The sequence below is a fragment of the Sorangium sp. So ce363 genome (assembly GCF_051520435.1).
Taxonomy (GTDB): Bacteria; Myxococcota_A; Polyangia; order Polyangiales; family Polyangiaceae; genus Sorangium; species Sorangium cellulosum_B.
The window spans coordinates 9,351,043-9,581,728 of sequence record NZ_CP150333.1 but is presented as its reverse complement, the minus strand read 5'-3'; the positions used below and the strand labels follow the sequence as shown (position 1 = coordinate 9,581,728).

General features: G+C 70.6%; 171 protein-coding genes, 1 tRNA gene and 2 pseudogenes (2 of these 174 running past the window's edge). 92 read left to right on the top strand and 82 right to left on the bottom strand.

The features are described from left to right. From pth to WMF12_RS36025, 3 genes are all read right to left on the bottom strand, one after another. Positions 1–342: the 5' portion of an aminoacyl-tRNA hydrolase gene (gene pth / locus WMF12_RS36035; RefSeq protein WP_437852516.1), read on the bottom strand. It extends 330 nt beyond the left edge of the window; 342 of the gene's 672 nt are visible here — the first part of the coding sequence; its start codon is at positions 340–342; the stop codon falls past the left edge of the window. A 124-nt stretch (positions 343–466) separates the two neighbouring features. Beyond that, positions 467–1,156, bottom strand: a complete 690-nt coding sequence (locus tag WMF12_RS36030) for a 50S ribosomal protein L25/general stress protein Ctc (protein WP_437852514.1) — start codon at positions 1,154–1,156, stop codon at positions 467–469. A gap of 214 nt (positions 1,157–1,370) precedes the next feature. Next, a complete protein-coding gene (locus WMF12_RS36025) occupies positions 1,371–2,333 on the bottom strand; it encodes a ribose-phosphate pyrophosphokinase (RefSeq protein WP_437741235.1) in 963 nt (320 codons plus the stop codon). Positions 2,334–2,500: 167 nt separating this feature from the next. On the opposite strand from WMF12_RS36025, the gene ribF reads away from it, so the two are divergent. The 3 genes from ribF to WMF12_RS36010 are packed head-to-tail and all read left to right on the top strand — an operon-like array spanning position 2,501 to position 6,624. Continuing rightward, positions 2,501–3,502: a riboflavin biosynthesis protein RibF gene (ribF, locus tag WMF12_RS36020; protein ID WP_437741234.1), complete on the top strand. Its 1,002-nt coding sequence runs from the start codon at positions 2,501–2,503 to the stop codon at positions 3,500–3,502. 49 nt (positions 3,503–3,551) lie between these two features. Beyond that, positions 3,552–5,588: a tetratricopeptide repeat protein gene (locus WMF12_RS36015; RefSeq protein WP_437852512.1), complete on the top strand. Its 2,037-nt coding sequence runs from the start codon at positions 3,552–3,554 to the stop codon at positions 5,586–5,588. Between the two features lie 58 nt (positions 5,589–5,646). Next, entirely contained in the window at positions 5,647–6,624 is a 978-nt protein-coding gene (locus WMF12_RS36010) for a hypothetical protein (RefSeq protein ID WP_437852510.1), read from the top strand. A gap of 44 nt (positions 6,625–6,668) precedes the next feature. On the opposite strand, the gene WMF12_RS36005 is transcribed toward WMF12_RS36010, so the two are convergent. The 3 genes from WMF12_RS36005 to WMF12_RS35995 all read right to left on the bottom strand — a co-directional run bounded on the left by WMF12_RS36005 (position 6,669) and on the right by WMF12_RS35995 (position 9,893). Continuing rightward, positions 6,669–7,673: a hypothetical protein gene (locus WMF12_RS36005; protein ID WP_437852508.1), complete on the bottom strand. Its 1,005-nt coding sequence runs from the start codon at positions 7,671–7,673 to the stop codon at positions 6,669–6,671. A gap of 41 nt (positions 7,674–7,714) precedes the next feature. Then, positions 7,715–9,130 carry a protein-disulfide reductase DsbD family protein gene (locus WMF12_RS36000; protein ID WP_437852506.1) on the bottom strand — a complete coding sequence of 472 codons (1,416 nt, stop codon included), beginning with the start codon at positions 9,128–9,130 and terminating at the stop codon, positions 7,715–7,717. A gap of 64 nt (positions 9,131–9,194) precedes the next feature. After that, a complete protein-coding gene (locus WMF12_RS35995; RefSeq protein WP_437852505.1) occupies positions 9,195–9,893 on the bottom strand; it encodes a tetratricopeptide repeat protein in 699 nt (232 codons plus the stop codon). Between the two features lie 407 nt (positions 9,894–10,300). On the opposite strand from WMF12_RS35995, the gene WMF12_RS35990 reads away from it, so the two are divergent. The 5 genes from WMF12_RS35990 to WMF12_RS35970 all read left to right on the top strand — a co-directional run bounded on the left by WMF12_RS35990 (position 10,301) and on the right by WMF12_RS35970 (position 16,148). Beyond that, on the top strand, positions 10,301–10,819 hold the full coding sequence (locus WMF12_RS35990; protein ID WP_437852503.1) for a hypothetical protein: 519 nt from the start codon (positions 10,301–10,303) through the stop codon (positions 10,817–10,819). Continuing rightward, positions 10,816–11,151 carry a hypothetical protein gene (locus tag WMF12_RS35985; protein ID WP_437741227.1) on the top strand — a complete coding sequence of 112 codons (336 nt, stop codon included), beginning with the start codon at positions 10,816–10,818 and terminating at the stop codon, positions 11,149–11,151. The genes WMF12_RS35990 and WMF12_RS35985 overlap by 4 nt, the downstream gene beginning before the upstream one ends. Positions 11,152–11,407: 256 nt before the next feature. Further along, on the top strand, positions 11,408–12,517 hold the full coding sequence (locus WMF12_RS35980; protein ID WP_437852501.1) for a hypothetical protein: 1,110 nt from the start codon (positions 11,408–11,410) through the stop codon (positions 12,515–12,517). Positions 12,518–12,683: 166 nt separating this feature from the next. Next, positions 12,684–14,285, top strand: a complete 1,602-nt coding sequence (locus tag WMF12_RS35975; RefSeq protein WP_437741225.1) for a DUF2254 family protein — start codon at positions 12,684–12,686, stop codon at positions 14,283–14,285. 195 nt (positions 14,286–14,480) lie between these two features. Then, on the top strand, positions 14,481–16,148 hold the full coding sequence (locus tag WMF12_RS35970) for a serine/threonine protein kinase (RefSeq protein ID WP_437852500.1): 1,668 nt from the start codon (positions 14,481–14,483) through the stop codon (positions 16,146–16,148). 74 nt (positions 16,149–16,222) lie between these two features. On the opposite strand, the gene WMF12_RS35965 is transcribed toward WMF12_RS35970, so the two are convergent. Together WMF12_RS35965 and WMF12_RS35960 are read right to left on the bottom strand one after the other, a co-directional pair. After that, positions 16,223–17,755, bottom strand: a complete 1,533-nt coding sequence (locus WMF12_RS35965) for a helicase HerA domain-containing protein (protein ID WP_437741223.1) — start codon at positions 17,753–17,755, stop codon at positions 16,223–16,225. Positions 17,756–18,005: 250 nt separating this feature from the next. Next, positions 18,006–18,689: an FxLYD domain-containing protein gene (locus WMF12_RS35960; RefSeq protein ID WP_437852498.1), complete on the bottom strand. Its 684-nt coding sequence runs from the start codon at positions 18,687–18,689 to the stop codon at positions 18,006–18,008. A gap of 1,403 nt (positions 18,690–20,092) precedes the next feature. Here WMF12_RS35960 and WMF12_RS35955 point away from each other — a divergent pair. From WMF12_RS35955 to WMF12_RS35945, 3 genes are all read left to right on the top strand, one after another. After that, entirely contained in the window at positions 20,093–21,862 is a 1,770-nt protein-coding gene (locus WMF12_RS35955) for a DUF1592 domain-containing protein (protein WP_437852496.1), read from the top strand. Between the two features lie 19 nt (positions 21,863–21,881). Then, entirely contained in the window at positions 21,882–23,513 is a 1,632-nt protein-coding gene (locus WMF12_RS35950; RefSeq protein ID WP_437741220.1) for a DUF1552 domain-containing protein, read from the top strand. Positions 23,514–23,709: 196 nt separating this feature from the next. Continuing rightward, positions 23,710–24,483 (top strand): hypothetical protein, encoded by a 774-nt coding sequence (locus WMF12_RS35945; RefSeq protein ID WP_437852494.1) that lies wholly within the window; start codon positions 23,710–23,712, stop codon positions 24,481–24,483. Positions 24,484–24,569: 86 nt separating this feature from the next. Here WMF12_RS35945 and WMF12_RS35940 read toward each other — a convergent pair whose 3' ends face one another. Continuing rightward, the gene (locus WMF12_RS35940; RefSeq protein WP_437852492.1) at positions 24,570–25,136 is read right to left on the bottom strand and encodes a hypothetical protein; all 567 of its coding nucleotides are present in this window, start codon (positions 25,134–25,136) and stop codon (positions 24,570–24,572) included. A 596-nt stretch (positions 25,137–25,732) separates the two neighbouring features. Between WMF12_RS35940 and WMF12_RS35935 the strand changes: the two genes are divergently transcribed. From WMF12_RS35935 to WMF12_RS35925, 3 genes are all read left to right on the top strand, one after another. Beyond that, a complete protein-coding gene (locus tag WMF12_RS35935; RefSeq protein ID WP_437852490.1) occupies positions 25,733–27,793 on the top strand; it encodes a tetratricopeptide repeat protein in 2,061 nt (686 codons plus the stop codon). A gap of 759 nt (positions 27,794–28,552) precedes the next feature. Further along, positions 28,553–30,103, top strand: a complete 1,551-nt coding sequence (locus tag WMF12_RS35930; RefSeq protein ID WP_437852488.1) for a DUF1592 domain-containing protein — start codon at positions 28,553–28,555, stop codon at positions 30,101–30,103. A gap of 83 nt (positions 30,104–30,186) precedes the next feature. Continuing rightward, entirely contained in the window at positions 30,187–31,713 is a 1,527-nt protein-coding gene (locus WMF12_RS35925) for a DUF1552 domain-containing protein (protein ID WP_437852486.1), read from the top strand. 167 nt (positions 31,714–31,880) lie between these two features. Here the strand turns inward: WMF12_RS35925 and WMF12_RS35920 are convergent, their stop codons facing one another. Then, entirely contained in the window at positions 31,881–32,447 is a 567-nt protein-coding gene (locus WMF12_RS35920) for a hypothetical protein (RefSeq protein WP_437852484.1), read from the bottom strand. A gap of 500 nt (positions 32,448–32,947) precedes the next feature. Between WMF12_RS35920 and WMF12_RS35915 the strand changes: the two genes are divergently transcribed. Next, a complete protein-coding gene (locus tag WMF12_RS35915; RefSeq protein WP_437741213.1) occupies positions 32,948–33,820 on the top strand; it encodes a sulfurtransferase in 873 nt (290 codons plus the stop codon). A gap of 6 nt (positions 33,821–33,826) precedes the next feature. Here the strand turns inward: WMF12_RS35915 and WMF12_RS35910 are convergent, their stop codons facing one another. The 6 genes from WMF12_RS35910 to WMF12_RS35885 form a co-directional block, all read right to left on the bottom strand. Then, the gene (locus WMF12_RS35910) at positions 33,827–34,945 is read right to left on the bottom strand and encodes an arginase family protein (RefSeq protein ID WP_437741212.1); all 1,119 of its coding nucleotides are present in this window, start codon (positions 34,943–34,945) and stop codon (positions 33,827–33,829) included. A gap of 22 nt (positions 34,946–34,967) precedes the next feature. Then, a complete protein-coding gene (locus WMF12_RS35905) occupies positions 34,968–35,582 on the bottom strand; it encodes a histidine phosphatase family protein (protein ID WP_437852482.1) in 615 nt (204 codons plus the stop codon). A gap of 15 nt (positions 35,583–35,597) precedes the next feature. Next, entirely contained in the window at positions 35,598–36,365 is a 768-nt protein-coding gene (locus WMF12_RS35900) for an adenosylcobinamide-GDP ribazoletransferase (protein WP_437741210.1), read from the bottom strand. Then, positions 36,362–37,450 (bottom strand): nicotinate-nucleotide--dimethylbenzimidazole phosphoribosyltransferase, encoded by a 1,089-nt coding sequence (gene cobT, locus WMF12_RS35895; protein WP_437852481.1) that lies wholly within the window; start codon positions 37,448–37,450, stop codon positions 36,362–36,364. Before cobT ends, WMF12_RS35900 begins: the two co-directional genes overlap by 4 nt. 86 nt (positions 37,451–37,536) lie before the next feature. After that, positions 37,537–37,609: transfer RNA gene (locus tag WMF12_RS35890), tRNA-Ala, on the bottom strand. Between the two features lie 212 nt (positions 37,610–37,821). Further along, positions 37,822–38,991 carry an acyl-CoA dehydrogenase family protein gene (locus tag WMF12_RS35885; RefSeq protein ID WP_012239515.1) on the bottom strand — a complete coding sequence of 390 codons (1,170 nt, stop codon included), beginning with the start codon at positions 38,989–38,991 and terminating at the stop codon, positions 37,822–37,824. Between the two features lie 357 nt (positions 38,992–39,348). Here WMF12_RS35885 and WMF12_RS35880 point away from each other — a divergent pair, with 357 nt between their 5' ends. From WMF12_RS35880 to WMF12_RS35870, 3 genes are read left to right on the top strand one after another with little or no spacing between them, the layout of a single operon-like run. Beyond that, positions 39,349–40,401: a RimK family alpha-L-glutamate ligase gene (locus WMF12_RS35880; RefSeq protein WP_437294676.1), complete on the top strand. Its 1,053-nt coding sequence runs from the start codon at positions 39,349–39,351 to the stop codon at positions 40,399–40,401. Beyond that, positions 40,398–41,153, top strand: coding sequence for an enoyl-CoA hydratase/isomerase family protein (locus tag WMF12_RS35875; protein ID WP_437852480.1), 756 nt, complete (start codon positions 40,398–40,400; stop codon positions 41,151–41,153). Before WMF12_RS35880 ends, WMF12_RS35875 begins: the two co-directional genes overlap by 4 nt. A gap of 12 nt (positions 41,154–41,165) precedes the next feature. Next, a complete protein-coding gene (locus WMF12_RS35870) occupies positions 41,166–44,207 on the top strand; it encodes an ATP-binding protein (protein WP_437852479.1) in 3,042 nt (1,013 codons plus the stop codon). A 26-nt stretch (positions 44,208–44,233) separates the two neighbouring features. On the opposite strand, the gene WMF12_RS35865 is transcribed toward WMF12_RS35870, so the two are convergent. Further along, positions 44,234–44,995 (bottom strand): Uma2 family endonuclease, encoded by a 762-nt coding sequence (locus WMF12_RS35865; RefSeq protein ID WP_437741206.1) that lies wholly within the window; start codon positions 44,993–44,995, stop codon positions 44,234–44,236. Positions 44,996–45,100: 105 nt separating this feature from the next. Continuing rightward, on the bottom strand, positions 45,101–46,231 hold the full coding sequence (locus WMF12_RS35860; protein WP_437741205.1) for an AAA family ATPase: 1,131 nt from the start codon (positions 46,229–46,231) through the stop codon (positions 45,101–45,103). Positions 46,232–46,337: 106 nt separating this feature from the next. Here WMF12_RS35860 and WMF12_RS35855 point away from each other — a divergent pair, with 106 nt between their 5' ends. Continuing rightward, positions 46,338–47,021 (top strand): RNA ligase family protein, encoded by a 684-nt coding sequence (locus WMF12_RS35855; RefSeq protein WP_437741204.1) that lies wholly within the window; start codon positions 46,338–46,340, stop codon positions 47,019–47,021. Here the strand turns inward: WMF12_RS35855 and WMF12_RS35850 are convergent. Further along, positions 47,010–47,618, bottom strand: a complete 609-nt coding sequence (locus tag WMF12_RS35850) for a hypothetical protein (protein ID WP_437741203.1) — start codon at positions 47,616–47,618, stop codon at positions 47,010–47,012. The genes WMF12_RS35855 and WMF12_RS35850 overlap by 12 nt on opposite strands. A gap of 282 nt (positions 47,619–47,900) precedes the next feature. On the opposite strand from WMF12_RS35850, the gene WMF12_RS35845 reads away from it, so the two are divergent. From WMF12_RS35845 to WMF12_RS35820, 6 genes are all read left to right on the top strand, one after another. Then, complete coding sequence (locus tag WMF12_RS35845) at positions 47,901–50,399, top strand: beta-glucosidase (protein WP_437741202.1); 2,499 nt, start codon at positions 47,901–47,903, stop codon at positions 50,397–50,399. A gap of 359 nt (positions 50,400–50,758) precedes the next feature. Continuing rightward, complete coding sequence (locus WMF12_RS35840) at positions 50,759–52,483, top strand: protein kinase domain-containing protein (RefSeq protein WP_437852478.1); 1,725 nt, start codon at positions 50,759–50,761, stop codon at positions 52,481–52,483. Positions 52,484–52,490: 7 nt separating this feature from the next. After that, positions 52,491–53,543 (top strand): hypothetical protein, encoded by a 1,053-nt coding sequence (locus WMF12_RS35835; RefSeq protein ID WP_437852477.1) that lies wholly within the window; start codon positions 52,491–52,493, stop codon positions 53,541–53,543. Next, positions 53,540–54,505, top strand: a complete 966-nt coding sequence (locus tag WMF12_RS35830; protein ID WP_437852476.1) for a PEGA domain-containing protein — start codon at positions 53,540–53,542, stop codon at positions 54,503–54,505. Before WMF12_RS35835 ends, WMF12_RS35830 begins: the two co-directional genes overlap by 4 nt. Positions 54,506–54,633: 128 nt before the next feature. After that, on the top strand, positions 54,634–55,590 hold the full coding sequence (locus tag WMF12_RS35825) for an alpha/beta hydrolase (RefSeq protein WP_437852475.1): 957 nt from the start codon (positions 54,634–54,636) through the stop codon (positions 55,588–55,590). Then, positions 55,587–57,005 (top strand): pyridoxal phosphate-dependent decarboxylase family protein, encoded by a 1,419-nt coding sequence (locus WMF12_RS35820; protein ID WP_437852474.1) that lies wholly within the window; start codon positions 55,587–55,589, stop codon positions 57,003–57,005. Before WMF12_RS35825 ends, WMF12_RS35820 begins: the two co-directional genes overlap by 4 nt. A gap of 42 nt (positions 57,006–57,047) precedes the next feature. Here WMF12_RS35820 and WMF12_RS35815 read toward each other — a convergent pair whose 3' ends face one another. The 15 genes from WMF12_RS35815 to aroA all read right to left on the bottom strand — a co-directional run bounded on the left by WMF12_RS35815 (position 57,048) and on the right by aroA (position 74,763). Further along, positions 57,048–57,638 (bottom strand): PDZ domain-containing protein, encoded by a 591-nt coding sequence (locus tag WMF12_RS35815; protein ID WP_437852473.1) that lies wholly within the window; start codon positions 57,636–57,638, stop codon positions 57,048–57,050. A gap of 267 nt (positions 57,639–57,905) precedes the next feature. Then, positions 57,906–59,459 (bottom strand): FAD-binding oxidoreductase, encoded by a 1,554-nt coding sequence (locus tag WMF12_RS35810; protein ID WP_437852472.1) that lies wholly within the window; start codon positions 59,457–59,459, stop codon positions 57,906–57,908. Between the two features lie 369 nt (positions 59,460–59,828). Then, a complete protein-coding gene (locus tag WMF12_RS35805; RefSeq protein ID WP_437852471.1) occupies positions 59,829–61,388 on the bottom strand; it encodes a SulP family inorganic anion transporter in 1,560 nt (519 codons plus the stop codon). Between the two features lie 107 nt (positions 61,389–61,495). After that, positions 61,496–62,164 carry a carbonic anhydrase gene (locus WMF12_RS35800; protein ID WP_437852470.1) on the bottom strand — a complete coding sequence of 223 codons (669 nt, stop codon included), beginning with the start codon at positions 62,162–62,164 and terminating at the stop codon, positions 61,496–61,498. Positions 62,165–62,822: 658 nt separating this feature from the next. After that, positions 62,823–63,248, bottom strand: a complete 426-nt coding sequence (locus WMF12_RS35795; RefSeq protein ID WP_437852469.1) for an HIT family protein — start codon at positions 63,246–63,248, stop codon at positions 62,823–62,825. Positions 63,249–63,402: 154 nt separating this feature from the next. After that, positions 63,403–64,344 (bottom strand): hypothetical protein, encoded by a 942-nt coding sequence (locus WMF12_RS35790; RefSeq protein WP_437852468.1) that lies wholly within the window; start codon positions 64,342–64,344, stop codon positions 63,403–63,405. 140 nt (positions 64,345–64,484) lie between these two features. Further along, positions 64,485–65,435 (bottom strand): hypothetical protein, encoded by a 951-nt coding sequence (locus tag WMF12_RS35785; protein ID WP_437852467.1) that lies wholly within the window; start codon positions 65,433–65,435, stop codon positions 64,485–64,487. A gap of 124 nt (positions 65,436–65,559) precedes the next feature. Then, entirely contained in the window at positions 65,560–67,017 is a 1,458-nt protein-coding gene (locus WMF12_RS35780) for an AI-2E family transporter (protein WP_437852466.1), read from the bottom strand. Beyond that, positions 67,014–67,565 carry an HIT family protein gene (locus WMF12_RS35775; RefSeq protein WP_437741188.1) on the bottom strand — a complete coding sequence of 184 codons (552 nt, stop codon included), beginning with the start codon at positions 67,563–67,565 and terminating at the stop codon, positions 67,014–67,016. Before WMF12_RS35775 ends, WMF12_RS35780 begins: the two co-directional genes overlap by 4 nt. A gap of 130 nt (positions 67,566–67,695) precedes the next feature. Beyond that, positions 67,696–68,220 carry a hypothetical protein gene (locus tag WMF12_RS35770; RefSeq protein ID WP_437852465.1) on the bottom strand — a complete coding sequence of 175 codons (525 nt, stop codon included), beginning with the start codon at positions 68,218–68,220 and terminating at the stop codon, positions 67,696–67,698. Positions 68,221–68,409: 189 nt separating this feature from the next. Continuing rightward, positions 68,410–70,503, bottom strand: coding sequence for a 30S ribosomal protein S1 (locus WMF12_RS35765; protein WP_437852464.1), 2,094 nt, complete (start codon positions 70,501–70,503; stop codon positions 68,410–68,412). Next, positions 70,395–71,558, bottom strand: a complete 1,164-nt coding sequence (locus WMF12_RS35760) for a hypothetical protein (protein ID WP_437852463.1) — start codon at positions 71,556–71,558, stop codon at positions 70,395–70,397. Before WMF12_RS35760 ends, WMF12_RS35765 begins: the two co-directional genes overlap by 109 nt. 4 nt (positions 71,559–71,562) lie before the next feature. Continuing rightward, a complete protein-coding gene (locus WMF12_RS35755) occupies positions 71,563–72,528 on the bottom strand; it encodes a hypothetical protein (protein WP_437852462.1) in 966 nt (321 codons plus the stop codon). Beyond that, positions 72,512–73,324 (bottom strand): (d)CMP kinase, encoded by an 813-nt coding sequence (cmk, locus tag WMF12_RS35750; RefSeq protein WP_437852461.1) that lies wholly within the window; start codon positions 73,322–73,324, stop codon positions 72,512–72,514. Before cmk ends, WMF12_RS35755 begins: the two co-directional genes overlap by 17 nt. A 53-nt stretch (positions 73,325–73,377) precedes the next feature. Further along, positions 73,378–74,763 carry a 3-phosphoshikimate 1-carboxyvinyltransferase gene (gene aroA, locus WMF12_RS35745; RefSeq protein WP_437852460.1) on the bottom strand — a complete coding sequence of 462 codons (1,386 nt, stop codon included), beginning with the start codon at positions 74,761–74,763 and terminating at the stop codon, positions 73,378–73,380. Between the two features lie 123 nt (positions 74,764–74,886). On the opposite strand from aroA, the gene WMF12_RS35740 reads away from it, so the two are divergent. The 11 genes from WMF12_RS35740 (at position 74,887) to WMF12_RS35690 (ending at position 82,692) form a co-directional block, all read left to right on the top strand. Further along, positions 74,887–75,789 (top strand): nucleotidyltransferase domain-containing protein, encoded by a 903-nt coding sequence (locus tag WMF12_RS35740; protein WP_437852459.1) that lies wholly within the window; start codon positions 74,887–74,889, stop codon positions 75,787–75,789. 75 nt (positions 75,790–75,864) lie between these two features. Further along, positions 75,865–76,146 (top strand): cupin domain-containing protein, encoded by a 282-nt coding sequence (locus WMF12_RS35735; protein WP_012239482.1) that lies wholly within the window; start codon positions 75,865–75,867, stop codon positions 76,144–76,146. A gap of 128 nt (positions 76,147–76,274) precedes the next feature. Further along, a complete protein-coding gene (locus tag WMF12_RS35730) occupies positions 76,275–76,580 on the top strand; it encodes an ArsR/SmtB family transcription factor (RefSeq protein ID WP_437852458.1) in 306 nt (101 codons plus the stop codon). Between the two features lie 46 nt (positions 76,581–76,626). Next, the gene (locus WMF12_RS35725; RefSeq protein ID WP_437852457.1) at positions 76,627–77,100 is read left to right on the top strand and encodes an ArsI/CadI family heavy metal resistance metalloenzyme; all 474 of its coding nucleotides are present in this window, start codon (positions 76,627–76,629) and stop codon (positions 77,098–77,100) included. Further along, the gene (locus tag WMF12_RS35720; RefSeq protein WP_437852456.1) at positions 77,084–77,803 is read left to right on the top strand and encodes an aquaporin; all 720 of its coding nucleotides are present in this window, start codon (positions 77,084–77,086) and stop codon (positions 77,801–77,803) included. The genes WMF12_RS35725 and WMF12_RS35720 overlap by 17 nt, the downstream gene beginning before the upstream one ends. Then, a complete protein-coding gene (locus WMF12_RS35715; protein WP_437852455.1) occupies positions 77,800–78,228 on the top strand; it encodes an arsenate reductase ArsC in 429 nt (142 codons plus the stop codon). Before WMF12_RS35720 ends, WMF12_RS35715 begins: the two co-directional genes overlap by 4 nt. A gap of 94 nt (positions 78,229–78,322) precedes the next feature. Next, positions 78,323–78,529 (top strand): hypothetical protein, encoded by a 207-nt coding sequence (locus WMF12_RS35710; RefSeq protein WP_437852454.1) that lies wholly within the window; start codon positions 78,323–78,325, stop codon positions 78,527–78,529. Between the two features lie 731 nt (positions 78,530–79,260). Then, positions 79,261–80,325 (top strand): hypothetical protein, encoded by a 1,065-nt coding sequence (locus tag WMF12_RS35705; RefSeq protein WP_437852453.1) that lies wholly within the window; start codon positions 79,261–79,263, stop codon positions 80,323–80,325. Between the two features lie 53 nt (positions 80,326–80,378). Next, positions 80,379–81,755: a serine/threonine protein kinase gene (locus tag WMF12_RS35700; RefSeq protein WP_437852452.1), complete on the top strand. Its 1,377-nt coding sequence runs from the start codon at positions 80,379–80,381 to the stop codon at positions 81,753–81,755. Positions 81,756–81,769: 14 nt separating this feature from the next. After that, positions 81,770–82,195, top strand: a complete 426-nt coding sequence (locus WMF12_RS35695) for a hypothetical protein (protein ID WP_437525066.1) — start codon at positions 81,770–81,772, stop codon at positions 82,193–82,195. After that, positions 82,192–82,692: a hypothetical protein gene (locus WMF12_RS35690; protein WP_437852451.1), complete on the top strand. Its 501-nt coding sequence runs from the start codon at positions 82,192–82,194 to the stop codon at positions 82,690–82,692. Before WMF12_RS35695 ends, WMF12_RS35690 begins: the two co-directional genes overlap by 4 nt. Positions 82,693–82,712: 20 nt before the next feature. Here the strand turns inward: WMF12_RS35690 and WMF12_RS35685 are convergent, their stop codons facing one another. The 3 genes from WMF12_RS35685 to WMF12_RS35675 form a co-directional block, all read right to left on the bottom strand. Continuing rightward, a complete protein-coding gene (locus WMF12_RS35685; RefSeq protein ID WP_437852450.1) occupies positions 82,713–82,958 on the bottom strand; it encodes a hypothetical protein in 246 nt (81 codons plus the stop codon). A gap of 61 nt (positions 82,959–83,019) precedes the next feature. Beyond that, on the bottom strand, positions 83,020–83,592 hold the full coding sequence (locus tag WMF12_RS35680) for a hypothetical protein (protein ID WP_437852449.1): 573 nt from the start codon (positions 83,590–83,592) through the stop codon (positions 83,020–83,022). Then, entirely contained in the window at positions 83,567–84,661 is a 1,095-nt protein-coding gene (locus tag WMF12_RS35675; RefSeq protein WP_437852447.1) for a hypothetical protein, read from the bottom strand. Before WMF12_RS35675 ends, WMF12_RS35680 begins: the two co-directional genes overlap by 26 nt. A 977-nt stretch (positions 84,662–85,638) precedes the next feature. Here WMF12_RS35675 and WMF12_RS35670 point away from each other — a divergent pair. From WMF12_RS35670 to WMF12_RS35645, 6 genes are all read left to right on the top strand, one after another. Beyond that, entirely contained in the window at positions 85,639–86,331 is a 693-nt protein-coding gene (locus tag WMF12_RS35670) for a hypothetical protein (protein ID WP_437852446.1), read from the top strand. 101 nt (positions 86,332–86,432) lie between these two features. Beyond that, complete coding sequence (locus WMF12_RS35665) at positions 86,433–87,461, top strand: hypothetical protein (protein WP_437852445.1); 1,029 nt, start codon at positions 86,433–86,435, stop codon at positions 87,459–87,461. A 150-nt stretch (positions 87,462–87,611) separates the two neighbouring features. Further along, positions 87,612–88,211 (top strand): hypothetical protein, encoded by a 600-nt coding sequence (locus tag WMF12_RS35660; RefSeq protein WP_437852444.1) that lies wholly within the window; start codon positions 87,612–87,614, stop codon positions 88,209–88,211. 91 nt (positions 88,212–88,302) lie between these two features. Then, a complete protein-coding gene (locus WMF12_RS35655) occupies positions 88,303–91,050 on the top strand; it encodes an ATP-binding protein (RefSeq protein ID WP_437852443.1) in 2,748 nt (915 codons plus the stop codon). A 508-nt stretch (positions 91,051–91,558) separates the two neighbouring features. Beyond that, positions 91,559–92,824, top strand: coding sequence for a hypothetical protein (locus tag WMF12_RS35650; protein ID WP_437852442.1), 1,266 nt, complete (start codon positions 91,559–91,561; stop codon positions 92,822–92,824). A gap of 167 nt (positions 92,825–92,991) precedes the next feature. Next, entirely contained in the window at positions 92,992–94,791 is a 1,800-nt protein-coding gene (locus WMF12_RS35645) for a hypothetical protein (RefSeq protein ID WP_437852441.1), read from the top strand. Between the two features lie 22 nt (positions 94,792–94,813). Here WMF12_RS35645 and WMF12_RS35640 read toward each other — a convergent pair whose 3' ends face one another. Beyond that, entirely contained in the window at positions 94,814–96,409 is a 1,596-nt protein-coding gene (locus WMF12_RS35640; RefSeq protein ID WP_437852440.1) for an ATP-dependent DNA ligase, read from the bottom strand. A gap of 772 nt (positions 96,410–97,181) precedes the next feature. On the opposite strand from WMF12_RS35640, the gene WMF12_RS35635 reads away from it, so the two are divergent. Next, complete coding sequence (locus WMF12_RS35635) at positions 97,182–98,219, top strand: D-alanine--D-alanine ligase (protein ID WP_437852439.1); 1,038 nt, start codon at positions 97,182–97,184, stop codon at positions 98,217–98,219. A gap of 84 nt (positions 98,220–98,303) precedes the next feature. Here WMF12_RS35635 and WMF12_RS35630 read toward each other — a convergent pair whose 3' ends face one another. Next, positions 98,304–98,954, bottom strand: coding sequence for a hypothetical protein (locus WMF12_RS35630; protein WP_437852438.1), 651 nt, complete (start codon positions 98,952–98,954; stop codon positions 98,304–98,306). Between the two features lie 279 nt (positions 98,955–99,233). Between WMF12_RS35630 and WMF12_RS35625 the strand changes: the two genes are divergently transcribed. Further along, on the top strand, positions 99,234–99,857 hold the full coding sequence (locus tag WMF12_RS35625) for a hypothetical protein (protein ID WP_437852437.1): 624 nt from the start codon (positions 99,234–99,236) through the stop codon (positions 99,855–99,857). 217 nt (positions 99,858–100,074) lie between these two features. On the opposite strand, the gene WMF12_RS35620 is transcribed toward WMF12_RS35625, so the two are convergent. The 3 genes from WMF12_RS35620 to WMF12_RS35610 all read right to left on the bottom strand — a co-directional run bounded on the left by WMF12_RS35620 (position 100,075) and on the right by WMF12_RS35610 (position 102,195). After that, complete coding sequence (locus tag WMF12_RS35620) at positions 100,075–100,536, bottom strand: DoxX family protein (protein ID WP_437852436.1); 462 nt, start codon at positions 100,534–100,536, stop codon at positions 100,075–100,077. A gap of 32 nt (positions 100,537–100,568) precedes the next feature. After that, the gene (locus WMF12_RS35615; RefSeq protein ID WP_272104521.1) at positions 100,569–101,492 is read right to left on the bottom strand and encodes a sigma-70 family RNA polymerase sigma factor; all 924 of its coding nucleotides are present in this window, start codon (positions 101,490–101,492) and stop codon (positions 100,569–100,571) included. Positions 101,493–101,568: 76 nt separating this feature from the next. Beyond that, complete coding sequence (locus WMF12_RS35610) at positions 101,569–102,195, bottom strand: NAD(P)-dependent oxidoreductase (protein ID WP_437873927.1); 627 nt, start codon at positions 102,193–102,195, stop codon at positions 101,569–101,571. A gap of 270 nt (positions 102,196–102,465) precedes the next feature. On the opposite strand from WMF12_RS35610, the gene WMF12_RS35605 reads away from it, so the two are divergent. Beyond that, a complete protein-coding gene (locus WMF12_RS35605) occupies positions 102,466–103,944 on the top strand; it encodes a PLP-dependent aminotransferase family protein (protein WP_437873926.1) in 1,479 nt (492 codons plus the stop codon). Positions 103,945–104,058: 114 nt separating this feature from the next. Then, the gene (locus WMF12_RS35600) at positions 104,059–105,591 is read left to right on the top strand and encodes a hypothetical protein (RefSeq protein ID WP_437852435.1); all 1,533 of its coding nucleotides are present in this window, start codon (positions 104,059–104,061) and stop codon (positions 105,589–105,591) included. A gap of 338 nt (positions 105,592–105,929) precedes the next feature. Here WMF12_RS35600 and WMF12_RS35595 read toward each other — a convergent pair whose 3' ends face one another. From WMF12_RS35595 to WMF12_RS35580, 4 genes are all read right to left on the bottom strand, one after another. Beyond that, complete coding sequence (locus WMF12_RS35595; RefSeq protein ID WP_437852434.1) at positions 105,930–110,027, bottom strand: Kelch repeat-containing protein; 4,098 nt, start codon at positions 110,025–110,027, stop codon at positions 105,930–105,932. 54 nt (positions 110,028–110,081) lie between these two features. Beyond that, positions 110,082–110,567, bottom strand: a complete 486-nt coding sequence (locus tag WMF12_RS35590; RefSeq protein WP_437852433.1) for a hypothetical protein — start codon at positions 110,565–110,567, stop codon at positions 110,082–110,084. A 151-nt stretch (positions 110,568–110,718) separates the two neighbouring features. Next, entirely contained in the window at positions 110,719–113,049 is a 2,331-nt protein-coding gene (locus tag WMF12_RS35585; protein WP_437852432.1) for an alpha-amylase family glycosyl hydrolase, read from the bottom strand. A gap of 275 nt (positions 113,050–113,324) precedes the next feature. Beyond that, entirely contained in the window at positions 113,325–114,362 is a 1,038-nt protein-coding gene (locus WMF12_RS35580; protein ID WP_437852431.1) for a glycoside hydrolase family 16 protein, read from the bottom strand. A gap of 104 nt (positions 114,363–114,466) precedes the next feature. Between WMF12_RS35580 and WMF12_RS35575 the strand changes: the two genes are divergently transcribed. After that, a complete protein-coding gene (locus tag WMF12_RS35575; protein ID WP_437852430.1) occupies positions 114,467–115,255 on the top strand; it encodes a helix-turn-helix domain-containing protein in 789 nt (262 codons plus the stop codon). Positions 115,256–115,589: 334 nt separating this feature from the next. Continuing rightward, positions 115,590–120,740, top strand: coding sequence for an AAA family ATPase (locus WMF12_RS35570; protein ID WP_437852429.1), 5,151 nt, complete (start codon positions 115,590–115,592; stop codon positions 120,738–120,740). Between the two features lie 119 nt (positions 120,741–120,859). Here the strand turns inward: WMF12_RS35570 and WMF12_RS35565 are convergent, their stop codons facing one another. Beyond that, on the bottom strand, positions 120,860–121,954 hold the full coding sequence (locus tag WMF12_RS35565) for a sigma 54-interacting transcriptional regulator (RefSeq protein ID WP_437852428.1): 1,095 nt from the start codon (positions 121,952–121,954) through the stop codon (positions 120,860–120,862). 390 nt (positions 121,955–122,344) lie between these two features. Here WMF12_RS35565 and WMF12_RS35560 point away from each other — a divergent pair, with 390 nt between their 5' ends. Both WMF12_RS35560 and WMF12_RS35555 read left to right on the top strand, forming a co-directional pair. Further along, positions 122,345–122,674, top strand: a complete 330-nt coding sequence (locus tag WMF12_RS35560) for a DUF2934 domain-containing protein (protein WP_437852427.1) — start codon at positions 122,345–122,347, stop codon at positions 122,672–122,674. Between the two features lie 284 nt (positions 122,675–122,958). Next, positions 122,959–126,834 (top strand): protein kinase domain-containing protein, encoded by a 3,876-nt coding sequence (locus WMF12_RS35555; RefSeq protein ID WP_437852426.1) that lies wholly within the window; start codon positions 122,959–122,961, stop codon positions 126,832–126,834. A gap of 15 nt (positions 126,835–126,849) precedes the next feature. Here WMF12_RS35555 and WMF12_RS35550 read toward each other — a convergent pair whose 3' ends face one another. Both WMF12_RS35550 and WMF12_RS35545 read right to left on the bottom strand, forming a co-directional pair. Next, positions 126,850–127,647, bottom strand: coding sequence for a hypothetical protein (locus tag WMF12_RS35550; RefSeq protein WP_437852425.1), 798 nt, complete (start codon positions 127,645–127,647; stop codon positions 126,850–126,852). A 147-nt stretch (positions 127,648–127,794) separates the two neighbouring features. Continuing rightward, entirely contained in the window at positions 127,795–128,028 is a 234-nt protein-coding gene (locus WMF12_RS35545; RefSeq protein ID WP_437852424.1) for a hypothetical protein, read from the bottom strand. A 13-nt stretch (positions 128,029–128,041) separates the two neighbouring features. Here WMF12_RS35545 and WMF12_RS35540 point away from each other — a divergent pair, with 13 nt between their 5' ends. The 6 genes from WMF12_RS35540 to WMF12_RS35515 all read left to right on the top strand — a co-directional run bounded on the left by WMF12_RS35540 (position 128,042) and on the right by WMF12_RS35515 (position 133,563). Beyond that, a complete protein-coding gene (locus WMF12_RS35540) occupies positions 128,042–128,866 on the top strand; it encodes a pectate lyase family protein (protein ID WP_437852423.1) in 825 nt (274 codons plus the stop codon). 248 nt (positions 128,867–129,114) lie between these two features. Next, positions 129,115–129,552, top strand: a complete 438-nt coding sequence (locus WMF12_RS35535; protein ID WP_437852422.1) for a CBS domain-containing protein — start codon at positions 129,115–129,117, stop codon at positions 129,550–129,552. A gap of 90 nt (positions 129,553–129,642) precedes the next feature. Further along, positions 129,643–130,578: a hypothetical protein gene (locus WMF12_RS35530; RefSeq protein WP_437852421.1), complete on the top strand. Its 936-nt coding sequence runs from the start codon at positions 129,643–129,645 to the stop codon at positions 130,576–130,578. A gap of 86 nt (positions 130,579–130,664) precedes the next feature. Beyond that, positions 130,665–132,137, top strand: coding sequence for a hypothetical protein (locus tag WMF12_RS35525; protein ID WP_437852420.1), 1,473 nt, complete (start codon positions 130,665–130,667; stop codon positions 132,135–132,137). Between the two features lie 110 nt (positions 132,138–132,247). Beyond that, on the top strand, positions 132,248–132,934 hold the full coding sequence (locus WMF12_RS35520) for a DJ-1/PfpI family protein (protein WP_437852418.1): 687 nt from the start codon (positions 132,248–132,250) through the stop codon (positions 132,932–132,934). A 158-nt stretch (positions 132,935–133,092) separates the two neighbouring features. Then, positions 133,093–133,563 carry a cupin domain-containing protein gene (locus WMF12_RS35515; RefSeq protein ID WP_437852417.1) on the top strand — a complete coding sequence of 157 codons (471 nt, stop codon included), beginning with the start codon at positions 133,093–133,095 and terminating at the stop codon, positions 133,561–133,563. A gap of 163 nt (positions 133,564–133,726) precedes the next feature. Here the strand turns inward: WMF12_RS35515 and WMF12_RS35510 are convergent, their stop codons facing one another. Then, entirely contained in the window at positions 133,727–134,620 is an 894-nt protein-coding gene (locus tag WMF12_RS35510; protein WP_437852416.1) for a sigma-70 family RNA polymerase sigma factor, read from the bottom strand. Positions 134,621–134,756: 136 nt separating this feature from the next. On the opposite strand from WMF12_RS35510, the gene WMF12_RS35505 reads away from it, so the two are divergent. Beyond that, on the top strand, positions 134,757–135,236 hold the full coding sequence (locus tag WMF12_RS35505) for a carboxymuconolactone decarboxylase family protein (protein WP_437873925.1): 480 nt from the start codon (positions 134,757–134,759) through the stop codon (positions 135,234–135,236). A 36-nt stretch (positions 135,237–135,272) separates the two neighbouring features. Here WMF12_RS35505 and WMF12_RS35500 read toward each other — a convergent pair whose 3' ends face one another. Continuing rightward, positions 135,273–136,583, bottom strand: a complete 1,311-nt coding sequence (locus tag WMF12_RS35500; RefSeq protein WP_437852415.1) for an MBL fold metallo-hydrolase — start codon at positions 136,581–136,583, stop codon at positions 135,273–135,275. A gap of 166 nt (positions 136,584–136,749) precedes the next feature. On the opposite strand from WMF12_RS35500, the gene WMF12_RS35495 reads away from it, so the two are divergent. Then, a complete protein-coding gene (locus WMF12_RS35495) occupies positions 136,750–137,526 on the top strand; it encodes a LysR family transcriptional regulator (RefSeq protein ID WP_437852414.1) in 777 nt (258 codons plus the stop codon). A gap of 100 nt (positions 137,527–137,626) precedes the next feature. On the opposite strand, the gene WMF12_RS35490 is transcribed toward WMF12_RS35495, so the two are convergent. Next, positions 137,627–139,033 (bottom strand): CotH kinase family protein, encoded by a 1,407-nt coding sequence (locus tag WMF12_RS35490; protein ID WP_437852413.1) that lies wholly within the window; start codon positions 139,031–139,033, stop codon positions 137,627–137,629. 168 nt (positions 139,034–139,201) lie between these two features. Between WMF12_RS35490 and WMF12_RS35485 the strand changes: the two genes are divergently transcribed. From WMF12_RS35485 to WMF12_RS35470, 4 genes are all read left to right on the top strand, one after another. Beyond that, on the top strand, positions 139,202–139,456 hold the full coding sequence (locus WMF12_RS35485) for a hypothetical protein (protein WP_437852412.1): 255 nt from the start codon (positions 139,202–139,204) through the stop codon (positions 139,454–139,456). A 479-nt stretch (positions 139,457–139,935) separates the two neighbouring features. After that, a complete protein-coding gene (locus WMF12_RS35480) occupies positions 139,936–145,905 on the top strand; it encodes an AAA family ATPase (RefSeq protein ID WP_437852411.1) in 5,970 nt (1,989 codons plus the stop codon). Next, positions 145,902–148,046, top strand: a complete 2,145-nt coding sequence (locus WMF12_RS35475; RefSeq protein WP_437852410.1) for a response regulator — start codon at positions 145,902–145,904, stop codon at positions 148,044–148,046. Before WMF12_RS35480 ends, WMF12_RS35475 begins: the two co-directional genes overlap by 4 nt. 160 nt (positions 148,047–148,206) lie before the next feature. Then, positions 148,207–153,303 carry a protein kinase domain-containing protein gene (locus tag WMF12_RS35470; protein ID WP_437852409.1) on the top strand — a complete coding sequence of 1,699 codons (5,097 nt, stop codon included), beginning with the start codon at positions 148,207–148,209 and terminating at the stop codon, positions 153,301–153,303. An 18-nt stretch (positions 153,304–153,321) separates the two neighbouring features. Here WMF12_RS35470 and WMF12_RS35465 read toward each other — a convergent pair whose 3' ends face one another. Together WMF12_RS35465 and WMF12_RS35460 are read right to left on the bottom strand one after the other, a co-directional pair. Further along, positions 153,322–164,358: an amino acid adenylation domain-containing protein gene (locus tag WMF12_RS35465; RefSeq protein ID WP_437852408.1), complete on the bottom strand. Its 11,037-nt coding sequence runs from the start codon at positions 164,356–164,358 to the stop codon at positions 153,322–153,324. A gap of 651 nt (positions 164,359–165,009) precedes the next feature. Beyond that, the gene (locus WMF12_RS35460; protein WP_437852407.1) at positions 165,010–167,211 is read right to left on the bottom strand and encodes a peptidoglycan DD-metalloendopeptidase family protein; all 2,202 of its coding nucleotides are present in this window, start codon (positions 167,209–167,211) and stop codon (positions 165,010–165,012) included. Positions 167,212–168,098: 887 nt separating this feature from the next. Here WMF12_RS35460 and WMF12_RS35455 point away from each other — a divergent pair. Both WMF12_RS35455 and WMF12_RS35450 read left to right on the top strand, forming a co-directional pair. Then, a complete protein-coding gene (locus WMF12_RS35455; protein WP_437852406.1) occupies positions 168,099–170,327 on the top strand; it encodes an NADP-dependent isocitrate dehydrogenase in 2,229 nt (742 codons plus the stop codon). A 167-nt stretch (positions 170,328–170,494) separates the two neighbouring features. Continuing rightward, complete coding sequence (locus WMF12_RS35450) at positions 170,495–171,181, top strand: pentapeptide repeat-containing protein (RefSeq protein ID WP_437852405.1); 687 nt, start codon at positions 170,495–170,497, stop codon at positions 171,179–171,181. Positions 171,182–171,224: 43 nt separating this feature from the next. Here the strand turns inward: WMF12_RS35450 and WMF12_RS35445 are convergent, their stop codons facing one another. After that, on the bottom strand, positions 171,225–172,769 hold the full coding sequence (locus tag WMF12_RS35445) for a hypothetical protein (protein WP_437852403.1): 1,545 nt from the start codon (positions 172,767–172,769) through the stop codon (positions 171,225–171,227). A gap of 213 nt (positions 172,770–172,982) precedes the next feature. Between WMF12_RS35445 and WMF12_RS35440 the strand changes: the two genes are divergently transcribed. Next, positions 172,983–173,402, top strand: coding sequence for a GFA family protein (locus tag WMF12_RS35440; RefSeq protein WP_437852402.1), 420 nt, complete (start codon positions 172,983–172,985; stop codon positions 173,400–173,402). Between the two features lie 39 nt (positions 173,403–173,441). On the opposite strand, the gene WMF12_RS35435 is transcribed toward WMF12_RS35440, so the two are convergent. Next, entirely contained in the window at positions 173,442–174,767 is a 1,326-nt protein-coding gene (locus tag WMF12_RS35435; protein WP_437852401.1) for a hypothetical protein, read from the bottom strand. 260 nt (positions 174,768–175,027) lie between these two features. Here WMF12_RS35435 and corA point away from each other — a divergent pair, with 260 nt between their 5' ends. Then, positions 175,028–176,233, top strand: a complete 1,206-nt coding sequence (corA, locus tag WMF12_RS35430) for a magnesium/cobalt transporter CorA (protein WP_437852400.1) — start codon at positions 175,028–175,030, stop codon at positions 176,231–176,233. 20 nt (positions 176,234–176,253) lie between these two features. Here the strand turns inward: corA and WMF12_RS35425 are convergent, their stop codons facing one another. Further along, on the bottom strand, positions 176,254–177,363 hold the full coding sequence (locus tag WMF12_RS35425) for a hypothetical protein (RefSeq protein WP_437852399.1): 1,110 nt from the start codon (positions 177,361–177,363) through the stop codon (positions 176,254–176,256). 175 nt (positions 177,364–177,538) lie between these two features. Here WMF12_RS35425 and WMF12_RS35420 point away from each other — a divergent pair, with 175 nt between their 5' ends. Further along, complete coding sequence (locus WMF12_RS35420; RefSeq protein ID WP_437852398.1) at positions 177,539–178,612, top strand: PHP domain-containing protein; 1,074 nt, start codon at positions 177,539–177,541, stop codon at positions 178,610–178,612. A gap of 43 nt (positions 178,613–178,655) precedes the next feature. Here the strand turns inward: WMF12_RS35420 and WMF12_RS35415 are convergent, their stop codons facing one another. From WMF12_RS35415 to WMF12_RS35405, 3 genes are read right to left on the bottom strand one after another with little or no spacing between them, the layout of a single operon-like run. Continuing rightward, on the bottom strand, positions 178,656–179,876 hold the full coding sequence (locus tag WMF12_RS35415; protein ID WP_272095807.1) for a DUF790 family protein: 1,221 nt from the start codon (positions 179,874–179,876) through the stop codon (positions 178,656–178,658). Beyond that, positions 179,863–181,359: a DEAD/DEAH box helicase gene (locus WMF12_RS35410; RefSeq protein WP_437852397.1), complete on the bottom strand. Its 1,497-nt coding sequence runs from the start codon at positions 181,357–181,359 to the stop codon at positions 179,863–179,865. The genes WMF12_RS35415 and WMF12_RS35410 overlap by 14 nt, the downstream gene beginning before the upstream one ends. Positions 181,360–181,414: 55 nt before the next feature. Further along, on the bottom strand, positions 181,415–181,825 hold the full coding sequence (locus tag WMF12_RS35405; protein ID WP_012239418.1) for a 6-pyruvoyl trahydropterin synthase family protein: 411 nt from the start codon (positions 181,823–181,825) through the stop codon (positions 181,415–181,417). A 162-nt stretch (positions 181,826–181,987) separates the two neighbouring features. Here WMF12_RS35405 and WMF12_RS35400 point away from each other — a divergent pair, with 162 nt between their 5' ends. From WMF12_RS35400 to WMF12_RS35390, 3 genes are all read left to right on the top strand, one after another. Next, positions 181,988–182,584: a YqgE/AlgH family protein gene (locus WMF12_RS35400; RefSeq protein WP_437852396.1), complete on the top strand. Its 597-nt coding sequence runs from the start codon at positions 181,988–181,990 to the stop codon at positions 182,582–182,584. A gap of 25 nt (positions 182,585–182,609) precedes the next feature. Then, a complete protein-coding gene (locus WMF12_RS35395) occupies positions 182,610–183,077 on the top strand; it encodes a Dps family protein (protein ID WP_157907930.1) in 468 nt (155 codons plus the stop codon). A 149-nt stretch (positions 183,078–183,226) separates the two neighbouring features. Continuing rightward, positions 183,227–184,486, top strand: a complete 1,260-nt coding sequence (locus WMF12_RS35390) for a formylglycine-generating enzyme family protein (protein WP_437852395.1) — start codon at positions 183,227–183,229, stop codon at positions 184,484–184,486. 84 nt (positions 184,487–184,570) lie between these two features. Here the strand turns inward: WMF12_RS35390 and WMF12_RS35385 are convergent, their stop codons facing one another. Next, a complete protein-coding gene (locus tag WMF12_RS35385; protein ID WP_437852394.1) occupies positions 184,571–185,428 on the bottom strand; it encodes a CvfB family protein in 858 nt (285 codons plus the stop codon). A 224-nt stretch (positions 185,429–185,652) separates the two neighbouring features. Between WMF12_RS35385 and WMF12_RS35380 the strand changes: the two genes are divergently transcribed. From WMF12_RS35380 to WMF12_RS35365, 4 genes are all read left to right on the top strand, one after another. Further along, on the top strand, positions 185,653–186,441 hold the full coding sequence (locus WMF12_RS35380; RefSeq protein ID WP_437852393.1) for a penicillin-insensitive murein endopeptidase: 789 nt from the start codon (positions 185,653–185,655) through the stop codon (positions 186,439–186,441). 192 nt (positions 186,442–186,633) lie between these two features. Beyond that, entirely contained in the window at positions 186,634–188,370 is a 1,737-nt protein-coding gene (locus WMF12_RS35375) for a hypothetical protein (RefSeq protein WP_437852392.1), read from the top strand. Positions 188,371–188,916: 546 nt separating this feature from the next. Then, positions 188,917–189,909: a helix-turn-helix transcriptional regulator gene (locus WMF12_RS35370; protein WP_437852391.1), complete on the top strand. Its 993-nt coding sequence runs from the start codon at positions 188,917–188,919 to the stop codon at positions 189,907–189,909. A 204-nt stretch (positions 189,910–190,113) separates the two neighbouring features. Beyond that, positions 190,114–191,100 (top strand): NAD(P)-dependent alcohol dehydrogenase, encoded by a 987-nt coding sequence (locus tag WMF12_RS35365; RefSeq protein ID WP_437298591.1) that lies wholly within the window; start codon positions 190,114–190,116, stop codon positions 191,098–191,100. Positions 191,101–191,116: 16 nt separating this feature from the next. On the opposite strand, the gene WMF12_RS35360 is transcribed toward WMF12_RS35365, so the two are convergent. Continuing rightward, positions 191,117–191,434 (bottom strand): ArsR/SmtB family transcription factor, encoded by a 318-nt coding sequence (locus tag WMF12_RS35360; RefSeq protein WP_437873924.1) that lies wholly within the window; start codon positions 191,432–191,434, stop codon positions 191,117–191,119. Positions 191,435–192,074: 640 nt separating this feature from the next. Beyond that, entirely contained in the window at positions 192,075–192,851 is a 777-nt protein-coding gene (locus WMF12_RS35355) for a hypothetical protein (protein WP_437852390.1), read from the bottom strand. 1,148 nt (positions 192,852–193,999) lie between these two features. Between WMF12_RS35355 and WMF12_RS35350 the strand changes: the two genes are divergently transcribed. Beyond that, positions 194,000–194,344 (top strand): hypothetical protein, encoded by a 345-nt coding sequence (locus tag WMF12_RS35350; protein WP_437852389.1) that lies wholly within the window; start codon positions 194,000–194,002, stop codon positions 194,342–194,344. Between the two features lie 64 nt (positions 194,345–194,408). Here WMF12_RS35350 and WMF12_RS35345 read toward each other — a convergent pair whose 3' ends face one another. Next, positions 194,409–195,971: an RICIN domain-containing protein gene (locus WMF12_RS35345; RefSeq protein WP_437852388.1), complete on the bottom strand. Its 1,563-nt coding sequence runs from the start codon at positions 195,969–195,971 to the stop codon at positions 194,409–194,411. A gap of 16 nt (positions 195,972–195,987) precedes the next feature. Next, positions 195,988–196,272, bottom strand: coding sequence for a trypsin-like serine protease (locus tag WMF12_RS35340; protein WP_437873923.1), 285 nt, complete (start codon positions 196,270–196,272; stop codon positions 195,988–195,990). On the opposite strand from WMF12_RS35340, the gene WMF12_RS35335 reads away from it, so the two are divergent. Further along, positions 196,231–196,485 (top strand): hypothetical protein, encoded by a 255-nt coding sequence (locus WMF12_RS35335; RefSeq protein ID WP_437873977.1) that lies wholly within the window; start codon positions 196,231–196,233, stop codon positions 196,483–196,485. The genes WMF12_RS35340 and WMF12_RS35335 overlap by 42 nt on opposite strands. 349 nt (positions 196,486–196,834) lie before the next feature. On the opposite strand, the gene WMF12_RS35330 is transcribed toward WMF12_RS35335, so the two are convergent. Further along, positions 196,835–197,362 (bottom strand): reverse transcriptase domain-containing protein, encoded by a 528-nt coding sequence (locus WMF12_RS35330; protein WP_437873922.1) that lies wholly within the window; start codon positions 197,360–197,362, stop codon positions 196,835–196,837. Positions 197,363–197,810: 448 nt separating this feature from the next. Here WMF12_RS35330 and WMF12_RS35325 point away from each other — a divergent pair. The 3 genes and pseudogenes from WMF12_RS35325 to WMF12_RS35315 form a co-directional block, all read left to right on the top strand. Then, positions 197,811–198,083, top strand: a pseudogene (locus WMF12_RS35325) (reverse transcriptase domain-containing protein); the annotation flags it as partial. Continuing rightward, on the top strand, positions 198,083–198,637 hold the full coding sequence (locus WMF12_RS35320; RefSeq protein ID WP_437852387.1) for a group II intron maturase-specific domain-containing protein: 555 nt from the start codon (positions 198,083–198,085) through the stop codon (positions 198,635–198,637). The pseudogene WMF12_RS35325 and the gene WMF12_RS35320, both read left to right, overlap by 1 nt. Before the next feature lie 278 nt (positions 198,638–198,915). Continuing rightward, a complete protein-coding gene (locus WMF12_RS35315) occupies positions 198,916–199,905 on the top strand; it encodes a hypothetical protein (protein WP_437852386.1) in 990 nt (329 codons plus the stop codon). Between the two features lie 817 nt (positions 199,906–200,722). Here the strand turns inward: WMF12_RS35315 and WMF12_RS35310 are convergent. Beyond that, on the bottom strand, positions 200,723–200,872 hold the full coding sequence (locus tag WMF12_RS35310; RefSeq protein WP_437852385.1) for a hypothetical protein: 150 nt from the start codon (positions 200,870–200,872) through the stop codon (positions 200,723–200,725). Between WMF12_RS35310 and WMF12_RS35305 the strand changes: the two are divergent. Next, positions 200,871–202,142: pseudogene (locus tag WMF12_RS35305) on the top strand (formylglycine-generating enzyme family protein). The gene WMF12_RS35310 and the pseudogene WMF12_RS35305 overlap by 2 nt on opposite strands. Here the strand turns inward: WMF12_RS35305 and WMF12_RS35300 are convergent. Beyond that, positions 202,043–202,288 (bottom strand): hypothetical protein, encoded by a 246-nt coding sequence (locus WMF12_RS35300; protein WP_437873976.1) that lies wholly within the window; start codon positions 202,286–202,288, stop codon positions 202,043–202,045. The pseudogene WMF12_RS35305 and the gene WMF12_RS35300 sit on opposite strands and share 100 nt — an antisense overlap. A 24-nt stretch (positions 202,289–202,312) precedes the next feature. Here WMF12_RS35300 and WMF12_RS35295 point away from each other — a divergent pair, with 24 nt between their 5' ends. Continuing rightward, the gene (locus WMF12_RS35295; protein WP_437852384.1) at positions 202,313–202,603 is read left to right on the top strand and encodes a hypothetical protein; all 291 of its coding nucleotides are present in this window, start codon (positions 202,313–202,315) and stop codon (positions 202,601–202,603) included. An 83-nt stretch (positions 202,604–202,686) separates the two neighbouring features. Continuing rightward, complete coding sequence (locus WMF12_RS35290) at positions 202,687–203,982, top strand: trypsin-like serine protease (RefSeq protein WP_437852383.1); 1,296 nt, start codon at positions 202,687–202,689, stop codon at positions 203,980–203,982. Between the two features lie 125 nt (positions 203,983–204,107). On the opposite strand, the gene WMF12_RS35285 is transcribed toward WMF12_RS35290, so the two are convergent. Together WMF12_RS35285 and WMF12_RS35280 are read right to left on the bottom strand one after the other, a co-directional pair. After that, complete coding sequence (locus WMF12_RS35285) at positions 204,108–205,535, bottom strand: carotenoid oxygenase family protein (RefSeq protein WP_437852382.1); 1,428 nt, start codon at positions 205,533–205,535, stop codon at positions 204,108–204,110. A gap of 25 nt (positions 205,536–205,560) precedes the next feature. Next, complete coding sequence (locus WMF12_RS35280) at positions 205,561–206,601, bottom strand: MerR family transcriptional regulator (protein ID WP_437852381.1); 1,041 nt, start codon at positions 206,599–206,601, stop codon at positions 205,561–205,563. Positions 206,602–207,312: 711 nt separating this feature from the next. On the opposite strand from WMF12_RS35280, the gene WMF12_RS35275 reads away from it, so the two are divergent. Together WMF12_RS35275 and WMF12_RS35270 are read left to right on the top strand one after the other, a co-directional pair. Then, positions 207,313–207,759, top strand: a complete 447-nt coding sequence (locus WMF12_RS35275) for a DUF2147 domain-containing protein (RefSeq protein WP_437852380.1) — start codon at positions 207,313–207,315, stop codon at positions 207,757–207,759. A gap of 110 nt (positions 207,760–207,869) precedes the next feature. Continuing rightward, positions 207,870–208,100: a VF530 family DNA-binding protein gene (locus tag WMF12_RS35270; protein WP_437852379.1), complete on the top strand. Its 231-nt coding sequence runs from the start codon at positions 207,870–207,872 to the stop codon at positions 208,098–208,100. Between the two features lie 157 nt (positions 208,101–208,257). Here WMF12_RS35270 and WMF12_RS35265 read toward each other — a convergent pair whose 3' ends face one another. Continuing rightward, complete coding sequence (locus WMF12_RS35265) at positions 208,258–208,719, bottom strand: macro domain-containing protein (protein WP_437294573.1); 462 nt, start codon at positions 208,717–208,719, stop codon at positions 208,258–208,260. A gap of 132 nt (positions 208,720–208,851) precedes the next feature. Continuing rightward, positions 208,852–209,979, bottom strand: coding sequence for an STAS domain-containing protein (locus WMF12_RS35260; protein WP_437852378.1), 1,128 nt, complete (start codon positions 209,977–209,979; stop codon positions 208,852–208,854). 631 nt (positions 209,980–210,610) lie between these two features. On the opposite strand from WMF12_RS35260, the gene WMF12_RS35255 reads away from it, so the two are divergent. The 8 genes from WMF12_RS35255 (at position 210,611) to WMF12_RS35220 (ending at position 219,283) form a co-directional block, all read left to right on the top strand. Further along, positions 210,611–212,206: an IgGFc-binding protein gene (locus tag WMF12_RS35255; RefSeq protein WP_437852377.1), complete on the top strand. Its 1,596-nt coding sequence runs from the start codon at positions 210,611–210,613 to the stop codon at positions 212,204–212,206. 346 nt (positions 212,207–212,552) lie between these two features. Then, a complete protein-coding gene (locus tag WMF12_RS35250) occupies positions 212,553–213,530 on the top strand; it encodes a DUF4202 family protein (RefSeq protein WP_437852376.1) in 978 nt (325 codons plus the stop codon). After that, positions 213,527–214,597, top strand: coding sequence for a CgeB family protein (locus tag WMF12_RS35245; protein WP_437852375.1), 1,071 nt, complete (start codon positions 213,527–213,529; stop codon positions 214,595–214,597). The genes WMF12_RS35250 and WMF12_RS35245 overlap by 4 nt, the downstream gene beginning before the upstream one ends. 64 nt (positions 214,598–214,661) lie before the next feature. Beyond that, a complete protein-coding gene (locus WMF12_RS35240) occupies positions 214,662–215,390 on the top strand; it encodes a sugar phosphate nucleotidyltransferase (RefSeq protein WP_437741069.1) in 729 nt (242 codons plus the stop codon). A gap of 11 nt (positions 215,391–215,401) precedes the next feature. After that, entirely contained in the window at positions 215,402–216,205 is an 804-nt protein-coding gene (locus WMF12_RS35235; protein ID WP_044966491.1) for a TIGR04290 family methyltransferase, read from the top strand. Beyond that, complete coding sequence (locus tag WMF12_RS35230) at positions 216,202–217,086, top strand: beta-xylosidase (RefSeq protein ID WP_437741068.1); 885 nt, start codon at positions 216,202–216,204, stop codon at positions 217,084–217,086. Before WMF12_RS35235 ends, WMF12_RS35230 begins: the two co-directional genes overlap by 4 nt. A gap of 284 nt (positions 217,087–217,370) precedes the next feature. Beyond that, positions 217,371–218,237 (top strand): PIG-L deacetylase family protein, encoded by an 867-nt coding sequence (locus WMF12_RS35225; RefSeq protein ID WP_437764790.1) that lies wholly within the window; start codon positions 217,371–217,373, stop codon positions 218,235–218,237. Continuing rightward, positions 218,228–219,283, top strand: coding sequence for a glycosyltransferase family 4 protein (locus WMF12_RS35220; RefSeq protein ID WP_437852374.1), 1,056 nt, complete (start codon positions 218,228–218,230; stop codon positions 219,281–219,283). The genes WMF12_RS35225 and WMF12_RS35220 overlap by 10 nt, the downstream gene beginning before the upstream one ends. 78 nt (positions 219,284–219,361) lie before the next feature. On the opposite strand, the gene WMF12_RS35215 is transcribed toward WMF12_RS35220, so the two are convergent. The 10 genes from WMF12_RS35215 to WMF12_RS35170 form a co-directional block, all read right to left on the bottom strand. After that, a complete protein-coding gene (locus tag WMF12_RS35215; protein ID WP_437852373.1) occupies positions 219,362–219,832 on the bottom strand; it encodes a hypothetical protein in 471 nt (156 codons plus the stop codon). A 94-nt stretch (positions 219,833–219,926) separates the two neighbouring features. Beyond that, a complete protein-coding gene (locus WMF12_RS35210) occupies positions 219,927–220,310 on the bottom strand; it encodes a DUF4150 domain-containing protein (protein ID WP_437741064.1) in 384 nt (127 codons plus the stop codon). Between the two features lie 6 nt (positions 220,311–220,316). Continuing rightward, on the bottom strand, positions 220,317–220,907 hold the full coding sequence (locus WMF12_RS35205; RefSeq protein ID WP_437852372.1) for a DUF3540 domain-containing protein: 591 nt from the start codon (positions 220,905–220,907) through the stop codon (positions 220,317–220,319). Between the two features lie 67 nt (positions 220,908–220,974). Then, a complete protein-coding gene (locus tag WMF12_RS35200) occupies positions 220,975–222,066 on the bottom strand; it encodes a pentapeptide repeat-containing protein (protein WP_437852371.1) in 1,092 nt (363 codons plus the stop codon). A 173-nt stretch (positions 222,067–222,239) separates the two neighbouring features. Then, the gene (locus WMF12_RS35195; RefSeq protein ID WP_437852370.1) at positions 222,240–225,359 is read right to left on the bottom strand and encodes a DUF2169 family type VI secretion system accessory protein; all 3,120 of its coding nucleotides are present in this window, start codon (positions 225,357–225,359) and stop codon (positions 222,240–222,242) included. 82 nt (positions 225,360–225,441) lie between these two features. After that, positions 225,442–227,859 carry a type VI secretion system Vgr family protein gene (locus tag WMF12_RS35190; RefSeq protein ID WP_437852369.1) on the bottom strand — a complete coding sequence of 806 codons (2,418 nt, stop codon included), beginning with the start codon at positions 227,857–227,859 and terminating at the stop codon, positions 225,442–225,444. 249 nt (positions 227,860–228,108) lie between these two features. Next, complete coding sequence (locus tag WMF12_RS35185) at positions 228,109–228,942, bottom strand: hypothetical protein (protein WP_437852368.1); 834 nt, start codon at positions 228,940–228,942, stop codon at positions 228,109–228,111. 1 nt (position 228,943) lies between these two features. Beyond that, entirely contained in the window at positions 228,944–229,408 is a 465-nt protein-coding gene (locus WMF12_RS35180; RefSeq protein WP_437852367.1) for an ABA4-like family protein, read from the bottom strand. A gap of 79 nt (positions 229,409–229,487) precedes the next feature. After that, a complete protein-coding gene (locus WMF12_RS35175; protein ID WP_437852366.1) occupies positions 229,488–230,159 on the bottom strand; it encodes a TetR/AcrR family transcriptional regulator in 672 nt (223 codons plus the stop codon). 287 nt (positions 230,160–230,446) lie between these two features. Next, positions 230,447–230,686, bottom strand: partial view of a hypothetical protein gene (locus WMF12_RS35170; RefSeq protein WP_437852365.1) — the final stretch only. 726 nt of this gene lie beyond the right edge of the window; 240 of the gene's 966 nt are visible here — the last part of the coding sequence; the start codon falls outside the window, past its right edge — the gene reads right to left on this strand; it ends in the stop codon at positions 230,447–230,449.

Sequence of the window (230,686 nt, the reverse complement as noted above, 5' to 3'; positions counted from 1 at the left end):
CAGCCCGTTGTGCCCCGCGTGCCCGCCGCCGACCTTGAGGCGAACCGTGCCGAACGGCAGGTCGAGCTCGTCGTGGAGCACGATCAGCTCGGAGGGCGCGACCTTGAAGAAGGCCATCGCCGGCTGCACGCTGCGCCCCGACTCGTTCATGTAGGTCATCGGCTTGAGCAGGATCGCCTGCTGTCCGGCGATCTCTGCCCGCGCGTGGACGCCCGAGAACTTCTCGCGGAACGGATCCGCCCGGACCTCGTCGGCCAGCGCGTCGATGGCCATGAAGCCGACGTTGTGCCGGTGAGCAGCGTATTCCTTGCCGGGGTTCCCCAGGCCGACCACGAGCAGCATGACGAGCTGGTTCTGCTGAGTCCCTGGAATGGGGCAGGTGAGGCAGGTGAGGCAGGCGAGGAGCGGGGTAGGGCGGGCCGCGCGCGCCTCGCGGTGTGGAGGCGCGAGGCGGCCCGCTCCCGGATTACTTCTTGTCCTTCTTGTCGGCCGCGGGGGCCGCGCCCTTCGCGGGGGCGGCCGCGCCAGCGGCCGGCGCAGCGGCCGCGCCAGCGGCCGGCGCGCCAGCGGCGGGCTTCGCCTCTTCCTCGGCGCCTGCCTTCTCGGGCGCGTTGACGACGGCGATCGTCTGGTCGTCCGCGAGGAGCGTCTTCACGCCCTCCGGCAGCTTCAGCCCGCTGGCCTTGTACGAGTCGCCCAGGTCGAGCTCGGTCACGTCGATCTCGACGAACGACGGGATCTTCTCCGGCAGGCAGCGCACGGGGATCGTGCGGAAGATCTGCTGGAGCACGCCGCCGGTGACCACGCCCTTCGGCTTGCCCACGCAGCGGAAGGGGATCTGCACGTCGACGGGCTGGTCGAGCTTCACCTGGATGAAGTCGGCGTGGACGAGCTCCCGCGAGATGGGGTGGTAGTCGTAGTCGCGCACCATGACGGTGAGCGTCTGGCCGTTCTCGATGGCCAGCTCGACCACGGAGTTCTTGCCGTGATCGGAGCCGAGCACCTGAAGGAGCGCCTTCGGCGAGATGGCGACCGACTGCGGCGCGAGCTCGCGCCCGTAGGCGATGGCGGGAATCTGTCCGGCGCGGCGCAGGCGGCTCGACGCGCTCTTGCCGCTATCCTCGCGCCTCGTGGCGTTGAGCTTGATGATGTCCATGACGACGGCTCCAGAAGTGATCCGGGGGTCCGCGGTGCGCGGTTCCACCCCGGCGTAGGGTGCGGCGCTATAGCAGAACGGAGAAGAGGAAGTCGAGCCTTCGTCGCCGGAGGGCGCGTTTTGTGTCTTTTGTGAGTTCTTTGGTGTGTTCTGGCGAGGGGGCTCGGGCGACCTGCGTCGCCGGTGCGCCCCGCCGCCGAACGCGCGCGGCCGGTCAGACGAAGAGCGAGCTCACCGAGTCCGAGTGATGGATGCGGCGGATCGCCTCGGCGAGCAGCCGCGCCACCGAGACGACCTTGAATTTACCGGAGGCCCTCGCCTCGTCCGAGAGCGGGATCGAGTTCGTCACCACGACCTCGGTGAGAGGCGAATCCTTGATGCGCTCGACCGCCGGCCCGGACAGGACCGGGTGTGTGGCGCAGGCGGCGACGCTCTTGGCGCCCTGCTTCATGAGGGCGTTGGCCGCGTTCACCAGGGTGCCGGCGGTGTCGATGAGGTCGTCGAGGATGAGGCAGTGCTTGCCGGCCACCTCGCCGATGATGTTCATGACCTCGCTCTCGTTCGCCCGCTCGCGGCGCTTGTCGATGATCGCGAGCGTGCCCTGGAGGCGCTTCGAGTAGGCGCGGGCCCGCTCCACGCCGCCCGCGTCCGGGGAGACGATGACCACGTCCTTGCCGTAATGCTCGCGGAGGTGGTGCTCCAGCAGCGCCGGCATCGCGAACAGGTGGTCGAACGGGATGTTGAAGAACCCCTGGATCTGCCCGGCGTGCAGGTCGAGCGCGACGATCCGGTTCACCCCGGCGGCGACGATGAGGTCGGCGACGAGCTTCGAGGTGATCGGCGTCCGCGGCGCGACCTTCCGGTCCTGCCTGGCATAGCCGTAGTAGGGGATGACCGCCGTGATGGAGCCGGCCGAGGCGCGGCGGAGCGCGTCGACCATGATCAGGAGCTCCATCACGCTGTCGTTGACCGGCGAGCAGGTGGGCTGGACGACGTAGGTGTCGACGCCTCGGACGTTCTCCTGGATGACGCAGAACGTCTCGCCGTCCGAGAAGCGCGACACGCGCGACTTCCCCATCGGTTGCTCCAGGACCTGACATATTTCCTGGGTAAGCGGGAAATTGGCGTTGCCGGAGAAGATACTGACTCTCTTGAACACGGCGCGCCTCCAGCCCATTTCGGGGAGCGCGGCTCTATCAGTCGGCCATGGGCACGTCAAGCGACTCTGTACAGCGATCGCTTGGCTGTACGTGCGTATCGTGACGGGCGGCGCTGCTCTCACCTGCGATCTCGCCTGCGTCCACCCGCATTTCGTTCGGCGCTGCTTCGGGTTAGGTAGCGGCTGTGGAGTCTTTCGCCGCCGCCGCTTCCGGGCAGGGCGGGCGCGCCGCGGCCGGGCCGCGGGGCAGCCTGGTGATCATCGGCAATTTCGATGGCGTTCATCTGGGGCACCAGGCGCTGCTCGCCGACGCGGCGCTGGACGCGGAGCGGCGGGGGCTCGAGCCGGTCGCGCTCACGTTCGCCCCGCACCCCGCGAGCGTCCTCGGCCGGACTCCGCCGGCGACGCTGACGGCGCTGCCGCGCAAGATCGAGCTCATCCAGCGCGTGCAGCCGGCGATCCGGGTCGACGCGGTGACGTTCGACCGGGCGTTCGCGGCGCAGACGCCGGAGGAGTTCGTGCGGCGCGTGCTGCTCGATCGGCTCGCGGCGCGCGTCGTCCTGGTCGGCGCGAACTTCCGGTTCGGCCGCGGGCGCGCCGGCGACTTCACGACGCTCGGGCGCCTCGGCGAGGATCTCGGCTTCGAGACGCGATCGCACCCGCTCGTCGGCGACGCCGAGGGGGCGTGGTCGAGCACCCGCGTCCGAGCGGCCCTCGCGCGCGGGGATCTCGAGTCGGCCGAGCGGATGCTGTCGCGCCCGCACATGCTGTCCGGCGTCGTCGCGCAGGGGGCGAGGCGGGGCAGGACGATCGGGTTCCCCACCTGCAACATCGACGAGATCGAGGAGGCGCTCCCGCCGTTCGGCGTGTACGCGACGCTCGTCGATCGGGTGACCTCGTCGGGCCGCGCGATCGCGCTCGCGCGCGGCGTGGCCAACCTGGGCGTCCGCCCGACGGTCGAGGCGTCGAGGCAGGCGCGCCCGAACCTCGAGGTGCACCTCTTCGACGTCGACGAGGATCTCTATGGCGCGGCGCTGCGCGTGCACCTGATCGCCCGGCTGCGCGAGGAGCGGCGGTTCTCCGGGCTGCCGGAGCTCAAGGCGCAGATCGCGCGAGACGCCGAGGCGGCGCGCGCGCGGCTTGCGTCGATCAGCGCGGATCCGGCGGCGGAGGGAGCGTTTCGCTGAGCGCTCCGGCGAGGGTGAGCGAGCGTCGGATGTGGTAGCGTCGGCGGCGATGGAGCGCCGGGAGCTCGACGGGCTGACGCGGGAGGAGCTGATAGCGCGCGCCGAGGGGCTCGGGGTGCCCCGGCCGCGCCTGCTCACGAAGGTCGAGCTCATCGACGAGATCGTGGCGCGCACCGCGCAGAGCGAGCCGGAGCGGGCCCGCCTCCGCGGCTTCCTCGGGCGGGCGCGCGATCTGCTCTCGCGCGTGGTCGAGCGGGGCCTGCACATGCCGGAGACCGCGCGCGCGCTGCGCGGCGAGGCGCCGCCGGAGCAGCGGCCGCCGCCAACGCCGCCGCCGCCGCGGTCCACCACGACGCTCGCCGAGATCTATGCGTCCCAGGGGCACACGGACCGCGCCATCGCGATGCTCGACGAGATCCTCGCGCGAGCGCCGGAGGACGAGGACGCGCGGCGGCTCCGGGAGAGGCTGATCGAGAGCGCGGCACGCGGGCAGGGGGCAGGCGTGGAAGCGCGGGACGCGGACGCGGAGGATGCGGAGGATGCGGACGCGGAGGATGCGGACGCGGACGCGGAGGATGCGGAGAGCGCCGCCGCGGAGGCTTCCCCTGCTCCGTTCGCGCGAGACGATGGCGCGACCGAGCCACGCGGGGCCGCCATCGCGAGCGAGCACCAGGGGGAGCCCGGGCCCGTTGCCGGAGCGCCTGGCGGCCTTCCGGTGCAGCCCCCGCGAGATCCTTCGCCTGCAGGTGCCAGAGCGACGGCGTCGCCCGTCGCCGCAGGGGGGGTGCTGGGTCTTGCGGCGGCCTTGCGCGACGAGCGAGCGGAGCTCCCGGCGCGGTATGACGTCGACGAGATCGTCGGCATCGCGGTCGATCACGAGACGATCTACCTCTACTGGGAAGTGCGTCCCAGGACGCTCGCGCGAGCGCGGGCGCGTCGCCCGGAAGGGCAGCTCGCGATCCGCGTCGTCGCGGTGCTCCCGAGCTGGGAGCGGCCCGTGGTCGAGCAGCGGGATCTCGCCATCGACGCGCTCTTCGGGGACATGTTCGTGCGCGACATCCCGTCCGGCGCGAACCTCCGTATGTGCACGGGTTGGCTCGCCGGCGAGGTGTTCGAGCCTTTCGCGGTCGGCCTCGAGGTCGCTGTGCCACGCGCGTTGCCGGCTTCGCCGAGATCGTCCTCGGAGGAGCCACCGGCCTCTGCGCCAGCGCTGACGGGCGAGACCTCGGAGGAGCCTCCGGCCTCTGCGTCAGCGCTGGCGGGCGAGACCTCGGAGGAGCCTCCGGTCTCTGCGCCGGAACCGACGAGCGAGATCCCGCCGGGCAGCCCCACTGCGGCGATGAACGTCGCCGAGCGGCACCTCGAGGGCGGCGTCGGCGATGCGGCATCGGCGCTGATCGCCGCGGGGACGGCGTCACCGTCGATTCCCGGTGCCAGGGGAGAGCACGGCGAGCCTGTCGTCGTGGTCGGCGCGAGCGGAGGCTCGGCGACCACGGCTCTTCCGGCGTCGAGCGCGCCGGTCGCCAGCGGTGACGCAGATGTCGAGGCGGCTGCGGCGGCGGTCGTCACGAGCAGCGACGTGGCGCCTGCTGCGCCGGCCGCGATCGGCGACGTGGCCGCCGAGGCTGTCCGAGCGGCCGCGCCTCACGGCCTCGAGGCGGTCGCGGCTGGGCGCAGCGCGACGCTCGTCGCGGAGCCGACGCTCGCGTTGCCCGACCAGGCGCCGTGGCGCTTCTCCTCGAGAACGGCGCCGACGCCGGAGGCGATCGCGCAGGCGGTCGCGGCGACCCGCGGCGCGGCGAGCGAGGGACCAGCCCGCTTCCCGTCAGGAACGGCGCCGACGCCGGAGGCGATCGCGCAGGCGGTCGCGGCGACCCGCGGCGGTTCGAGCGAGCTGCTCCGACGAGGCGGCGGGAGCGCGGGACCTCACGCCAGCGAGGCGCTCCGGCGCACGAGCGCGGAGCGGGGCCTCTCCCCGGGCGGCGGGCCGCGCCTTGGCGCCGATCGGGTCCGATCCCTTGGCGGTGGAGCGGAGCTCTGGCGGAGCTTCGCCACCCGGGCGCGCCCGCCTTCCCGGGGCCGCTGAGCGACCTGGTTGACCCGTCGCACGCAACTCGCGACGCGCGGCGGTCGACCCACCTCGCGTGCACCCGAACCACCGATCCATCGCAAGCTCCGCTCTCTTCCTCCTCGGCGCGCTCGCCTGTGCCCTGTTCACGCGGCAGGCGCGCGCCGAGCTCCCCCTCGACGACGAGCCCACGGCGCTCGACCCGCGCGTGGACCGCCTCGACACCGCGCCCCACGAGCTCTGGGCTGCGTCCCCGGGCAGCGCGCAGCCGCTCTGGCTCGCGGTGGAGCTCGGGATCGCTCGGCTCGAAGGGGGCGAGCGCTCCCTCACCGGCATGCTGCTCGCGAGCATCCCCCTCGAGCGGCTATCCGCCCGCCCTGGCGCGCCGTCTCCACCGCCCGCCGTCGCCGAACCTGCTGCGCCTCGGCTGAAGCCTGCCCCGGCGGCCCCGAGCCCGCCACGCGCGGCGCCGGAGATCGAGCTCCCGGAGCCGCCTCCGCCCGCGCAGCCAGCCGAGGCCGAGCCGCCGCTCCCGCTGCCGGTCCGGGTCACGCCGGCGATGGCCCGCGCGATCGTCGAGGCGGCGCTGCGGCGATCCCGCCTCCTCGATCCCGAGGCGCGCATCGACGCGATCGCGTCGCGCGCGCGGACGTCGTCGCTCTTCCCGGAGCTCCGGCTCCGCGTCTCTCGGCTCGTCGATGAAGCGGAGAGCCTGGCCCCCACGGAGTACGATCCGGCGCGAAGGACGGCGTCCGGCGGCACGAGCCTGTGGCTCGAGGCGCGCGCGACGTGGCGGCTCGACCGGATCGTCTTCGCCGACGAGGAGATCGCGCTGGAGCGCCTCCGCCGCGAGCGCGCCGAGCTGCAAACGAAGCTCACGGCGCGCGTCCTCGAGCTGCTCTTCGCGTGGCAGCGCGCCGTCGCGCTCGCGGCCGATCCGGGCCAGAGCCCCGAGGAGCACCGCGCCGCGACGCTCGCGGCGCTCGAAGCGGAGGCGTCCCTCGACCTGCTCACCGGCGGCTGGATGACGCGGTGGCGCGCTGCGCGCGAGTGAGCCCGCGCGCCTCCGCCTGCGCAAGGCGCCCGCGCGCTGCAGGGCTACAGGATGGTCTGCGAGAGCGTCACCGCGCGCCTGCCGGTACCGGCGTCTCCGTCGGGATCGGTCACCGTCACCTCGACCTCCACGACCTTCCCGAGCAGCTCCTCGATCTTCCGCTCGCCATCCAGCCGGAACCGCAGCCCGGCGAGCTTGCAGAAGCCGCCTTCGTCGGGATCCAGGGTAAAGATGACCTCGAGCGGCTCGATCGCATAGCCGAGCTCGGGCACGATGCCGTTCACCACGGTGAGCGAGCCGGATCGGCGCAGGTTCTTGAGACGGATGGCGACGAAGATGTGGTAGCCGCCTTGAGGTCCAGCCTCCACCTGGACCTCGTCGAGGTCATCGAGCGGGAAGTAGTCGGCCTGCCCCTCCCCGACGATGACGACCGGCTCGCCCCCGGCGGCCGGCTTGCAGACGTCCGGCTCCGCGCCCGCGTTCCACGAGGTGCTGTAGGGCTCGATCTGCCGGGGATCCACGTCGGGGGCGCTGCAGCCGCCGGCCACGCAGGTCTGCGGCGCCGGGCAAGTGGCCGCCCCGGGCGCGACGACGCACTCCCGCTCGAGGCGCACCCGCAGCAGCAGCGTGCGGCCGCCGATCACCCGGGTCGACGCGGTGCGGGTGAGCAGCGGACCCTCGGCGTCCTCCGCTCCGAACGCCTCCAGGGAGATCTCCACGGCCGTGCCATCCTCGAGATCGCTGAAGAAGAACTCCCGCGGGAAGAACAGCTGCCCGTTCTTCTGCGTCAGCGCGTCCTCGTGGACCACGTCTCCGCCGGCCCGCAGGACGACGCGCAGCAGGTCGATGTCGGCGCCCGCGCGGAGCTCGCTCGTCACCCCGATCACCACGGTCCCGGTGGTGGGCCCCGCAGCGCCGCAGCCTGCGACGAGCAGGGCGCAGAGCGCGAGGGCGGCGAGCAGGAAGGTGCGGATGTTCGTGGCGGCCTGGCAGCGATGGGCGCGGCGCCCATCGCTCCCTCCTCGCGGCGTTCGGTCCTCCTGAGCCATGCCGACGGCGTGTGCGGCGCGCTGCTGCCAGGCGCAGCGCGCTACTGGATGCCTTCGAGCGCGGCCAGGAACACGTCCGGGCCGACGAAGTCGTTGAAGCGCTTCCGCTCGGCGCCGGTGGAGTCGTACAGCACCACCGTGGGCAGGCCGACGACCTTGTACTTGCCCTTTACCGCGTCGATCTGCGGATCCTCGTCGTCCGTGGCGTCGACCTTCACCGCGACGAAGTGCGCCGCCTTGGCCATGACACGGGGATCCGAGAAGGTCTCCTTCGCGAGCTGCTTGCAGGCGCCGCACCACTCCGCGGTGAAGTCCACGAGCAGCGGGCGCCCTTCCGCCTTCGCCTTGGAGACGGCCACCGGCTCCTCGTGCAGCCACGTGAGCTGCGGCGACACGGCCTCGCCGGCCACCGCGGACGGGACGGGCGAGGCGAGCTTTGGCAGATCCAGGCTCGCGACGAGCAGGAAGCTGCTGGCCACCGTGAGCGCGATCCCTGCCCCCTTGCGGGCCTTCACGCCGGCGCCTCCGTCGTCCCAGGAGAGGTGCACCGCGCCGAGCGCGAGGCCGACCGCGACGAGGCCCGCCATGACGGCCATGAACTGCGGCGTGGGCTGCGCGAGCGACGACAGCGCCGGGAAGGTCGTCTTCAGGAAATAGAGCGCGACGACCATCATCACGATCCCGAAGAACGACTTCACCCCCAGCATCCACTTGCCGCCCTTCGGCAGCGCGAACGCGAAGGCGCCGACGAGCCAGAACGGCAGGCCGAGCCCGAGGGAGAAGGTGGCGCCGACCAGCGCGCCGAGGCCGACATTCTGGGTCTTCCCGATCCAGAGAATGATGCCCGTGAGGACGGGCCCGGTGCACGGCGCAGCGACGAGGCCGCTCACCAGACCGAGCAGGAAGGCGCCGCCGTAGCCGATGCCCCCGACCTGCGAGAGCCGCTGCATCAGGGTGTCCGGCAGCGTCATCTCGAACGCGCCGAACATGGACAGCGAGAGCGCGATGAACACCGCCGCGATGCCGACGATGACCCACCTGTTCGAGAGCACGCCGCCGAACAGGCTGCCCGTGAGCGCCGCGGCCACGAGCATCGTCGTGAAGAGCACGACGATCCCGAGCACGAAGCTCGTCGAGAGCAGCATCGCCTCGCGCCGGGACTTCGCCTCCCGCGCCCCGAAGATGCTCACCGTGATGGCGATCATCGGGTACACGCAGGGGGTGAGGCACGTGAGCAGCCCGCCCCCGAGCGCGGCGAGCGCGGCGAAGAGCGGGCCAGCCTCCAGACCGCGGGTGAAGAGATCGCGCGGATCATCGGCCAGCGCGAGCGCCGGGGACGCGAGCGTGGCGAGCGCGGCCAGCGCCGGGAGCGCGCGTCCGAGCGCGCCGCGCGCGCCGCGTCGGACACCCGCCGGCGCGGCGCCGGCGCTTGCCTTGAAACGAGTCGAAGCGGTCATCACCAAGGTTCTATAGCAAAGCGATCGGGGTCGTGCGGCGGGCCGCCGTCCGTTCAGGCCGGCATCAGCGTTCCACGAGGGACGCGAGCGTCCGGCGCGCCGCCTCGATCTCCGCGCCGAGCGCGATCGCGACCGCGGCCCTCCCCGAGGTGCTCCGCTGGACGAAGGCTTCCAGGTATTTCTTGGCCTCGTCCCAGCGATGGTCGAAGTAGGCCATCTGCCCGAGCACGAACCGGCCGTAACCCTGGCCTGCCGGCACCTCCGAGAGCCGATCGATCAGCGCGCCGAGCCCCTCCACCGCCTTGCCGCTCTCGCACTGCACGACGGCGAGGTGTCCCTGGTAGAGCGGCTTGTCCCGCGTGCCCCAGCGCGCCGCGCGCGTGAGCGCGCCGATCGCCTCGTCGTACCGGCGCGCCAGGTGATACACGCTGCCCAGCGTCCACCAGTGGAACGCCCTCCGGCTCGCCGGCCCCGTGCGCGCCGCCAGCCGGAGGTGCCCGACGGCCCCATCGATGTCCCCGAGGGCCTGCTTCGCGCGCGCCGCGTCCTGGTGGGCGACGTCGCTCAGCACGCCGAGCGCCAGGATCTGCTCCGCCACCTCGGCTGCCCGCTCGAAGCGGCGTGTCTCGAAATACGCGAGGTAGAGCTGCCGCAGCAGCATGGCCTGCGTCGTCCTGTCGAGCGGCCCCCGGAGCGACAGGCCCCGCCGCGCCCAGATCGCGCGCGATCGCGGGGTCGCCGCGCCCAGCGCGCGCCGTAACATCTCCTCCGCTGTCAGCGCCGCCGCGGGCGCGCGCCGTCGCGGCGCCTTGCTCGGCCGTTTCTCTCGTGGAGCATTGGGGCCAGCGTCATTCCCGCTGCCCGCAACGGACTGCGCCGTCGCTTTCGTGCGTCGCCGCGTACCCCCGGGGCCCGTACGGACGGATCGAGCGCCGCCCACGCTGTCACCGTGCTCGCTCGCCTTGCGCACAGAAAGCAATTCTAACAGACCTGCACACGCGTTCCAGCAATACGCGACGTTTCCATCTTGACTCGGGGCACATGGCTGGCAGGTGGCCGGTCGTGGACGACGGCGGTGTGCCGGCTGGGGTTGGCCGTTCGCCAGTACGGGCTGTCGGCTTCGGCTGGACCTTGTTGCGCCCCACCGAGCGTGGCGCCATCGTCGCGGCCATGCGACGCCGTCCTGGCTCAACTTCCCTTCAAAGGAGGCGGTATTCCGTCTCCACGGTCTCCGGCAACCTGGGTCGGGTCCTCAACCTGGGTCGGGTCCTCAACCTGGGTCGGGTCCTCAACCTGGGTCGGGTCCTCAACCTGGGTCGGGTCCTCAACCTGGGTCGGGTCCTCAACCTGGGTCGGGTCCTCAACCTGGGTCGGGTCCTCAACCTGGGTCGGGTCCTCAGGCTCGCGCCATGCTTGGCCTTGCTCGCCGGCCTGCCGCTCCTGGCCGGGTGCGGGCACCCGGCCAGCCGCGACGAGTGCGAGGCCATCTTCCGGAGGAGCGCCGAGATCGAGCTCCGGGCGCAGAACGTCGTCGACCCGAAGATCGTCGAGGAGCGCACGGCGGCGGTGCGGGACGCCCGCGGCAAGGAGCTCATCGACAGGTGCGTCGGGCGCCGCATCACCGATGCTGCGATGGTGTGCGTCCGGCAGGCAACGACCCCGGAGCAGGTCGATAAGTGTCTGGAGTGACGCGCCCCGCGACCCGCGCCGACGTCCTGGCAACCCTGGCGATCGTCCTGCTGGTGCTCGGTATCCTTGTGGGGCGCGCCGCGCTCCGCCGCGCCGCTCCACGCCCGTCCGCCGAGGCGTGCGCCGCGCTCCTCGATCGGTACGTCGAGCTCGTCCTGCGCGCGGCCAACCCCGAGCCCGCTGCCTCCCAGGTGGCCGAGAGGACCGCGATGGCGCGCGCGACCGCCGGGGAGCGCGGCTTCGTCCGCTGCGAGGCCGACCTCACGCAGGCGGAGGTGGCGTGCGCCCTCCAGGCGGGAACTGCGGACGACCTGGAGCGCTGTCTGCCCTGACGCGACCAGCGCGCGGTTCGCGGAGGACCAGCCCCGACATGCTTCCCTACCGAGGAGACGGTGAAGGAGCGGCGGAGGACGGGCGGAGGACGGGCGGAGGACGGGCGGAGGACGGCAGAAGAGCGGCGGAGGAACGTGAAGGGACGCCGGCGCGCTGCGAATCGTTCCGGGCGCGCCGCGCTGTGATAGTCTCGGCCGTGGCGAGCGCTCCCCGCTGGCGCGATCTCCTCACCTCCCCACCCTCGGATTGCCTGTCGTGAAAGCCCCGTCGCCCTTGCTCGGCTTCAACAACAACGTCCGGCACAAGGGGCGGTTGTTCCACATACAGACCGAGGACTCGGGCATTCGCCATCCTCACATCATCACGCACCTCTTCGCCGACGGCGGGCGCATCCTCAAGACCACGAAGACCTCGTACGCGGAGCACGTCGGTCAGGCCTCGCTCGCGGAGACGGTCCGCGGCCTCATGAAGGAGCAGCACAAGGCGATGTTCATCGCCCTGCGCGACGGTCATTTCGACTACCTCTTCGACGACACCGCCGCCCTGCCCGTGTCCGCAGGCGCCGTGTCCGCAGGCGCCGCCCCCGCCCCGTCGCATCCGGAGGCGAGCAAGCCCGCGCGGGCGTCGTCGCCCGAGGTGACGGGCGCGCCGAAGCCGCCCCCGCCGTCCCGGCCCCTCACGCCGCCTGTCATGCCGCCCGTCGTGCCCGATGCGTCGCCGCGCCCGAAGCCGGCAGCCGCGCCGACGCCGGCGCCCAGGCCCGCCGCGCCGCCCGCAAGGCCAGCGGCCGCGCCCCTCGCCACGGCGCCGCGCGCCCCGGCGGCCGAGCCGGCGCCCGCTTCGGCCGGCGGGCGCCCCCGGCTCGAGCTCGATCCCGTCGCGCTCCAGGCGCTCGGCGGCGGGCGCGCGGCCAGCCCGCTCGCCGGCAGGGCCGTACGCCCGGCGTCGCCCGCCGAGATCAAGCCCGAACAACCGTCCATCGATCTCGATCTCGACGCGCTGGAGCGCGCCGCAGCCGAGGCACAGACGCCGTTCTTTCAGCAGATCCAGGACCTCCCGCCGCCGCCTGCGTCGGTGATCGGGCGGCGGGCGGAGTCCGCGGCCTCCGGCGCCGGGGTCTACAGCAATGTCCACCCCGAGCAGCCCGTCGCGCCGCCCGCGCCCCAGGTCGCGGTCGAGCATTTCTCGGGCGGCCCTGGCTCCGGCCGCTACGCGGCCTCGCGCCCGGCCAGCATCTTCGCGACGAACCGGCCGGCGGAGGGCGCCTCGATCTTCGGTGAGGACCTGATCAGCGAGAAATCGCTCGACGAGGTGATCCTCAGCTACCTCGCGGAAGATCTCGACAGCCCCCCGGAGAAGAAATAGCCGGGCTGCCGCCTGGCGTGGCGGACGCGTGGAGCAGGTGCGTGGGGGGCAGCGTGGAGCGGGAGGGCAGGCGGGTCGGCATGCAGGTCGACCGAGCGGCGGTCACCTGATGAGACCCGATCGGACCGCAGACGACGCCGAACGGCAGCGTCGCAGGGGCGCGACCATGGCCCGCATCTGGCTGCGGCCGATGTCGTATCTCCTGGGCGTCAGCGTCGCGACCCTCGCCGTCGTCCACCTGCTCGACGTCGCGCGACACGAGAACGCGCACCTCTCGCTCTGGGAGGTGTTCGCGCGCATGTCGCCGAGCGACGCCGAGCACATCATGGGCGGCATCGGCGAGGTCATCGCCGCCATCCTCGGCATCGTCATCACGGTCGCGTCCATCATCGTGCAGCTCGCCGCGAACCGTTACACGCCGCGGATCACCGAGATGTTCTTCCGCGACCGGACGAACATGCTCGTGATGGGCTTCTTCGTCGTCAGCGCGGTGTTCTCGCTGTGGGTCAACTTCTCGATCCGCGTCGGCGGGGGCGCCCCGACCGAGGACGTCTTCGTCCCCGTCTACGGCGTCCTCGTCACGATGGGGCTGCTCACCGCGAGCCTGCTCATGATGGCGCCCTACTTCGGGTACGTGTTCGACTTCGTCGAGCCCGACAACGTGGTCCGGCGGATCAAGACGAGCGGCGTCGAGCAGGCGCTGCGCCCCGCGGGCGGAGAGGGTGAGGCCGAGGTCGACGAGCGGCGGGTGACGGCGCTCTCGTCGCTGGAGCAGCTCGCCGACGTGGCGCTCAACGCGATCGACCAGAAGGACAAGGGGATCGCGTCGAAGACGATCGACTCGCTGTCGGAGCTCGTCGTCGCGTACCTGCCCCACAAGGCGACGCTCGATCCGCGCTGGTTCCAGATCCGCGATCGCCTCGCGAAGGACACCGACTTCGTGAGCATGAACGCCGAGGCGCTCGGCAAGCTGTCGACCGCGCGGACCTGGCTCGAGTACAAGGCGCTCCGCCAGTTCTTGATGGTCTATCGCGAGGCGCTCACGGCGATGCCCGACCTCATCACGCGCATCGCCATCGACACGCGCTACATCGGGCAGACCGCCATCGCCGCTGGAGACCGGGCGGCCGTCGCGGTCGTCGTGAAGTTCTTCAACACCTACATGCGCAGGTCGCTCAACGCGAAGGACATCGCCGCGGCTTACAACAACCTGAACCAGTACCGCTACCTCGCGGAGGAGCTGCTCAAGGCGGGGTGGGGGGATCAGGTCCTCGAGATCGCGCGTCATTTCAAGTACTACGCGCAGACGGCGCACGCGATGGGGCTCGCGTTCCTCACCGAGACCGTCGCGTTCGATCTCTGCGTGGTCAACGAGCGCGCGTACGACCTGCACGCACCTGCCCGGGACGAGCTGCTCCAGCTCTTCCTCGAGGTGGACAAGGAAGCGGAGCTCGATCAGCAGGAGCCGTCGCTCCGCGGCGTCCGCAAGGCGCAGGTCAAGCTCGCCACGTACTACCTGCAGAAGGGTGAGGAGGCGCTCGCGCGGAAGATCTACCGCGACATGCGCGACGAGCGGCCCGACAGGCTGCGCTCCATCCGCGCGGAGCTCCTGGCCGTGACGAGCAACGAGTTCTGGGAGATCAACGACCGGGGCGCCGTGTTCGAGTACATCGAGCCCGAGCGGCGCCAGCTCATCCACCGCTTCTTCGAGTGGTTCCCGGCGACGACCATGCGGGAGCCGATCCGCGAGGAGCACACGCAGGAGTGAGCGAGGCGTGAGCGGCGCCCTCTCGGTGAGGCGGGCCCCAGTCCATGCAGGCTGGATCTGCGCCGGGCATCGACGCGGTGATTCCTGCGGCGCGCGGGCAGCGGTAGGATCGGGCATGCCTTGCTTGCACCCTCTCCACCCCGAGCAGGAGGGCTAGCCTCGACGGAGTCGAGATCGAGCGCTGCACACCACGAGATGCCCGCCTCCCGCCCGCGTCGCAAGAACGCCGAGTCCGATCCGCCGCCGGAGCTGTTCGCCGGCAAGTACCGGCTCATCCGGATGCTGGGCAAGGGCGGGATGGGGGAGGTGTGGCTCGCCGAGGAGGGGCCTCCCGACCTCCGGCGCCACGTCGCGCTGAAGCGGCTGGTCCCGAGGCCAGGGCTCGGCGAGAGCGCGAGGGAGTCGTTCTTCGCCGAGGCCCTGGTGATCGCGCGGCTCGATCACCCGAACGTCGTCCGGCTGGTCGAGTTCGGGGAATTCGAGGGCTCCGTGTACCTCGCGCTCGACTACATCGACGGCCCTGCCCTCGATCGCGTGCTCAGGAAGGTGGGCGCGTTCTCGCCGCGCGCCGTGGCCTACATCGGCCGGGAGATGGCGAGGGCGCTCGAGGCGGTGCACAGCCTGTGCGAGGACGAAGGGCAGAGCTACGCGGTCGTCCACCGCGACGTCTCGCCGTCCAACATCCTGATCGGGCGGGACGGCCGCGTCTGCCTGACCGACTTCGGCGTCGCGCGGATACCGGGCCTCGCGGACGAGCAGTCCGAGAGCAGCGTGTTCAAGGGGAAGCTCCCGTACATGCCTCCGGAGCAGGCGCGCGGGGAGCCGTTCGACGGGCGCGCGGACGTGTTCTCCCTGGGGATCACGCTCCTGGAGGCGCTGCTCGGCAGCCGCGTGCGCAAGGCCGAGACGCAGAGACAGCTGATCATGGGCGTCGCGTCGCTGCCGATCCCTCGCACGCGCGAGCTCCTGCCCGACCTGAGCGCGCGGCTCTCGGCTGCGCTCGACGCGGCGACCGAGTTCTCCATCGAGAAGCGGACCGCCAGCGCGGGCAGGCTGGCCGGCGATCTGGAGCAAGTGCTCCGCGACATGGGCCACGGCGCCGAGGAAGAGGCCCGGAGCGAGCTGAAGGAGCACGTCGAGGCCTGCATCGCGAGGACGGGCTCGCTGAGCGGCGCCGGTCACCGCGCCTCACCGTCGCTCCCTCCGGAGAGCGCGCCGAGACAGAGCTCGCCGGGCCTCGGGCGAAAGGCGCCGGCGGTCGCGACCACGTCCGCTGACCGTAGGTCGGTCCGCCCGTCGTCGCCCGATGGACGGCACGGCGTTCCTGCGGCGGGCCGCAGCGACGCCCCGCTCCCTCTCGGCGCCGCGACGGGCTCGCTCTCGGTGCAGTACCTCGATTTCGACGGCCCGGACGATGTTCCGCAGCGCCCGCGCCTGCACGCGATGTCGACCACGCCGGAGGGGGAGCTCCAGCGAGGGCTGGCCGCGGTCCAGGCTGCGAACGGCGTCGCTTCCACGGCGAGCACGCCGCCCGTCGCGGGCAGGCCATCCGGGGCGAGCAGGCCGCCCGTCGCGGGCAGGCCATCCGGAGCGAGCACGCCGCCCGTCGCGGGCAGGCCATCCGGAGCGAGCACGCCGCCCGTCGCGGGCAGGCCGCCTGGAGAGAGCAGGCCGCCGGCAGTTAGCGAGCCGATCGCGGTGCCGGCGGTGCACGCCGGCGGGGAGGCGGCGCCTGGTGAGGAGCCCGCGTCTACCGGGCTCAGCGCCGAGCAGCTGCGGCGCAAACGGACGATCTTCTATGCAGGGCTGTTCGTGCTCGGGACGCTGGCGACGATCCGCCTGATCTTCGTTTCCTACTGCTAGCGCAGCTCGGGCGGCGCCTGCGCGCCGCGAGCGTCTGGGCGCCCCGCCAGGGCTCGGCTCGGAGCCGCCTCTCGTCAGCCGCTCTGGATCGCGCGGAGCACGGCCGCCTCGTTGAGCGCGTGACGGCCGCCCTGGAGCGAGGCGAAGCCCGCGCGGGCGAGCGCGGTGAGCGCGTGCGCGGCGCGCCGGATCTCGACCTGGCTGCGTGAGCCGCCGCGGGCGGCGAGCTCCTCCGCGGTCAGCGCCGCGCCGCGGGCGAGCAGCTTCGCGGCCAGCGCGACGTGCGCCACGGACCGGGGGGATCGGCGCCGCGCGTGGCTCCTCGCGGCGCTCACCATCTGCTTGACGCCGCGCACCTCGAGCATCGTGGTGGCCGGCATCGCGAGATCCCGGAGCGACGGAGAGGCCGGTTTCGCGATGATCTTCACGGCCGCGCCGCCCGATGCCGCGGCGGGCGCGAGCGCGGGCGCCCCAGCGACGCGGTCCATGGGCGCGCCGAGCGCGGGAGCCGCGGGGGCGCGCGGAGCGGCAGCCGCCGGCGCCTGCGCGACCTCGCCATGGCCAACGCGCGCCACGATCTCGCTCTGGATAACCACCTTGACGACGCCGGCCACCTGAAGCGCGGTGCGCAGCTGCCCGGCCTCGGCCTCGGCGGCTCTGCGCGCCTCGTCGGCCCGGGCGAGCTGCTGCTGGAGCCGGCGGATCTCGGCCCGCAGCGCGGCGCTCGGATCCGGGCCTTGCTGGCTCGCGCTCTCGGCCGCGAGCGCCTCGCGCAGCTCGTCGAGGAGCGTGCTCAGCGTGGCGTCCGCGACGCGCGGCACGCCGCCGGGCTCACCGGTCCAGCTCGGCGCCTCGCCGCCGTGGGCGGTGTGGCGGGCGCGCCAGCGCTCGAATCCCCCGGCGGCGGGCAGGAAGAACTCGCCGGCCGGGAGCGCGCGGAACTCCTCGAACGTGTGCCCGTCGACGAGCGCCCTCACCGCGTCGTAGTCGCGCTCGATCTCGAAGCCGCCGATGGCGGGGAAGTTGAGCTGGCTCATGAGCTCCTTCGAGACCGCCTGCGTGCGCTGGCTGGCGACGACGAGGAGGACGCCGCGCTTGCGGCCCTGCTTCGCGAACCGGTGCAAGATGTCCGAGGTGAGCGACGCGCCCGATTGAGGCGCGAAGATGTGCACCTCCTCGATCACGACGGCCGCCGGGGCGCGGCGCTCCGAGAGGAGGACCCAGAGCCGCTCGAGGAACGGGAGCGCGGCCTCTTGCTGGGAGCGGCTCGTCGGCTGATCCGACAGATCGACGATGAGGCCGAGCCCTTCGTCGAGCACCCTCGCGAGCGCGATCTCCGCCGCGCGCTCGCCGGAGGGCAGCGGCAGGTCCGCGTGGGCGCCCCCGAGGACGAGGACGCGGAACCGCTCGCGCAGCGTGTAGAGCTCCCCCTCGGGATCGATCGCGACGACAGGGATGCCGGCGGCGAGCAGCTCCTCGCAGAGGACCCCGACGCCGAAGCTCTTGCCCCGGCCGGAGGAGGCCCAGATGCCGACCCGCAGCCCGGTGCGCGCGTAGTCGGAGAGGTCGAGCTGGTAGCCGTCGCAGAGGGAGAGGATGGGGCTCACTGGGTCGCTTCGGGCCGGGGGTAGGATCGGCGCGCTCGTGGTGAACTGTAGGCGAGCGCGCGGACGCGCGGGAGGCGGGGGCAGCATCGCGGCGGAGTCAAAGGCCACAGGGCATGTCGCGCCTCTCTGCGATCGGGCGCGGCCCGCGCTACGGGCTCATCCGCGCCGTTCGGCTCGCTGCGGCGTACCTTCCTGCGCCTCATTCGCCTGCCCCTGGCCGAATCCGTACCACACGAACCTGCACCCCGCTTCACGGAGGAACCGAAACCGTCGGATAGGCGACGTGACCAACGCCGACATCGTCCACGGTAGTCGTCTCGAAGGTCCAGATCCCGCCGGGCGGAATGTCGGCGGCCGCGCTGCTCGTCGCCATGCCGAGCGGTCGTCCGACTCGATTCACCGGGAAGACCGTTATCTTGGGATCGCTCACTGCCACATCGAGTCGGTTCTCGAGCGTGCCCATGTAGGCGTTCCCGGCGCCTCTGCCGACGGTCTTCACCTCGCTGACGTTGACGGCATCGACGGGGACCACGTCCACGGTGAAGGCCGGAAACCTGTGTTTCAGATACCCGAGCTCCTCGATCACGAGGTCACCTGGGAGATCCGCTGAGCCCGTCATCGCGATCTCGCCCGGGCCGATGCAGGGGATCATCACGCCAGAGCCGTCGTCCAGCCGATAGAGCCGACCGCTGAGCAAGCTGCCGCCCCAGGTTGTCACGAGCTGTTCGGCCTTGTCGATGAAGTAAAACATCAGGCCGGCGTCGCAGGACGGGGTCTCCCCGTCATTTCTGACCGCGGCGTAGAGCTCCGGGCCCGTCGCCCCCTGCACCAGGGTGAAGGCGACCAGCTTGAGCCCAGCCCCTTCCTCGTCCATGTCGGTGCTGGACAAGCCTTCCGGCACGAAATGAAGGCCCTCGCCAGGGTCCCCGCCCATGCCGCCCCCGCCCGCCTCCGAGCCGCTCGAGCCAGCTCCCGCCTCGCCGCCGCCCCCGCCTCCGCTGCTCGCGGTTCCGCCCACTGGCAGGAGGACTCCACCGCTCCCCGACGAGCCGCCGCTGGCAGTATCCCCGCCGCTGCCGGGTCCGCTCCCGCCGTTGCCCGCCCCATCATCGGGGGGGCTCGCCGAGCATGCGAGAGGGAGGGCAAGAGCGACAGCCCCGATGACGACCAAGGACTTCGATTGCATCGTTGTGCAGAGGGCGCGGGGCAGGGAAGCTGGCTTCCGAGGGCTCACGCTAGCGTCACACCGCCTCACGGGCAAGCGCCAACCTGCTGAAGCCTGGAGAGCGAGTGTTCAAGTCCAAAAGCCCACGACTCCACGACGACGACACCGAGTCTTCATCCGCGGTAGCCCCCGCGTTCTCAGCGGCCGCCGGGCGAATCTCCTCGACGAGCGCCTCGACGCGCCCGGTCGACACCCGCACATCATCGACCCAACGCCTGGTCGAGCGGGGCCGCGCGCCCGCTCTCGCGAAGGCCGCGGAGGAAGGGGAGGCCGCGCCCTCCCATGAACCGCGTCGACGACGTCGCGAGCAAACCCGGCTTTCCGAGCCAGAAGTGACCGCCCCGACCGCAGATGACCCGATTGGCGTGATGGTCCTCACGTTGGGTGATGCGGCGCGTTGCCCACGAATGACACGAGGTTTGGAATGCCATGGTTGCACATTTGGGGACCTACTGGATTCGTGAGACCCGTGCGCCCGCGCAAGAAGCGCCGGCCTCTCGCGGCCGAGCGAGCTCTCGTCGAGCGCTCCTTAGCTGCTGTCGATCGGCCGCTCGAGCCCGGCGACAGATGCTCCGTTCCCATTGGCGCTATCCAGCATGGTTGTATCTCGCGGGCGCACTTTTTAGTTTGAGAACTCGCGCGGATGGAGCTCTATCTAGAGGAAGGTTGAATCGCCCGCGCGCCGCTGGCGCGCGCAGGGCTCGACGTCAACGCCGCGTTGCGGCGTGATCGACGGGCACAGCGAGGGACATCCCCCGAACGTCGACGGCGCCTCGTGCGGTGTCGTGGTCCACGCGTACTCTCCATTCCGCGGCGCTCGAGCTCGACGGGGCGGCCGAGGAGAGCGTTTTTATGGCTCCGATCGCGCCGCCGCGCCGCGTCGCAATGACGCGCTTGGCGGCCCCTGCAGCGGCCCGCGCGCGTCGCTGTTCCGCAGCGAACTCGGCGTCCGCGCGCCAATCGGGCAGTTTCTCGAGGTCGAAGAGGGCATCAGGGCGCCGCTCGTACGCCGGTGTTTCACTATCACGTCTCCAGAGGAAGCGGTCGGCCAGACGCGCGTGATCTCCCGGATGGCGACCCTCGGACTGATTCATAACTTTTGATCCGCTCCCATGATCACTTCGGTGCGGACCGGGAATAGTGAGGTCATGCGAACGTTACGGCAACTATCGTACATTGGTACGACAACATTTTTCACCTCATTGACCTTCCTCGCTGGGTGCACCGGCGAGATAGCGCCCGGCGATGGTGAGATCACCGGCGGCGGGGAGACCTCCGGCAGCGGCAGCGGCAGCGGCAGCGGCAGCACCGGTTCGGGGGGCACGGACGAGCCCGACAACGGTCCCCCCGAGAAGTGCATCCCCGGCATCCCGATCACGAGCCAGATCCCTCGGCTGCTGAACCGGCAGTACGACAATACGGTGCGGGATCTCCTTGGCGTCACCAGCGTCGACAGCAAGCTGCCGTCCGAGCAGCTCGTCGACGACTTCGACGGCCCGATGACCCCTGACGCGTGGCGTCTCTATCAAGAGGTTGCCGAGAAGATCGCCAAGGCGGTGATGGCTGGGTCGAACAAGTCCAAGTTCATCAGCTGCGATCCTGCGGCGGCCGGCTGCTTGGAGCAGACCATCAAGACCTTCGGCCGCAAGGCGTTCCGTCGCCCGCTGACCGATCTGGAGGTGGCGCGGTTCCAGAAGCTGGGCCAGATTACGCCGGCAGGGACGCCCGCCGAGGTCGCCGAGGCAACGCTGGTCGGCTTCCTCGTGTCGCCGTCGTTCCTCATGCTCCCCGAGCTGGCGACCGACGCGGATGCGTCGGGTCAGGGCATCAAGCTGTCCAGCTACGAGGTGGCGACGAAGCTTTCGTACTTGCTCTGGGGCTCCGCTCCGGACGAGGTGCTGAGCGCGGCGGCCGACAGCAACGAGCTCCAGACCAAGGAGCAGATTCTGGCCCAGGCGCAGCGCATGATCGCTGTGCGCGAGAAGACCGGGCCGCTCGTGACGGCATTCCATCGCAACTGGGCGCAGATGAACAATGGAAACGCCCACTGGTGGAAGATGGATCACGACACCGAGACGTATCCGTTGTACTCCGACGCCGCCAAGCCCAGCTGGCAGGCAGAGCTCGACGCCTTCTTCGAAGACATCGCGTTCGAGAACGGTTCGTTCGACGACCTCCTCCTCAGCAATGTCGCCTTCGTCAACAAGGACAACGCGGCGATCTATGGGCTCGATCCTGCGAGCTACGGCACCGAGCTGACCAAGGTGGAGCTGGACGCCAACCAGCGGCCGGGCTTCCTGACGCGCGTCGGGTTCTTGAGCTCCTACGCGGGCTACGACGCCACGAGCCCGATCCTGCGAGGCGCGTTCATCTCGGTGTACCTGCTCGGCGTCAATCCGGGGCCGCCCATCCCCGGCGCCACCATGCAGACCGTTCAGGGCGACTTCGCAACGCAACGCGCGAGGATCGAAAAGCTGACGGAGCCGGCATCCTGCAAAGGCTGCCACTCGGTCATCAATCCTCCGGGATTCGTGATGGAGAACTTCGACGGCATCGGAAAGTGGCAGACGACCGATCCTCTTGGTGGTGCGATCGACGCAAGCGTCACGACGAACACCATCGACTTCGGCGACGGTAACGTGAAGGAGATCTCCTCTCCGCTGGCGCTCATGCAGGAAATCGCTCAGCTTCAGAAGGCCAAGCAGCTTTACGCTGAGTCGTGGGTCTCCTATGCCTTCGGGCGGGATCCGAACGGGAAAGATAAGTGCGTCGTCGATCAGATCGACATGAATCTGTCTGAGGGGGGCTACAGCATCCTCAACCTGCTGGCCGATCTCACTCAAGCGGATTCCTTCCGCGTGCGCGTCCGCGAAACGCCGTGAAAGCTGAGGAAACTTGACCATGAGCAAGCAACTGAACCGCAGAATCTTCCTTCGTGGCCTGGGCGGAGCCGCCCTGGCCGCGCCGTTCCTCAGCTCCGTGTGGGAGCGCGACGCAAAGGCCCAGACCGCTTCGGGTGGGAAAGCGTTCATCGTGATGTTCACCCACTACGGGTGCGTCACGAACAAGTGGTTCCCCACGAAGACCCAGGGTGAGCTCACGGCTGCTGACCTCCAGTCGACGAGCCTCGCGGCCCTCGCTCCCTACGCGAAGAAGCTCCTCATGCCGCGCGGCATCCGCTCGATGAACGAGTGGACCTCCAACATGAAGCGCGGACAGGGGAACGACTCCCACACGCAGATCGTGGGGTCGTTCTTCACCTGCCAGCCGGTCACTCCGAACAGCAACGACCCGTTCAGCTTCAACCAGGCGACGAAGTTCAACGCGAAGCCTGTCGGTCCTTCGCTGGATCACGTCATGGCCCAGCAGCTCAGCCCGCAGGGCACGCCGTTGCTCATCGCCACGGCTGGCCAGAATGACAACTCTCAGTCGGCGATCTCCTACTCCGCCGCCGAGACCATCTTCAGGGGCCTCAACGCGTCGCAGGCCTTCAGCAGCCTCACGGGCCTCTTCCAGACGGGGCAGCCGATGAATCCGGACACCTACGCGGCGCTCCGCGGCAAGAGCATCCTCGACCTCGTGAAGGATGATCTGCAGACGCTCGAGCGGTTCGACATGAGCCAGGCCGACAAGCGCAAGCTCGCGGCCTGGAAGGAGCTCCTCAACCAGACGGGGACCGTGGTGGCTTCCGCGCAGTGCAGCGAGGAGCTCGGCGCGATGCTCGGCGCGACGTCCGCGAACGCCTCCAAGGCGTCGTCGGGCGGCCTGGGCGTCGACGTCCTCACGACCAAGGTCTCCGGCGATCTGGATGGAGCGGACATCAGCTCGGCCATCGCGGCGCTCGCGGCCGCCTGCAACGCCAACCCCGTCATTTTCCTGAAGTACCCGGGAAATTACAACTTCAAGGGGCTCGGCATCACGATGGAGTCGCACTCCCTCTCGCACCGCCTCGACAACGCCGGCATGACCGGCAGCTGCCTGCCCAACGCGCTCGAGTGGCTCGTCAAGGTGGACACCTATTACGCGCAGAAGTTCGCGAAGCTCGTCGGAATGCTCGACAGCATCCCCCAGGGCAATGGGCAGACGGTCCTCGACACCAGCGTCGCTATCTGGTTCAACGAGATGTCGGACGGCAACGCGCACAACCTCAACAACGCGCCGATCATCCAGGCCGGTAGCGGCGGCGGTTACTTCAAGACCGGTCAGATCATCAACGTTGACCCCGCGTCGACACCGACGAACGGCAACAGCGAGTCGCAGTGCGCCAACGGCAGCGGCCAGGTCAACGGTATCAACCAAGGCACCGGGACCGATTCGAAGGTCGGCAACGCGCCGATCAACAAGTACTTCTGCAACATCATGAACGCCATGGGCGTGAAGGCGGGCGCGGACGGCTTCCCCGCGAAGGGTGGCTCCGCGGAGGTGACCAAGTTCGGCTATTCCGACAAGACGGAAGAGTTCATCGGTGGGAAGGGCGCAGTCGCCGGCGCCTCGATCAAGAATCCGGGCGGGTTCACGGAGCTCAAGGCCTGAGCACTCTCGGCGCCAGGTCCTGAACACCCCGACGAGCTCGGGTCCAAAGACCCCTTCTTACCGAAGGGGTCTTTGCGCTTGTGCACGGTCGGCGACCGCGGGCATCGCGAAGTTGCCGCTCTTCGAGGTGCGCCTCACGGCGCGACTCCGTGCTGTCCAACGATGGCGGGCAGCGATAGGCTGGGCATCTCTTCTCATGTTCATGCTGGCGAAGCGTTTCCTCATCCCTGCTGCTGTGCTCGTCCCGCTGGCCTGCTCGAGCGAGGCGAGCGACGGCGCCGGGGTGGGCGGGGACACTGGTGACGAGGCGCTCATCGTCCCCGAAGACCTCACCATCCTGGCGCTCCCCGGCGGGAACGGCGTGCTCAACGTGATCGCGCTAACTCTCCGCAAAGGACCGACCAACACCGAGCTCTACGCCGCCTTGCGGAACGACGGGGATACCCCGGCCTGCAGCGCTGCCCTCTCCGTCGAGCTCTACAACAAGGCTCAGCAGTCCCTGGCATCCGGGATCAACGGGTTGCTGACTCAGCATTTCTATCGAGTCACGGATGGCTCGGACGCGATCGCTGCGTGCGTGGGTCCAGGTGACGTGACCATGACCTCGGTGACGGATCTGCCCTCGGACATCGTGATCGAAGATGTGGGATACGTCGTCTACCGGTGCCCTTACTTCGCTCTCGACGTCGTTCCCATCGATGGCCTCACCGCCAGCGAAGTGAAGGCCGTGACGGGTGGCGCCGGCACGGTGTACACGGGCACGCTCTTCAACGGGCTCGACGTGGCGGTGAGCGATCCCTCTGTCACGGTCTTCTCAGTCAATCGCGTCGGGCGCCCGCTCGGCGTCGCGATCGCCACCGGCGCAGTCCAGATCCCGCCGGGTGGCAGCTGGGCCTTCGAGACGAACACCGTGGACATGCCCGGAGCTGATCAAGCGGCATATCCGGCAGGCGCGATGGCAAAGCAGTAGACCATCCGACGGGTCGCTCGGCTGTCCCATGACACGATGCGCCCGTGGGGCGCCGCAACCCGTCGGCGGCTACTCGCCAAGCCCGGCTACTCCTGCGCGCCGTCCGCGATCCATTGCGTGAGCGCTTCGATGTAGTCGGGGGGTATGCACTTGGCATCCCCATCGTTGACGCATTCAAGGGGCATTCGCGGAGTTCCGCCGCACGGCCCCTTCAGGATCTTGATGAGCGCGCTCTCTTCCGGATTCTCGGTGTCGACGAGATCTCCGCAATTCTTGGTTACGTGGGAGCTCACCCTCATGTGGAGCTCGCCGTCGACCATCAAGTTCAGGGGGTTCATATCGTCGTTATGGCAACCCGCCCCGAAGCACGCGTTTTGTATAACGAACTGCAACGTCTCGAACGTCGGTTCTTGCCCGCTGCCGCTGCCGGTCGAGCCGCCGTCGCCACCGGTGCTCGCGCTGGTCGAGCCAGCCCCGCCCGAACCGCCGGACCCGACCGCGCTCGAGGCAGACACACTGGCGCTCGTGCTTCCGGCCTCCGTGCCGCCGGCGCCTCCAGCGCCGGTATCGTCAGGGTCGTCGGAGCAGCCTGGAAGCGGTGACAGGATGGCGACGAATGCTGCCGCGATGAAGCTTGAGAATCGAAATTTCATGGTTCACGACGAGGATGGTGAGAGAGAAGGTTTAGCTCTCGTTCCCGTGGATCGAAGCAAAAGGCTTCGAGCTTCGGATTGCAGAGGCGACGCGCGAGCCACGTCGCCCCCAGGCAAGAGCTGCGCGAGACGTGGAACGTCCTCTTGTGCGGGTAGAATGAGCAAACGCCACCCGAAAATCAAGCGGTTCGTGGAGGCCATCCTGGCGTACAGCCATGCTGTACGGGTCGATTGGCACTCGTGCTTTGTGCGCTCAAGCCGGTCTCACGTGCGCTGAGCGCCTCTCGAGACCTCCCGTCACCAGGCAGACGCGGGCGCGTCGCGTCGTTGCTCCTCGTCGCACCATGTCAGCAGGGCTCTTCGCCGCGCCAGGCGTCCCGCCCGAGCTCGGTTGCTTGACTTGGTCCGGCACGAACAACGTCGGGAGGGGCGAGGAGCCCCGAGCGCGATCCGAAAGTCAAGCTCCTCGAAGTGGCCCTCCCATCGTACAGCCATGCTGGACGGGCCGGTCGACATGAAAACCGGCTTGCGCTCAGCGCCAGGGCGCAGCCATCCTGCTCAGCGAGATCCCGCACTCTTTCGACAAGGAACTCCCCGTGACCGCCGCTTCGCTCTTCGAACTGGCAGTGCAGTTTCATCGGGCCGGGCAAGTCGATCGCGCAGAGCTCCTCTATCGCGGCGCGCTCGAGCAATCGCCCGGGCATGGCGACGCGCTGCTTCTTCTCAGCGTGATCACCGTCCAATCCGGTCGGCTCGCGGAGGCCGCCGCGCTTCTCGAGCGAGCCGTCCGCGTCGCCCCGAACAACGCCCTCTACCTGTCGCATCTCGGCGACGTGTATCGCTGTCTCGGCCGGAGACCCCAGGCGGTCGCCGTGTTGCTCATGGCCGTCGCGCGGAAGCCCGACTTCGCCGAAGCGGTGTTCAACCTTGCTCTCACGTTCGAGGAGCAAGGGGACCTGGACGCGGCGGCGGCGTGCTACGAGCGCGCTCGCGATCTCGAACCTGGGTTATTGCAGGCTGGCGAGCGCCTCACGAGCCTGAGGGACCAACGGGGTGCTGCCGCCGGGGTCGGTCCGGCGGCGACGCGCAGCCCCGAGTCGAGCTTGAGCGCATCCGATGCCCTGGCGGCCCTCGGCGAGACATTGCGCCTCGGCGGCCGGTCGGACGACGCGGCGGCCTGGTACCGCGTGGCGCTGAAGCTCAATCCGCGGATGGCCAACGCGTACACTGCGCTCGGCGCGATTCACGCGGACGCCGGCCGTTTCGACGAAGCGATCGACGATCTGCGTCGAGCGCTCGAGATCGACCGAAACTTCCATGTCGCTCGGGATTATCTCGCCGCCGCGCTCGGCGAGTCGGGGCTCCTCGACGAGTCCCAGGCGATGTACCGCGAAGCGGTCGCCCTGTGTCCCGACGACCCCGCTGCGCACAGCGCTCTTCTCTTCAACATGCCGTTCTGGCCGAACGTCACCGAGGGCGACATCCTGGCCGAGGCGCGCGCGTGGAATGCCCGGCATGCCCGCCCCCTCACCGCGCAGGCTCCCCCTCACAAGACCGATCGCTCGTCCGACCGGCGGCTCCGCATCGGTTACGTGTCACCCGACTTCCGAACGCACGTCCAGTCTCTCTTCACGATCCCGCTGTTCCAGAACCATGACCACCGGCAGTTCGAGATCTTCTGCTACTCGAGCACGGACAAGCCGGATAACCTGACGGATCGCATTCGCGGTCATGCCGACGTTTTTCGCGAGGTCGCGGCGCTGGACGACGCTGCCCTGTCCGAGGTCATTCGACGGGATCAGATCGATATCCTGGTCGATCTCACCATGCATATGACTGACCGCCGCGTCCTGGTCTTTGCCCGCCGGCCCGCTCCCCTTCAGGTGTGCTGGCTGGCGTACCCCGGGACGACCGGCCTCGAATCGATGGACTATCGTCTGTCCGATCCCTTCCTCGATCCCCCCGGCGCAAACACGGACGTCTACACGGAGGAGACCCTTCGGCTCCCCGACTCCTTCTGGTGCTACGACCCGCTCACCGACGTGCCCGACGTGAGCGCTCTCCCCGCTCTCGCGGAGGGGAGGGTCAACTTTGGCTGCCTGAACCACTTCCGGAAGGTGAATGAAGGGGTGCTTCATGTCTGGACGAGGGTGCTGGCCGCGGTGCCCAGGTCGCGGCTCACGCTCATGGCGCCTCAGGGAAGGGCGCGGGACCGGGTGCGCTCGATCTTCGAGGAAGGGGGCGTCCAGCTCGATCGGATCGAGTTCGTCGATCGGTGCGGGCGGCTCGACTATCTGCGAAGGTACCGCGAGATCGACATCTGTCTCGATACGTTCCCTTCCAACGGCCACACCACGAGCCTCGACGCGCTGTGGATGGGCGTCCCGGTGGTGACCCTCGCAGGTGAAACCGTGGTCGGCCGCGCCGGCGTCTGCCAGGCGATGAACCTGGGTCTGCCGGAGCTCATCGCGTCGACGCCGGAAGACTACGTTCGGGTCGCCAGCTCGCTCGCCGAGGACCTCGAGCACCTGGGCGAGCTTCGCCGAACGCTGCGCGATCGCATGAAGCAGTCGCCGCTCATGGACGGCCCGCGCTTCGCCCTCAATCTCGAGTCGATCTACCGCGACATCTGGCGCCGCTTCTGCGCTCGAGCCTGAGGCGAGGGCCGCTCGACGAACGCGGCTGGCCGGGCGAAATACAAATACGTTCGCGGGCCTGCGGGCATTGTAAGGGTGATGGAGACGCGGCAGACGCGGGCATTCGGGGGGCGTTCCGAGGGGCGGCCGGGCGTTTGTATCCATTAAGCAGAAGCTCGCAGCCTGGAAGGAGCTCCTCAACGCGACGGGAAGCGTGGTGGCTTCTTCGCAGTGCGACACGTCCCTCGCCATGGCGCTCGGCGCGACGCAAGAGAACGTCGACCTGGCGAGCACGACTTCGAGCGTCCGATCATCCAGGCTGGCGGCGCCGGCGGCTATTTCAAGACCGGCTGGGCCGTCAACGTCGAGGACGGCTCGCCCGATCTCACGACCGGGAACAGCGAGATCAAGGCAGCCCGAACAGCCGACCGATCGCTTCGCAGACAACCCGGGCCGCCACCTCATCCCCGAGGGCGACGGCGCGGCTCAAGGTGCCAGTAAGCTCGGCAACCCCAGCGGCCCGAGGCGACGGGTTGGCCAGCGCCAGCTCCCCGAGTCGGTCGGGCCCGCGTTGGAATCATGCGCAGGGGGATCAGCTCGACGCACGTCGGGGATAGTCACATTATGCGAACGCTGCGGCAACTAGCGTACATTGGTACGGCAACATTTTTGACGTCATCAACTTTTCTCGCTGGTTGCACTGGCGAGATAGCACCCGGTGAACCAGGGGTCTCCTCCGGTGGCGGGGAGACCTCTGGCACCGGTACGGGGGGCGGGCCGGTGGAGCCGGACCCCGGCGACCCGGATGTCTGCACTCCCGGCATCTGGGCGACGTCTCAGGTCCCGCGGCTCTTGAACCGGGAGTACGACGCGGTGGTGAGGGATCTGCTCGGTGTGACGAGCGTGCCGAACGCTCCCACGGGCAACCCGTCCTCTCTCCTCGTGTCCGACTTCGAGGGCAGCATGACGGACATCGCCTGGAACTCCTACCTCGTGGCTGCCGAGAGCATCGCCGCCGAGGTGATGGCTGGGGCGAACAAGTCCAAGTTCATCGCCTGCGATCCGGCGGCGGCCGGGTGCCTCGAGTCGACGATCCGCGATTTCGGCCGCAAGGCCTTCCGCCGCCCGGTGACGGACGAAGAGGTGCAGCGCTACATGCGGTTCAACGCGCTGGAGCCCAAGGGCACGCCCGCGGAGGTCGCCGAGGCCATCCTCTTCGCCATGCTCGCTTCGCCCTCGTTCATCACGGTCCCCGAGCTGACGGATGACACGGAGAACGGCGCCATCAAGCTCTCCAGCCACGAGGTGGCGACGAGGCTCGCGTTCCTGCTCTGGGGCTCCATTCCGGATGACGCCTTGAACACCGCCGCAGACGCGGGTCAGCTCACCACCAGGGAGCAGATCCTCGCGCAGGCGGAGCGGATGGTTCAGGACCGCACCAAGACGGCGCCGATCGTGGCCCTGTTCCATCGTGCTTATGCGGACGTTCGTGAGGGTTCGCACTGGGGACAGGTCGAGCACGACACGACCAAGTTCCCCGACTACTCCCCGGACATCGTCGCTCCGATGCTGGCTGAGATCGACGCCTTCTTCGAGGAGGTGGCGTTCGAGGGGGGGTCGTTCAAGGACATCTTCCTCAGCAACGTCGCTTACGTGAACAGGGACACCGCTCCGATCTATGGGCTCAACGCCGCCGACTATGGCGCGGAGCTGACGCGGGTGGAGCTCGACCCGAAGGAGCGGCCGGGGTTCTTGACCCGCGTTGGGTTCCTGAGCTCCTACTCGTCCTTCGGCGCCACGAGCCCGATCCTCCGGGGCGCGTACGTCGCCAACAGGCTGCTCGGGCTCACCCTGAAGCCGACGCCCGGCGCGGACCAGACGCCGCGGCCTCCGGGCCCGTTCTCCACGGAGCGTGAGGCCATCGAGGCGCTGACCTCCCCTGCGGGGTGCGTCGACTGCCACAGCAAGCTCGTCAACCCGCCGGGCTTCGTGCTCGAGAGGTTCGACTCCGTTGGCAAGGTGCAGACGAAGGATCCGCTCGGCGGCGACATCAACGCGACGGGCGACGTCTACTTCAGCGACACCAACACCAAGACGATCACGACTCCCCTCGAGATGATGACCGAGCTCGGTGCTGGTGCGATCGCCAAGCGTCACTATGCCGAGCAGTGGGTCTCCTGGGCCCGCCGGAGGGTGCCGAACACGAACGACGCCTGCACCGTCAACGAGCTCAGCGACAAGCTGTCCAACGACGGCTACACCATCATCAATTTGCTCACGGATCTTACCCAGGCCGATTCGTTCCGCCTGCGCACCATCTTCGGGAATTGAGAAGGAATACGACCATGATGAAGAACCTTAACCGAAGAGTATTCCTCCGAGGCCTGGGTGGAGCCGTCGTCGCTGCACCTTTCTTGGGCTCTGTTGCCGAGCGTGACGCCGAGGCGCAGTCGGCCGGCGGCGGCGCTCCGAAGCGGCTGATCGTGCTCTTCACGCACTATGGCTGCCTGACGAACCGGTGGTTCCCGAAGAAGTCCCATGGCGAATTGACCGCCGCCGATTACGAGGCGACGACGCTCAAGCACCTCGCTCCCTTTGCAAAGAAGCTCCTGATGCCCCGTGGCATCCGGGGGATGAACGAGTGGAGCTTCGGGCGGACCCACGGCCAGAACAACGACCCCCACGGTCAGGTCATGGGGTCGTATTTCACCTGCTACCCGGTGACGCCCGAGAGCGACAAGTTCAACGCGAAGTCGACCGGGCGGTCGCTCGATCACATCGCCGCGGAGCAGGTCAACCCCAACGGCGCCGCTCCCCTCGTGATGCAGATCGGCGGGGTGCGGCAGGACTCGTTCTCCAATTTCTCGTACGACAAGCCCAAGCAGATCTTCCCCGGCATCGGGTCTCCGACGACGATCTACAACAACCTCACGGGCCTCTTCGGTCAGGGTCCCGTGTCGCAGGATACGTACAAGGTGGCCCGCGGCAAGAGCGTGATCGACGTCGTGCGGGAGGACCTGGAGACCCTCGAGCGGGTCAGGATGAGCCAGGCGGACAAGCAGCGGCTCTCCGACTGGAAGGACCTCCTCCACCAGACCACGAACACGGTCAGGGCCCAGTGCAGCGCCGCCCAGGCAGAGGCGCTCGGGTTGACGGCCCAGTCCGTGCAGGCGGCCTCGCAAGGGGGTGGCCTCGGGATCGACCTGTCGAAATCGACGAACGTCATGATGGACCTCGCGGTGCTTTCGGCCATCTGCGACCAGAACCGCGTCATCTTCATGAAGTTCCCCGGGACCCTCACGTTCAAGTGGGACGGCATCAATCATTCGAAGGACTCCCATGGCATCTCCCACCGCGTTGGCGACGCCAACATGGGTGGTGATTGCGTTCCTGGTGTCATCGAGATGATTCAGCAGATCGACGACTGGTACGCGAAGAAGTTCGCTTACCTCGTCGGTCGGCTCGACAGCATCGACGAGGGCGAGGGGAAGCTCCTCGACAACACCGCGACCGTCTGGTTCCAGGAAGACTCCGACGGCAACAGCCACAACCTCAACAACCTGCCGATCCTCCAGGCAGGTAGCTGCGGCGGCTACTTCAAGACGGGTCAGGCGGTGAACGTCGAAGGTGGCAAGGCTGACCTGGCCGTCGGTAACAGCGAGGCTGCCTGCGGGCCGGGCCAGACGAAGCTCGAGTTCGGCGAGATCGATGGCACGGGGACGCCGCCGGATGTCGCCACGCAGCCGATCAACAAGTACTTCTGCAACCTGCTGAACGCCATCGGGGTGAAGGCCGGCGCGGACGGCTTCCCGGCGATCGGTGGCTCGGCAGAGGTGACCCACTTCGGCAAGCACGACGACACCAAGCTCTTCGCCAGCGAGAACAATCCAGTGTCCATCAAGGACGCTGGTGAGTTCAAGGCGCTTCGCGCGAACGGCTGATCGTCGCTCGTGCCGGGTCTGCCGGCTTGGGCGAAATGAAAACCAGGCCCCTCCCTCAGGAGGGGCCTTTTGCTTGGCGCTGGGTCGCAGAGGGTGCGATGACCTCGTGCCACCAGCACAACGACGCGGAGCTCCGGGGCGGAGCCCGCGTCGTTGTCATCGGCCGCTCACTGCTGCTGCTGCGCGCCGTTGGCGACCCACTGCTCGATCGCGTCGATGTATGTCTGGGGCAGGCACGTGTATTCCGGGCCGGGCTCACCGACGCATCCATTGGGCATGCGGGCGATATCCCAGCAGGGGCCTTTGAGGATCTTGACGAGGGCGCTCTGTTCTGGCTCGCCGGGGGTGACGAGCGGAATGTCTCCGCAAGCCTCGGAGATGTGCGTCGTCAGGGTCGCGTAGAGGGTGTCGTCGTCGAGCAGCCTCGGTTCCGCCTCGCCGTTGTGGCAGCTCGCATCGGAGCAGCCAGCATTCGCGACGACCGCTCTGACCGTTTCAAAGGTCGGGTCGACCGCTGAGCCGCCACCGCCGGCTGCAGCGGAGGTCGAGCTCGAGGCCGTGGCCCCTCCGGCGCCATCCCCGCCCGAGCCCTGCCCGCCGGACCCGGACGTACTCGAGGTAGTGCTCGTGCCGGCTTCCGAGCTGCCGGTGCTTCCATCGTCGGAGCAGCCTGAAAGCGCTGACAGGAGGGTGAGGACCACTGCGGCGGCGAAGTTTGAGAGTCGAAGTTTCATGGATCGTGATTAAAGTGGTTAGAGAGAAAAGTATAGCTCTCTCGCCGGTTGAAACAAAGGGAAAGGCTTCGATTCCGTCGGACGTTCGAGGCGAGGCGTGATCGATGAATGGATCTGGTGAAACCGCACTTTTGTGAGCACGTCGCCCGTGGCGCTGGCGGCTCTCGCTCGGTGAAGCGCTGAGCGAGGCCAGGGGTGTCCTCCGGGGTGGGCAGGTGCTGCGGGGCGGGTAGGGCGAGTAATGCGTTTGAAAATCAAGCGGTTTGTGGCGGCTATCGTCGCATACAGGCGTGCTGCACGCGCCGATTGACATTCATGCCTGATGCCCCCAGGCCCGATCTCAACTGTCAAAAATGCTTGCAAATACCGTCGCTTCGGGGCGCTCCGTCGAGCGCCGGAGTCGCGTGCGGCTGCCCAGCGCCACCGGGCACAGCCGAGCAGGTCGAGCATGGCGAGGATGCGATGTGGCCCGGCGCGAGCAGGGTGGGTACCCTTCGCCCATGAGCGATCCCTTCCTCGTGCCCGCCGGTCCGCTCGTCGATGTCGCCTGGCTCGCAGCGCACACGGGCGATCCCCGCGTCCGGGTCGTCGATTGCCGCTGGTATCTCGGCGGCCGCCGCGGCGCCGACGAGTACGCCCGCGGGCACATCCCGGGCGCCGTCCACCTCGACGTCGATGCCGATCTCTCCAGCCCGGCGCACGGCGGACCAGGCCGCCACCCGCTGCCCGACGCGGCGGCGTTCGCGCGCGTCCTCGCCCGCAGCGGGGTCATCCCCGGCTCGGTGGTCGTCGGCTACGACGACGCCGGGGGCGCCATCGCCGCCCGTCTCTGGTGGCTGCTGCGCTACTTCGGTCATCCAGGCGGGCGCGTGCTCGACGGGGGACTCCAGGCGTGGACCTCCGCGGGATACCCCCTCTCGACCGCGGCACCCACGATCGCGGAAGCGCCCGCCATGGATCTCGCACCCGGCGGCGCCCCGGTCGCCGACAGGGCGGCTGTCGACAGGCTGCGCCGCGATTCCGCGGCGGTGATCCTCGATGCCCGCGCCCGCGAGCGCTACGAGGGGCAGACCGAGCCCGTCGATGCCCGCCCGGGCCACATCCCCGGCGCCCGCTCCGCCCCCTTCGTCGAGAACCTCAGCGCCCCCGGGGGCGCCTTCCGCGAGCGCGCGGCGCTCGAGCGGCGCTACCGCGACCTCGGCGCGCTCGATGCAGCCACCGTGGTCTGCTACTGCGGCTCCGGCGTCACCGCCTGCCACGACCTGCTCGCCCTGACGACGCTCGGCCGCGAGGACGCGATCCTCTACGAGGGGTCCTGGAGCGATTGGGCCCGCGACGCCGCCCTGCCCGCGGCCACAGGCCCCGAGCCCTGAGCGGCGTCAGGCGAGCGCGCGGCCGACCGTGGCCTCGATCGTCTCGCGCAGGTAGCGCGCCGCCAGCGCGACCGTGCGCGCCGCGCTCTCCGGCGTCGGCTGGAGCGCCGGCGCGACCTCCATGACGTCGCCGCCGATCAGGCCGACCTCGCGCCCGAGCCGGCGGATGAGCGCCACGACGAACTCGGGCGACAGGCCGTCCGGCTCCGGCGTCCCCGTGGCATCGGCGTACGCGGCGTCCGTGCCGTCGATGTCGTTCGAGAAATACACGCCCTCGACGCCGGTGCTCTTCACGTGGGCCACGATGGCGTCGAGCGCCGCCGCCGGATCGGCGCGGCACTCGGCCGCCCAGAACTGCCGCACGCCGTAGCGGCTCTCCCAGTGCTCGCGCGGCTTCTGCGACGCGCGGACCCCCACCTGCGTCAGCCGGCCGCCCCGCCCGACCAGCTCGTTCGCGTGGTACGACCACGTGGCGAAGCAGTACGCGATCCCGAGCCGCTCCTCGAGGAGATCGGTGTGCGCGTCCGGCTGGACGATGCCCCACGGCCGCTTCCGCGCGCGGGCGAGCGCGCGCGCGACCGGCAAGGCCGTGGAGTGATCGCCGCCGAGCACGATGGGTGCGACGCCCGGGTTGATCGAGAAGACGAGATCGAGCGCGCGCTCCGCGATGGAGAGCGGCGAGACCGGCAGCCGCGACGCCACGGGCTCGGGCACGCCAGGGTAGAGCGCGCGGCGCGAAGCGGCCTTCTGCGCCTCCGAGAGCATGTCGTCGTGCAGGAGCTGCGGCACGACGAACACGTCGCCGATGTCGACGAGCCCGACCTCGCGCGCCCGCTCGGGGAAGTCCGGGAAGGCGTCGAGGAGCGCGGTCCGGATGGCCTGCGGGCCCATGTTGGAGCCGCGGAGGAACCCCGCGCCGACGTCGGAGGGCACGCCGAGCAAGACGGCGCGCGCGCCGGCGATGCGGTCGAACGACGCGCGGAACCGCGCGAGGACCTCCTCCTCGGTCGCGGCGCCGTAGAGCCGCCGCTGGACCTCGAGCTGCTGCGCGCGGCCGGTCGAGACGAGGTAGAGGCCTCCGGCCGCCGGGCGCAGCAGGAGCGCGAGCTCTTCTTGCGGGGTCATGCCCGACGAGGGTACGCGCCCCTCAGGGGTCCGCCAGCGAAAGGGCGGAGGGAGGGAGAGGGAAGCGCTCGGCCGTGAGGTGAGGGACCGGCGCGCTCATCGCCGCGGGCCAGCTGGCGCCGCACGCGACGACCCGGAGCGCGCGCAGCACCCCGGCGTGCGCGACCAGGAGGTGCGGGCGCGCGCGGGACGCGACGTCCGCGCCGTCCGCGCCGCCGATCTCGCGCCAGAACGACCGCACCCTGGACTCGACCTCGAGCGCCGACTCGCCCCCGGGCGGTCCGACGCGCTCCCAGCCGTCGAGCCACGCGGCGTACGCGGCCGGGTCGTCGCGCTCGATGTCCGAGAAGGCGCGCCCCTCCCACGCGCCGTAGGAGATCTCGAGGAGGCGATCGTCGATCGCGCGCGGAACCCCGAGGCGCGCCGCGAGCTCGGCGGCCGGGAGCGCGCAGCGGGAGAGCGGCGACGACCAGACCACGCCGGGGCGGACGCAGAGCTCGTGGAGCGCGCGCTCGATCGCGGCCGCTGCAGCCTCCGGGGGGAGCTCCGCGGCGGCGTCGAGGCGGCCGTAGCAGACGCCGGAGAGCGCGACGGGGGCGTGGCGGAAGGCGATGAGGCCGTGGGTGAGGGGATCCACGCGCGCGCCCGCGGCTCAGCCGCCCCGCACGAGCGCGAGGGCGAGCAGCGCGGCGCACTCGGCGATCTGCTGCGCAGCGCCCAGGAAGTCGCCCGTGAGCCCGCCGGCGCGGGCGTGGAAGCGGAGGCCGCAGAGCGCCGCGGCGGCGGCGGCCGCGACGAGCATGCCCGCCGCCTCGGCCGCCGTGAGGGCCCCGGCGGCGTGCGCCGCGGCGAGCGCGAGCGCCGGCCAGAGCGAGCCGAGCAGCGCCTGCGGGAGCGCCGCCTGCGCCACGGGGCGGCTGCGCGAGCCGCTCTGGGTCACGTAGGGCAGCGCGACCATCAGCCAGATCGGCGGGGTGCGCGAGAGGCACTGCGTCAGCACGAGGGCGACGGGCGCCGCGGCGTCGAGCCGCGCGAGCAGGGCGACGCGCAGCACGAGGACCACGATCAGCGCCGCCGCGCCGAACGCGCCGATGCGGCTGTCCTTGAGGATCTCGAAGATCCGAGCGCGATCGAGCGCGCCGCCGAGCGCGTCGGCCGTGTCCGCGAGGCCGTCCTCGTGGAACGCCCCGGTCAGCAGCAGCCCGAGGGCCACGGTGACGCTCGCCGCGACGAGCGCGCCGCTCCGATCGACGAGCAGCCACACCGCGGCCTGGACGGCGCCGAGCGCGGCGCCCACGAACGGGAACCAGGCAGAGGCCCAGCGCCAGTCCGCCTCGGCGTAGGGGAAGCCGCCGACCGGGACGCGCGTGAGGAAGGTCGCCGCTGCGCGGGCGCCGCGCAGCACCGGCGGCGTCGTCATGGAGTCCCGGGCCGCGCGCGATCCGGCACGCTCGCGCTCGCGAACGTCGCCATGCCGGCGTGGAGGGCGCAGGCCGCGTCGAGGAGAGGCAGCGCGGCCAGCGCCGCGCTCGCCTCGCCGAGCCGCATCCCGAGGTCCAGCAAGGGGCGCGCGTCGAGCGCCGCGAGGACGTGGGCGTGTCCGCGCTCGGCCGAGCGGTGGGCGAAGAGCATGCCCGATCGCGCCTCGGCGCACATCCGGACGAGCGCGAGCGCCGCCGTCGAGACGATGAAGCCGTCGACGAGCACCGCCATGCGCCGCTCGATCGCCCGCGCCATGGCGCCCACCAGCGCGGCGATCTCCTTCCCGCCGACCGCCTGCACGACGCGGTGCGGGTCGGTGCGCTGGACGCCCGAGGCCTCCTGCGCGCGTCGCGTCGCGTCGCGCACGACCTCGATCTTGCGCGACAGCGCGTCGCCGGAGACGCCGGTCCCCGCCCCGACGACGTCCTCCGGCGCGATCCCGAGGAGCAGCGCCGTGATGGCCGCCGCCGCGGTCGTGTTGCCGATGCCCATGTCGCCGAGCAGGACGACGCGCGTGTCGCCGCCGAGCGCGTCGATCTCCGCGGCGCCCGCGCGGAGCGCGCGCTCGTAGACAGCCTCCGAGAGCGCGTCCTCGACCCGCAGGTCGCCGATGGGATCGTCGGCGACCGGATCGCGCCGCAGCCGCGCGCCATCGCCGCCGTCGACGCGCTCGTACGGGTGGGCGACCCCGACGTCCACGACCCGCAGATCGACACCGAGGTTCCGGCAGAGGACGCTGGCGGCGGCGCCGCCGCGCACGAAGTTCGCGACCATCGCCGCCGTGACCTCTGGCGGGTACGCCGACACGCCGTGCCGGGCGACGGGGTGATCGGCGGCGAAGAGCACCGCCGCCGCAGGCCGGCTCGCGGGCGCCCCGCCCTGGATGCCGGCGAGCGCCACGGCGAGGTCCTCGAGCACTCCGAGGCTGCCGCGCGGCTTGGTCAGCGTGTCTTGCCGCGCTCGCGCCGCGCCCACCGCGCTCGCGTCGAGCTCCGGGAAGACCCAGTGAGGCGAGAGAGCCATGTCCGGGTTCTCTACTCCGACACGCCGGCGAGCGGGCACGGCGCTGCGGACTCCTTACAGAGACAGGAGTCCTTCGGTCCTATCGGTGGAGCTGAGGGGGATCGAACCCCTGACCTCATGACTGCCAGTCATGCGCTCTCCCAGCTGAGCTACAGCCCCGGTCGTTGGGAGCGGCATATCTACAGCCTCTCGCGCCGCTTGTCTCTACTTTTTTTCGACCGGCGCGCTTTTGTGTCCGAGGGCGTCGGTTCGCGGCTGTTTGTGCCTGTTTGTGCCCGTTTGCGTGCGTTTGCGCCCGTTGCCGGGTGGGTGCTCCCAGCGGCGAGCTCCGCGCGGCCTGGCGGCGATGCGGCCGCCGGGCCGCGGGGCGCTCAGAAGTTCATCAGCTTTGCCAGGTAGTACTTCATCGTCTCGGTCGTCCCGCCGCCGATGCGAAGGAGCCGCTGATCGCGCCAGGCGCGCGCGATCGGGAAGTCCTCGATGTAGCCCCAGCCTCCGTGGAACTGCAGGCAGGTGTCCACGACGTCGTTCGCCACGTCGCCGGCCAGGATCTTCGCCATCGAGATGAGCTTCACCGTGTCGAAGCTGATCGGCACCTTCCGCACGTACCGCTCGTCGTTGTAGTGGTCGACGCACTTGTAGGCGAACGCGCGCGCCGCCTCGCAGCGCGTATACAGGTCGACGAGCTTGTGCTGCCACGACTCGCGCTTGATGATCGGCTTGCCGAACGCCACCCGCTCGCGCCCGTACTCGACCGTGCCGTCGAGCGTCATGAACGAGCTCGCGATCGCGCTCACCGCAGCGACCAGCCGCTCGGTCTGGAAGTTCTGCATCAGGTACGCGAAGCCCTGATCGGGCTCGCCGAGCAGGTAGCGCCCCGGCACCCGCACGTCCTCCAGGAAGAGCTCCGCGGTGTCCGAGGACTTGTTGCCGATCTTCTTCAGCTTCTTCGCGACGTTGAAGCCGCGGAGCGCCGTCGGCACGAGGAAGAACGAGCAGCCGTGGGCGCCCTTGTCCGGCGACGTCTTGGCGAGCAGCGTCACGAAATCGGCGCGCGTCCCGTTCGTGATGAACGTCTTCTGCCCGTTCAGCACGTAATCATCGCCCTCCTTGCGCGCGATCGTCCGGATCCCGGCCACGTCGCTGCCGGCCGCCGGCTCGGAGACGCCGAGCGCGGCGATCTTGTCGCCCGCGAGCGCCGGCTTGAGGAACTCCTCGATCTGCTCCTTCGTGCCGATGTCGCTGATCACCGGGGTCGCCATGTCGCTCTGCACGAGCAGCCCCATCGAGACGCCCGCCATCGTGCAGCGCACGAGCTCCTCGGCCTTGGCCGCCGAGAACCAGTAGTCGAGCCCGGCGCCGCCGTGCTCCTCCGGGAAGTGCGCGCCCAGGATCCCGAGCTCGCCGGCGCGCTTGAACACCCAGCTGGGAAAGCACTCCGACGACTCCCACTCCTCCACATGAGGAGCGAGCTCCTTCTCTGCGAAGGCCCGCACCGTCTTCCTGAACTGCTGATGTTCTTCCGTGAACGGCTGCCACATCGCGAACCCCTCCTCGCCGGCACGACCGAGATGATTCGTACACGAAACATTTTTCAGCGCAAGCGCTGCACCTCGGCGCTTCTGCCGCGCCTGGTCCGCCGCACGGCCGCGCGGGGAACCCCACGGAGCGCGCGGCGTCCCACGGGGCGGGGGACGCGCGGAAATGCGCGGCGTCCCACGGGGACCGCGCGGAGCCCCATGGAAAACGAGGGCCGATGGCGCGGCGCGCGACCGTGCGGGGCGCGGCGCGAGCGGCGCGAGCGGAACGAGCGGAAGAAGAACCGCCGAAGAGCGAAAAATGAATCGGCACGCGCATCCATCCACGCAGTCTGCCGGCTCTGCTAGCCTCCGGGCCACATGCGACTCCTCGTCCTGTCCCGCAACGCGTCCCTCTATTCGACGAGCCGGATCGTGCTCGCGGGGCGCGCGCGTGGTCACGACGTCAGCGTCATCGATCCGCTCGATTTCCAGATCGTCGTGTCGCGTGGCCGCCCGTCGTTGCTCGTCGGTGGTTCGGCGGTGCCCCGCTTCGACATCGTGATCCCGCGCATCGGCGCCAGCATCACGAACTACGGCCTCGCCGTCGTCCGTCAGTTCGATCTCATGGGCGTCCCCGTCCTGAACGGCGCCGTCTCGATCGCGAGGAGCCGCGACAAGCTGCGCGCGCTCCAGCTGCTCACGCGCCGCAAGCTCAACGTGCCGATCACCGTGTGCGCCCGGAGCCCGGCCGGCGTCGAGGCGGCGCTCTCGCTCGTCGGCGGCTGCCCCGCGATCGTGAAGCTCCAGCAGGGGACCCAGGGCATCGGCACCATGCTCGCCGAGACGCCCCACGCCGTGCACGCGCTGCTCGAGACGTTCTGGGCCATGGGCCAGGACATCGTGCTCCAGGAGTACGTGCGCGAGTCGAAGGGGCGCGACATCCGGGTCATCGTCGTCGGCGGCCGCGTGGTCGCCTCGATGCGCCGCGTCGCCAAGCCGGGGGAGTTCCGCTCGAACCTCCACCGCGGCGGCAAGGGCGATCGCGTGAAGCTGCCGCGCGCCTACCGCAGCGTCGCGATCCGCGCCGCGAAGGCGATGGGCCTCGAGGTCGCCGGCGTCGACATGCTCGAGGCGCGCTCCGGGCCCAAGATCCTCGAGATCAACAGCTCGCCCGGCCTGGAGGGGATCGAGCGCGCGAGCGGCGTCGACGTCGCGGGCGCGATCATCAGCTACGCCGAGCGGTACGCGGCGGAGCAGCGCGGCCTCAGCCGCCGCACGCTCGAGGCGCGGATCGCCGAGGTGATCCACGACGAGCGCATGCCGGCGCCGCGGCGGCTCAGCCGCGCGGCGGCCGAGAACGGGGCGGGCGCGAGCCGCCGGAAGGCCGCGGCGCTCACCGGCGGGAGGGGCGCGCGGAGGGCCCTCTCGTGACCTTGCGGGTCGAGGCGGCCGGCGATGCGGTCGTCCTGACCATCGATCGTCCCGAGCGCAGGAACGCCATCGACAGCGACTTCGCGGGCCGCCTCGGCGAGGCGATCCGGCGCGCCAGCGCCGACCCGCGCGTGCGCGGCGTCGTGCTCACCGCGACGAGCAGCGACGTCTTCGTGGCGGGCGGCGACATCCGCGAGCTCCACGCGCTCGCTGCCGGCGGCGCGGACGGGGGCGAGGTCCTCCGGCTGTTCGAGGGCCTCGCGGCCTTCGAGGAGAGCGAGGTGCCGATCGTCGCCGCCGTGCAGGGCGACGCGCTGGGCGGCGGCTGCGAGCTCTTGCTGCTCTGCGATTTCGTCGTCGTCGAGGAGCACGCCGCGCTCTCGTTCCGGCACGTCAAGATGGGCCTGTCCCCGGCCTGGGGCGGGCTGACGCGGCTCTGCGAGCGGGTGGGGCCGCTCGCGGCGGCGCGGCTGCTCCTGACGGCGGAGAGGATCGACGCCGCCGAGGCGCTCCGCGTCGGCCTCGTGAGCGAGATCGTCCCCACCGGCGCGGCGCGGAGCCGGGCGATCGCGCAGGTCGGCCGCATCGCCGAGGGCCCGCGCGCGTCGGTCGCGGCCATGAAGCGGTCCCTGCACAAGGTGCGCGAGGCGCTGCGCGCCTCCGCCGCCGAGGTCGAGCGGCGGGCGTTCGCCGAGCAGTGGAACGGCCCGGAGCACCGGCGTGCGATGGATGCGTTCCTGAGCAAGAAGTGACGGTGGCGCGGCGTGGAGGGCGCGGAGCGGCAGGACCCTGAGGGCGCCGAGCCCCCGCTGGAGGGCGCGGAGCCCGCGCCGGGGAGCGCCGAGGCCGCGCCTGCGAGCGCCGAGGCCGCGCCTGCGAGCGCGCTGTTCCCGCCCGCGCCGCCGACGATCGAGCACTTCATCGGCCGCCGCCCGCACCTGCGGGCGCTCCAGCGCGCCGCCGAGGCCCTCGTGCTGGAGCGGCCCGTCGCCGTGCTCGTTCACGGCGCCGCGGGCATGGGAAAGAGCGCGCTCATCCACCACTTCTTGATGGGGCTCCGCCGCGACAAGGGGCCGGTCGTCCTGCGGGGGCGCTGCGCGCTCGGGGCGGCCGAGTCCTACAAGGCGTTCGGGGGCGTGATGGAGGCGCTGAGCCGCTTCCTCCGGCGGGTCTCGGACGACGAGGTGGAGCGCCTCCTGCCGCGCGACGTCCGCGCGCTCGCCCGGGTGTTCCCGGTGCTCTCGCGCGTGCAGGCCGTCGCGTCGGCGCCGCGCGCGAGCGAGTCGCCCGACGCGCAGGAGCTGCGGCAGCGCAGCTTCGCCGCGCTCCGCCAGCTGCTCTGGCGGATCGCCGAGCGCAGCCCGCTCGTCGTGGCGATCGAGGACCTGCAGTGGAGCGACATCGACAGCGTGGCGCTCCTGCTCGAGCTCACGCGGCCTCCCGACGCGCCCGCGATGATGTTCCTCGGCAGCTTCCGGGACGAGGACGTCGCCACGAGCGCGCCGCTCCGCGCGCTGCTCGACGGGATGGGCCTCGAGCGCCGGGACGCCGAGGCCGAGGCCGCCGGCGCGCGGGGGCGGATCGAGTCGGCGCGCCGGGACGGCGAGCTGCGCGAGATCGCGGTCGGCCCGCTCTCGCCGCTCGAGGCCGAGGAGCTCTCGCTCGCGCTCCTCTTCGCGCGCGACGACGTGACCCGCGCGCGGGCGGACGCGATCGCCCGCGCCTCGCGGGGCAACCCGCGGCTGCTCGGCGAGCTCGCCCGCGACGCGCAGGAGCTCTCGGGCGAGGACGGCGCCCGGGGCGACTCTGCGTGGGGCAGGGCGCTCGACGCGCGGCTCCGCCGCCTGCCGGAGCAGGCGCTCCGGCTGCTGGAGGTGATCGCTGTCGCCGGGGAGCCGATCGACGCGGCGGTCGTGGCGCGGGCGGCGAAGCTCCGCGACGACGAGCGCGCCCCGGCGATGACGCTGCTGCTCATGGAGGACCTGATCGCCGCGCGGCGCGCCGGCGAGGGCGAGCTCGTCGAGGCGTCGCACGACAGGGTGCGCGCGGCCGTGGTCGGCCGGCTCGGCCCTGTGCAGCTCGCGGCGCGGCACCGGCGGCTAGGGCGGGCGCTCGAGGCGCTGGGGACGGCGGACGCGGAGGCGCTCTCGCGGCACTGGCTGGGCGCGGGGGACGCGGCGCGGGCGGGGCGGCTCGCCGAGCGCGCGGCCGAGGAGGCGGCGGAGGCGCTCGCGTTCGAGCGCTCGGCGCGGCTCTACGAGCTCGCGCTCGGCCTGCGCTCGCGCGAGGCGGATGTCCCCGAGGCCGAGCGGCGCGCGCTCGGCGTGCGGTGCGCCGACGCCCTGGTCAACGCGGGCAAGAGCGCCGAGGCGGCGAGGATCTACGCGGCGGCGGCGGAGGGGGCGGGCGGCGCGCTCTCGCTCGAGCTCCGCCGGCGGGCCGCGGAGCAGTACCTGCGGAGCGGGCACATCGACGAGGGGATCGAGCTCGTCCGCGCCGTCCTCCGGGCGGTCGGCCTGTCGTTCCCGGAGACGCCGCGGCGCGCGCTGGTGGCGCTGCTCCTGCACCGGGCGGAGCTGCGCCTCAGGGGCCTCCGGTTCCGCGAGCGGTCCGAGGCGGAGGTGCGGCCGGAGGACCTCGCGCGCATCGACGCCTGCTGGACGGTGACGGTGGGGCTGTCCGGCGTCGACATGGTCCGCTCCGCCGAGTTCTCGGCGCGCGCCCTGCTGCTCGCGCTGCGGGCCGGCGAGCCGTACCGCGTCGGCCGCGCGCTCGCGTTCGAGGCCTCGTCCGCGTGCATGATGGGGGCGCCGGGCCGGGCGCGCGCGGAGGAGCTCGTCGCCGCGGTGCGGGCGCTCTCGGAGCGGCTCGACAGCCCGCACCTGCTCGGCCTGTCGATGATGGTGTCGGGCATGCTCGAGGCGTTCACGGCCGGGCGCTGGAAGGCGGCGTCCGCGTGGTACGAGATCGCCGACGAGCTCCTGCGCGACCGCTGCGCCGGCGTGTCCTGGGAGCTCGCGACGACGCAGCTGATGGCGTCGTGGGCGCGGTACTACCGCGGGCAGATCGACGCGCTCGCGCGGACGACGCCGGCGGTGCTCCGCGCCGCCGAGCAGCGGGGGGATCTCTACGCGGTGGCGATCTTCAGCGCGCAGGCGACGTGGGTGGCGCTCGCGTCGGACGACGTGGCGGGCGCGCGCGGGGCGATCGCGGGGGCGCTGTCGAGGTGGACGACGTCGGGGTTCCACCTCGAGCATTTCGTCGGGCTGCTCGGCGAGACCTACGTCGACCGGTACGCGGGCCGCGCCGGCGCCGCGATGAAGCGCCTCACGGACGCCTGGCCGAGGATCGAGGGCTCGATGCTGCTGATGATGCAGAACAGCCGGGTGATGGCCCACGTCGAGCGCGCGTGCACGGCGCTCGCCGTGGCCGAGGCGGCGCCCGAGCCGGAGCCGCTGATCCAGGCGGCGCTCCGGGACGCCGCGGCGCTCGCCCGGGAGAAGACGGCGTGGTCGGACCCGTTCGTGCCGCTGATCCGCGCGGGCGCAGCCGAGCTGCGCGGCGACAGGGAGGCGGCGATCGCGCAGCTGGAGGCGGCGGCGGCCGGGTTCGACGCGGCGGACATGCCGCTCTATGCGGCGGCGGCGCGGCGCCAGGCGGGCGAGCTGCTCGGCGGGGAGAAGGGGCTCCAGCGGCTCCTCGTGGCGGACGCGGTGATGGCGCGGGAGCGGATCAAGAGCCCGGCGCGGTGGGCGGCGATGCTGGCGCCGGGGTTCGGGCGGGGCGAGCGGGTCGGCTGGGGCTGACCCGTCCGGCGGCGGTCGGGGAGCCGCTAGCCCGAGTCGCCGCCCGGCAGCGGGCCGAACTGCTTCTCGTAGGCCGCGAGCCGGGCGGCGAGACGCTTCGCCTCATCGCCGGCGGCGCGAGCCTGCTCTTCGGCGGCGCGAGCCTGCTCTTCGGCGGCGCGAGCCTGCTCTTCGCCGGTCTGCAGCACGCGCCCATGGGCATCGATCCAGCGCAGCCAGTCGACGGCGAGGCCGCGGTACGTGCCGTGGCGCACCCCGAGGCGCAGGCCGAGGCACGCGCTCACGACGTCGCCGTTCGTCTCGGGCGGCATCGGCAGGTAGGACCGCGTGGCTCGATCGAGCACATAAGCCTCGAGCACGCCCGAGAACGGATCGAACAGGTAGTACTCCGGCACGTGCAGGAGCTTCGCGTAGATCCGCATCTTGTCGCCGCGATCGACGGCCTCGGTGCTCTCGGAGAGCAGCTCGATCACCACGTCGGGCGTCCTCCCGTCCTCCTGCCAGACGACCCAGGATTTGCGCTCGCGCCTGTTGGTGTCGAGCACCACGAACACGTCGGGGCCTCGGAAGTCGTTCTTCTTCGCCTGCAGCTCGCTGAAATAGATGGCCATGTTGCCGGCGACGTACACGTCGTCTCGGTCGCGCCAGAACAGCTTCAGCACCTCGATGAGCAGGGCCATCTGCGCGAGGTGGCGCTCGGATTCCATCGGCTCACCATCGTCGTACGGGAGCTCGTCCTCGCCGGGCGGGGGAATCGGGATGAAAGAATTCTCGCTCTGGAAGGGCATACGTCGCTCCAGGCGGAGCGTACCCCATGCCGCGTGCGGGCGCAGCCGGGCGGCTCGTGCCGCTCCATCCGGCGGCTCCGGCACGAGGGCAGGCGACGTCAGGCGTCAGCGCACAGCCAGCACCACCTCGTGGGCCTCGGTCTTCGCCGGGATCTCCCAGCGCTCGATCATCCGGCGGATGACCGCCTCCGGCACCGCCGCCTCTCGCGCCCGGTTCTGCGCGAACAGCGTCGATGCAGGCACCTCCACGTAGACGACGCGGATCCTCGCCCCGTAGTCGGCCGCCATCTGCAGCAGCGGGCCGCGCCGCTGCCGCGAGAGGTTCGTCGCGTTCCACACGAACCGCTCGCCGCGCCGCAGGTATTCCTTCGCTCGCTCGCGCGCGGCCTGGACCACCTGTCCCTGCGTCTCCGCCGGATCGATCTCCAGCTCGCTCCGCAGCGCGTCCAGGGAGACGACCGGCCAGTCGGCGAGGTGGTGGCGAACATAGGTATCCTTCCCGGCGCCCGGGAGCCCGCTCATCACCACGACCTCGGAGCGCGTGTCGTCGTAGACCTCGACGTCCGGGTGGCGCCCGCCGGCGGGATCGGAGCGGAAGTACACGAAGCGCGTGTGAGACGAGGCGAAGGACCGCGGCGCGGTGTAACACCCCTCCTCGCGACAGAACTCGCGGAAGAGCTCGATGTTGTCGACGACGCGCCCCATGTCCGCGCAGACGCGCCCTCGGATGTCGGCCTCGGCCACGAGCGCGAGCAGGTCGCAGCGGGCCTGGAGGCTGATCTCGGCGGCGACGCGCCGCGCGTCGTCGCGCTCGATGAGATAGAACGGGATCTGGTGATAGCGCACGAGCGCGCACACCTGCTCGCGCAGCGCGAACGGCGCGCCGAGCTCCCAGAGAAGGCGGCGCGCGAGGAGCTCCCCCGCGCGAGAGTGGCCCTTCGCCGTGATCCGCCCGTCGTCCTCGCGGGTGGTCGCCGGCTTCGCCACGTCGTGGAGGAGGCACGCGAGGTACACGACGCGCTGCTCCTCGGCCGGCAGCGCCTGCCACTCGGGCAGCCCGAGGAGCGTCTCCAGCACCATGCGGGTGTGGATCCAGACGTTGCCCTCGGCGTGGTGGATCGGGTCCTGCGGGCAAGCCTCGAGCGCGCGGACCCAGTCGAAGACCTGGAGCTCGTTCCAGGGGACACGCCCCGGATCGGGCGTGAGCAGGTCGAGGAGCGACGACGCGGAGGACATGACGGAGGACCCCTGGCGAGCGCGCGATCGGCTCCGCGTTCGGCGCCGCGCGCGTGAGGGCCGTAGCATGTCCGCTCCGGGACGCCGGTGCTACCCTGGCACCGCCATGTCCGCCAAATACCCTCGCTCGTTCCACCTGCCGTGGTCCCCCGGCGGAACGTCCGACGACAAGAGGATGGCAGACGTGTCGGGGTTGCTCGGCGTCGAGATCGTCATCACCGAGAAGTGCGACGGGAGCAACCTCACGTACACGCGGGCGAGCGTCTTCTCCCGCTCGCACTCGGGCCCTCCGTCCCACCCGAGCTTCGACCTCGCGAAGGCCACGCACGCGAGCATCGCGCACCTGCTCTCGGAGGGCATGTCGCTCTTCTGCGAGTATTGCTATGCGATCCACTCCATCGAGTACGAGGCGCTCCCGGGGTATTCGCTGGTCTTCGGCGTGCGGGACGACGCGCGGGGCCTCTTCTGGGAGTGGGACATGGTCGTGGCCCAGGCGAACGATCTCGGGCTCCCCACGGTGCCTGTCCTGTTCCGGGGCACCGTCGAGGGCGAGCGCGAGCTCGAGGCGCTGACGACCGCGCTCGCGCGCGAGCCCTCCGCGTTCGGCGGCCCGCGCGAGGGCGTGGTGGTGCGGGCCGCCGGCGAGTTCCCGGACGCGGCGTTCCAGCGGCGGCTCGCCAAGTGGGTGCGGCGCGGGCACGTGCAGACGGACGAGCACTGGATGCACCAGGAGATCCGGCCCCAGCGCCTCGCCCCGGGGCCGGCGCCGGCCTTCGCGTCACCGCCGTGAGGCCAGCGCCGCGAGCCGATCGCAGAGGCCCTCGCGGATCGGGCCGTAGGCCCTGCGGTACTCCTCCCAGTCGAGGCGCTCGTCCGCGACGATCTCGCGCCAGTACGGGTTCGCGGCGCCGTAATCGTGGAGGACGCCGGACTCGGCGATCTGCACGGCGAAGAGCGGCACCCGGAGGGCGTGGAAGAGCTTCTTCTTCGAGGCCTCCGGCTCGTCGTCGAAGCGGGCGCCGGCCTTCTTGAAGTCGGACGCGGAGCGGCTCGCGGCCGACGCGGCGAGCTTCTTCCTGTCGAGCTTGAACGGGAAGGGCGGCCTTCCTTCCTTGAGTCGGTGCTCGGGCGGCAGGAACAGGCACTCGAGCGCGAAGACGCTGTGCTCGGCGATGGCGTCGCGAAAGGTGTCGAGGCCGTGGACGACGACGTTGACGCCCGGCGCAAAGGCGAGGTCCTGCCGCGCGTCGCGCCGCGCGAGGACGGCGACGAAATCCTCGTCCGACGTCGCGGACGCGGTGCCGTACACGCGCGACCCGGCGCGGAACACGCTGTGGACCTCGCCGTCTTTGCGGCCGAGGACGCGGAGCACGGTGGAGAGGCTCATGGCAGCGGCCTCGCTCGAGGGACGGCGAGCATCGCGCCGTTCCCACCCCCGCGCAACGGGCGGCGCGCCCTCGACCACCGCGACGCCCGCCCGCTCGCGAGCGCGCGCCGGCCGGAGCGCCGCCGAGGCGCGCGCGGTGCTCCTCTCGGCAGCTTCCACGGCTCGTGGCGAGCGTGAGCTTTCGGCGACCGTGACTCTCCTGTGAAGCTGGTGTTTCCTCGACCATGGTAGTCCCGTGCGCGGCGCCGCCTCGACGGCGCCTCCGCGCTTCCAGGAGGGTTCATGGCCGTCGCTGACTCGCACTCCGCTCGCCCCCAGAAGACCGATCACCTGCCCGAGGCCGTCGAACGGCGCGTGGCGGACGCCCTCGCCGCGCTGTCGCTCGAGCAGAAGGTCCGCCTGCTCACGGGCGCCGACTTCTGGAGCACGCACCCCGAGCCCGCGATCGGCCTGCGCCGCATGGTCGTCTCGGATGGCCCGGTCGGCGTGCGCGGCGAGCGCTGGGACGAGCGCGACCCCTCGGTGTGCCTCCCTTCCTCCACCGCCCTCGCGGCCACATGGGACGAGGCCTTGCTGGAGCGCGTCGGCGCCGCGCTGGCGTCGGAGGCGCGGCGCAAGGGCGTCGACGTCGTCCTGGGGCCGACCGTCAACCTGCATCGCAGCCCGCTCGGCGGCAGGCACTTCGAGTGCTTCTCGGAAGATCCCCTGCTGACCGGCCGGATCGGCGCCGCCTACGTCCGAGGGCTGCAGGACCACGGCGTCGGCGCCACGCCCAAGCACTACGTCGCCAACGACTCGGAGACCGAGCGGTTCACGGTCGACGTCCGGGTCGATGAGCGCACGCTGCGCGAGCTCTACCTCGCGCCCTTCGAGCGGATGATCACCGGCGCGGGCGCGTGGCTCGTGATGGCCTCGTACAACGCCGTCAACGGGGTGACCCTGACGGAGAGCGCGCTGCTCGCGTCGCCGCTCGAGGACGAGTGGGGCTTCGACGGCGTCGTGGTCTCCGACTGGACCGCGACCCGCTCCACCGAGGCCGCGGCGCGCGCGGCGCTGGACCTCGCCATGCCGGGCCCGGGAGGGCCCTGGGGCGCGGCGCTCGTCGCCGCCGTCCGCCGCGGCGCGGTGCCCGAGAAGGCCATCGACGACAAGGTCCGCCGCCTGCTGCGCCTCGCCGCCCGGGTCGGCGCCCTCGAGGGCGTCGCGCCGGCCGCGCCCGCCCCGGCCCCGCTCTCCAGCGCCGCGGCCGGGACGCTCGCCCGCGAGGCCGCCGCGGCCGGCATGGTGCTCGTGCGCAACCAGGGCGACGCGCTCCCGCTCGACGCGACCAGCCTGCGGCGCATCGCCGTGATCGGCCCGAGCGCCGCGGCGGGGCGGATCCAGGGCGGCGGCAGCGCCAGCGTCCACCCGCACTACGCGGTCTCGCCCCTGGACGGGCTGCGCGCCGCGCTCGGCCGGCGCGCCGAGGTGCTCCACGCCGTCGGCACCCGCATCCACGAAGGGCTCGTGCCGGTGGCCGGGGACCAGGTCGTCGACCCCGTGAGCGGCCAGCACGGCGTCCACGTGCGGCTCCTCGACGCGAAGGGCGGCGTCCTGCACGAGGAGCACCGCGACGTCGGGCGCCTCACGTTCATCGGGGATCAGCGCGCGAACGAGGCCGCGACGATCGAGGTGACGGCGCGGTTCCGCGCCGCCGAGGCCGGGCTCTACCGGATCGGCGTGGCCGGCGTGGGCGTCTACCGCCTCACCGCCGGCGGGCAGGTCCTCTTCGACGAGGCGGTCTTGCCGGACAAGGACGACATCGCCGCGGCCCTGCTCGCCCCGCCGCAGCGGGCGGCCGAGCTGTCCCTGGCCGCCGGCCAGGAGATCGATCTCGCCCTGACGCACACCGTCCCCGTGGGCACGCTCGCGGTGGCGTTCTCCCTGGGCGCCGAGGTTCCGGCGCTGTCCGACGAGGAGGAGCTCGCGCGCGCCGTGGAGCTCGCGCGCTCCGCCGACGTCGCGATCGTGGTCGTCGGCACCACCGAGGCGATCGAGAGCGAGGGCTTCGACCGGAGCACGCTCGGGCTCCCCGGCCGCCAGGACGAGCTGATCCGCGCCGTCGCGGCCGTGAGCCCCCGGACGATCGTGCTGGTGAACTCCGGCGGGCCGGTGACCACGCCGTGGCGCGACGAGGTGGCCGCGGTGCTCCTCACGTGGTTCCCGGGCCAGGAGTTCGGCACCGCCGTCGCCGACGTGCTGCTCGGCGCTGTGGAGCCCGGCGGCCGCCTGCCCACGACCTGGCCCGCGCGCGCGGAGGACGTGCCCGTGCTCTCGACGAAGCCCGAGAACGGCAAGCTGGTCTATGCCGAGGGCCTGCACATCGGGTACCGGGCCTGGGCGCGCGCAGGCGTCACCCCGGCCTACCCGTTCGGGCACGGCCTGGGCTACACGCGGTGGGAGATCCTCGACGTGGAAGCGCCGAGCGTCGTCGCCGGCGCGGCGGTCGAGGCGCGGGTGCGCGTGCGGAACGTCGGCACGCGCCGCGGGCGCCACGTGGTCCAGCTCTACCTGTCGCGGCCGGACTCGGAGATCGAGCGCCCCGCGCTCTGGCTGGCCGGCTTCGCGTCCGTCGAGGCCGAGCCCGATCAGACGGTCGACGTCGCCGTCACCATCGAGCCGCGGGCCTTCGCGCACTGGGCGGCAGGCCGATGGCAGGTGGAGCCCGGCGTGTACACGCTGCATGCGGGACACTCGGCCGCCGTCCTGACGAGACAGACCGCGGTGCGCCTGCACGATTGAGAGCGCAGCTGCGCGGCCCCGGGCGCTGCGCGCGCTCGCTGGGATCGATCCGACGATCCCCGGATCGAATCGATGAGGCCAGGAGCGAGGCGTTGCCGAGCATCATGGCGGGCGCCTCGCTCCTCCGCGCAATGCCTTGGTGCAATTTGCCCCAGCGTGACCGATGCGCGCGGCCGATTCCCGGCCGGAAAGGGGAATCCGTGCTCGTCTTGTCGTCTCGTCCCGAGGGCGCGCGGGCGAGCGTCGAGCTCGCCGGACGCTGCGCGCGCGGCAGGACGTGGGCTGGGGGTTCGCGCAGGCGCCGGCGGAGGTGAGGAGACGGCTCCTGGTTCGCCGCTTGCTTTCCAGGAGGGCGACCCATGATGGACGAGCACCATGTCCCCGGCCAGAGCGGATGGCTCGCGCTCGCCGGGAGAGGCGATGAGAGCACGGGCGGCGTCTCGTCGAGCGTCCGTGGATCGCCGCAGAGGGAGCGCGCCGTGGGCGAGGTCCTCGCGGGCAAGTACCAGATCGTGGGCCGGCTGGGCGCGGGGGGCATGGGCACGGTGTGGCGTGCGCGCAGCCTTTGGCTCGACGTCGACGTGGCGATCAAGGTGCTCCACGAGGAGCAGCTCGACGGCCACGCCGCCGAGCGGTTGCTCCGGGAGGCGCGCGCGACGGCGAAGCTCGGCCATCCGGCGATCGTGCGCGTGTTCGATTTCGGCGAGACCGACGCGGGCGAGCCGTTCCTGGTGATGGAGCTGCTCGAGGGCACGCCGCTCTCGAGCTGGCTGGAGGCGAGGGGCCGGGTGCCGGCGGAGCAGGCGGTCCAGATGCTCTTGCCGGTCGCGTGTGCGCTCGCGACGGCCCACGCGCAGCGCATCGTCCATCGCGACATCAAGCCTGCCAACATCCTCATCGTGCCCGACGGCGCGGGCGGCCACGTCCCGAAGGTCGTCGACTTCGGCATCGCCAAGCTCGCCAACGCGGCGAGCCCTGCGATCACGCAGCGAGGGATGATCGTCGGCAGCCCCGAGTACATGTCGCCGGAGCAGGCCGACGGCCAGCTGGACGTCGGGGAGCAGACCGACGTCTGGGCGTTCAGCGTGGTGATGTACGAGCTGATCACCGGGCGGCGGCCGTTCAGCGGGGAGACGCTGAGCGCGGTGATCGTGGCGATCTTCAGCAAGGAGCCGGCGCCGACGACAGAGCTCGGCGCCGGCGACGAGGCGCTGTGGGCGATCCTCCAGCGCGGGCTGGCCAAATCGCCGGCCGATCGATGGCCCAGCATGCGCGCGCTCGGCCGCGCGCTTGCCGCCTGGGCGGTCGAGCGCGGGGTGACGGCGGACGTGGCGGGCACGTCGCTCGCACACCAGTGGCTCGCGCGAGGGGCCGAGCCGCCGCTCGCGGCGGAGAAGGCGGCTCCGATCGCCGCGCCTGCGGGCGCGGCCTCCGGGGCGGAGATGGCGGCGCAGCGCCCGGCCGGCGCGCGGGAGGCGCCGGGCGCGCTGCCGACGCCGGCGGCCACGCCCGTCGCGCGCCGGGGCGGCACCATCAAGATGGCCGAGGCATGGCGCGGAGCTCGGCTCGGGCTCACGGCCTCGCCGTGGCTCCCGAAGGCGCTCGTGGCCGGGGTCCTCGCCTTCGCCGCGCCTCTGGTGGTCGTCCTGGGGCTGAGCGCGCGGGGTGGGAGCGCGAGCGCGGGCACCGCTCGGCCGGCGGCCATGGCGGCTGCTCCTGCCGTCGCGCTGGGCGCGTCGGAAGCGCTGCGGGGGACGGCGTCCGCTGCGTCCTCCATCGGCGTCGCGCCCCCCGATGCCGGCGCGCGACGCGCGGCTGCTTCCGAGGCGACCGTGAGGGGTGCGGCGGCGGACAGCGCGCCTGCCGAGCGGGACGAGCAGAGCGATCCGTGGGAGGAGCCGAGCGATCCATGGGATGAGCTCTTGCCGGCGCCGGCGGAGCCGCGCGCTCAGGTGGCCGAGCCGGCCGGCCAACGGATCGCGCCGCGCGCTCAGGTAGCCGAGCCGCGCGCTCAGCGAGCTGCGTCGCCGCGTCCGCGGCCTGTCTCCACGTCCATGCCGCTGCCGGCGGCGCCCGACTTCTGAGGTGGTCATGCGCACTCCCGGGGTGAAGCACCGCTCCCTTCGTGGTTCTGGCGATCTGATGCTCCTCCTGGTCACGCTCGCTGCAGCGGCGCTCGGGCCGGGAGGCTGCTCCGCTCTGATCAGCGAGGAGCTGTCCGACAAGGCCGACGAAACAAAGGGCGCTGGAGGGGTCGAGGACCAGGTCGGCGACGGGCGTGGCGGGGGCGACCTCATCGGGAGCAGCGGCGCGAGCACGAGCAGGACCACCGTGGGCAGCGGTGGCGACGAGAGCGCGACAAGCAGCGGGAGCGGCGCTGGAGCGAGCAGCGGAAGCGGCGCTGGAGCGAGCAGCGGGAGCGGCGCTGGAGCGAGCAGCGGAAGCGGCGCTGGAGCGAGCAGCGGGAGCGGCGCTGGAGCGAGCAGCGGGAGCGGCGCTGGAGCGAGCAGCGGGAGCGGCGCTGGCCCGAGCAGCGGGAGCGGCGCTGGCCCCAGCAGCGGGAGCGGCGCTGGCCCGAGCAGCGGGAGCGGCGCTGGCCCCAGCAGCGGGAGCGGCGCTGGCCCGAGCAGCGGGAGTGGCGCTGGCCCCAGCAGCGGGAGTGGCGCTGGCCCCAGCAGCGGGAGCGGCCCTGACCCCAGCAGCGGGAGCGGCCCTGACCCCAGCAGCGGGAGCGGCCCTGACCCCAGCAGCGGGAGCGGCCCTGGCCCGAGCAATGGGAGCGGTCCTGGCGCGAGCGTCGGCGGAGGCGACGGCAGCGGAAGCGGCGCTGGTGGGAGCGGCGCGGGAGGCGACGGCAGCGGAAGCGGCGCTGGTGGGAGCGGCGCGGGAGGCGACGGCAGCGGAGGCGGCGCTGGCGGGAGCGGCGCGGGAGGCGAGGGCGCGAGCGGCTGGAGCGGCGCGGGAGGCGCTGCAGCGAGCAGCGGTGCAGACACCGAGACGACCTGCAATGGCCATTACGCCGATTGCGACGGGGACGCGGCGCATCATTGCGAGACCAACCTGTGGAACAACGACGCTCATTGCGGCGCCTGTGGCAACCGATGCCCCGCTGGTACGAAGTGCCGGCGAGGAGACTGCTCATGAGCGCGCGCCCCGCACCGCGCTCCGCGCGCCTCGGCGTCGCGCTCGCCGCGGCCTTGCTCATGGCCGCAGCCACGCTTCCCGCGTCGGCGCAGGGCGCGGGCGATGTGGAGTCCGCGCGCGTGCTGTTCGTCCAGGGGGCCAAGCTGGCGAAGCAGGGGCGCTGGGAGGAGGCGCGCGCGCTGTATGCCCGATCGCTCCAGATCAAGGCGGCTCCCCTCACGCGCTACAGCCTCGGCGTCGCGCAGAAGGAGACCGGGCACCTCGTCGAGGCGCTCGCCAGCTTTCGCGCATTCCTGGTCGAGCCGCCGACGCCGACGACCTCTCCCTACGTCGTGCCGGCGCGCGAGGCGGTCGCAGCGCTCGAGGGGCGTATCGGCCGAGCGACGATCGCCGTCAGGCCCGCCGAGATCGGCGGGCTGACGCTGACCATGGACGGGAGGCCGCTGAGCGCGGCCCCTGGGCAGGTCATCGAGCTGGACCCGGGCGCTCACGAGATTGCGGCGAGCGCTCCGGGGTTCCGCGCCGCGGTCGCCCGGTTCAGCGTCGGCGCGGGCAGCTCGGTCGAGGTCCCGATCGCCCTGGCGCGAGCCACGACCGAGACGAGGCAAGCCTCGGCTGCCGGGGGCGGTCTGCCTCCCGTGGCCGGCGCTGCCGATGCATCATCGAGCCGGACGCTCCCGCTCGTCGTCCTGGGCGCGGGCGGCGCGCTCTTCGCCGGCGGAGCCATCCTCGGGCTCTCGGGCCTGAAACAGGCAGGCGATGCACGCTCGAGCACGGGCGCGGACGCGGGCGCCGCGCGGGCCAAGGGGATCGCCGGCGACGTCCTCGGCGTCGCCGGCGTCGCGACCGTGGGCGTCGGGCTCTACCTGCTGCTGAAGGAGCGCGCGCCGAGCACGACCAAGGCGGGCTCCGTGACGCCGTGGCTGAGCGCGTCCGGAGCGGGCATCGAGGTGCGGCTCTGACGCCGCGTGGCCCGCGCTGAACCCACCGCCGGCGGCGAGCGCTCGACGCCAGGACGCGGGGCAAAGACGCAAAAGAGAGGCGGTGAGGGGTATTCCCGGCGGAAGCGCGGACATGGTACTGCGCGCCCATGCGCTCGCTCGTGACGGTGCTGTCCCTGGCCGCGCTCCTGGCCGCGGGCGCATCCGCCTCGGCCAACGGCGACGGGACCAGCTCGCCGCCCCCTGCGGCCGCGCCCGCGGCGAGCACTCCTTCCGCAGCAGCACCCACGGCGAGCGCGCCCCCTGCGGCGGCGCCCGCGGCGAGCGCGGCCGCATCCCCGCAGGACCCGGCGGCGGCGCGCTGGTGTGCGCCCGAGCTCGCGTCGCTGCCCGGTGAGGTGTGCGCCTTCCTGCCGGCCAGGCCGGCGCCTGGCCCGCGGGTGCTCGTGATCTTCCTGCACGGCGTCGTCCAGCCCGATTCCGGGTGGCAGTGGGCGCAGCAGCGGGGCGCGGCGCGGGCCGGCGCCCGGCACGGGGCCGCCGTGATGATGCCGCGCGGCCGGCGCGGTATCGGTCCAAAGACGATGCCAAATTCGATGCGAAATTCGATGGAAGACTGGTGGTGCTGGCCCACCGCCTCCGCCGCGCAGACGGCTCACGAGGACGCCCTGCTCGCCGAGTGGGACGCGGCGCACGCGGAGCTCGAGCGGCGCGCGGGCGCGCGCTTCGAGCGGGTGCTCGTGTTCGGGTTCTCGAACGGCGCGTACTACGCGACGTCGCTGGCGATGCGCGGGCGGCTGCCGGTCGACGGCTACGCGGCGTTCGCAGGCGGCTCGGGCGCGCGCTACCTGCAGCGGGCGGGCGCGCAGACGAAGCTGCGCGCGCCGGTGTTCGTCGGCTGGGGCGGGAAGGACCCGGCGCACAAGGACCAGGTGGCGCTCGCGAAGATGCTCCGCGGGCTGAAATGGCCATCGAGGTCGCTCGGCAAGCCGCGCGCTGGGCACGCGATGACCGACGAGCAGGTCGACGAGGCGTTCGCGTTCCTGAGCGGCCGGCGAGGCGGCGACAAGGCGCCCGGCAGAGGGCGAGGAGCGCGAACGCGATGAAGGACGCGCTGACGACCGCGCTCTCCCCCGATTTCCTCGAGCGCGAGGCGGCCCGCCTGGGCGCGCTGCTCGCGGATCACGTGCGCAGGGCGCAGCGCCGGGAAGGGCCGGTGCTGGTGCAGCGATCGATCGAGGAGATCCTCGCCGCGCTCGACTTCGATCGCACGGTCGCGCACGGCGGCGCGGATCTCGCCGCCCTCGTCGCCACCGTCCTCGACAACAGCAACCGGCTGCACCATCCCCGCTACTTCGGCCACCAGGTGGCCGTGCCGATGCTGTCGTCGTCGCTCGCCGACCTCGTGCACGGCGTCCTGAACAACGGCATGGCCGTCTATGAAATGGGGCCTGCCGGGACCGCGATCGAGCGCGGGCTCCTCCGCTGGATGCGGGGCAAGATCGGCTGGGGCGCCGAGGGCGACGGCGTCATCACCCACGGCGGGAGCCTGGGCAACCTGAGCGCGCTGCTCGCGTGCAGGGAGCGCGTCGCCCCGGGGAGCTTCAAGGCGGGCGTCCCGCCCGGCCTCGTCCTGCTCGCCTCGGAGGCGGCGCATTATTCGGTCGCGCGCGCCGCCGCCATCATGGGCCTCGGCGTCGATGCCGTCGTGAAGGTCGCCGTGGACGACGCGCTGCGGATCGTCCCGCGGGCGCTCTCGCGGGCGTACGAGGAGGTGAAGCGGGCGGGCAAGCGTGTGCTCGCCGTGGTGGCCAACGCAGGCGCGACGCCGAACGGGGCCTTCGACCCGCTGCGGGAGATCGGCGCCTTCTGCCGGCGGGAGGGGCTCTGGCTCCACGTCGACGGCGCCCACGGCGCGGCGGCGCGCTTCACCGAGCGCTACCGGGACCTGCTCGACGGCGTCGAGCTCGCCGACTCGCTGGTCTGCGACATGCACAAGATGCTCGGCACATCGACGCTGGCCTGCGCGGTCCTCGTCAGGGATCCCGCCGCGCTCGCCGGCACCTACGAGCAGTACGCGCCGTACCTGCACGGCGACGACGAGCGGCAGGGCGTCGATCTGTCCAAGCTCACGTTCGAGTGCACGAAGGCGCAGCTGTCGCTCAAGCTGTTCTTCAACCTCGCCCTCGTCGGCGAGGCCGGCCTGTCCGCGCACGTCGAGCGCCTCTTCGACGCCGCCCGGCGCTTCCACGGCCTCCTCGCGCGCCGGCCGGCGTTCGAGTGCTTCGGCGCCCCGCAGGCCAACATCCTCTGCTTCCGGATCGGCCGCGACTCGGCGACGCAGGATCGCGTCCGGCGGCAGATCGTGGAGGAGGGGAGCTTCTACATCACGCGAACCACGCTGCGCGGCGAGTCGTGGCTGCGCCTCGTCATCATGAACCCGCACACGACGGACGGGGACATCGAGGCGCTCGCGGCGCGCATCGAGGCGCTCGTCGTCGAGCGCGCGCCGCCGCCCTGACGAACACGCGCCGGGCCGGGTCCGCGGGCGGACGCGAGGCGGTCAGCCGCCGCCTCTGGACCTGGTCGCCGCGGCTGACGGGGGCGCCGGAGCGTCGCCGGTCGGCACCTGGAGCATCGCATAGTTGATCGTGGTCTCGTTGCGGAGCACGGTGAGCACCACCATGTCGCCGGGCACGCGGGCGCGCAGGTAGCCCTCGAGGCCTGCCAGCGAGTGGACCGGCCGCCCGTCGACCGCGAGGATGACGTCGCCCGGCTCCAGGAGCGGGGACGTGAAGCTGCGGATATCCATGCTCGCGATCCTCGCGCCCTCCCCCGTGGTCGGCTGGATGGTGAGCAGCCAGGGCGCCGGGACGGAGGTGGCTGTCGGCGCGCGGCTCGACCGGTTATCGCGTTTCTCTGGCCTTGCGGTCGCCGCCGGGCTCGCCGGCGCGCCGGCGCGTTGCTGCGTGTCCTCGGCGCGCTGCTGCGAGGCCTCGACGCGCTGCTGCGAGGCCTCGACGCGCGGGCAGTCGCCGCGGCACGCGCTGACCGCCAGCGGGACGAGCGGCGTGAGCACCCCTGAGAGGCGTCGAGCCCACCCGTACGCGCTGCGCGCACGGAGGGGCTGATCCCGCTGTTGACTGCCATGCATGGCCCCGGCGTCCTCTGCGCGTTCGCCACGCGTCCTAACGCGTGCTCACGTCGCTCATGTCGAGAGCTGCAAGATCCCAACCACCGATTCCCCGCCGCTGTCCGGGCCGTTGTTCGGCGCGCGGCGAAGACCGGGGCGAGGCGGGCGCGGAGAGCGTTCTTCCTCGCTGCGCCCTCGCAGTTCCGTCTCTCGTGAGCCCGAGCGGCGTCCCCGCGCCTTGAACTCACCGGAAAGCAGGGAGGGTGTCCGTCCCTCGGCGCGCCGTGCTCACGGGCCGGCGGGCCGTGGCGCCGCGCCGAAGTGCGCGGGGAACACCCGCTCGAGGAACTCGTTGCGCAGGAGCCCGTCGGGATCGACGAGCCGCTTCAGGCGGACGAACTCCGGGAGCGCGTGCGCGTACATCGCCCGGAGGTGCTCCGCTGTCGCGTGGACGTTCTTCACCAGGTAGACCCGGCCGCCGAGCTCGAGCGCGCGCGCGCTGAGCTCGCTGAGGCGGAGGCCGATCCGGTGGGCGCTCTCTTCCTCCGAGGCCTCGAACGCGAGCGTCACCGCGAACCCGTCGGTCCCGTGGTTCGCCGAGAGGAGGAACTGGTCGCCCTGGATGTGGAGCACGTCGAGCAGGAGCGGCGGTATGCCGTCTCGGGTAGCGATCTCATCCACCTTGCCCAGGAAATCGACGAGCCGGCGCAGGCTGTCCTCCTGGGCGCCCGGGTCGTAGGGAATCATGAACGCTTGCTGCACCGTGAGCATGGGCATCCCGAGGGTCTGCGCGATGCGCTTCGCGCGGACGTTGCCGTCCATGAAGAACAGGTAGCCCATGAGCTCATCGACGTACGGGCGTGAGACATCGAAGAGGAAGCGGTCGATGAGCGTCCAGAGGCCCCGGCTCACCACGGAGGCGCGCATCAGCCACTCGATCGGGACGCGGAGCACGTGCCGGGGGCGATGGATCAGCAGCGGGCGGAGCTCGTGCGAGGTCCCCGGGACGTACCGCGACCGGAGGACCATGCTCCTGCTCCCCTCCAGGGTGTGGAAGGCGATGGAGAAGAGCGCCTCCGGGATCCACCCGTCCTCGTCTGCGGTGCCGCCCTCGGCGTGCAGGAGCTGCTCCGCGCGTGGGAGGAGCGCCGTCGCGAGCTCCTCGAGCGAGGCGCAGCGCGTCGCCTGGGTGACGACCCGGATCGGCGTCCCTGCCGGGGCGACGCGCGCGACGCGGTAGGTGACATCGATCACCGCGCCGAGGTAGCCGAGCCCGCCGATCACCGCGTGGAACAGCGCGCTCGTCGCCTCATCGCGGCTGAGGGAGAGCAGCTGTCCGTCGAGGGAGAGGAGGGAGAGCCGCTCGACGTAGTGTCCCTCTTTGCTGGCGATGCCCGAGAAGCGCGAGAGACAGTCCCCCGAGACCGTGCCTCCCGCGGTGGCGTGGCTCGTCGATACGACCGTGTAGGGCACGAAGCCGCGGACGGCGAGCGCGCGGGCGATGGCTCCCCAGGTCGCGCCGGCGCCCACGGTCATCCGCGCTCCTTGCGTGTCGATCTCGATGGATCGGAAGTGGTGCATCGAGATCACGATGTCGTCGTTCAGCGCCTGGCCATCGAACGACTGGCCTCCGGCGCGGAACGTGATCCTGCGCCCTGTCCGCCTCGCCATGCGGAACAGCACCCTCAGCTCCTCGACCGACGCCGGGAAGTACACGTCTCCGCACGATCGGTGCAGCCCGCTGTAGCCCTGGAGCGAGCAGAGCGGTCTCCGTCGGATCTCGTCGAGCCGTGGCGTGAGAATCTCGCCCGTCGTCCTGGCCCAATCGAGAGCAGCGCGCATCCCACCAGCTTCGCTCGAGGCGGCTCGGCGGGCCAAATTAGCCGCTGTTTTCGCGTGCCCCCGGGGCCCAGGCGTTAACCGAGCTCGTTCGGTCACGCTCAGGGCACGAAGCCCCGCTTCACCCCACCATCGATCACCAACGTGAACGTGAACGTTTACGTGGTCGTGGTCGTTCACGGCCTATCGTTGACGACCACGACCACGACCACGTAAACGTCCACGACCACGTTCACGTAAACGTCCACGTAAACGTTCGGATGTATTCGGATGTAGGAGAGCGCGGCGCGAAGCTTGGTTAACGCCTGGGAGGCCCCCGGGGAGGGGGCTCGTCGCGCGGGGGCGGGGACGGGCAGGTGTCTGAGTGTCGCTCTAAAAGCCGCGGAGCTCGACGTGGATGTTGCGTCGATGCGCCGACTGCTGGAACCGCCGGATCAGCTCCGCGACGTCGTGGTCGATGTACGACACCCCCTGGGCGTCCACGACCACGTGGGTGTCGCTCGGCAGCCGCTCGAGCAGCGCGACGAGGTTGCCCTGGGTGAAGAAGTAGGCCGCCTTGTTGAACCGGATGGTCACGCGAGCCCCCTCGTGGATCACGTCGAAGACGCGGGACATATGGGTCCTCAGCACGAAGAGGACGCCGACCGCGAGGCCGATGGCGATGCCCTTCAGGAGATCGGTCAGCACGATGGCCACGATCGTCACCACGAACGGGATGAAGTGGTTCCAGCCGAGCTGGCGCATCTCGGCGAAGATCTTGGGCTTGGCCAGCTTGTAGCCGGTCGCGAGCAGGATCGTCGCGAGGCACGCGAGCGGGATGCGCGAGAGCAGCCCCGCCGCGAAGACCACCGCGAGCAGCAGGAGCGCGCCGTGCGCGAAGGCGGAGACCCGCGTCCGCGCGCCGGCGTTCGTGTTGGCGCTGCTGCGGACGATGACCGACGTGACAGGGAGACCGCCGGCGAACCCGGAGAGCATGTTGGCGAGGCCCTGCGCGACGAGCTCCCGGTTCGGCGGCGACTTGCGGTGCCACGGATCGATCCGATCCACGGCCTCCAGGTTGAGCAGCGTCTCGAGGCTGGCCACGATCGCGAGCGTCACGCCCAGCACCCACACCTCGGGCCGCAGGATCGCCGACCAGTCGGGGAGCTGGAGCGCGCTGACCAGGTCGCCCGTGGGCAGCGTCACGAGGTGCTTCTGCTCGAGGGCGAGCGACGGGATCGCCGTCTTGAACAGCTCGTTGCCGAGCGTCGCGACGAGCACGGCGACGAGGGGCGCGGGGAGCCAGGAGATCTTCGCGAGGCGCGATTTCTCCCACCCGATCAGGATGGCGAGGCAGACGGCGCTGAGGAGGAACGCGCCCCACTCGATGGCCTGCGCCGCCTGGCCGAGCATCGTGAAGGTGTTGCCGCCGTCGGCCTTGAACGACTCGGAGGCGAAGTTGTCCTTGTCGAAGCCGACGGCGTGGGGGAGCTGCTTCAGGATGAGCAGGACGCCGATGGCCGCGAGCATCCCCTTGATGACCGAGGAGGGGAAGAAATGGCTGATCGCGCCGGCCCTCAGCACGCCGAGCCCGAGCTGAAGGACGCCGCCGATCACCACGGCCATCGCGAAGGCCTGGAAGCTCTGCAGGCTGGTGATGCCCGCGAGCACGATGGCGGCGAGCCCCGCCGCCGGGCCGCTCACGCTGAGCTGAGCGCGGCTCACGAGCGGGATGACGAGCCCGCCCACGATGCCGGCCACGATGCCGGAGAGGAGCGGGGCCCCCGACGCGAGCGCGATGCCCAGGCAGAGCGGCAGGGCGACGAGGAAGACGACGAGGCCGGCGGGGATGTCGTACTTGAGGTTCGCGGTGAGGCGCGGGTCGAGCGGCGGCGCGCTCTCCGCGGGCGGCGACTCCCGGCGCGCACCCGGGCTCTCGGAACTAAGCGTCACGGCGCCGGCGGGACTCACCCCCGCGCCTGCATGGATGGTATTCGGAAGCTGCATCGAACGGGCCCTCTCGATTCGGGTTAAGACGTGGATCGGCGACGAACAGGCGCTCAGACGGCCCGTCGGTAGACCGTCGACTCCGGCAGCGCCGATGGGGGCACAGCGTCACCGATCGGCCCGAACTGGCCGGTCGAAGCCTCGAATTGAAAGACCTGTCCGGTCTCGATCTTGAAGACCCAGGCGTAGAGAGAGAGATCGCCGCGCGCGAGCCGCGCGCGGATCGTCGGGTGCGTCCGGAGGTTCTCGATCTGGGCGAGCACGTTCTCCTCCACCGTGATCGTCAGTCGATCCTCCCCCTCGATGTGCGGGTAGTTCTCCTGCACCAGGCGGCGCGTCAGCTCCGCGTGCTGGAGCCACCCCTTGACCGCCGGCAGCTCGTCGAGGCCCGCGAGATCGAGCAGCCCGCGCATCGCGCCGCAGTGCGTGTGGCCGCAGACGATGATGTGCTTGATCCCGAGGTGCGCGACCGCGAACTCGATCGCGGCGGACTCGCTGCCGTTGCTGGCGCCGTACGGCGGCACGATGTTGCCGACGTTGCGTACGATGAAGATGTCGCCGGGCTGGGTCTGCGTGATGAGGTTCGGATTGATGCGGCTGTCCGAGCACGTGATGAACAGCGCTTCGGGCCGCTGACCCCTCGCCAGATTGCGGAAGAGGTCTTGATGTGTGGCGCACACCTCGGCATGGAACTTGTGCAACCCGTCAGCGAGCTTCTGCATGGAATAAACCCTCTCGTTGACCGCGCCGATACGGCGCGGCGATCGTCATGAACACCTCCGATTCCTGCGACTCCGAGCCGGACCGCGAGCGGCCTCAGCCACGGAGCTAGCCTGTCAGTTCAGGAAGCGTGGTGGAGGACGACGGAGGGGAGGGTGGGGGACGGGGGACGGGACGCGGACAGGCCGCAAATCGGCGACGAGAACGGCGCGCGGCCGCGTCGCGCCGGCGCGCGGCGCCGGTCGCGAGGCGACCGAACGATGCGCCCCGTCGCGGAGCGGCGGCTGCAAGGCCTCGAGGCCCCCCGCGTCGTTCTCGCTGGCCCCGGTACGAAACGCTCCCGAAACATCGGAGTTGCCGGCTTCGATGATGCTGATATTCGCCCGTCCCAGCGCAGCGGGGGCGAGGATCAGCACGAAGAGCAGCGCGATCCGAGGGAAAAATGACCGGAGAGCCAGCATCGTTCGAGGAGTGAGAGGCTGTCGGCCCCGGGAACCAGGGAAGCGCCCTGTCTATTCCCTAACCTGGCAGCGGTCTCGGTTCGTCGCAAGACACAACGAGGTGCAGACCGTGTGTGGCAGAATGTCCCGATCTGGGACGGACGTCTCGCGCCTGAGCCAGCACGGCGCCACGTCCAAATACCCGTACCAGCGACAGAATTCAACCCGCAGCCAATGCCGTCACGATGGCGTCGCGAAGGCCGCACATCTCGTGCTCACCCGCATATTTATAACGAGGCCAGAAGAAGCCCTTGAGACCGTCCCTCCGACGGCGCGGGACCACGTGGATGTGCACGTGGGGGACGCTCTGACTGACGCGGTTGTTGATGGCGACGAAGAAGCCATCAGCCGAGCACGCGGACTCGACGGCGCGCGCGAGGCGCTGCGCGGTCGCGAAGAGCGGACCGACGAGCGACGCCGGAACGTCGGTGAGCACCTCGTGATGGGCGCGCGGGATGAGCAGGCAGTGGCCGGGGAAGAGCGGGCGGTGATCCAGGAACGCCATGACCTCCGGCTCGTCGACCACGACGTGGGCCGGCGTTTCGCCCCGGGCGATGCTGCAGAACACGCAGGGGCGGGGCGGCATGGCGGGCCTCGCGCTCTTCGATGCCGCGCCACCTGCCTGGCGTCAATGCCGGGTCAATGCCGGGGGCGCGGGCAGCGGAGCGCGTCCGCGGTCACGCTGGGAGCGCGCGACCGCGGCCACACAGGGCGGGTGCGGCTGCGCAGGGGGCGCGCGATCAGTGGCTCGCGAGGATGTCGTCGATCGAGCCGTAGGTGGCAGGCTCCCGCGTCCAGTAGTCGAGGAGAAGGCCGCCGGCCGTCATCCACGCTCGGTCGAAGCGGCCGTCCTGCGACGTGACGCGCACGACGTGGTCGCCGCCGTGGAAGGCCCAGTGGCGGCCCGTGTGGTCGAAGTGGTCGATGAGCGCGCCCTGCCGCGTCTTGACGTGGAGCGCGTCGGAGGGATCGTCCCACGAGGTGTCGATGATCAGCTCGTAGACCTGCCAGATGTTGCCGGACGGGAGCACTCCCCAGTCCATCTGGACCCCGGAGTCGTTCGGGAGCCCGAAGACGAAGCAGCGGGGCATGCGCCGCGCCGCGTGCCAGAGATCGCCGTTGCGGCTCGGCTCGTGGTGGAGCGTGACCAGCGTGTCGCGCGCGAGGCCGAACGCGTCGTTGTCGCCGGGGCTGTCCCACACCCGGCGGAAGAGGTGCTGGCAGAGCTGGTCGGCCCCGGCGGAGAACCCGGCGGTGAGCAGGCCCCGCTGCCGGCGCTCGTGCAGGAGGCGCCCGAACTTGCCGGGCTCTCCGTCGAACATCGCGCCGAGCTGCTTGTAGCGCCAGAGCCCTGTCGTGCTGTAGCCGCCGCCGAGGATCACCACCTCGGACGACGCGAGGTAGTGCCAGAGGACGTCGACGTCCTCCCTGCGCAGGTTGCTGCTCCAGTAGAACGGCACGTGCTCGAGGCCGAAGCGCTCGTAGAACCGGAAGAACCAGCTGAAGTTGCCGTACGCGAACTCCTGCCGCTCGCGCTCGTTGCCGTCGCGGGGCGCCTCGGACATCGGCAGGAACAGGATGCGCTTGTTGTCCCGCCCCGAAAGCGCCCGCTGCGCGATGTAGTGGTCGTGGATGAAGTTGCAGCGGTTATGGGAGCTGTAGAGCAGCGCGGTTCCTCTCATGAGGGCGCGCATCTGAGCCGCTCGCCTCGCCGCGCGTCAAGGGGCCGCTCTCGGCGGGCGGGCTCGGCGCGCCGGCGGCGAGGCGCGGCGCTGGTCGGCCTCGGCCGCTCGTTGGTCGACCACGCACCGCGCGCCGCGCGTCAGCCGCGCCGCACCTGCTGCATCTTGCGAGGGATGGCGCCCGAGCGCATCAGCATCTCGAACGCCTCCTTCTCGAGCATCGGATGGACGCCGCGCGGCGGGACGCCCATGGGGCTCTTCTTCTTCGTGACGAAGCCGCTCAGGTACTGCGGGTTGAGCGAGCTCAGGCTCCGCAGCGTGGTCTTCATCTGCTTCGTGTTGTTCGCCCACGCGTAGGCGAACGCGCGCGAGCGGAGCAGCTGCGGCTTGAGCTCGGCGAACGCCTCGTCGTTCGGATCGAAGGTCTCGAGCAGCTCGACCGCCTTCCCGGCCTGGCCGGTCCGGGCCCACGCCTCGCCGACGATGGCGGCCATCATGGCGCGGATCCTCGGCTCCTTGTGGCGGGTCATGTCGATCTTGTCGACGAGCGCCCGCGCCTCGTCCGTCTCGCTCAGGATGAGGTGGATCATGCCGCGCTGGGCGCGCGCCTCGTCGGCCATCGGGGCCATCACCTTGTCGAGGTTGATGGTCTCCAGCGTCCGGAGCGCGGCCCGCGGATCCTCCTGCATCTGGAGCTGCGCCTTCGCGAACGTCGCGGCCGTGTCGTCCTTCTTGAACTCCGTGTCGAGCTTGGCGATCGCGTCCTTGCGGGCCTCGGCCGAGTCGGCGGTCTGCACGATCTGCGCGACGGCGCGCGTCCGGGTCGCGAAGCGCAGCGCCCACACGATGACGCCGCCGACGATGACCGTCAGGACGCCGGCGACCGCCTTCGGCCAGATCCCCGGGATGGCCAGGGCGATGGCCCAGACGATGAGCGCCGGGATGCCGACGCGGATGGCGAGCGAGCGCGGGTTCAGCTGGGAGAGCGGGTCGGCGGGGGGCTTTCCGCTGCTGCGGAGGGCGGCGATGGCCTGCTCGCGCTGCTGCTTGGGGCTCTGCTTCTTCGGGGTGGGTTTGCCGGGGGTCTTCATCGAGGTCGTGGAGCTGATTTCCTGCGCGGGGCGCGGGGTCTCATAGCCGGCTTGCGGGGGAGCGGCCAGCGGAGGCGGACGGACGGGCTGATCGGCCCGGGGCGGGGGCTCGGGCGATGGAGGGCTAGCTCGCGGCCGTGTCGGGGTCGTTGCCGCGGGCGCTGGGCTCGCCCTCGGGCTCGGGAGCGGGGACCGGCGTGGAGGCCGGGCGGGCGGATTCGAAGCCGCGCAGCGGCGGGAGCGGCTCGATCGCGGGGGCGATGATCGGGACGCCGCGCTGCGGCGGGATCGTGGCCGTCGGATCGGCGAGGCCCAGCGTCGACTCGCGGAAGTGGAGGAAGATCGTCTGCGCGAGCGAGAGGCAGGGCACCGCGAAGAGCGCGCCGGTGATCTGGAAGAAGTGCTCGCCGACGAGCAGCGCGAGCACCACGAGGACCGGGTGGATCTTCGCCGCGTCGCCGATGATCTTCGGGTTCAGGAAGTTCGCCTCGAGCTGGTGGATGCCCACGATCCACGCGAGCACGCCGACCGCCGTGCCGAACGACTGCGTGAGGCCGATGAGGACCGCGGGGATCGAGCTCAGGATCGAGCCGAAGATCGGGATGAGCGACATCACCGCCGCGAGGACGGAGAGGATCGGCCAGTACTTGAGGTCGAAGAGCCAGAAGCCGATCGCGGAGAGGACGCCGTTGACGAGGCAGATCAGGAGCTGCCCGCGGACGACGCCGGAGAGCCCGCGGTCGAGCCGGCGCAGGAACCGATCGAACGAGTCGCGCGAGGTCGGGTGCCAGAGCTCGCGGAAGAAGCGCAGGATCTTCTCGTGCGTCAGGATGATGTAGCCGGCGAGCATCAACGTCATGAAGAGGTTGAAGATGCCGCGCGAGATGGCCGTCGCGATGGCCTGCCCGATCCGGAGGACCGCGAGCGAGTTCTCCTTCAGGTAGGTGGCCCCCTTCTCGTAGCCCTCCTGGAGCATGTTCGCGCTGGAGAGCCCGCGGTGCCTCGGGCGCGCCTGCGTGATCTGCCAGACGCCGTCGCGCGTCTCGCGGACCTCGACGTCGTCGGCGATCTGCACGTCGAACGAGCCGTCCGACCCGGGCAAGATGCGGATCGGCGGGCGCTCGACGCCCTCGTCTCCTCCAGGGGCGGCGATGGCGTCAGGCGGACGCGCGGCCTGATCGGGCTCCTGGGCGGGCGCGATCGCCGGCGGCGGCGCCTCGGGCTCGCGGCCCGACCAGCGGTTGAGCCGCGCGTCGAGCGCGGGCAGGTACTCCTCGCGCAGGCGCGCGGCGAGGCGCGGGGCCTCGGCGGTGAGCGCCTTCCCCTCGGCGATGAGGCGCGGGACGCTGAGGGCGAAGAAGCCCGCGATCCCGGAGAGCACGAGCGCGTAGACGACGAGGATCGCCGCCCACCGCGGGACGCGCGCGCGCTCGAGCCGGAGGACCGCCGGCGTGAGCACGTAAGCGACCACGAGCGCGAGCACGAACGGGAGCAGCACCGCGTGGGAGACGATGAGCAGCGCCGCCGTGAGGACGGCGCTGACCGTCAGGAACACGGTGCGCTGCGAGGGGCCTTCGCTCACAGCGCCTCGCCGCGCGCGGCCCGGCCGTGGGTGCCCTCGTCGACGAGCGGCGCAGGGAGGTCGGCGAAGAAGCCGAGCAGGTGGTCACGCGTCGCCTCGAGCGCCTGCGGGACGACGCGGACGTCGGCGAGCACCGGCATGAAGTTGGTGTCGCCTGGCCAGCGCGGGACGATGTGGACGTGCAGGTGCTCGGCGATGCCGGCGCCCGCCGCGGTGCCAAGGTTGATCCCGACGTTCATGCCCTCGCACTTGAGCGCGGCGCGCAGGCGGGTCGTCGACTCGCGCACGAGGCGGAAGAGGGCCTCGTGATCGGCCGGATCGAGCGCGTCGAGCGAGGCGACGTGCGCGTGCGGGACGATGAGGAGGTGGCCCGACGCGAACGGGTAGCGGTTGAGCATGACGAACGCGCGGCGGGTCGTCGCCACGACCAGCCGGTCGCGCTGTTCTTGCTCGGATGCGCGGGGGATGCCGCAGAAGATGCAGTCGGCCTGGCCCTTCGGCGCAAGGATGTACTCGATGCGCCAGGGCGCCCACAGGGGGTTGCCCATGTCGCGGAGACGCTAGCACGGCGGCAACGCGCGCGGGACCACCGCTCGCTCGTCACCACGCCGCTCTCGGCAGGGGCCGCGCAGGCGCGCCTCGCATTCCGCCGCTCCGCCGCAGCGCCGTCGATGTGGATCAGAACTGGATCGGCGTGGCCGCGAGATCGAACCAGAGCGAGAGGCCAAGCCCGGCGGAGGTGCCGAGCGCATCCCAGACGACGTCGCGGACCGAGGGGGTGCCGTGCCCGGCGGCATCGTAGACCTCCTTCGCCAGCCCAGCGCCGAGCGCGACCGCGGCCCCCAGCGCGAGCCGCTGGCGGAGGTCGCTGGTCGCGAGCGCGCCGAGCGCATACCCGCCGCCGGCAAGGGCGATTGACGCGCAGAAATGGCGCATCTTGTCATCGCCGAACCACGGGTCGGCAGCGCGGAGCGGGGCATAGGCGCGCGCCAGGGGCTGCGCCGGGAACCCCGCCCAGGGAGCTGCCGAGGCGCGGGGGCCATCGGCGCGGGCAGCGGGAGCGGCCGTGATGCGGGGGCCGCCGGCGCGGGCAGCGGCAGCGTCCGCGGCGCGGGGGCCGTCGGCGCGGGCAGGAAGAGCGCTGAGCGCCAGGGCGGCGAGGACGGGCGCACCGAGGGCGGAGCGCGCAAGGAGGCCTCTCATCGCGGCATCGTCCGCGGCCTCGCGGAAAAAGCAAGAGGCGAGGCCCTGGGAAGGGCCTCGCCTCTCATCGACATCGGGTCCACACGGCGAGCCGGGGGCACCGGGGCGCACTCGGCCCGCCGCACCTGACGTGCAGCGGGTGAGCGCCTGGCGCGCGGCCGCGTCAGCGACGCCGCGCGCCGGGCAGCGTCACTTCAGGTCGAGCTTGGTGCCGAACTTCTCCTTGATGAGATCACCGATCGTCCCGGCCGCCGGCTTGTCGTCGTCGTCCTTGCGCTTCTGCTGCTGGCGCTGGACGGGCGCGGGGCGCTCCATGCCGATGTTCTTCATCGTCAGGAAGAGCCGGCGATCGACCGTGTCGAGCGATGAGATCTCGGCCTTCACCTTGTCGCCGACCTTGAGCTTGCCTTCCTCGGGCTCCTGCACGTCACCCTGGGAGATCAGGCCCTCGACGCCCTCGCGCAGCCGCACGAACACGCCGTAGTCGACGATGCTCACCACCTGGGCGTCGTCGAGGACGCGGCCGGGCGGGTACTCCGTCAGCATGCTCGGCCACGGGTCGTCCCAGAGCTGCTTGATGCCGAGGGAGACCTTCTTCTCGTCGTGGTTGATCGAGAGGATGATCGCCTCGACGTCATCGCCCTTGTGGTAGAGGTCGCTCGGGTTGTTGACGCGCACCGACCACGAGAGATCGCTCTTGTGGACCATGCCGTCGACGCCCTCCTCGATCCCGACGAAGACGCCGTAGTCGGTGAGCGACCGGACCTTGCCCGCGATCTTGTCGCCGGGGTGGTACTTGTCCGTGAACAGCATCCACGGATCGGGCTCCAGCTGCTTCAGACCGAGGCTGATGCGCTTCGCGCGCGCGTCCACCTCGAGCACCTGGCACTCGAGCTCCTGGCCCACCTCGAGCAGCTTCGACGGGTGCTTGACCTTCTTGGTCCAGCTCATCTCGCTGACGTGGATGAGGCCCTCGACGCCCGGCTCCAGCTCGACGAACGCGCCGTAGTCGGTGATCGACATGACCTTGCCGCGGACCTTCTTGCCCGCCGGATACGCCTCCTCGGCGTGGTTCCAGGGGTCCTCCTGGGTCTGCTTGAGGCCCAGGGAGACGCGCTCGGTGTCGGCGTTGTACTTGAGGACCTTCACGAGGACCTCGTCGCCGACCTGGAACACCTCGCTCGGGTGGTTCACGCGGCCCCACGACATGTCCGTGATGTGCAGGAGGCCATCGATCCCGCCGAGGTCGACGAACGCGCCGTACTCGGTGATGTTCTTGATGGTCCCCTTGACGGTCATCCCTTCCGTCAACGTCTCGAGCGTCTTGGCCTTCATCTCGTCGCGCTCGCGCTCCAGGAGCACGCGCCGCGAGAGCACGATGTTGCCGCGCTTCTTGTTGAACTTGATGACCTTGAACTTGTAGGTCTGGCCGATCAGCTTGTCCAAGTTGCGGATCGGGCGGAGATCGACCTGAGAGCCCGGGAGGAAGGCCTTCACGCCGCCGCGGATGGTGACCGAGAGGCCGCCCTTCACGCGCTGGCTGATCGTGCCCTCGATGAGCTCGTCCGCCTCGCAGGCGTTCGAGATCTCATCCCAGACCTTCATCTTGTCGGCCTTCTCCTTCGACAAGGTCACGAGGCCGTCGTCGTTCTCGCGGCTCTCGATGTAGACGTCGACCTTGTCGCCCGCCTTGACGGCGCTCTGGCCCGCCGCATCCGCGAACTCGCGGAGCGCGATCACGCCCTCGCTCTTGCCGCCGATGTCGACCACGACGGAGTCGCGGTTCACTGCGACCACGGTGCCGGAGATGATCTCTCCTTCACGCGCGAAATCGCCCCCCTCCACGCTCTGTTCGAAGAGCGCGGCAAAGCTCTCCATGCTCGCCCCGGACGAGCCAGCCTCCATATGGATGTTACTAGTCATGTTGTTCGTTCTTGTTTCCTTTCCTTCCCTGGGATTCGCCGCGCGGGCGCAGGCGTGGACCCTAGGTGCCACGCACGAGCGGCGGAGGGGCAGGCACACACGTACCGATGCACCCGGGCCCCTCGGGAGAGGCGAGCCTGTAGTCTGAGGAGGGGCCTCTGTCAATGCAACGACCGAGCCACTGGAGGTTTTTGTGGGTCCGGTCCGTTTTGCTGGGAAGGATGTGCCCGCCCGCTCAAAGCAGCGCGATCTCAGGGCGCGCCGCCCAGCGCGCTCCCTCCGGCGTCGAGCGCGTCGCGCGCGGCTCGGGCGCGGTGTGCGATCTCTGCGCAGGCGCGATCGAGGCCCTCGTGGGGCCATTTCGTCCGGATCTCGACGAGCTCTCCCTGCGCGAGGGCCTGGGCTCCCTCGAGCGCGGCGCCCGCGCCGGCGACGTCGGGGAGCAGCGCGAGCGCGAGCTTGAGGCTGCCGAGGAACGCCTGGGTGTCCGGGGCGAGCGCCGCGGCGGCCTCGCCCGCAGCGGGCGCGAGGCGCATCGAGAGCTCGGGCTCCGCGCCGAGGGTGAGCGCGCCCGAGGCGTGGTCGACGCGGCGGAACAGCGCTCCGGCCCGCGGCAGCACGCCGGAGACCGCGGCGGCGGCGCCGGACCACGCGGCGCTGGTGAGCGCGAAGGTGACGGCGCCCTGCTCGGGCAGATCGAGGCGCCGCCACTCGTCTGCGTCGGGCGACGCGGGCAGCGCGGCCTTCACGATCTCGACGTCCGTGCCGAGGACGAGCGTGCCGTCGTCGGCCTGGCCGAGCACGGCGCGCGGCCCGACGAGGAGGAGCTCGCCCTCGCGGCGGACGCCGGTCCAGCCCTCGTCGCGGGCGACCTTCTCCATGCCGGCGACGAAGCGGCCCTTCGGGATGCGCCCGCCCGCGAGCGCGACCCAGCTCGCGGCGTCGGTCGACGCGACGACGATCTCGCGCAGATCCGACGGGAAATCGAGGCCGGTGGCCGCCTCGATGCGCGCCTTGCGCGACGCGGTCTGGGGCGCGTCGTCGAGCAGCGGGAGGAAGTGCCGGCGCACGGGGCCGAAGAGCGCGAGGTCGGCGGTCTCGAGGCGGACCACGATGTTCGCGTCGCCCGGGATGTGCTGCCGGGCCGTCGGCACATAGCGCCAGAACAAGAGGTAGACGCCGAGCGCCGCGCCGGCGAGCAACGCGGCGAGCGCGATCGCGACAACGAGGCACGCGGCCCCGCGAGGGCGGCCCGGGCGCTGCGGGGCGGCGGGGGCGCCCTCGCCGGGCGGCGCGGGGAGCGCGTCTGCGGGGGCGGCCCCCGGCGCCGGCGCGGGGTCGCCCTCGGGCGCGGGCGCGGCGAGGTCGTCGGTCACTGTCGGTCGGATCGGTTCTTCGATCAGGGTGTCAGGCATCGGCTTAGCCCGGGGAGCGCCCGGACAGCAGGGCGAGCACGAGGGGCGCAGGGAAGAGCCAGCGGAGCCGCACGGTGCTCTCCACCTGCTCGATCGAGAGCTCCTTCATGAGATCTGCGTAACGTACATCCTCGACGTTGTCGCGGAACACCTCGATGAACCGGCGGGCGCGCTCCGCGCCGGCCGCGTCGACGCCGACGAGCTCCACGTCGAGGCGCACCCCTTCGTCGTGGAGGGACGCCACGGCGCGGACCCGCGCGACGCCCGCGACGAGCGCGCCGATCGACGGGAAGCGCCGCGCGAGGTAGGGGGGGAGCCGGCGCGCGCGCAGATCGAGGCTCACGAGCCCCTCGGCGGCCGGGTCGCCGCGGCGCGCGTCGGGGCCGTCACGGAGGAGGCGCGCGACGCTGCTCACCTCGACCGCCGACACGAGCGCGACCGCGCGATCGCCGAGCGCGATGATCCGCGCCGTGTCGGCGCGCGATCCAGCGACGCCGCCGCGGCGGTCGAAGACGGCGACGCCGTCCTGCGCCGCCGGCGCCGGCTCCCAGCGGCCGGGATCGGGCGTGAGCCCGGCCATCCGGCCCTCGAGGACGACCACGCGATCGCCCTCCTCGAGATCGGCGAGCCGCAGGCCGAGCCAGACGACGTCGGCGCGCTGGAGGGCGCTCTCCAGCGCCTCGTCGGGCACCTCGTCGAGCGCGCGCCGGGCGAGCTCGTCCGAGGCCGCCTGGCCCAGCCCGTCGCGCATGCGGGCGACGTCGACGCGAACGACGAGATCGAGATCGGCCGGGAGCAGATCGGCCGGCTCGATGCGCCGGACGACGCGCGGGCCTGCGGGGCTCGCCGCGCGCGCGGGGTGGCCGCCGCCCGCGAGCCGCGGCGCGGCGTCCCCGCAGGCCGGGAGCCCGAGCGCCATCATGGCGGCGGCGGCGACGGCGGCGGCGCGGACCTCAGCCGCCGCGCGCACGGATCTCCACGAGGGTCGCCATCTCGTCGATGATCTCCTGCGGGCTCCTGTGCCCGGAGTCGACGAGGATCGCGTCGTCGGCCTTGCGGAGCGGCGCGACGGCGCGCTCGCTGTCGGCCTTGTCGCGGCGGAGCACGTCGGAGAGCGTCGCCTCGAAGCTGACGGGCATGCCGCGCGCGACGAGCTCGTCGTACCGCCGCTTCGCGCGGATCTCGGCCGGCGCCGTCAGGAAGAACTTCACCTCGGCGTCCGGGAACACCACGGTGCCGATGTCGCGCCCCTCGAGCACCACGCCGCCGCCAGCGCCGGCCTGCCGCTGCATCGCGAGCAGCGCCTTGCGCACGGCGGGGATGGCCGAGACCCGGCTCGCCCCGAGGCTGATCTCGGGCGCGCGGATCGCGCTGGAGACGTCCTCGCCGTCGAGCAGCACGCGCATGCCGCTGCCCCCCAGGCTCGACTGGGCCGGGGCGTTCGCGGGCGGGGGGGCGGAGGAGTCGGGCGGCATGCCGTGCGGGCTCCGCTCCAGCGCGATGCGCCCGCCGCGCGCGAGATCCTCGGCGAGCGCGCCGATCTCGCCCTCCTCTTCCCACGTGAGGCACGCGCGGCGGGCCGCGAGCGCGACGGCGCGGTAGATCGCGCCGGTGTCGACGAGCAGGTAGCCGAGCCGCTCGGCGAGCCCTCGCGCGACCGTGCCCTTGCCGGCGCCGGCCGGTCCGTCGATCGCGACGCGCAGCCGCCGGGGCTCGCCCCGGGCCGGGAGGTGGTGCGCGTCGTCCTGTCGTTGTCGTTCGGTCACCTGCGCTCCTCCTCCTCTCTCTTCCTCACGGGATCGCCTCACCGATCGCGCGCTCACGCGGCGCGGGCGCCCTCGACCTCGATGCGCGCGCCCAGGGCGCGCAGCGTCCCGACGAAGAGGGGAAAGCTGGTCGCGATGCAGCCCGCGTCGCGGACGCGCGTGGGCCCGCTCGCGGCGAGCCCGAGCACGGCGGCCGTCATCGCGATGCGGTGATCGCCGCGGCTGTCGACGTCGGCCGCGTCGAGCGGCCGGTCGGGCCTGCCCTCGACGAGGAGCCCGTCGGTGCGCTCCTCGCAGCGCAGGCCGAAGGCGCCGAGCACGGACGCCATCGCCGCGATGCGGTCGGTCTCCTGCGCGCGCAGCTCCCGCGCGTCGAACACCTCGGTGAGGCCGCGCGCCCGCGCGCCGAGGCCGAGCAGGATCGGCAGCTCGTCCATGGCGCGCGACGCGAGCTCGCCGCCCGCGCGCCCGGCGCGGAGGCCGCCGCCGGAGGAGGCGGACGCGACGTGGACGTCGCCGGTGGGCTCGCCGAGGGCCTCGCCCTTGATCTCGACGGCGACGCTGCCATCCATGTCATCCATGTCGCGCAGCACCTCGAGCAGGCCGGTGCGCGTCGGGTTGAGGCCCACGCGCCGCGCGGTCACGCGGCTCCCCGGCACGATCTGCGCGGCGGCGACGAGGAACGCGGCCGCGGAGAGGTCGCCGGGCACGTCGAGCTCGAACGCCGGGAGCGCCCCGGAGAAGCGGGCCGCGTCGAGGCAGACCATCGCGCCGACCGAGTCGATCGGCACGCCGAGCGCGGTGAGCATGCGCTCGGTGTGATCGCGCGAGACGATCGGCTCGCGCACGAACGTGGGGCCGTCGGCGTAGAGGCCGGAGAGGAGGAGGGCGCTCTTCACCTGGTCGCACGGGACGGGGAGCTCGTGCTCGATCGACGAGAGCACGTGCGGCTCGGGGAGCGGCCCGACGTCGAGCGGCGCCGTGATCTCGCCGATCTTGCGCGGATCGAGCTGCCCCTCGATGCGCCCGCCGCGGAGCCGGAGCGGCTTCGCGACGCGATCCATGGGGCGGCGCGAGAGCGACGGGTCGCCGACGAGCCGCGCGGCGAAGCGCTGGGCGACGAGGATGCCCGCGAGGAGGCGCATCGTGGTGCCGGAGTTGCCGCAGTCGATGGGGCCGCCGGGGGCGCGGAGGCCGGAGAGCCCGGCGCCGTGGACGACGAGGTCGCCCGGCGACGGCTCCTCGACGCGGACGCCCATGGCGCGCAGCGCGCCCACGGTCGAGAGGACGTCGCCGCCGAGCGTCCCGCCCCGGATGCGGCTCTGCCCGGTGGCGAGCGCGGCGAGGAGGAGCGCTCGGTGGGCGATGCTCTTGTCCGCAGGGACCGGCACGCTCCCGATGAGCGGCCGCTCCGCCGGGTGGACGATGAGGTCGGGCACGGGTTGCCGTGTAGCAGAACGGCGGGCGCAGGCACAGCGGGCGGGGCGCCGAGGGCGGCGGGACGGCGCGGGCGCCTCGATGTTAGGGTCGCCGCGTCGCAGTGGGGATCGACAGGAGGCGGCATGGACGAGGCACTGGACGTGGCGGCGCGCGTGGCGGCTCGGCTCGGCGCGATCCCGGGCGTGGTGGCGGTCGTGCTGGGCGGATCGCGCGCTCGCGGCGCGGGCCACCCGGACTCGGACGTCGATCTGGGCATCTATTACGAGCCCGAGAGCCCGCCCGACCTCGCGGCGCTGCGCGCGCTCGCGCGGGAGCTCTGCGCGGGCGGCGCCGAGGGCGACGTGGCGGCGCTCGCGCGGGAGCTCCACGCGAGCGCCGCCGAGGACGTCGTCACGCCGCCCGGCGCGTGGGGGCCCTGGATCAACGGCGGCGCGTGGCTGGAGATCGAGGGACACCGGGTCGACTGGCTCTACCGGGATCTCGCGCGTGTGCGGCGCGTGATCGGGGAGTGCCGGGCGGGGCAGGTGACGTGCGACTACCAGCCCGGTCACCCGCACGGCTTCCTCAGTGCCAACTACCTGGCGGATATCCACGACTGCCGGCCGCTCTTCGATCCGGAGGGCGCGCTGGCCCCGCTGAAGGCGCTCGTGACGCCGTATCCGCCGGCCCTGCGGAGGGCGCTCCTCGAGAGGTTCCTGTGGGAGGCCGGCTTCGCCATCGACACCGCGAAGAAGGCCGGGCGGCGCGGCGACGTGTTCTACGTGAGCGGCTGCCTGTTCCGCGCCGCTGCTTGCCTGGTGCAGGCGCTGTTCGCGATGAACGAGCGCTACCTCTCGAACGAGAAGGGCGCCCTGCCGAGGACGCGGGCGCTCTCGCGGTGCCCTCAGGGCTTTGCCGGCAGGGTGGAGGCGACGCTCGCCGCGCCCGGTGAGGGCGCGGAGGCGCTGCTCGCGAGCCTCGGGCGCATGGAGGCGATCGCGCGCGAGGTGCGCGAGCTGTGCCGCGGCGACGAGCCGAGCTGCTAGCATCCGCCGCGACGATCGCCGAGGGCGCCGCGGGGGCGGGCCAGGCGGCGGCGCATGAAGCCAGGACGAGGAGCCATGGAGTCGATCAAGCTGGAGCACGGTCCGTCGGAGGAGCAGCTGGCGAAGCTCGGGGCGCGCGGCTGGCCCATCTGGACGAAGGAGGTGTCGACCTTCTCGTGGCACTACGACGAGCGGGAGATCTGCTACCTGCTCGAGGGCGACGTGATCGTGACGCCCGCGGAGGGCGGCGGCGCGCCGGTGCGGATCCAGGCGGGGGATCTGGTGACGTTCCCCGCGGGGCTGAGCTGCACCTGGGAGGTGCGCTCGCCGGTGCGGAAGCACTACCGGTTCGGCTGACCGGGGTTTCACGGCGCCGAGGCTCCCCCGCGCTCACTCTCAGGGCACCAGACGCGGCACCAGCTCGTATTTTTGTTTATTTGGAAGAAGGGCTTGCGCCGATTCTTCGACATTATTAGAAGTAAGGCGTGCCGTCGACGCTCGACCGCCACGCCGAACAGCTCGCCGCGCTCGGTCACCCGGTCCGGCTGGCTGTCCTGCGCTTCGTGGTGCAGGCCGGCGCGGAGGGCGCCTCCGCCGGCGACATCCAGGCGCACGTCGGACTGGCCGCCTCGACGCTGAGCCATCACCTGAAGCGGCTCGTCGATGCCGGCGTCCTCAGGACACGCGGGGAAGGGACCTTTCACTACTACAGCGCTGACTACGAGGCGCTCCGTGCCCTCACGGCGTACCTGTGGGAGGACTGCTGCAAGCGCGGCAAGGCGTGCTGCTGATTTTTTTTGCTCCCATATTTCGATATTTTTGGAAGGAAGGCGCGTGATGAATGTCCTCAAGCCTCATATCTCGCTCAACGTCTCCGACATCGACGCTTCGGTCGTGTTCTATGAGAAGGCCTTTGGCGTGCGCGCCACCAAGCGTCGTCCCGGCTATGCGAAGTTCGACCTCGCGTCGCCTTCCTTGAACCTCACGATGCAGGAGGCGCCGCGTACCGGCGTCAACGCGGGCCACTTCGGCGTGCAGGTGGCGAGCACCGAGGATGTGCTCGAGGCCAAGAGCCGCTTCGAGGCTGCGGAGCTCAAGACCTTCACGGAGGAGGACACGGCCTGCTGCTACGCAGTGCAGGACAAGGTCTGGATCGAGGACCCCGACGGCAACTCGTGGGAGGTGTTCGTGGTCAAGGGCGACGCGGCCGTGATGGGGAGCCAGCCCGCGAAGCCTTCGAAGAGCGATGCCGCGTGCTGCGCGCCCGGGTGCTGTGCGCCGTCCAAGCTCGACGATGCCGCCGCGCGCTGATCTCACCCGCAGGGCCGTCGCTGAGGCGCTCGGGACGGCTTTGCTGCTCGCGACCGTGGTCGGGTCCGGGATCATGGCCGAGCGTCTTGCTGGCGGGAACGTGGCGATTGCCCTGCTCGCGAACACGATTGCGACGGGGGGCGCCTTGGTGGCGCTCCTCCTGACCTTCGGGTCGATCTCCGGCGCGCACTTCAACCCCGCCGTCACGCTCGCCGACGCGAGCCAGGGTGGGCTGCCCTGGCGCGAGGTGCCCGCCTACGTCCTGGCCCAGGTCGCCGGCGCCTTCGCGGGCGTCGCCGTGGCTCACGTCATGTTCGGCGAGGCCCTCTTCTCGGCGTCTCAGCACGAGCGCTCGGGGCTCGCCCAGATGGTGAGCGAGTTCGTCGCGACCTTCGGGTTGCTCGCCGTCATCTGGGGCAGCGTCCGGAGGCGGGCCGAGTCGGTCCCGTTCGCCGTCGGCGCGTACATCACGGCGGCCTACTGGTTCACCTCGTCCACATCGTTCGCCAACCCGGCCGTGACGCTCGCCAGGGCGGCGAGCGACACGTTCGCCGGCATTCGGCCGACCGACGCGCCGGGGTTCATCGTCGCACAACTTGCAGGGGCAGCGGCGGCGACGCTGGCGTTTCGCTGGCTCGTTCCCGCCCTGCCCGAGGTCGCCGAGCGCGTCGTCGATCGCGCGCTTCCGGAGGATGTTCCATGAAGACCGTGCTCTTTGCCTGCGTTCACAACGCGGGCCGCTCCCAGATGGCCGCGGCGTGGTTCAACGCCCTGTCCGACCCGTCCAAGGCGCGCGCCATCTCGGCCGGCACGGAGCCCGGCCCGCGCGTCCATCCCGAAGTGCTCGCCGCGATGGCGGAGGAGGGGATCGATCTCTCGGCCGTGAAGCCCCAGCGGCTGACCGACGCGCTGGCGGGCCAGGCGGCGCTGCTCGTCACCATGGGATGCGGGGAGGTGTGCCCCGTGGTTCCAGGGCTTCGCCGTGAGGACTGGCCCCTCGAAGACCCCAAAGGCAAGCCGGTGGAGCGCGTGCGAGAGATCCGCGACGAGGTCCGCGTGCGCGTGTCCGAGCTCGTGTCTCGCGAGGGGTGGGCCGCTGCGCCTACGGCCGAGGAAGGCCGAGGATGAACCGCGAGCCGGCGGGCGCAGCGGAGCACCGGCGATCGCCGCCGGGCAGCTCATGCGGATCCAGGCGTTGCGGGCGTTCACTACTTCCCGCGGCGTGGCGCCGTCGGTGTTCGACGGGGCGTTCAGCGCGAGCTGCTCGCGCTGCGCCTCCACCTTCTCGATCTCGAGCGCGGCCGCGACCCAGGCGTCCACCACCTGCGCTAGCGGCCCCTCGGGCGTCTTCAGCTTCTTGAGCAGCTTCTCCGACGCGTCGTCGAGCCGCGACCGGAGCAGCTTGGCGTCGCCCGCCTGGTCGCCGTAGCTCCGCGAGACGGCCTTGCGCCCCGCCGGGGCGAGCCGATCGCGCAGGTCGAGGACCGCCGCCGCGAACGCGGGGTCGTCGGTCATCTCGGCGAGCGCGCCGAGGTAGTTGTACGCCCCGCGGAGCTTGCGATCGTGCGTGGCGTCGAGCGCTAGGGCCTTCTCCATGAGCGCCTTCGCCTGCTGCTGAAGGCTGGAGCCGAGCCGCTGCGTGGTCAGGATCCGGCCGTGCGCCTCCTCGACCGCGGGCAGGAGCGGCACGAGCAGCGGCAGCGACGTGAAGACCCTCCGATCCTGCTCCGGATCGAGCCAGGGCCCGAGATGTTGACCATCGCTTGCGGGGTGAGATGGCGATAACCCATGAGATACCCTCCTTCGTCAGGGGCGTCCCGAATCTCGGTCCGGGTTGGCTGGATGCAACGTCCCGCGCCCTGGCGGCCGTCGCGATCTTGCGCCGTCGCCGGAGGATCGCTGGTTGCGCTCGGCCCGCTTCGGGGAGCCCGGATGGGCGGCCAGGATATGTGCTCATCTCCTGAGAGAGGCCCTGTTCTTCCAAGAGAGGCCCTCTTCCTCACCAGAGGCGCGCTCCGTGCCGGCGCGCCTCGACCACGCAGGAGGGCGATTTGATGAGAATTTTTGGCTGTGATTTGCAATGCGCCCGTGCGAGCAAATTCGGCCTGTGGGGGATTCAAAGCGCAGGCAGACCTATGTTAATGCACGTCTGCCCGAGGGATGGACGCCGCTCCGGCCGAGGCCGAAGCTGAGCTGAAAGGCGGTACCGCGCCGGATTGGGCCGGCGCGGCATCGGTCCCCTTGGTAGGGCCGAGGTGCGTTTTGCTGCGTTCTGCGCTGGTCATCTGTTGGTCGCACGTGGCGGCCGTCGCGATGTTCCTCCTCGCGCTCGAGCCAGCGTTCGCCGCGCAGCCGCCGCCACGGTCGCCGCGCGTGACAGCTTTGATCAAGGAGGCAGAGGCCGCCCTGGAGCGGCTCGACATCGCGCGCGCACGCGACCTGTGGGCGCAGATCTACGATATCGAGCGTTCTACGGTGGGGATCTGCCAGCTCGGGCAGCTCGACCGCCGACTCGGGCGCTGGGTGGACGCCGTGGTGGAGCTCACGCGCTGCGTGAAGGAGATGCGCCCGCCGGCCACGCCCAGGGAGCGGCGGCTCCACGACACGCGGCATGCGGACCTGGCGGCGGCGCGGCTCGAAGTGGCGCAGCTCAATGTGTTCGCGCCCGCGGGGGCGGCGCCCGTGCTCGTGGATGGGCGCATCGTGGACGAAAGCGGTCAGATCTACGTGGCGCCTGGGCAGCATGAGATCACGACGATGTTGCCTGATGGCCGCAAGGTACGCTCCATGGTGCACGTCACCGCGAGAGAATCGCGCGTTGTCCTCCTGAGCGCCGAACCGGCGAGCGTGCGCTCGGTCGCTCCGTTGAAGGCGACGCTGGCGGGCGCGCCGGCTCAACCGGAACCCGGTCCGGCGCCGTGGCTTCTCTATACGGGCTCCGCGGCGTCGGGCGCGCTTCTGGTGTCGGGGATCGTGCTGCACATCGTGGCATCGATCGAGGACACCACCTTGAGGGACGAGATGTGCAAGCCCCACTCGGACATGGAGACTGCGGGCGTGTTTCGAAGAGAGCAGCAGGCCGTCGAGGTAAAACAGCACCTCAGCACGGCAGCGCTTGTTGCCGGGACCGCCCTCGGGGCCGCGACACTCGCGGTTGCGGTGCTGCCGAATGGCACTCAGATCCGCGCGCGTAGGGCTGGCGCGGAGGTGCGGTTCTCGTGGTAGAGCCTGGTACCGTCTGGGAAGGTCACCGGATCCTCGGTGAGGTTCACGATGGCATGGTCCGCACGTTCCTCGCCCGGCAAGTAGACGACGAGGGAGCGACGGTCTGGTTGCACGTTCGTGAGGGCCAGGCCTTGGACAGGAAGGCCTTCACGTCCGAGCTGAAGCGGCTGCAGGATATCTCGCGAGCGGTGCCGCAGATCGAGCCCGTTCTCTACGGCGACGCAGGCGGCCTATCTGCCTGGGTTGCGTGCCGGCGGAGCGACGGCATCGGCATCAAGGACGCAATCTCCGGGGCCGATCTCGGGGCGACCGCGCTGCGCATGGTGATCGAGATCGCCCGCACGATCGAGCGCTGCCACGCGCTGGGCTGGTGCCATGGGGCGCTGAGTCCGGAGCGCGTGTTCATCACGTCGCAGCGCGACTACTGCATCCGCCAGTTCGGCCTGGTCAGGTTGTTCCGGATCGAGCCGCACGAAGCCGCACGAGAGCCGCTGGTGGCGCCGGAGCTGCTGAGCGGCGAACGTGTCGGCCCACGGGCAGATGTCTATGGCCTTGGAGCCCTGCTGTACGAGCTCGTGTGCCGTCGCTCGCTGGACGTCGGCCAGACGGGTGAGCTTGGGGCGCGGCGTATCACCCCGGTCATCCCGAACGACACCCCGCGCGCTGTCGCCGCCGCGATCGAGATGGCCCTGGCCGAGGATCCGCGTCGCAGATACAGGAACGTCAACCACTTCATCACCGTGCTCGAAGACCTCGTGGACGCATGGCCTGCGTTGGACCAGGCACCGAGCCGCCATGATGACCGGGCTTCGAGCGCTGGCGCAGCGCCGTCAACGCTGCGTAGCTCGCACCTGGAAGGGCCACGGTCGCCAGCATCCGTGATGGACGGCCCGGATACTCGACCGTCCGAGGTCGCGCCCGGGGCTGTGCCATCGGGGGTTGCGCCGTCGAACGAGGACGAGCCTCCGCTGCCGCAGGTTCCCCCGCTCGATGTGCCCTCGTGGCCGGCCTCCACTCCGAAGGAGCCGGTCTTGCCGCCGCCACCGTCGTTGATCCGGCAACCGGAACGAGAGCTCATGGCCGCCCGGCGCAGTCCTTCCGGAACGCCGCCGCGGCCATTCCCCCGACGCATCGCTGCTTCGCTCGCTGCGTTGGCTGCGATAAGCGCCGGGGTGCTCTGCTTGACCCAGCCGGCTCGGGTCATGCTCCGCGCGGAGAAACATGCAGCGACCCTGGTGGATACGCTCTCTCCGCCACGAAATGTGCAGCGCCCGACGCGAACGCTGGGCTCGGCGCCGACCGCGTTGAGGGAAGCGGACAACCGGCCGCGCACCGCGCTCCCGCGGCAAATGAGCGTGGCGACAAGAGCCGAGCTGCGCCTGCCGTACTGCGAGGCCGGCGATGTGAGCTGTGGTCCTGCGATGTACTAGGAGGGCTTCTGTCGATGCGATGTGTTCTTCTGTTCATCGGCGCTGCGGCCGCGGTAGGTTGTGTCCCCGACCGCGACTGCCCTGGCACAGGGCCCCACGAGGGCGATCGTGCCGTGTGGCTCTGGAAGGGCACGCAGAACGAGGTGCAAGACTGTGCGGAAGAGACGGAGGTCCTCTGGGATGGCTGGCGGGAAGATACCTCCACATCACCCGAGTCGCCGTCGTTCGCGCGTGCTTGCGCGGGCGTCGTTCGCGATGACCTCCCGGACGGGTACACCCTTTGCGTGATCCCGACCGAGGACGAGGAGATCTGCTACGAGGGATACGAGGATCGCGCGGTGTACGTCGAGGAGAATGGAGAAGAGCACGTGATGTGCTGCACGCCCGCGGGGCACCCGCCGACGGTGATCCCTCTGAGCTTCGGCGAATGCACGACATGAGCGAGCCGATGGCAAATTCCCTCGCACGTGCGCTCTCGCCGCTGTTCTGGGTTGTCGTGTGGAGCTCGGGTGGAGGGTGCCTCGCTCAAGCCGAGCCCGAAGTCTCGGGCAAGGCGGTTGTGACGCGCGCTGGCGAAGAGCTGGTGATCGACACCGGCGGTAACGGAACGAAACTTGTAGGCCTGGACGACGATCCGACAGGCCTGTGCGTCGTGCGGAACTCGGGTGGCCTCAGCGTGGTGGTCGAAAAGGGGGATGACGCCCGGCTTTCCTTCATCAACGTCATGGACGGGGGCGGCCTGCCTCATGTATCTGCGACGATCGACGGAGATCTTTACCAGGGTCCGTGTGAGATTATCGTCCAGGAGCAGCCAACCGACCCGTACGAGGCCGACGTGTCGGCGGGGCCGTGTGACATCATCCGGCTCTTCGACGGGGCAACGGCGCGCGTGGAGACGGCGGTCTTTCACGTCTCGGACTGCAGCGGGGCCGACTAGCCGGGCGGGCTGTCCTGGGGCTATCGCGCCCTCTCCGGCGGACCGTCGTCGACCCACTTCCCGAAGCTCTCGCGGTGTGCCGCTGCCCATGCGCGGTCCCTCTCCGGCAGATCATCGTGCCATACTTCGGCGCACAGCTTGCCCAGTTCCTCGAAGCGCGACTTCCATTCTTCGGGATCCTTGGTCGAGAACAGCGCATGTCCGATGGTCACCTCGCGCACGACGCGAGGCACGAGGGACTTCGGCTCCCCCATCGAAGGATTCATCAGTAACCTCCGGGTTGACCGCCGGTGGGGTCGTTGGGCTGTCCGCCCATCCGGGTCATACCTACCAGAAGATCCGACCCGCCGCTGCTGGCTCCACGCTGACACCGGACCACGCGAGCGTGCTGATGAAGCGGACACCGCACGTCGCCACGAACGCCACATACTGCGTCGATAGGTAGGCCGCGCCGGCCTCCATGGCCGGGAAGAATCCAAGATAACGCAGGCACAACCCCCATGCGTTGCACACAGGGATGCGCCCGAAGTCGAGCCGCGCCGCGAGCTCGAAGGACACGGGCGCACGGAACGGCCTGCCCCGGACGGCCGCCGTGGGGCCGGTCAGCACGCCGAGCCAGCGCGCGTCGCCGCCCAGACCGAAGAGGCCCACGTCGGCGCCGATGCCGATGTCCACGGCGTTGCGGATGGGCCATCGGCGCAAGCCGGTGACCGATGGCATGATGCCGCCCGTCGCGCGCGTGGCACGCGACCCTAGCACGACATAGGTCGCCTTGACGTCGATCTCCCAGCGCGGCGGCGCTCTCTCTTCCGCCCGCGCGACTGTGGGCAGGAGCGACAGCGCGGCGAGCCCGACGTACGAACCCGTCCGAGCGCTACCTGTCCATCGCCAGCGGACCATCGTCGGCCTGCGCCTTCCTTCGAGCGGCGCGGACCGCTGCGAGCCAGTGCGCCTGGTCGGGGTCGCTGTTCCACGGCGGGGCGTCCCGGTAGAGCGCATCCCAGTATTCCCATACTGCTGCCTCGGCCGTCGCCGGCTCGCCCTCGCCCTCGGGCGCGTCCTCGACGCGGTCCACGAGAGAATACCAGGGTTCCTTGGCGAAGGCGTCCACGCTACGCCACGGTCCAGCAGGCCCGCTGCCGAAGCGTCCATCGCTGCTCTGGAGATATCCTTCATAGGCGCTCTGCGCCAGGGCATTTCTCCGGCGTTGATTCACCCACAGCATGCACGTGTCACGGTACAGCGCTGCCCAGAGGCGGTCCTCCTCCGGCACGTCATCTCGCCATGCGCTCGCATACAGCGCTCGCAACTCCTGCTCGCATGCCGCAAGCCCCTTCGCATCGTCCGGAACCGGCAGCGCCCTGAGGGCCCGCTCGCGCGTGGCGCTCGGACCGGGAAGCGCAGGCGCCGCAATCTCCCAGATCGCGGGAGGCTCCAGCATCGGGTGGATGGGCCTTGTCAGCGTCCTCGGTCTTCCGCGGCGTCCGATCCGAAAACCCCTTCGAAAGGCGCGTAGCCCGTCGACTCGGTGTTCCTGGGGCGTGTCGTCGGATGTCAGCGTGTGCCAGAGAGCGCTCCTGTGGAGTCGCGACGTCGGATCCTCCGCCGCGCGCTCGCTTGCGCCGGGGCGCATCTGTTTGGCGGCCTCAATCATGGAAAAACAAGCGCTTTTGACGGCCTCCAGCACCATGGGCCAGGGTGGTGCGGGCTCTCCGCCGAAGCGGCCATGGCGGTTCTGGAGATGCGCTGCATTCGCCTTGTGGCTGATGTCAGCGTGTCCGGGATCGTCAATCCACTTGCTGAATTTCTTGCGATACGGCTCCGCCCATGCGCGGTCTTCCTCGGGCAGGCCATCGTCCCATGCCTGTGCGCACAGCTGGCCGAGATTCTCGAGGTGCCATTTCCAGAGATCGGGGCTCTTGGTCGTGAACAGGCCGTATCCGTAGCCTGCCTCCTGCACTGCGAGCATTCCAGGGTGCTTCGCCAGCCACCTCATGGCCGATCTCCCGGCTGTCTGCCCGTCGGGTCCGTGGGCTGTCCGCCTGTCGGGTCCGTCGGTGTCGGCGGGCATCCCCAGCCTGGTCCAGCGCCGAGCGGGCAGAGGAGAGGGACGAGCCGAGGAAAGGCCCATCCAGGAGGCGGCGCGGGTAGCGCGATCAGGGTATTGATGATGTCGTCCATGTCGACCGCATCGGGGTCCGTCAGCTCGGCCGGCACCTTGATATCGCCTGCAGTGGCACTGCCGCGATCTGGTCTCTCCGCCGATCGCGATCGCTGGGATCCACGATGGAGCAGCCGCGGGCAAACACGACGAGCAGAACGCCGCGCCGATGGTTCATCGGTTTCCCCCCCTGATTTACCGATCCACGTACCCGTAGACGGTGGCCGACCTTACCAGCGGTCGCCGCCGCCGGTCAAGCCGCGACAGACCACCTGGAGGACGGTGACCGGCGCCCAAGCGCCGCCACTGGCCAGGGCTTCGCCTTCGAAGAAGTGGCAGTGACGGTGCCGAACAATTGGCCGAACATCGCCGGGTCGGGGAAGCCCACCCGAACCGCCCTTCACCAGCAGCGCAGAGTTGCGCCGCTCCTTCGAGCGCGGTTCCGCGAACGCTCGCGCCGCTCGACCCGGGTTGAGAGGGCACCACGCACTCGGCGCCGTCCACCGCGGAACTCCGGCTCCCTCCGCCCCGGGTCTCGACTAAAATACGACCCCATGGGCCTTTTTCATCGCTCCGGCCTCAGGCGATATCGTCCCAGGCGTAAACGTCGGGTTTGGTGCGGTGGCGCCGCTCTGGCGCGGGGGTGAAGCGCGGTCCTCTCTCTCGCCCCTGCGAGCTTGCTCAGGAACAGCGACGCCCGCAGGTACGCATCGGGAAGGCGCGGCGCGGGGACTGGGCGCGCGGATGGCTTGATGCTCACCGCCTGTCCATGGAACCCTGCGCGCATGAAGCTGCTCCTGAAGGCTATGGCGGCCGCTGCGGTCACCGTGATCGCCCTTGGCTGCTCGATCATGGACCCCGACGATCGCGACGAGCTGAGACGACGGATCGCGACGCTTCCGGCCGCGACGCTATCGCGCTTGCAGAAAACGAAAATGAACACCAATGCGCTGAGCTGGCTGCTGACCTACAAGGACGAACACGATCAGGTGGGCAAGCTCCAGTGCCGGTTGAAGGCCGGCGGCACCTGGAGCGGCTGGAACGACCAGGAGCCGACGTACACCGTCGCGGACTTGATCCAGTGTCTCCTTGAAGGAGGAGATATCCCCGTGACGTACACGATGTGTGCCGACGAATTTCAAGGCAGGGGCAATGCGGCCATGAATCTCAAGATCCTGCACGAGGAGCAGGTGCCGGGCGTGACGCAGGTCGAGTGCAGGTTCGTGTGGGATTTTCGTTACGAGCCGGAGAAGGTGCCGTCCAACCTGACGAACCCCAGATCGATCACACTCGACGAGCTGATCGACTGGCTGATCTCGCTCCCGGCGCCGCCTCCGGGATTTGCGTTGCCTCAGCTCGTCCCGCTCCTCTGCCCGCTTGGCGCGGGGCCAGGCTGGGGGTGCCCACCTCGGCCGACGGACCTTCCGGGCGAGCAACCCACCGACCCGACGGGCGGTGAGCCAGGGGATCATCCATGAAGCTCAGAACGTCGCGCGTGTGGTACCTCATGCGGCGCATCGAGGTCGAGGCGGGCACGGCGAGTCACCTATTTTCGCCCCAGGATATTTGGGGTCGGAACATGGACCTCGAGACCCTGGGCAGGCTGTGCGCCGAAGCATGGCACGACGACCTGCCCGAGGCGGACCGCGCATGGGCCGAGGCGCATCGCGAGAAATTCGGGAGGTGGGTCGACGATTCGCGGCCCGAGGCCATCCGCCCGAGGGTGGACGCGGGCTCTCCCGAGAGCCTCACGGGCAGGTTCGACAAGGAGCCCGCTCCGCCGTGGCCGATGCTGCTCGAAGCCGTCAAGAGCGCGTTTTTTACCTTCGTCGTGGACTTCGGGCAGACGGTCGCGGGCGAGGGCGAGGGCGCGACGGGCGATCCGACAGCGCGCCTCCACCGGACGTCCGTCTGGCGGGCGCTGACGGTCGACGACGCCCCCGAGGTGGACCGGCCCTCGGCGCTCCGCGCCTTTCGGAGGGGGTTTCGGCGTGGGCGCCGCGGGCTCCCGAGCTCCATGACGAGGCCCATCCGCCCGATGGTGGATGTTGCGCGGTTCTGGACGTTTAGGGCGCCTCCTCTCCCCGGACCGAGCGCGGCGCGCAACCGAGCCCTCGCGGACGCGTTGCGTCACACGACGGTTCTCAAGGAGTCGGCGGTGCTCCTGCAGGAACTGCGCGATCTCTATGCGAGCGCCTGGCGAGACGACGTGCCGGAGGAGGACCGCGAATGGGCCGAGTCCTACCGCCACTCCTGCATGACCGAGGTCAACCGTCGTCGGCGAGACGCCGTGGCCCAGAGCGCGTACGAGGGCTATCTCCAGAGCAGCGACGGGCTCTTCGACGGGGAGCCCGCAAGGCCGTGGCCGAACCTGAGAGGCTACGACTCGGACCCATGGCGCGCTCTCGTGGATGCCGTCGAGGACGCGCCCGAAGGCGAGAGCGAACTCGCGACCGCCGAGGCGGCAGCGCGCGAATTCTGGGACTCGCTCTACCGGGAGGCCCCGCCGTGGGACAGCGACCCGGCCAAGGTGCACTGGCTCGCGGCGGTCCGCGCCGCGCGACGAAAGGGGCTGTCCGGCGATGTTCCGCCGGGCGGAGGGGCGTAGCGCTCACGATGTTCCGCCGGGCGGGGGGGCGTAGCGCTCACGGACTCCCATTTGCCTTTGGCACGGAACTGCCGCTCCCTCCGCCCCGGGTCTCGACTAAAATAAGACCCCATGCGCTTTTTTCATCGCTCCGGTGGGATCGTTTTCTCCATGAAGAGCGCTCGCGCGCTCGCGCGCGCCGCCGGGGTGCTCGGCGCCGTGCTCTGCGCGGCGTGCGCTGCAGACCCCGAAGCCCCGCCGTCCGAGATCTCGGTCGGCACGGTCGACGGCACGGACGCGGTGCTCGCCCTCGTGCGCGGCGAGGGCACGGTCACGCTCTACGTCTGCGGCGGCGTGAGCAGCTACGCCACCATGACCCGGTGGTTCGAGGGAACCGAGGACCCGGGCGGCGCGTTCTCGCTCGAGAGCGACGGGTGGATGGCCACCGCCGATCCGGGCGGCGAATCCGGCCGGCTGCGCACGCCGGAGGGCGCGGAGCTCGCCTTTCGCGCGCGTCCCGCTGCGCTCGACCGCATCGAGGGCCTCTACGCGGCGGTCGACGGCGGCTGCCGCACCGGCGCCGTCGTCTTCACGCCCGACGACGCCGAAGCGCCAGCGCTCCAGGGCACCTGGTGCGGCGCCGGCGATCTCTATGCCCAGGTGACGCCGATCCGCCCGCTGTCGGTGCTCGATCGACGCGGGATCGAGGTGCAGGTCGAGCTCAGCGGCGCACGGAAGAAGCTGCTCGTGACCCCGCTCGTGCGACCCTGAGCCCCCGCCGCATCTCCGCCGTCCCGCCGCAGCCCCGCCGTCCGCCCGCTCCGGCGTTGAATCCAGCCCCCGTCCGATCGAAGGTCAACGCATGGCGGACGCAGCTCGGCCGCGGAGGCGGCACCTTGCCCTGCCCGCGTCGCGCTTCATCGGCCGGGACGGCGAGCTCGTCGCGATCGCCGAGCTGCTCCGGCGCGGCGAACGGCTCGTCACCCTCTGGGGCCCGGCCGGCATGGGCAAGACACGCCTCGCCCTGGAGCTCGCCAGCCGGTGGGCCGAGGCGCAGGCCGGCGAGGCCGTGTGGCTCTGCGAGCTCACCGCCTGCCGCGACCTGCGCGCCGTCTGCGGCGCGGTCGCGCGCGCGATCGGGGCGCAGGTCGCGGCAGGGCGCCGGGAAGCGACGCTCGTCGAGCGGATCGGCCGCGCCCTCGCGACCGAGGGGCCGGCGCTGCTCGTGCTCGACAACCTGGAGCACGTGCTCGAGCAGGCCGCGCCGGCCCTCGACGCGTGGGTGCGCGCGGCGCCCGAGCTCCGCTTCCTCGCGACGTCGCGCGAGCGCACCCGCCTGGCAGGGGAGATCAGCTACGAGCTCGGCCCCCTCGGCCTCCCCGCGGAGGGCTCGACCGAGCGCAGCGCGGCCGTGGCGCTCTTCCTCGATCGCGCCGCGGCCCAACGCGCTTCCGCGCCGCCGCCGCCGCCCGGCGACGAGCACCTCGCCGACGTCGCCGCGCTGGTGCGGCGCCTCGAGGGCATCCCGCTCGCGATCGAGCTCGCCGCGGCGCGCGAGGGCGTGCTCGGCGTGCGCGGCCTGCTCGCGCGGCTGGGGAGCCGGCTCGATCTGCTGGCGGGCGCGGCGCGCGGCAGGGAGGCGCGGCAGGCGACGCTGCGCAGCGCGATCGAGTGGTCGTGGGACCTCCTCGACGACCGCGAGCGACGGGCGCTCGCCTGCTGCTCCGCCTTCCACGGGCCGTTCACGCTCGCGGCGGCCGCCGCCGTCCTCGCGGAGCCCGACGCCGCAGCGATCGATCGGATCGAGGCGCTGCGCGACAAGTCGCTGCTCCGCGCGGCGCCCCCGAGGAGCGACGGGGCGACGCGCTTCGCGCTCTACGAGGTGGTGCGAGAGCTCGCCGCCGAGAAGCTCGCCGAGCGCGGGGAGCGCGAGGCCGCGATCGAGCGGCACGCGGCGTTCTACCTGGCCGCCGGCGAGGCGGCGGCCGCGGACTTCGAGCGGCGCGGCGCGCTCGACGCGCTCAACCGCATCGCCGGCGATCTGGAGGAGCTGCTCGCCGTCGCCGAGGGCGCGCTCGCCCTGGCGACGGCGCCTCGCGCCGGCTCCGAGGCGGCGGCCGAGCGCGCGCTGCGGGCGCTCTGCGCGATCGAGCCCGTGCTCAGCACCCGCGGGCCGTTCGGGGCGCAGCTCGAGCTGCTCGACCGCGCGCTCGCGGCGGCCGAGGCGCTCGCGGCCGATCCGCGCGTCGTGGCCCGCGCGCTCGCGGCGCGGGGGCGCGCGCGGCGGCTCCGAGGGCAGGCGGAGGCCGCGCTCGAGGACCTCGAGCGCGCCCGCGCGCAGGCGGCGGCGCTCGGCGCAGAGGCGCTCCTCTCGGGGATCCTCGCGGACCTCGGCGTGCTCCACCACGGCCGGCGCGACATGGAGCGCGCGCGCGACCACTACGCGCAGGCGCTCGCGCTCCACCGCGCCCGCGGCGACCGCCGCGCCGAGGGGCGGGTGCTCGGCAACCTGGGCGCGCTCCACCACGACGAGCGCCGCGAGGGCGAGGCCGCCGCCTACTACGAGCAGGCGATCGCGATCGCGGCGGAGGTCGGCGACGGCCGGATGGAGGGCATCTTCTCGACGAACGCCGGCCTGCTCGAGCAGGAGCGCGGGGCGCCCGCGCAGGCGCGGCGGCGCTACGAGCGCGCCGCCGCGATCCTCGGCGAGGTGGGTGATCTCCGGCTGCTCGCGATCACGCTCGGCAACCTCGGCGCGCTCCACCACGAGGAGGGGCGCCTCGCCGATGCGCGCGCGTGCCACGGCCGCGCGGTGGGGCTGCTCCGCGAGGTCGGGGACCGCCGCTCCGAGGGGATCGCCCTCTGCCGCCTCGGGGCGGCGCTCGCGTCGGTCGGCGAGGTGGAGGAGGCGCGGCGCGCGATCGAGCCCGCGGAGCGGCTGCTCGCGCAGCTCGGGGACGAGCCCGACGTGGAGCTCGCGCGGGTGGCGTCCGGCTTCGTCGACCTCGCGCTCGCCCAGGCGGCGCGCCGCGCGGGGCGGGGGGAGGAGGCGGCGGCGCACGCGGGCGCGGCGCGGCGCAGGATCGCGCGCGCCCGGGAGGGATCGCCGTCGAGCGCGAGCCGATCCGACGACGTGCGGCTGCTGCTCCGGATCCTGGAGCGCAGCCTGGCGGCGCTCGGCGGCCCGCCCGAGGCGCGGGCGGAGGGCGAGCTCCTCCTGACCGAGGGGGCGCGCTTCGTCCGCCCGCCGGGCGGCGGCTGGCACGACCTGCGCGAGCGCCACGCGGCGCGGCGCCTGCTGCACGCGCTGGCCGAGCAGCAGCGGTCTGCGCCCGGCCGAGGGCTCTCCCTGGCCGCGCTGAAGGAGGCGGGGTGGCCCGGCGAGCGGATCTTGCCGGACGCGGCGGCGAACCGGATCTACGTGGCGATGAACCAGCTGCGGAAGCTCGGGATGAAGCCGTGGCTCCGGAGAGACGCAGAGGGGTACTCGCTGGATCCGGCGCTGCCGGTCCACTACGTCGCGGTGGAGCCGGCCGCGGGGGGAGGGGGCGATCCGCGCGGGGGGGAGACGCACCAGGGGGACGGCGGGGGCGGGGGGAAGCGGCGGTAGGGGGCTGCTCGCCGGCCGCCCGCGGAATGGCTGGGAGAGCGAGGGCGGGGGGGCGCCGCGGGAGGGCGCGCGAGTCGGTTTAAGAGGGGATTAAGGGGTGGTCCTGCGGCGGGGACCTAGCCTGTGAGGCGGAGGTCACGCCATGCGCATCATTGCTTCTGCTCTGCTGATCCTTGTCCCTGCCATTCCCCTCGCCGGATGCGGTGAGCCCGAGCCGGCCGCCGCATCGAGCAGCGCTAGCAGCGCGGGATCAGGAGGTTTCGGCGGCGATGGGGTGGGGGCCGGCAGCACGAGTGAGGGCGGTGGCCCAGGTGAGGGCGGTAGCCCCGGTTGGGGCGGCAGCACGAGTGAGGGCGGTGGCCCCGGTTCGGGCGGCAGCACGAGTGAGGGCGGCGGCCCCGGTTGGGGCGGCGGCACGGGTGAGGGCGGCGCCCCGGACGGCGGCGGGGGATCGCTGCCAGCAGACGCCTGGTATCGGCAGATCTCGAGTCCCGATGGCGAGTGGGCCATGGCCCTCGCGATCGATAGCGAAGCAAACGTCGTCCTGGCTGGCAGCTCGATGGGAACGGCCGACTTCGGCGCGGGCGCCACGCCGCTCGTCGGCTTCGAGGACCCCTTCGTCGCCACGTATGCAGACGACGGCGCCCTGCGCTGGGTCCGGCGCTTCCGTGGCTACCAGGCGATGGTCACGGGGGTCGCGGTCGACCGAAACGACGGCATCGCCGTCGTCGGCCACTACGCGGATGGTCCTCTCGCGGCCGGTGACCTCGTCCTGGAAGCGCCGGAAGTAGACGACCCGGAGGTCGCCTTCGAGACGGGGGTCCCCTCGTCCGACATCTTCGTCCTCGCGCTCGATCGGGACGGCAGCCCGCGCTGGATGCACCGCCTGGGCGGCGGCGGCATCGACCAGGGAGGCCGCGTGACCGTCGGTCCCGGAAACGACGTCTTCGTGGCCGCCCAATCCGCGGGCCGCCTCACCCTCGCCAGGATCTCCGCCGACGGGACGACCCGCTTCACGACGGACGTGGGAAACCTGTCCGGACTCGCCCCGTTGTGGGCCCCGATCGGCGGGCTGGCCGTGGACTCCCATGGAGACATCTTCGTCGCCGGCGACTTCACCGGCGACGCCGACCTCGGCAGGGGCACCACCCTCGGGCTGAAAGGCAATCAGGCCTGGGTGGCGAAGTACTCTGGGGAGGACGGCGCCCACCTCTGGTCGAGGCACTTCGGCAAACCCAGGGACCTGGGTTCCAGCGGCGGCGATCTGGCGAAGGCGCTGATCGTGGACGAGCACGGCGACGTGCTGGTCGCCGGTCAGATCGAGCAGGGCGCCGACCTCGGCGAGGGACCCATCGGCGATGTCCTACGCGGCGCGTTCCTCATGAAGCTCGCCGGCGAGGACGGCGCGATCCGGTGGGTGAAGTCGCTCCCGACGTCCGGGGTCCGCTCGACCAGCCTCTCGTTCGCGCCCGACGGCCGGGTCGCGCTCATCGCCTCGTTCGGCGCGCCCCCCGACCTCGGCAGCGGCGCGTTGGACGAGCTGGGAACCTACGTCGCCACCTACGAGCCAGACACCGGCGCGTTGGTCGCGCAGCGGCGGCTCGCCGAGCTCGGCACCGAGCTCGGGGTGTCTGCCGACCCCGCCGTCTCCGTGCTCGACGCGAAAGGACACCTGTCGATCGTGGTGAGCTTCTACCGCGAGCTACAGACCGGCTTCGGCACCCTGAAGAGCAAAGGCTGGACCGACATCCTCCTCGCGCACCTGCCGCTCTGAGACGGACGGCTCTCTCCGAGCGTCATCCGTCCCTCTCCGCCTCCTCTCGTCCGGCCGCAGCAGGGAGCGCGCGAGTCGCTTTAAGAGGGGATTAAGGGGCGGTCCTGCGGCGGGGACCTAGCCTGTTCGGCGGAGGTCACGCCATGCGCACCATCGCTTCTGCTCTGTTGATCCTTTTCCCTACCATCCCCCTCGCCGGATGCGGTGAGAGCCGTGAGCCCGAGCCGGTCGCCGCATCGAGCAGCGCCAGCAGCGCGGGATCCGGAGGAGCCGGCGGCGACGGCGTGGCGGGCGGGGGCGCTGGCCCAGGCGATGGCGGCGGAGGCGCTGGTCCAGGCTGGGGCGCCAATGGCGGCGGGGGCGCTGGCCCAGGCGATGGCGGCGGAGGCGCTGGTCCAGGCTGGGGCGCCAATGGCGGCGGGGGCGCTGGCTCCGGCGATGGCGGCGGAGGCGCTGGTCCAGGCTGGGGCGCCAATGGCGGCGGGGGCGCTGGCTCCGGCGATGGCGGCGGAGGCGCTGGTCCCGGCGGCGGAGGCGCTGGCGGCGGAGGCGCTGGCCCCGGCTGGAGCGCCGATGGCGGCGGAGGCGCTGGCCCCGGCGGTGGCGCTGATGGCGGCGGCGGCGCCGATGGCGGCGGGGGCGCCGGGGGATCGCTGCCAGCAGGGGCCTGGTACCGGCACATCATTGGACCCCGTGATCATTCTGCCGCGGCCCTCGCGCTCGATGGCGGCGCAAACGTCGTCCTGGCTGGCAGCGCCCTGGGAGGGGTCGACTTCGGCGCGGGCCCCACGCCGCTCATCGGCTTCAAGGACCTCTTCGTCGTCAAGTATGCAGACGACGGCGCCCTGCGCTGGGCCCGGCGCTTCGGCGGCTGGCTGGTGTCGGCCACGGGGGTCGCGGTCGACGGAAACGACGGCATCGCTGTCGTCGGCGACTACTCGGGAGGTCCGTTCGACGCCGGAGCCCTCGGCCAGGTAGATCCAGAACCACACGCCCCGGATGTCGCCGCATCCGGCATGTTCGTCCTCGCGCTCGATCGGGACGGCGCCACGCGCTGGGTGCACCGCCCGGGCGACAGCGGCTCCGCCCACGGAGGCCTCGTGGCCGTCGGTCCCGAAAACGACGTCGTCGTCGCCGCCGACTCCGGAAACCGCCTCTCCCTCGTCAAGCTCGCCGCCGACGGGACGACCCGCTTCGCCACGGACGCTGGAAACCTGTACCAGGCCGCCAAGTTGGTGGTCCCGCCCCCGATCGGCGGGGTGGCCGTGGACATCCATGGCGATATCCTCGTCGCAGGGACTTACTCCGAGGACGACATCACCGGCGGGACTTCGGACGGGGTGACGGGCGGCCTGGTCTGGGTGGCGAAGTACTCGGGGAAGGACGGCGCCCCCCTCTGGTCGAGGCGCGTCAGCGCATCCCAGGACATCGGGCTGGGCAGCGGCAACGTGGCGCAGGCGCTGAGCGTGGACGAGCACGGCGACGTGCTGATCGCCGGCCAGCTCGCGCGGGGCGCCGCCCCCGGCGGGCGCCCGCCGAGCTACGGCACGCGCGGCGCGTTCCTCGTGAAGCTCGCCGGCGAGGACGGCGCGATCCGGTGGACGAAGGCGTTTCCAGCGCTGGCCGAAGAGGTCGGCTCGGCCAGCCTCTCCTCCGCGCCCGACGGCCGGATCGCGCTCATCGCCTCGTTCGGCGCGCCCACCGACCTCGGCGGCGGCGCGCTGGACGAGCCGGGGATCTACGTCGCCACCTACGAGCCAGGCACCGGGGCGTTCGTCGCGCGGCGGCGGCTCGTCGAGCTCGGCACCATGAACGGGTCCTTCGGCCGCACCGCCTCCGCGCTCGACGCGAAAGGACACCTGTCGATCGTGAGCAACTTCAACAACAGCGACGCCCCACAGACCGCCTTCGGCGCCCACACGGGCCTGGGCTTGAATAGCGTCCTCCTCGTGCGCCTGCCGCTCTGAGGCGGGCGGCGCTCCCCGAGCGTCAGCCGTCCCCCTCCGCCTCCTCTCCTCCCTGCTCCCTCCGCTCGGCCGCCTCGCCCGCGAGCGCTCCCGCCTGGATCGCCGGCACATCATCGATCGTGCTGGCCTCCCCCGCACCCTTGTCAGGCCGGTATCTCCTCACCCGCGCAGACCGCAGCGCGATCCCCCCGGGGTACCGCGGACTCGCCTGCACGCCGTCAAAGGCGACCTCGACGACGACCACCGGCCGCACGTACACCGTGTCTGCGTCGCGGCCGATCTCGAGCTCCAGCAGCCGCTGCGTCTGCCACGCGAGCACCTCGTCCGTCATGCCCTTGAACGTCTTGCCGAGCAGGACGAAGCCCCCGGCCGCGGGATCGCGCGCCCCGAGGTGCAGGTTGCTGAGCAGCCCCCGGCGCCGGCCGGTTCCCCAGTCGGCCGCGAGCACCACCAGGTCGAGGGTGCGCGCCCGCTTCACCTTGAGCCATGAGCCGCGGCGCCGCCCCGCCTCGTAGGGCGCGGCGAGCGACTTGGCGATCACGCCCTCATGGCCGCGGGCGAGCGCGTCGGCGAAGAACGCCTCGGCCTCGGCCGCCGTCGGCAGCTCGATGCGCGGGACCCGCAGCGACCGGTCGAGCACCTGCCGGAGCGCGGCGGTGCGCTCGCTGCCGGGCCGGTCGAGCAGATCCTCGCCGTCGAGGTGCAGCACGTCGAAGAACAGGGCGCGCAGCGGCAGCTCGGCGCGCAGCGCGGCCGCGTCGTGCGCGCGGCCGAAGCGGCGCATCGTGACCTGGAACGGGTGCGGCGCGCCGTCCGGGCGAAAGGCGAGCGCCTCGCCGTCGAGCACGACCGAGCGGACCGGGAGCGCCCGGACGATCTCGACAATCTCGGGGACCGCCTTCGTGACCGGGCCGAGGCCGCGGCTGAAGACGCGCACCTCGTCGCCGGCTTTGTGCGCCTGCACGCGCACGCCGTCGAGCTTCCACTCCAGCGCCATCGCGCGGAGCTCGCTCAGCGCCGTCGCGACGTCATCGGCCGACTGCGCCAGCATCGGCTGCACGGGGCGAAGGAGCTGCAGCGAGAAGCGCTGGAGGCCGAGCGCCCCCTCGAGGAGCGCGGCCTTGGCCACGTCCGCCGCGTCGCCGGCCAGCATCACCGCGCGCCGCAGCGAGGCCGGCGGCACCCGCGCAGCGCGCGCCACCGCGTCGATCATGACCGGCTCGAGCCTCTCCTGGCGGAGCTCGCCGGCGAGGAGCCGCGCGAAGAAGTCCCGCTCGAGATCGGTGGCGCGCGCGAACAGCCCCGCCAGCGCCGCGCGGCGCTCCCCCCCGGCCGCCGGCCCCGAGGCGCGCGCGATCTCCGTGAAAACCGCGTCGGCGTCCCCCAGGGTGAGCGCAGGCTGGGCGACGGAAGGAGAGGCCCGGCGGGCCTCTGCGAACACCGAAGGCCCGAGGCCGAGCCGTCCCTGGCGCAGCCGACCGGTGAGCCAGTCGACGCCGATCTGCACCTCCGCGGGCGAGAGGCGGCGCAGGAGCGCGGCGAGCGCGCCGATCTTCTCGACACGGCGAGAGAGCGCGGCGACACGCTCGGAGGTGGCGACAAGGTCGGAAACGAGCACGCGGGCAACCCTACCCTGGCACCTCGAGAGCTCACGCTCGACGGGTCTTTTGACGAGGCCGCTGCAGGGTGTCCTCCGCAACCGAGCCGGGGAACTCCGCAGGATCGAACCTGGCCCATGGGCGCCAAGTGTTCTCCGCATGGGCCGAGAGAGCCTACCAAAGGGTGTAAGGCCGCGGAGCAGAAAAGCGCTCTCCCGCGCCGGAATGATGGTCACTCCCGCTTGCAACCACTTGCGGGGAGGGGCGAAGAATTATCATGTCATCTGCAGGCGAGTGCCTCGCTCGGCCGCCGCCGGCGCCGCGAGCAGGCGAGAGCGCGATCGCCTTTCAGAGGATCTCGTGTGCCGGATCTCGGGTGCTGCGCGCCATCGATTCGCGAGGTGCGAAGCGCCCGACGCGCCTGCACCGCCCCGCACGGGAGGGCGCGCGGAGCTGCCCCGCCGTGGCCGCAGACTCCCGAATACGCCGCGAGATGGCCCCAGCTGCGCCCGTCTCCCTCGACGGCGCGATCGCTCCGTTTAGTTGACCTCCGCCGCGGGCCTTGATACCGGGTTGGCGGTCGGCACGCCGTGGGCAGGTGAACACGGCGGGCGGGCGCGGTTTTCCTCAACCACAGCTCAGGAATAGCGCCCTCCGCTGACAAGGCCGAGGATTTTGGCCTTGGGAGCAGCTGGCTTGGTTTTTGCGCAGCACCTCTCCGGCAGCTGGACTGTACTGGAAGGAGCTGACGTGGTGTTGGTGTCCGCACGGGAAGGCGACGGAGGTTCTTCGATGGTGGAACGGCAAGTCCGGAAGCGGGTGGGCGTCGTGATGGGCGGCTCGTCGGGTGAGCGCGACGTGTCCCTGCGCTCGGGAGCGGCCGTCGCCGAGGCGCTCGAGGCCCGCGGGTACGATGTCGTGCGGATCACACTCGGGGACAGGTTCGGCGCGGAGCTCTGCGCGACGCTGCAGCGCGCGCGGCTCGACGCAGCGTTCCTGGCACTGCACGGACGTCTCGGTGAGGACGGGTGTGTGCAAGGTGTCCTGGAGCTCGCCCAGGTTCCGTACACGGGGTCGAGCGTGCTCGCGAGCGCCCTCGCGATGGACAAGCTGAAGGCCAAGGAGATGTTCCGGCTGCACAACGTGCCGACGCCTCCCTACTACACTGTGGGCGCGAATCAGGACCTCGAGGAGCTCGATGCCGTCCATGGCTCGTTCGGGTTCCCCGTCATCGTCAAGCCGCGCGGCGAGGGGTCGAGCCTCGGCGTGACCAAGGTCGGATCGCTCGAGGAGCTGAAGTCGGCGCTCGCGCTGGCGTTCGAGTTCGACGACGCCGCCATCGTGGAGCGGTTCGTGGCGGGGACCGAGGTCAACGTGGGGATCCTGGACGGGAAGGTCCTTGGTGCGATCGAGATCGTCCCGAAGAAGGGGCTCTATGACTACGAGGCCAAGTACACGCCGGGCATGACCGAGTACCACATGCCGGCGCGCCTCCCGCCGACCCGCTACCGCGGCGTCCTGAACCTGGCGGAGCGGGCGGCCCAGGCGCTCGGGTGCACGGGCGCGGTGCGGGTGGATCTGCTCGTGACCGGCGGAGAGAACGAGTACGTGCTCGAGGTGAACACGCTGCCGGGCATGACCCAGACAAGCCTCCTGCCGAAGATCGCGGAGGCCGCAGGCTACGAGTTCGGCGACCTGTGCGAGGCCATCCTGGCGAGCGCCAGGCTGCACCAGCCGGTGCGGCGCCGCGCGCCCGCCGCCTCGGAGCTGCGGCTCGGCGAGCGGGGACAGGCCGAGAAGCGGCTGCGCCTCGTGAAGTCGGCGATCTGAAGCGAAGGCGAGCGCGGCTCCGGGGCCCCTGCCGGAGCCGGGGCGCGGCCGGCAAATCCAGGCGTAACCCGAACAGTCAAGCGCTCAAGGCACCCGCTTCATCGTGATGAAGTCGGTCGCCATGCCCTCGACGATGGGCTTGAGCTTGAACACGTCGCCTTCACAGCGGTACTCGAAGAGGGTTCCGGGGCGGTCCATGCCAGAAAAGGCGTTGGTCGCGGGCACGGGCATGTCGCGGCCGCCGAGCGTGGCCTTGGTCTCGACGCGCAGTCCGCTCATGTCGGCGCGCGTCGTCTTCCAGCGGCCAGGGCCCGCGGGCTCGTATTCCGCGCTCGAGCGGCCGTTCATCTTGAGCGTGATCCTCAGGGCCATCCCCGCCGTGGGCGCCTCGAACACGTTCTCGACGCCGCCCTCGCTCGTCTCGCAAACGTAGCTGCCACGCTCGTTGCCGTTGAACGTGCAGATGTACTTCCCGCGCTCGCTGACGACGCGCGCGCCCGACGAGCTGCGCGCCAGCGTCTCGAGGAACATATCGGCATAGTCGTATTCCCACTTGCCTGCCGGGCAGCTCGCCGCCGGCGCCGCGGCGGACGCGCCGCTCGGGGCAGGCGCGGCCGGCGCGGCCGCGGCGGTCGCGCCCGCGGACGCAGGCGCGCTCGCGGACTCGGAGCGGTCACAGGCTGCGAGCGCAGCGATCGACACCACGGTGAGCGGGAGCAGGTGCGGACGTGTCATGCACCGAGAGTACGCGCCCAGGCGCGCAGTTGCACGCATCCTCCCCGGCGGGGCGTGTCGCCCTCGATGCAGACCCCGAGCCCGTCGCAGAGGGGGCCTCGGCAAGCGGACATCATCCTGCGTGGACCGAGCGTCTGGGAAGAGCTTACGCCTCGAGATCGCCCGGTCAGAGCCCCTGCGACACTTCCACACGATGCCTGAGCGGCATCGCCGGACCGCAGCGCTGCATATCTCAGCGGACGGTTGACGCGCGAGGGGACCGTGCCATCTCATGAAGGGATGCCCTGGTGTCTTCGCCGTCTCGCGCTCGTCGCTCTGCCCGCCGCGACGGCCGGGCTGAGCGTGGGGTGCAGCTTCCCCGACGCCGTCTTCACCGGCCAGACGAGCTCTGGCGGCGGAGGTGCGGGCGCCACCACGTCGTCGGACGCGGCGGGCGGCGACAAGGGCGCGACCTCGTCAGGCGGCGGCGAGGCGATGTCGCGCTCGGGCGGCGGCAGCGGCGGGGCGACGTCCAGCTCGGGCGGCGGCGGCGAGGTGACCTCGGGCTCGGGCGGCAGCGGCGGCGGGATCCTCGACTGCGACGCGGATGGCGACGGGTATCTGTCGACCGCCTGCGAGGGCGGCACCGATTGCGACGACGGCCAGGCAGAGGTCCACCCCGACCAGCCCAATACGTTCCATGACACGCCCATCCGCCCCGGAGGCAGCTTCGATTACGACTGCAGCGGCCATGACGAGCCGCAGATCTCCGCGGTCCATTGCGAGTCTGGCGGGCTCTGCCCGAACGCGTCGAACGTGTACCTGCTCGACGTCGGGTGCGGCGAGCCAGGCCCGTTCGGGAGCTGCAATATCCTCTGCCAGCAAGACGTCACGTACAGCGGGCTCAAGCGTGCCTGCCATTGAGGCTGCCAGCGCACGTGCACATCGTGGGATGTCAGCCCGGCGGGAGCAGTGCGAGCAGCGCTCTCGCAGCAACCTTCTTGTCGAAGACAAGCACGCCCTTCTCCCTGGGCGAGCGCGTCGGGAGCACGGAGGAGAGCGCGCCGGTGCCGCCCGCGGCGATGCAGGACGGTTGCGCGTGAGCGTACCGGCACGTGCCGTCGTCACGCTTCTTCGACGTTCAACCCAGCACACTCCGAGGAGCAGCTCCGCCGCCCGCCCGCGTGCGCTCCAGCTTGTGATGATAAAGGTAGGAAACGACAAGGATACCGAAGAACGTCCAGTGCGGCAGGATGAGCCAGCGACTGTCGCCGCTGGAGAGATGGGCGATATCCGCGGAGACGAAGGTGAGGCCGAAGCCGAAGTAGGCAAAATCTTTGACCTTGCTCGGTACCACAGGGATCAAGAGGGCCAGCGCGCCCAGCCCCTTTGCGACGGTCAGCTCCACCCTGAACCAGTCCGGGAGGCCGAGGTGCCGGAAAGCGTCTCTCTGCTCTTCGTTGAAAGCAAAGTTGTACGAGCTCCACAGCATGAGAGCTGCGATGAGCCCCGTCGTCGCCCAGTAAATGTATCTGTCTTTCTTCATGGCCATCATCTCTTTAAAAAAATGAGCGCCGACATCGGCGCGCTTCCTGGAGAGCACCCGGCGGATCCGTCGGCTGACTCGGCAGCTGGTCACCCAGGCGGGCGAGGGCTCGACGTGGCCGACCGCCGCCCGAGGTAGCGGAGCCGATCGAGGTCGGCGTGGAAGAACACGCGCTGGATCTTCCCGTCGGCCACCGCGAGGAGCAGCGCCGCGAACGGTCGGTCGCCGGTCCAGAACACGATCGCGGGTTGCCCGTTGAGCTCGTGCTCTTCGATCTGGAGCTGGCCGGCATTGCGCGCCGTGGCCGCGACGATGAACGCGGCAATGCGCGCGGCGCCGTGCAGCGGCTGAGGGAGGTTGCGCTGGCGCTCGACCACGCGGCCTCGGGGCCCCCCGTCGGTGATCATGATCGCGTCGTCGGCGAGGAGATTCACGAGCACGCGAATGTCGCCCGCCAGGGTGGCGCTCAGGAAGGCCTGGAGCAGGCGGTGATGGTCGTCCGCTCGTGCTACGAGCATGCGCCGCTCGACGGCGAGGTGCTGGCGCGCGCGCTCGAGCAGCTTGCGACACGCAGGCGCGTTGTTGCCGACGAGCTCGGCGATCTCCCGGTGGTCGAAGTCGAAGACGTCGTGGAGCAGGAGGACCGCTCGCTCCGCGGGCGTCAACCGCTGGAGCACGACGAGGAACGCCATCGAGACTTGCTCGAGCTTCTCGAGGCTGGGCATCCCCCCTTCGTCGAGATCCACCGGCTCCGGCAGGCGATCGGCGCGGCTCTCCTCGCGGCGCGCCCTGGCGGAGTCGAGCTCGTTGAGGCAAAGGCGCGTGACGATCGTCACCAGATACGCTTTCGGGGAGTCCGCGTCCCCCGCGTGACTTTCCCAGCGCAGCCACGCCTCTTGCACCATGTCCTCGGCCCGCCCGAGATCACCGAGCATGCGATACGCCAGAGCGATGAGGTCCTGCCGGCACGACTCGAAGGCAGCCACGCGGCGCGCTGAAGAAGGAGCAGTCATTGGAAGGGTCTGGCCTCCACGAGCAAAACGAACACCATCGGAGGGAGCGAGATTGTCGCACGTGCAGGCTCACGCGTCATCGCGCCGCGCCGGCGAGCCCGACGATCTCCCGCGAGTGAGTGCCTTGCTCCACACAATCGAGCAGGAACGTGGCTACCGCACGGAAGGACATTTCCCAGGCGCCTGCGGGGAGCGCATCGCGCTCGCTCCGGTACGTCTCCGCCGACGTCTTGATCAACCGCGGTGGTCTGGCGATCGTCCAGTCGAAGTTGGTCGCCCGAACCACGGCCTCCATCGCGACGAGGTCGCGGATGTGGTGCTGGAGCAGCCAGCGAAAGACGACGAACCGCAGCGCTTTTTCGGGGAACAGCAGCGCCGCGGAGACGCTGCCGAGCCGCCCCACGCCGGCCGTCTTCATCGCCGCGACCGTGGTGGCCGCGCACTCGGCGAGCAGGGTGCTCCGCCGGAACGCCTCGCGCCCACTCGGGCCGAGCGCCGAGAGAACGGCGTCGTGTCCCCGAAGCGCGGGAGCGAGCTTTTCGACACGCAGCGGGTCGCCCTCGATGACGGTGAGCGCTTTGTCCCGGCGGGCAATCTTCCGGGGCGAGCGGACGAACGCCGTCACCTGGTGACCTCGCGCCAGGGCGAGATCCACGATCTGCGTTCCGGTGCTGCCGGTCGCGCCGAGCACGAACAATCGCATGGTCATGACCTGAAGACCGGGCAGCTCGCGAAAGCGTGACGAGATGCCAGACGAAGCGTCACGAATGCAACATGGCTCACTTCGACAACTGCCTCCCCGGACGCGGCCGGCCTGCCGAGGCTGGCCACCGGCGCGCGTCGGCCCATCGACACGCGCGTCGCGGATCTCGCGCGCGGCGCGCCTCGGTTGACAGATTCCGGGCGGCGGGGCATCGAGAGCTCGGGGGCGGGCGCCAGGGCGCCCCGCCCCTCCGACGCAGGCACGGGCGGCGTGGCGGTGACCCGAGAACTCGTTCTTCAGCTCGGCGCGGCGGGTCAGGGGCCGCTCTTTCTGCAGATCGCGCGGGCCATCGTCGAAGACATCGAACGGGGCCGCCTGCGCCCCGGCGAGCGGCTGCCCTCCAGCCGCAAGCTCGCCATCCAGCTCGGCGTGCACCGCAAGACCGTGATCGCCGCGTTCCTCGAGCTCGCGCGCCAAGGTTGGATAACGAGCGCGCCCGCCTCCGGCACCTACGTATCGAGCGACCTGCCCGCCAAGCTGCCCCCCTTCCGCCGACGAGCCCTCGCCGACCGGGCCGGGTTCGACCTGCCCGGACGCCCCTTGCCGGCCCCGTCCTCGACCCCGCGCGCCGGCCTGCTCCTGCTCGGCGGGGTGCCCGAGCTCGGCTTCGTGCCGAGGCTGGAGCTGTGCCGCGCCTACCGCCGCGCGCTGCTCGGCGCCGGGGCGCGCGCGCTGATGGACTACGGCGACCCCCGGGGCGAGCCGCGCCTGCGCCGGGCGGTCGTCGAGTCGCTGACCCGGGCGAGGGGCGTGCGGGCGAGCGTCGAGTCGGTCAACATCGTGCGCGGCAGCCAACAGGGCCTCTACCTCGCGGCGCGCGCGCTGCTCGAGCCGGGCGACTGCGTGGCGATCGAGGCGTACAGCCACCCCGCCGCCCGCGGCGCGCTCGAGCTCTCGGGCGTGGAGCTCGTGCCCGTGCCGCTCGACGGCGAGGGGCTCGACGTCGCCGCGCTCGAGGCCCTCTGCGCGGCCAGGCGGGTCAAGGCGGTCTACACGACGCCCCACCACCAGCTACCCACGACCGTCACCTTGACCGCGCCGAGGCGCGTGCGCCTGCTCGAGCTGGCGCGGCGCCGGCGCCTGCTCGTGCTCGAAGACGATTACGACCACGAGTTCCGCTACGAGGGGCGGCCGGTGCTGCCCCTCTCGTCCGCCGACCGCCACGGGGTGGTCGTCTACCTGGGCACCCTGTCGAAGATCTTGGCGCCGGGGCTGCGGCTCGGCTTCGTCGTCTCCACCCCCGACGTCGCCGAGCGCATCGCGGCCTACCGGGCCTTCGTCGACCACCAGGGCGACCACGCGATCGAGCGCGCCGTCGCCGAGCTGCTCGAAGACGGCGAGATCGATCGGCACACGCAGAGGGTCCGGCGCGCCTACCGCGCCCGCCGCGACGCGCTCTGCGAGGCGCTCGCGCGCCACCTGCCCGGGCTCGAGTTCGACCCCCCCAGCGGGGGCATGGCCCTCTGGGCGCGGGCCCCCGGCGTCGACATCGACGCGTGGGCCCGGCGCGCGCACGCGGCGGGCGTCTCCTTCCAGCCCGCGAGTCACTTCGCGCTCGGTCGCTGGCCGCTCGACTTCGCCCGCTTCGGCTTCGCCGCGTGCGACGAGGCCCAGCTCGCGGACGCGGCGCGGCGGCTCGCGCAGACCTTGCCGAAGGCCCGGTCGAGGCCCGCGGGTGATCGTCCCTGACGCGCGCCTCGCTCCCCGCGGCGCGCGGGCGACTGGACTACTCGACATCGACGATCTGGCCCCAACGTAGGGTGCCTGCGTGGGCTAGGGTCTGACCGAATAGGAGACCCGAACATGGTCAAAGCTTTCTTCGCCAGCGTGACATTCGGCGCGGCATTGCTCGGCTGCGCCCAGACCGAGGCGCCGAACCCGCCCCCCGCGGAGGGGGAATCGGAGAGCCAGGCATCGCTCACGACGTCCACGAAATGGCTGGTGCAGCCGGGCGCGCGCCTGGTCTTGCTCGGCGTCACCAGCGACAATCACGCCCTCTACCAGGAGGGAGAGCACGTGTACGCGACCGCGCTCAAGCCGGGCGCGACGAGGCAGCGAGTCGCCCAGGTGCCCTTCGGGAACACGGCGTTCGTCTACACCGTCGGCAAGGTCGCGTTCTGCTGGACCAACCCCGACCGGACCTTGCCCGGCTTCGGGGTCAGCCCGCTCGTCGTGTGGAGCGCGGCATCCGGCCCGCACGAGGCGTCCGCCGCCTCGCCCATCGGGACCTTCGCGACCTCGGCGAGCGCCGACGGCCGCTCGGTGCTCTTCCCCACCCATGGCAACGCCGACGGCAGCGTCGGCGACGTCGAGCTCGCCTCGACCGACATGAGCGAGCGCACGACGCTGCTCGGCGCCGTGCCGATGGGCTTCCCCCTGGGGTATTGTCGGCCCTTCGCCGCGTTCGTGGGCCGCCACGGCCGCTCGCACCCGGTCGCGCTGCACTGCGAGGGCGCCACGAGCTCTGCCACCTTGTCGAGCTGGGAGCGGGGCGAGAGGGTCGACCTGTTCAGCGGCGTCGCGACGCCCCCCTTCTTCAGCGCCGACGCCGACGGCGGGTCGTTCTTCACGACGCTGGCGGGCTCGGGGCATCCCGTCGTCGTCTCCGACGACGGCGAGGTGAGCGCGCTCGACGAGGTGCGCTCGAGGATAGGCTTCTTCACCAAAGGCAGCTTCGTCGTGTACACCGCGCAAACGGAGGCCGGCCTCGAGCTGCGCCGCGCCACGCCGGGCGACTGTCCGTCGACCGAGACCATCGCCGACGAGGTCGGGGGCATTCTCACCGTCCTGGCCGGGTCGAAGGTCATCACCGACGCGTGGGCGTCGCCGGACGGCAGCAAGGTGCCCTTCTTCACCCAGCGCGACCCGGCGACCGGCCTCTCCGACGTGGCGCTCGCCGACGCCCGCGGCGGTACCCCGCCCCTGTCGGTCGACCCGCAGGCGCGGAACGTGCTCGGCGGCCCGCCCTTCAGCGCCGACTCGAAGCACTTTCTGTTCGCCCGCATCGTCGACCTGACGGCCGGCACCGCCCCCCTCTTCGCCTCGGCCGAGGGCGGCGTGCGGCAGTTCAGCGACGACGGGGGCTGGAGCTACCTGCCGGCCGTTCGCGGCCTCGTGTCGTTCAACGACAACACCCACTTCGACGCGGAAGACTTCGCGAGGTCGACGGCCGACCTGAAGGTCGTCGACCTGTCGCGCAAGCACCTGAAGCCTCGGCTCATCGCGCCGGGGGCGAACCTGACCTACTTCAGCAGCCACGGCGGCCGCCGCCTCGCCTTCACGACGGACGTCCCCGGTACGACGGCTGGCCTCTATTCCGCCGGGGTCGGCGAGTAGGCGCGCAGAATCGGCGAGTCGGGCCCGGCCAGCGCGGGCGCTCGTGCGACCGCGGCGGCCCGAGGCGACGGGTCGGCCGTCGCGACCACGGCAAGCTCAGGGGCAGTCCCGCAAACGCCTATTCGTTGGGCCCGCGTTGGGTCCATCGCTTCCGAGGGGTTGCGATCGGCCGTCACATTCCCCCAAAGCTGCCGCAAAAGCTCCGGCTCGCGACGGTTCGCCGCCGCCAATTCGTCGCCCAAGTTCGTCCCTGGTTGCGCGTGAGCGAGGCATGACCGAACCGCCCGGGAGCCTGTCGGAAGGGCACGACCAGCGAGAACTCGGCGAACGGCGGTAAATCAGCCTGCCTTGCGGAAACCCCTGGACCGCGCGGCGAGCAGCGCGGCGAGGAGGAGCCAGGGCACGGACGAGCCACCCGCGTCAGGGCCAGCGCCACGCGCCAGAGCGCAGCCGTTGCCGTGCGCGCGCGGCGGGGCGCTCCCCTCCGGTGCAGGCGCCGGAGCCGCGCCACCGGCGTCGCCGCCGGACCCGCCGGACCCGCCGGAGCCATTCGCGGCGGCGTCGCCGCCCTGGCCCCCGCCGCCCTGGTCCCCGCCGCCCTGGCCCCCGCCGCCCTGCTCCCCTCCACCCTGGCCCTCGCCACCCGCGCCGCCTCCGGAGCCGCTGGCGGCCTCCGCGAGCAGGCAGCCCCCGGCGATGCACTCGCCGCCTGGACAGGGCGCTCCGTCGAGCTTGTAGCGCCTGTCGCAGGCGCCGGTGGCCGGTGCGCAGACGGCGCGCCGGCAGGTGGACGTGTCGGGCTGCGGGCACACGAAGGGATCGCCGCCGACGCAGGCGCCGTTCTGGCAGGTATCGGTCTGCGTGCAGGCGTTGCCGTCGTCGCAGGGCCTGCCGTCGGGCTTGCGCGGGTTGTCGCAATCGCAGGCGTCGCCGACCCCATCGCCGTTGACGTCGGCCTGGTCGGGGTTCGCGACGAGGGGGCAGTTGTCCGCCGTATCGGCGACGCCGTCGGCGTCGTCGTCATCATCGCAGGCGTCGCCGAGGAGGTCGCCCGCCGACAGGCTACCATCGGTGTTGGCCTGGAGCGTGTTCGGGACCGCAGGGCAGTTGTCCTCGCTGTCGGCGATGCCGTCCTCGTCGGTGTCGAGCGCGCAGGCTCCGGCCCTGCACTGCCCGCTGAGGCACTCCTTGGGGAGCGAGCACGCGGCGCCGACGGGCTTCTTCGGCAGGCAGTCGCCGCCGGTCGCCGCGCAGTAGGCCGAGTCGGCGCACTGGGTGTCAAAGGTGCAGCCCGTGAGACAGGCGCCCGCGACGCAGCGGTACTCGGCGCAAGAGCGCGTGTCGCCCTCGGCGCAGGCCCCGAGGCCGTCGCAGAGCGGGGCCTCGACGAGCTCGGAGGCGTCCTTGCACGAGGCCGCGCCGCAGGGGGCGCCCTGCGCCCGCAGCTGGCAGCCGCCGCGGCCGTCGCAGAGGCCGGTGGTGCCGCAGGAGGAGGCAGGCTCCGCGGCGCAGTCGTCGTCCGGATCGGCGCCGGCCTGGATGGGGCCGCATGCGCCGTCGGGGCCGGCGCCCTTCTTCGCGGCGGAGCACGCCATGCACGCGCCCGCGCAAGGGACGTCGCAGCAGACGCCGTCGACGCAGGAAACGCCGGCGCAGTCCGCATCGGTCTCGCAGGGAGCGCCGGGGAAGGCAGGGGTGTAGATCTCGGCGCTGGCGATATTGAGCTCGGCGCTGGAGATGTAGATGCCGAGGTTCACGCCGCCGGTGACCAGGACCTTGCCATGGCGCAGCAGGGTCGCCGCGTGTTGAGATCGCTCGATGTACATCGTCCCTGCCGGAGACCAGCTGTCCGTGGCCAGGTCGTACACTTCCGCGCTCGCGCTGCGATGGCCATTGACAGGGGCATTGCCCGCGACCAGGACCCGCCCGGCCAGGAGCCGCGTCGCCGTGTGGTTCTGGCGCGCGGTGCTCATGGGCGCTCGCATCGTCCAGCGATCCGTCGCCGGGTCGTACAGCTCCGCGCTCGCGAGCCCGCTGATTCCCTCCACGTCCGGGGAGCCGCCCACGACCAGGACCCGCCCATCGTCCAGCAGCGTCGCCGTGTGCGCCCGGCGCGCGGCGATCATCGGTGCTGCCGCTGTCCAGCCGCGCTCGCCGGGGCTCCAGATCTCTGCGCTCGGGGCGTCACCGCGGGGATCGTAGCCGCCTGTGACCAGGACCCGCCCGTCGCCCAGCAGCGTGGCCGTGTGCCCCTGGCGCGCGGCGAGCATCGCCACCGCTGCGGTCCAGGTGCCTTCCGCCGGGTCGTAGATCTCCGCGCTCGCGAGGTTGACGTAGTCGGCCCCGAGGCCGCCTGTGACCAGGACCCGGCCGTCGTCCAGCAGCGTGGCCGTGTGGGCCTGGCGCGCGGCGATCATCGGCGCTGCCGCTGTCCAGCTGCTCGTCATGGGGTCGAAGATCTCCACGGTCGCGAGCGCGCGCTCCTCGTTGCTCCCGTAGCCACCCGCGACCAGGACCCGCCCGTCGTCCAGCAGCGTCGCGGTATGGCTATAGCGCGCGTCGCGCATCTCCTTGGCCGCGGTCCAGGTGCCGTCGGCCGGGTCGTAGATCTCCGTGGTCCTGGGGTCGATGAATTCGGCCCAGCCGCCCGCGACCACGACTCGCCCATCGTCCAGCAGCGTCGCCGTGTGCGCGTAGCGCGCGTCGCGCATCGGCGCGGTCTCCGACCACGGGCTCGTGCCTGGCGGGTCGTAGACCTCGGCGTTCGTCTCGACGCCTTCATTGCCGCCCGTCACGAGCACGCCGCCGCGCGGGAGCAGCGTCGCCGTATGAGAGCCGCGGCCGACGGCCATCGCGGGCGCGTTCGACCAGCCGCCATCCACCGGGTCAAACATCTCCGCACTCGCGAGGAACGCGCCGGGATGCGTCAATCCGCCCGTGACCAGGACCCGCCCGTCGTCCAGCAGCGTCGCCGTGTGGTCAAAGCGCCTGAAGCTCATCGGCGCCGTCGCGGTCCAGATGCCCTCCACCGGGTCGAACAGCTCCGCGCTCACGATGGACGTGCTTTCGTCGTCGTTCGTCATCCCGCCCGTGACCAGGACCTGCCCGCCGTCGAGCAGCGTGGCCGTGTGCCCTCGGCGCGCGGCGTTCATCGATCGCGCCGGGGTCCAGGCGTTCGTCGACGGATCGTACACCTCCACGGTCGCGATCTCGCCCTCCCCCCCGAAGCCGCCGGCGACCAGGACCCGCCCGTCGGCCAGCAGCGTCGCGGTGTGCCCGTATCGCCCGGTGCTCATCGGCGCCGTCGCGGTCCAGATGCCCTCGCGCGGGTCGAACAGCTCCGCGCTCTCGAGGAACTTGCCGTCGTTCCAGCCGCCCACGACGAGGATCCGCCCGCCGTCCAGCCGCGTCGCCGTGGGGCCCTGGCGCGCGACGTTCATCGGCCGCGCTGGCGTCCAGCGGTCCTCCGCCGGGTCGTACAGCTCCGTGCTCGCCACCGCTCTCGATCCATCGGAGCCGCCCACGACGAGGATCTGCCCGCTGTCCATCAGCAAGGCGGCGTGATCTTGGCGCGGCGCGCTCATCGGCTGCGCTGGCGCCCAGCTGTCGTCCGCCTGGTTGTACAGCTCCGCGCTCGCGAGATAGCTTTCGCCACCCCAGCCGCCCACGACCAGGACCCGCCCGTCGTCGCCGCCCAGCAGCGTGGCCGTATGCCCGGCGTCGCGCCTCGTGGCCATCGCCCCGACGGCGCGCCACAGCGGATCCACGAGCAGGAGCTCCCCCGACGCCTCGACAAGCAGCGCGATCTCCGCCCCGCGCGCCTCGAGGCGCGCCGCGATCGGCCGCCCGCCTTCCGCGAACGCTCGCGGCGCGGTGACGCGCAGCCGCGGCGTCCCCGCCGCGTCCACCACCTCGACGGCCTCGCCGCGCTGCCGCAGCGCCGCGCCGTCCACCTCCCAGATGGCCGCGGGCTCACCCGCCGGCACGGCGCCCGGCGCCACGGTGAGCCATTCCTCGATGCCCCCGGCGACCGCCCGCCAGAACGACGCGCCGCCCGCGCGGCCGTAGATCACCGCGCCGTCGACGACCGCCCCCGGGCCGGACGCGCCGGCCTCGCGCACCCGCACCTCGAAGCCGCCCGCGCCCGAGAGCCGCATCCAGCCGCCGCCGTCGCGCGGCAGCTCGGCCTGGAGCCGCGGCCCGCGCCCCGCCAGGCCAGGCGCGCCCAGCGCGAAGCCGCCGCCGGTCGCCACAGGCGCGCCGGGAGCGCCGCTGCCCAGCACCTCGGCGGCCTGCGCCGGGAACCGGCGCTGTACGAGCGCCGCCGCCGCCGCGCCGTCGTGCCCCGCCGCGCACCCGAGCGCGCCCATCCATCCCACAACGGCCAGCACCAGGACGGCCATGACCAGCACGCGAAGACCCGACCCAGCTCGCATGCTGGCGAATGTCTCACGCGGTCAAGTCCGCAACAACAGCGCCGCGAGCGCGGCTCACACGAGCGATGTGCAGATCCCGAGCCGGGGATGATAGACCCCGACTCGGCGCTTGCCGCCCCGCGTCTCGGGCGTCACGAGGACCACCACGCTCCTGTCGAGCGGCGCGTTCGCGCGAATCCGCACGTGCTGGCCGGCGACGACGACGTGCCAGATGTTCACCGTCCCGTACCTCGTCACGACGGCCCCCTCGTAGATGTGCGCCGCCGACGGCGCGCCGCGGAGCGCCAGGCGGCAGGCGGTGTAGCTACCCAGCACCTGATACAGGAGCACGAACGGCATGACGCCGAACGAGACCGTGAGGAGCATCGCGACGAAATCGATGTGCCGGTAGAAGGCGCCGACCCCGAGCAGCCCCGCCCAGAAGAGCAGCGAGTACCCCACGCCGGCCAGCTGATGCCGGACATGCCGCAAGGTCGCCCAGGGGCGCGGGGGCGGCGCGCGGAGCTCCTCGGGCAACTGGCTCGCGTTGGGTGGCTGCATGTCGTACCGCTCCGACATACCCGGGGCGGCTGCGGAGCTCAATCGGACAGCGCGCGAGTCGCCGCGTCCTTCCGCGCTCCTCCAGCCGCTTCGCCGCCTCCGCTGGGCCTGCGCTCGCCGCCGGAGCCCGCCCCCGCCGGCCTGCCAGCGATCACGGCGCGAAGATCACCGCCCCGCCCGGCGGGACGCTCATCGAGAGCACGCCGGTCGCGGAGACGACCTCGCTCGCGCCGCCGAGCGCGTCCCTGAGCTCGGTGCCGGGTGGGAGGCCGAGCGCCTGGGCGACCTCGACCGAGATGCGCTGCTCGGTCCCCGCGCGCGTCAGCGCCACCACGGCGGACTCCCCCAGGCCGTGCCGGCGGCCGAAGACCAGCGTGTCCTCCGTGGCGGTGAGGTTCACGTAGGCGCCGCGGCGGAGCGCGGGGATGTCCCGGCGCGCGGTCCCGAGCGCGCGCACGAAATCGAGCGTCTCCAGCTCGTCCGCCGTGAGATCCTCCTCCGGACGCCACATGCCGCGGTTGTTCGGGTCGGCGCCGCCCCACGCGCCGTACTCGTCGCCGTAATAGAGCAGCGGCGCGCCCGGGAGGCCCAGGAGCCACGCCATCGCGAGGCGCGCCCGCGCGTACACCTCGGGCGACTCGGGCGCTCCCGCGGTGTCCGACCACTGGCGGCCCGGGACCTCCCGGCCGCGAGGCCCCGCCTCGTCGCGGTAGTCGGCGAGCGTCGCGAACCGGGCCGTGTCGTGGCTGCCGATGTACGGCGTCATGATCGCGCCCTCCGGCCACCGCCGCTGCCCGTGCTCGACCCAGTACGCGGCGTGCAGCATGCCCTCCTCGCCCCAGCCGAACGTCCGGTAAGAGACCCCGTGATAGAGGACGAAATCGAGCTGGCCGTCGAGCCCCTGAGGTCCGATGTACCTCGCGATCGTCCCGTAGTTCTCGTCGTTGCACGGGTCGGCGCAGTCGCTCCAGCCCATCGCCGTCTCGCCCATCAGGAAATAACGTGTGCCGGCCGGCTCGAACGCCTCCCGGACCTCCGCGGCGAGGTTGCGCGTCGCGATCTCCTCCACGTGCTTCACGGCGTCCACACGGAGCCCGTCGAGATCGAACGCGTCCAGCCAGTGGATCGCGTCCGCCACGAACGCGGCGTTGGCCTCGGGGACCGTGTGGTCCACGTCGGGGAGATAGCTCGCGAACATGCAATCGAGCGCGTGCGACGTCCAGTCGCACCCGTCCGTCCCGCAGACGCACCCCGTCCTGAACCAATCCGGGTGAGACGAGACGTACTCGTGATCTTCGTGGACGTGGTTCACCACGAAGTCCTGGAGGACGCGGATCCCGTGGCGGTGCGCCTCGGCCACCACGGCGCGGAGCGCCCCGGCGCCGCCGATCCGCGGATCCACCTCGCGCGCCTTGATGGGCCAGTAACCGTGATATCCGGTGACCTGGTGGACTCCATCGCTCGCCAGGTAGGCGCCGGCGGGGTTCTCCTGGAACGGCGTGAGCCAGATGGCCCGCACGCCCAGCGCGTCGAGCGTGCCGTCCTCGATCGCCTGCCGCAGCCCCTCGAGATCGCCGCCGGCCCAGTCGCCCCGCGGATCGGCGCCCGGCGTGGCGGGCGGGTTCAAGGCCGGATCGCCGTCGCGGTAACGATCGGTGACGACCATGTAGATGAGCGCGTCCTCCCAGGAGAACGGCTCGGCCTCGACCCAGAACACCAGCCGGAGCGGCTCACCGGCGCGGCCGCTCCGGGTCGCCCCGCGGAGGGTGACGCGGTATTTGCCGTCGCCGAGGCCTCCCAGCTGGATCCGCACGTCGCCGCGCGCGTCGACCGAGAGCTCCTGATCCGTGAGCGGGCGCGCCTCGCCGCCCTGGCCCTGTAGAACCGCCTCGAACGAGGCCGCCTCCGGGCCCGCGCCCTCGATGCCGTCCCGGTAGACGAGCCGGGCCTCGAAGGCGCCCTGTCCGGCGGCAGGCCGCGTCGCCTGGCTGGACGCGACCGAGAACGACGGGAGGCGGCAGTCAGGGACCTTGACGGCCGAGTTCTCGACCCCGTCGACGTACTTGCGGCGCCCCTCCGCCGGGTCGAGCACCCACGAGACCTCGCCGCCGGACCGATAGGCGATCTTGTAGCCGTGAAGCCCCGGCGGCAGGTCGACGGTGGCCACGAGCCGGCCCTGCGTACCGCCCTGCAGCTGCGGGGCAGCGCCGAGATCGAAGCCGTTCCACTCGCCGGGGACGCGGACATCCGTGGCCCCGGGAGGCGCGTTGAACGTGAACGAGGTCGGACAGAGCACGTTCACGTACTGCGCACCGCCGCCAGCCCCGCCAGCGCCTGCGGCCTCGCCGCCTGCGCCGCCTACGCCAGCCGTCTCGCCGCCAGCAGCACTGGCGCCTGCCGTCCCGGCGCCGCTCGTGCCCTTCCCCTGGCCCGCGTCGAGCTCGCGATCGCCCCCGCACGCGAGCGGGACGGCAGGGAGCATGATGGCGGAGACAGCGGCGATAATGACGGCAGAACGGCGGCGCGACATGGCTTCGAGCAGTATCCGATCGCGAGAGGCATGTCAGCGCGCGCGTCGCCCTGAACCACCGCAGCCGTTGCGGAGAACAGCGATGCTCCGCCCATGCTGTCGCGTCGCTAACAGGCGCGCGCAGGTTCCGTCGGGGCTTCGCCCCGCACCCAGGCGTTCGCTTCGCGCTTTGTCGGGCCGAACCGCGTGAGCTCACGCGCTCGGAGCGGCCTGGTCTCGCGACCCGATCAAGGCGTGTACCGATAGAGCTCGATCCAATCGTACGTCGCGCTCGCCCTGCCCGTCTCGGCCGTCACGGCCCCGGCCCAGGACGCGCTCGACGACGCCCAGATCGTCATGAGCACGTTCTGCGGCAGCACCATGAGGTCGATGCGCTCCGTCCACTCGTGTCGGAGCACGTCGTCGACTGAAAAGCGGGCGCCGGACGGCGTCCATTCGATCTGGTACGTGTGAAAGTCCTCGCTCGGATCGAAGCCGAGGTCCACCTTCTGCGGATGCTGAGTCGGACTGACGGATTGCGTCACCGGGGGCCGTACCGGAGCGCCAGTGTACACCATGGCGTTGAACTGCACGTCATTCGGCTCGGCCCCTAGGCACTCGATGTCGAGCTCGTTCCAGTTGTCCGCTGGCCAGGGGGTGTAGATCGTGACCAGGGACGAGATGACCGCCGAGCCTCGGGCCAGCTTGACGCGAGCGCGCACGCGCCCGTACGTGAGCGAGTCGACGGAGCGAACCTCGGCACCCAGGAAGGTCTTGGCGGCTCCGGAGCTGTCGGCGGTGCCCTGGGGGGCCGGCGTGAGCCGGAGCACCAGCTGGCCACGTTCGATGGTAGCGGCGGATTGCGAGAACAGCGCCAGATTCTCGGTCCAGGAATGTGTCATCAGCTGCCAGCGACCTGCGTCCAGCTGATCGAAATCGTCGCGGAAGAGCAGCGTGAAGGCCTCTTCGGCCGGGGGAGGGCCGCCCGCTGAGCCGCCGTTACCCGTGGCGCCTGCCGCTGCTGTGCCACCCGCCGTTCCGCCTGCGCCGCCTGCGCCGCCTGCGCCGCCCGCGCCGGCTCCGGCGCTGGAGGCGCCACCCGCAGCCCCAGTCCCCGCCATGGAGCTGCCCGTTTCGGCGCTGGAACCACCACCAGCACCCGCGCCGGTGCCGTCCCCGCCAGCCCCCGTCGCCGAGCCCGGGCGCTGGCTGGAGTCGTCACAGGCCAGCGCGGTGAATGCGGAGAACAGAAGCGAAGCGACCGTGCAGCGCGTCGAAGACATCATGGGCTCCACTTGGCGCACCGGGCGCAAGAGCGCTTCGCATTTTTTGCTTTCTGTCCGCGTCCCCGCTGCCGCACACTGACCTGGCCTTGAGCGCTCGGCCCGCGTTGTTCCAGCCCTTTCCGATGCTCGCCGGCCGGCGCGCCCAGGTCTTCCGTCACCAGCCGCAGTACCGTCGGCCCCGCCATTTCCACGAGGAGCCGGAGATCAACCTCGTCGCTCGCGGCACGGGCATCATGGGCATAGGGAAGCGCGTGGTGCCGCTCGTGGCGGGCACGCTGCTCTATTTCGCGCCGGGGCAAGATCACGCGCTCCTCGAGGAGAGCAGCGATTTCGTTCTGTACGTCGCGGCGCTCCGCCCCGAGCTGGCGGCTCGCGTCGCCGGGGCCGCGTCGAAGGTCGCGCTCGACGCTGTGCAGCTCACGCCGGCGGTGCTTGCCGAGGAGCTCGCGCTCCTCGGCGCGCTCGACCGAGCGCGCGACACCTCGGTCGTGGAGCATCGCCTCGCGGAGCTCTTCGAGCGGTCGCTGTCGAACGTGCCGCTCCCCCACGTGGTAAGCCGCCGCATCTTCGAGCTCTTGCGGCTCGATCCGAATCTCCCCGGGGCGGCCCTCGCGGCGCGCCTGCACACGGGCGAGAGCGGGATCAGCCGGCGTTTTCGCAAGGACGTGGGCGTGAACGTCGTCGAGTACCGCGCGCGGCTCAAGCTGATGCAGTTCGTCGCCGAGGTGGATCGCGGCGCGAGCTTCGCGCGCGCGGCGTACGCCGTCGGTTTCGGGAGTTATGCGCAATGCCACCGCGTCTTCACGCGTGCCCTCGGCTGCGCGCCCCAGGACTATTTCGGCGGCCAGCGGATGGTGCTGACCGAAATGACCGTGCCGATGCACGGATGGTAACCGTGATTGATATCCGGTGACCTGGCGGACTCCATCGCTCGCCAGGTAGGCGCCGGCAGGTTCTCCTGGAACGACGTGCGCCCGGTAGCTCGCACGCCCAGGGCGTCGAGCGTGCCGTCCTCGATCGCCTGAGGCGCGTTGAGCGTAGCGGCTCTCGGCCGAGGCAGCCTGGCGACGGCGCCTCGGGCCCGCGCGCGGCCGAGCCCGCCGGCTGACGCGAATCCGCGCCGGATCGTCCGCAACGCTGGCCATGATGCGGGGACGGGGAATGGTATACCTTATCGGGGAAGGGGCTCCTGCTGCCACTGCCGAGGCTGCCTCGCCCATCGCCTGCATGACGAGCCCGTCCCCTCCCTTTCCGTACACGATCTGCGAGACCATTCACGAGGGCCGCGGTACCGCCGTGTACCGCGCTGTTCGAAACGCCGACGGCCATCCGGTGGTCCTCAAGGTGCTCGACCCGAGGAGCTGCCGGCCGCAGGACCTCGCCCGGCTCAAGAGGGAGTACGAGACGGGCAAGATGCTCGACGTGGCAGCCGTCGTCAGGCCCCTCGCCCTCGAGATGTACGATGGAGCGCTCGCCCTCGTCATGGAAGACTCGGGCGCTGAGCCGCTCGATCGACTGCTCGGCGCGCCGATGGCGATCGGCAGGTTCCTCGAGCTCGCCGCCCGCATCGCGGATGCCGTCTCCGACATCCATCAGCGAGGCGTCGTTCACAGAGACCTCAAGCCCGCAAATATCCTGGTCATTCCCGCCACGGGCGAGGTGAAGATCGCCGATCTCGCGCTCGCCTCACGGCTCTCCCGCGAACAGCACGCCCTGGAGCCAGCGCGCCTCATCGAGGGGTCCCTCCCTTACATGTCGCCCGAGCAGACAGGGCGGATGAACCGTGGGGTCGACAGCCGCAGCGATCTGTACTCCCTGGGGGTCACGTTCTACCAGATGCTCACGGGGAAGCTCCCCTTCGACGCCCGCGACCCGCTCGAATGGATCCATTGTCACGTCGCCCGCGCGTTCGCGGCGCCGTCTAAGGTGGTCCCCGACGTGCCGGAGGTGGCCGAGCGCATCGTGATCAAGCTGCTCGCGAAGATGCCCGAGGAGCGCTACCAGACGGCCCGCGGCCTTGGCCATGATCTGAAACGGTGCTTCGACTCATGGCGCTGCGACGGCAACGTCGCGCCGTTCCCGCTGGGCGAGCAGGACGCGTCGGGCCGCCTGCGCATCCCGCAGAAGCTCTATGGGCGCGACGAGGCGATCGCGGTGCTGCTGCGCGCCTTCGAGCGCGTTGTCGACACCGGATCTCCACAGCTCGTGCTCCTCTCGGGCTACTCCGGCATCGGCAAGTCGACGCTGGTCCACGAGCTGGACAGGGCCGTCGCGGGCGAGCGGGGGTTCTCCGCCTCGGGAAAATTCGATCAGCACAAGCGCGAGATCCCTTACTCCACCATCGTGCAGGCCGTTCAGGAGATCGTGCTCGAGCTCCTCGCCGACAGCGAGAGGATCGCGGCCTGGAAGCAGCGGTTGCTCGAGGTCCTCACGGTCAACGCGCAGCTCATCGTGGACTTGATCCCGCAGCTCGAGCTGGTCATCGGCCCGCAGCCGCCGGCTCCCGAGCTGCCGCCGGTCGAGGCGCAGAACCGGTTCCGCACCGTCTTCCGGCACTTCATCGGCGTGTTCGCCCGGAAGGAGCACCCCCTCGTCCTCTTCCTCGACGATCTCCAGTGGGCCGACTCGGCGAGCCTCGCGCTCTTGCAGGATCTGGTGACGCACCTCGACATGGGCCATCTCCTCGTCATCGGCGCGTACCGCGACAACGAGGTGACCCCCTCGCACCCGCTCATGACGGCGCTGGACGACATGAGGAGGGAGGGCGCGCGCGTCCGGGAGTTCGTGCTCGGCCCGCTCTCCCGCGAGCACCTGTCCATGCTCGTCAGCGATATGCTTCAGTGCCGCCCCGAGGACGCCGCGCCGCTCTCGGCCTTGGTCCACGAGAAGACGGCCGGCAACCCCTTCTTTGCGATCCAGTTTCTCCTCGCCCTCCACGAAGAGCAGCTGATCGAGCTCGACCCGCACGCGGGCGCCTTCCGGTGGGACATGGCGAAGATCCGCGCCAAGGGCTTCACCGACAACGTGGTCGATCTGATGGTCGACAAGCTCGCGCGGCTCCCCGCTGGCACCCAGGAGGCGCTGAAGCAGCTCGCCTGCCTCGGGAGCGCCGCGGAGGTCGGCATCTTGACGATAGCGTGCGACCGCTCGGAAGAGGCGCTGCACGCGGAGGTCTGGCAGGCCATCCTCGCGGGGCTCGTCCTCTGCCACGAAGGCACCTACAAGTTCCTCCACGACCGCGTCCAGGAGGCGGCCTATTCGCTCATCCCGGAGGCCCGGCGGGCCGCTGTGCACCTCGAGATCGGCCGGCGCCTCGTGTCCCGTCTGCCCGGCGGGGCGGTCGAGGAGCGGGCTTTCGACGTCGCGACCCAGCTCAATCACGGCGCCCACCTCATCACCGATCCACGCGAGAGGGAGGCGCTCTGCCGGCTCAACCTCCTGGCAGGGATCAAGGCGAAGGCCTCGGTCGCCTACGCCTCCGCGCGCAGCTACCTGGCGCAGGCGACGTCCCTCTTGCCGCAGGACGCCTGGAGCGCGCGGTACGAGGACACGTTCAGGCTCCACCTGGAGCTCGCCGAATGCGAGTCCATCGCCGGCAATTTCCAGCCGGCCGACGAGCTGTTCGATCTGATCCTCCAGAACGCCCGCTCCAGGCCCGACCGGGTCAGGGCCCACCGGCTGCGCATGCGGCTCTACCAGATCGCTGGACGGCACCGCGACGCCATGACGGTCATGATCGAGGCCCTGCGGCTCTACGGGGCGACGCTCCCGGAGGCCGACGAGGAGATCCACGCCGCCGTGGAGGCCGAGATCCGGCAGGTCCCGATCGCCTTGCGCGGCCGTCGCGTCGCCGATCTCGTCGACGCGCCCGTGGCGACCGACGAAGACGTGCGGGCGTTCATCAGCCTGGTCGCCGAGTCGGCCCCCCTCATGTTCTCCGTGCGACCGGCGCTCTGGCCGCTGCTCACCGCCAAGGGGGTGAACGCGTCCCTGCAGCACGGACACGCCGAGGAGTCCTCGTTCGTTTATAGCTGTTACGCCGCGGTCATGGTGTCCATCCTCGGCGACGTCCCCTGCGCGTTCGAGTTCTCCGAGATGGCGCTCAGGCTCAACGAGAAATTCAAGAGCGTCACGGCCATGCTGAAGGGGAGGCTGCTCTTCCACCACGCGGGCGTCATCAGCATCTGGCACAGGCACTACGCGACGAGCATCCCGCTCATGGACAAGGCATTCCTCGATTGCCTCGACGTCGGAGACTTCATCTTCGCCGGCTACTTGACGTACAACATGGTGTGGGTCGTCTTCGAGAACGGCGATCCGCTCGACCGCGTCATCGAGGTCGCGCGGAAATACACCGCCTTCGCCCGGCAGACCCACAACGACGTGGTGTACCACGTGGTCCGGCTCGAAGAGCAGCTCGCGGCGAGCCTGAAGGGAGCGACGCGGGGGCCCACGAGCTTCGACGGCGGCGACTTCGACGAGGCGAGCTCCCTCGCGATCCTCCAGAAGGCGGGCTTCGGCCTTGGAATCGCGATGTTTCATATCATGAAGCAGGTCGCCGCGTTCACGCACGAGCGTCACGCCGAAGCGCTGGAGTCCGCGGCCGCCGCCGCGCTGATGCAGGGGCAGGCGGCGTCTCTGGCCATGGAAGCGACGCACCACTTCTACCACGCGCTCACGGTGACGGCCCTCCACGCCGAGGCGCCGGCCGAGCAGCGGCAGCGGTTCGCTCAGGCGCTCGAGGCGCCGCTCCAGAAGCTGAGGCGCTGGGCCGAAAGCTGCCCCGAGAACTTCCGGAGCCGCTACGCCCTGGTGTCCGCCGAGGTCGCCCGCATCGAGGGCCGGGACCTCGACGCGATGCGCCTCTATGAAGAGGCCATCCGCGCGGCGCGCGAGAGCGGCTTCGTCCACATCGAAGCGCTCGCCTACGAGCTCGCGTCTCGGTTCTATCGAGCGCGAGGGTTCGAGCGCTTCTCCGATACGTACCTGCGCGAGGCCCGCTCGTGCTACGTGCGCTGGGGGGCCGACGGCAAGGTGAAGCAGCTCGAGCAGCGCCATTCGCAGCTCCTCGAGCGGCGGCCGCTCGAGCCGACCGCCACCTTCGCGGCCCGCACGGAGCTGCTCGACGTGCTCGCGGTCGTCAAGGCGTCGCAGACGATCTCGGGCGAGATCCTCTTCGAGAAGCTCCTGCGAACCCTGCTCGAGTTCGTCCTCGAGCAGGGAGGTGCCCAGAAGGGCTGCCTCATCCTGGTGCGGGACGGCGGCCTGACGATCGAGGCGGAGGCCGCGATCGAGGAGCGACAGGGGACCGTGACCAGGGTTCTCCAGTCGTTGCCGGTGTCGTCCTCTCCGCTCCTCCCTGCCTCGCTCCTCCACTACGTGCGGCTCACCAAGGAGCGCGTGCTCCTCGATGACGCCGCCGCGAAGGCGGGCAGGTTCTCGGGGGACGAGTACATCGTCCGGCACAATCCGAGGTCGGTCCTCTGCGTTCCCATCTTGCGGCAGGCCGAGGTGCTCGGCCTGCTGTACCTCGAGAACAACGTCACCACGCACGCGTTCACGCCCGAGCGGCTCCTCGCCCTCGAGCTGCTCGCCACGCAAGCGGCCATCTCCCTCGAGAACGCGCTCTTGCTCGCCAGGGAGCGCGAGGCGCGGGCGGCGGCGGAGGCCGCGGAGCGGCGCACGGCGTTCCTCGCCCACGAGCTGAAGACGCCGCTGACAGGCCTCCATCTGAAGCTCGACGCGCTCGCGCGATCGATCAAGCAGCGAGAGACGGTCTCCTCGTCCTGGCTCTCGTCGTCCCTCACGTCGTTCAAGCGCCAGCTCGGCCGGCTCAACCTGCTGATCGACAGCCTGCTCGACCTCTCGCGCGTCCAGAAGGGGCGGCTCGCCTTGACGCGTGAGCCGGTGGACCTGGCGGCCCTCGTGCGGGACGTCGTCGGGCGGCTGAGCGAGCAGGCCGAGCTGGCTGGGTGTGCGCTCCACGTGCAGGCGGAGCGCGCCGTCGTGGGCCAGTGGGATCGGCTGCGGCTCGAGCAGGTCGCGACGAACCTGCTCACGAACGCCATGAAGTACGGCGCCGGAAAGCCGGTGCGGATCGTCACCGACGGGGACGGGGCCGTCGCTCGCCTCTCGGTCTCCGATCAGGGCATCGGGATCTCCGAGGCCGACCAGCGGCGCGTGTTCGAGGCGTTCGAGCGCGCGACGGGGCTTCATCAAGCGCAGAGCCTCGGGCTCGGGCTGTACCTCGTTCGGGAGATCGTGCGAGCGCACGGCGGGCGCGTGGATCTGCGCAGTCAGCTGGGCTCAGGGACCATGTTCCTCGTCGAGCTGCCCGTCGAGCCGGAGGGAGAGCTCGGCCTCGCGCAGCCATCCTGAGGAGAGGGGCGCGCGGGCCGCCTGGTGCCGACTGGGCCTCTCGTGTCGCGAGGGCACGCCAGCTGGCGTCGTGTGAGCGTTCACCAGGTCGCGCCACGCGGGATCCCTGACGCGCGGCCCTAGCGATCGCTCAGCGGCTCCTTGTCGCGCGCGTCCGCGGCGAGGTACTGGCGCAGGTGCCGGCGGAGGGAGACCCGCGTGATCCCGAGCGCGCTCGCCGTGCGGGTCACGTTGCCGTTCTGGGCCGCGTAGACCGCGAGGATGTGGCGGCGCACGGCCTCCCCGAGCGACGCGCTGCCGCGCGCGGGCGGCGATGGCCGCAGCGCGCCCGGCGGGCCCGAGCGCGGCGGCGCCGGCGGACGCTTGGCCGCGCCGATCTCCGGCGGCAGGTGCTCCAGATCGAGCGGCGCGCCGTGGGCCCGGAGGAACGCGCGCTCGACGACGCCCCGGAGCTCGCGGACGTTCCCCGGCCAGGGGTACGCCTCGAGCTGCGCGAGCGCGCGCGGGGTGACCCCGGCGCTCGCGAGCCCCGTCGCGCCGCTCTGGCGCTGGAGAAAGTGCTCGACCAGCCTGCGCACGTCGCCGTCGCGCTCGCGCAGCGGGGGGAGCGAGAGCGCGAGCCCGCCGACGCGCCGGTGGAGCGCCTCGTGGAACGACCGCCCGAGGACGCGCGCGGCGAGATCCTGGCTCGTCGCGGCGATGACCCGCACGTCCGCGACCAGCGCCTCCCCGCCGCCGATCCGGCAGAGCGGCTCCCCGTCGAGCACGGCCAGGAGCCGCGGCTGGAGCTCGAGCGGGAGCGCGCCGATCTCGTCGAGGAACAGCGTGCCCCCCCGCGCCAGCTCGAGCAGCCCGGGGCGCGCCGCGGGCCGCCCGTCCGCCCCGGCCGCCAGGCCGAAGAGCTCCTCCCGGAGGCGCTCGGCCGGCAGCCGCGCCGCGCTCACCGCAACGAAGGGGCCGCCCGCGCGCGGGCTCGCCGCGTGAAGGCGCCGCGCGCAGAGCTCCTTGCCCGTGCCAGGCTCGCCCGTGATGAGCAGCGGCGCGCGCTCGTGCTCCGCCAGCCGGCGCAGCTGCTCCATCGCGCCCGCCCAGCGCTCCGAGGCGCCGATGAGCCGCACCTCGCTCTCGTCCTCGACCCAGACGACGCGCGTCATCCCGCCGCCGGACGAGCAGAGGTGTTCCGTGCGCCGGGAAGGGGCCGCGCTTTCTTCCACATCGCATCTCCTCGATTCATGGGCAGACGGCGAGCGACGCGCCTGCCGTTTTCTGGATTACCGAGCTGTCCTCGGCGCAGGCGGCGACCAGGGATGGGCCGCCGTGAGCGAAAACGGGAACGACGGTGGGAACGACAGATGGACGATAGACGGACGACGGCGGATGAACGTCGGTCACGAGGTGGCGACGAACAACGAGGGATGGTGGCTGACACATGCCGGGTGATCTCACCCGGTCAGCGACATCGACTCTACCGCGAATCACGGTCTCTTGGAAGGGAGATCCCGACCGGCGGCGGGGGGGGCGCCGAGAAACTACGTGCTCAAAATTTGTGCGTACGCGCGGACCTGGGTTAGTCGACCCGTGTACCCGAAAGGAGAGACGACGAGATGAGCTCGAAGCGCAAGACCCCGGCCCGCACGAAGACCACCCGGGCCACGAGCCCGGTCGCCTCGGCGCAGCCCGAGAGCGCGGTCTCTGCCCCCGCCGCCGTCGAGATGCCCTCTGCGGCCGTGGAGCGCGCCGCCGAGCGCGCGAGCGCCGGTGCCCCGAAGGCCGCGCCTCCGCGCCCGTGGCTGTCGCGCGAGGAGCGCCACGGCCTGATCGCCAAGGTGGCCTATGGATATGCCGAGAGGGCCGGCTTCCGGAACAACCCCGTTGAAGACTGGCTGAACGCCGAGCGCGAGGTCGACGCGCGGCTCGAGCGCCTCGCCAGCTGAGGTCTCCGCCGCGGCGGCGCAGGCGGCGCGAGGCCGCGCGTACGCCCATGCGCGCCCGACAGGCGCGCTGGCGTGGACGTGAGCGGCCCCGGCGAGGGCGGGCCGCGGTCGCGCTCCCGCCGCTCCCGCCGGCCCGGCGGCTGCGCCCGCGGGCCTTCGAGGCTCGTCGCCGCGCCGCGAGATGAGTATCCTCGCGCTCCGCGTGGGCGGTGGGCCCACGGTTCGCGGTCCACGCGCGCCCCGGCCGCCTGGACCGCGGAGGTCTGCACACCGATACTTGCGCCATGCATTCAGGTCACGTCCTCGCCAACCGCTTCCAGCTGGAACGCCTCGCGGGCTCCGGCGGGATGGGCGCGGTGTGGCGGGCGCTCGACCGGCAGAGCGGCCACGTGGTCGCGCTCAAGGTGATCTTCAACCAGGGCAGGGAGCACGTCGTGCGCTTCCAGCGGGAGGCGCGCCTGCTCGCCGAGCTCGAGCACCCCGTCGTCGCCCGCTACATCGACCACGGCGTCACGGCGGACGGCCTCTACTACCTCGCCATGGAGTGGCTCGAGGGCGAGGACCTCGGCGCGCGGCTGTCGCGCGGGCCGCTCGGGATCGAGCACAGCCTGATGCTCGTCGGCCGCGTCGCCGAGGCGCTCGCCGCCGTCCACGCGCGCGGCATCGTGCACCGCGACCTCAAGCCGACCAACGTGTTCCTGCCCGGCGGCGACATCGGGAGCGCGAAGCTCATCGACTTCGGCATCGCGCGCCAGGCCGACGCGACGTACGAGCTCACCCTCACCGGCTCGGCGATCGGCACGCCGGCCTACATGGCGCCGGAGCGCGTCCGCGGCGACGTCGACGTCGACGCGCGCGCCGACCTCTACTCGATCGGGTGTCTGCTGTTCGAGTGCCTCACCGGGCGGGCGCCGTTCGTCGCCCAGCACCCGCTGTCCGTCCTCGCCAAGGTGCTCTTCGAGGCCGCGCCGCGCCCGAGCACCTTCTGCCCGAACATCCCGCCGTCGCTCGATCTGCTCGTGGCCCGGCTGCTCGCGAAGAACCCCGCGGAGCGCCCCGCGGACGCGGGCGAGGTCGCCGCCGAGCTCCGGATGCTGAGCGTCGTGGAGGGCAACATGTCCACGGGCAACGGCCTGCCGACGCCCGCGCTGACGAAGAGCGAGCGCCGGCTCGTCAGCGTCGTCCTCGCCGCCGAGATGAGCGCCGGCAGGCGCGGCCCCCCGTCGGCCCGCCCGCAGGCGATCGCGGGCCCCGAGCGGGCGAGCGACACGATGCTGTCGGGGCACCACGCGACCGTCGTCTCCGGCAGCAAGGACGCGCTGCCCGAGGGCCTGCTCGCGCCGGCGCCGCAGGTCAGGCCCCGGCCCGCCCCGCCGCCGACCACGCCGTTCCACGAGGTCCGGCAGGCCGCGCAGGCGCACGGCGCGGTCCTGGAGGTGCTCGCCGACGGCTCGGTCGCCGCGGTCGTCGCCGGCGCGGGCTCGCCGACCGACCTCGCCGGCAAGGCCGCCCGCTGCGCGCTCTCGATCCACGCGCTCCTGCCCGGGGCGTGGGTGGCGCTGGCGACGGGCTGGGACGTCATCGCCGGGACACAGGCGGTGGGGCAGGTCATCGACCGCGCGGGCGCGCTGCTCGACGCGCGGGTCCGCCACGCCGCCGAGGATCCGTCCTCGGGCCGGCCGGTGCTCATCGATCAGATGACGGCCGCGCTGCTCGGCGATCGCTTCGAGATCGCGGCGGGCAGCCAGGGCCCCACGCTGCTCGGCGCGCGCGAGCCGCAGGACGGCGGGCGCAAGGTGCTCGGGAAGCTCACGACCTGCGTGGGGCGCGAGCGGGAGCTCCGGGCGCTGGAGGACGTGCTCGACGAGTGCGCGACCGAGGGGGTGGCGCGCGTGGTGCTGGTCACGGCGGGGGCGGGCGTCGGCAAGTCGCGCCTCGCGCACGAGCTGCTCCGGCGGGTCGAGGCGCGCAGCGAGCCGGTCACGGTGTGGCGCGCGCACGGCGATCCGATGTGCGGCGGGGCGCCGCTCGGGCTGCTCGCGCAGACGGTGCGGCGCGCGGCGGGCCTGCTCGACGACGAGCCCGCCGAGGCGCGGCGGGAGAAGCTGGCGGCGCGCGTCGCGCGGCACGTCGGCGAGGCCGCGCGGGAGCGGGTGACGGAGCTGCTGGGCGAGCTGGTCGGGACGCCGTTCCCGGAGAGCCCGGCGCTGCGCGCGGCGCGGCAGGACCGCGCGGTGATGGAGGAGCAGGCGCGGCGGGCGTGGCTCGATTTCCTGCGGGCCGAGTGCGACGCGCGGCCGGTGCTGATCGTGCTGGACGACCTGCACTTCTGCGATCGCGCCACGGTGGACACGCTCGACGCGGCGCTCCGGTTCCTGCGGCACCAGCCGCTCATGGTGCTGGCGCTGGCGCGCCCCGGGGTGCGCGAGGCGTTCCCGGGCCTGTGGGAGGATCGCGAGGCGACGGAGATGCGGCTCGGGGAGCTGTCGCGCCGCGCGTGCGAGCGGATCGTGCGGGAGGTCCTCGGCGACGCGCCGCCGGAGGCCGAGCTCGCGGCGCTCGTCGACCGGTCGGCGGGGAACGCGTTCTTCCTCGAGGAGCTCGTGCGCGCGACGGCGGACAGGCGGGCGGGGGAGGTGCCGGAGACGGTGCTCGCGATGATGCAGTCGCGGATCGCGGCGCTCGAGCCCGAGGCGCGCCGGGTGCTCCGGGCCGGGGCGGTGATGGGCGAGGTGTTCTGGCGGGGCGGTCTGGAGGCGATGCTCGGCGGGGGCGGGCAGGTGCCGCAGCTCGAGTCGTGGCTCTTGACGCTCGAGAAGCGGGAGCTCCTCGAGCCGCGGCCGGAGTCGATGTTCCGCGGGGAGCCGGAGTTCGCGTTCCGTCACGCGCTCGTGCGGGACGCGGCGTACGAGATGCTGACGGACGCGGATCGGGCGCTCGGCCACTGGCTCGCGGCCGAGTGGCTGGAGCGCGTGGGCGGGGACGATCCGGCGGTGCTCGCGCTTGTCGACTGCCACCTCGGCCGCGCTGTGGACGGGGCGCTCTCGCTCGGGAACGCGGACGGCGCGGCGGGGCACCTGGCGCGCGCCGCGGGGGTCCGGGTGCGCCGCGGCGAGTTCGACGCGGCGATCGCGGCGATGACGCGGGCGTTCGAGCTCTCGGACGTCGCGCGGCGCGATCCCGACGAGCTCGCCCGGTGGGTGGAGATCCTCTCGAAGGCGGTCGGCCACGCGCGCCGCGCGCCGTCGCTGCCGGCGGCGTCGGACCGCCTCCTTGCGCGCGTCGATGCGGTCGGCTCGCTGGAGCTCCGGGGGAAGCTGCGCATCGAGCTCGCGCGCGCGCTCGGGGCGACCAACCTGTTCCGGCTGTCGCACGACCTGCTCGACGATGTGGTCGAGATGGCGGTAGGGCGCCGCGAGCTCCTGCAGGAGGCGCTGACGGTCGACGTGGAGGTCTCGTGCCTTCAGGGGCAGTTCGCGCGCGCGCGGCGGGCCGCGCTCGACCTCGCCGCGCTCGGGCCGACGGACGATCCGCGGGCGCTCCAGTCGGTCGCGCTGGCGCGGGCGACCTCGGGGGATCGGCCCGGGGCGCTGGAGGCGCTGTCGCGCTGGGAGGCGGCCGCCCCGGGCGATCGGGTCGCGGAGGCGGTGCGGGCGAAGCTGGTCGTGACGATCGAGCTCTACGCGGGGGATTTCCGGGCCGCGGCGGCGGCGTGCGAGCGCGCGATCGCGCTGGACCGGGCGCTCGGGCTGGGGTTTGACGCAGTTGTGAACCTTCACAACCTGGCGTACGCGTGCGTGCGGCTGGGCGAGCACGAGCGGGCGCGGTCGCTCTTCGCGGAGTCGCTGGAGCGGGCGGACGAGGCGGGGTACGACCGGGTGGCCGCCTCGAACCGGATGTACCTCGCGTACCTGGACGGGGTGGCTGGGGCGGGGGACGCGCGGGAGCGGCTGCAGGCGCTCATCGCGCGGGCGGAGGAGCAGGGCTACTGGCACGACGTGCTGCAGGGCCGCTGGGCGGCGGCGATGCTGCTGAAGAACGCGCGCAATGACGCGCTGGCGCGGCGGGAGTTCGAAGACCTCTTGGAGCTGTCGGTGCGGCTCGGGGATCCGCTGCTGGAGAAGGACGCGCGCGCCTGGCTCGACCGCGTGGAGCGGTGAGGGGCGGGGGAGCGTCTAGCCGCCGCTACCGCCGCACGCAGAGCCGGTGGCGACCCACTGCCCCTGTACGCAGCCATAGAACTGGTAGTCTGCGCCGCAAACGCTCTGGCCGCACGAAGCGGACACGGGGTTGCCGAGGTAATCGGTGCCGCCCGTACACTGGCACGAACCTCCGCACGCGCCGCCGGTGGCGATCCACTGCCCCTGTACGCAGTCATAGCTCTGGTAGTCTGCGCCGCAGACGCTCTGGCCGCACGAGGCGGACACGGGGTTGCCGAGGTGGTCGGTGCCGCCCGTGCATTCACATGGGCTCGGGCACGCGAGCTCCGTCGGACACTGCGGCGGCCATGTCCCCGTCTGCTGGCGGTAATAGCAAGCCTCGCGCGGCGTGACATACGTCAAGTGCGCGTCGATGTCTTCGATGGATGTCACGAAGCACAGAGCGCCGTGGTTGTCGAGGTGGCCGTTCATCAAGCAATCCATGTATTGCTTGTTCTTGCATAGGCTGTATACGGTGTTGGGCAGGTTCAATCTGTTGCAGTTTCGGCAAACATCGAGGTCTGGTTTGTACCCGAAGCACGCATAGTCTCCAGTGGGCTCGCGGTGCATGTCCCAGTCGATGCTCTGGCAGCTGTCCCGATCGACGGGCTCGTTGCAGTTGCCGAACAGTGGATCCGCATATTCATCGCATTCCTCCTCCGTGAGCGCGTCCGCCGACGCGGACACAGGCTCGCGGAGACTGACATCCTCGGCGGTGGTGCAGCCCGCGGCGAGGAGGAGCGTCGCGACGATTCCCGGAAGCGGATTTCTCATTCTCATTCCTTTGGGTGACGTTCAGGCGTTGGACGTCGCGCGCCAGGCTAACAGGTCTGGTGTGACGAACAAGTTGATGAAAAATGGCAGGGCTGCTTCATGAGTTGCCCTCGGTGCCTGGGTCGTGCGAGACAGGCCGAACCTCGGTCAGTCGCCGATCCCCGGGAGGCCCTGGTCGCTACCCAGGGCCTTTCCTTTTCCGGTTCCGGTTCCGGTTCCGGCGTGCCGCTCGGGCGCGATCGCTACCGCTGCGCCCCGCGCCCCGCCTGCGAGCGGCGGCAAGGCGGCGGCGAGCCCCGGCGCCCCCTGGTCGCGGAGGCCGAGCTCGGCGAGCGTCGCTGGCGGCACGACCGGCGGCGGCACGGATCTGAGCTCGGCCATCACGGTGGACTCGATGAGAGAGCTCCAGGACGCGGCGAAGGGCTCGACCCCGGCGATCATCCTCGTGAAGCCCGGGAACTACAGCGGGACGCTCGCGCCGGGCGCCAACAAGACGATCATCGGCATCGGGCCCGGGGTGACGATCACGGGCAACATCCGGATGAGCGGCGACGACGTGCACAACATCATCATCCGCAACCTCGCCGTGCGGGGCGCGCGTTGCGCCAGCTACGACGAGTGCAAGGCCGGCGCAGACGCCGTCTACACGGGGAACGGCGCCCACCACGTCTGGCTGGACCATCTGGATATCTCCGACGGCCAGGACGGCAACTGCGACATCACCCAGGGAGCCGACTACGTCACCGTCTCCTGGGCGCGCTTCTACTATACGTACGACAAGGAGCACCGCTTCTCGAACCTGATCGCCGGCAGCGACGACGAGCCGGCGAGCCAGGGCAAGCTGCGCATCACGTACATGAACAGCCACTGGGGCGAGCGCGTCGATTCACGTCAGCCCCGCGGGCGGTACGGCAATGTCCACATGCTCAACAACTATCACAACACCGCTGGCGGCCAGATCCACGGCGTGGGCAAGGACATGGCGCTCATCGCCGAGAACTGCGCCTACGATGAGAACAGGTCGATCTGGACGGACATGGGCAGTCCAAGAGGTTGGAAGGGGATCGGCAACCAGGGGACTGGCGACGACTTGAACGACTCGAGGGGCACCGTCTTCGAGATCCCCTACCGCTACACGGCGATGCCGGCGTCCCAGGTCGTCGCGGCGGTCACCTCCAAAGAGTGCGGAGCCGGCAACACCTGCACGCTTGCTTACTGAGAGCTCCCCCCGGCTGGCAGCCCGGAGAGGGCCTCATCGATTCGTCGAAAAGAGCGATGCCCTCGGTCTGAAATATCCATGCAACAAAGGGCGGCCGCCTCGGCCCGGCCGCACTCTCCACGCGGGGCGAGCTCGGCCGTGAAGCGCGGGGAGGCAGGCGTCCAGGTGAAAAGCAGCCAAAATAATTGCGCATGAGCACGCTGCACGCGCGATTTTTTTGTCATGATTCCCTCAGGAAGGGGATGACCATGGATAGCATTGGCGAAATCCTCAACAGGAAGGGTCGGAACGTCTACACCATCTCGCCGGATGCAACCGTCTTCGAGGCTGTGCAGTCGATGTGCGTGCGGCGCGTGGGCGCGCTGCTCGTGAGCATCGACGGGTCCCCGAGCGGGATCATCAGCGAGCGGGACGTGATGACGCGGGTGATCCTGGCCCGGCGCGATCCGGCGGACACGCCCGTCGCGGAGGTGATGACCTGCGGGGTCGTCTGCGTCGAGCCGAGCACGTCGGCGCGGCAGGCCATGGCGGTCATGACCGAGCGACGCTGCCGTCACCTGCCCGTGGTCCAGGACGGGCGGGTGGTCGGGATGATCTCGATCGGCGACCTCGTGCACTGGGTGAGCCGCGAGCAAGAGGCCGAGATCAAGATGCTGACCGAGTACGTGCAGGGGGTCTACAGCTGAGCGCCCGGCAAGCGGCTGCCTCTCCTCCGGGCTGCCTGTGCCATCGTCCCGCTGGATGGCCCCGGACGGAAAAAAAGATACGCTGTCCGCATGCGCCAGCTTGCTTCGTCCCTCGCCGCCCTCTCGCTCCTCCTCTCGTTCACCCCGCCAGCGCTCGCCGAGGAAACCGTCACGGAAGCGCAGTGGGCGAAGTCCTACGGCTTCCGTCTCGGCGTGGAGGCGGACGTGCTCACCAGCACCATCGAGGCGAACCTCCCCGACTGGGAAACCGTGAGCAGCGACGGGACGAGCGGCGCGTGGGAGGGGAACTCCTTCGTGGCGTCCTTCGCGGCGGTCGCCCAGATCAGGCTGATCGGGGGGCTCCATCTCGACGCCGAGCTGCCGTTTGCGTACGGGAGCAGCAAGGCGAGCGAGCCCGGCGCGGGGGAGCACGACGCGGCGACCGTCGCGCCGGAGCTCGAGGGGTTCTTCTTCGGCAATCCCTCGATAGGACTTCACTACGCCGGGAACATTTCTCCCATGCTGATGCTCGTCGGCGGGCTCTCGGCCTCCATCCCCATCACGCAGGATCCGTCCGACGACACGAAGGCGGCCGCCGCGGCGGCGCTGGCCGTGCGGGGGTACTTCGACACGCAGCGAGCGCTCCTGGAGCACGTCCCGCTGCGGGCCCGCGGCGGCATCGAGCTGCGTCCGATCGAGGCGCTCTATGTGCGGAGCGATCTCGTGGCGATGTTCGCCATCCCCACGGGCGGAGGCGACACGGAGTTCTTCATCGAGCAGAGCAACGAGGCGGAGCTGCGCAGCGTGGGCGGGTTCGGGGTCGGCGCGCGGCTCCAGGCCGCGTTCCCGCTCACACAGACCGACAAGATGCAGCTCGCGGCCGAGCCCTTCGTCGGGGTGGAGCCACCCGCGTCGGGCCTGTACTTTCGGGCCGGGCTGCTCGTGGCGCTGGACGAGCCGCTCGGGTTCGGCCTAGAGCAGGGCAAGCTCGCGACGCTCCGTGTCGCGGTGGGAGCCAGATTCTGAGCTGGCTTCGGCCGTGCGGCGCGAAGGGACAGGGCCTGGGGGACGGACCTGGGCTGGCACGGGGGGGCTGCTAAACATCACTGCGAATGAAACGACGGACAGCCGAGCTCAACTCCGATGATCTGCAGACGCTGGCGCGCTCCGCCGATGAGGGGCTGCGCGTCAAGGCGGCGCTGCACCCGCGCACGCCGCTCGCGACGCTCCTCTCGCTCGCCGCCGACCAGGCCATCGGCGTTCGTCGCGCCCTCGCCCGCCGCATGGACGCTTCGCGGGAGGTCCTCGCGCAGCTCGCGCGTGACCCGACGCGGGCTGTTCGGTGCGTCGTCGCCGCCCATCCAGGCTGTGACGAGCCGCTCCGCCGCCTGCTCTGGACCGACAGCGACGGCAACGTGCGCGCGGTCGCAAGACACGCCGCAGCGATTCCGCGTCACTTCAGCGACGACCTCGCGCGGATCTTACGCAACGAGGCGGTGCCCGCTTCCGTGCTCGCCGAGTTCGCCGAGCTGGGAGGCCAAGCACGCCGCGCCGTCGCTTCGCATCGCGAGTGTCCGCGCGGCTGGCTCGAACGCTTCCGTCACGACGCCGACGCAGCCGTGCGGCTCGTCGCCGAGACGCGCATGGGTCTCTCCCTCGACACACTGCGCGCCTTCGCGCGACACCGATCGCCTTCTTATCGCGCCGCCGCCGCCGCGTCGCTGCCGTGGAGCGACGCGAACATGACCGCGCTGCTCGCTGATCGGCAGGAAGTGGTTTTGCTCGCGCTCTTGCGGCGCCCGGACTTTCCCACCGCCTTTTTCGACCAGATCACAGACAATCCGTCACGCGCCGTGCGTCTGCTGCTCGCAACCCACGAAGCGCTCGATGCGGCGCGCTTGCACCGCTTGCTACGCGACCCGCTCGCGGAGGTTCGTCTACGTGTGGCGCAGCGCCGCGTGTTGAGCGCCGAGCAGTTCGAAGCGCTTGCGAACGACGACGACTGGGTGAAGCGCGAGCTCGCGAAGCGACCCGATTGTCCCGAACCGTGGCTACGCCAATGGATTCGCGCCCCGAGCGAATTGTTGCGTAGCGCCGTGTTCAGGAATCCAAGCGTGACGCCGGACATCCTCGTCACCGCGAGCGCCCTGCGCGACAACCATCGCCAGATCGCGGAGCACCCGCTCACCCCGGAGCCGCTACTCATCCAGCTGGCCGACTCCGCCGACATCTTCGTTCGTGGCGCCGTCGCGAACAATCCGAGCACGCCCGAGCGCGTTCTGCGGCAACTCGCGCGTGACGCCGATTCGTATGTGCGCTTGCACGTTGCCCGCCACGAGGCATGTCCACTGTCCCTGCTGCTCGAGCTCGAACACGACCCAGACTTCGTCGTGCGCCGTCACGTCGTATGGCGCCCCGACTGTCCGCTCGACACGATGAAGCGGCGCGCCGCGGACGAAAACGTGAACGTCCGTTACGCCGTCGCGGACCACCCGCGAGCCACCGCCGCTCTGCTGTCGGGGCTCGCGCGTGACGAAGCGTTGTCCGTGAGGGAGCGTGCCAAGGAACGTCTCCGTGGCTCCTGACGACGCTGATCGCATGGACGTGTGGCTTGGCAGAAAAGGAGGTATCTTTGTCCTTTCTGCCAAGGTGCCATCGTGGGATGGTCCGGTCAACTCCGGCAGAGAGGCGTGTCATGGAAAGGCCGTTCACGATCGTCTTCATCCTGTACCCCCGGCTCACGCAGCTCGACTTCACGGGCCCGTTCGAGGTGTTGCAGCGCCTGCCCGGCGCGCGCCTCGTGGTGGCCTCTCGCGAGGGGGGCTCGCTGTCCGCCGACAGCGGCCTCACCTTCAGCGGGCTCGCCCGCCTGTCCGACATCACCGAAGCGGACGCGATCTGCGTGCCGGGGGGCTACGGCCTCACGGGGGCCCTCGGAGATCGGGAGCTCGTCGCGCATGTCCAGCGCCTCGGTCGCGCCGCGCGCTACGTCACCTCGGTGTGCACGGGCTCGTTGCTGCTCGCCGCCGCGGGCCTGCTCGATGGCAAACGCGCCACCTGCCACTGGGCGTTCCGGCCGCTGCTCGCCGAGGTCGGCATCCAGACCGAAGCGGCGCGCGTCGTGCGCGACGGCAACGTGATCACGGGCGGCGGCGTCACCGCCGGCATCGACTTCGCGCTCACCCTGGTGGCGGAGATCGCCGGCGCGGACGTCGCTCGTTCCATCCAGCTCGGCATCGAGTACGATCCGCAGCCTCCCTTCGACGCAGGCTCCCCCGAGACCGCGCCCGCCGAGGTGCTCACCCGCGTCCGCGATCGCGCCCTGCTCCAGGTTCCCGAGCGCCGCGCCGCCCTGCTGGCCGCGCGCGCCTGGCCGGTGTGACTGCGCTCCCGGGAGCCTCCTCCCTCTCCCTCCGGGAGAGATCGAGGTGCGGGGCTGGTCGTGAGCCCCCGCGATCCCCTTGAGCCCGGCGGCGCTCGCCTCCACTCTCGTGGCCACACCGCGGCCGCTGAGCGCAGCCGCTTTGCTCGGAGATGATCATGCCCCTCGAACGCCCTGCCCTGAACCCCAGCGATCTCGAGCCCCGCACCAGCTCGACGTACCCCGAGCCGCTTCGCGCGCGCGTCACGCCGCGCGAGAAGCGCGCGCTCGGCGACGCGCTCGGCCTGACGAAGATCGGCGTCAACCTCACCACGCTCTTCCCGGGCAAGGAATCGGCGCTGCGGCACTACCACTCTCACGAGGACGAGCTCGTATTCGTGCTGGAGGGCGAGGTGGTGCTGCGCACGGACGACGGCGAGCAGGTGCTCACGGCGGGTCAGTGCGCGGGCTTTCCGGCCGGCGCGCGCAACGGGCATCACTTCGTCAACCGCAGCGCCGCGCCAGCGCGTTACCTCGAGATCAGCAACCGCGATCCCGAGGACAGCGCGGAGTATCCCGACGAGGATCTCGCCGTCCGCAAGGTGGGCGGCAAGTACGTCTACACGCGCAAGGACGGAACACCTTACTGAGTGGATGAGGTGGTGAATGGCCGCCGCGAGAGGTGGGCTCGGGTCCACGCGGCGCCGGGACGCGGCGCAGAGCAGGTCCGCCGCGCGCCGGGCGACGGCGCCGGACGGCCATGAGGCCGAGCGAGGCGAGCGCGGCGCCGCCGGCGCCGCCGGCGCGGGTTGTCTAGATCTCCAGCTGCGGTCCGCCGTCGAGGACCAACAGGTCGAGATCGCGGAGCTGCTCGGGGTCGCCCATGACGTCGATCCGGGCGATCTTCCCCTGCGCGAGGGTGAAGCGGAGCACCCGGAAGAGCCGCCCCTGCGGGGCCACGACGATGCCCACCGTGCCGTCCACGAGGGCGGGGCGAGCAAACCTGGCGCCGCGCGCGGCGGGGATCGCCTGCTTGGCCCAGGCGCGCGCGCCGCGGATCTCGCCCCCGGCCGGGGGCTCGGCCGTGGCGTCGGCGTGGATCACGACGTCCGGATCGAGGATCGCCACGAGCGCGTCGAAGTCGCCGCCGCGCATGGCCGCGATGAAGGCGTCGACGACCTCGCGCTGGCGGCCCACGTCGGCGTCCGGAGACGGGGGCGCGCCCTGCACGCGGCGGCGGGCGCGGCTCGCGAGCTGCCTCGCCGCGGCCGGCGAGCGCCCCACGATGGCGGCGATCTCCTCGAAGGGCACCGCGAACAGGTCGTGCAGCACGAAGGCGAGCCGCTCGGCGGGGGTCAGCGTGTCGAGCACCACGAGCAGCGCGAGGCCGACGGAGTCGGCCAGCACCGCCTCGCGCTCGGGGTCGGTCCCGGCCTCGCGGTCCGCGGCGGGGTCGGGCGCGGCCATCGGGTCCTCGCGCCGCGCCTTTCTGGAGCGCAGCATGTCGAGGCACACCCGCGCCACGACCGTCGTCAGCCACCCGCCCAGGTTCTCGACGCCGCTCGTATCGGCGCGGCTCAGGTGGAGCCAGGACTCCTGTACGGCGTCCTCCGCCTCGCTCAGGGAGCCGAGCATCCGGTACGCCACGGCCTGCAGATGGGCCCGGTGGGCCTCGAACCGCTCCGCCAGCCAACTATTTTCATCCATCGGTCACACTCCCTCGTCGTGTTTCGTCATGGCTGTGACGGACGAACCCTAGCCGATGTGACGACGCGAACGGACGTTCAGCGCCCGGTCACGGTTGGCGAGCACACCCGAACGCCTCGGGAGGAGCACGAACATGCTGAAAGCACGGATGAAGAACCCCGCGATGGTCATCCCCGACGTCATGCAGCCGATCTACGCCCTGATCGGCGCGGTGAAGAAGAGCGGCGTGCCGGCGCGGACGCTCGAGCTCGTCCACCTGCGGGTGAGCCAGATCAACGGGTGCGGCTTCTGCGTCGACATGGGCGCGCGCGAGATGAAGAAGACGGGCGAGACCGACGAGCGCATGTTCGCCGTGGCGGCGTGGCGCGAGGCGCCCTATTTCACCGACGCGGAGCGCGCCGCGCTGGCGCTCGCCGAGGCCGCGACGCGGCTCAGCGACCGCGCGGACCCGGTGCCCGATGAGGTCTGGGAGGAGGCCGCGCGGCATTACGACGAGCCGGCGCTCGCGGCGCTGACCCTGCACATCGGGCTGACCAACCTCTTCAATCGGGTCAACGTGACCACGAGGCAGATCGCCGGCTCGGTGAAGTTCGAGGCGCGCGCGGACAACCGCTGACGGGGAAGACGGGGAAGAAGATGTGGGATTTGCGTCCTATGAGCGACCAGAAGGGGCGCTCATGTCCCGGCGCGCGGTGAGCCATGCGGTCCCGGCAGCGGCCAGGAGCGCGGCGGCGCCGAGGACATAGAGCCGGCGCAGGGCGACCCCCGTCTCGTCGGGATCGAAATCGGTGAGCGAGCTCCGCGCGCCGCGCGGCAATACCCAGGCGTCGCTCCCGCCGCCGATCGCGCGCAGCGCGCGCCCGAGCGTCTTCTCGGGCGCCATCCGGCTCTGAACGTACAGGATCCAGCGGCCCAGCGGCGTATGCCCCTTCGGCTTCTGCTCCATGGACGTGATGACGCGGCGGAGCTCGGCGGCCGTCTCGGCCGCGCTCCCCTCGCCCGGCAGGCGGGTCCATTCCCCGTGACCCGGCAACACCCACGCGAACCTCAGCCAGCCGGCCTCGGCCGCCGCGAGCAGATACCGCACCGAGCGGATCTGGCGCTCCCAATCCTCCCAGCATTGCAATCGATGCGCCACGAGTTGACCCAGGAAGCGCGAGTAGCTCAGGTGATCGCCGGTGAACAGGAAGCGGCCTCTATATAGGAGGCATAGCGAGCCCGGCGTGTGCCCGGGCTGCGGCAGTATCATCATCTCGGCCTCTTTGGCCGCCTCTCTCGAGAGCGGCTCCCCCTCGAGCGAGAGCGGGCCGAGCTCGTTCCCGAGCTTGATCTCCACGTCGCCGGTCGAGGGCATGTACTTGTTCTCACGGAGGTTCACGTCCGCGGCGCCGAGGATGCGGCGGCAACCCGGGAAGCGGCTGGCGAACTCGGCGTGGTGGTGCGTATGGTCCCGGTGCGTCAGAAAGAGCCATCGCACGCCGCCGTGCTCCGCGAGCCAGCGGAAGACCTCCTCGCTCGGCTTCGGGGGATCGATCAGCACCCCGCCTCCGTCCCGCTCGATGAAATAGGACAGGGCGCCGATGTTCTTGATGGATGGGTGTCCGATCACCCAGACATGATCCTCGATGGGCCACGGAAAACCGCGCCAAGGTGACCCAAGATCGCCCCGGCGACCCCGCGCCGCGCCCGGCTTGAGCTTGATGGCGCCGAACGGGCACGCCGCGACCGCCGTTCGCGCCGCCATCAGATCTTCCTTGCTCCGCGGCTGCCGCAGCACACCGGTGAAGGCGCCCTCCTCGTAGGAGCCCGGCAGCACCGAGAGGCGGCGGCCTGCCCGGAGGTCGCTGGCCGGCACCACCTCGCCCAGGAGCTCCGGCGCGTAGTTCCGGCACGTGCCGGCGCCGCAGCACTTGCGCGTAACGAATAGCTCTCCCCACTCCTCAACCTGCATTTCGTCTTGCATCGCGGTCCCTCGTGGATGGCAATCGCTGGTAGAGCATCTCTCAGCCGAGCTCGGAGTTCTCCATTTCTTCGCTGCCAGTCGTGGCAGTGTCAAGACGACGGTAGCTTCTCCCGCTGCGCTTGACCAGGTAGCGGCGGGCGAATAGCCTGTTCGACCAGGCTGCACAATGTTCGATTTCGACGCGATGGCGACGTTCGTGGAGGTGGTGCAGCTCGGGAGCTTCAGCGCGGCGGCGAAGGCGCTGCGGCTGCCGCGTTCGACGGTCAGCCAGCGTGTGGCCCGCCTCGAAGCGTCGCTCGGCGTGCGACTCCTCGAGCGCACGACGCGCGTGGTGCGACCCGACGACGGCTCGAGCCTGATCGCGCAGCGGTTGAAGGGAGGTGACCTGTGGCTGTGCGCGACGCCGTCGTATCTCGAGGGGCGCGGCAGGCCGAAGTCGCCTGCCGACCTCGACGAACACGCGTGCATCGTCTACGGCGAATCGCGCGTGACGCGCTGGACGTTCGAGCGCGGGCGCGAGGTGCGTCGCATCGACGTCCGCGGAGCGCTCTCGATGAACTCGTTTGTCATGCTCCATGAGGCCGTTCGCGCTGGCGCCGGGATCGCCCCTGTACCTAGCATTCTCTGCGCCGAGGACGTGCGCAGGGGGCGCCTCGTCCGCGTGCTCGCCGACTGGTCGATCGATCGCAAGGATCTGCGTGTCGTCTACCCCAGCAACCGCCACCTCTCCCCGCGCGTCCGCCTGTTCGCCGGTCCCCAACGAGGAGATGGAGCAGTACATCGGCAAGAATCCCATGGTGCCCAGATCGACGCTCGAGGCCGGCTTCCGGTTGACGCTACATGGCCTCGACGCCGAGACCCTGCACGGACACCTGAGGAAGCTGAAGGCAGAAGCGAAGAGAGCGGCGGCCCAGGGAGCCCTCGCGCCGTGACGATCTCCTGAATCCGCCTCCTCGAACCGAGGCTTCTCCGGGCGAAAATAAGCGGAGAGCAACGCGCGCCGGGCATAGGCGCCGCCGCGGGCACGTCCATCGCGGGCGCGGTCACGGCATGTGGGCCAGGACCTCTTGATGAATCGTGGGATGCCGTGCCGCCCACCACGCCTTCAACGCCGCCGTGGCGTCGGCGAACGACCCTCCGGCAACGAACGGATCCGAGTCGAGCGAGGCCGCCGCGACGCCCGCCGTGGTGACCTCCTCGTCCATCCATTTGGAGTCGAGAGACCCCTCGAGGAGCTCCGTGAGGACGGCATCGTAGTCGTCTTCCCAGTGAGTGAAGAGGACGCTCGTGTAGAGCGGGTCCCCCGGCCCGCCGAAGAGGGGTGGCGTCTGCTTCATCACGGTGTCGAGATCCCACGGGATGTAGAGGCGCCCGCCGCCGGCCCAGTCGTAGAAGTAATAGTTGTTGGTCTTCACGAGCGGCGCATCGGCGTTGGCGACGATCGAGTTCACCGCGCCCATCCGGAGGAGCTGCGGGATGTCCAGGTGCTCGGGCAGGTACGTCAGGAGCTCGGCGGCGGGCGGCGCCGGGCAGGGATTCTTGCGCAGGAAACAGAGCGCATCCTCGTACGGGTTGGGTTCGTTCTCGTTCGTCTTGTAGCCGTCGTCCGCGCTGCCGCTGTGCTTGTAGAGCCACCCATCGTCGTCGTCGATCCAGACGCGGAGGAAGCGTTTGTCCACCTGCTCGACGTTCACGTAAGCGCCGATGAGCTGGCCGTTCACGTGGACGCGGGCGAACGCCGCGCGGCCCGACATGGCGCCGGATCGGACCATCGCGCGCCAGGAGAGGTATTCGGCGAGCAGGTCCACCATCTCGACGGTGTCACCCCCTTCGCTGACGCCGTTCTCGAGGCTGAGTTTGTGGAGCGTCAACCACTCTGCGTCCGGGTTGTACTGATTGATGTCGATCTTGAGACCCGGTTTGTCGATCGAGCCAGACCGCTTGCGCCGGATGCCGACCTTGTCGGGTAGTGGCGGGTCGTCGTTGCACTGGAAATCTGCCTGGAAATAGATGGAATTCGTCATGTCGGCCTTCAGCGCGGACCAGTCGGCCTCCGCCATCGTGAACTTCAGGTCGAGGACCTGATTCACGTTGTACGGGCCGGCGCACCCGAGCGCGGTCGCGAGGTCGTCGCACGGTGGCGACGCGCACAGGTTGCTGCCGCCGGAGCCGCTGCCGCCGGAGCCGCTGCCGCCGGAGCCGCTGCCGCCGGAGCCGCTGCCGCCCGAGCCGCTGCCGCCGGAGCCGCTGCCGCCGGAGCTGGTGCCGCTCCCGGCGGTGTTCCCGCTCCCGGCGGTGTTCCCGCTCCCAGCGGTGTTGCCGCTCCCGGCAGTGCCGCCGCCGCCCGGATCACCGCTGCTGTTCACCGCGCCGCCGTCGCAGGCCGCAGCGCCCACCACGAGAGCCGCAGCGCAGAGCACAGCCCGCGATCGCTCGAACCGCACTTTCATATTCGCCTCCCGTCCAGGGTTATCCAGTCCTTCGGACATCCTACGCCAGCAATGCCACCTGGCTGCAACCAAGAAAAGAGTACCGTCTACGGGTTACATCATCGCACCCGCGTTGCACACTTTGGCCGCGAGCTTTTGCCTGTCGTGCCGGGCCGGCGCATGTGCGCCATGGCGGCGAACCTCATCGATGACGTGCTGTTTGAGGTGGCGCTCCGGCAATGGGTTCTGACGTTTCCGTTCCCCTGGCGGCGGAGGTTCGCCCAGGATCGTGCGCTGTTCGGCGCGCTGACGCGCATCTTCGTGGACAGCCTGGAGCGGTTCTACAGCGAGCACGCCGTGCGCCGCGGCGCGCGCGGAGCCGCCAGGACCGGCCCCGTGACGGTCGTGCAACGCACGTCCAGCGACCTCCGATTGGAATTCTGAAAAATCCACTCATCTTGTTAGAATTTTTACGGAAAATTGAACGGGGAGGCAGGGAGACAGGGAGAGATTGAGTGATGCCTGGACGTACCCACCGAGCCCTGACCATCTGATCGCTCACATCTGGCTCGTCTATGCGCCGCTTTTCGCGCTCTGCGCCGCGCCCGAATGCGCTCCAGAGCCCTCACGACCTTGCCATCTGACGCCCGCGATGCCGCCCGAACCGTTTGCCGCGCACACCTCATCGCGCAGCGAGCCGGCTTCCTTTACTTTACTCAGAGCGCCTAACAAGCTGACTGGTGCGGGGGGGGCCAACTCGAGCAGGAACCCGCTCGGTTGCCGGGAAGCGCGGGGACGACCACGGCCTTGTCGTGCAGCAGAGATTGCCCGAAAAATTCCCCCGACGGAGGATCGCCGGTCGCATTCCGTCCTGCTCGACACTACGATGAGGCTCCGACAGCAGCGCCCCTGCGAGGGGGGCAATGATGGAGCTGCGGGATTACACGCTGGAAAAGGTAATCTACGACGGCAACGAGACACGGGTATGGCGCGCGGTCCATGTCCCCTCGGGGGCGCGCGTGGCGATCAAGATCCCCGTGGCCGAGGTGGCCAGTCCGCGCGTGATGGGGCGGCTGATCCACGAGCACCAGGTGCTCATGCAGCTCGCCGAGGTGCCCGGGGTGGCGCGCGCGCGGGCGCTGGAGCAGCGGGGCGGCACGGCGGCGCTGGTGCTGGAGGATCCCGGCCTCGGGTCGCTCGATCGCTTGCTCGCCAAGCAGGGGCGCGTGCCGCTCGGGGCGGCGCTGCGGCTCGGCCGGCTCCTGTCACGGGTGCTCGAGGGGGTGCACGCCGCCGGCGTGATGCACAAGGACATCAAGCCGCAAAACGTGCTGGTGGACGAGGCGTGCGAGAGGGTCACGCTGCTCGACTTCGGCATCGCCTCGCTGCTGTCCCAGGAGGCGACCGAGGCGAGCATCCCCGAGGCGCTGGAGGGGACGCTGGTCTATATTTCCCCGGAGCAGACGGGGCGCACAGCGCGCGCGCTCGATACGCGCACCGACCTGTACTCGCTGGGGGTGACGCTCTTCGAGGTGATGTCGGGGCGGCTGCCGTTCACGGAGCGCGATCCGCTCTCGCTGGTGCACGCGCACCTGGCCAAGGACCCGCCTCCGCTCGACGCCGTCGCCCCGGAGGTGCCGAGGGCCGTGGCAGCCATCGTGGCGAAGCTCCTGGCCAAGGATCCCGAGCGGCGCTACCAGACGGCCCGCGGCGCGGCGGAGGATCTGGAGGAGGCCCTCCGTCAATGGGACGAGCGGGGCACGGTGGAGCCGTTCGGCCTTGGAAGAAAAGACTTCTCGCGCAAGCTCCGGTTGCCGCAGGTGCTCGTGGGGCGGGAGCGCGATGTCGAGCGGGTGGGCGAGTCCTTTGCGCGCGCCGCGCAGGGCATGACGGAGCTCCTGCTCGTCGGCGGCCCCTCGGGCATCGGCAAGACGGCGCTGGTGCGCACGGTCTACAGGGATATCGCGCAGGCGGGGCGCGGGCTCCTGATCGCGGGAAAGCACGATCAGCTCGCGCGGTCGACGCCCTATGCGGCGCTGGCGCAAGCGTTCGGGGCGCTGATGCGCCAATGGCTCTCCAGCTCGGAAGCGGTGCTCGAGGCCTGGCAGGAGCGGATCCGGCGCGAGGTCGGGGACAACGCGCGGCTCATCGCGGACGTCGTGCCGGAGCTCGACCTGGTCATGGGCAAGCTGCCGCCGGTGCCGCCGGTGGAGGGCGAGCAGGTGCTCAACCGGCAGAAGCTCACGTGGCTGAATTTCGTGCGAGCCGTCACGGCGCCGAACCCGCCGCTGGTGATGTTCCTGGACGACATGCAATGGGCCGACAGCGCCACGCTGATCATCCTGCAGACATTGCTGACGGACGTGGAGCGCAAATCGCTGCTGGTGATCGCGGCGTACCGCGACAACGAGACGCCGCCCGAGCACCCGCTGTGGAAGCTCGTGGAGGCGGTGGAAAAGAGCGATGCCAACGTCTCGCGGATGACGGTGGGCCCGCTGTCGGCAGAGCAGGTGCAGAAGTGGTGCTCGCGGACGCTGGAGAGCGAGCCCGCGCGGGTGGAGCCGCTGGCGCGCGTGCTTTCGCGAAAGACCCGCGGAAACCCCTTCTTCCTGGAGCAGCTGCTGCTCTCCCTGCACCGGCAGAAGCAGGTGGTGAGGGACCCGGAGACCGGGGCGTGGCGGTGGGAGCAATCGTCGCTGGAGAAGGCGGGCGTCACCGACAACGTGGTGGCGCTCCTGACGGACAAGGTCCGTGAGATGCCCGAGCCGACGCAGCAGCTCCTGGGGCTCGCGGCCTGCGCAGGCCACACGTTCCACCTGCACGACCTGGAGCGGCTCAGCGGGTGGGAGCGCGCCCGCGTGACGGGGGCATTATGGCCGGCGCTTGACGCAGAGCTGGTGGTGCCGGTCGATGGGGCCTACCGCCCCGCGCAGGCGCTCGGGGTCATCGGCGCGGCGGCGATGGACGCGGCCTACCGGTTCCTGCACGACCGCGTGCAGCAGGCGAGTTATGAGCGGATCTCGCCGGAGCAGCGGGTGCTCGCGCACCTCGAGATCGGCCGTCGGCTAGAGGCGCGTTATCGGGCCGAGGGGGGGACGGCCCAGCAGTTCCTGGAGCTCGTGCGGCACCTGAACCTGGGCGCGGCGCGGCTCCGGTCCGTGGAGGAGCGCAAGGAGCTCGCGCGGCTGAACCTCGAGGCGGCGCGCGCCGCGAAGGCGGCGAGCTCGTACCGGTTGATGACCAACCTGCTGGACAGCGCCCAGGCGCTCCTCGGCGAGCGGGCCTGGGAGCAGGAGCGCGCGCTGTCGGTGGAGATCGGGCTCGAGCGCCTGGAGGCCGCCTATCTGCTGCGGGAGTTCGACGACGTCGAGGCGCGGGCGCTCGCCTTGCTGGACAGGCCTCTGCCGGAGGTCGCCTGGCTCTCGGCGCAGGAGATCCGCACGCGCTGCTGCGTCGCCACGGGCCAGTACACGCGGGGAATCGGGCTCGGGATGGCCGCCCTCGCGAAGCAGGGCATCACGTTCCCCGACACGGATGAGGCGTGCCAGGTCGCGCTCCTGCGAGAGTCCACCGCGCTGGATCAATGGCTCGATCACGAGCCGGACGGGTTTGATCGAATGCCGGTCGATCCGTCGCTGGAGCACCGGCTCATCGATGCCCTGATGACGCAGGCGCAGCTCTGCGCGATCTATGGTGGCCGGCCGATGCTGTATTCGCTCGTCATCGCCCGCATCGTGTCCGAGGCGATACGGCGGGACGCGCTCACGCCCGCCGCCACCCTCATGATCTGCAGCTTCGCCAACGCGTGGTCGGTGGCGACGGGCATGTATCGCCGCACCATGCGCTGGCTCACGCCCGGGGTGCGCGCCGCAGAGCGGGTGGGCTCCGCGATGCTCCCCGAGTGCCTCGCGCTCAAGGGGATCTACCTGGGCCACTCGAGGCCCATCGATGAGGCGTCCCCCGTCTATGAGCAAGCCATCGCAGCCGGCCTGAAGATCGGGTCGTTTCAAGGCACGAGCTGGGGGCTCTTGTGCGACTTGCTCTACTACCGGCTGTGGCGCGGCCTGCCGCTCGGCCAGGTCGATGCGCAGCACAAGGCGCGCTGGGAGCTGGTGCAGCGCGCAGGGGACGCCGTCGGGCGACACCACTTCGAGCTGGTCGCGTCCTTTTGCGATGTCTTGATGTCTCCTGACGGCGTCGAGCGCCTCCTGGAGGAGGAGCCGTTGCCGCGAGGTTCTCGCTCCCTCCTGGCCGACGGGGACAGGTACACCGGAGGGTTCGCTCGTGCCCTGGAAGGGTATCTGTTCTGTGCCGTCGGCAAGTGGGAGCGGGCTCTGTCGAGGATGCGGGAGGCGGAGCAATTCCAGGCGGACCTCCTCGGGATTCCGATGGTGACAGATATCGCGCTCTTTCTGGCGCTCGCAGCAGCGAAGCGCTGGCCCGACGCCGTCACGAACGAGGAACGGGCGCGGCTGCGGCAGCACATCGAGCACAGCCTCGCGCGATTGCGCTACTTCACGGAAGGCTGCGAGGCCAATTTCCTCCACAAGCTGCGCCTCGGCGAGGCGGAGTACGCCCGCGTCCTGGGCAAGCCCGATGAAGCAGCGGCCAGATACGACGAGGCGATCGAGCTGGCCCGCGAGCACCGCTTCCTGCACATCGAGGCCCTGGCAGCCCAGCTCGCCGCCGAGTTTCGGCTGGAGGCGGGCAAGAGCCACGTCGGGGCGATGTACCTGCGCGAGGCGCGCGACGCCTACGCGCGCTGGGGTGCTGACGCGGTGGTCGCCCATCTGGGCGCGAGGTATCCCGCCGTGCTCAAGGCGCCCATGCACGAGTCGGCCTCCGACCGCACGACCGTGACGGCGACCACCACGACCTCGGGCGGGTCCACGGGCGCGAATTTCGACGTGAAGACCGCGGTGCGCGCGGCGCAAGCGCTCTCGGGCGAGCTCGACCCGGGGCGCGTGGTGGGCCGGCTGATGGAGCTCACGCTGGAGAACGCGGGGGCGCAGCGCGGCGCCCTGGTGCTCAGCGAAGAGGAGGCGCTCTCGGTCGTCGCTCGGCTCTGGGTGGAGGGGACCCGTATCGAGACGGGCCTGTCGGAGCCTCTCGGGCAGAGCCACGACGTGCCGGTTTCGGTGGTGCAATATGCGGCCCGCACGGGCGAGCCGGTGGTGACAGGCGACGCGAGGTCCGACGCGCGCTTCGCCGGCGACCCGTACCTGGCATTGCACGCGGTGCTCTCGCTGCTGGCGCTGCCCTTGACGCATCGGGGCCACGTGGTGGGCGTGCTGTACCTGGAGCACCGCGACGTGCCGTCGGCGTTCCCTCCGGCGCGCGTGGAGCTCCTGTCGGTGCTCGCCTCGCAGGCGGCGATCGCCGTCGAGAACGCCGTGCTGTACCGGGACCAGGAGGTCAAGATCCAGGAGCGGACGGCGGAGCTGCGGATCGCCAAGGAGGCGGCCGACCGCGCCAATCGCGCGAAGAGCGATTTTCTCTCGAGCATGAGCCATGAGCTGCGCACGCCCCTCAATGGCATCCTGGGCTACGCTCAGTTCCTCATGCGAGCGCCCGAGCTCTCGCCGAAGAGCCGCGAAGGGGTGCAGATCGTGAAGAAATCGGGCGAGCACCTGCTGGCGTTGCTCAACGACCTCCTGGACCTCGCGAAGATCGAGGCCGGCAAGATGGAGCTCGTCCTCCGGAGGTTCGACTTTCCCTCCTTCGTGCACAACGTGGTGGATCTCTGCGGCGTGCGCGCCGAACAGAGGGGCATCGCCTTCACCCACGAGGTGCGGGGCCCGGCGCTCGCCGCCGTGCACGCGGACGAGAAGCGCTTGACGCAGGTGCTCCTGAACCTGCTCGGCAACGCCATCAAGTTCACCGAGCGCGGCGCGGTCACCCTGCTCGTCGACGTGCTGGACGACGGCGGAGATGGGCAGCGCGACGTGCGCTTCCGGATCGAGGACACGGGCGCCGGCATCGCCCCGGAGCACCTCGCGCGCATCTTCGAGCCCTTCGTGCAGGTGGGAGACCAGAGGGCGAAGAGCGAGGGCACCGGGCTCGGCCTCGCCATCAGCAAGAGGATCATCGAGCATATGGGCGGGACCATCGATGTCGAGAGCGAGCTCGGCAAAGGCAGCGCGTTCATCGTGACGCTCACGCTCGCCGAGGCGCTCGCTTCCGCGGCCGTCGACGAGGCCCCGGCGTGGGCCACGATCACCGGGTATCGCGGCGAGCGCCGCAAGATCCTCGTCGTGGACGACAACCCCGGCAACCGCGCTTTGTTCTGCGATTTGCTGGTCCCCATCGGCTTCGACCTCGTCGAGGCCGACGGCGGCGAATCCGCGCTGCGGCTCGCCCTGGAGCACAGGCCGGCGCTGATCTTGATGGACCTGGCCATGCCAGGCCTGGACGGCTATGAGACCACGCGCCGCCTGCGGCAGATGCCCGAGCTCGACGGGGTGGTGATCCTGGCCTCGTCGGCGAACGTCACCGCCGCCGAACAGCCCAAGGGGGCCCACGCCGGCTGGGACGACTTCTTGCCGAAGCCGGTGCATGCCAGCCTGCTCTTCGAGAAGATCGCGCGTTTCCTGCGCGTGGAATGGACGCATGAACCGGTGAACGCCGCCGCCCCCACGGCGGTGAAGGGGGATAGCGCGCTGGTGCCGCCCTCGGCCGAACAGCTCTCGCTGCTGTCGCGGCTGGTGGCGTCGGGCCGTATCCGGAAGGTGCTGGCGGAGGCGGAGCGGATGCAGCAAAATGAGCCGCGACTCGGCCCCTGGCTCGATCAGCTCCAGACGCTGGCGCGGACGTACCAGATGCGGAAGCTGCAGGAGTTCGTCGAGGAGCACACCGCGGTAGGCCAGGTGGTGGCCGACGGTCGGCGATCATGAGCAGAGCCTCCGCGCCCGGCGCTCGTGAGCCCACGATCCTCATCGTGGACGACATGCCCGCCAACCTGGCCCTGCTCGTGGATCATCTGGAATCCGCGGGTCATCAGGCGCTCGCCGCCGAGGACGCGGAGGCGGCCCTGAAGCGAGCCAGCCTCATGAAACCCGACCTGATCCTGCTGGACGTTGTGATGCCCGGGATCGACGGGTTCGAGACCTGCCGGCGCCTGAAGGCGGCCGAGAGCACCCGGGACATCCCGGTGATCTTCATGACCTGCCTCGGAGAAGTGGCGGACAAGATCGTGGGGTTCGAGGCGGGGGGCGTCGATTACATCACCAAACCGTTCGAGATCGAAGAGGTGCTCGCGCGGATCAGGACGCACCTGAGCTTGCGCGAGGCGCAGAAGGAGCTCGAGGCGAAGAACGCGCAGCTCCTGCGTGCCCACCAGGAGCTGGAACAACGGGTGCGAGAGCGCACGGCCGAGCTGGCGAGCTCGAACGCCGCTCTCAAGGCGGAGAACGCCGAGCGCCGGCGCGCGGAGGTCGCTTTGCGCGAGAGCCAGCACCTGCTTCAGGCCATCATCGACAACTCCACGGCGGTCATCTACGTCAAGGACCTCGAAGGACGCTTTTTGATGGTCAACCGCCGCTACGAAGAGTTGTTTCATGTGACCGCGCGGTCGATCGCCGGCAAGACCGACTATGATTTGTTCCCCGCGGAGCGCGCCGACGCATTTCGCGCTTTCGACAAGCGGGTGGCGGCGGTCGGGGGGCCGCTGGAGATGGAAGAGATCGTGCCCCAGGACGATGGGCTCCACACGTACATCTCGATCAAGTGTCCGCTCTTCGACGAGTCGGGCCGGTCGTATGCGGTTTGCGGGATCTCCACGGACATCAGCGATCGAAAGCGGACCGAGGCGGAGCGGGAGATGCTGCTCTCTCGCGAGCAGGCGGCGCGGGCGGAGCTCGAGCGTACGGGGCGGCTGAAGGATGAGTTCCTGGCGCTCTTGAGCCATGAGCTGCGGACGCCGCTCACCGCGATCCTCGGCTGGTCGCAGCTGCTCCGCATGCGCGGCCCATCGGACGAGATCCTGGGCCGGGCGCTCGGGACGATCGAGCGGAACGCGCGGGCGCAATCCAAGCTCGTCGACGATCTCCTGGACATGTCGCGCATCGTCGGCAGGCGGCTGAGCCTCGACGTGGAGGTGGTCGATCTGGCCGAGATGCTCGAAACGCTGCTGGAATCGGCGGAGCCGGCGGCGAAGGCGAAGGGGATCCGCCTGGAGCTCAGCGTCGAGTCGGCCGGGGAACAGGTCATGGGGGACCCGAATCGCCTCCAGCAGATCGTGTGGAATCTGGTCAGCAATGCGATGAAGTTCACGCGGCAAGGCGGGCAGGTGAAGGTATCGCTGCGCCGCGAGGGGACGTACGCGCGGCTCGCGGTGAGCGACACGGGGATCGGCATCGCGCCGGAGTTCTTGCCCTACGTATTCGAGCAATTCCGGCAAGCAGACGCCTCGACCACGCGCGAGTACGGCGGGCTGGGTCTGGGTCTCTCGATCGTGCAGCACCTGGTGGAGCTGCACGGGGGGACGGTGGAGGCGGCCAGCGCGGGGAAGGATCAGGGGGCGAGCTTCACGGTGAAGCTGCCGCTCTCGGCCAAGCACGTTGAGGCGCTGGCCGGAGGAGAGCCGCCGCCGATGCCGCAGCGCCGGCCGTCACGGCACCGCGCCGGGGAGCTCTTGAGCCTGAAGGGGGTGCGGGTGCTGGTGGTGGACGACGAGCCGGACACGCGAGAGCTGCTCCTCGGGATACTGGCGGAGTGCCAGGCGGAGGTGCGGACGGCGGGTTCGGTCGTGGAGGCTCTGGCGGAGCTGGAGCGGGACCAGCCGACGGTCCTGGTGAGCGACATCGGTATGCCGCACGAGGGCGGGTATGAGCTGATCCAGAAGGTGCGGCAGTTGCCGGAAGAGCGCGGGGGGAGCGTGCCGGCGCTGGCGTTGACCGCATTTGCGCGCGCCGAGGACCGCGCGCGGGCGCTCATGGCCGGATACCAGATGCATCTGGCCAAGCCGGTGAAGCCACCGGATCTGGTGGCGCACGTGGCGACCTTGGCCGGGCGAATCCATGGCGGGGCGAGGTGAGGATCGACGCCGCCTGCTCCGATCCGTTCGCCGCGCACGCTGGGCCCGGCGCGCTCCGAGATCAGCTCCATGCCCGCACATTGTGGACTGGCTGCGCCCGGGTTGGAGAGCACGGCGGCGCCGGGGTAGATTTCCCTCGAATGGCCGTGCGGACCGCTTGATGCAGCGCACAGAAGCGCTCTACAACTGGTCCATGATCGGTATCCCCGGGTACACCCTGACAGGCCTCATCCACGAATCCGCTGCGTCGACCGTGTACCGAGGATACCGCAACGAGGACCGGGCCCCTGTCGCGGTCAAGCGCCTCAGGAACGAGCGCCCAGCGCCGGCCGAGGTCGCGAGGCTTCGCTACGAGTACGCCATCGCCAAGGAGCTCGCGCTGCCAGGCGTGGTTCACGTCCTGGGCATCGTGAAGATCGGGGCGAGCCTGGCGCTCATCATGGAAGACGCCGGGGGCTGCACGCTCCATGAGCTCATCAGCGCGCGCTCCCTCACGCTCAAGGACGCGCTCCGGATCGCGATATCCATCGCGAGCACGCTCGAATCCATTCATCGGGGCGGGGCCGTTCACATGGACATCAAGCCGCAGAACATCATCGTCGAACCGTCCACGTGGAACGCCAAGATCATGGACTTCGGCAGCGCCACCCGCCTCTCCCAGGAGGCACAGCGGCCGAGGAGCCCCGCCGCCTTCGAGGGCACCCTGGCGTATATGTCGCCGGAGCAGACCGGGCGGATGAACCGCGTTATCGACCTGCGCACGGACCTCTACTCCCTGGGGGTCACTTTGTACGAGATGGTGACGGGCAAGCTCCCTTTCCCGACGAAGGACCTCCTGGAGCTCGTGCACTGCCACATCGCCAGGCTCCCGCCGCCGCCGGCGCGCGTCTCGCCCGACGTACCGCGCTCCGTCTCTGACATCATCATGAAGCTCCTGGCGAAGAGCCCCGATGATCGGTACCAGGGCGCCTACGGGCTCCGGATGGATCTCGCCGAGTGCCTCACGCAGCTCGAGGCGGCGTCGGCGATCGAGCCGTTCGCGCTCGGGCGCCACGATTACGTGGACGCGCTCCGGATCCCGCAGAAGGCCTACGGCCGCGAGGCGGAGCTCGCGGTCCTCGAAGGCGCGTGGCGGCGCGTCAGCCAGGGCGCGAGCGAGCTGCTCCTCGTGTCCGGCCACGCCGGTATCGGCAAGTCGCTCCTCGTCGGCGAGATCCAGAAATCCATCGCGCAGGGCAAGGGGTACATCGTCGCTGGCAAGTTCGACCAGATCAACCGGACCGTCCCCTACGCGGCCGTGGCGCATGTCTTCCGGGAGCTCGTCCGAGCCCTCTTGACCGAGCCCGCGGAGGCGCTCGCGCTGTGGAAGGAGCGAATCGCGAACGCCGTCGGGCAGAACGGCCAGCACCTCGTCGACCTCATCCCTGAGCTCGAGCTCCTCCTCGGCCCCCAGCCCGGCGTCGAGCCGCTCGGACCGACCGAGGCGCAGGCCCGCTTCCACCTCGCGTTCCGGAAGTTCTGCAGCGCCATCCCCGCCCAGGAGCACCCCCTCGTCGTCTTCCTCGACGACCTGCAATGGGCGGATCCGGCCTCGCTCAAGCTCCTCGAGCAGCTCCTGACCGAACCGGAGATCAAGCATTTCCTCGTGATCGGCGCGTACCGCCACAACGAGGTCGACGAGAGCCACCTGTTTTCGATCACCCTGGGGGAGCTGCGCAAGGCCGGGGTAGTTGTCGGCGACATCGACCTCAAGCCGCTCGAGCTTCCCGTCGTGACGCGGCTCCTCGCCGACACGCTCTCCTGCGACCCCGAGCGGGCCGAGCCGCTCGCGCGCCATGTGATGAGCAAGACCCACGGCAACCCGTTCTTCATGAACCAGTTCATGAGGGCGCTGCACGCCGAGAAGCTCGTCTCCTTCGATCCGGCCCGGCGCGAATGGACCTGGGATCTGCCGCGCATCCAGCGGATGAAGGTCACGGACAACGTCGTCGACTTCATGGCGGGCAGGCTCCTGGAGCTCGATGGGCGCGCGCAGCGCACCCTCACGCTCGCCGCGTGCATCGGCTATCGCTTCGACCTGAAGACGCTGGCGAGGGTGGCCGGCAGGCCGCGCCGCGAGGTGGCAGGCGAGCTGTCGGCGGCGCTCCGCGAGGGGCTGATCCTCGCCGTCGGCGCGGACTCCAGGTTCTTCGACGCGGCCCTGAGCGGCGCGATGACCGGCGAGGCGGACGAGCCGGAGCTCGCGCTCGACGCCGCCTACCGGTTCTTGCACGACCGGGTCCAGCAAGCGGCCTACCGGCTCCTCGACGAGCCCCGCAAGCAGGAGATCCACCTCCAGATCGGGCGGCTCCTGCTCGCGGACAGCGACCCCGGCGGCATGGAGGGTGAGGTCTTCGAGGTCGCGACCCACATGAACCTCGGCGTGCCGCGGATCACCGATCCGGAAGAGCGCGTCGCGCTGGCGCGCTTGAACCTCGAGGCGGGCAGGAGGGCGAAGGCCGGCGCGGCGTACGAGGCGGCCGCGAGCTACTTCGAGGCCGGCACGAGCGCGCTCGGCCCGAAGCGCTGGGACGACCAGCACGATCTCACCTTCGCGCTGACCACCGGGCTCGCGGAGTGCCTTTGCCTGACAGGCCAGTTCGACGCCGGAGAGCGGCTGTTCGACGCGCTCCTCGAACACGCGAGAACCCCGCTGGACGGCGCGCAGGTCCGCAACCTGCGCATGTCGTTCCACCTGATGCGCGGCGACCTCTCCGAGGTCGTGCGATGCGGCCTCGAGGCCCTCGCGCTGCTCGGGGTCGACATTCCCGCGGCGGCCGAGGAGCAGCGCGCGCTGCTCGGCAGAGAGCTCGAGGCGATGCAGGCCCACCTCGCGAGCCGCCCGATCTCCGCTCTCCTGAAGCTGCCCACCGTCGCCGATCCAGAGAAGCAGACCGTCCACCGTCTCCTCGCCGACATGACGCAGCCCGCCTCCGCGCTCGGGCTACCGGTCCTCGGGCCGCTCACGCTCATCATGCAGATCAATTTCGCGATGGAGTGCGGCAACTCGAGCACCTCCGCGTACGCGTACGTGCTCTATGCGGTGCTGCTCATCGACGGCGTCTTCGAGCCGAGGACGACGGAGGACCGGTACAAGGAAGCCTACGAGTTCGCCAAGGTGGGTATCGAGCTGAACGAGCGGATCCCCAACCCGCGCATCACGTGCATGCTCCTCACGACCTTCGGGGCCATCCTCCATTTCTTCGAGCCGCTCCGGGACACGATCAAGCTCCTGGCCCGCTCGCGGCAGGCCGGCCTGGAGTCGGGAGATCTGGCGTACTCGTCGTACTGCTGCATTCACATGGTCTCGGCGAGCCTGAGCCTCGGCGACGATCTCGGCGCGGTGGCCGGCGAGATCGAGCAGGATCTCGCGCTCATGCGGCGGACGAACGACAAGCTCACGACGCTCATCCTCACGTGCGCAAGGCAGGTCGTCGCGAACCTCACGGGGAGCACGGCCGGGACGCACACCCTGAGCGACGGCACCTTCGACGAGGCCGCGTTCGCCAGCATGGTCTCGGTCCCGGAGCTCACCTATGTGGCCGCCTGGTACCACACGCAAAAGGTCCAGCTGGCCTACCTCCACGGCGATTACGGCGCCGCGCGCTCGCTCATGGCCGCCGCGGAGAAGATGACCGCCGGCTGCGTGAACAATTTCTGGGCGACCGAGCTCGTCTTCTATTCGTGCCTGACCCTCGCCGCCTCGTGCGACGGCGCGCCGGCCTCCGAGAAGGAGCGGCTCGTGGCGGCGCTGTCGGCGCACCGGGAGAAGCTCGCCCGCTGGGCCGAGCTCTGCCCCCGGAGCTACGCGCACAAACATCTCCTCGCCGAGGCGGAGATCGCGCGCATTTCGGGCGGCGATCGGCACGCCGTGGCGTGTCTCTATGACAGGGCGATCGAGGGCGCCGAGGAGGCCGGGTTCACGCGCGATCAGGCGCTGGCGAGCGAGCTCGCCGGGAAGTTCCTCCACGCGAACGGCCTCACCCGGAGCGCGCGCGCCCACATGACCGACGCCCACCACGGCTACATGCAGTGGGGAGCGACCGCCAAGGCGGACCGCCTGGCGGCCGAGGCGCCGCAGCTCGTGCAGAAGGTCGCGCTCACGTCGGCGCCGCCTGGCATGCTGGAGCACGCCCGGGCCGCGGTCCAGACCACCTCGACGACGAGGCTCAGCACCAGCGTGCTCGACGTCGAGGCGGTCATCCGGGCCGCTCAGGCCATCGCCGGCGAGGTCGTCCTCGAAAGCGTTGTCAGCCGGCTGCTCGACATCGCGATCCAGAACGCCGGCGCGAAGAAGGGGGTCCTCGTCCTGGAGCGCGATCATCAGCTGATGATCGAGGCGTCCATCACCGTGGATCCGAACGCGGTGAGGGTCGGTCTGCTGCTCCCCGTCGAGGGCAGCGCCGAGGTCCCCGCCTCGATCGTGCAGTACGTCGCGAGGACGATGCAGCCGGTGGTCCTCGCGGACGCGAGCCATGAGCCTCGCTTCGCCGCCGATGCGTACGTCGCCGCGCACAACCCGAGATCGATCCTCTGCCTGGCGATGGTGCACCAGGGGCGCACGAACGGCGTTCTCTATCTGGAGAACGACACGGCGACCAACGTGTTCACGCCGGCCCGGCTGGAGCTCTCGAAGCTCCTCCTGGCGCAGGCGGCGACCGCGGTGGAGAACGCCGTGCTCTACGCGAACCTGCACAGGCGCACGGAGTCGCTGCGCCTCGCCGAGGAGCAGCTCAGGGTCGAGTTCTCGGCGCGGGAGCGGAGCGAGCACGCGCGCGCCGAGCTCCAGGAGGAGATCATCCGCGTGCAGAGCGCCCGGCTGGCGGAGCTCTCCACGCCCATCATCCCGATCACCGACCGGATCATGGTCATGCCGCTCATCGGGATGATGGATCGGCAGCGGGCGGAGCAGGTTTTGAGCACGGCGCTCCAGGGGGTCGAATCGAGCGGCGCCGAGGTCGTGATCATCGATATCACCGGCGTGAGAACGGTCGACGGCGACGTCGCGAGCACCCTGATGAACGCCGCCGTCGCCCTCCGGCTGCTCGGGGCGCAGGCGGTGATCACGGGCATCCGCCCGGACGTCGCACAGACGCTCATCCGCCTGCAGATCGACCTCGGCGCGGTGGTCACGCAGGGGACGCTCCAGAGCGGCATCGCCTACGCCCTGCAGCGGGTGGGGGGCCGCGGCGCGCCCCTCGGAACGCGCGCGCGATGAGGAGCGGCCGGGGCGCTCTCAGTGCGACGGCGGGCCGCTCTCGGGCCCGCTCTCCGCGCTGAGCGACCTGGCCCTCGACCTCCGGAGCGCCCGCCCCTCCAGCGGGTCGACGAATGCGGGCCTCACCGCGGCCGCGATGCGCTGCTGGATCGCGCGGGCGACGTGCGCGACGTGGGGCGGATCCATCATCGTGAAATGGTTGCCAGGCACCGCCTGGAGCGCGAACTCCCCTCGCGCGAGGTCCATCCAGGCATGGACGGCGCGCGCGTCGTCCGGGCTGACCTGCTCTCGTGCGCGCAGGAACAGGATGCTGGCGTCCGTCGGCTGCGGCTCGTAGCCCGAGAGGGCCTGCCACGTGCTCATGACCTCGGCGCGGAGCCGCGCGTCGTCCTCCATGGCGGCCACGAAGCCGCGGTATCTCTGCGACGCGATCGCCTGGATCTTCGCCATCTCGTGGCCCAGGGCGCTCGCCGGAGAGCGGTCGCTCGCTCCCTGTACGCTGCCCGTGTCCAGCAGCAGCAGCAAAGCCACCTTGCGCCCCTGCCCGAGCAGCTGTTGCGCCATCTCGTACGCGACGACGCCGCCGGCCGAATGCCCGCCCAGGAGGTACGGACCCTCGGGTCGAACGCTCAGGATCTCCTCCACGTACCGGGCGGCGATCGCGGGAACGGACATTGCGCTCGTGAAGCCCGGCTCGCTCGGCTCCGCCCCGGTGGGTTGAATCCCGTAGACGGGCAGTTCGCCGCCCAGGCGCTGCACCAGGGGGCGATAGAGGTGGACCGTGCCGCCGAGCGGCGGGATCAGGAACAGCGGCGTGGCGTCCGGCGCCCCCGCCTGCAGCGAGACGAGGAGCTGTCCGGCAGCGCGCCTGGCCGTGAGGACCGCGGCGCTCCCGCTCCGCTGCGTCATCGCGGGGCTCAGGGGCGCCTTCGAGCTCGGAGGCAGCGCTTCCCGGACGCGCTCGGTGAGCACCGCGACCGAGGGAGGACCGGACGACGCCGGCGGGCTCCAGATCTTCGGCGGCAGGGATCGCACCGTGGCCGGACCCACGGTGCAGGTGGTGTCGAGCACGTGAGCGGCGCGCTCGAACGGGTACGTGGGGAGCGGCACGCGCCTCCGGCGCTCGTCCCGGGAGAACGCGGCCCAGTCCACGTCGATGCCGGCGCACCAGAGCCGGCCCACCGCGGCGAGCAACGCCTCGAGGTCGCCGGGGCCCTCGCCCGGGCCCGCCAGGGTGGTCGCGACCCGTCGCTCCGCGTCGGGGTGCCGCGACGCCACCGCTGCCAGGGCGGAGCCGGGACCGACCTCGAGGAGGGCGCGATCGGTCGAGGCGAGCAGCATGGCGATGCGATCCTCGGGGCGAGCCGATCCCGTGGCCTCCTCCTCCGCGCGCCCGCGCAGCGCGACCCGGGCGACCGCGTCGTCGAGCGAGAGCGCGCCGGCGACGCACGCGGCGGTGACCTCGCCCACGCCGTGCCCGAACAGCGCGGCCGGGCGGATCCCCCACGACATCAGGAGCTGCGCCAGGGCGTATTCGGTCGAGAAGAGGGCGGCCGCGGCCGCGCTGAAGCGCGGAGAGCCGAATTCCGCGTCGCCGCGGGCGCGCTCCTGCTCCTCGGGGAAGAGCTGGTGGCGGAGGTCCACCGACAGCTCGCGGCGGAAGAGCTCGGCGCACTGGTCGATGCTCTCGCGGTAGACGCGCTCGTGCAGATAGAGCTCGCGCCCCATGCCGGCGTGCTCCGCGCCCGTGCCGGGGAACAGGAAGACGACCTCCGGCGGCCGCCTGCCGGCGACCTGCGTGACGACACGGGCGGGGTCGCGCCGATCGAGGTAGGCCGCTCCCGAGGCCGGATCCGCGCACACCACCGCGCGGCGGTGCGCGAAAGGCACCCTGCCGCGCTGCAGGGTGAACGCGACGTCGGCGAGCGAGCTCTCCGGCGCGCGCCGCAGGTGCTCGGCCAGCCGATCGGTGCTCCGCTCGAGCGCGGCGCTCGTCTTCGCCGAGACGACGAGCAGCTGGCAGCGCCTGGACGGGCCGGACGGCGCCCTCTCCGGCGCCTCCTCGACCACGGCGTGCGCGTTCGTGCCGCCGATGCCGAAGGCGCTCACCGCGGCGCGGCGCGGGGCTCCGCCGCGCTTCCACGCGCGCGGCGCGGCGTTGACGAAGAACGGGCTGCTCGCGAGATCGATCTCGGGGCTGGGACGACGGAAATGGAGCGTCGCGGGGATGAGCTCGTGCTCCAGCGCCAGCGCCGCCTTGATGAGGCCGGTCACCCCGGCGGCCGCGCGGAGGTGGCCGAGGTTGCTCTTCACCGAGCCGAGCGCGCAGAAGCCGACCTGGTCGGTCGCCTTCCGGAACACCCGCGACAGCGCGGCCACCTCGATCGAGTCGCCGAGCCGCGTGCCCGCGGCGTGCGCCTCCACGTACGTGATGCTCTCCGGGCTCACGCCGGCAGCGGCGTGGGCCCGGGTGACGGTCTCGATCTGCCCCTCCAGGCTCGGCGCCGTGTAACCCACCTTGAGCGCGCCGTCGTTGGTGACGGCGGATCCGCGGATCACGGCGTGGATCGTGTCGCCGTCGTCCAGCGCGTCCTTCAGCCGCTTGAGGACGACGAGGCCAACACCGTTGCTGGCCACGATGCCGCTCGGCTCGGCGTCGAAAGGCCTGCAATGGCCGTCTGGCGACGTGACCGCGCCTTCCTCGTGGAGATAACCGATCCTCCGCGGCGAGAGGATGCCGACACCGCCCGCGAGGACCATGTCGCTCTCCCTGGTGAGGAGGCTCTGGCAGCCGAGGTGCACCGCGACGAGCGACGTCGAGCACGCCGTCATGACGCTCACGGCGGGCCCCCGGAGCCCCAGCTTGTAGGCCACGCGCGTGGTCAGGGAATCGGTCACGTTCCCGGTGTAAATCCGGTAGTGCTCCGAGTTCGGCGCGGCCGGAGGCGGCCCGACGCGCTCGATCCAGTAGCTCGGGGCGTCGCTCCCGGCGAACACGCCAATCGGCTTCGGGTAGGCGAGCGGGTTGTACCCGGCGCTCTCCATGGCCTCCCAGGCGCACTCGAGGAAGACCCGCTGCTGCGGGTCCATGAGCACGGCCTCCTGCGGGCTGTAGCCGAAGAACGCCGCGTCGAAGCACATGACGTCCTCGAGCAGGCCGGCCGCCGGGATGAACCTGGGCGACCCGATGAGCTCCGACTCCACGCCGAGCGCCTTCAGCTCGTCGGACGAATAGAAGGCGATCCCCTCGACCCCGTCCTCGAGCATCGACCACAGCGCCTCGACGCTGCGCGCCTTCGGGAAGCGACCGGCCATTCCGATGATGGCGATGGCGCTGTCGGGGATCGGCTCCCGCGCCTGAGCCTCGGTCGCGGGGGCCGCGGCGCCGGGTCCACGCGCGGAGACAGCGCTCTCTCCCGGGGCGGCCGCAAGAGGGCCCCTCCTTAGGTGGGCAGAGAGGGCGCGGATCGTCGGGTACTGGAACAGATCCATGATGGGCACGTCCTCGCCGAGCCGCGCCCGGATGCCGGCGCGGACCCGGGTGAGGAGCAGCGAATGGCCGCCGAGCTCGAAGAACGGGTCATCGAGGCCGACCTCGTCGAGCCCGAGCACCTCGCGCCATATCTCGCCCAGGATCACCTCGATGGCCCCGGCGGGGGCCGGCGCCGCCCTCGGCTCGGCCGCCCGCGGCTCGGGCTTCGCGCGGTCGTCGGCGCGGTCGTCCGCCGGGAGAGCCGCCATGTCGACCTTCCCGTTCGCGGTGAGCGGCAGCGCGTCGAGCTTCACGAAGGCGGCCGGAACCATGTAGTCGGGGAGCTTGGCCGCCGCGAGATCGCGCAGACCTGCGGGCATCACGCGCGTCTTCTGCCGCCGGAGAGGGCTGTTCGCGAGCGGCCGGGCCGGTGAGGTCTCCCCGGGTCGCGCCTGGATCCAGGCGCGCGGTCGAGGCGCGCCGCCCGAACGATCGACCGAGCGCTCGAACAGCACGTCCATGCAGCCCGGGCCCGAGGTCCTCGATCCGGTGATCCGGACCGAGCAGCCGAGGCGCGCGCCGAGCGCCCATAGCGCCTCCGGCTCGATCGCCGCCATCGCGGCGCGGTCCACCCCGGCGCCGCCCCCTTCCCGCAGCCGACTCGCGGCGATCGCGTCGGCGTGCACGCGCGCGTTCGGGATCCCCAGGACCTCCAGCGCGCCGGATCCCTCCTCGCGCAGCGCGCGCTCGACGCCCGCGAGGCCCTCCGAGGCAGCCCAGTCCAGGGATCGGCCGATGGCGACAGGCTCGGGCGCCACGCCCACGTGCAGGACCACGTCATAACGGAAGCGCGTCATCTCGTCGGAGCCCGAACCCCGCTTGAGCCAGCACTCCACGTGCTCCACGCCCGGGATCTGGCCGCGCAGCGCGTGAAAGAACTCGGGCGCGAGCACGAGCTCTTTCTCGGCGAGGGCCGCCCGCCGCACCCGGGCCCAGAGCTCGGCCGGGGCCACGCCCGCGGGCGCGCGGTAGAGCTGCACCGAGGTGTGAAACGCCTCGAGCAGGGGAAGGCTCCTGATGTCGCCCAGGAACACGACACCACCGGGCGCCACCGCGCGCGCGGCGCCCTCGATCACCGAGCGCAGGTAATCGGCGCTGGGGAAGTACTGGACGATCGAGTTCAGGAGGATCACATCGAAGCTGCCCGGAGCGACCCCGCTGAAATCGTTCGCCTCCCGGCGCTGAAGCGACACATGCGAGAGCGTGCCGCGCGCGAGCGCGGGGCGGAGGAGCGAGATCGCCTTCTCCGAGAAATCCGTCCCGAGGTAGCCGGCGCACTGCGGGGCCAGCTGCAAGAGCAAGAGTCCCGTCCCACAGCCGATCTCCCACGCCCGGCGCGGCTGGAACGAGAGGATCCGCTCGACCGTGTGGTCCCGCCAGGCGCGCATCGCTCCGGCGTCGATGGGATCTCCGGTGTAGCTGCTGTTCCAGCCCGTGATGTTGAAGCCCGGATCCACGCCGGCGCCGCGCTTCCCGTAGGTGCCGTCGTACAGCGCCTGCCACGCCGAGACGTGCTCCGCTTGCACGGCCGGCGTCTGCTCCGCGGCGCCGCCGTCATCGAGGCGAGGGATGACGTAGGCGACAAGCCGCTTGTTGCCTTTCGTGTCTTCCCGCGCCACCACGACGGCCTCTTCCACGGCGGGGTGTTCCCGCAGCACGGCCTCGATCTCGCCGAGCTCGATGCGATAACCACGGATCTTCACCTGGTTGTCGATCCGCCCCAGGAACTCGATGTTCCCGTCGGGGAGCCACCGGGCGCGATCGCCTGTGCGGTACATGCGCGCGCCCGGCTCGTCCGAGAACCGATCGGGCAGAAACCGCGCGGCGTCGAGCTCGGGCCGGCGCAGGTACCCGCGGGCGATGCCGGCGCCCCCGAGGGTGAGCTCGCCCGGGACGCCCACCGGCACGAGCTCCCCGTGCGGATCGAGGAGGTAGACCCGCATGTTGTCGATGGGACGGCCGATCGAGGGGTCGACCGTCGCTGTCCCGCCGCTCGGCCGCGCCTTCGGCACCGGGCACGAGGTAGCGACGACGGTCCCCTCCGTCGGGCCGTAGTTGTTCACGACGTCGAAGGGGAGCGCCGCGGCAGGCCAGACGCGGAGCTTGTCTCCTCCCGTGAGCAGGCACCGGAGCGCCGTGGAAGCAGGCCAGTCGAGGCGCAGGAGCTCCTCCGCCATCGGCGTGGGCAGGAACGAGACGGTGATCTCTCGCGCGAGGAGCCACGCTTGAAGCTCTTCCGGAGAGCGGCGGAGCGGCTCCCCGGGGATGAACAGGCACGCTCCCGCGCACAGGTAGGGCCAGAGCTCCCATACCGACGCGTCGAAGCCGGGGCTCGCGACGAGGGTCGCGCGATCCGCGCTGGAGACGGCGAAGCGCCGCACGTGCCACGCCACCAGGTTCACGAGGCTCCGGTGCTCCACGAGCACGCCCTTCGGGCGGCCGGTCGAGCCCGAGGTGTAGATGGCATAGGCCAGGTCCCGGGGGCCTGCGCACACCGGAGGGGGCGACCCGTCCCGCGCCGTCAGCTCCGGCCCATCGGCGTCGAGGTGGATCACCGCGCCCGCGAACGGCGGGAGGCGATCGGCGAGGTGCGCCTGCGTGAGGAGCGCCGGCGCCCCGGAGTCCTCGAGGAGGAACGCCAGCCGCTCTCTCGCGATCTCCGCGTCCACCGGCAGATACGCCGCGCCCGCCTTGAGGACTCCGAGGATCCCGATCACCAGCTCCAGCGAGCGCTCCGCGCAGATCGCGACCAGGGTATCGGCCTCAACGCCCAGCGCGCGCAGGCGGTGCGCGAGCTGGTTCGCGCGGCGATCGAGCTCCCCGTACGTGAGCGATCCGCGATCGGACACGACCGCGGCGGCGTGCGGCGCGCGCGCCGCCTGCTCCTCGAACCGATCCAGGACGCTCAGGTCGCGCGGGAAATCAGCGCCGGTATCGTTCCACTCGACGAGCAGCTGGCGCCGCTCGCGCTCCGGAAGCATCGGCATCGACGAGACGGATCGCGCAGGATCCGAGGTGGCGGCCGCGAGGAGCGTGAAGAGGTGCTCCAGCATCCGCGCCATCGTCGCCCGCTCGAAGAGGTCTGTGCTGTACTCCAGCATCCCGGCCACGCCGCCGGCGCTCTCCCAGGCATAGAGCGACACGTCGAAGATCGTCTTCTGTGTATCCGTGTCGATGGCGCGCGCCTCGACCCCGGTGAGGTGGAGATCGCGCTCCGCAGGCGGCTGCGGCGCGAACACGATCTGCACGAGCGGGCTGTAGCTCGGGTCGCGCACCGGCTGGAGCTCCTGGACGAGCCGCTCGAACGGGAGCCTGTCGTGCGCATAAGCGTCCAGGCACACGTCCCTCACGCGGCGGAGCAGCTCCTCGAACGACGGCTCTCCGGAGACGTCGATCCGGACGGGGACCACATTGACGAAGAAGCCGATCGCCGCCTCGAGATCGGCGTGATCCCGGCCCGCGCTCGGCAGACCGACCAGGAGGTCGTCGCGCTGCGTGGTGCGGTGGATCAGGACGGCGAACACGGCCAGGAGGACCATGTTCACGGTCACATTGTTTCGCGCGCCGAGGTCCCGGACGGCCCTTCCGACCTCCGGATCGAGCTGGAACGGGAGGGTCGCGCCGCGGAAGGTCTGGACCGGCGGCCGGACGTGATCGCCCGGCAGCTCGAGCAAGGGCGGCACGTCGAGGAGCCTCTGCTTCCAGCCGGCGAGCAGCTCCGACAGCGTCTCTTCGGTCATCTGCTCGCGCTGCCACGAGGCGAAATCGGCGTACTGGAGCGGCGCGTGCGGCAGGGGAGGGGGAGCGTCCCGACGGAAGGCCTCGTAGAGCGCCGCGATCTCGCGGTAGGCCACCTCGAGCGACCAGCCGTCGATGGCGATGTGATGGATATGCAGCCAGAGGAGGTGATCGCGTGGCCCGAGCCGGAGCAGCCCTGCCCGGAAGACGGGGCCGCGCTTCAGATCGAAGATCCTCCGGGCTTCCGCGGCGAGGAGCTGCTTCGCCTCGGCCTCGCGCTCGTCCTCGGAGAGGTGCTGGAGGTCCGCGACCTCGAGCCGGAAAGAGGCGTCCTCGACGACGATCTGGACGGGCAGGCCGTCGATCTCCGTGTAGACGGTGCGCAGGATCTCATGGCGGCGGACGAGCTCACGCAGGCTCCTGTCGAGCGCCGCGATGTGGATCTCTCCGGTGAGGCGGAAGGGACAGAGGCAGTTGTAGGCCCTGCTCTCCGGCGCGAGCCGGTAGAGGAACCACATGCGCTCCTGCGCGAACGACAGGGGGACCGGCCCTGTCCGGGCGCCTCTCGGAATGACATGCTCGCTCCGGGGTGCCGCGCGGCCGCCCGCCGTCGCCAGCGCGGCGAGCCCGGCGACGGTCGGATGCTCGAAGAGCTCCTGGAACCCGACGTCGATCCCGAAGGCCCCGCGGAGGCGGGAGAACAGCTGGACGGCGTGCAGCGAGCTGCCGCCCAGCTCGAAGAAGCTGTCGTGTACGCCCACGCGCTCCACGCGCAGGAGCTCCTTCCAGAGGCCGGCGAGCGCCTCCTCCAGCTCGGAGCGCGGCGCCACGAAGGCGTGTGCGAGCTCCTGGCGCGCGCCTCCGGGCGCAGGGAGCGCCCTGCGGTCGATCTTGCCGTTCGGCGAGGTGGGGAGCGCGTCGAGCGCAACGAAGGCGGAGGGGACCATGAAGCTTGGCAGTTGGCCCTGCGCGAGGGCGCGCAGCGCGGGGAGGAGCGCCTGCGCGTCGCTGGCAGAGGCGCCCTGGACCGCGCGGGGGACGGCGTACGCCACGAGCCGCTTGTCGCCCGGCGCGTCCTCGCGCACCACCACCGCGACCTCGCGCACCCCGGGGTGCTGGCACAGCGCCGCCGCGATCTCGCCGAGCTCGATGCGGTGGCCGTGGATCTTCACCTGATCGTCGATGCGGCCGAGGAACTCGATCTCGCCCGAGGCGAGGTAACGCGCGAGATCGCCAGTCCTGTACAGGCGTGAATCCGGGGAGTCGCCGAACGGATCCTGGAGGAAGCGCTCCTGCGTGAGCTCGGGGCGGTTCAGGTAGCCGCGCGCCACGCCGGGGCCGCCGATGTAGATCTCGCCGGCGACGCCGACGGGGACGGGCGCGCGGTTGCGATCGAGGAGGAGCACCCGGACGTCGGGGAATGCGACGCCGATCGAGCTCGACCACGGCCGCTCCAGATCGGGCTTTCCCATCGCGCGGTGGGTGGCGATCACGGTCGTCTCGGTGGGACCATAGACGTGGACGAGCCTGGGGTGCTCGTCCCCGTGGCGGTCCCACCACGGCTCGAGCATCGCCACGTCGGACGCCTCGCCGCCGTAGATCACGAGACGCAGCCGCAGGCGGTCGCGGAGCGCTGGCTCGACCGCCGCATCGGCGTGGATGAGCTGGCGGAGCGCCGAGGGCGTCTGGCAGACGACGGTCACCCCTTCATCACCGAGGAGCCTGTAGAACGCGTCCGGCGTCCGGCTCGTGACGAACGGGACCACGACCAGCCGCCCGCCGTGGCAGAGCGCGCCGAAGATCTCCAGGACGGAGAAATCGAACGCATACGAGTGGAACAGCGTCCAGACGTCGCGGTCGCTGTAGCGAAACGCGCTGGCGGTGTGGTCGAAGAGGCGAACCACGTTGGCGTGGCTGACCATCACCCCCTTGGGCTTCCCGGTCGATCCCGAGGTGTAGATGACGTACGCGAGGTCGTCCGGGCCCTCGTTCCGCGCGGGCGCCACCTTGTCCTCGGGCTGCCGCTCGATCATGGCCCGATCCGCGTCGAGGCACACCACCCTCGCGCTCCCGCTCCGGAGCCGGGAGGCGAAGCGCTCCTCGGTGAGGATCACGGGGACGCCGGCATCTTCGAGCAGGAAGGCGAGCCGGTCCGCCGGATAAGAGGGATCGAGCGGGACATAGGCGCTGCCGGACTTGAGGACGCCGAGCAGCGCCACGATCATCTCGAGCGATCGTTCCAGGCAGACGCCGATCGGGACCTCGGGCCCCGCGCCGCTCTCCCGGAGGAGGTGGGCTATCTGGTTGCTCCTTCGATCCAGCTCGGCATAGGTGAGGCGCTGTCCCTCGAACACCACCGCCACCGCGGACGGGATGCGCCGGGCGTGCGCCTCGACCCGCTCGTGCAGCCGATCGCGCGGCGGATCGAACACCTCGCCGCGGTTCCACGCGAGCAGCGCGCGGCGCTCCTCCTCGGTCAGGACCGGCAGCTCCGAGACGCGCTGCTCCGGGTCGCCCGCCGCGCCGCGGAGCAGCGCCGCCCAGTGCCCGAGCAGCCGCTCGACCGTCGCGCGCTCGAAGAGGTCTCGATTGTAATCGACGCGCGCGAAGAGGCCCGCATCGGTCTCCTCGACGCGGACGGCGAGCTCGAAGGCCACCTCGGTCGCCTCGAGCGCCACCTCCGTCAGCGTGAGCAGCGCGCCTCGCTTTGGCTCCAGCGTGCTCGGCTCGCTGGAGAAGGTGGCCTGGACGAGCGGCGCGCGGCTTGGATCCCGCGGCAGCGAGAGCTGCTCGACCAGAGAGGTGAAGGAGAGATCCCCGTTCTCGCTCCCCTCCCGCAGGGATCGGCGCACTTGACGCAGGAGCGCGCGAAAGCTCGGATCCGCGCCCAGCCTGCCCCGTATGGTCACGAGATTACCGAATGCCCCGATGAGGCCCTGGGTCTCCTCGTCTCGTCCGGACAGCGGAACGCCGATGAGGACGTCGTCCTGGCCGGTATGGCGGTGGAGCACGGCGTGCATTCCCGCGAGCAGGACGGCGGACAGCGCCACGTCCTCCTCCCGGGCCAGCGCGCGGAGCTCTCGCACGAGCTCCCGATCGAGCGCGCACTCCACCGAACCTCCGGCGGAGGTCCGCACCGCGGGCCGCGGCCGATCCGTCCGGATCTCCAGCGCCTCCGGTGCCCCCGAGAGCTCGCGACGCCAGTGCGCGAGCTGCTGGTCGAGGAGCTCGGTGGTCCTGTGCTCCCGCTGCCGCCGTGCGTGGTCCTGGTAGCGTAGCGGCGGCGCCTGCAGCTCGACGCCATGATAGCCGTCGAATAGCTCCGAAAAGAACAGCGCCACGCTCGGTTTGCCATCCGAGAGGAGGGGGTGCATGGAGAGCGCGATGAGGTGGCGCCCTGGATGCACCCGGATGAGGCTCACGCGCCAGAGGGGGCCGCGCTCCAGATCGAGGGGCAGAGCGATCTCCCGGCGGGCCATCGCGAGCGCAACTCCATCCGAGGCGGGCTGCCCTTCGGCGCCGAGTTCCACCTCGAGGAAGGCGATGTCTGCCCGCGGCGAGACGACCTGCACCGGCTGCCCCTCGTGCTCTGCGAAGGATGTCCTCAGGATCGCCTGGCGCCCCGTGAGCTCCTCGATGGCATGGACCAGCCTGGGCACATCGAGCTCGCCGTCCAGCCACGCCGCGCCCCCTTCGTTCAAGCCCGGCGCGGCGCCTCGGCCCCGGGCGAGCACCCAAGCACGTTCTTGCTCCAGAGAGAGCGGGGAATAGGAAATTTCGTTCATCGCGGATGACCTCCTTGTTGCTGATAGGGGTCGGTTGCATCGATGCGCGTGGAGCAACCGCGCGCCGCGTCGGACGTTCGACGCGCGCACACCTGCGCGCACACCGTGCTTGCTGATCTGTCGTACGCTCTTCAGACATCAGGGCCGCCTGGTCACCTGGGCACGAGGAGCAGGTGCCAAGCTGGGCCAAAGCTTGTAAAAATGCAGAAAAACGCCAAATCGATGTCGGCCGCATCGCGAGGGGGCGCGATTCACACGCTACGCAGTATGAAGTATGGACACCACGACGCCAGTTTGTATTTGGGAGGATGCGGGTGCTGGCGATTGATGGACCTTGTCTGGATTCCGGGATCCCGACCTCGCGCCTGCTCTTGTGGGCCGATAGACAAATCCGGCTTCCGCCTCACGCTGAGTTGGTCCTCTTCCCCACCTTCGGGGTAGCTTCCAGCGCATCACGTCAGAATCGTGCTCGCGGCAGCCGTCGACACGCTCGGTCCTCTGCTGCACCGTTGCCTCTCAGGGAACCAGGGGCGGACATGACTGGACGACGCGCGGGCGACAGGCAGGGCGCAATCCAGTCATCCCGCACCGTGGAGGCCTGTCATGCCTCCGACCCGCCGATGCTCGCAGCCTGGCGGGAGCGCTTCCCCGTCAAGGGTAGCGGAACGCCTTGCCCGGCTTGAACAGGTTCATGCTCCACGCGCCGATGCCCGTGAAGCCGTAGCTCGTCGCCGTGTTCCACTCCGTGGTTGCCCAAGGATCGAAGGCGCTGAAATTCGCCCAGCCCAGCGGATCGATCGAGTTATGACCGCCCGTGTTGGTGCCGGTATCATCGTTGTTCGCCTGGAAATTCATGTGATAACCGAGCTCGGGCGCCGCGGCCGTGTGCGCGTTCGTGTTGCTCAGGCGAAATACGCCGGTGTGCAGGTGGCCGAACCCGCCGGTGCAGCCGCCCGCCCCGACATAGCCGAGGATCTGGCCCGATTTCACGGTCTGCCCGTCGACGACGAGGCGCTTGCGCACGTGCGCGTAATACACGACGAATGATTCGCGGTACGTCGCGCTCGAGCCGACGCTGTATTTCACGTAGAGCTCGCCCTGGTTCGGCGTGCCTCCGCAGCCAAACTGGCTGACGTCGCGCAGGCGCGACCCGTTCGTGATCACGACGCCATTCGCGGGCGCGTACAGCGGGCGGCCCTCGTCGAGCGGGTTATCGTACGCGGGCTCGCGCGGTCCGCCCATCTTGGCGCCGAAGCGGTCGACGAACCCCGTGCCGGTGTCCCCATTACCGAACTGCGCGAGCGGCACCGCCGTGCGGTTGTGCACGAACGGATTCGCCAAGCGTGGCAGCGGCAGCTCGTGGATGAACATCCTGTCGAACAACGGCAGCGCGCCGGCCGACACCTGGAAGATGCACGCGTTCGTGGTCTTGCCGACCGCGTTGTACACCGCCTGGAGCGGCGCCACGCCCGCCGAGCCCGACGGGCCTACCCAGCCGTCGCTGCACGCCGCGAACACGTGGTTTGCCGCGTTCGTCGAGTACAGGCCCGCGCGCACGATCTTGCCGTTCGGCTTCTGGTTCAGGAGCGTCGTGCACGGCGTCGAGCCGGTCCAGTTGAAGCCCCACGAGCCATCCGGCCAGTGCACGTTGCAGTAACGGCCGGTGTTCGGCGGGTCCGCCGGTGTCAGCGACGCGAGCGACGGCAGGCTGTCCGCGTTGGTGATGGACGTGTTGGGATTGCGCGCGCACACGCCCGGCGTGATCGACGTGGCGACGCCGCCCGAGCAGTGGACGAGCGACGTGTTCTGGTTCGACTGATCGAGGAAGAAGCTCGGCTGGAAGCGATCCGCGCAGTAGTCGCCGGCGGAGCGCGTCGAGCAGAAGGTGTTCGCCACGGCCTGGACGCACGCCGGATCCTCGCCGTCCGTGAGCCCGTTCCGATCGTTGTCCACGCCGTCGGAGCAGCTCGTCTCGTCGATGCGAATCCGGTTGATCTGCTTCACGCCGTTCCTGTCCTGGATGCCGAACAGGATGTTCGGCGCCGCGGCCGTCAGCGTCAGGTAGCGCTCCGACCCGGTGTTCATCCCGGTCCACAGGTTCTGGCCGTCGAGCAGCGTCGGGTTGGTGCTGATCGTGCCGTTCGCCTCGAGCGCGAACGCGCGCCGCGACCACGCGAGCGTGTTCCCGATCGCCCAATCATCGGTGCCCGTGCGCGTCAGGCCGGTGCCCGTCACCTGCGTCGCGCCGATGTTCGCGATCGGCGACCCCCAATCGAGGGGCGCGTTGATCGACCTCGCCGACGCCACGTAAACATCCTTGCCCGACGCCACGACCTTCACTCCATAGATCGAGCCGTCGCCGCCCTGGATGCGATCGACCTTCACGCTGGTCGGCGCCTGCGACCATGCGCCGATCACCCCGTTCGCCTGCAGCGGCGCGACCCACAGGTTCTTGCTCGCGTCGAGCGTCGCGAGCTGCGCGTGGTCGCACGCGATCTCCTTGCTCTTGCCCGCCGTCGCCTGCTTCTTCCAGCTCTGCCCGCTGTCGTTGCTGAACCACAGCGCGTACGTCGGGCCGGCGTTCTGCTCCACGGCGTACAGCGCCTTCGGGTCGCACGCGGTCAACCCGACGATCTTCGTCATGTCGATGCCGGTGATGTTCGTGATGTTCTCGAACGAGACCAGCGTGCCGTTCTGAAAGATGTTGCCGAGCAACACGACCGAGCGCTGCTTCGCCTCCGACGTGGTCTCCTCGCCCGTGTCGTCGCTCTCGGCCACGCAGCCGTTCGCCACGACGGCACCCAGGAAGAGTGTCATCAGCAGGCCATCACGGCCTTGTCTTCGCGTCGTCATCGATGTTCTCCTTGACCATCGCGCTCCGGTGGCGTCGCGGACTGCGCGTCCCCAGCGCGCTGCGGTCACGGGCGCCACAGCAACGCGTGTGCCGGCGCAATGGATCGCGAGAGCGGCGCTCGTCCAATGCGCGTCGCAGAATGCCCTCGTCTTCCGAAGAGAGTTCGCTGTTTGCTCGGAGCGCCTGGCGCGGCCCGCACGCCCATCTCTTCTACCGAGAGTAAATTGGTGTTGTCCGACGCGAATTTCGGCGCTTCCGCGATGACCATCAATAAGCCTGCTCGTCGGACCATAAGGCAGTCTGAGCGTCAACACGGGTGACGGGCGATCTGTTGTTTTCCGCGGGACCCTGGCAGGGCACGGCCAACCTGCAGCCGGCACGGGAGAGGCCACCAACGCTCGCCGAGCGTCGAGCCCGCCGTTCGCTCTGAGCCGCCACGCTGCCGTCGCCGATTCGTACCGCGCAATCCCATGACAGCGGCAACCTCCGACAGCTGAAGGCGGCAACCTCCAACAGCTGGAGGCTTCAGCCACCACCGCGCGTTGCAGTGGTGCCGGATTCGTGATCGTCCTATGGAATGGCTCGCCGGCTGCACGGAGCGGCCGGCTCTTGGAGGCGGAGCGATCGCCTGGCCTGCGCCTGCGCCTGCGTCCGCGCGCACGTGCAGCTCCAGCCCCCGGCAGCAGCTCCACGCGCCGCCACGTCCCGCGGCCCCCGCTCGCGCCGCGACGCGTCACGCCGCACGAGGCCCAGGTCGGCGGCCACTCGGCCCGGAGCCAGGGGCTTGCGCAAATTCCGGTGCCAGGCATTGTGCCGGTGCGACGGGCCCTTGGCACCGGGCGAAACCTTTCCAACAATCCCGACCCGTTCAACCCTCGAGAAAACAGTGGAAACGAAAAATTCTACCATCATCTACACGAAGACGGACGAGGCGCCGGCCTTGGCCACCTATTCGCTCCTCCCGATCGTCGAGGCGTTCACGAAGGCCGCCGGGGTTCGAGTCGAGACGCGCGACATCTCCCTGGCGGGCCGCATCCTCGCCAACTTCCCCGAGCGGCTGACGGACAGCCAGAAGCTAGGCGACCACCTGGCGGAGCTCGGCGAGCTGGCCAAGACGCCCAACGCCAACATCATCAAGCTACCCAACATCAGCGCCTCCATCCCGCAGCTCGTGGCCGCCATCAAGGAGCTGCAGCAGCAGGGCTACGCCGTGCCGGACTATCCCTCCGAGCCGAAGACGGAGGAGGAGAAGGCGATCAAGGCGCGTTACGCCAAGGTGCTCGGCAGCGCCGTGAACCCCGTCCTGCGCGAGGGCAACAGCGATCGCCGCGCCTCGCCCGCCGTCAAGGACTACGCCAAGAAGCACCCGCACTCGATGGGCGCGTGGAGCCGCGACTCGAAGAGCCACGTCGCGCATATGTCGGGCGGTGACTTCTACGGCAGCGAGAAGTCCGTCGTGGTGGACAAGGCGCAGGAGCTGAAGATCGAGCTCGTCGCCGGCGGCAAGACGACCGTGCTCAAGGCGAGCGTCAAGGTGCAGGCGGGCGAGGTCGTCGACGCCAGCGTGATGAGCGCCAAGGCCCTGCGCGCGTTCTACGCCGAGCAGGTGGCGGACGCGAAGAAGCAGGGTGTGCTGTTCTCCCTGCACCTCAAGGCCACGATGATGAAGGTCAGCGACCCGATCCTCTTCGGGCACGCCGTCAGCGTGTTTTACGCCGAGGCGCTCGAGAAGCACGCGGCCACGCTGGCCAAGATCGGCTTCGACCCGAACAACGGCATCGGCGACCTGTACACCAAGATCCAGAGCTTGCCGGCTGACGAGAAGGCGGCGATCGAGGCGGACATCAAGGCCGTCTACGAGCAACGCCCGACGCTGGCCATGGTCGACTCCGACCGCGGCATCACCAACCTGCACGTGCCCTCGGACGTGATCATCGACGCCTCGATGCCGGCGGCCATCCGCTCCAGCGGCAAGATGTACGGCACGGATGGCAAGCTCTACGACGCCAAGTTCACGATCCCCGATCGCTCCTACGCCGGCATCTACCAGGCGACGATCGAGTTCCACAAGCAGCACGGGGCGTTCGACCCGCGCACGATGGGCACCTCGCCGAACGTGGGGCTCATGGCGCAGGCCGCGGAGGAGTACGGCTCACACGACAAGACCTTCAAGATCGCCGAGAGCGGCACGGTGCGCGTCGTCGACGCCTCCGGCAACGCCCTGCTGGAGCAGAAGGTCGAGGCTGGCGACGTCTTCCGCGCGTGCCAGACGAAGGACATCGCGATCAAGGATTGGGTCAAGCTGGCCGTCTCCCGCGCGCGCGCCACGGGCGCCCCGGCGGTGTTCTGGCTCGACGAGAACCGCGCCCACGACAAGAACCTGATCGCCAAGGTCAAGGCCTACCTGTCCGAGCACGACACCAAGGGCCTGGAGCTCCCGATCAAGAGCCCGGTGGAAGCGATCCAGTTCACGCTCGGCCGCATGAAGGAGGGCAAGGACACCATCAGCGTCACCGGCAACGTGCTGCGCGACTACCTGACGGACCTGTTCCCGATCCTGGAGCTGGGCACCAGCGCCAAGATGCTCTCCATCGTGCCGCTGCTGGCCGGCGGCGGCCTGTACGAGACCGGCGCCGGCGGCTCGGCGCCGAAGCACGTCCAGCAGCTGCAGAAAGAGAACTACCTGCGCTGGGACTCGCTCGGTGAGTTCCTGGCGCTGCAGGTGTCGATCGAGGACCTCGCCAACAAGACCAACAACGCCAAGGCGAAGGTGCTCGCCAAGGCGCTGGACACGGCGGTCGGCCTGTTCCTCGAGAACAACAAGAGCCCGGCACGCAAGGTCGGCGAGATCGACAACCGCGGCAGCCACTTCTACCTCGCGCTCTACTGGGCGCAGTCCCTCGCCAAGCAGACCGAGGACAAGGAGCTGGCGGCCAGGTTCGGCAAGCTCGCCCAGACCCTGACGGACAACGAGTCCAAGATCGACGGCGAGCTGATCGGCGCGCAGGGTAAGCCCGTCGACCTCGGCGGCTACTACCACTTCGACGATCAGAAGACGTTCGCCGCGATGCGGCCCAGCGCCACGCTGAACGCGGCCATCGACGGCTTCTCCTGAGCCGCGCGGGATCCCCGCCGAGCGCGCGCGTGGAAACAGGCGACGCGCTCGGCGGCCACGGCCGTTCAACCACCGTACGACCGAGTCACGCGCCGGGTGAGCGCCTTGAGGCCCACCACCAGACGATGACACCCTGTCTGAAATCGTTGGGTGGACTGGAGCAGGGAATGGCCGGACGAGGACGATCGATCAGCGGAGATAAGCCCAAGCCCGACGCTGGCGGCGGTGGAGAAATCTCTCCAGGGAAGCTGGATCCGTTCGAAGGGAAGGACTCCTTCGACGGGGAGACGTTCGATGGGCTCACCCTGGAACGAGCGGACCTGAGCGGCCGAGATTTCTGCGGTTGTGTGTTCCGGCGTTCGAAGCTCGGCGAGAGCCGCTGGACGCGCGCTCGTCTCGAGAGCTGTGTCTTCGAGAGCTGTGATTTGACCAAGGCCGACCTCACCATGCTCTCGCTGCGCGGCGTGGCGTTCAACTCCTGCAAGCTGATGGGCGTCGACTGGACGAACATCGCGAAATACCCCGACGTGTCGTTCGAGGATTGCGACTTGCGGTATGTCATCATGGATTCGCTCGCGCTGCGCAAGACGCGCTTCGAGCGGTGCGCGATCACCGAGTCGGTCTTCGCCGCGACGGACCTCGCCGGGGCGGTGTTCGAGGAGTGCCGCTTCGCGGGGACGCGCTTCGAGGACTGCGACCTTCGAAACGCGCAGTTCCCTCGAGCCCAGGATCTGTTCATCGATCCGGCGAAGAACAACGTGAAGGGCGCCCGCATCCCGCTCGAGGCGGCGATCCTCCTCGCTGCCTCGTTCGGCATGCACGTGCTCGGATTCACGGAGAAGGACGGCAGATGACGGCCCGAGTCTCCGCGGCGCGGCCTCGAAATACCTGCAGCCTTTACAGCTTCGCGGCGCTCCCCAGCTCAGCCGGGAGCGCCGCGTCGAGCCAGGCCTCGAACGTGCTCGACAGCGCGCAGGTCGCCGCGCCGCCGCAGAGGTCCGCGCGCTTGGCCGTGAGCTCGCCCTCGATCGCCTCCCGCGTGGCTCCGAGCACGCGCGCGCAGACGAGGTTCTTCGCCGTCTGAGCGACGTTCACGCCGCTGCCGGCCGTCACGACGATCGCCGCGGGCTTCTTGCCGCACGCGCGGCCGAGCGCCGCCGTCGCGCCGGCGTCGGTCGCTGAAAACGAACCGTCCTGCACCGAGTGAAAGTAGAACTTCGGCCCGGTCACGCGCGGCGGGCAGCTCTTCACGCCGCAGTCCGCGCCGAGCCACGCGACGAAGGGACCGTAGCTCCCGATGTCCGGCCGCATGTCGTGGTCGAGGTGCTCGATGCCGAGGCCGCCGGAGACGCTCGGGGCCTTCGCATAGGCGGACACCGCTCCGTTCGAGAACGTCCAGACCGGGCTCGGCGCCGCCGGCTTCGCGCCCGCGGCAAGCGCGTTGAGCTCGTAGGGGACGATGAGCTCGTCGTTGCCGTCGTCGTCGAAGTCATAGACGTTCAACGCGGAGATCGCGAGTCCGCCGGGCGCGACCTCGATCGTTCCGAGCGGCGCCGCGAAGCGCTTGCCTTCGAGGTCGATGCGCACAACCTCGATGTCGAAGGCGAGCGCGCGCGCCGCGCCCTCGCCGGCGCCCGCGAAGCGCGTCAGCGACAGCGCCCAGGAGCCGAGCCCCGCCGGCTGGCAGACCCCGAACTTCGGCAGGCGCGTCGCCTCGGCCGCCGAGACCTTCTCGGGCCCTTCGAGCTTCTGCGCGCCGGAGATGCGCGCTCGGTTCTGATCGAGGAGCTCCTGGCAGGCGCGCCGGTGCGACACCACGGAGCCGGCCCAGTCGAGCTTCGCGGTCGTCCCGTCGATCTGGAGCTCGTAGCGCGTGTCGGTCCACTCCAGCGTGACGCTCTGCTTGGCCTCGTCCCGGAACGGTGCGACGAGCCGGAGCTCGCCGCGCTCGTCGGCGAGGACCTCGTTCGACGGGCCGGCGTCGGGCCCCTCGCCGGCGCCGTCCGCCGCCACGGGCTCGCTCGGCTTTTCGGCTGCAGCCTCCGCGCTCGGATCGTGGATCACCGCGCGAACGGGGTGCCCGCCCGTCCCGTTCTTCTTCCGGCAAAGCAGCTCGATCCAGCCGTCGAGGCTCTTCGCCTCGCAACCGAGGCCGACGGCCGCTGCGATCGACTCGCTCCGGCCCTCCTTGAAGGACGCCGGCGCACCAGAAGACGCCGGCGCACTCGACGACGGAGCCGGCTCGGTGGGCGCCGCGGTCGCGGGCGCGGGGGCCGACGAAGCCGCCTCCGCGGCGGCCGGCGACGCTGCCTCCGCGGCGGCCGCCGCCGGTGCGCTCGAGCCGGCGCTCGGTCCCGAGCTCGCCGCCGGCAGGCCGGCCTCCTCGGATTTCTGACAGCCAACGAGAATCCCCAGCAGAAAGCAAGCGCTCAAGGTCTTCATGGTCCGGTCCCCTGGATCTAGCAGCCTGCGTACCAGGTCGGAGGCACGGGCAAAATGCCGCTGCCCGTCCAAGGAGCAGCCGCGGCGCGTGTCGGGGCGGCCACGGCGTCGTGTTCCGGGCGCGCCGGGCGAACCGAGCTCGATCCCCGCCGGCCAGATCGGATAGGCTGAGCATCCCATTCCATCGCGGCGTCAGGCGCCTGGAGAGAGCAGATGAGCGAGTCCAGCATTCACGGGGGTTGCCTTTGCGGGGCGGTGACATTCGAGGTCGATCCGCCGTTCCAGCTGATGGTCCATTGCCATTGCTCGCGGTGTCGCAAGGGCACGGGCACGGGCCACGCCACGAATCTGGCCGTCGATCCCGGCCAGCTCCGATGGCTGTCAGGGGAAGAGGCCATCACGCGTTATGAGCTGCCCACGGCGAAGAGCTTCGGGAAGTGGTTTTGCAGCCATTGCGGGTGTCCCGTCCCGCGTCTGAGGCGCGGCGGCAAGATCATGGTCGTCCCGGCCGGTTCGCTGGACACAGCGCCGCCCATCTCTCCGACGGATCACATCTTCTGGGGATCCAGAGCGCCGTGGGGGTGCGCCAGCGGAGGGCTTCCAACCCACGATGAGTACCCGGCGTCGTGGTAGGACGACTGGGCGTGTCGTCCCCTCGAGCGCGGTGCACGGTCAGCGGGTCACGCTGCTGTCCGGCCCGGCGCCCTTGGGGGGCTCGTACGGCTCGGGGCTCTTGCCGACGGTCCTGAGGTTCACGAGCTTGTTGAGCAGATCGAACCAGAACGGCGCGCCGAGGGAGGCGGCGACCGCGGTGATGAGGATGCCGGGGGTCAGGAGCCTGTCGAGCACCCCGCGGATCCAGCCGACGATGCCCTGGCCGAGGATCGCCGCGATCGCGTTCCAGAGCTTCGGAACGCTCGTGTGCTCGGGGGCCTTCACGCCCCAGGTGATCTCGATGTCGAGCCCGGTGAGCCGGGAGCGAGCGCCGCTTCCCTCGGCGATCGCGGCCATGATGTCCTCGTTCTGGTCGGTGCCGCCGGCCTGGGGCGCGGCGCGGGGCGGCGACTTCGCGATCTCCTGCGCCGCCGCGATCAGCCGGGCGCGCACCACCGCGTCGCGCGAGAGGGCGCCCGCGAGGCGGATGCTGTCGGCGTTGAACCCGACGCAGAGGACGAGCGCCGTCGCGCTGATGATCAGCTGCGCGCGGCGCTTGTACCGGCCGGCGGCCCGGTCCATGGCGTCATTGAACCAGCGCTCCAGCCGGATGTTGGCCTCGCGCATGTCCTTGACCGTGGAGTCGACGATCGTGGCGAGGGCGCGCCGGAGGTCGCTCTTCGGCGGCATGCTCCGGATGATCTGCTTCAGCTCGTCGAGCGGGTCCTCGTCGCGGCTCGGCGCCGCCGCGATCTCGCCCGGCGCAGGCGCGGCGGCGCTCGCCTGCGGCGGAGGGACGCCGTCGTTCGCCTGCTGCAGGGGCGCGGAAGCGGCGTCGCCCGCCGGCGCAGGCGCGGCGCCGGTCTGCGAAGGTGTGGCGCCGGCCTGCGGGGGCAGCGCCGCGGCGCTGTGGGGCCAGGGGACCTGCCGCAGGGTGTCGATGAGCGCGGCCACGAACGCGTGCGACGGGATGTAGGACGGCCCTACCCAGCCGTACTTGAGATCCTTGATCAGCGGGTGCTCGCGGAGCTTCGCCGCGAGCGGGCTCGGGAGCGGTCCCGGCATCACCCGGGTGCGCACCAATTCGACAGCGCGCCGCGCCGCGCGCCTCATGACCTGCTCCAGCGGGGAGCTCTTGGGGGCGGCGGTGTCGGCGGCGCCGGGCGACTGCTTCACGTGCGCGTCGAGCTCGCTATCGGCCAGCATGATCTCGATGCTCTGCGCCAGGTTGAGCGCGCGCAGCCGGAGCACGCCGGCGAGCGCCTCGTGGATGGCCGAGCAGAGGACGCTGAGCAGGAAGAAGACGCTGACGAGGCCGATCGCGATGTCGAGGGTCGTTCCCATGGGCATCCGGAAGGGCAGGGCGCGCGGCGGCGCGAGGCGCAGGCCGGCGCGCGTCGCGCGCTCCCCCGGCCAGCAGGGACAGGGAGGAAGAGGCGGCCCTGCGAGCGCCCGTTCCCCGCCGCGGCCCGACCAGCAACTCCCCTCCGCGGCCCGATCAGCATACGCCACCCGGCGCCGCGGAGCGAGCGCGAGAGCGCACGTCATCCTGCGCGTCATCCCGTGCTCGATGCCGCGCGATCTTGGTCTACCATCACGCCCCCGTGACGAGCACCACCCTACCCCCCGAGTCGCGGCGCAGCAGCGTGCCGCAACCGCACGCCGCCTGGGTCCAGGAGAGGGCCGACCTCGACCGGACGACGCTGCGGCCCAGGCGCGACCGGCTCATGCACGAGCCGCCGCCGGCGTCGCCGCCCGGGACGCTGGTCATCGAGGACACGCGGCGGCCGAAGATCTTCGTCATCGACTACGACGCCGAGGTCGTGTCCGAGAAGGAGATCCAGAGCGTCGACGAGTGCATCCCCTACCTCACGGACGACCGGCCCTCCATCACGTGGGTCGATGTCCGGGGGCTCGGGCACAAGGCGACCTTCGAGCGGCTGGGCGAGATCTTCCGTGTCCACCCGCTCGCGCTGGAGGACATGGTCAACGTGCCCCAGCGGCCGAAGGCGGACGTCTACGGGGGCGAGCACGTGCTCATCATCGCGCGGATGGCGCAGGTCAACGAGCGCTGCGTGCTGCGCACCGAGCAGCTGGCCATCCTGGTCGGCAAGAGCTTCGTCCTGACGGTGCAGGAAGAGGCCGACTGGGACGTCATGGAGGCCGTGCGGGAGCGAATCCGCACCGGCCGGGGCTCGATCCGGGAGCGGGGCGCCGATTACCTGGCGTACGCGCTGCTCGACGCGGTGGTCGACGGCTTCTTCCCGGTGCTCGAGCGGCTCGGCGAGCACATCGAGGACCTGGAGGTCGAGGTGATCGACGCGAAGCGCCGGATGTCGAAGCCGATCCACGACCTGAAGCGGGATCTGCTCACGCTCCGGCGGGCGATCTGGCCGCAGCGCGATCTCGTCAACGCGCTGCTCCGCGAGGACAACCCGATCATCGCCAAGGACACGCGGCTCTACCTGCGCGACACGTACGATCACGCGGTGCAGCTGATGGACATGGTCGAGACCTACCGCGAGCTCAGCTCGGGCCTCATGGATCTCCACCTCTCCGGGATGTCGAACCGGATGAACGAGATCATGAAGGTGCTCACGATCATCTCGACGATCTTCCTCCCGGTCACCGCCATTGCAGGCATCTACGGGATGAACTTCCACCACGAGAGCTCGCCGTACAACATGCCGGAGCTCGACTGGTATTACGGCTATCCGCTCGTATGGTGCCTGATGCTGGCGAGCGTCGTCGGGCTGCTCACGTACTATCGCCGCAAGGGCTGGATCAGGAAGGACGACGGCGGCGCCTGAGCGGCGGCGAGCGCGGCGCGTCAGCGCTTCTTCGCGGGCGCGTAGAACGCGAGGTTCCCGAGCAGGCGCGGATCGCCGGGGCGGCGGGCGAGGGCCTTGCGCAGCGCCGCCTCGCCGGCGGCGAGCTCGCCGACGTGGAACGCGCTGGTGGCGACGAGGTCGAGCAGCTTGTGCTCGTAGACCTCGGCGTCCACGAAGAGGGTGGCCTGGGCGGGGAAGGGGAGGGCGGCGCCGCGGGAGGCGAACAGGTAGGTGAGCGGCCAGCACCGCTGCCCGTACCAGTGCCAGGCGACGGCGAAGAGCGGCTCGGCGCGGTGCGGGCTGTGGGCGTGGGCGTCGAGGTAGCGCTGCTGCACCTCCGGCCAGGGGCGCCCGAGCGCGGCGGCGGTGCGCGCCATGCGGAACAGCGATTCGTAGACCTCCTCCTGCCAGCCGCCGAGCGCGGCGCGCCGCTCGTAGGCCTCGAACGCCTCCGCGTGCCGGCCGAGGCACTCCAGCGTCTGCGCGAGGTAGAAGGCGGTGCGGCCGTCGCGGGGGGATCGGGCCAGCGCAGCGGAGAGCAGCTCCAGGTCGCGCTGCCACCTCCGGGTCTGGGCGGCGGCGTCGCGGCGAGAGAGGTCGTGGACGATGTGGGCGTCGGGGACGCGGATCGAGGGGGGCGGCTCGCCCTCCTTGGAGAGCACCTCGTGGGTGGCGCCGACGTAGCGCCACCCGGCCGAGGCGCGGGCGAGCCGGGCGGAGTCGTAGACGGAATCGCCGTAGTGCACGCGGACGTGGTAGGCGCCGTGCCCCGGGCCCGACGCGTCGCGGCGCTCCTCGCAGAAGCGACGGAGCGCGTCACCCGCGACGAGGCGCTCGTCGCCGCTCAGCATGAGGGTGAACACGGCCGCGTCGCCCGCGAGGTCGAGGGCGCGGCTGCGCGTCGCGCCGAAGTCGACGAAGGGCTCCTCGACGAGATCGCCGGGGACGCCCGCCATGGCGGAGCGCGCGAGGGCCTGTGTGCCGTCGGTGGAGCCGGTGTCGAGGAGGGTGAACCGGTCGACGTGGGGCCTGGCCGAGGCGAGGGTCTCGCGGATGGAGGGGGCTTCGTCCTTGACGATCATGACGAGCGCGAGGAGGGGGGGCGTCACGGGCGCAGTATGCCGCCGGACGCCGGTGCACCGGGGTAATTAAAAATTGAAGAGGAGGCGGGCGCGCGCCGGAGAGCGGGAGAGGTAACGCGCGGCGGCAGAGGTGTGGGCGCGAGCTCCGCGAATTGGTCGCGGCCCTGGCGTTCTGTATACTCTCCATGTCATTGCAATGAACATGCGCGGACGCTGGAGTGCTCTCCTGTTCATCGGCGCAGCGGCGCTCCTCGCGCTCGCCGGCAGGGCGGAGCGCGCCTCGCTCGTCTCGCGCTCTGCTCACGGAGGGGACGGACAGCCGGGCCGCCCGCGCTTCGAGAGGGCGCTCGACGTGGAGGTGTTCCAGCGCGGGAACATCCACACCCACACGTCCCTGAGCGATGGGGACAGCGAGCCGCGCGACGTCGTCCGCTGGTACCGCGAGAACGGGTATTCCTTCGTGGCGCTGACAGACCACAACCAGCGCGTCGATCCTGCGATGTTCCAGGATCCCTCGTCGGCGTCGAATTTCGCCGTGATCCCCGGCGAAGAGGTCACGATGTGGGCAGAGGGGAAGCCCGTGCACGTGAACGCGCTCTGCACGCGGGCGACGATCGGCGGGGGCGCCTTCCTGACCAAGGGGGAGGCGCTGAAGTGGGCGATCGGGCGTGTGCGGGCGGAGGGGGGCGTGGCGCTCATCAACCATCCGAATTTCGACTGGTCGTTATCCGCCGGCGACCTCCTGGCGGCGCCTGCGGCGGAGCTCCTGGAGATCCACAGCGGGCACCCGTACGTGTACACGGACGGCGACGCGACGCGCCCGTCGCACGAGGCGCTGTGGGATGCGGTGCTGACGGTGCGCGGCGCCGCGGGAGGGGGGATCGTCGGCGTCGCGGTGGACGATCTGCACCAGCTCACGGCCGGGTCGGGCGCGCCGCCCGCGGGGCCCGGCCGCGGGTTCATCGAGGTCTTCTCGCGGGAGGCGTCGCGCGCCGCGATCTGCAGCGCGCTCGCCGGGGGACGGCTCTACGCGTCGTCCGGGGCGAGGCTGCGGAGGATCGCGATCGCCGGGGACGCGTTCTCAATCTGGCCGGTGGCGGCGGGCGCGGTGGTCGAGTTCGTCGGGCGGGGCGGGCGCGTGCTGGAGCGGCAGCAGCCCACGGCGGGGCGGGCGACGTACCGGCTCCGCGGCGGGGAGCGCTACGTGCGGGCGCGGATCACGCGGCCGGACGGGAAGCGGGCGTGGACGCCGGCGTACGCGACCGTGGAGCCGTGAGCGCCGCGGGCGTCGCGGACGCCAGATTGCCCTCCGCAGCGGCTCACGCCCCCCCGCGCTTCCCGTCCAGCCGCGCCAGCACCGCCCTCGGCGACATCGTCGCCCGGTAGACATAGATTTCCCCGGCCTCGTCGTCGCCCAGCACCTCCTCGCTCACGCGGAGCTGCTTGCCGACCGCGAGCAGGATCCTCGCCGGAAACCCCTTCCGGATCAGCTCGACGCGCCGCCACACCGCGTCCCGGCTCCAGAACCCGAACGCCTCGAGGTACACCTCCTCCCCGGTCTCCGCGTTCAGGAACACAAGGTCAGGGACGCACACCACCTCTCCGGGCAGCGCGAACAGCCGCTCGTTCGGCGACACGGTCCAGGGCGACCCGAGCTTCCTGAACCCCTCGCAGAACGCGTCCAGCTCGGGCGTCGTCTCCGCGAGCTCGCGCCCGTGGTACAGGAGGCCGTCCGCCGGGCCGATCTCGACAGCGAGCGGCTCCTTGTCGCGCCCCCAGCGCAGGTCGGCGCGCAGCCGGAACGAGGCGCACGAGAGCACCGACGGCAGGAACATCGCGAGCCGCAAGCCATACCGCTGCACCGCGTCGAACAGGCTGAACGGGCCGTCGAGCGCGATCGTGTAGCCGGAGACCGGATCGCCCTGGACCACGTGGATGAGCCCGTGAAAGCGCGCCGCCCGGAAGATCCGCCGGTAGCGCTGGGCGCTCTCCCCCTCGATGCGGATCGTCACCTGCGTCGCCCGGAGGAGGATCGACTGCGCCAGCGCCAGGTTGTACCGATCCAGCAGGATCTCGGGCGCGTCCGCGGCCGCGCGCCGGAGGATCTCGGCGCCGCGCAGGTCGGCGTAGAGGCCCGCCTCGATCGCGGCGGGCGTCGTGCCGAGCCGGGCGGCCACCTCGTCGAGCACGGCGGCTCGGTCGAAGCGGGCGCGGACGTCGAGGGCGCGGTGCGCCGCCGCCGCCGCGTGGAACAGCTCGCGCCGGAGCGCCTCGGGATCGACGCCCTCCTGCACCTCGTACTCGCAGCCGTCCTCGAGCACCTTCCTCAGGCCGAGCGAGGCCACGCGATCCCGCGCGGGCACCTCGATGGCGTCGAGCGCGGCCTCGACGTCGTCGCGGCGCTCACCGACGCGCTGCGAGAGGATGTCGAGGTACGCCCGCGCGACCGGCAGCAGGCGCTCGGCGGCCGCCCCGCGGAGGTACTGCGGCACGACCATCCCGCCCCGGCGGCGGACGCGGACGAGGTCACTGGTAAGCAATGTGCTCCCGGCGCTTGTCGCTCACCCGCTGCTCGCTCGTGCCGAGGGCCACGAGCTCGTAGAGGATCGCCGTCTTGTTCTCGCTCCGGCGCAGGATGCGGCCGAGCCGCTGGACGTGCTCCCGCACCGAGCCGCTGCCCGACAGGACAATCGCCACGTTCGCCTCGGGCACGTTGACCCCCTCGTTCAGCACCTTCGAGGTGACCACCGCCGACAGCGCGCCGCGGTTGAAGGCGTCGAGGATGGCGCTGCGCTCCTTCACCTTGGTCTGGTGGGTGATGGCCGGCAGCAGGAACTGCCGCGAGATCTGGTAGACCGTGGCGTTGTCCTCGGTGAAGACCAGGGTGCGATCGGCGCGGTGGGCGTGGAGCAGCCGGGCGAGGACGTCGATCTTGCCGGGCGCGCACAGCGCGAGGCTGCGCTGGCGGCGGTACGCCTCGAAGGCGCGGCGGCCGGCGTCGGACTGCGAGCTCAGCAGGATGAACTGGCCCCACCCCTCGGGCATGCGGATGCCGTTCGCGCGCAGAAAGCCGATGTACACGGCGCGCGCCGCCTCGTACGCGGCGCGCTCGTCGTCCGAGAGCGGCACCTCGAGCCGGACGACGTCGTAGGCCGCGAGGTACTGCCCGGAGAGCTCGGTGATCTCCCGGCGGAAGACGATCGGGCCGATGAGGTCGTCGTAGCCCCGTCCGTCGGCGCGCTCGGGCGTGGCGGTGAGGCCGAGGCGGAAGGGCGCGAGGCACATCTTCGCGGCGAGCGCGTACGACGGGCTCGGCAGGTGGTGGCACTCGTCGAAGATCACGAGGCCGAACCGGGCGCCGAGCCGGTCCATGTGGGCGTGCGCGGAGTCGTACGTGGTCACCGTCAGGTCGAGGACGTCGTGGTAACCGCCGCCGAGCAGGCCGATCGGGACGCCGAACGCGGCGGAGAGCCCGTCGTACCACTGGTTCAGGAGATCCAGGGTAGGGACGACCACGAGCGCGCTGCGCTGCCGCGCGGCGATCGCGAGCGTCGCGACGAACGTCTTGCCCGCGCCCGTCGGGAGCACGACCACGCCCCGGCTGCGCCGCCCGGCCCAGGCGTCGAGCGCCTCGCGCTGGTAGGGGAACGGGTCGTGCTTGGCGAGCGGCGCGAGCGGGAGCGCCTCGTACTTGCGGGCGGCGTCGGTGAACGGGACGCCGCGGGCGCGGAGCCTCAGGACGAGCTCGGCGTAGTCGATCGCCGGCACGCGGTAGACGCGCTCCCGCGCGTCCCAGCGGCAGGACGCGGGCAGGCACGCGGGGTCGAGCGGCGCGCCCTCGGCGGGATCGCCGGCGTCGCCGCCGTCGGGCTCGTCCGCGCGCTCGTCTGCGTTCGATGGCAGCGCGCTGCTGTCGAGCGCAGGCGCCGCCTCGAGCGCCGGGCGCGGGGCGAGGCCTTCGATGCGGAGGGTGCCGCCCTGGAAGCTCAGGACGATCGGCGCTGTGCGGACCGGCTCGGTCATCGGCGCGCTCTTTTGCCGCGGGCAGGGCCGCGTGCCAAGCGGAGACGGCCGGCGCTCAGGCCAGCTCGGTCGGCATGACCGAGGCGCCCCGGAGCGGCGCGCGGTAGCGCACCCAGACGAGGGGGGACTCGTTCAGCGTGATCGTGAGGGCGCTGCCGGCGCTCACCGGGAGCTTGCGGCCGAGCTCGCGGTGGATGTAGCGCGCGATGAGCTCCGGCGTCGAGCGCTTGCCCTCGAACGCGGGGTGCTCGTCGAGGTTCCGGTAGTCGATCTCGGCGAGCACGGCGCGCAGGCTGTCCCGCAGCGCGCTCGTCTCGACCACCTGGCCGAGGGGCGAGAGCTCCTCGCGCTCCACCTCCACGCTGACCGTGTACGTCGCGCCGTGCAGGCGCTGCGCAGGGCCGAACTGCACGCCCTTGAGGCTGTGGGCCACCATGATGTGATCGCGGACGCCGACGGTGTACATGGCGCCACTATACCCGCCTCGCCGGCGCTGGAGGGAGATCCCAATCGCCTGTCACGGCACACGGGAGTAAGGTGGGGGCGACTCCCCGTCCAGCCCCCGCCGCGGCGGACGGGTTCGTGCGGGACGCAGTGACCGGTTGACCGTTGCGAGGGAGGATCGCCGATGAACAGCGAAGCGAGCGTGCTGGCCCCAGGGTTCCTCATCGCGTCGCCGCCGCTCGGTGATCCGAACTTCGACCGGACGGTCGTGCTCCTCGCGGTGCACAGCGAGGGCGGGGCGCTGGGGTTCGTGGTGAACAGGCCGGCGCCGATGACGCTGGGGGAGCTCCTGTCGTTCGCGGGTTATGGCAACGACCTGAAGGACCCGGCGCCGGTTTACCTCGGCGGGCCGGTCCAGCCGAGCTCGGGGTGGATCCTGTGCCTCGATCCGGCGCTCGGGGCCGAGGAGACGGGCGTGATCCCGGTGGGCTCCCGGGTGCGGGTCACGTCGTCCCGCAGCGCGTTCGACACGCTCGCGGCCGACGCGGTGCGCGGCACGGCCGCCGCCGACCCGCGGCGCAGGACGGTGCTCCTCGGTTACAGCGGCTGGGGGCCCGGCCAGCTCGAGCGAGAGATCGCCGCGGGCGCGTGGCTGCCCGTGGCGCTCGACGAGCGGATCCTGTTCGACGTGGCGGCGGACCAGCGCTGGGAGCAGTCGTATGCGCTGCTCGGCCTGCGCCCGATCGATGTGATGTCGATGCGCAGCATCGGCGAAGCCTGAGAGCACACGACACGAGAGGAGTCCTATGGAGATCAATATCGGAATCGACGCCAAGAACCGCGAGCTGATCGGCGCGGGGCTGGGACGCGTCCTCGCTGACACGTACACGCTCTATCTGAAGACCCACAACTTCCACTGGAACGTCACGGGGCCCATGTTCCAGACGCTCCACCTCATGTTCGAACAGCAGTACAACGAGCTGGCGCTCGCCGTGGACCTGGTCGCCGAGCGCATCCGGGCCCTCGGCCTCCCCGCGCCGGGGACCTACAAGCAGTTCGTCGCGCTCTCGACCATCAAGGAGGACGACGGCGTCCCCAAGGCCACGGACATGATCAAGCGCCTCGTCGAGGGCCACGAGACGGTCGCGCGCACGGCGCGTGAGCTCTTCCCCGTGGCCGAGAACGCCAACGATCAGCCCACCTGCGATCTGATCACCCAGCGCCTGCAGGTCCACGAGAAGACCGCCTGGATGCTGCGCAGCCTGCTCGAGTAGCCCTCGCGTCGCGGCCGCCGGCCGAGCTGCGGCGAGGGGATCCCTCGACGCAGGCGGCCGGCCGGGAGCGGCTTGACAGCGGTGAACGAAGGGGGTGACGCTGTCGGGTCATGGGTGGAACCTGGGCGAAAGCTGGTTGGATCGGCGGGGTGGGAGCGCTCGTCGCCGCCGGATGCTCGGACCTCATCGGCGCGGACTGGGAGCGGTATAAGCCCGGCGGCGGTGAGGGCGCGGCGGCCGGGAGCGGCGGCGGCGCGGCGGCCGGGAGCAGCGGTGAGGGGGCGGCGGCCGGGAACGGCGGTGAGGGCGCGGCGGCCGGGAGCGGCGGTGAGGGTGCAGCGTCCGGGAGCGGCGGAGAGGGCGCGGCGGCCGGGAGCGGCGGTGAGGCGGGGGGATGCGGGCTGAACGGCGACGGCGGCAGCGGCGCGGGCGCAGGGGGCGGCCCAATCTCGTCGATGGCCCCGAGTTGCCTGACCATGGCGACGCGGTGCGGACCGGACGGGATCAGCTGCTGCGACAGCCGGCTGGTGGACGGCGGCGCGTACACGAGGAGCTATGAAGACGCGACGGGCTCAGCCGAGCAGAGGCGGGCGATCGTGAACGACTTCTGGCTGGATACCTACGAGATCACGGTTGGCCGGTTCCGCGAGTTCGTCGAGGCGGGGAAAGGAACGCGGGAGAGCCCTCCCGAGGCCGGCGCCGGGGAGCACCCGGCGCTTCCTGGCAGCGGGTGGAAGGACAGCTTCGTGCAGTTCCTCCAGCCGGACACGGAGACGCTGATGGTGGAGCTGAGGAAGTGCACCCCTCCCGATCGCGACACGTGCAGCGCTATCGGGGCGCGCTGCTCGACGTGGAGCGACACGGTTGAATCGGACGACGACGAGCGCCGCCCCATGAACTGCATCACCTGGCACGAGGCGATGGCCTTCTGTGCGTGGGACGGCGGGCGATTGCCGACAGAGGCCGAGTGGAGCTACGCGGCGGTGGGCGGCGACGAGGAGCGAAGCTATCCGTGGGGCGATACGGCCGACGAGGACCGTGCGGTCTTCGGCTGCTACGGGTACACGGAAGCGTCGGGCCGTCCCTGCACGATCGCCGATCTCCTGCCAGTCGGATCCAGATCGAGCGGTGACGAGGCGACCTCCGGGGATGGAAAGTGGGGGCAGGCGGACCTGGCAGGGAGCCTGTGGGAGTGGACGCTGGACGGGTACAGCGACGAGTACCCGATCTCATCGCAGCGCTGCGACCTCTGCGACAACTGCGCGAACCTGACCGCCGGCTCCGAGCGCGTCATGCGCGGCGGATGCTTCGACGACGATATCGAGAACCTCACGACATCCCATCGCCTCCCCGGCAAACCCGCCGAGCGCTACTACGGCCTTGGCGCCCGGTGCGCGAGGGACAGGTAGCCGTCGCCCGCACGACGCTCCGCACACGGCGTCCGCCGCGGGGCGCCTCGTATCGTTCCGCCCGCTCCGCCCGTTCCGCCCGGCTCAGCGCGCGTTCTTGACGAGGAACCCCTCGCCGTCGATCGCCACGGCGCGCTCCTTCAGCAGGCGGCCGACGGCCCGCTTGAACGCCTTCTTGCTCAGGCCGAAGAGCGCCCGGATCTCCTCCGGGCTCGAGCGATCGCCGACCCTCGGCGCGCCCGGGCGCGAGAGCCGCGCGAGGATCTCCTGCGCGTCGCTCTCGACCTCCTCGTGCGCGTGACCGCGGAGCGAGAGCTCGATCCTCCCGTCGGGCAGCACGCTCGTCACGCGGAACCGCGCCGCCTGGCCGCGGGAGAGCGCGTGCGGCTCGTCGGCGGGGAGCAGGCCGACGAACCTGCGCTCGACGATGACGAAGAGGCCGATCCCCGGCTCGTTGCGCCACGCCTCACCCTCGACCCACTCGTCGAGATCGAACTCGCCCTGGTCGCGCAGCATCTCGCTCACGCGCATCGTCCCCGCGAGGCGGCCGGTCCTGTCCACGAGCAGCCCCACCGGGTGCCGCTGGCCGACCAGCGGGTCGCGGGTCTGCTCCGCGCAGGGGACGAGCAGCTCCTTGGGCAGGCCCCAGTCGACGAAGGCGCCGAAGGGCGCGACGTCGGTGACCGCCAGGAAGGCGACCTCGCCCAGCATGACCTTCGGCCGGCGCGTGGTGGCGATGGGGCGATCCTCCGAGTCGAGGTACACGAAGACCTCGAGCTCGTCCCCCTCCCTGGCGCCCTCGGGCACCTCGCTGCGCGGCAAGAGGAGCACCGGCGCGTCCGGGCGAAAGTCGTCTGGATCGGCCGAAAGGAAGGCGCCCGGCGGGCCGAACCGCCGCACCGGCAGGGTCACCACGCGCCCGAGGAGATGGTCGTACGGCATCGGCGCGCAGTCTTGCACAGGGCGGGGGCGCGCGGTCGGTCGGTCGCGTCTCTTTGGGGCGCGATGACCTCCCGATCCCACAAATCGGTTGATACTGCTTGAAAGACGCCGAATGGTCAGCTGCCGAGGCACCAGAACGCCAGAAGTTAGAACTCCTCTTGGCGCGCTTGATGGTTCGCTTCTCGCTTGAACGACGTGATCGATCTTCCAGGAGGCCGGCCGGGGTGAAGCTCCTCCAGGTCCTTCGGGGCGCGCCGCCCGCTGTGGCTCCGCGAGCGACGAGCGCGTCCCGTCGGGCGTGGAAGCGACTCGCGGTCGCCGCCGGTCTCCTGCTCGTCGCGCCCCTCGTCGTGGCGCACGGCCGCGTCTGGCTCGACGGCGCGGCGCCGTCCGAGAGCGCTGGCAGTCCCGCGCGCGGCCGGCTGCTGCGCGGGCACCCGCTCCGCCCCTCGGGGCCCGGCCATGTGACCTACTCCTACCTGGGCGCCAGCCTCGGGCGCCAATACGTGCACGGCGCGGTTCGCGATGCGCTGGAGGAGGCGTTCGCCGCGTGCGCGGCCGCCAGGCCAGGGCGGCGCTTCGTCGTGGGGGAGACGGGCCACCGCGATGGCGGCCCGTTCTGGCCGCACCGCACGCACCAGAACGGGCTCAGCGTCGATATCTTCGTCCCGCTGCGCGACGGCGCGGGGCGGCCCGCGGATGTGTCGACCTATCCCTGGAACAAGCTCGGTTATGGCCTCGAGTTCGACGCACAGGGCCGGTGGGGCGAGCTGACGATCGATTTCGACGATCTCGCGCGGCTCCTGTCGGCGCTGGACGAGAAGGCCAGGGCCAGGAAGCTCCGGATCCAGCGGATCATCCTCGCGCCGGAGTACGTGCCGCTGCTGCTCGCGAGCCCCGCGGGCCGCAAGCTGGGCTCGCTCGCAGGGGCGATCCCCCGCGGCCCGGTGTGGTGGCGGCACGACGAGCACGTGCACATCGATTTTGCCTTCGCGGCCGGCGGCCCGCGCTGAGCGAAGTTATCGACGGCGATGGCGCCGGAGCCGCTCGCGCTGCCGCCCCCAGCCACGACCGAGTCAGGCCCGTCGCTCCCCTCCACGCACGAGGCCGATGGCTTGACGAGCCGGTTCCATGACGTTACCGCTGGGAAGGCCCGCGAGCGGCGCGGGTCGCGCGTCGCGCAGCGGTGAGGCGTGGAGCCCGCCATGGACGACAGCTCCGGATACCGCATGTACGTGTTCCGCAGCGGCCGCCGCGACGTCCCGGGGCGGCGGCTCGTCGACGAGCTCGCGGGCGACCTCCGGGCGATCGCCGGCCCCGGAGGCGCGGAGCGCCCTTGCGACCTCGTGCTCAGCGCCTTGATCCGCGCTGGCGAGCTCGAGTCCCTCCTCGCCGACGCCGGCGCGGAGAGCGCCTCGGCGCTGGCGCAGCTTACCGACGATCTCGCCGCCGCGCTGATCCGCGGTGACGGCGCGGGCGCGCTCGCGATCGCGGGCGGCCGGACATCTGGCCACGGACAGCAAGACGTCTGGCCACGGACGGCCAGACGTCTGGCCACGCCCGAGGCCCTCACGGCCGTCGAGGTCCCGGCGATCGTCTCGACGTCGCCGCCCGAGGGGTTCTCGTTCTACGGGCTCCACCCGCTCGATTTCGCCCGGCTGGCCGAGCGGCTCGCGTCCCCGCCGGCGCCGGTCCGGGTCGTCGGTATCCGCAGCATCGGCACGACGCTGAGCGCGGTGACGGCCGCGGCGCTCCGCGGGCAGGGGATCCGGGCCGGCCGCACCACCGTGCGCCCATCAGGTCACCCCTACGACCGCCGCGTCGAGCTCGACGCCGGGCAGATCCGCTGGGTCGAGGACGGCATCGCCGAGGGAGCGCGGTTCTGGGTCGTCGACGAGGGGCCGGGCCTCAGCGGCTCCTCGTTCCTCGCCGCCGGAGACGCCCTGGTCCGCGCGGGCGTCCCGCGCGCCAGCATCGTTTTCCTCGGCTCCCGCGCGCCCGATCCCGACGCGCTCGTCGCGCCGGAAGGCGCGCGCCGCTGGCGGTCCTTCCGCTCGGAGCGCGCCGAGGGCGGGGCGCAGCTCCCCGGCGACGCGGGCGAGCCCATCGGCGCCGGGGCGTGGCGCCGCCGCTGCTATGAGGACGAATCGCGCTGGCCGCCCTCCTGGACGTCCATGGAGCGTCTCAAATACCTTTCCCGGGACGAACGCCGGATCCTCAAGTTCGAAGGGATGGGCCGCTACGGGGCGGAGTGTCTGGAGCGGGCACACGGCGTCTTCCGGGCCGGCTTTGGGCCGGAGCCGCGCGACGAGGGCCAGGGATTCTGCTCGTATCCTTGGCTCCCTGGCCGCCCGCTCCAGGCCGATGACCTGTCCGCAGCGGAGCTCGAGCGCCTCGCCGACTACTGCGCCTTTCGCGCCTCGGCCTTCCCTGTGCCGAGCCCTGCGGCCGACGAGCTCATTGCGATGGCACGCACCAATTTCTCGCTGGAGATGCGGAGGGAGCTCCCGGGTGAGCTCCACCTGGAGCTCGCGCGTCCGGTGATCGTCGATGGCAGGATGGATCCCCACGAGTGGCGCAGGCCCGCCGCGGGCGAGCTGGTCAAGGTGGACGCCTGCGGGCACGGCGACGATCACTTCCTCCCTGGCCCCACGGACATCGCCTGGGATCTCGCCGGCGCCATCGTCGAGTGGCGGATGCCGCGAGGCGCCCGGCGCGCCTTCCTGGAGCGGTATCGGCGTCGCTCCGGCGATGATCCGGAGCGGCGCCTGCCTGCGTATCTCCTCGCCTACACGCTCCTGCGTCTGGGTCACGCCGCGATGGCCGCGGCGTCGCTCGCGGACGAGGGCGAGGCGCTGCGCCTCTCCGCGGCGCGACACCGCTATCGCGCGGCCCTGATCGAGGGCCTCCGCCCCGCGGCCGCCTCGGGGGCGCTCGGCTAGCTCCGCGTGTCAGAAATCCCGCCAGAAACACCGGTCGATGACGAGCGGCGGCCGGGAACAGTAGCGATTTTCGTAGCTTCCGCCTGTTTCGCCGCCGAAGGCGGCTCCGGTGTGGCCCAACGGCGCGCCCTCTGCCGTCGCGTCGCCCGCGGTGAAGGGCCCGCGGCATCACCGGTCCCACCGTACGGCCACGCTGCACGCGTTGGTTGACATAGAGAACCCTATGCGATCCGGCCCTCCTGGGAAAACGACGCTATATCAATAATTTATCTATGCATCTAAGGGGCCGCCTTCACTCCACAGCCTGCGGGGCGCTGGCCATGGCGTATCTCTATGGCGAGCTCGGGCTCGATCCCGACGAGGCCGAGAACCGCCGGTATACGATGGCGGCCGAGCACGCCATCCAGCACCGGCAGGCTCCCCCGTGAGCGCCCGGGCGCCCACGCGGTCGCGACGTGTCAGCGCATCGCCCGAGGACCGAGGACCGAGGGTGAGCTGGTCCCTCGCCGGCGGCCAGCCGGGCGCGGCGCGTGCTAAAACGTCCGCATGGAGGCGATGAGGATCGAGGGAAGCGAGCGCGATCTCGAGACGTTCGCGGCGGGGATCCTCCAGGGCGCCGCGCCCATCGAGACGCCCACCCCGTTCGAGCGCCAGGTGCGCTGGGACCTGCAGGGCAACACGGGCCTCATCAGCGCCTCCACGCTGCGCTCCGGCATCTCCCTCTCCGCCACCCGGTGCCGGTGGGCGTGGGCGTCGGGGATGGTCATCGACCACGCGCCGATGGGGCTGGAGTTCGTCCTGTCGCGGGGACCCCACATGCGGGTGAGGAGCAGCGAGGGAGACGGCTTTCTCCTCGGGGGCGGGACATTCCGCATCGGCCAGGTGAAGAGGCCGCTGAAGCTCGTGTGCGAATGGGACGAGTCGGCCCTCGGTCAGGATCAGGACAGCCTCTGCCTCACCATCGACGCATGGCGGCTCCGCGAGCTCCTAGGCTCGCAGGTCCTGCCTGCGCCCCTCGAGCGGATCGTGGCCCACACCGGGGGTTACCCGCGCGCGACGCACGCCATGTCGCCGACCCTGTACCGGCTGCTCGACGAGATCCTGGGCTGCGACGCCAGGGGTCTCTCCCGGCAGCTCTACCTGGAGGCCAAGGGGCTCGAGCTGATGGCGGCCATGGTCGATCAGCTGGAGGAGAGCGAGCGCGCAGCGTCGCCGCTCCTCTCGCAGCACGACATCGCGCGGCTCGAGCGGGCGCGGCACGCCCTGCTGGCGCGCATGGTGGACCCGCCGACGCTCCCGGAGCTCGCCCGGCACGCCGGGCTGAACGAGGTGAAGCTCAAGGCGGGGTTCCGCACGCTCTTCGGCGCGCCGGTCTTCGCGTACCTCCGGAACCACCGGCTGGAAGAGGCCCATCGCCTGTTGCGCCAGCGGGCGTGCAACGTGACCGAGGTGGCGCAGCGGGTGGGGTACGAGAACCCGAGCAAGTTCGCGGCCGCGTTCCGCAAGCGGTTCGGCGTGCCCCCGTCGACGGTGGGCTGAGCGCCCTGGGGGCGACGCTCGCTGCCGCGGACGGCGAGGGGGCGCGCGGGGAGCACCGCCACGAGGGGTAGGCGCTGCCAGGGGCCGGCTCGAGGCACGGTCCTCCCGCTGGGAGCTGAAAGGCTCCTGCGTGGAGCGGCGGTGCGCGGCCTCCGGAACCACCATCGCAGCGGGCGGCGAAGGGGCTCGCCCCGGGAGAATGCGATGAAGGCGATTGTTCAGTACGAATACGGTTCGGCGGACAACCTGCGGCTTGAGGAGATCCCCATGCCCGCGCTCAGGGACGACGGTGTGCTCGTGCGGATCGAGGCCGCGTCGGTGAACGCGGCCGACTGGCACATGATGCGGGCGGATCCGTTCTTCCTTCGGTTTCTTGGCTTCGGGCTCTTCGCGCCGAAGCACCGGGTGCCCGGCGCCGACATCGCCGGTCGGGTGGAGGCGGTGGGGAAGAACGTGACCCGGTTCCGGGTGGGCGACGAGGTGTTCGGGGATCTGTCCGCTCACGGGTGGGGAGGCTTTGCGGAATACGTCTGCACGTCGGAGCAGGCGCTGGCCCCGAAGCCGTCGAACGTGAGCTTCGAGGAAGCTGCGGCCGTCCCCTTGGCGGCGTTGGCTGCGCTCCAGGCGCTCCGCGACTGCGGGCGGGCTCGGGCCGGGCAGCGGGTGCTCGTCAACGGCGCCTCCGGAGGGGTGGGGACGTTCGCTGTCCAGATCGCGAAGGCCCTGAACGCGGAGGTGACAGGGGTGTGCAGCACCAGGAACCTCGATCTGGTGCGGTCGCTGGGCGCCGATCACGTCGTCGACTACACGCGCGCGGACGTCACCCGGAGCGGGCACGAGTACGACCTGATCGTGGACGCGGCGGCTTACCGATCCGTCTCGGACTACCGGCGCGTGCTCCGCGATGGCGGCACGTACGTGCTCGTCGGAGGAACCACGGGGGCGTTTCTGCGGGTCGCGCTCCTGGGGCGATGGTCCGGGTCGAAGGCGATGAAGGCGCACGCGTCGCGTCCGAGCGCCGCCGATCTCATCGCCCTGACGAAGCTGATCGAAGCGGGCACGGTCAGGCCGGTGCTCGATCGGCGTTATCCCTTGAGCGGGGTACCGGAGGCGGTCCGCTATCTGGAGAGCCGTCGCGCGCGGGGGAAGGTGGTGGTTACGCCCGCCACCGCCGTCGTCCCGCCGTCGTGACGCGGGGCCTCCCGCGTCACGTCTCCAGATCGCGCTTCAGCCGATCGAGGAGATCGACCGCGGCGGTGGCGTAGGGGCTGATCCACCGGTCGTGGATCCGCTTGATGGGGAGCACGTTCAGGTAGTTCCAGCGATGGCGTCCCTCCCGCTTGATGATCACGAGCTCGGCCTTCTCCAGCACGCCGAGGTGCTGCATCACCGTGCAGCGATCCCAGTCGACGAAATGGGCGCAGAGCTCGCCCGTCGTCTTGGGCCCGCTCAGCGTGGTGTAGACAACGAATAGGCGTTTGCGGGACTGCGCCTGAGCAGCAGCGGCGGCAAGGTCCCGGCGCAGTCCCGCAAACGCCTATTCGTTGGGCCCGGGTTGGGCCCACCCCCACCGACGGGCTGCGATCCGTCGTCACGCCTCCCTGAAATCCCGGGCAAAGCACCGGATCGCGACGGTTCGCCCCCGCGGAATCGTCCCGCCAGAATAATCAGTCGATCACGAGTGGTCGCCGGAAACAGAAGCGACTTCGATAGATTACGCCTGTTTCGCCGCCGAGGGTGGCTCCGGTGTGGCCCAACAGGGCGCCCTCCGCCGCCGCGTCGCCCGCGGTGAAGGGCTCGCGGCATCACCGGTCCCACCGTACCGCCACCCTGCACGCGCTGGTTGACACAGAGACCCCTGTGCGAGTTCGCTCGCGTGAGGGAATCCCACAAAAAATCAAGATGTTAGCTGACCGTGTTGTGAGCGAATTCGCCACCATGAGCTATCGTGGCGCTGGGGCGCACACCGAGCGGGCTTGCCGGTAGCCGGGGTCGAGGCGTACTCGGCATCAGCCCCCTGGGTGCTGCTCGAAGATGGCCGACTCGCTCGGTTGTAGGGGATAGCGGTACAGCGTTCGTTCAGCGGCGACCTTCCGCGCTCAAGCTGACAGGCGGGCAGCAGGCCGCGCCCGTACCCCGTGCGGCTCTTCGGCGATCGCCCCGCGTCAGATCCCCGTCGCCAGCACGGTGACGGGGGTGGTCGGGAAGACGCGCTTGCGAGCGCCATCGAAGCGCACGCGGACGACGTTGCCCGGCGAGAGCTTCCGGAGAGACTCCTCGCCGGCGAGGAGGGTCTCCTGGTCGACGAAGGCCGGACTGCCGTCGTCGGGGACGACCTCGAAGACGACCACGACGAGGAAGCCATTTTGCTTCACGAACTCCCGCACCACCGAGCAACGGAGGACGCGCCCGCGGCCGAGGGAGCCGAACGATGCGACCAGGGTGGAGGCGAGGTGCCGCAGGAACCGCGCGAGCTGTAGAATCGCGAAGAGGCCCCCCGCCGCGACGAGCGCCAGGTACGCCGGCGACTCGACTGCCTGTGTTGCGGCCCAGGCGGCGATCCCGGCGCCCCCGAAGACGAAGACCGCGTAGAGGAAGAAGCCGAAGCCGTTGATCGGCAAGTGACGGACGAGCGTCCAGTAGGCCGAGAGGAACACGCTCTCCACGGCCCGCTCGGCTTCGTCTCTGGACACGGACGCTGCCCGCGCATAGTGGGCAATGGCCTCGTCGCGCTTGCCGTCGACGAGCAGCTGCTTGACGCGCTCGATGTCGTCCTTCGAGACGCTCTGCGCCCTGATTTGCGCGACGGCGGCGCCGGTGGCGGGCCGCTCGACGAAGAGACTCGTGTTGCAGAAGATGCAGATGACGTTGCGCAACCCCGGCTCGACGGAGAGCGGCGCGCCGCAGTTGGGGCAAGAGGTCATCGAGAGCAGCAGGCTCATGGGCGGGGAAGCCTACCTCAGACCTCGCCTGGGCTCGAGCGTGGCGCGAACCATCGTGACCGTCAACACGCCGGCAGGCTCACCTACGGGCGCGAGCGCGCTCGCCCCTCCGGTATCGCCGGCAGACCGAGCAACCGCCCGATCGCATCGTGAACCACCCGGGCCGCCTCCTCATCCCTGAGGGCTACGGCGCGGCTCAGGGTGCCGGCGAGCGACGCAACCACGGCGGCTCGAGGCGACGGATCGACCGTCGCGAGCTCCCCGGGCCCACGGCTCGGCGGTTGGGCCCGGGTTGGGCCCATGCCTCCCGAGTGGGTGCGATCCGTCGTCACGCTCTCGCAGAATCCCCGGAAATGCGACGGATCGCGACGGTTCGCCCCCGCGGAATCGTCCCGCCAGGAACATCGCCCGCTTCCTCTCCGCGCTCGGCGAGCCCACCGACGTCCCAGCGCGCTCATCCAACCGGGGACCGCCGTACTGGAAGAGCACCGTCCTGCGCCAAAAGGCGCTCGGGGACGCCGCGTAGCCTACCGCGACAACACCAAGGGTCAGACCAACGCGCGGAGGGCGACGTGTGCCCGCGGCACGACGAGGCGCCGCTGAAGGCCCGTCCGGACGGCCTCCACTGCCCGCACGACCTCGCTACCTGACGCCGGCGACGCTGCCCGAGACGTTCGACGCGCAGACTTCCTCGCGGAGCGATCGGGCTTCTTTCACCTACACGCGGAGCCCGGCTTGTGATGAAGGTGGGGACTCCGACAAGGCGGAGCTCCAGAAGGCTCGAGGGTGGCAGCCCTCGGGCCTTCGACTTTTCGGCGGGCGCAACGTCTACGCCGCGGAGGCGAGCGCGGCCCAGATCGGCGTGGGCGCCGACGGTGAACGGTGAACGCGGGCAATCACGTGGCCGCGGTCTTCACCGATCGGACGCGGGACTCGATGATCACCGACACGCCTACCACTACTGCGGGAAGTCGCCCCGGATCAGCAGAAAAACCGCCAAGGCGCCAAGGCCGCCAAGAAGAGAGGGGGAGGGCTGTCCCTGCATTTTCCCCTCCTATTTCCCTGGTCTCTTGGCGCCCTTGGCGTCTTGGCGGTCCGCCCCCTGCGCCGACTTCCCGCAGTAGAGCTACGACGAGCTGAAGACGGACATGCTCGACCGACGCGAGAGCATCCGCAGCAAGACGCCGGCGATGGTGCGTCAGGAGATTTGGGGTCTTCTGCTGGCGTACAATCTGGTCCAGCTGGAGATCGAGCGCGTCGCCGCAAAGGCGCGCGTGCCGCCGACGCGCATCAGTTTCCTCGTGGCGCTGCGCCTCATCCGCGACAAGCGGCTTTGGTCGGTCGACTCCCGTCCCGGAGCCATCCCCGGTCACCTGCGCGCCCTGGGCCGGGATCTGAGGCGCTTCATCCTACCCCCACGCCGCACTGAGCGATCGTACCCTCGCGCCGTGAAGGTCAAGATGAGCAACTACTCGCGAAAGCGGCCGATCTGAAGTTGCGGGAGCTTAACTGACCGGCATTGGATCTAGGCCGATGCTCCGCGTCCCACCAAGGGGATCAATTAGGCCAATTGTAATCGTCCACGTACAACAATTGGTAGATGGGATCGCCCGTGGTGACGCATGGCTTGAGGACCACATTGGTCGGGGTAGCGCTCCCGTTGACGTCGAGGCATTGACCATTGGTCGCGTTCTGCAGTTTGAACGTGCTCGAGCCGGTGGCGGCGCCGACGAGGGTCCACATGAATTCGTTGCCGGTCCCGCAGGCCTTGACCCGCACGTTGGAAGTCGTACCGTCGCGGTAGGCGCATTCCGTGCCCCCATCGGGGTTCCCGTTCCGCAGCCGGAAGATGCCCGTGCCGAAGGCTTCGAGGTGCCAGCGGGTCGCCGGCTGATCGGCGGGGGAATAGGCGGCTTGCAACTGGGGGTCCGTTCCGGCGGGGCGGCTCAGGATGGCGGGATTCCCGCCGCGCGAAAAGAACACCGCATTGGATGTATACCGGCCGTGGATATGGCCGAACACCAAGGTGGAGCCGAAGGTTTGCCCCGATCCCCCCGTGCCGTCATCCCTGCTGCGCACGGTGAACCCTTTCGCGGTTCCGTTGAAGGGGATGAGATCGGCGAGGAAGCGCGCGCCCGAGCTCGTGGTGGGGGCATAGCCGCCCACGCTCGAGCCCACCCAGGAGGGGCTGATGGTGTAGGTCGCGGTGCCGTAGCCGGTGGTCGCCGCCGCGGTGATTTCCTTGATCATGGGATAGGTGAAGCAGCTGTCCCACTGGGGAGGGCAGGCTTTCACCCCGATCGCGTACGACTTGAGCGGATTGTCATGGGCCGGAGAGCTTCGGGCCCGGGCGCTGGCGCGCCAGGCCCTTCCGTTCGGGCCGTCCACCGGCCGCGATTCCACCAGGTACGCATCGGTGGCGGCGGTGATGCTGTCGGCCGGGTTGGTGCTGAGGACGTGCGCGCCTCCGCCGATCAGGAAGTAATCGTCAAGAAGCCAGGACTCCGGGGTCTCGACGGTGTAATTGGACGGGGGATTGACGGCGCTTGTCACGTAGTCCACGCCTTGGGTGACCGTGGGCGTGAAGGCGGCACCGGCGGCATCGACGAGCTGCATTTGGATGACATAGGCCTGCAATTGATGGGTCGCGCCGGAGGCCCTCACCACCCAGGTCGATTTGTCATCGATCCCAAGGCGCGGGGGCGAATGGCCCGCCGGGCCCGTGCAGCCGAAGGAGTTGGCTGCCGTGAAGAAGTTCGGGCTGGGAAAGGATGCCTGCAGCATGGCGCCGGGGTTGTTCTCCCCCAGGATCTGCGCGCCGCCCCCGATGCGGACCCAGCCATCGTCGGCGGTGCAATAGGCGCAATTGGTCGTCGCAGCCGCGGTGGGATCGCAGGTCTTCACCCGGATGCGGATTCTTCCGCTGCCGTCGGTGAAGTCCGTGTTCGTAATGGCGGCCGCGGTAACGAGGGTGTCCTCGGGTCCGGCGGGGGAGCCGTTTTCATCGGTGACTTGGCATCCGGTCAGCAGCCCGCCGGCCAGCAACGAGCCGGAAAGGGCGGAAAGGGCGATGCGGATCCCGCGGCGCCCGGCTAAGGTCATAGAATGCAGCATGATCATAACTCCTTGGAAGATTTTACCTTATGTTAATGCGGTGTTGGTGGCGTCCGCGGGATCGGAAGCCTCGCATGGTGCGGAGGCGCGGCCAACGGCGGCCGCTCACGCCTCGGTGCGCGGGATGGCGTTTGCCATTCGAGGGGGAGCCTGTCATGCAGCTCCAGGTGTTCCCGGCGTGCGCGTAGGATACCTCAGCGCTCACGTTCCCCGACAGCGCCGATCCGAGCTCGTCGTCAAAGCAGTGAGCCGCGGTCAGGATGATGTGTCGACCTATGAGCGTTCCCGTGCAGCCGTTAATCTCCACGACGCCGACTCCGCCGCCTTCCGTGCCGAAGCGGATTTCTTGCGCGTCAGTCCCGAGCGCTTCGTCGGAAAAGCCGTCGCTCGGATCCGCGGCGCTACACGCCACGGTGGCCAGAGCGAGCAGCGCGCTGACCGCGCCCGTGCGATTCCATACAATCCCAAGGTCTCCCATTTCGCGGAAGCCATTCGAAGCCTTGATATTATTCATTGGTGATATCGCTTCGGTCAATGTGTTTGGGTTCCGCTCCGGTGCTCGTGGCACGCAGATCGACACACGGGTTCTGTTGCCGATGCCCGTGAGCCAAACGATCGGCGCGGCTCGGGCTCGTGGCAGCCGTGTCGCCTGCGCGCTGGCTGCCAGGTCTGCCGGGGAGCTCGTCGTCCGGAGGCCCGATGCCCGATGCCTCGCGGCTGTCGTGAACGACGGTCCTCCTCGGCCGCTGCTCGGAGGTCCGTGCACGCCTCGTGCCAGGTTCAGCAATGGCCTGGGTCGTCCGGCCATCACGCTCCGTGCGGAAAAGGCACGGCCGAGCTGGAAATGCGGACCGATGCGCCGCTACCTGTCACGGGTTGCACCGTGACAAGTCACGGGTTGCACCGTGACAAGTCACGGGCCGCAGCGTGAGGAGCTGAGGCGGCGCGGCCTGCTCGTGGGCTCGGCGTTCTGGTTCTCCATGCCCGCGGAGGCCTGAGCCTCGTCGTGCGTTTCTATGGCAAGGGCGGCCCCCCGTTGACTGCCTGCGGCCGCCCCTTTCTCTCCGCGCGCTGCCAGTACCCCGATGGCCATCAGGAGCTCCGTCGGCTGGATCGGTTTCGCGAGGTGCGTCTGGAACCCGGCGAGCAGCGCTCTCGTGCGCCTGCTTTTTCGGTCGTCTCCAACTCTGCTCGAAGTGGTAGCCGAGGAAATCAAAACCTCCACGGCGGCGAACATGCGTCACCCGGGTCTTGTCGGGGTGAAGCGTGAGGCCGCGTCCGACCAGCTCCTCGCGCAACCGGGCGAGTGCCGCGTGGGCCTCTTGCTCGGTTTTGCACTGGATGACCAGGTCGTCGGCGTAGCGAGTAACCTCGTAGCCCTCGCGCACCAGCACCATGAGCATGAGCATAAGGATGGAGGGACTTTCGGCCCGCCAGCGCCAAATTGATTGAGGGACGCTCCGCGTCATTCTTCTGTACGTCCGCACGGTCGCCCGATGGTTGACGCACCCGGTCGATCGTCCCGACCTCGCTAGCAAGAGCACGAGTTCGCGGGACGCTACGAATTCGCTGGAACGTGAATGTCAAGGAGCTTGTTTTTTGAGGGCTCGGACGTCGGCCCTGCCGCGCTTCGCGGCGGGGCCGACGTCGAGCATCGCGCCGGGCGAGACGGGTTTGGCGCGATTCGACGCACTTCCGGCGCGAGATCTGAACATCTGCTTATGATGTGCGACGCAGTGCGTTCCTCAAAATTCGTGCCCCGAGCCCCCTCAAACTTCGAGGCTACGCTCAACCACATCGACCGGGTGAAGGTACACATTCGCGAGCACCGGCCCGAGCTCTCCCGTCCTGGCCAATCTGGCCCTGGACGGCCTGGAGCGCGTGGCTCACGACGCGGTCCCTGACCGGTCGCTGGTCAACGTGGTGCGCTACGCGGACGACTTTCTCGTCACGGCTCGTACGCCCGAGCTACTGAACGAGAAGGTCATCCCGGCCATTACGATCTTCCTCGCGGAGCGTGGCATGGAACTCTCGCAGGAGAAGTCCAAGGTCACCGATGTCGAGACCGGCTTTGATTTCTCGGTGCCACCATTCGCAAGTATGATGGCAAGCTGCTGATGAAGCCCTCTCGCAAGAGCATCAAGGCGTTTCTCGGCGGCATCCGGAATACCATCAACGCGCACGCTGGAGGCCCGCTGCGGGAGCTCGTTCGCCTGCTCAACCCTCGGATTCGAGGCTGGGCGAACTACTTCCGTCATCTTGTCTCCAGCCGGGTCTTCACGAAAGTCGATGGTGCCATCTTCGATGCGACGGTCCGCTGGATGCGGAGGCGACACCCCGGCAAGGGCCTCTCGTGGCTTCAGAAGCGGTATTTCCGAAGCTCTGGAGGCCGGCGCTGGGTCATCACCGCCCCGACCTGGAGTGCGGACGGCTCGACGAGCTACTCCGATCTCTTCCAGGCCAGCGGCCTGCCCATCCGCCGGCACGTCAAGGTGCGGGCGGCGGCTACCGCGTTCGACCCGGCCTTCCGGGACTACTTCCGGCAGCTCAGGAAGTCCCGGAGCCGGGCCACCGCCACGGAGCGCGCAGGCTCCTACCGACCATCCTCTCGTCCTCGGCGGCCTCGGCCGCCTCAGCCGGGTCGCGTGACAGCGGCTTTAGGAAAGGCTTGAGCCGTATGAGGCGAAAGTCTCACGTACGGTTCTTAGGGGAGCTAGGGGCCCGAAAGGGCCCCTGGCTTACCCGGCGGCCGGCGGACATCGACCCCATGCTGGTTGAAGGTAACGCTTCCGGGCGGCGATCTGCACTTGCCAGCAGCAGGAGCTGGGCGTCGGAGCGGACGCTGGCGCCGGCCGTGGATGCCCATCGCGAGCATGCGTCCACACGCGATTTTTCGCGTTGCCCGTCTGTGAAATAAAACTTTTTGCCCCGCAACGCGTCGGAGTGGACTGTGCTCTACCCCTATGACGACGACGCCTGTAACGCCCGACGTGACGACCCCTACAGCAACCTCGCCGAGCTCACTCGCAACGCCAAGGAGTTTCGACGGCAGATCCGCGATCGCGACCCGACTAGGCGCGTCCGCCATGGGATCGCAGGCATCATGCTCCTCCCGCTCGTGACAGTGATCGGCTGCACCGATTCACCCGTTCACGACTTCTCCGTCAACGACTTCCATGACGCCATCCTTGGCGCGCTCTGTGCGGACCTCACCGCATGCTGCGGCGTGACGGTTCCTGCAGACGCGTGCGTGGATCGGCTCCGATCCTCGATGGGCGCGCACCCCGAGCTCCAGGCGGAAGCTGTCGCGGCAGGGCGGCTCGAGTTCCGCGAGGGTCCGGCGCACTCTTGCATCGATCATATGCAAGCGCTGTCGTGCCCCGACTTCGAGGCAATGGGAGCCTCCCGGGCGTGGCCCGCATGCGACGGCGCGTTCGTCGCGAAGGTCGCGACGGGGGGCGACTGCGCGGTGTCCGCGGAATGCGCAGACGCGGACACCTACTGCGAGGTCGCGATCTTTGCGCACCTCGGTACGTGCGTGGTGAAGCCGGGGTCCGGCGATCCATGCACGCGCGAATGTGGCGATGGCCTTGTGTGCGAGCTTGACTCGAGCAAACGTGGCTTTTGCGTCGCGGCGAAGCCCAACGGCCAGGCATGTGCGAGCAACCGCGCGTGCCTGAGCGGCTACTGCAACGACTCAGGTGGTGAGACCATCTGCAGCGACCCCGAGGCCAACGGGCAGCCATGCGCCAATGACAGTCAGTGCAAAGAGGGCAACTGCGACACCTCAAGCGACCCACCCGTCTGTGCGCCGAAGAGGCCGAACGGCGCGACATGCACCACGGGCGACCAATGCGCGAATGGCGCGTGCGTGGACCATCAAGGTTCGGGCGTGTACACGTGCGCTTCGGCGGCGTCCGGATGCTCCATCTCCCTCTGATCGGCATGACAGTTTCGCGGGGCGGACATGCCGCGAGATTTCTCGCCTGCGTCGACCTAAACTTCACGAGTGGGTCGCAAGCTCCTCGGGATGAAGAGCGCCGCGCGTAGGTAAAAGAAGCGGGCCCTTTTTTGCTCGCGCTGGTTGATGGCCATCCGGTGCCCGGAGCCCCCGCCGGAGGCTCCGTTCGCCCATCGCCCGCACGGGACGGTCGCCGGAGCGCGGAGGGCGGGTCAAGGGCGGCGTAGTCGCCGCGCCCCGGCGCGGGCACCCTTGACGCGCCTGAGCACTCCGGCAGCCACGGCCGCGGGATGGGCCGACCATCACGGCCGTGACCGGGGGCGCTCACCCCCGCGATGGCCATCGAACAGCCTGCGCGATCGAGCATCAACCATCGTGAGCGTCAACAAGGTGATGGTCATGCCTCGGGACCATGGATGAGCAGCGTGCCAGGCACGTGCTTGAATCTGCGCTCTCCGGCGCCGAGGCGCACGGTGCGCGTGCCGCCTCCGTGCCAGCATGCAGGAGCCTGTTCGCCACTCGTTTTCCCACCGCTCCCCGTGGCGTCCGCAGTTCCGCCATGGCGTCGCCATGCAGCATCGCGGCGAGAGGGTCGTCGCCTGCGCACGCCGCCGCGCTTGCCTCCCGGCACAGGCCTGCTGCCTGCCGGCATCACTTTCCGGATGCCTCCGGGGCGCTTCGGCACGCAACCGCAGCGCACGGGCGATCCCAGTAGAGCCTGCGGGCACTGGCGAGCGGCAAGGCTCCGGCAGCGAGTCGACGCGAGCGGCGGGCTCGACGTTCGGCCCAAGCTTGCTCACCCCTCCGGTGCCACCGGCAGCCCGAGCAGCCGACCGATCGTCTCCTGAACGACCCGGGCCGCCACCTCGTCCCCGAGGGCGACGGCGCGGCTCAGGGTGCTGGCCAGCGAGGCGACCACGGCCGCCCGAGGCGACGGATCGGTCATGGCGAGCGCCCCAGGCCCTGGGCTTGACAATTGGGCCCGGGTTGGGCCCACGCCTTCCGAGGGGCTGCGATCCGTCGTCACGCCCTCCCCAAGCGGCGGAGTCGGCGGGAGCGGCGGAGTCGGCGGGAGCGGCGGAGTCGGCGGGAGCGGCGGAGACGGCGGGAGCGGCGGAGACGGCGGGAGCGGCGGAGACGGCGGGGGCGTGGAGGTGGAGTGTACGCCCGAGGGGAAGGAGTGCGTGGACCAGACGTGCGTGGAGGGGAAGTGCCGTGGGGAGTGCGGGCCGGAGCAGGTGCGGTGTACGGCGACGGGCAACCGGCCGCAGCGTTGCGATGAGCGCGGGGAATGGGAAGATGCGGCGCCGTGTGGAGCGGCAGCGCCAGCGTGCGACCGAGGGAAGTGCGTGCCGCGGAGCTGTGTCGGGCTGACGGAGACGTGCGGTCCTGGGCGCAACGAGAGCTGCTGCGCGACGGGTGCGGCGATACCTGGGGGAACGTTCAACCGGAGCAACGACTCGGCGTATCCAGCGACGGTGAGCGGCTTCTTGCTGGATAGGTACGAGGTGACCGTGGGAAGGTTCCGGAAGTTCGTGGAGGCCTATCCCGGCAGCAAGCCCAGGGCACGAGCAGGAGAGCACCCGAAGATCCCGGGGAGCGGGTGGGACGCGTCGTGGGACAGCAGCCTGCCCGCCAGTGCAGCGGCATTGAAGGCCGCGGTGAAGTGCGAGTCGACCTACCAGACATGGACGGATGGCTCCGGCGCGAACGAGCACCTTCCGATGAACTGCCTGGACTGGTACGTCGCGTTCGCGTTCTGCGCGTGGGACGGAGGCCGGCTGCCGACGGAGGCGGAGTGGAATTACGCGGCGGCGGGAGGCGGCGGAGCGGACGGGCAGCGGGTGTATCCGTGGTCCAAGCCGCCGAGCTCGACGACGATCGACAGCACGTACGCGGTGTATGGCTGCGGGCCCGACGGTTCGTGCGCGTTCAGCGATGTTCAGGCGGTTGGGTCGAAGTCGCCGAAGGGGGATGGAAAGTAGGGTCAGGCGGACCTGGGCGGGAGCCTGTGGGAGTGGGTCTTGGATTGGTACAAGAACCCGTACGACTCATCGTGCGATGATTGTGCAAATTTAGCCCCCTCCTCGGACCGGGTGATCCGGGGCGGGGGCTTCTACGTCGGTGCGTCGGAGCTGGTCTCCTCCTTCCGCGTCGACTTCGACCCGGTGGTCCGCAGCCGCGGCGTCGTGGCCCGGTGCGCGAGGACACCGTAGATTCGCGAGCCGCGCGCCCCGGCGCTGCCGCTCGACGTCGCCCGCAGCTTCACCTCGCCGCAGACGCTGCTGCAATCGACGGAGGACCACGTCGCGCCCGGGATCGAGGCCACGGCCCTGCCGGACGGGACCGTGCGTGTTCCCACGCCGCGGAGCTGACGTCCGGGGGGATGAAGATGTCGCTGGAGACTGCCGGCGCGGGCGAGGTGCGGCGGGATGCCGACTCCTCGTTCCACGCCTCGAACGCGGCCGTTCCAGATCGCCGCCTGGCGCCGCTCGGGGTAGCGCAGCATACTCTGGACGCGATTCTTGAGCCGTCGCGGGCGGATTTCGTACGCCCGCCTCCGGGCCTGCCGCTCCGGCTGTCCTTTCACCGGTTTCAGCCCGGTGCCCCCATGGGTCTGCTCGGAGACGCCGTCGCCGAGCCTGGCGCGCCGCAATCACAGGCCCCGTCGCGTTGATTGCTGACGAACGCCGGCTCCTGGCGGAGGCGGACTCCGTCGGCGCGAACGATCGTCTGAACAGAATCATGAGTGGAGGCAGAATGAAGAAGAGAGAACTTGGTCATCAGCTTGGTCTCGCGGTGTGCGCGGGCGCCGCGCTCGGCCTCTCCACGGGCTGCTCGATTGATGGCGCGCCGGACGAGCCGCTCGAGGCGCTCGGGTCGCATTCGTCCGCGATCGTCGGCGGCGAGCTCGCCGAGGCGAGCCCCTGGGCCGTCCAGGTCTTCGACGTGCGCGGGAGCACCGGCGACTTCTTCCAGTGCACCGGCACCCTCGTCGCGGCGCGCTGGGTGCTCACCGCGCAGCACTGCGTCGCGGACGAGGGCGAGACGTCGGCCGTGCGCGTCGGCAGCAACACGTACCGCGAGGGCCGGCGCATCGCGGTCGACGCCGTCGAGGTGCCCTCGGCCGTCGCCGACATCGTGCTGCTCCACCTGACCGAGGACGCCGATGGACCGTTCGTCCAGCTGGCCCAGGCGACGTCGGTCGCGATCGGCAGGGACGCGACGGCCTACGGCTGGGGGAGCGAGGGCACGCCGCTGGTGATGGCGCCGTCGCTCAAGAAGGCGACCCTCCACATCGACAGCTGGTACTCCGCCGAGGAGCTCCTGGCGACGGGCGTGACGGGCTCGGGCTGGAACGGCGACTCCGGCGGCCCGTGGTTCGTCGATGGGCGTCAGGTCGCCGTGTTCTCGGGCGTGAACGGGCAGGACGGCACGAACCTGCACGCGAGGCAGCTCGGCGTCGACGTCGCGCGCCACCGCGCGTGGATCGACGCCACGATCGCCGGCGGCCCCACCGTCCACCCCAGCGGCCAGGTGGTGCTCCACGATCTCTCGAACTTCTCCGGCATCTCGCAGGGCTTCGGGATCGGCCGCCACGACCTCCCGAACACGACGATCATCGGAGACAACCGCGCGAGCGCCATCAGGGTCCCCGCCGGGCTCCGGGTCACGGCCTTCATGCACGGCAGCTTCGGGGGCGAGGCGCGCGTCTTCACCTCGGACACCGATCTCGTGGCCGCGGGCTTCAGCGACACGATCTCGAGCATCGTCGTCTCGAACGCCTCGGACCCTCAGCTGGACGTGGTCACCTTGTACGAGCACGCCAACTTCTCGGGCGGCTCGGTCGTGTACGGCATCGGCTCCTCCCTCTTTTACAGCACCCCATGGGACCAGAGGGTCAGCTCCGTCCGCGTCCCCCCCGGCTTCAAGCTGACGCTCTACAACGGGCTCTGGCGCTACTCGGCCGAGTCGCGCGTCTTCACGACAGACGCGAACCTCGCCCCCCACAACTTCGACGACAAGACCCGGAGCTTCCTCATCGAGCGCTTGTAGGAGCGAGCGCGCGGAGCGGCCAGCGCTCCCCGCGCCGCGAGGCGAGCGCCGAATCCTCCCCACGCAGGCCGCGCGAGGCATGCGGCGCGCGGGGAGGCGCTGCGCGAATGGCATCCCGAACCTAGTTACACGCTGGGCCGCCAGGTGCCGTGGAACCCGAATGGCACGCGGTGCGGCAAGCGGGCGACCGCGACGGGCCCAGCGGGAAGGCCCATGGCATCGAACACCAGCAAATCGCTGCGCTTCTCCTGTTCTCGCCAGGCCACGGCGAGCAGCCAGCCGTCGCCCTCGGCCGCGTCCTCCGCGCGCGGCACGAACACCGGCTCGGACACCACGTCGCCGTGCGGCAGCGTGTGAATGCTGCGTTCGCCGGTGTCGAAGTCGAATCGGGCAAGGCTGTTGTAGAGCACGCTCTCCGAGTCGCCTCGTGCGCGCGAGGTCGCATGGCAGGTGGTGAAGCCGTAGCGGTTGCGCCGCCCGGTGTAGCGCTCGTCGATCCGTGGAAACTCCGCCGCGAGATCGTCGAGGTAGTCACGCCGGAACCCGGTGCCTGCATCCGCCAGGTGGAAGGTCCAGCGGCACAGGCGCGCGGCCATCGCCTCGGGGTCGCCGGGGCGGCCCTCGGCATCGGGCAGGCCGGGCGCAGTCTCGGATTGCATGACGTAGGCCACGATGGTGTCGCCGTCGTCCCAGGCATTCATCACATGGAACATGTGGCACGCGTCGGTCTGGAACCAGCGAAGCGTGTCGGCCGCGCTCCCGCGCTGCATCACGCCGACGTGGGTCCGCAAGCCTGCATCCCAGGCCAGCAGCGGCTTGCCGCGCATGGCGCGTTCCACGCTGAGCGTCAGCGGCGTGACGGGAAAGAGCACATGCCCGCGCGTCACCATGAAGTCGTGCACCATGCTGGCATACGGCGCTGTGAACGACTGAAGCTGCGTGACCTCGCAGCGCGTGTCCATCACGCCATAGAGCATGCTCGGCGAGCAGGGACCGTCGGGCGAGTACGCGAAGAAGTGCAGCTCGCCGCTCTCGGGGTCGATCTTGGGGTGCGCGGTGCAGCGCGAGGTCACGCGGCCGCCGAAGCTCTGGTGCCCCATGGAAGCCAGCGTGCAGGGGTCGAGTTCGAATGGCTGATGCGACTCTTCGAGCGCGAACAGCCGATCGCCGTGCCAAAGCATGCTGGTGTTGGCCGTGCCGCCGTTGCGGCCCTGCGCCAGCGGGTCGCTCGTGGCGGGGTTTCCGAAGGTGCCGAAGAGCGCGCGCCCGGCTTCGTGCTCGAGCTGCCACTTCGGCGTGCGCGCCCAGCGGTTGCGGTACGACACCTTGCCGGCGCCGATGTGGAACGCATGCACCATGCCGTCGCCGGAGAACCAGTGATAGTCGTCGTCGCGCGGCGTGTGCTGCGGGTTCGGGCCGACACGGTACAGGCTTCCTTCCAGCTCGGGCGGCAGGGTACCCTCGATCTCGAGCGCCGCGATGTCGTGCTCCTCGCGGAGCGGCGCGTAGTTGCCGGTGAAGAAATGAGGATTCGTCTGCGTTCTTGCGTTCACGTGAGGCCTTCGGGATTCAATTCATTCAGGAAGTCGATGTGGCGTCGAGTCGCGCGATGGCTCGCCCGACATAGTCGGCCAGCGTCGCGTCGATGCCCGAGCCTGCGCGCAGGGCCGGGTCGTGGCGGAATGCGGCTTGCAGCTTCGCGTCCAGCGCGGCGTCGCCGCCGGCCTTGGCCAGCGACAGCGCCTGCCAGCGCAGCGCGAGAGCGCGCACGGCTGCGCCATCGGCAGGCGCGTCTGCCGCCATCTGTCGCCGAAGCTCGGCAATGAGCGGCGGCCATGCGTCGGTCTGCGCAACGTAGTGCTGGCGCAGCGTGGCCATGTCGCCGGCGCTGCAGTAGGGCGCGTAGAGCTGAAGACGCGCGAAGGCCATCGCATGCGAGATGTACCGGATGCCGGCGCGGTCCACACCGGTCAGCGCGTGGAGCGCCGGCTCGTTCCAGTGCATGGCGTAGAGCTTCATCAGCAGGCCTTCGTCGCCACCGGCTTCTTCGAGCAGCAGCTCGATCCAACGTCGCGCGAGAGCCTGTGCCTGCGGGCTCTCGGGCGATGCGCCGGCCGCGACCAGCTTGTGCAGCCACGCCGACAATCCGGCGCGCTCGGGCGCCACAGCGTTGGTGAGACCGTCGCGCTGCGCCTTGAGCGTGCGCTGCTCGTCCTCGCTGAAGTACTTCGAGCCCGCGACCATGCTTTCGAGCGCCACGAGCCAGTCGTCGATGCCGGGCTCTTCGTTGGCCTGCAGTTGACCCTGCACGGCGAGCAGGTGGGTGCGCAACGCGGACGCTTGCAGGATTTCGCGGTCGAGTTGCGCCACCTGCCGGGCCACCACCTCCGAAAGCCCGCCGGCCGCGTTGTCGAGCAAGTCTTGTATGTCAGCCAGCGACAGATTGAGGCGCTGCAGCGCCTGGATGCGGTACAGCCGGGCGACGTCTCTCCGGTCGTACAGGCGATAGCCACCCATGGACCTTCCGGACGGCACCAGCAGGCCAATCTCGTCGTAGTGCCGCAAGGCGCGAACGGTCAGCCCGGTGCGCCGGGCAAGCTCGCCAATCTTCAGAAACATGCCTTCCCTCTCGAGCTGAAGGCATCCTAGACCCTCCCGCTGCGAGAGGGTCAAGCGGGTTTCTCTGGGGTGGGCGCTCGTTGTTGTTCAGACCCACGACCAGACCGACCAGCACGCGCTGCCTGCTGGCGAAGCGCGCAGCCTCGATGGCCCGGCCCCGGATCGGCGCCGAACGGATGATCCTCGGGGTGAGGTGGCTCACTCCTCCCCGAACAATCCCTTCATCACGTACGGCCACGCTGCACGCGCTGGTTGACCTAGAGAACCTTACATGACCGCCTCAGTCGGCGGAATCGCACCGGCCCAGCACGGACGGACGCGCGCGGCCGAGGCGCGGGCCGTGGGTAGCTCGGCCGCGGCGGGATCCAGCCCCGTGGAATCAACCGTTCTCTGGCCACCAAACGTCCCGGCGCGCCGCCGCACGGCGCCGTTGCGCTCCATGAACCCGCTCGGTACCCTCGGGGGGGAAAATGACGTCCACCGCGCCGCAGGGCTGCTGCGAGAGGAGCCATGTCGATCGTTCGGCTCCCCCTCTGACCAGAGCCCTGCCTCCCGCCGCCGCTCCCTCCGGTCCGATGAACAAACGGCGCGGCGCCCCGTCCGCCCTCCGAGGCATGTCGCGCTCAGCGGCGCGCACCGACATGCGAATCAAGCACCACGCCAGGGCCGAACGCCGTGGCCTCGCAGACCGATGAAAGGAGTTCTGACGACATGAAGAGGTTCTTGGCTCTTTTGGCCGCCTTGGGCTGCTCCCTCGCCACTTCGCTCGCGCTCGCGGATCCTCTCCCTGTGACCGGCCAGTGGCGGACGATCGATGAGCAGGGGGTCGAGCAGTCGGTGGTCGAGATTTACGAGAGGGGCGGGAAGATCTTCGGCAAGATCGTGAGCCTGAAGCAGCCGCTCGACGAGAAGGGGAAGCCGAAGATCTGCACCGCCTGTGAGGGGGCTGACAAGAACAAGCCCGTTCTGGGGCTCGTCATCATCAAGAACATGGTCCGCGATGACGACGAGTACGATGACGGTACGATCCTGGATCCGAACAACGGCGAGACCTATAGCTGCAAGCTCGAGGCGATCGAGGGCGGGAAGAAGCTGAAGGTGCGCGGCTTCTTGGGCATCTCCCTCCTCGGCAGGACCCAGACCTGGCTGAAGAAGTAAAATCTTCTCATCAACCAGTCGCCGGCCGCGACGTGCGGCGGCCGCCGCGCGACGTGCTACACCGCGGGCTCACGCTGGCCCTCCGGGGCGATCGCCCTCCGAGCATCGGTATGACTCAGTCCCAGCCCGACAATCCTCTTCACGGTGTCACGCTCCAGATGATCCTCGAGCACCTGGTCGCGCAGCATGGCTGGGAGCAGCTCGGACGCATGATCGACATTCGCTGCTTCAAGTACGATCCCAGCATCAAATCGAGCCTGCACTTCCTGCGACGGACCCCGTGGGCCCGGCAGCAGGTGGAGGCCCTCTACCTGCGGGACAAAGCCAAGCCCAGCCCGTGACCGGCCCGCTCGATCGCACGCCGAGCACCGGGATCCGGGAGCGGCGCGGTGTCGTGATCACCGCGAGCGCCTGCTCACCAGCCCCTGTCATGCATCGCCCTGGGACGACAGGCCCCGGTCTCGATGCCGCGGGGGCGCACTTCATCCAACGCTGGGGTCAGGCGCCCGGGGCGCGCACGAACTGCTCGTAGACCACGAGCGTGACCGGCTTGTCGGTGGCGACCTTGACGAGGATGCTCTTGACGCGCAGCCATTCGAGGCCGGTCTTGCCGGCGCCCACGCGCGGTACGCCGATCCGCGCGATCCCCGCCCCGGCGGCGTGCGTCACCATCGCGGCGAGCGAGCGCTCGAGCGCGGCGAGCGAGGGCCGCTTCGTCGCGTTCTCCTGGATCGCGAGGGTGTACACCGTATCGCCGCCCTCGCTCCAGACGAAGGCCTCCCCGAGCTGGAGCTTCCGCTCGGCGCTCCGCTGCTCGAACGCCGGGAGCAGGCCCGGCCAGCGCTTTTTGAAGGTCACGGAGATCCCCGTGTCCATCGTGCCCACGCAGCTCACGCCGTGCGCGTACGCGTGGAGATCCGGGGTGTTGAGGAGATCGCCCTTGGTGAAGATCGTCGGCACGGGGGGCACCCTAGCACTGCCGCGGTCAGCTTCGTAGCTCGCCTCCATCCTGGATGACGCCGTCGCCGTCGCGGTCGAGCGCGAGCCGGGGCGTCGCCGGACGCCTGGCCGGAGCACGACGGTAGCCCCGGCTCAGCGCTTCCTGGAACGCGAGAGGCCCTGGGCGATGGAGCCCACGAGGGTGATGCCCGTCCCGTCAAAGCCCGATGCCACCAGGGCGCGGGCCAGCGCGGGCTGGATGCCCGTGATCATGGCGGACGCGCCGAGCAGCCGGATGGCGCGTACCATCTCGATCAGGTGCCTGGCGCCGGCGTCGTCGAGCGCCGCGGCGCCGGTCATGTCGAGTATCACGCGGTCGACCCCGCTGCCGGCGATCGCAGGCAGGAGCCGCGCCGCGATCTCCGCGCTCCGCTCTCGGTTCAGCGCCCCGATGATCGGCAGCGCCAGCGCGCGCTCGCCCACGTCCAGGATGGGCGCGGAGAGGGCGAGGATCTCACCGCGCTGCTGCTCGACGAGCGCCAGCGACGCGTTCAGCTCGTCCAGCAGGCGGCCGCGCTCCTCGGCGGAGCGCTCCGCGCCTATCCGCGCCGTCTCGTCCGTGTGGTGGAACAAGACCCCCAGGACGCCCGTCACGGGATCACGCACCGCTCGCCCCTCGATCGCGTGCAGGCGCTCCCCATCCACGGTGCGGACGAGCATCTCTCGCGTCACGATGTCGCCGTTCAGCGCCGCCCTGAGCATCGCGTCCGCCTCGCCGGGCTCACCCAGCCAGGCGCTCCACGTCCTGGTGCGGCCGAACGCCCGCAGAGCCGCTGGGTTCTGCATCAGGAGGTCTCCGCTCGGGTCGACGAACGCGATCATCACGGAGGTGTGGCGCAGCGCCTCGATGCCTCGGACGAGCTCCGGCTCAGGCGCTCCCTCGGTGGGAAGCGCCTGGCTCAAGATCGCGAATCGCCCATCGTCGAGCTCGACGCTCGAGGAGTGGAGCGTCACCGTCACTGGCACCCCGCGCGGGTAGAAGGTCCAGCTCTCGCGCACGACGCCCCCCTCGCGCAGCTGCGCGGCGAGGGCCTGGAAGCGCGTCCGGATCGGCGGCGGCACCGTCGAGTAATCGCGCGCGAACAGCTCGTCGCGATCCTGCGCCCGCCACAGGTCCAGGCCGGCCTCGTTCACCCAGCAGACCCGCGAGCGGTCCACGTCGAGGACCCACACGGGGATGGCCGACAGCTCAAGCCCGGCCAGGCGCTGCGCAAGGTGCATCGGCGTCACACTCGCTTACCGGGCTGCGGCGCGCAATGGGCGCCGGTCCGCCGTGTGATGCTCCTCATAAATTCGGCCTGGAGCGGCGGCAGGAACACCTGGCCGCGCTGCCATCCTCCTGGGCCAGCTCCCGCGCCGACTGGGAACATGCCGCCTTGCCCTCCTCGATCCGCCGCCATGCAGAAGAGCTCCGATGCGGAGGCTGCTCTCTGTCGTTGCATACGTCGCGATTTCGCATAGCTGGTGGATGGACCTGTCCTCTGTCTCCCTGCGAAAAGAAGTTTCTTGCCCAGTAGAAGTCCAGAAGCGAGCAGCCTTGCGACGCCGAGCGATCGTCATCCGGGCAGCCGCGAGCGCTGGAGCAACCCGGGCGCCTCGGCGTGGAGGGATCTGCGGTGCAGCGCTGTGCGTCGCCGCGGTCACCATGGTCGTTGGCTGCAGCCAACCCGAGCAAGTCGCCGCGACGACCCACACAGGAGGGACCGGCGGCGGTGGCCGGGGTGGCGGCGGCGGGAGCGCTGGGAGCGGTGGGAGAGGGCCTGACTCGGGGATCGGCGGCTTCGGCTCCCTCGTCGACTCGGCAGGGGCGGGCTCGAGCTGCGGCAGCGCGCCGCCGGTGTGCTCGGCGGACATGCACTCCATCGTGGACTGCAACGGCAATCTGGTGAAGGCGTGCGGGCCCTCGGACGGATGTTCGAACGGCGCGTGCATCGCCGCGTGCGACGCGGCGGCCGCCGCCAAGAGCTCCGTCGGTTGCGAGTTCTTCGCCCACGTCCCGGCGGCGTCGGGAGAATGTTTTGCCCTCTTCGTCGCCAACACGTGGAGCGGGCCGGTCTCCCTCGAGGGCGACGTCGGCGGCGAGACGATCGATCTCTCGAAGTACACGTATACACCCGAGGGCAGCGGGCCGGGCCTCACCCTGACGCCCATCGGCGCAGGGGGGACGATCCAGCCGGGCGAGGTGGGGATCGTGTTTCTGCGAGGCGACCCCTTCATGCGCGGCGACGTCTCCGGCTGCGGCTACCCCGTCGAGGTGGCCGAGATGGATCCGGCCGCCTCGGCGTGGACCGACCCGGCGTGGACCACAGACAACACCGCCACGGCGCTCCGCCTCGTCGCGTCGGTCCCGATCGTCGTCTACGACATCATGCCGTTCGGCGGCGGCTCCTCCGCGATCGCCGACGCCACGATGCTCCTGCCCACGTCGACATGGGACACCAATTACATCGCCATCACCCCGTGGCCCTTCGGCGAGAACGAGGGGCCACCGGGGCTGTCGATCGTGGCTTCGTCCGACGACACGGACGTCGTCATCAACCCGACCGTGGAACTCCAGCCAGGGAAGGGCGTCCCCGCCGCGCCGAAGGGCCAGCCGGCGCACTTCGCGCTCCGCAAGGGGCAAGTCCTCAGGCTCGAGCAGCAGGAGGACCTGCTCGGCAGCATCATCAGCGCGAACAAGCCGATCGGGGTGTGGGCGGAGCAGACCGGCATCAACATCGATCAGGGGTATGCCGACAGCGCGCACGAGCAGATCCCGCCGGTGCGCGCGCTCGGCAGCGAGTACGTCTATGCGCGTTACAGAAACCGCGTGCAGGGTCGGGACGAGACGCCTCCGACGCGCATCACCGGGGCCGTCGACGGCACGACCCTCTCGTGGGATCCAGCGCCGCCGCCTGGCGCCCAGGCCACGGTGGACAAGGGGAAGAGCTTCGTTGTCCGGTCCAGCACGCCTTTCGTCGTCAGGAGCCAGGATGACGAGCACCCGTTCTACGTCTCGACCTACATGACGGGCGGCGCGGCGTTCCAGAATGCCGGGGATCCCGAGTTCGTCAACGTGGTCCCGGCGGGGCAGTACCTGTCGCGGTATATCTTCTTCACAGACCCGACCTACCCGGAGACGAACCTCGTGTTCGTGCGCAAGAAGGGGGCTGACGGCGTATTCCACGACGTCGTGCTCGACTGCGCCGGGGCGCTCTCGGGGTGGACGCCCGTGGACACCGGAGGGCAGGTCGAGGTGACCTGGCGCGATCTCGTGCGGAACAACTTCCAGAGCCAGGAGGGGTGCAGCAACGGCAAACACGAGGCGTACAGCGATGGCCCGTTCAGCGTGACCGTGTGGGGCTGGGGGTCGGAGGTGCCCTTCCACCACAACAGCTACGCTTACCCGGCCGGCGCGAGCGTTCGAGCGATCAACCCCGTCGTCATCCCTCCCGAGCCTCCGCAGTGAGCGGGAGATGCGGTATCAGGGGGGCTGGGCCACGCCCGGGCGACCCCAGGCGGCGCGCGCACAGCACAGGCGGACCAGGTACGGCCCTCGTCCCAGGGCGGCCGCGGAGCTGACGCCGGGGCTCGGGGCGGAGCGTCGAGGGGAGATAGCCGCGGCTGGCGCGGCTACGGCGATCCCACGTCTCGCGCTCATTTCTTTCCCGACGTTGCTCTACGGAATTTCCGCGATGGTGCGGTGAGGACCACGGCGATAGGTTCCTCACCTGTGATCCCGGTTCGTCCGCGGCAGCCGCGCGCGGCAGCTGTGTCGAGCTCCATCCCGGTGGCTGACCGGAGAGCGCACGCTCATGCTCAAGCGCCTCATCCTCATCGACGGCCCCTCTTCGAGCAGCGATGGACCCTCGATCTGCGGGACGCCGCTCCTCTCCCCGTCCGACAGAGCGGCGCTCTCCAGGGAGTTCCCTGGCGTGGAGGTGGAGAGCGGCGCGCCCGGCCCGTCCGGAGGGGCGCTCCACGCTGTCGTCGATGCCCGCGCGTGGCGCTCGTCGGCGCTCGATCTGTGGGCGCTCGACACCCGCCTGCACGCGCTCGACGCCGGTGGCCTCTTCGACCTCCGTATCGAGGGGCTCGAGCGAGCGGGCGCCGCGCGCGCCGCCTACGAGGTCCTCACACGGTGCCAGCGCTTCATCCGCAGGAGGAATCTCGCCTCCGCGACGGCGGTCTTCGCCCGGGTCCTCGGGCGGCACCGGGAGCTCCACGATCTCGACAGGCCGCTCGTCCGCGCCGACCACGATCATGCGATCGACGTCTGGCAATGGATGCTCCGCCTCGATCCGCGCGCCGGCGTCGCCGTCCAGGTGGCGGCGCTCTTCCACGACGTGGAGCGGCTCGTCTCCGAGGCGGACGTCCGGAGAGAGCACCGCGCCCCGGACTACCAGGCGTTCAAGGACGAGCACGCGCGGCGCGGGGCCGCCCTGACGCGCGCCGCGCTCGCCGGCGTTGGGCTCGCGCCGGAGGTCCTCGACCGGATCGGCGCCCTGGTGGCGTCGCACGAGCGGCCGGGGGACGACGCCGAGCTCGCCTTGCTCAACGACGCTGACGCGCTCTCGTTCTTCTCGCTGAACAGCGCCGGGTTCCTCGACTGCTACGGGCCCGAGCACACCCGCGCCAAGGTAGCGTACACGCTCCGCCGCCTCCGGCCCGAGGCAAGGGCGCTCTTGCCGCGGATCCGCTGCCGCCCCGAGGTGGAAGCGATGATCCCCGGCGAGCCGCGCAGGCCGCCGGCGCCGGCGACGCAGGCATCGAGGAGGTCCGCTCCGCCATGAGGCTCGTCATCTTCGGTCTGACGATCAGCTCGTCCTGGGGCAACGGCCACGCCACGCTGTGGCGCGGCGTCGTCTCCGCCCTCGGGCGGGCCGGGCACCGCGTCACCTTCTTCGAGCGCGACGTCCCGTATTACGCCGCGCACCGGGATCTGACCGCGCTCTCGCCCGGCAACACGCTCCGGCTCTACACCTCGTTCGAGGACGTCCTCCCCGAGGCCAGGCGCGCCGTCCGCGAGGCCGACGCGGCGATGGTCACGTCGTACTGCCCCGACGGCGACCCCGCGACCGACGTGGTTCTCGAGTCCGGCGCGCTCAAGGTCTTCTACGATCTCGACACGCCGGTGACGCTGGATCGCATCCAGGCCGGACAGCCGGTCGGCTACATCGGCCCTCGAGGCCTCGTCGATTTCGACTGCGTGCTCAGCTACACCGGCGGCGCGGCGCTCGATCGGCTCCAGGCGCAGCTCGGCGCCCGGCGGGTGTTCCCGCTCTACGGCAGCGCGGACCCGGCGGTGCACCGCCCGGTCCCGCCGCGGGACGGCTTCCGCGGGGATCTCTCGTACCTCGGCACGTACGCTGCCGACCGGCAGGCGGCGCTCTCCCGCCTCTTCCTCGAGGCGGCGAGGAGGCTGCCCGAGCGGCGGTTCGTCATCGGGGGCTCGCTCTACCCCGAGGACTTCCCGTGGGCGCAGAACGTCTATTACCATCGTCACGTGGCGCCGCCGGATCACCCGGCGTTCTATTGCTCCTCGCGGCTGACGCTCAACGTGACGCGGGGGGCGATGGCGGCGATGGGCTACTGCCCTTCCGGGAGGCTCTTCGAGGCCGCCGCCTGCGGGACGCCGATCCTGAGCGACGGGTGGGAGGGGCTCGACCGGTTCTTCACGCCGGGGAGGGAGATCCTCGTGGCGGCGACCACGGACGAGGCGGTCGCGGCGCTCTCGCTCCCGGAGGGCGAGATCGCGGCCATCGCCCGCGCGGCGCGGGAGCGGGTGCTCGCGGAGCACAGCGCCGCGCGCCGCGCGGCGGAGCTCGTGGCCATTCTCGAGTCGGTCTCGGCTCACTGAACGGAGCCGAGGTCGGCTCATTGAACGGAGTCGAGATCAGCTCATCGAACGGAGGGACGGCGCGATGTGGGGAGTGATTCCGGCGGCGGGCCTGGGCAGCAGGATCCAGCCGCTCGCGTTCTCGAAGGAGCTGCTCCCGGTGGGGACGCGCAGGGACGGCGACGTGGAGCGGCCGCGCGCGGTCAGCGAGTACCTCATCGACCGGATGGTGCTCGCCGGCGCGACCCGGCTCTGCATGGTGATCTCGCCGGGCAAGTCGGATATCGTCGAGTACTACGGCGCGAGCGTCGGCCCGGCGCACATCTGTTATGTGGTGCAGCCGGCCGCCGCCGGGCTCTGCGACGCCATCTTCCGGTCGCTCCCCTGGATCCGGCCGGAGGAGGACGTGCTCGTGGGGCTCCCCGACACGGTGTGGTTCCCGGAGCACGGGCTCTGCTCGCTCGGCGGCGGGGGGCTCTCGTTCCTGCTCTTTCCGGTCGAGCATCCGGAGCTCTTCGACGCGGTCGTCACCGACGAGGAGGGCCGGGTGCTCGAGATCCAGGTCAAGCAGCGCAACGCGCGCTCGCGGTGGGTCTGGGGCGCCTTCAGGCTCACGGGGGCGGTGATGCAGGAGCTCCACGACCTCTGGCGCGAGCGCGGGCGGGAGGACCCGTACATCGGGACGCTTGTGAACGAGTACCTCGCCCGCGGCGGCAGCGCGCGCGCCGTGCGGGCCGGAGAGGCCTATGTCGACGTGGGGACGCTGCACGGCTACCACGAGGCCATCCAGCTCCTCAGCCGCGCCGCCGCGTGAAGGGAGGGGCCATGGAGAGGTGCGTCGAGGGAGCGGCGAAGTGGACGCGGGAGCAGATCCAGGAGCGCGTGCGCGGGCTCGGGCCGTGGTTCCATAACCTCGATCTCCGCGGGGTGAAGACGGCGCCCGACCATTTCCTGGGGGATTACCCCGCGTTCAAATGGAGGGGCTTCGCCGACGCCGTCCCGGCGGATCTCACGGGCAAGACGGTCCTCGACATCGGCTGCAACGCCGGCTTCTACTCGCTCGAGATGAAGCGGCGCGGGGCGGCGCGCGTCCTCGGGATCGACAGCGACGAGGACTACCTGGCGCAGGCGCGCTTCGCCGCGGAGGTCTCCGGGGCAGACATCGAGTTCCGGAACCTCTCCGTGTACGACGTCGGCAGCCTCGGAGAGCGCTTCGATCTCGTGCTCTTCCTGGGCGTCCTGTACCACCTCCGCCACCCGCTCCTGGCGCTCGATCTGCTCCACGAGCACGTGGTCGGACACACGCTGATCTTCCAGAGCATGCAGCGCGGCAGCGCGGAGGTGGCGCCGCTGGAGGAAGATTTCCCCTTCTCCGAGGAGGAGATCTTCGACGAGGCCGGTTATCCCAGGCTTCACTTCGTCGAGCACAGCTATGCGCACGACCCGACCAACTGGTGGGTGCCCAACCGGGCTTGCGCCGAGGCGATGCTGCGGAGCGCCGGCTTCGAGATCGTGAACCACCCCGAGCCCGAGGTCTACCTCTGCCGCCGGCGCGAGAGGGCCGCCGGTCGTCCGCCTGGCGCCGTCTACCCGGCGAGGCGAGCTTTCGTGAAGGGAGAGCAGGCGTGATCGAGGCGGTGATGCTCTGGAACGAGCCCAACAACAAGTCGCACTGGGATTTCGAGATCGATCCCGAGTGGACGACGTATGGAACCATGGTGAAGCTCGCCGCGGACGCGATCCGGAGCGAGCGCCACTGGCTGCTGCGCGTGCTGGGCGGCATCTCGCCGATCGATCCGGGGTTCATCGCCAACATGGGGCGGCAGGGCGTGCTCGAGCACGTCGACGTGGTCGCGGTGCACGGCTTCCCTCTCGACTGGAATCACTGGCAGATCCAGGAGTGGCCCGCCAAGCTCGAGGAGATCCGCGTGGTGACCGACAGGCCGCTCTGGATCACCGAGATCGGCGTCTCCACGTTCGGCGCCGAGGAGGTGCAGGAGTTCGGTCTCCGGCGGAGCGCCGAGCTGCTCCGCGGCAAGGTCGAGCGGATCCACTGGTACAGCCTCTATGATCTGCCGCGCGCGTGGCCGGCGACGACCCGGCACCGCGAGGCCGAGGGCTCGTCGTATTACCGGCATTTCTACATGGGCCTGCTCCGCGAGGACGGGACGCCCAAGCGCGCGCTCCGGCTCTTCCCGGAGTACACCCCTGAATTCGGTCTGTGCCAGTGGTTCCACTTCGAGGACCACCGGCTCGACGACGCGGTGGCGTGGCTGAAGGAGCTCGGGGTGCGCCACCTCCGCACGGGCCTCAGCTGGGCCGACAGCTTCCGCCCCGGCGCGGAGGCCTGGTTCGACCGGCAGATGAAGGCGCTCGAGCCGTTCGAGGTGACCCTGACCTACTGCTTCACCCCGGAGCACGCCGGCCTCCGGCCCCACCACACGAGCCCTCCGCAGCGGATCGAGGAGTTCGCCGACTTCTGCGCCCGGATGACGCGGCGCTACGCATGAGACGACGCCGTGCGTAACGTGCGCAAAGAGGCGAGGGGCGGGTACGCGTCTTCTCGTCTATCCGCGCTTTACGCGCCGTCTGGCGCGCCGCGTCGCCGTTTGGTAGTGTGGAGATCGCTGCGTTTTGCGCCAGGACGACCTGACCGCATGCGCTCCAGGTGGCTCATGTCCCACATCGCGAGCACGCCGAAGCGAAAAAGGAGACCCGAAGAGCACCGCGGCACCCCGGGGGGGCGACCGGAGCCGCGGGCCGAGCTGCGCCGCGGGCGCGCGGAGGTGCCGTCGTGAACCTCGCCGTTCTCCGCCGTCAGGGCCCCTCCGCCCAGGAGCTCGCGTGGCCGCCGTTCTCGTGGCTCTCGTCGGGCCGGGCGCCGCGCTGTCTCGTCGTGCTCGCCCATCCGGACGACGAGACCATCGGGCTCGGCGCGCGGATCGGCCGGCTCAGCCCGATCGAGGTGGTCCACGTGACCGACGGGGCGCCGCGCGACGAGCGCTTCGTGCCGGCGGGCCTCGCCGGCATCGGGCGCGAGCGCTACGCCGCGCTCCGGCGCGAGGAGGTGACCCGCGCGATGTCGGCCGGCAACGTGCCCGCGGGGCGGCTCAGGTGCCTCGGTGCGGTCGACCAGGAGGCGATCGAGGAGGCGCCGAGCCTCACCCGGCGGCTCGTCGAGCTGTTCGCCCGGACGCGGCCCGAGGTGGTGTTCACCCACCCCTACGAGGGCGGCCACCCCGATCACGACGCGGCGGCGCTCGCCGTCCACGCGGCGGCGGTGCTCGCCCTCTGGAACGGCGTCACCGCGCCGCTGATCTTCGAGGCGGCGTCGTACCACGCCGCGCGCGGCCGCCTCCTCACCGGCGAGTTCATCGCGCACCCCGGCGTCCCCGAGATCGCGCTCCGGCTCTCGGACATCGAGGCGTCGCGGAAGCGCGCCATGCTGGCCTGCTTCGCCAGCCAGCGGGAGGTGCTCGCCCCGTTCGGCGCGGAGGTCGAGCGCTTCCGGCCTGCGCCCGCGTACGATTTCCGCAGGCCGCCGCACGATGGCCCGCTCCACTACGAGCGCCTCGGCTTCCCGATCGACGGCGCGCGCTGGCGGCGGCTCGCGGCGAAGACGCTCACGCTGCTCGGCCTCGAGCGTGAGCTGTGCCTCTGACGGTCCTGCTCGTCGGTTATCCGCTCGCGCCCGTGGGTCCGGACGCCGTCGGCGGCGCCGAGCAGGTCCTCTCGATGCTCGACGAGGCGCTCTCGCGCGGCGGCCACCGGTCGATCGTGGTCGCCCCGGAGGGCTCCGCGTGCGCGGGGACGCTGGTGGCCACGCCGGCGCCCCCGCCCGGCGCCATCCTCGACGAGGCGGCCAGGGAGCGGGCCTTTTGCCACCACCGGAGCGCCGTCGCCCGGGCCCTGGACACGTATCCGATCGACCTCGTCCACCTGCACGGCGTCGATTTCGATCGCTATCTGCCCGAGCCGGGCGTGCCGGTGCTCGCGACCCTCCATCTCCCGCCGAGCTTCTATTCGCCCGCGGTGTTCCGTCTCGAGCGGCCGAGGACGTTCCTCCACTGCGTGTCCGCGACGCAGCGGCGCGCCTGTCCGCCGGGGGCGCGGCTCCTGCCCGAGATCCCGAACGGCGTCCGGCTGGAGCACTACCGGCCGAGGCGGTACAAGCGCGGCTTCGCCCTCGCGCTGGGCCGGATCTGCCCGGAGAAGGGCTATCACGTCGCCGTCGAGGCCTCGGTCCGCGCCGGCGTGCCGCTGCTCATCGCCGGCCAGGCGTTCGGGTACGAGGAGCACACGCGGTATCTCCAGGAGGTCCTGCTGCCGATGCTGCGCGGCCCCGGCCCTGTGCGGCGCTTCCTTGGCCCGGTGGGCCTCGCCCGGAAGCGCCGCCTGCTCGCGGCGGCGCGGTGCCTGCTCGTCCCCAGCCTCGTGCAGGAGACCAGCTCGCTCGTGGCCCTGGAGGCGCTGGCCTCCGGAACGCCCGTGATCGCGCTGCGCGGCGCCGGCGCGCTGCCGGAGATCGTCGAGCACGGCCGGACGGGGTTCCTGGTGGACGGCGCTGCGGAGATGGCCGACGCGATGGCGAGGGTCGACCGGCTCGACCCGGCGGCGTGCCGTCGCGCGGCCGAGGAGAGCTTCTCGGCGGCGGCGACGGCGGCGGCGTACCTCGAGACGTACCGCCGGATCCTGCGCGAAGGGTGAAGCGCCGGGTCGCCGTGCTGGAGGATGGAGGGCGACGCTCTCAGCCTGCGGCCGCGCCGCGCGCATCACACGAGCCCCTCAGCGAGCGTTGCAGGCGAAGACGTGCTCGATGGCGTCCACGCACATCTGCTCCGCCACCTCTCGGGTGACCCGAGACAGCACCCGGAACCGCGTGAGCTCGGTCAGGGTCTGGTAGACGTTGACCTCGGCGATCACCTCTCCGTCGCCCGCGGCCTCGGCGCTGTAGAAGAGGCGGATCAGGTTGTTCGCGTTCGCCGGCACGCCCCGGAGCAGGAGGTGAAACTCGATGCTGGGGGTCTTCTCGCCCACGTCCTGCTCGATCCGGTAAGCGTGGCCTGACGAGGCGAGCTCACCGCCGATGGCCTCGAATGTGGGAACGAAGATGTCGGCCAGGATCCGCCGGAATTCATCAATGAACACCTGGCGCCGGTCCGGCGGGTTGGAGCCGTTCGTGCTCCGGGCCAGGCGATCGCCGTATTTCTTTTGAATGATCCCCAGGCGGATGCGGGTAGTTTCATCGATGGCCACGTGGGTGTCCCTCAGCGGTCAGAACAGGGCGGGATCTCGGGGCGCTCTCGCGGGCGGCTCTCGCGGGCGGCTCTCGCGGATGACCGAGCGGACGTCACTTGAGAATCAGAACCTTGGTCTGGCTCGGGACGATGGTCGTCGAGTTCGTATTGATCTGGTTCCCGAGGCCGTTGGCACTGAGAACCACCGCCGGTTTCCCCTGCCACAACGTGTTGCGAGAGAACCGGAGACGCCTCGCGGGGCCCATGTTGCGGCCGGAGATCACGCCGCCAAGGAGCCCGGGGTTGTCGCCGGAGGTGAGCGGAATGGTCGTCGCCAGGGTATGGACGGGAGCGGGCCCGATGCGCACTTTGTACGCGGGGGACGTCCCCATGGGCTTCGCCGCAAAGTTTGGAAACGGGACGGGGATGGTCGTCGGAAGACGGCAGACGTCCGGGATGCCAAAGTCCATTCCACCGCGCGATGTGATTGCAAACATGTTCGGTCACCCTACCTGGATCTGATCGGCATCGATCTTCACGACGTGGCACGCGGTGATCTTGGCGTTCTCGCTGTGGATGACGAGGTTGCCCTTGGCCGCGTAGTCGATGCGCTCGGCGCGCACATGGTCAGCCTCTTCCACGATGCGGTAGGAGCGCTTCACCCTCTGCGACAGCCGTTCGAGCGCCGAGTCGAGGCTGCGGCCGATCAGCTTGGCCCGGTCGACCTCCCCGCGGGCCATCTTGCTGAGGAACGTGAACAGCTCCAGCGCGACGTGCCCCTCCTTGGCCTGGACACGGAAGGTCGATGCGGCCATCGAGAGGTCCTTGCCGGCGGCCACGTGTACACCGTCGGGCGCCGCGAGGCCCAGCGAGCCGCGCCGCAGACGAATCTGGAGATCTCCTTCGGAGACGAGGTGTGAGGGCGCGCCTTCCTCCCGCTCGAGAACGGCGAGGATGTAATGCGCGCCGTTCACGGCGGTGAGGAGCACCAGGTCTCCGGCGGCGGGCTCCAGCAGACAGCTCGTCGCGCGCTTCGCGCGGATCTCGCCGTTCTCGGTCTCGACGATGTACGCGGAGCCATCGATGCGGAGCACGGCGCCGTGTTCGCCGTGGGCTTCCCGCTGGGTTTGTCTCGCTCTTGCTGCGCTCTGCATGGTTTCCTCATGAGTGAGGGGTGCGTTGACTGCCGGCAGGCCTCCCAAGGACGTTGGCCTGCCAGTCTTCTGCTTCCTTGAGCTCCTGGTCGTCTCCGTGCGCCAGCGCCTTGCCCGGCGGCCAGATCGTGCCCTTGTCCGTCACACGGTGCAGCCGCGCGCGCGACAGCGTCGCGTCGGAAAAGTCGGCGAACGACACGTCGGCGTGGGAGAAGTCTGCATGGCTCAGGTCTGCCCGGCAGAAGCGGGCACCCGGGCAGCTCGCCCGGTGCCAGACGCTCATCTCGAGCCGCGCTCCCGAGAGGTTCGTGGCGCCCGCGCGCGCGTCGACGAAGAGCGCCTGGCTCAGGTCGGCCTGGGTGAGGCTCGCGTTCATCAGGGTCGCTTCGACGAAGTCGGCCAGCTGGGCGACGGCGCCGTCCAGCCGAGCCCCGGTCAAGTTGGCGCCCTTGAAGCCGCATTGCGTCAGCGTGGCCCCTGAAAAGTCGCAGCCGCGCAGGTCGGCGCTGGTAAATTGCGTTCTGCTGAGGTCCATCCGCCGGAAGTCCTTGGGCCCCATCCGCACCTCGACCAGGATCGCTTCCACGAGGGTGATCCCCGTGAGAATGGCCTGGGACAGGTCCTGACGGAACAGGACCGCCCTGGTCAGGTTGGCCTGAGAGAAGTCCGTGCCCTCGAGCGTGACGCCGAACAGGGTGCCGTCGGTCAGGTTGGCACGGACCAGTCGGGCGTTCTTGAGCTGGGCATAATCGATGGTAGCCGACGAGAGGTCGGCTCCGGTCAGATCGGCCGATTCGAGGTCCACGGCCGAGACGCTCGCTCCAACCAGCGAGGCGTCGGTGAGCACGGCCCCCGCAAGCGTACAGTCCATGGCCGTGCCAAGGTGAAAATCCAGCCCCTTCAGGTTGGCTCCCGCGAGGTCACAGCGGTGAAAGATCGCCTCGCGCACCTTGACGCCGGTGAGGTTGGCGTTGGTGAAGCGGACATCTTCGAAGATCCCGCCGGAGAGGTCGAGCCCCGACAGGTCGAAGCCCGACAGGTCCAGCTCCGAAACGACCTCTTCTTGTTCGATCAGCTTGCACAGCGCTTCCCTGTCCATGCTCCCTCTAGAACACCGATCACGTTGAAACCCGGAGAATTTTCACAGGGAGGCGGGGAGGCGGGGAGGAAGAAAAAAGAATTTCTTTCTCTTGCCGTTTCTCGCTCCCCGCCTCCCCGCCTCCCTGTGAAATTCCTGCTTTTTTTTCTCGTGGTTTCAGTCCGTTTGTCGCTCTAGGCCGGTATTACCCTGAGTCGCTTGAGGTTGGCGCCGGCAAAGCTCGTGTCGTCATCTCCAACCATTCGATCGGCGCATGCGCTGAACAGGTTGGCTTTCTCGAAGTTGGCCCCCTGGACGCACGCGTGGTTCATGATGCTCTGCCTCAGGTCGGCGGCGTAGAGCGACGCCCTGGTGAGGTTGGCGCGGGTCAGCATGGCTTCGGCGAGGTTCGCGCGATCGAGGCTCGCCTCCGTCAGGTCGGCCTCGTTGAGCAGCGCGCCGCGCAGGTCGGCGTCGGAGAGGTCGCTGCCGGCGAGGCTCGTCCCCATCAGGTTCGCGCCGGCGAGCGTCGCGCCGGAGAAGTCTGCGCCGGCGAAGGACGAGCCCATCACGCTCGTGAGGTCCTTTGCCATCACGCTCCGGAAGACGGCGCCGTCGCCCTGGGCGGCGATGAAGGTGGCGGAGCTCAGGTCGACGCCGGTGAAATCGACCTCGGTCACATTCACCTCGTTGAAGGTGCACCCCGAGAGCCGCGCGCCCACGAGGCGCGCTCCCGTGAGGTCCACCTGCTGGAACATCGCCTCTTCCGCGACGACGTTCTCCAGGTTGGTGTCGCAGAAATTGGCCTCGGAGAGGTCGGCGCGCGAGAGATTGGCGCCGGACAGATCCGCTCCCCAGAGGTCCGCCTTGACGAGCACGGCCTCGCCGAAATCGACGCCTCCCGTGGCCTTCACGTCCCGCAGGCACGCCGAACCAAAATTGGCTCCGTTGAGCCTGGCCTCCGAGAGATCCGCGGCCTCCAGGTTGGCTCGGGCCAGGATGGCTCCCGTGAGCTTCGCCTTTCGCAGGATGCTCCCGGTGAGAAAGGCCGACTCGAGCATGGCGCCCTCGAGGTCGATCCCCTCGAGGTCGAGGTGAGAGAGGTCGGCGCCCGTGAGGTCGCACCCCGCGAAGCTCCGCCCCTCCTTGTGCCCGGCCTCCACTTCGCGGCGAAGTCGCAGCGATTCTTCGCTGTCGAGGGGCGCGGAGGCCGCCAGGAGGTGCGCGAGCCGCGGCCCGTCTTCGCCCAGCTCGGCGAAGGACGAAGCCCTGTCGTCCAGATCCTCCGCAGACGCGAAGCCCTCGCCGTCCGCAGCTTCACCGCCCCACGCCTCGTCCTCGGGCAGGGCGTGGGCAGCTTCGGGCGCCTCGTCGGGGAGGTGGAATGTGTCGTCGAGGTCCTCGCCAGCGGCGGCCTGGGTCTCGTCCTCGAAGGCTCGCCAATCCAGCGACGACACCAGCGCTTCGGTCTTCTCTGGCGTGAAGCCCTCGCTCGTCAGCGACTGCCGCATGCGCTCGCGGACCTCCGACATCCTGATCTCGCTCGGACGCTCGGCGGCGTTCTGACGCGCCCTCGCCAACAAGGCACCGACGTCGACCCCGTGCGCCGTCAGCCCGCTGCCGAGCTTGCCCTCGACCAAGCGGACCACGGCCTCTTCGGGTTCTTCCGGGTCATCGAGGGACGCGAGGTCGTCGGAGGGCTCTTCCTGGGCGAGGTGCGCCGCTGGATCGATGCCATGGTCTCGCAGCTGCTTCTTGCCCCATTCCGTGAGCGCTTCCTGCGCGCGAAGCGCTTCGGCCTCCTCGGGGTCGTCTTCCAGGGCGGGCGTCGTCGCCGAGGCTGCAAACGCGAGTGCCTCCGGGTCCGCCTCGTGGTCCACCCCCGTGTCCGCCTGGGACCACGCGGGGCTCTCCTCTTCCTCCGTCTCCGTGCCCTCTGGGAAGTCCGTGGCTGGCTCCGCCTCGTCCTCGTCCTCGTCGGCCGCGGCGACGAGGTACTCGGAGTCGGTCCCCACCTCGGCGAGCTCGGCCTCGGTCGCCTCGACGTCCTGGTCCCCCTCGAGCTCGGCCTCGGCCGCTTCGACGTCGGGGTCCTCCGCTGCTCCCGCCTCGTGGACACCGGTGGTGACGACCCCCGCGCCGGCCGCGGCTCCAGCCGCGCGCTTGACGGATCGAGCCGGAGTGCCTCCCAGAAACCCCTCTCGCCTGAGCTTCGACGCGAGCCCGGAGAGCGTGTCATCGGGCAGCGGCGGCGCCTCCGGATCTTCGGGCTCGGGCATGAGCACGTCGTCCTGGTCATCCGGGAGATCGTTGCTCGCAAGGCCAAGCCGGGGGATCAGGTAATCGTGGTAATACGCGACGGGCCTGGGAGCACCCATCGCTTCGCAGGCGACCAGCACGGCCACCACGTCGTCCGCGTCGTCCTCGGAGATCTCGATGCCGCCGCGGAAGAGGACGACCCCTCGCTCGCGGTGCGGGAACAGACGCACCGTGTCGAGCTTCATCGCGGGTTCGTGGATCTCCACACCGTCGCTCGCCTTGAGGACGACGAAGCATCGACTTGCAACCCCGGGGAGGGCACCTTCGATCCGGGGCTTGTCGGGGTGCATGTTCTCGACCACGAAGGCCTCGTCGCCCCGGAAAAAACCGTCGATCTGCTGGTCTTCCGGGGCCATGTTGAACAGCGTCGGGTCCAGATCCCGCGCAAGACCAGGGAAGCACTCGTCGCGCCACGCCGCGTCGTAGGTGCCGATCTTGGAGAACCGCTGGGGCCACGTCAGGTCGTAGCCGTCGAGGCCGGCGGGCATCGGGCAGTCGCTGCGCGCGTGGATGAGGTGCTTGGGCGACTCGATGTTGGGGAGCGCCGCGCTCTTGTCGCCGTGGCCTTTGCCCAGCGGGTTCCTGGCGAAATCCTTCCCGCCAAAGGCGTTTCGCCAGGTGACGGGCATCTCGGTGAAGGGCGCCGGGTCCGACATGCCGAGCATCCCCCACGTCCGGTCGCCGATGACGTAGAGGCTCTTGTTGATGGGTCCGAGCTGGACGCGGACCGAGCTCGCGGGGCGGGCGACGCGCCCCGGCGGATAGCAGCGGCCCGTGACGAGGAGCTCGCCCCGGGTCTTGGGGTTGAACTCGTCGAGGAGGCCGTCCTCGCCGAGCTCCTCCATGGCCATCTTCCAGACCGTGGGCTCATAGAGCAGCCGGGCCGGCCGGTCGTAGGAGAAGCCGACGAAGGTGGTGACCACGAGGTGCGGGGTGCGCTGGTGCATGAAGACCCTCGGCACCACCCCGAGGCGCATGGGCTTGACGATTTTCATCCGACGGACTCCAGGGTGGCGGGCTCGATGGGGCGTTCGACTCAGCGCTCAGCGCGAGGCTGTTCCACAAGCAGCAGGTGAATTACTGGATGAGGTGCAGCTGCCCCTTGTGGAAGCCGAGCTGGTATTGAATGCGATACAGCTCGACGCTATGCTTGAGCCCCTTCGCGTTGACCTCGGCGAACGTCACTTTCTTTATCTCTTTGGGGGCATATTTGTATGCCAGCCCGTTGATCCTCTCGGTCTTGGTTCCCCTGATGATCTCGATTCGCGACCCGATCGTGGTCTTGTAGAGCCCGGTGATGGTGCTCTCGGCAGGGCCATTGACAGTGCTTTGCTTCGGCCCGTGAAGCGTGAATTTGACCGGGCCGAAGACCTCGGCGGTGTTACCACCCCTGATCGTCTTCCTGCTTCCCCCCGCGTGAACGGTGGTCGTTCGCCCTGCGTAGAAGTTGCTGGTGGCGTGGCCGCGGACGTCCGCACGTCGCGTGCCGTTGATGTCGACCTCGCTGGTGCCGTTGACCGTCGTCTGGTTCGACACGTGGATCGTCGTCTCTCGCCCGTTGAAGAAAGTGCTCTTGTCGCGGCCCTGGATGTTGGTGTTACGCCTCCCAAAGACGCGCAAGCTGCTGTTGCCCCTGATGGTGGCGACGCGATCGCCCACGAGCATGAACGTGTCGTCGCCCCCGATCCTCGTGGTACGATCCTTCGTGATGGTGGTCTTTCGGTTGCCGCGGAGGATCGTCTTCTCATTGCCGAGGATGGTCGTATGGCGATAGCCCAAGATCACGTTCTGTGAGTATCCAGCGATGAAGCTCCCGGCGTACCCCCCGACGGCGCTCAGGCTGAAGCCCCCGATCACGCTCTCGGAGATGCCCACGGTGATCGCCGTTCGGTTGCCACCTACGATGTTCTCGGAGCTGCCTCCGATCCATACATAGGCGTGGCCCTGCGACTTGACTTCATACGAAGATCCGCCGTTGGGCGCCCCCATCCGGAGGTAGGTGTTGTCATAGGGCGTCGACAGCGTGACCCGCTCTTGCCCGGCCTGGTCTTCGAGCTCGAGCCGGTTCCGCCCGCCCGTCTGGATCACGTTCCGCGTGTTGTTCCCCGACGTGACCGGGCTCGGCGTCAGCGCGTTGGGCGCGACGCCGACGATGGCCGGCCGGTCGGGATCGCCCCCCTCGAAGGCGCACATGACCTCGACGCCAGCGCGCAGCGGGAAGTGGAAGCCCTCGATGCCGCCGCCGTGGGGCTGCAGCATCCGGACCCAGGTCGACGCCTTCCCCCCGCTCAGGTCGCTCTCGTCGAAGTGGAACTTGATCCGGTAGCGACCATGGGTGTCGATCTGCGCGTACTCGCTGACCGCCGCGCCCTCGACGATCGCGATCTCGGTGCCGTAGATGCGCGGCCACTCGGTGACCTGCGGCGCGCGGAACTGCGTCGTCACGGGGATGGCCTTGGCCTCCATGCGGTAGTTCTCGGTCCACGTCGCGAAGTCGCGGAGCTCGGGCATGTCCGGGGCCTGGTTGGACCAGTGCTCGACCTCGATGGTCAGGTACTTCGTGTTGAACGCGGCCCGCGGGTGGTCCTCGATCTCGAAGGTGAACCCAGGGACCACCGTCGCTGCCTTGCCCATCGCCTGGTAGACGACGCCGGTCGCGGAGAGGCTCTCGGCCTTGATCCGCGCCAGCCGCGCCCCGTCGCCCGACGAGAAGAACCGCGCGCCGTACAGGCTGACCTCGCCGAAGCCCTTGGGGCTGACCGACGCCTGCCCGGTGACCGGTACGGCCGGCGTGGCGTAGTTGTAGTCCTTGAGGCGGACCGTGCCGGGCATGGCGTCATGCCGGCAGGTGAAGGCGTGGAACGTGTCCTTCGCGGTGTTGGCGCCGCCTGGCTGCGGGTAGTAACGAATGGGCTTGCCGCCATGGGGCTGATGGGCCGACTTGTCATCGACCAGCACCAGCGTCTCGCCGCCCTCCCCATGCTCGAAGTGATAATAGATGCCTTCGCGCTCCATCCACCGGGCGACGAAGGCATAGTCGGTCTCGCGGTACTGACAGACATGCTCTTCGGCGGTGTAGGAGCCCTGGAGCTGGAGGGAGCAGTCCGTGACGCCGCCCTTCTGAAGGACGGCTTGAAGGATCGCCGGGATGGCCTGCGCGGTGAAGACACGGCTGTGAAACGACATGGCGAGCAAGGCGAGGCGCGGGACCATGGTGGCCCGGAAGACGGACCGGCCGGCGAACTCGTTGATGAGCTCGATGCTGCCGAGGACGCCGCTCCGAAGGAAGGGCTCGCCGCCGTCGCTCCGCTCCAGGGAGATGCTCACCGGCTGCCCCACGGCCGCCGCCATATCAAAGCTCTGGCCGACGTCGTTCGTCATCACCAGGTAGAGCTCGAAGCGATAGGGCTTCGAGATGCCCTCGGTGCCGTGAAAAGCTACGAGCTTGGTGGAAGAGGGCAGGGCGCTTGATTGGACGACGAAATTGTCAGGCATGGCGAGCCTCGCGGGTGGGAAACAGCGGCAGGCGCAGACGCGCTGGAGAGCCTAGACGGAATTTGTGTCAGTTGTGTGGCGTGGCGCCTGCTTGTTGTTGTCCGTCGGTGACGATGAAGTGACGGATTCATTGCAGGCGCCGTCGTCCGGTTGATGACATTCCGCTCGCGCCCATCGTCACGCGGCAGCGGTCCGCGCCGGCTCGCCTCTTTGCTTCCAGCAGCGCAGGACCGCCGTCCGCTCGGCGCGCTACATCCGAATCAGCGGTCGCCCTGCGAGGGCCGTCAGGAAGAGCGCCAGCGCGACGGCGCCGTAGCCGATGCCGAACGCGATCACCCATCCCACTGCCCGCCGCGTGCGCGGCCCCGACCCCGGCGCCCGCGCCGACAGCCAGTACCCGACCAGCGGGACGGCTTGCAGCGCGTGCATCCCGAAGAAGTGGGCTATGCGCAGGTCGCCTCCTCGCGTGCTCCAGTTGACGGCGGGGAGGCCAGGCCCGCCGTCGGCGACGCCGACGCTGTGCGCGTTGTGCGCCGACATGAAGCCGCCTTCCGCGCAGGCCAGCAGGAACAGCAGGAGACCCAGCCGGATGCCCCAGAGATACGGGGCCGGCAGCGGGGGTCGCGTCGCCCAGAACCTGTACGCGAGGTACGCCGCGAGCGCCGTGTTCACCAGGATGGCGATGCCCATGAGCGCGAACACCGCCCCGTCGAACAGCGTCGATTGATTGAAGTGCGACGCCACGCCCCGCGCCGCCTGCGCGGTGATCGCGATCATCTCGAAGCTCACCATCGCCACCGTGCCCCAGACGACGGCCCTCCGGCCTCGCTGCGGCAGCGCGACATCGCCGACGAGCCAGTTGATCGTCAGGAGGTAGATGGCGATCGAGGCGGCGAATTTCGCGGGCTTGATCCACGGGTTCACCCCCATCACGAGGCGCGCGTCGAGCGGGGCGACGGCGAGCAGCAGGACGAGCAGCGCGACGTGGGCGGCCGCCGCCATGAACAGGACGGGGCTTCGCCGGAGGAGCTCCTCGATCGAGCGAGGCAGCGAGAGCGAGGGGCTCAGCGAGCGGGCGCTCATGTCAGGCCTCCCCGGCGCGGCGCGGCGCCGCGGTCGTGACGACGGCGCGCGGCGATCGATCGGCGATCGCGCGGACGGCGAGGTAGAGCGAGAACCCCATCGGCCCGAGCATCAGCGTCAGATAGAGCACCGGAGCCATGAGCCACGGCGAGATGTCGCGATCGCGGCTGTCGAGGTACACCCACCGGCCCACGAAGAGATCGAAGGCGAGGAAGTGAACCCAGCCGATCGTGGCGCCCGCGGGCGAGCCGAGCAGCGGGGCGACCGCCGCGAGGCTCGGCTGGTTGACGATCGGGAACACCTCGCGGATGACCGGGAGGACGAGCGCCGTGTAGAGCAGCGCGGGCGCTACGACCACGAGCGGCGACTCCATGATCCGCCGCGTCCATCGAGAGCGGGGCAGAAAAACCATCAGGAACCAGAACGGCATCACGAGGAAGCCGCTCAGTCCAAAGACCCTATCCATCATACCCTCCACCGGCTGCTGGTTGTAACGACGAAACTATTCGTAACAGTGTTAACTTTGCGGGAAAAAAAGAGAGCGATCAGGGGCGCAGGCCTCGGACCATCATCTTCATGGCGATCTCCAGGGTCCGGTCGACGTCGTCGGCCGTGAAGCGGCCGCGATCGGCCAGGCCGAGGGCGGTGATCCCGTGGACCAGGGCCCAGACCACCTGGCTGTGGCGCTCCACGTCGCCGCGCTGCATCAGGCCGGCGTCCATCGCGGACGCGACCGCGTCTTGCAGCACGTTGAACGAATCGATCATCGGCTGTTGCCGCGCTTTCCGCTGGTCGAAGACGAAATCGAAGCGCTGCATGAACATCAGCCGGTAGTGCACCGGGTTGTCCATGCCGAAGCGAACGTACGCGGCGCCGAGCGCCACGAGCCGCTCGATCGGGTCCGCCGTGCTCTCGGCGGCCGCGACGAGCGCCCGCTGGAACTCGGTGAAGCCGTCGTGAACGATGGCGAACAGGAGATCGTCCTTGTCCTCGTAATAGCGGTAGATCGTCGTCGCCGAGTAGCCGATGCGCTCGGCCACCTGGCGCATCGAGAACGCCTCGTAGCCCTGCTCCAGAAACAGCTCGCCCGCCGCCGCCAGGATGGCGCCCCGCAGGTTCTCCTTCTGCTGCTCGCGGCGCTGCTGGCTCGACGCCTGCAGGCGCTCCGCCTGGGTCGTGCCGCTGATCTTCGTGGTCCTCGGGCGCGAGCTCGCCATGTCCGTGTCGCCTGGCCTCCGGGCGGCGCAGCCGCCGCCTCCATCGTCTTACGTAACGGTGTTACTTTTTATAACTGCAGCATCGTCTGCCGTCAAGGATCTCTTCGCGAGGGCGTCGCGAAGGACTCCAGCTGGAGCTCGATGCGTTGTGGGAGGAAGTCGACCAGCTCGGCGCCGAGGAGGGCGGAGCACTGGAGGAAGACCAGGAGAGCTGGCCGCGGCAGCCTGCCGGCGGCGCCTTCGGCGCCGTCCGAGGCGCCCTTCGTCAGTTCTGTTCGCCGGTGCGGTCAGTTGATGGGCACGAACTCCACACACGCCTCTTCGATCGCCGCGAAGGCGTTCGTGAGGCCGTCCTCGAGGTGCCCTTCGCACAGATCCCAGAAGAACCCACGGCCGTCGGCGGCGAACAGGTCCACGAGCTCCTGCATGTCCTCGGCCTCTTGCGCGCTCCCATATTCGCCCTCGCACTCCCGCCTCCCGGCGATGCCGAGGAACACCACGTTCTTCGCGTCGCCCTTCGCGGCGAC

Excerpts from the sequence above, each read along its gene's own strand:
- WMF12_RS36030 (WP_437852514.1), bottom strand. The coding sequence starts at position 1,156 with ATGGACATCATCAAGCTCAACGCCACGAGGCGCGAGGATAGCGGCAAG.
- WMF12_RS36025 (WP_437741235.1), bottom strand. The coding sequence starts at position 2,333 with ATGGGCTGGAGGCGCGCCGTGTTCAAGAGAGTCAGTATCTTCTCCGGC.
- WMF12_RS36015 (WP_437852512.1), top strand. The coding sequence starts at position 3,552 with ATGGAGCGCCGGGAGCTCGACGGGCTGACGCGGGAGGAGCTGATAGCG.
- WMF12_RS36005 (WP_437852508.1), bottom strand. The coding sequence starts at position 7,673 with ATGGCTCAGGAGGACCGAACGCCGCGAGGAGGGAGCGATGGGCGCCGC.
- WMF12_RS36000 (WP_437852506.1), bottom strand. The coding sequence starts at position 9,130 with ATGACCGCTTCGACTCGTTTCAAGGCAAGCGCCGGCGCCGCGCCGGCG.
- WMF12_RS35995 (WP_437852505.1), bottom strand. The coding sequence starts at position 9,893 with ATGTTACGGCGCGCGCTGGGCGCGGCGACCCCGCGATCGCGCGCGATC.
- WMF12_RS35990 (WP_437852503.1), top strand. The coding sequence starts at position 10,301 with ATGCGACGCCGTCCTGGCTCAACTTCCCTTCAAAGGAGGCGGTATTCC.
- WMF12_RS35975 (WP_437741225.1), top strand. The coding sequence starts at position 12,684 with ATGGCCCGCATCTGGCTGCGGCCGATGTCGTATCTCCTGGGCGTCAGC.
- WMF12_RS35970 (WP_437852500.1), top strand. The coding sequence starts at position 14,481 with ATGCCCGCCTCCCGCCCGCGTCGCAAGAACGCCGAGTCCGATCCGCCG.
- WMF12_RS35960 (WP_437852498.1), bottom strand. The coding sequence starts at position 18,689 with ATGGGCGGGGACCCTGGCGAGGGCCTTCATTTCGTGCCGGAAGGCTTG.
- WMF12_RS35955 (WP_437852496.1), top strand. The coding sequence starts at position 20,093 with ATGATCACTTCGGTGCGGACCGGGAATAGTGAGGTCATGCGAACGTTA.
- WMF12_RS35950 (WP_437741220.1), top strand. The coding sequence starts at position 21,882 with ATGAGCAAGCAACTGAACCGCAGAATCTTCCTTCGTGGCCTGGGCGGA.
- WMF12_RS35945 (WP_437852494.1), top strand. The coding sequence starts at position 23,710 with ATGTTCATGCTGGCGAAGCGTTTCCTCATCCCTGCTGCTGTGCTCGTC.
- WMF12_RS35940 (WP_437852492.1), bottom strand. The coding sequence starts at position 25,136 with ATGAAATTTCGATTCTCAAGCTTCATCGCGGCAGCATTCGTCGCCATC.
- WMF12_RS35920 (WP_437852484.1), bottom strand. The coding sequence starts at position 32,447 with ATGAAACTTCGACTCTCAAACTTCGCCGCCGCAGTGGTCCTCACCCTC.
- WMF12_RS35915 (WP_437741213.1), top strand. The coding sequence starts at position 32,948 with ATGAGCGATCCCTTCCTCGTGCCCGCCGGTCCGCTCGTCGATGTCGCC.
- WMF12_RS35910 (WP_437741212.1), bottom strand. The coding sequence starts at position 34,945 with ATGACCCCGCAAGAAGAGCTCGCGCTCCTGCTGCGCCCGGCGGCCGGA.
- WMF12_RS35900 (WP_437741210.1), bottom strand. The coding sequence starts at position 36,365 with ATGACGACGCCGCCGGTGCTGCGCGGCGCCCGCGCAGCGGCGACCTTC.
- cobT (WP_437852481.1), bottom strand. The coding sequence starts at position 37,450 with ATGGCTCTCTCGCCTCACTGGGTCTTCCCGGAGCTCGACGCGAGCGCG.
- WMF12_RS35885 (WP_012239515.1), bottom strand. The coding sequence starts at position 38,991 with ATGTGGCAGCCGTTCACGGAAGAACATCAGCAGTTCAGGAAGACGGTG.
- WMF12_RS35880 (WP_437294676.1), top strand. The coding sequence starts at position 39,349 with ATGCGACTCCTCGTCCTGTCCCGCAACGCGTCCCTCTATTCGACGAGC.
- WMF12_RS35865 (WP_437741206.1), bottom strand. The coding sequence starts at position 44,995 with ATGCCCTTCCAGAGCGAGAATTCTTTCATCCCGATTCCCCCGCCCGGC.
- WMF12_RS35860 (WP_437741205.1), bottom strand. The coding sequence starts at position 46,231 with ATGTCCTCCGCGTCGTCGCTCCTCGACCTGCTCACGCCCGATCCGGGG.
- WMF12_RS35855 (WP_437741204.1), top strand. The coding sequence starts at position 46,338 with ATGTCCGCCAAATACCCTCGCTCGTTCCACCTGCCGTGGTCCCCCGGC.
- WMF12_RS35850 (WP_437741203.1), bottom strand. The coding sequence starts at position 47,618 with ATGAGCCTCTCCACCGTGCTCCGCGTCCTCGGCCGCAAAGACGGCGAG.
- WMF12_RS35845 (WP_437741202.1), top strand. The coding sequence starts at position 47,901 with ATGGCCGTCGCTGACTCGCACTCCGCTCGCCCCCAGAAGACCGATCAC.
- WMF12_RS35840 (WP_437852478.1), top strand. The coding sequence starts at position 50,759 with ATGATGGACGAGCACCATGTCCCCGGCCAGAGCGGATGGCTCGCGCTC.
- WMF12_RS35835 (WP_437852477.1), top strand. The coding sequence starts at position 52,491 with ATGCGCACTCCCGGGGTGAAGCACCGCTCCCTTCGTGGTTCTGGCGAT.
- WMF12_RS35830 (WP_437852476.1), top strand. The coding sequence starts at position 53,540 with ATGAGCGCGCGCCCCGCACCGCGCTCCGCGCGCCTCGGCGTCGCGCTC.
- WMF12_RS35825 (WP_437852475.1), top strand. The coding sequence starts at position 54,634 with ATGCGCTCGCTCGTGACGGTGCTGTCCCTGGCCGCGCTCCTGGCCGCG.
- WMF12_RS35820 (WP_437852474.1), top strand. The coding sequence starts at position 55,587 with ATGAAGGACGCGCTGACGACCGCGCTCTCCCCCGATTTCCTCGAGCGC.
- WMF12_RS35815 (WP_437852473.1), bottom strand. The coding sequence starts at position 57,638 with ATGCATGGCAGTCAACAGCGGGATCAGCCCCTCCGTGCGCGCAGCGCG.
- WMF12_RS35810 (WP_437852472.1), bottom strand. The coding sequence starts at position 59,459 with ATGCGCGCTGCTCTCGATTGGGCCAGGACGACGGGCGAGATTCTCACG.
- WMF12_RS35800 (WP_437852470.1), bottom strand. The coding sequence starts at position 62,164 with ATGCAGAAGCTCGCTGACGGGTTGCACAAGTTCCATGCCGAGGTGTGC.
- WMF12_RS35795 (WP_437852469.1), bottom strand. The coding sequence starts at position 63,248 with ATGCCGCCCCGCCCCTGCGTGTTCTGCAGCATCGCCCGGGGCGAAACG.
- WMF12_RS35790 (WP_437852468.1), bottom strand. The coding sequence starts at position 64,344 with ATGAGAGGAACCGCGCTGCTCTACAGCTCCCATAACCGCTGCAACTTC.
- WMF12_RS35785 (WP_437852467.1), bottom strand. The coding sequence starts at position 65,435 with ATGAAGACCCCCGGCAAACCCACCCCGAAGAAGCAGAGCCCCAAGCAG.
- WMF12_RS35775 (WP_437741188.1), bottom strand. The coding sequence starts at position 67,565 with ATGGGCAACCCCCTGTGGGCGCCCTGGCGCATCGAGTACATCCTTGCG.
- WMF12_RS35770 (WP_437852465.1), bottom strand. The coding sequence starts at position 68,220 with ATGAGAGGCCTCCTTGCGCGCTCCGCCCTCGGTGCGCCCGTCCTCGCC.
- WMF12_RS35765 (WP_437852464.1), bottom strand. The coding sequence starts at position 70,503 with ATGGCCCCACGAGGGCCTCGATCGCGCCTGCGCAGAGATCGCACACCG.
- WMF12_RS35760 (WP_437852463.1), bottom strand. The coding sequence starts at position 71,558 with ATGCCTGACACCCTGATCGAAGAACCGATCCGACCGACAGTGACCGAC.
- WMF12_RS35740 (WP_437852459.1), top strand. The coding sequence starts at position 74,887 with ATGGACGAGGCACTGGACGTGGCGGCGCGCGTGGCGGCTCGGCTCGGC.
- WMF12_RS35735 (WP_012239482.1), top strand. The coding sequence starts at position 75,865 with ATGGAGTCGATCAAGCTGGAGCACGGTCCGTCGGAGGAGCAGCTGGCG.
- WMF12_RS35725 (WP_437852457.1), top strand. The coding sequence starts at position 76,627 with ATGAATGTCCTCAAGCCTCATATCTCGCTCAACGTCTCCGACATCGAC.
- WMF12_RS35720 (WP_437852456.1), top strand. The coding sequence starts at position 77,084 with ATGCCGCCGCGCGCTGATCTCACCCGCAGGGCCGTCGCTGAGGCGCTC.
- WMF12_RS35715 (WP_437852455.1), top strand. The coding sequence starts at position 77,800 with ATGAAGACCGTGCTCTTTGCCTGCGTTCACAACGCGGGCCGCTCCCAG.
- WMF12_RS35705 (WP_437852453.1), top strand. The coding sequence starts at position 79,261 with ATGGACGCCGCTCCGGCCGAGGCCGAAGCTGAGCTGAAAGGCGGTACC.
- WMF12_RS35700 (WP_437852452.1), top strand. The coding sequence starts at position 80,379 with ATGGTCCGCACGTTCCTCGCCCGGCAAGTAGACGACGAGGGAGCGACG.
- WMF12_RS35695 (WP_437525066.1), top strand. The coding sequence starts at position 81,770 with ATGCGATGTGTTCTTCTGTTCATCGGCGCTGCGGCCGCGGTAGGTTGT.
- WMF12_RS35690 (WP_437852451.1), top strand. The coding sequence starts at position 82,192 with ATGAGCGAGCCGATGGCAAATTCCCTCGCACGTGCGCTCTCGCCGCTG.
- WMF12_RS35685 (WP_437852450.1), bottom strand. The coding sequence starts at position 82,958 with ATGAATCCTTCGATGGGGGAGCCGAAGTCCCTCGTGCCTCGCGTCGTG.
- WMF12_RS35680 (WP_437852449.1), bottom strand. The coding sequence starts at position 83,592 with ATGGTCCGCTGGCGATGGACAGGTAGCGCTCGGACGGGTTCGTACGTC.
- WMF12_RS35675 (WP_437852447.1), bottom strand. The coding sequence starts at position 84,661 with ATGCTCGCAGTGCAGGAGGCAGGCTACGGATACGGCCTGTTCACGACC.
- WMF12_RS35670 (WP_437852446.1), top strand. The coding sequence starts at position 85,639 with ATGAAGCTGCTCCTGAAGGCTATGGCGGCCGCTGCGGTCACCGTGATC.
- WMF12_RS35665 (WP_437852445.1), top strand. The coding sequence starts at position 86,433 with ATGGACCTCGAGACCCTGGGCAGGCTGTGCGCCGAAGCATGGCACGAC.
- WMF12_RS35660 (WP_437852444.1), top strand. The coding sequence starts at position 87,612 with ATGAAGAGCGCTCGCGCGCTCGCGCGCGCCGCCGGGGTGCTCGGCGCC.
- WMF12_RS35655 (WP_437852443.1), top strand. The coding sequence starts at position 88,303 with ATGGCGGACGCAGCTCGGCCGCGGAGGCGGCACCTTGCCCTGCCCGCG.
- WMF12_RS35650 (WP_437852442.1), top strand. The coding sequence starts at position 91,559 with ATGGCCCTCGCGATCGATAGCGAAGCAAACGTCGTCCTGGCTGGCAGC.
- WMF12_RS35635 (WP_437852439.1), top strand. The coding sequence starts at position 97,182 with ATGGTGGAACGGCAAGTCCGGAAGCGGGTGGGCGTCGTGATGGGCGGC.
- WMF12_RS35630 (WP_437852438.1), bottom strand. The coding sequence starts at position 98,954 with ATGACACGTCCGCACCTGCTCCCGCTCACCGTGGTGTCGATCGCTGCG.
- WMF12_RS35625 (WP_437852437.1), top strand. The coding sequence starts at position 99,234 with ATGCCCTGGTGTCTTCGCCGTCTCGCGCTCGTCGCTCTGCCCGCCGCG.
- WMF12_RS35615 (WP_272104521.1), bottom strand. The coding sequence starts at position 101,492 with ATGACTGCTCCTTCTTCAGCGCGCCGCGTGGCTGCCTTCGAGTCGTGC.
- WMF12_RS35610 (WP_437873927.1), bottom strand. The coding sequence starts at position 102,195 with ATGCGATTGTTCGTGCTCGGCGCGACCGGCAGCACCGGAACGCAGATC.
- WMF12_RS35600 (WP_437852435.1), top strand. The coding sequence starts at position 104,059 with ATGGTCAAAGCTTTCTTCGCCAGCGTGACATTCGGCGCGGCATTGCTC.
- WMF12_RS35595 (WP_437852434.1), bottom strand. The coding sequence starts at position 110,027 with ATGCGAGCTGGGTCGGGTCTTCGCGTGCTGGTCATGGCCGTCCTGGTG.
- WMF12_RS35590 (WP_437852433.1), bottom strand. The coding sequence starts at position 110,567 with ATGCAGCCACCCAACGCGAGCCAGTTGCCCGAGGAGCTCCGCGCGCCG.
- WMF12_RS35585 (WP_437852432.1), bottom strand. The coding sequence starts at position 113,049 with ATGCTCCCTGCCGTCCCGCTCGCGTGCGGGGGCGATCGCGAGCTCGAC.
- WMF12_RS35580 (WP_437852431.1), bottom strand. The coding sequence starts at position 114,362 with ATGATGTCTTCGACGCGCTGCACGGTCGCTTCGCTTCTGTTCTCCGCA.
- WMF12_RS35570 (WP_437852429.1), top strand. The coding sequence starts at position 115,590 with ATGACGAGCCCGTCCCCTCCCTTTCCGTACACGATCTGCGAGACCATT.
- WMF12_RS35560 (WP_437852427.1), top strand. The coding sequence starts at position 122,345 with ATGAGCTCGAAGCGCAAGACCCCGGCCCGCACGAAGACCACCCGGGCC.
- WMF12_RS35555 (WP_437852426.1), top strand. The coding sequence starts at position 122,959 with ATGCATTCAGGTCACGTCCTCGCCAACCGCTTCCAGCTGGAACGCCTC.
- WMF12_RS35550 (WP_437852425.1), bottom strand. The coding sequence starts at position 127,647 with ATGAGAAATCCGCTTCCGGGAATCGTCGCGACGCTCCTCCTCGCCGCG.
- WMF12_RS35545 (WP_437852424.1), bottom strand. The coding sequence starts at position 128,028 with ATGGCCGAGCTCAGATCCGTGCCGCCGCCGGTCGTGCCGCCAGCGACG.
- WMF12_RS35540 (WP_437852423.1), top strand. The coding sequence starts at position 128,042 with ATGAGAGAGCTCCAGGACGCGGCGAAGGGCTCGACCCCGGCGATCATC.
- WMF12_RS35535 (WP_437852422.1), top strand. The coding sequence starts at position 129,115 with ATGGATAGCATTGGCGAAATCCTCAACAGGAAGGGTCGGAACGTCTAC.
- WMF12_RS35530 (WP_437852421.1), top strand. The coding sequence starts at position 129,643 with ATGCGCCAGCTTGCTTCGTCCCTCGCCGCCCTCTCGCTCCTCCTCTCG.
- WMF12_RS35525 (WP_437852420.1), top strand. The coding sequence starts at position 130,665 with ATGAAACGACGGACAGCCGAGCTCAACTCCGATGATCTGCAGACGCTG.
- WMF12_RS35520 (WP_437852418.1), top strand. The coding sequence starts at position 132,248 with ATGGAAAGGCCGTTCACGATCGTCTTCATCCTGTACCCCCGGCTCACG.
- WMF12_RS35515 (WP_437852417.1), top strand. The coding sequence starts at position 133,093 with ATGCCCCTCGAACGCCCTGCCCTGAACCCCAGCGATCTCGAGCCCCGC.
- WMF12_RS35510 (WP_437852416.1), bottom strand. The coding sequence starts at position 134,620 with ATGGATGAAAATAGTTGGCTGGCGGAGCGGTTCGAGGCCCACCGGGCC.
- WMF12_RS35500 (WP_437852415.1), bottom strand. The coding sequence starts at position 136,583 with ATGCAAGACGAAATGCAGGTTGAGGAGTGGGGAGAGCTATTCGTTACG.
- WMF12_RS35495 (WP_437852414.1), top strand. The coding sequence starts at position 136,750 with ATGTTCGATTTCGACGCGATGGCGACGTTCGTGGAGGTGGTGCAGCTC.
- WMF12_RS35490 (WP_437852413.1), bottom strand. The coding sequence starts at position 139,033 with ATGAAAGTGCGGTTCGAGCGATCGCGGGCTGTGCTCTGCGCTGCGGCT.
- WMF12_RS35485 (WP_437852412.1), top strand. The coding sequence starts at position 139,202 with ATGGCGGCGAACCTCATCGATGACGTGCTGTTTGAGGTGGCGCTCCGG.
- WMF12_RS35480 (WP_437852411.1), top strand. The coding sequence starts at position 139,936 with ATGATGGAGCTGCGGGATTACACGCTGGAAAAGGTAATCTACGACGGC.
- WMF12_RS35475 (WP_437852410.1), top strand. The coding sequence starts at position 145,902 with ATGAGCAGAGCCTCCGCGCCCGGCGCTCGTGAGCCCACGATCCTCATC.
- WMF12_RS35470 (WP_437852409.1), top strand. The coding sequence starts at position 148,207 with ATGCAGCGCACAGAAGCGCTCTACAACTGGTCCATGATCGGTATCCCC.
- WMF12_RS35465 (WP_437852408.1), bottom strand. The coding sequence starts at position 164,358 with ATGAACGAAATTTCCTATTCCCCGCTCTCTCTGGAGCAAGAACGTGCT.
- WMF12_RS35460 (WP_437852407.1), bottom strand. The coding sequence starts at position 167,211 with ATGACGACGCGAAGACAAGGCCGTGATGGCCTGCTGATGACACTCTTC.
- WMF12_RS35450 (WP_437852405.1), top strand. The coding sequence starts at position 170,495 with ATGGCCGGACGAGGACGATCGATCAGCGGAGATAAGCCCAAGCCCGAC.
- WMF12_RS35445 (WP_437852403.1), bottom strand. The coding sequence starts at position 172,769 with ATGAAGACCTTGAGCGCTTGCTTTCTGCTGGGGATTCTCGTTGGCTGT.
- WMF12_RS35440 (WP_437852402.1), top strand. The coding sequence starts at position 172,983 with ATGAGCGAGTCCAGCATTCACGGGGGTTGCCTTTGCGGGGCGGTGACA.
- WMF12_RS35435 (WP_437852401.1), bottom strand. The coding sequence starts at position 174,767 with ATGGGAACGACCCTCGACATCGCGATCGGCCTCGTCAGCGTCTTCTTC.
- WMF12_RS35420 (WP_437852398.1), top strand. The coding sequence starts at position 177,539 with ATGCGCGGACGCTGGAGTGCTCTCCTGTTCATCGGCGCAGCGGCGCTC.
- WMF12_RS35410 (WP_437852397.1), bottom strand. The coding sequence starts at position 181,359 with ATGACCGAGCCGGTCCGCACAGCGCCGATCGTCCTGAGCTTCCAGGGC.
- WMF12_RS35405 (WP_012239418.1), bottom strand. The coding sequence starts at position 181,825 with ATGTACACCGTCGGCGTCCGCGATCACATCATGGTGGCCCACAGCCTC.
- WMF12_RS35400 (WP_437852396.1), top strand. The coding sequence starts at position 181,988 with ATGAACAGCGAAGCGAGCGTGCTGGCCCCAGGGTTCCTCATCGCGTCG.
- WMF12_RS35395 (WP_157907930.1), top strand. The coding sequence starts at position 182,610 with ATGGAGATCAATATCGGAATCGACGCCAAGAACCGCGAGCTGATCGGC.
- WMF12_RS35385 (WP_437852394.1), bottom strand. The coding sequence starts at position 185,428 with ATGCCGTACGACCATCTCCTCGGGCGCGTGGTGACCCTGCCGGTGCGG.
- WMF12_RS35375 (WP_437852392.1), top strand. The coding sequence starts at position 186,634 with ATGGACGACAGCTCCGGATACCGCATGTACGTGTTCCGCAGCGGCCGC.
- WMF12_RS35370 (WP_437852391.1), top strand. The coding sequence starts at position 188,917 with ATGGAGGCGATGAGGATCGAGGGAAGCGAGCGCGATCTCGAGACGTTC.
- WMF12_RS35365 (WP_437298591.1), top strand. The coding sequence starts at position 190,114 with ATGAAGGCGATTGTTCAGTACGAATACGGTTCGGCGGACAACCTGCGG.
- WMF12_RS35355 (WP_437852390.1), bottom strand. The coding sequence starts at position 192,851 with ATGAGCCTGCTGCTCTCGATGACCTCTTGCCCCAACTGCGGCGCGCCG.
- WMF12_RS35350 (WP_437852389.1), top strand. The coding sequence starts at position 194,000 with ATGCTCGACCGACGCGAGAGCATCCGCAGCAAGACGCCGGCGATGGTG.
- WMF12_RS35345 (WP_437852388.1), bottom strand. The coding sequence starts at position 195,971 with ATGATCATGCTGCATTCTATGACCTTAGCCGGGCGCCGCGGGATCCGC.
- WMF12_RS35330 (WP_437873922.1), bottom strand. The coding sequence starts at position 197,362 with ATGGTGCTGGTGCGCGAGGGCTACGAGGTTACTCGCTACGCCGACGAC.
- WMF12_RS35320 (WP_437852387.1), top strand. The coding sequence starts at position 198,083 with ATGAAGCCCTCTCGCAAGAGCATCAAGGCGTTTCTCGGCGGCATCCGG.
- WMF12_RS35310 (WP_437852385.1), bottom strand. The coding sequence starts at position 200,872 with ATGACCGATCCGTCGCCTCGGGCGGCCGTGGTCGCCTCGCTGGCCAGC.
- WMF12_RS35295 (WP_437852384.1), top strand. The coding sequence starts at position 202,313 with ATGAAGATGTCGCTGGAGACTGCCGGCGCGGGCGAGGTGCGGCGGGAT.
- WMF12_RS35290 (WP_437852383.1), top strand. The coding sequence starts at position 202,687 with ATGAAGAAGAGAGAACTTGGTCATCAGCTTGGTCTCGCGGTGTGCGCG.
- WMF12_RS35280 (WP_437852381.1), bottom strand. The coding sequence starts at position 206,601 with ATGTTTCTGAAGATTGGCGAGCTTGCCCGGCGCACCGGGCTGACCGTT.
- WMF12_RS35275 (WP_437852380.1), top strand. The coding sequence starts at position 207,313 with ATGAAGAGGTTCTTGGCTCTTTTGGCCGCCTTGGGCTGCTCCCTCGCC.
- WMF12_RS35270 (WP_437852379.1), top strand. The coding sequence starts at position 207,870 with ATGACTCAGTCCCAGCCCGACAATCCTCTTCACGGTGTCACGCTCCAG.
- WMF12_RS35260 (WP_437852378.1), bottom strand. The coding sequence starts at position 209,979 with ATGCACCTTGCGCAGCGCCTGGCCGGGCTTGAGCTGTCGGCCATCCCC.
- WMF12_RS35255 (WP_437852377.1), top strand. The coding sequence starts at position 210,611 with ATGCACTCCATCGTGGACTGCAACGGCAATCTGGTGAAGGCGTGCGGG.
- WMF12_RS35250 (WP_437852376.1), top strand. The coding sequence starts at position 212,553 with ATGCTCAAGCGCCTCATCCTCATCGACGGCCCCTCTTCGAGCAGCGAT.
- WMF12_RS35245 (WP_437852375.1), top strand. The coding sequence starts at position 213,527 with ATGAGGCTCGTCATCTTCGGTCTGACGATCAGCTCGTCCTGGGGCAAC.
- WMF12_RS35240 (WP_437741069.1), top strand. The coding sequence starts at position 214,662 with ATGTGGGGAGTGATTCCGGCGGCGGGCCTGGGCAGCAGGATCCAGCCG.
- WMF12_RS35235 (WP_044966491.1), top strand. The coding sequence starts at position 215,402 with ATGGAGAGGTGCGTCGAGGGAGCGGCGAAGTGGACGCGGGAGCAGATC.
- WMF12_RS35210 (WP_437741064.1), bottom strand. The coding sequence starts at position 220,310 with ATGTTTGCAATCACATCGCGCGGTGGAATGGACTTTGGCATCCCGGAC.
- WMF12_RS35200 (WP_437852371.1), bottom strand. The coding sequence starts at position 222,066 with ATGGACAGGGAAGCGCTGTGCAAGCTGATCGAACAAGAAGAGGTCGTT.
- WMF12_RS35195 (WP_437852370.1), bottom strand. The coding sequence starts at position 225,359 with ATGAAAATCGTCAAGCCCATGCGCCTCGGGGTGGTGCCGAGGGTCTTC.
- WMF12_RS35190 (WP_437852369.1), bottom strand. The coding sequence starts at position 227,859 with ATGCCTGACAATTTCGTCGTCCAATCAAGCGCCCTGCCCTCTTCCACC.
- WMF12_RS35185 (WP_437852368.1), bottom strand. The coding sequence starts at position 228,942 with ATGAGCGCCCGCTCGCTGAGCCCCTCGCTCTCGCTGCCTCGCTCGATC.
- WMF12_RS35180 (WP_437852367.1), bottom strand. The coding sequence starts at position 229,408 with ATGGATAGGGTCTTTGGACTGAGCGGCTTCCTCGTGATGCCGTTCTGG.
- WMF12_RS35175 (WP_437852366.1), bottom strand. The coding sequence starts at position 230,159 with ATGGCGAGCTCGCGCCCGAGGACCACGAAGATCAGCGGCACGACCCAG.